The sequence below is a fragment of the Herbaspirillum sp. ST 5-3 genome, from assembly GCF_004804275.1.
GTDB lineage: Bacteria > Pseudomonadota > Gammaproteobacteria > Burkholderiales > Burkholderiaceae_D > Noviherbaspirillum.
Genome location: NZ_STGI01000007.1, coordinates 57,672 through 275,406, shown reverse-complemented (window position 1 = coordinate 275,406; position 217,735 = coordinate 57,672). Strand labels below are relative to the sequence as shown.

General features: G+C 56.9%; 199 protein-coding genes, 5 tRNA genes and 2 pseudogenes (1 of these 206 running past the window's edge). 47 read left to right on the top strand and 159 right to left on the bottom strand.

What is annotated here, in order from left to right:
• Nucleotides 1-104: 104 nt before the first annotated feature.
• Nucleotides 105-422 carry a hypothetical protein gene (locus tag E6W33_RS15945; protein WP_136418295.1) on the bottom strand — a complete coding sequence of 106 codons (318 nt, stop codon included), beginning with the start codon at nt 420-422 and terminating at the stop codon, nt 105-107.
• 249 nt (nt 423-671) lie between these two features.
• Here E6W33_RS15945 and E6W33_RS15940 point away from each other — a divergent pair, with 249 nt between their 5' ends.
• Nucleotides 672-1,892, top strand: coding sequence for an alginate export family protein (locus tag E6W33_RS15940; RefSeq protein ID WP_136418294.1), 1,221 nt, complete (start codon nt 672-674; stop codon nt 1,890-1,892).
• A gap of 455 nt (nt 1,893-2,347) precedes the next feature.
• Here the strand turns inward: E6W33_RS15940 and E6W33_RS15935 are convergent.
• The 3 genes and pseudogenes from E6W33_RS15935 to E6W33_RS15925 all read right to left on the bottom strand — a co-directional run.
• Nucleotides 2,348-2,620 (bottom strand): annotated as a pseudogene (locus E6W33_RS15935) (mercuric reductase); the annotation flags it as partial.
• 303 nt (nt 2,621-2,923) lie between these two features.
• Nucleotides 2,924-3,208 carry a CopK family periplasmic copper-binding protein gene (locus E6W33_RS15930; protein ID WP_136418293.1) on the bottom strand — a complete coding sequence of 95 codons (285 nt, stop codon included), beginning with the start codon at nt 3,206-3,208 and terminating at the stop codon, nt 2,924-2,926.
• A gap of 258 nt (nt 3,209-3,466) precedes the next feature.
• Complete coding sequence (locus tag E6W33_RS15925) at nt 3,467-4,516, bottom strand: porin (RefSeq protein ID WP_136418292.1); 1,050 nt, start codon at nt 4,514-4,516, stop codon at nt 3,467-3,469.
• A 298-nt stretch (nt 4,517-4,814) separates the two neighbouring features.
• Here E6W33_RS15925 and E6W33_RS27870 point away from each other — a divergent pair, with 298 nt between their 5' ends.
• Nucleotides 4,815-5,609, top strand: coding sequence for an FtsH/Yme1/Tma family ATP-dependent metallopeptidase (locus E6W33_RS27870; RefSeq protein WP_136418291.1), 795 nt, complete (start codon nt 4,815-4,817; stop codon nt 5,607-5,609).
• Nucleotides 5,610-5,653: 44 nt separating this feature from the next.
• Here E6W33_RS27870 and istB read toward each other — a convergent pair whose 3' ends face one another.
• On the bottom strand, nt 5,654-6,433 hold the full coding sequence (gene istB, locus E6W33_RS15915) for an IS21-like element helper ATPase IstB (protein WP_136418290.1): 780 nt from the start codon (nt 6,431-6,433) through the stop codon (nt 5,654-5,656).
• On the bottom strand, nt 6,426-7,910 hold the full coding sequence (gene istA, locus E6W33_RS15910; RefSeq protein WP_136418289.1) for an IS21 family transposase: 1,485 nt from the start codon (nt 7,908-7,910) through the stop codon (nt 6,426-6,428). The genes istB and istA overlap by 8 nt, the downstream gene beginning before the upstream one ends.
• A 77-nt stretch (nt 7,911-7,987) precedes the next feature.
• Between istA and E6W33_RS15905 the strand changes: the two genes are divergently transcribed.
• On the top strand, nt 7,988-9,121 hold the full coding sequence (locus E6W33_RS15905; protein ID WP_136418288.1) for an AAA family ATPase: 1,134 nt from the start codon (nt 7,988-7,990) through the stop codon (nt 9,119-9,121).
• Nucleotides 9,122-9,193: 72 nt separating this feature from the next.
• Nucleotides 9,194-9,667 (top strand): hypothetical protein, encoded by a 474-nt coding sequence (locus E6W33_RS15900; RefSeq protein WP_136418287.1) that lies wholly within the window; start codon nt 9,194-9,196, stop codon nt 9,665-9,667.
• A 38-nt stretch (nt 9,668-9,705) separates the two neighbouring features.
• Here the strand turns inward: E6W33_RS15900 and E6W33_RS15895 are convergent, their stop codons facing one another.
• The 15 genes from E6W33_RS15895 to E6W33_RS15830 form a co-directional block, all read right to left on the bottom strand.
• The gene (locus E6W33_RS15895; RefSeq protein ID WP_136418286.1) at nt 9,706-10,200 is read right to left on the bottom strand and encodes a TPM domain-containing protein; all 495 of its coding nucleotides are present in this window, start codon (nt 10,198-10,200) and stop codon (nt 9,706-9,708) included.
• A 2-nt stretch (nt 10,201-10,202) separates the two neighbouring features.
• Complete coding sequence (locus E6W33_RS15890; RefSeq protein WP_136418285.1) at nt 10,203-11,048, bottom strand: TPM domain-containing protein; 846 nt, start codon at nt 11,046-11,048, stop codon at nt 10,203-10,205.
• 7 nt (nt 11,049-11,055) lie between these two features.
• Nucleotides 11,056-11,664 (bottom strand): LemA family protein, encoded by a 609-nt coding sequence (locus tag E6W33_RS15885; protein WP_136418284.1) that lies wholly within the window; start codon nt 11,662-11,664, stop codon nt 11,056-11,058.
• A 101-nt stretch (nt 11,665-11,765) separates the two neighbouring features.
• Nucleotides 11,766-12,665: a ribose-phosphate pyrophosphokinase gene (locus E6W33_RS15880; protein WP_136418283.1), complete on the bottom strand. Its 900-nt coding sequence runs from the start codon at nt 12,663-12,665 to the stop codon at nt 11,766-11,768.
• Nucleotides 12,662-12,817, bottom strand: a complete 156-nt coding sequence (locus tag E6W33_RS27080) for a hypothetical protein (RefSeq protein WP_168798665.1) — start codon at nt 12,815-12,817, stop codon at nt 12,662-12,664. The genes E6W33_RS15880 and E6W33_RS27080 overlap by 4 nt, the downstream gene beginning before the upstream one ends.
• A 52-nt stretch (nt 12,818-12,869) precedes the next feature.
• Nucleotides 12,870-14,243 carry an HD domain-containing phosphohydrolase gene (locus E6W33_RS15875; RefSeq protein ID WP_168798664.1) on the bottom strand — a complete coding sequence of 458 codons (1,374 nt, stop codon included), beginning with the start codon at nt 14,241-14,243 and terminating at the stop codon, nt 12,870-12,872.
• Between the two features lie 79 nt (nt 14,244-14,322).
• Nucleotides 14,323-15,891, bottom strand: a complete 1,569-nt coding sequence (locus E6W33_RS27865; protein WP_136418281.1) for a methyl-accepting chemotaxis protein — start codon at nt 15,889-15,891, stop codon at nt 14,323-14,325.
• Between the two features lie 357 nt (nt 15,892-16,248).
• Nucleotides 16,249-16,608 carry a copper-binding protein gene (locus tag E6W33_RS15865; protein WP_136418280.1) on the bottom strand — a complete coding sequence of 120 codons (360 nt, stop codon included), beginning with the start codon at nt 16,606-16,608 and terminating at the stop codon, nt 16,249-16,251.
• Nucleotides 16,609-16,648: 40 nt separating this feature from the next.
• Nucleotides 16,649-17,050 carry a c-type cytochrome gene (locus E6W33_RS15860; RefSeq protein ID WP_136418279.1) on the bottom strand — a complete coding sequence of 134 codons (402 nt, stop codon included), beginning with the start codon at nt 17,048-17,050 and terminating at the stop codon, nt 16,649-16,651.
• A gap of 278 nt (nt 17,051-17,328) precedes the next feature.
• Nucleotides 17,329-20,454 carry an efflux RND transporter permease subunit gene (locus E6W33_RS15855; protein ID WP_136418278.1) on the bottom strand — a complete coding sequence of 1,042 codons (3,126 nt, stop codon included), beginning with the start codon at nt 20,452-20,454 and terminating at the stop codon, nt 17,329-17,331.
• Nucleotides 20,455-20,466: 12 nt separating this feature from the next.
• A complete protein-coding gene (locus tag E6W33_RS15850; protein WP_136418277.1) occupies nt 20,467-22,092 on the bottom strand; it encodes an efflux RND transporter periplasmic adaptor subunit in 1,626 nt (541 codons plus the stop codon).
• A complete protein-coding gene (locus E6W33_RS15845) occupies nt 22,089-23,321 on the bottom strand; it encodes a TolC family protein (RefSeq protein ID WP_247869665.1) in 1,233 nt (410 codons plus the stop codon). Before E6W33_RS15845 ends, E6W33_RS15850 begins: the two co-directional genes overlap by 4 nt.
• Nucleotides 23,322-23,557: 236 nt before the next feature.
• Complete coding sequence (locus E6W33_RS15840; RefSeq protein WP_168798663.1) at nt 23,558-23,968, bottom strand: hypothetical protein; 411 nt, start codon at nt 23,966-23,968, stop codon at nt 23,558-23,560.
• A 216-nt stretch (nt 23,969-24,184) separates the two neighbouring features.
• Nucleotides 24,185-25,585, bottom strand: coding sequence for a heavy metal sensor histidine kinase (locus tag E6W33_RS15835; protein WP_247869658.1), 1,401 nt, complete (start codon nt 25,583-25,585; stop codon nt 24,185-24,187).
• An 8-nt stretch (nt 25,586-25,593) separates the two neighbouring features.
• Nucleotides 25,594-26,277 (bottom strand): heavy metal response regulator transcription factor, encoded by a 684-nt coding sequence (locus E6W33_RS15830; RefSeq protein ID WP_136418274.1) that lies wholly within the window; start codon nt 26,275-26,277, stop codon nt 25,594-25,596.
• 315 nt (nt 26,278-26,592) lie between these two features.
• Between E6W33_RS15830 and E6W33_RS15825 the strand changes: the two genes are divergently transcribed.
• Nucleotides 26,593-26,886, top strand: a complete 294-nt coding sequence (locus E6W33_RS15825) for a hypothetical protein (RefSeq protein ID WP_136418273.1) — start codon at nt 26,593-26,595, stop codon at nt 26,884-26,886.
• A gap of 43 nt (nt 26,887-26,929) precedes the next feature.
• Here the strand turns inward: E6W33_RS15825 and E6W33_RS15820 are convergent, their stop codons facing one another.
• The 6 genes from E6W33_RS15820 to E6W33_RS15795 all read right to left on the bottom strand — a co-directional run bounded on the left by E6W33_RS15820 (nt 26,930) and on the right by E6W33_RS15795 (nt 31,051).
• Complete coding sequence (locus E6W33_RS15820) at nt 26,930-28,255, bottom strand: IS4 family transposase (RefSeq protein WP_136418272.1); 1,326 nt, start codon at nt 28,253-28,255, stop codon at nt 26,930-26,932.
• A gap of 145 nt (nt 28,256-28,400) precedes the next feature.
• Nucleotides 28,401-28,685: a CopK family periplasmic copper-binding protein gene (locus E6W33_RS15815; protein WP_136418271.1), complete on the bottom strand. Its 285-nt coding sequence runs from the start codon at nt 28,683-28,685 to the stop codon at nt 28,401-28,403.
• Nucleotides 28,686-28,820: 135 nt separating this feature from the next.
• On the bottom strand, nt 28,821-29,099 hold the full coding sequence (gene copK / locus E6W33_RS15810) for a periplasmic Cu(I)/Cu(II)-binding protein CopK (RefSeq protein WP_136418270.1): 279 nt from the start codon (nt 29,097-29,099) through the stop codon (nt 28,821-28,823).
• A gap of 126 nt (nt 29,100-29,225) precedes the next feature.
• On the bottom strand, nt 29,226-29,513 hold the full coding sequence (gene copK, locus E6W33_RS15805) for a periplasmic Cu(I)/Cu(II)-binding protein CopK (protein ID WP_136418269.1): 288 nt from the start codon (nt 29,511-29,513) through the stop codon (nt 29,226-29,228).
• 208 nt (nt 29,514-29,721) lie between these two features.
• Nucleotides 29,722-30,003: a hypothetical protein gene (locus E6W33_RS15800; RefSeq protein WP_136418268.1), complete on the bottom strand. Its 282-nt coding sequence runs from the start codon at nt 30,001-30,003 to the stop codon at nt 29,722-29,724.
• Complete coding sequence (locus E6W33_RS15795) at nt 29,996-31,051, bottom strand: PRTRC system protein D (RefSeq protein WP_136418267.1); 1,056 nt, start codon at nt 31,049-31,051, stop codon at nt 29,996-29,998. Before E6W33_RS15795 ends, E6W33_RS15800 begins: the two co-directional genes overlap by 8 nt.
• A gap of 1,067 nt (nt 31,052-32,118) precedes the next feature.
• On the opposite strand from E6W33_RS15795, the gene E6W33_RS27075 reads away from it, so the two are divergent.
• The 5 genes from E6W33_RS27075 to E6W33_RS15775 all read left to right on the top strand — a co-directional run bounded on the left by E6W33_RS27075 (nt 32,119) and on the right by E6W33_RS15775 (nt 38,313).
• Nucleotides 32,119-32,268: a hypothetical protein gene (locus tag E6W33_RS27075; RefSeq protein ID WP_168798662.1), complete on the top strand. Its 150-nt coding sequence runs from the start codon at nt 32,119-32,121 to the stop codon at nt 32,266-32,268.
• Nucleotides 32,261-33,340, top strand: coding sequence for an integrase domain-containing protein (locus E6W33_RS15790; protein WP_136418266.1), 1,080 nt, complete (start codon nt 32,261-32,263; stop codon nt 33,338-33,340). Before E6W33_RS27075 ends, E6W33_RS15790 begins: the two co-directional genes overlap by 8 nt.
• Before the next feature lie 222 nt (nt 33,341-33,562).
• Complete coding sequence (locus E6W33_RS15785; protein ID WP_136418265.1) at nt 33,563-36,748, top strand: DEAD/DEAH box helicase; 3,186 nt, start codon at nt 33,563-33,565, stop codon at nt 36,746-36,748.
• A gap of 609 nt (nt 36,749-37,357) precedes the next feature.
• On the top strand, nt 37,358-37,702 hold the full coding sequence (locus E6W33_RS15780) for a reverse transcriptase N-terminal domain-containing protein (protein ID WP_136418264.1): 345 nt from the start codon (nt 37,358-37,360) through the stop codon (nt 37,700-37,702).
• Nucleotides 37,703-37,809: 107 nt separating this feature from the next.
• Nucleotides 37,810-38,313 carry a hypothetical protein gene (locus E6W33_RS15775; protein WP_136418263.1) on the top strand — a complete coding sequence of 168 codons (504 nt, stop codon included), beginning with the start codon at nt 37,810-37,812 and terminating at the stop codon, nt 38,311-38,313.
• On the opposite strand, the gene E6W33_RS15770 is transcribed toward E6W33_RS15775, so the two are convergent.
• Complete coding sequence (locus tag E6W33_RS15770) at nt 38,290-38,505, bottom strand: hypothetical protein (RefSeq protein WP_136418262.1); 216 nt, start codon at nt 38,503-38,505, stop codon at nt 38,290-38,292. The genes E6W33_RS15775 and E6W33_RS15770 overlap by 24 nt on opposite strands.
• Nucleotides 38,506-38,758: 253 nt before the next feature.
• Here E6W33_RS15770 and radC point away from each other — a divergent pair, with 253 nt between their 5' ends.
• Nucleotides 38,759-39,346: a DNA repair protein RadC gene (gene radC / locus E6W33_RS15765; protein WP_136418261.1), complete on the top strand. Its 588-nt coding sequence runs from the start codon at nt 38,759-38,761 to the stop codon at nt 39,344-39,346.
• Between the two features lie 150 nt (nt 39,347-39,496).
• On the opposite strand, the gene E6W33_RS15760 is transcribed toward radC, so the two are convergent.
• The 7 genes from E6W33_RS15760 to E6W33_RS15730 form a co-directional block, all read right to left on the bottom strand.
• Nucleotides 39,497-42,229 (bottom strand): heavy metal translocating P-type ATPase, encoded by a 2,733-nt coding sequence (locus E6W33_RS15760; protein ID WP_136418260.1) that lies wholly within the window; start codon nt 42,227-42,229, stop codon nt 39,497-39,499.
• A 261-nt stretch (nt 42,230-42,490) separates the two neighbouring features.
• A complete protein-coding gene (locus tag E6W33_RS15755) occupies nt 42,491-42,688 on the bottom strand; it encodes a heavy-metal-associated domain-containing protein (protein ID WP_136418259.1) in 198 nt (65 codons plus the stop codon).
• 57 nt (nt 42,689-42,745) lie between these two features.
• Nucleotides 42,746-45,223 (bottom strand): DNA repair protein, encoded by a 2,478-nt coding sequence (locus E6W33_RS15750; protein ID WP_211097352.1) that lies wholly within the window; start codon nt 45,221-45,223, stop codon nt 42,746-42,748.
• Nucleotides 45,224-45,308: 85 nt separating this feature from the next.
• Complete coding sequence (locus E6W33_RS15745; RefSeq protein WP_211097351.1) at nt 45,309-46,604, bottom strand: metallophosphatase family protein; 1,296 nt, start codon at nt 46,602-46,604, stop codon at nt 45,309-45,311.
• A gap of 54 nt (nt 46,605-46,658) precedes the next feature.
• Entirely contained in the window at nt 46,659-48,071 is a 1,413-nt protein-coding gene (locus E6W33_RS15740) for a hypothetical protein (RefSeq protein ID WP_136418258.1), read from the bottom strand.
• 102 nt (nt 48,072-48,173) lie between these two features.
• Nucleotides 48,174-49,166: a site-specific integrase gene (locus tag E6W33_RS15735; RefSeq protein ID WP_136418257.1), complete on the bottom strand. Its 993-nt coding sequence runs from the start codon at nt 49,164-49,166 to the stop codon at nt 48,174-48,176.
• Nucleotides 49,167-49,281: 115 nt separating this feature from the next.
• Nucleotides 49,282-49,506 (bottom strand): AlpA family phage regulatory protein, encoded by a 225-nt coding sequence (locus E6W33_RS15730; protein WP_247869657.1) that lies wholly within the window; start codon nt 49,504-49,506, stop codon nt 49,282-49,284.
• A gap of 1,055 nt (nt 49,507-50,561) precedes the next feature.
• Between E6W33_RS15730 and E6W33_RS15725 the strand changes: the two genes are divergently transcribed.
• The gene (locus tag E6W33_RS15725; RefSeq protein WP_136418256.1) at nt 50,562-51,374 is read left to right on the top strand and encodes a hypothetical protein; all 813 of its coding nucleotides are present in this window, start codon (nt 50,562-50,564) and stop codon (nt 51,372-51,374) included.
• Entirely contained in the window at nt 51,371-51,556 is a 186-nt protein-coding gene (locus E6W33_RS15720) for a hypothetical protein (RefSeq protein WP_136418255.1), read from the top strand. The genes E6W33_RS15725 and E6W33_RS15720 overlap by 4 nt, the downstream gene beginning before the upstream one ends.
• Before the next feature lie 181 nt (nt 51,557-51,737).
• On the opposite strand, the gene E6W33_RS15715 is transcribed toward E6W33_RS15720, so the two are convergent.
• From E6W33_RS15715 to cysS, 9 genes and pseudogenes are all read right to left on the bottom strand, one after another.
• On the bottom strand, nt 51,738-53,000 hold the full coding sequence (locus tag E6W33_RS15715; protein WP_136418254.1) for an integrase arm-type DNA-binding domain-containing protein: 1,263 nt from the start codon (nt 52,998-53,000) through the stop codon (nt 51,738-51,740).
• A gap of 3 nt (nt 53,001-53,003) precedes the next feature.
• A complete protein-coding gene (locus tag E6W33_RS15710; protein WP_136418253.1) occupies nt 53,004-53,462 on the bottom strand; it encodes an Arm DNA-binding domain-containing protein in 459 nt (152 codons plus the stop codon).
• A gap of 168 nt (nt 53,463-53,630) precedes the next feature.
• Nucleotides 53,631-53,724, bottom strand: a tRNA-Ser gene (locus E6W33_RS15705).
• A 101-nt stretch (nt 53,725-53,825) separates the two neighbouring features.
• A complete protein-coding gene (locus E6W33_RS15700; RefSeq protein ID WP_136418252.1) occupies nt 53,826-55,076 on the bottom strand; it encodes an aspartate kinase in 1,251 nt (416 codons plus the stop codon).
• 135 nt (nt 55,077-55,211) lie between these two features.
• Nucleotides 55,212-55,868 (bottom strand): tRNA lysidine(34) synthetase TilS, encoded by a 657-nt coding sequence (gene tilS, locus E6W33_RS27955; protein ID WP_348983164.1) that lies wholly within the window; start codon nt 55,866-55,868, stop codon nt 55,212-55,214.
• A gap of 135 nt (nt 55,869-56,003) precedes the next feature.
• Nucleotides 56,004-56,570: pseudogene (gene tilS / locus E6W33_RS27950) on the bottom strand (tRNA lysidine(34) synthetase TilS); the annotation flags it as partial.
• A 57-nt stretch (nt 56,571-56,627) separates the two neighbouring features.
• Complete coding sequence (locus tag E6W33_RS15690) at nt 56,628-57,602, bottom strand: acetyl-CoA carboxylase carboxyltransferase subunit alpha (RefSeq protein WP_136418250.1); 975 nt, start codon at nt 57,600-57,602, stop codon at nt 56,628-56,630.
• Between the two features lie 24 nt (nt 57,603-57,626).
• On the bottom strand, nt 57,627-58,280 hold the full coding sequence (locus tag E6W33_RS15685) for a DNA-3-methyladenine glycosylase (RefSeq protein WP_136418308.1): 654 nt from the start codon (nt 58,278-58,280) through the stop codon (nt 57,627-57,629).
• Between the two features lie 5 nt (nt 58,281-58,285).
• Complete coding sequence (gene cysS / locus E6W33_RS15680; RefSeq protein ID WP_136418249.1) at nt 58,286-59,680, bottom strand: cysteine--tRNA ligase; 1,395 nt, start codon at nt 59,678-59,680, stop codon at nt 58,286-58,288.
• 261 nt (nt 59,681-59,941) lie between these two features.
• Here cysS and E6W33_RS15675 point away from each other — a divergent pair, with 261 nt between their 5' ends.
• From E6W33_RS15675 to E6W33_RS15665, 3 genes are read left to right on the top strand one after another with little or no spacing between them, the layout of a single operon-like run.
• Nucleotides 59,942-60,520 (top strand): peptidylprolyl isomerase, encoded by a 579-nt coding sequence (locus tag E6W33_RS15675; RefSeq protein WP_136418248.1) that lies wholly within the window; start codon nt 59,942-59,944, stop codon nt 60,518-60,520.
• 24 nt (nt 60,521-60,544) lie between these two features.
• Nucleotides 60,545-61,033, top strand: a complete 489-nt coding sequence (locus E6W33_RS15670) for a peptidylprolyl isomerase (protein WP_136418247.1) — start codon at nt 60,545-60,547, stop codon at nt 61,031-61,033.
• Between the two features lie 24 nt (nt 61,034-61,057).
• A complete protein-coding gene (locus tag E6W33_RS15665; RefSeq protein WP_136418246.1) occupies nt 61,058-61,879 on the top strand; it encodes a UDP-2,3-diacylglucosamine diphosphatase in 822 nt (273 codons plus the stop codon).
• Here the strand turns inward: E6W33_RS15665 and E6W33_RS15660 are convergent.
• From E6W33_RS15660 to rnr, 4 genes are all read right to left on the bottom strand, one after another.
• Entirely contained in the window at nt 61,876-62,550 is a 675-nt protein-coding gene (locus tag E6W33_RS15660) for a YceH family protein (RefSeq protein ID WP_136418307.1), read from the bottom strand. The genes E6W33_RS15665 and E6W33_RS15660 overlap by 4 nt on opposite strands.
• A 27-nt stretch (nt 62,551-62,577) precedes the next feature.
• Nucleotides 62,578-63,330 (bottom strand): serine O-acetyltransferase, encoded by a 753-nt coding sequence (gene cysE, locus E6W33_RS15655; RefSeq protein WP_136418245.1) that lies wholly within the window; start codon nt 63,328-63,330, stop codon nt 62,578-62,580.
• 102 nt (nt 63,331-63,432) lie between these two features.
• Entirely contained in the window at nt 63,433-64,170 is a 738-nt protein-coding gene (rlmB, locus tag E6W33_RS15650) for a 23S rRNA (guanosine(2251)-2'-O)-methyltransferase RlmB (protein ID WP_136418244.1), read from the bottom strand.
• A gap of 3 nt (nt 64,171-64,173) precedes the next feature.
• The gene (gene rnr, locus E6W33_RS15645; RefSeq protein WP_136418243.1) at nt 64,174-66,603 is read right to left on the bottom strand and encodes a ribonuclease R; all 2,430 of its coding nucleotides are present in this window, start codon (nt 66,601-66,603) and stop codon (nt 64,174-64,176) included.
• A 163-nt stretch (nt 66,604-66,766) separates the two neighbouring features.
• Between rnr and E6W33_RS15640 the strand changes: the two genes are divergently transcribed.
• Nucleotides 66,767-66,853 (top strand) — tRNA-Leu (locus E6W33_RS15640).
• 218 nt (nt 66,854-67,071) lie between these two features.
• Here the strand turns inward: E6W33_RS15640 and E6W33_RS15635 are convergent.
• The 17 genes from E6W33_RS15635 to ndk form a co-directional block, all read right to left on the bottom strand.
• Complete coding sequence (locus E6W33_RS15635; RefSeq protein ID WP_136418242.1) at nt 67,072-67,608, bottom strand: phosphoribosyltransferase; 537 nt, start codon at nt 67,606-67,608, stop codon at nt 67,072-67,074.
• A 17-nt stretch (nt 67,609-67,625) separates the two neighbouring features.
• Nucleotides 67,626-68,924, bottom strand: coding sequence for an adenylosuccinate synthase (locus E6W33_RS15630; protein WP_136418241.1), 1,299 nt, complete (start codon nt 68,922-68,924; stop codon nt 67,626-67,628).
• Nucleotides 68,925-68,928: 4 nt separating this feature from the next.
• Nucleotides 68,929-70,080, bottom strand: coding sequence for an ATP phosphoribosyltransferase regulatory subunit (locus E6W33_RS15625; RefSeq protein WP_136418240.1), 1,152 nt, complete (start codon nt 70,078-70,080; stop codon nt 68,929-68,931).
• A 16-nt stretch (nt 70,081-70,096) separates the two neighbouring features.
• Entirely contained in the window at nt 70,097-70,303 is a 207-nt protein-coding gene (locus tag E6W33_RS15620; RefSeq protein WP_247869656.1) for a DUF2065 domain-containing protein, read from the bottom strand.
• Nucleotides 70,304-70,315: 12 nt separating this feature from the next.
• Entirely contained in the window at nt 70,316-71,209 is an 894-nt protein-coding gene (hflC, locus tag E6W33_RS15615; protein ID WP_136418239.1) for a protease modulator HflC, read from the bottom strand.
• Nucleotides 71,209-72,504: an FtsH protease activity modulator HflK gene (gene hflK, locus E6W33_RS15610; RefSeq protein ID WP_136418238.1), complete on the bottom strand. Its 1,296-nt coding sequence runs from the start codon at nt 72,502-72,504 to the stop codon at nt 71,209-71,211. Before hflK ends, hflC begins: the two co-directional genes overlap by 1 nt.
• 68 nt (nt 72,505-72,572) lie before the next feature.
• On the bottom strand, nt 72,573-73,694 hold the full coding sequence (gene hflX / locus E6W33_RS15605) for a GTPase HflX (protein WP_136418237.1): 1,122 nt from the start codon (nt 73,692-73,694) through the stop codon (nt 72,573-72,575).
• 27 nt (nt 73,695-73,721) lie between these two features.
• The gene (hfq, locus tag E6W33_RS15600; RefSeq protein WP_136418236.1) at nt 73,722-73,958 is read right to left on the bottom strand and encodes an RNA chaperone Hfq; all 237 of its coding nucleotides are present in this window, start codon (nt 73,956-73,958) and stop codon (nt 73,722-73,724) included.
• A 118-nt stretch (nt 73,959-74,076) separates the two neighbouring features.
• Nucleotides 74,077-75,420: a ribosome biogenesis GTPase Der gene (gene der, locus E6W33_RS15595; protein ID WP_136418235.1), complete on the bottom strand. Its 1,344-nt coding sequence runs from the start codon at nt 75,418-75,420 to the stop codon at nt 74,077-74,079.
• A gap of 7 nt (nt 75,421-75,427) precedes the next feature.
• The gene (bamB, locus tag E6W33_RS15590; protein WP_136418234.1) at nt 75,428-76,576 is read right to left on the bottom strand and encodes an outer membrane protein assembly factor BamB; all 1,149 of its coding nucleotides are present in this window, start codon (nt 76,574-76,576) and stop codon (nt 75,428-75,430) included.
• Between the two features lie 18 nt (nt 76,577-76,594).
• Entirely contained in the window at nt 76,595-77,242 is a 648-nt protein-coding gene (locus tag E6W33_RS15585) for a tetratricopeptide repeat protein (protein WP_136418233.1), read from the bottom strand.
• 14 nt (nt 77,243-77,256) lie between these two features.
• Nucleotides 77,257-78,603, bottom strand: a complete 1,347-nt coding sequence (hisS, locus tag E6W33_RS15580; RefSeq protein ID WP_136418232.1) for a histidine--tRNA ligase — start codon at nt 78,601-78,603, stop codon at nt 77,257-77,259.
• Nucleotides 78,604-78,636: 33 nt separating this feature from the next.
• Complete coding sequence (ispG, locus tag E6W33_RS15575) at nt 78,637-79,908, bottom strand: flavodoxin-dependent (E)-4-hydroxy-3-methylbut-2-enyl-diphosphate synthase (RefSeq protein WP_136418305.1); 1,272 nt, start codon at nt 79,906-79,908, stop codon at nt 78,637-78,639.
• Nucleotides 79,909-79,916: 8 nt separating this feature from the next.
• Nucleotides 79,917-80,804, bottom strand: a complete 888-nt coding sequence (locus tag E6W33_RS15570; RefSeq protein WP_168798661.1) for a RodZ domain-containing protein — start codon at nt 80,802-80,804, stop codon at nt 79,917-79,919.
• 73 nt (nt 80,805-80,877) lie between these two features.
• On the bottom strand, nt 80,878-81,639 hold the full coding sequence (gene pilW / locus E6W33_RS15565) for a type IV pilus biogenesis/stability protein PilW (protein ID WP_247869663.1): 762 nt from the start codon (nt 81,637-81,639) through the stop codon (nt 80,878-80,880).
• Between the two features lie 35 nt (nt 81,640-81,674).
• Nucleotides 81,675-82,844, bottom strand: a complete 1,170-nt coding sequence (rlmN, locus tag E6W33_RS15560) for a 23S rRNA (adenine(2503)-C(2))-methyltransferase RlmN (protein ID WP_136418229.1) — start codon at nt 82,842-82,844, stop codon at nt 81,675-81,677.
• Nucleotides 82,845-82,909: 65 nt separating this feature from the next.
• Nucleotides 82,910-83,335, bottom strand: coding sequence for a nucleoside-diphosphate kinase (gene ndk, locus E6W33_RS15555; RefSeq protein ID WP_136418228.1), 426 nt, complete (start codon nt 83,333-83,335; stop codon nt 82,910-82,912).
• A gap of 216 nt (nt 83,336-83,551) precedes the next feature.
• Here ndk and E6W33_RS15550 point away from each other — a divergent pair, with 216 nt between their 5' ends.
• Entirely contained in the window at nt 83,552-84,244 is a 693-nt protein-coding gene (locus E6W33_RS15550; RefSeq protein ID WP_136418227.1) for a Bax inhibitor-1/YccA family protein, read from the top strand.
• A gap of 61 nt (nt 84,245-84,305) precedes the next feature.
• Here the strand turns inward: E6W33_RS15550 and rlmD are convergent, their stop codons facing one another.
• From rlmD to surE, 6 genes are all read right to left on the bottom strand, one after another.
• Complete coding sequence (gene rlmD / locus E6W33_RS15545; RefSeq protein ID WP_136418226.1) at nt 84,306-85,649, bottom strand: 23S rRNA (uracil(1939)-C(5))-methyltransferase RlmD; 1,344 nt, start codon at nt 85,647-85,649, stop codon at nt 84,306-84,308.
• A 73-nt stretch (nt 85,650-85,722) separates the two neighbouring features.
• Nucleotides 85,723-86,493, bottom strand: coding sequence for a 3'-5' exonuclease (locus tag E6W33_RS15540; protein WP_136418225.1), 771 nt, complete (start codon nt 86,491-86,493; stop codon nt 85,723-85,725).
• Nucleotides 86,490-87,521 (bottom strand): RNA polymerase sigma factor RpoS, encoded by a 1,032-nt coding sequence (rpoS, locus tag E6W33_RS15535; protein ID WP_136418224.1) that lies wholly within the window; start codon nt 87,519-87,521, stop codon nt 86,490-86,492. Before rpoS ends, E6W33_RS15540 begins: the two co-directional genes overlap by 4 nt.
• Nucleotides 87,522-88,475: a peptidoglycan DD-metalloendopeptidase family protein gene (locus E6W33_RS15530; protein ID WP_136418223.1), complete on the bottom strand. Its 954-nt coding sequence runs from the start codon at nt 88,473-88,475 to the stop codon at nt 87,522-87,524.
• 54 nt (nt 88,476-88,529) lie between these two features.
• A complete protein-coding gene (locus E6W33_RS15525) occupies nt 88,530-89,402 on the bottom strand; it encodes a protein-L-isoaspartate(D-aspartate) O-methyltransferase (protein ID WP_136418222.1) in 873 nt (290 codons plus the stop codon).
• Nucleotides 89,399-90,136, bottom strand: coding sequence for a 5'/3'-nucleotidase SurE (gene surE, locus E6W33_RS15520; RefSeq protein WP_136418221.1), 738 nt, complete (start codon nt 90,134-90,136; stop codon nt 89,399-89,401). The genes E6W33_RS15525 and surE overlap by 4 nt, the downstream gene beginning before the upstream one ends.
• Nucleotides 90,137-90,258: 122 nt before the next feature.
• On the opposite strand from surE, the gene E6W33_RS15515 reads away from it, so the two are divergent.
• Nucleotides 90,259-91,239 (top strand): NADPH:quinone oxidoreductase family protein, encoded by a 981-nt coding sequence (locus E6W33_RS15515; protein ID WP_136418220.1) that lies wholly within the window; start codon nt 90,259-90,261, stop codon nt 91,237-91,239.
• A 47-nt stretch (nt 91,240-91,286) separates the two neighbouring features.
• On the opposite strand, the gene E6W33_RS15510 is transcribed toward E6W33_RS15515, so the two are convergent.
• The 3 genes from E6W33_RS15510 to E6W33_RS15500 form a co-directional block, all read right to left on the bottom strand.
• Entirely contained in the window at nt 91,287-92,222 is a 936-nt protein-coding gene (locus E6W33_RS15510) for a flagellar brake protein (protein ID WP_136418219.1), read from the bottom strand.
• Between the two features lie 79 nt (nt 92,223-92,301).
• Nucleotides 92,302-94,329, bottom strand: a complete 2,028-nt coding sequence (locus E6W33_RS15505; protein WP_136418218.1) for an ATP-dependent DNA helicase — start codon at nt 94,327-94,329, stop codon at nt 92,302-92,304.
• Between the two features lie 45 nt (nt 94,330-94,374).
• Nucleotides 94,375-94,575 carry a DUF465 domain-containing protein gene (locus E6W33_RS15500; protein WP_136418217.1) on the bottom strand — a complete coding sequence of 67 codons (201 nt, stop codon included), beginning with the start codon at nt 94,573-94,575 and terminating at the stop codon, nt 94,375-94,377.
• A gap of 252 nt (nt 94,576-94,827) precedes the next feature.
• Between E6W33_RS15500 and E6W33_RS15495 the strand changes: the two genes are divergently transcribed.
• The gene (locus E6W33_RS15495) at nt 94,828-95,634 is read left to right on the top strand and encodes a PP2C family serine/threonine-protein phosphatase (protein ID WP_136418216.1); all 807 of its coding nucleotides are present in this window, start codon (nt 94,828-94,830) and stop codon (nt 95,632-95,634) included.
• Between the two features lie 57 nt (nt 95,635-95,691).
• On the opposite strand, the gene E6W33_RS15490 is transcribed toward E6W33_RS15495, so the two are convergent.
• The 12 genes from E6W33_RS15490 to E6W33_RS15430 all read right to left on the bottom strand — a co-directional run bounded on the left by E6W33_RS15490 (nt 95,692) and on the right by E6W33_RS15430 (nt 110,036).
• Nucleotides 95,692-96,267, bottom strand: a complete 576-nt coding sequence (locus E6W33_RS15490; protein ID WP_136418215.1) for a hypothetical protein — start codon at nt 96,265-96,267, stop codon at nt 95,692-95,694.
• A 204-nt stretch (nt 96,268-96,471) separates the two neighbouring features.
• Nucleotides 96,472-97,569, bottom strand: a complete 1,098-nt coding sequence (gene zapE / locus E6W33_RS15485) for a cell division protein ZapE (protein ID WP_136418214.1) — start codon at nt 97,567-97,569, stop codon at nt 96,472-96,474.
• A 590-nt stretch (nt 97,570-98,159) separates the two neighbouring features.
• Complete coding sequence (gene lpdA, locus E6W33_RS15475; protein ID WP_136418212.1) at nt 98,160-99,587, bottom strand: dihydrolipoyl dehydrogenase; 1,428 nt, start codon at nt 99,585-99,587, stop codon at nt 98,160-98,162.
• A 96-nt stretch (nt 99,588-99,683) separates the two neighbouring features.
• Nucleotides 99,684-100,931 (bottom strand): 2-oxoglutarate dehydrogenase complex dihydrolipoyllysine-residue succinyltransferase, encoded by a 1,248-nt coding sequence (gene odhB, locus E6W33_RS15470; RefSeq protein ID WP_136418211.1) that lies wholly within the window; start codon nt 100,929-100,931, stop codon nt 99,684-99,686.
• 60 nt (nt 100,932-100,991) lie between these two features.
• Nucleotides 100,992-103,847, bottom strand: a complete 2,856-nt coding sequence (locus E6W33_RS15465; protein ID WP_136418210.1) for a 2-oxoglutarate dehydrogenase E1 component — start codon at nt 103,845-103,847, stop codon at nt 100,992-100,994.
• Nucleotides 103,848-104,067: 220 nt separating this feature from the next.
• Nucleotides 104,068-105,381 (bottom strand): citrate synthase, encoded by a 1,314-nt coding sequence (gene gltA / locus E6W33_RS15460; RefSeq protein ID WP_136418209.1) that lies wholly within the window; start codon nt 105,379-105,381, stop codon nt 104,068-104,070.
• Between the two features lie 73 nt (nt 105,382-105,454).
• A complete protein-coding gene (locus tag E6W33_RS15455) occupies nt 105,455-105,724 on the bottom strand; it encodes a succinate dehydrogenase assembly factor 2 (protein ID WP_136418208.1) in 270 nt (89 codons plus the stop codon).
• Nucleotides 105,725-105,824: 100 nt separating this feature from the next.
• On the bottom strand, nt 105,825-106,535 hold the full coding sequence (locus E6W33_RS15450) for a succinate dehydrogenase iron-sulfur subunit (RefSeq protein WP_136418207.1): 711 nt from the start codon (nt 106,533-106,535) through the stop codon (nt 105,825-105,827).
• Between the two features lie 9 nt (nt 106,536-106,544).
• Nucleotides 106,545-108,323, bottom strand: coding sequence for a succinate dehydrogenase flavoprotein subunit (sdhA, locus tag E6W33_RS15445; protein ID WP_136418206.1), 1,779 nt, complete (start codon nt 108,321-108,323; stop codon nt 106,545-106,547).
• 2 nt (nt 108,324-108,325) lie between these two features.
• A complete protein-coding gene (gene sdhD / locus E6W33_RS15440; RefSeq protein WP_136418205.1) occupies nt 108,326-108,694 on the bottom strand; it encodes a succinate dehydrogenase, hydrophobic membrane anchor protein in 369 nt (122 codons plus the stop codon).
• Nucleotide 108,695: 1 nt separating this feature from the next.
• A complete protein-coding gene (gene sdhC, locus E6W33_RS15435; protein ID WP_136418304.1) occupies nt 108,696-109,106 on the bottom strand; it encodes a succinate dehydrogenase, cytochrome b556 subunit in 411 nt (136 codons plus the stop codon).
• Between the two features lie 138 nt (nt 109,107-109,244).
• The gene (locus E6W33_RS15430) at nt 109,245-110,036 is read right to left on the bottom strand and encodes a GntR family transcriptional regulator (protein WP_136418303.1); all 792 of its coding nucleotides are present in this window, start codon (nt 110,034-110,036) and stop codon (nt 109,245-109,247) included.
• 288 nt (nt 110,037-110,324) lie between these two features.
• Between E6W33_RS15430 and E6W33_RS15425 the strand changes: the two genes are divergently transcribed.
• The 6 genes from E6W33_RS15425 (at nt 110,325) to E6W33_RS15400 (ending at nt 117,524) form a co-directional block, all read left to right on the top strand.
• The gene (locus E6W33_RS15425) at nt 110,325-111,314 is read left to right on the top strand and encodes a malate dehydrogenase (RefSeq protein WP_136418204.1); all 990 of its coding nucleotides are present in this window, start codon (nt 110,325-110,327) and stop codon (nt 111,312-111,314) included.
• Between the two features lie 77 nt (nt 111,315-111,391).
• Nucleotides 111,392-112,363, top strand: a complete 972-nt coding sequence (locus E6W33_RS15420; RefSeq protein WP_136418203.1) for a CoA ester lyase — start codon at nt 111,392-111,394, stop codon at nt 112,361-112,363.
• Between the two features lie 57 nt (nt 112,364-112,420).
• Nucleotides 112,421-112,891, top strand: a complete 471-nt coding sequence (locus tag E6W33_RS15415; RefSeq protein WP_136418202.1) for a hypothetical protein — start codon at nt 112,421-112,423, stop codon at nt 112,889-112,891.
• A 105-nt stretch (nt 112,892-112,996) separates the two neighbouring features.
• A complete protein-coding gene (gene acnA / locus E6W33_RS15410; protein WP_136418201.1) occupies nt 112,997-115,708 on the top strand; it encodes an aconitate hydratase AcnA in 2,712 nt (903 codons plus the stop codon).
• 164 nt (nt 115,709-115,872) lie between these two features.
• Nucleotides 115,873-116,067 carry a hypothetical protein gene (locus E6W33_RS15405; protein WP_136418200.1) on the top strand — a complete coding sequence of 65 codons (195 nt, stop codon included), beginning with the start codon at nt 115,873-115,875 and terminating at the stop codon, nt 116,065-116,067.
• 209 nt (nt 116,068-116,276) lie between these two features.
• A complete protein-coding gene (locus E6W33_RS15400; protein ID WP_136418199.1) occupies nt 116,277-117,524 on the top strand; it encodes a DUF2863 family protein in 1,248 nt (415 codons plus the stop codon).
• A gap of 31 nt (nt 117,525-117,555) precedes the next feature.
• Here E6W33_RS15400 and E6W33_RS15395 read toward each other — a convergent pair whose 3' ends face one another.
• On the bottom strand, nt 117,556-118,020 hold the full coding sequence (locus E6W33_RS15395; protein ID WP_136418198.1) for a CYTH domain-containing protein: 465 nt from the start codon (nt 118,018-118,020) through the stop codon (nt 117,556-117,558).
• A complete protein-coding gene (locus tag E6W33_RS15390) occupies nt 118,011-119,150 on the bottom strand; it encodes a M14-type cytosolic carboxypeptidase (RefSeq protein ID WP_136418197.1) in 1,140 nt (379 codons plus the stop codon). Before E6W33_RS15390 ends, E6W33_RS15395 begins: the two co-directional genes overlap by 10 nt.
• A gap of 166 nt (nt 119,151-119,316) precedes the next feature.
• Between E6W33_RS15390 and E6W33_RS15385 the strand changes: the two genes are divergently transcribed.
• Nucleotides 119,317-119,393 (top strand) — tRNA-Pro (locus tag E6W33_RS15385).
• Between the two features lie 432 nt (nt 119,394-119,825).
• Here E6W33_RS15385 and E6W33_RS15380 read toward each other — a convergent pair.
• From E6W33_RS15380 to E6W33_RS15335, 10 genes are all read right to left on the bottom strand, one after another.
• A complete protein-coding gene (locus E6W33_RS15380) occupies nt 119,826-121,358 on the bottom strand; it encodes an AMP-binding protein (RefSeq protein ID WP_136418196.1) in 1,533 nt (510 codons plus the stop codon).
• Nucleotides 121,359-121,421: 63 nt separating this feature from the next.
• Nucleotides 121,422-122,564 carry an ABC transporter substrate-binding protein gene (locus tag E6W33_RS15375; protein ID WP_136418195.1) on the bottom strand — a complete coding sequence of 381 codons (1,143 nt, stop codon included), beginning with the start codon at nt 122,562-122,564 and terminating at the stop codon, nt 121,422-121,424.
• A 1-nt stretch (nt 122,565) separates the two neighbouring features.
• Nucleotides 122,566-123,582 carry a branched-chain amino acid ABC transporter permease gene (locus tag E6W33_RS15370; RefSeq protein ID WP_136418194.1) on the bottom strand — a complete coding sequence of 339 codons (1,017 nt, stop codon included), beginning with the start codon at nt 123,580-123,582 and terminating at the stop codon, nt 122,566-122,568.
• A 13-nt stretch (nt 123,583-123,595) separates the two neighbouring features.
• Complete coding sequence (locus E6W33_RS15365) at nt 123,596-124,480, bottom strand: branched-chain amino acid ABC transporter permease (protein ID WP_136418193.1); 885 nt, start codon at nt 124,478-124,480, stop codon at nt 123,596-123,598.
• Nucleotides 124,481-124,575: 95 nt separating this feature from the next.
• Nucleotides 124,576-125,787 carry an ABC transporter substrate-binding protein gene (locus tag E6W33_RS15360; RefSeq protein ID WP_136418192.1) on the bottom strand — a complete coding sequence of 404 codons (1,212 nt, stop codon included), beginning with the start codon at nt 125,785-125,787 and terminating at the stop codon, nt 124,576-124,578.
• A 45-nt stretch (nt 125,788-125,832) separates the two neighbouring features.
• The gene (locus tag E6W33_RS15355; RefSeq protein WP_136418191.1) at nt 125,833-126,543 is read right to left on the bottom strand and encodes an ABC transporter ATP-binding protein; all 711 of its coding nucleotides are present in this window, start codon (nt 126,541-126,543) and stop codon (nt 125,833-125,835) included.
• Entirely contained in the window at nt 126,543-127,316 is a 774-nt protein-coding gene (locus E6W33_RS15350; protein ID WP_136418190.1) for an ABC transporter ATP-binding protein, read from the bottom strand. The genes E6W33_RS15355 and E6W33_RS15350 overlap by 1 nt, the downstream gene beginning before the upstream one ends.
• A gap of 119 nt (nt 127,317-127,435) precedes the next feature.
• A complete protein-coding gene (locus E6W33_RS15345) occupies nt 127,436-129,643 on the bottom strand; it encodes a D-(-)-3-hydroxybutyrate oligomer hydrolase (protein ID WP_348983163.1) in 2,208 nt (735 codons plus the stop codon).
• A gap of 25 nt (nt 129,644-129,668) precedes the next feature.
• Nucleotides 129,669-130,406, bottom strand: a complete 738-nt coding sequence (gene fabG / locus E6W33_RS15340) for a 3-oxoacyl-[acyl-carrier-protein] reductase (protein WP_136418189.1) — start codon at nt 130,404-130,406, stop codon at nt 129,669-129,671.
• Between the two features lie 288 nt (nt 130,407-130,694).
• Entirely contained in the window at nt 130,695-132,137 is a 1,443-nt protein-coding gene (locus tag E6W33_RS15335; RefSeq protein ID WP_136418188.1) for a sigma 54-interacting transcriptional regulator, read from the bottom strand.
• Nucleotides 132,138-132,691: 554 nt separating this feature from the next.
• Here E6W33_RS15335 and E6W33_RS15330 point away from each other — a divergent pair.
• On the top strand, nt 132,692-134,857 hold the full coding sequence (locus tag E6W33_RS15330) for an ATP-binding protein (protein WP_136418187.1): 2,166 nt from the start codon (nt 132,692-132,694) through the stop codon (nt 134,855-134,857).
• 56 nt (nt 134,858-134,913) lie between these two features.
• Here E6W33_RS15330 and E6W33_RS15325 read toward each other — a convergent pair whose 3' ends face one another.
• From E6W33_RS15325 to E6W33_RS15285, 9 genes are all read right to left on the bottom strand, one after another.
• Nucleotides 134,914-135,303: a MerR family transcriptional regulator gene (locus tag E6W33_RS15325; RefSeq protein WP_136418186.1), complete on the bottom strand. Its 390-nt coding sequence runs from the start codon at nt 135,301-135,303 to the stop codon at nt 134,914-134,916.
• Nucleotides 135,304-135,314: 11 nt separating this feature from the next.
• The gene (locus tag E6W33_RS15320; protein ID WP_136418185.1) at nt 135,315-135,728 is read right to left on the bottom strand and encodes an integration host factor subunit alpha; all 414 of its coding nucleotides are present in this window, start codon (nt 135,726-135,728) and stop codon (nt 135,315-135,317) included.
• Between the two features lie 35 nt (nt 135,729-135,763).
• The gene (pheT, locus tag E6W33_RS15315; RefSeq protein WP_136418184.1) at nt 135,764-138,190 is read right to left on the bottom strand and encodes a phenylalanine--tRNA ligase subunit beta; all 2,427 of its coding nucleotides are present in this window, start codon (nt 138,188-138,190) and stop codon (nt 135,764-135,766) included.
• A gap of 75 nt (nt 138,191-138,265) precedes the next feature.
• Nucleotides 138,266-139,282, bottom strand: coding sequence for a phenylalanine--tRNA ligase subunit alpha (gene pheS / locus E6W33_RS15310; RefSeq protein WP_136418183.1), 1,017 nt, complete (start codon nt 139,280-139,282; stop codon nt 138,266-138,268).
• Nucleotides 139,283-139,426: 144 nt separating this feature from the next.
• On the bottom strand, nt 139,427-139,786 hold the full coding sequence (rplT, locus tag E6W33_RS15305) for a 50S ribosomal protein L20 (RefSeq protein WP_136418182.1): 360 nt from the start codon (nt 139,784-139,786) through the stop codon (nt 139,427-139,429).
• A gap of 20 nt (nt 139,787-139,806) precedes the next feature.
• Nucleotides 139,807-140,004 (bottom strand): 50S ribosomal protein L35, encoded by a 198-nt coding sequence (rpmI, locus tag E6W33_RS15300; RefSeq protein ID WP_119768735.1) that lies wholly within the window; start codon nt 140,002-140,004, stop codon nt 139,807-139,809.
• Between the two features lie 156 nt (nt 140,005-140,160).
• Nucleotides 140,161-140,682, bottom strand: coding sequence for a translation initiation factor IF-3 (infC, locus tag E6W33_RS15295; protein WP_136418181.1), 522 nt, complete (start codon nt 140,680-140,682; stop codon nt 140,161-140,163).
• 60 nt (nt 140,683-140,742) lie between these two features.
• Nucleotides 140,743-142,650, bottom strand: a complete 1,908-nt coding sequence (gene thrS, locus E6W33_RS15290; RefSeq protein WP_136418180.1) for a threonine--tRNA ligase — start codon at nt 142,648-142,650, stop codon at nt 140,743-140,745.
• A 215-nt stretch (nt 142,651-142,865) separates the two neighbouring features.
• Nucleotides 142,866-142,942, bottom strand: a tRNA-Val gene (locus E6W33_RS15285).
• A 254-nt stretch (nt 142,943-143,196) separates the two neighbouring features.
• On the opposite strand from E6W33_RS15285, the gene E6W33_RS15280 reads away from it, so the two are divergent.
• A complete protein-coding gene (locus E6W33_RS15280) occupies nt 143,197-144,129 on the top strand; it encodes a cation diffusion facilitator family transporter (RefSeq protein ID WP_136418179.1) in 933 nt (310 codons plus the stop codon).
• Between the two features lie 7 nt (nt 144,130-144,136).
• Here the strand turns inward: E6W33_RS15280 and E6W33_RS15275 are convergent, their stop codons facing one another.
• Genes E6W33_RS15275 through E6W33_RS15265 form a run of 3 tightly spaced genes read right to left on the bottom strand, consistent with a single transcriptional unit; the run spans nt 144,137 to nt 147,634 of the window.
• Nucleotides 144,137-146,386, bottom strand: a complete 2,250-nt coding sequence (locus tag E6W33_RS15275; RefSeq protein WP_136418178.1) for a bifunctional (p)ppGpp synthetase/guanosine-3',5'-bis(diphosphate) 3'-pyrophosphohydrolase — start codon at nt 146,384-146,386, stop codon at nt 144,137-144,139.
• Nucleotides 146,387-146,393: 7 nt separating this feature from the next.
• A complete protein-coding gene (locus E6W33_RS15270) occupies nt 146,394-146,744 on the bottom strand; it encodes a RidA family protein (protein WP_136418177.1) in 351 nt (116 codons plus the stop codon).
• A 23-nt stretch (nt 146,745-146,767) separates the two neighbouring features.
• A complete protein-coding gene (locus E6W33_RS15265) occupies nt 146,768-147,634 on the bottom strand; it encodes an alpha/beta hydrolase (RefSeq protein ID WP_136418176.1) in 867 nt (288 codons plus the stop codon).
• Between the two features lie 111 nt (nt 147,635-147,745).
• Between E6W33_RS15265 and E6W33_RS15260 the strand changes: the two genes are divergently transcribed.
• Nucleotides 147,746-148,540 carry a 3-hydroxybutyrate dehydrogenase gene (locus E6W33_RS15260; protein WP_282183702.1) on the top strand — a complete coding sequence of 265 codons (795 nt, stop codon included), beginning with the start codon at nt 147,746-147,748 and terminating at the stop codon, nt 148,538-148,540.
• A 103-nt stretch (nt 148,541-148,643) separates the two neighbouring features.
• Here the strand turns inward: E6W33_RS15260 and E6W33_RS15255 are convergent, their stop codons facing one another.
• Both E6W33_RS15255 and E6W33_RS15250 read right to left on the bottom strand, forming a co-directional pair.
• On the bottom strand, nt 148,644-149,297 hold the full coding sequence (locus E6W33_RS15255) for a 3-oxoacid CoA-transferase subunit B (protein ID WP_136418175.1): 654 nt from the start codon (nt 149,295-149,297) through the stop codon (nt 148,644-148,646).
• 14 nt (nt 149,298-149,311) lie between these two features.
• Nucleotides 149,312-150,010: a CoA transferase subunit A gene (locus E6W33_RS15250; protein WP_136418174.1), complete on the bottom strand. Its 699-nt coding sequence runs from the start codon at nt 150,008-150,010 to the stop codon at nt 149,312-149,314.
• Between the two features lie 133 nt (nt 150,011-150,143).
• On the opposite strand from E6W33_RS15250, the gene E6W33_RS15245 reads away from it, so the two are divergent.
• A complete protein-coding gene (locus E6W33_RS15245; RefSeq protein ID WP_136418173.1) occupies nt 150,144-150,704 on the top strand; it encodes a PAS and helix-turn-helix domain-containing protein in 561 nt (186 codons plus the stop codon).
• Nucleotides 150,705-150,718: 14 nt separating this feature from the next.
• Here the strand turns inward: E6W33_RS15245 and E6W33_RS15240 are convergent, their stop codons facing one another.
• Together E6W33_RS15240 and E6W33_RS15235 are read right to left on the bottom strand one after the other, a co-directional pair.
• Complete coding sequence (locus tag E6W33_RS15240) at nt 150,719-151,126, bottom strand: thioesterase family protein (protein ID WP_136418172.1); 408 nt, start codon at nt 151,124-151,126, stop codon at nt 150,719-150,721.
• Between the two features lie 59 nt (nt 151,127-151,185).
• A complete protein-coding gene (locus tag E6W33_RS15235) occupies nt 151,186-151,962 on the bottom strand; it encodes an SDR family oxidoreductase (protein ID WP_136418171.1) in 777 nt (258 codons plus the stop codon).
• Between the two features lie 165 nt (nt 151,963-152,127).
• On the opposite strand from E6W33_RS15235, the gene E6W33_RS15230 reads away from it, so the two are divergent.
• Nucleotides 152,128-153,816 carry an electron transfer flavoprotein-ubiquinone oxidoreductase gene (locus E6W33_RS15230; RefSeq protein ID WP_136418170.1) on the top strand — a complete coding sequence of 563 codons (1,689 nt, stop codon included), beginning with the start codon at nt 152,128-152,130 and terminating at the stop codon, nt 153,814-153,816.
• Nucleotides 153,817-153,865: 49 nt separating this feature from the next.
• Here E6W33_RS15230 and E6W33_RS15225 read toward each other — a convergent pair whose 3' ends face one another.
• The 20 genes from E6W33_RS15225 to E6W33_RS15130 all read right to left on the bottom strand — a co-directional run bounded on the left by E6W33_RS15225 (nt 153,866) and on the right by E6W33_RS15130 (nt 172,079).
• A complete protein-coding gene (locus E6W33_RS15225) occupies nt 153,866-154,420 on the bottom strand; it encodes an NUDIX hydrolase (RefSeq protein ID WP_136418169.1) in 555 nt (184 codons plus the stop codon).
• 66 nt (nt 154,421-154,486) lie between these two features.
• Nucleotides 154,487-154,792 (bottom strand): DUF2818 family protein, encoded by a 306-nt coding sequence (locus E6W33_RS15220; protein WP_136418168.1) that lies wholly within the window; start codon nt 154,790-154,792, stop codon nt 154,487-154,489.
• 24 nt (nt 154,793-154,816) lie between these two features.
• A complete protein-coding gene (gene nuoN, locus E6W33_RS15215) occupies nt 154,817-156,301 on the bottom strand; it encodes an NADH-quinone oxidoreductase subunit NuoN (RefSeq protein ID WP_136418167.1) in 1,485 nt (494 codons plus the stop codon).
• 112 nt (nt 156,302-156,413) lie between these two features.
• Nucleotides 156,414-157,904, bottom strand: coding sequence for an NADH-quinone oxidoreductase subunit M (locus tag E6W33_RS15210; RefSeq protein ID WP_136418166.1), 1,491 nt, complete (start codon nt 157,902-157,904; stop codon nt 156,414-156,416).
• Between the two features lie 27 nt (nt 157,905-157,931).
• Nucleotides 157,932-159,980 carry an NADH-quinone oxidoreductase subunit L gene (gene nuoL, locus E6W33_RS15205; RefSeq protein WP_136418165.1) on the bottom strand — a complete coding sequence of 683 codons (2,049 nt, stop codon included), beginning with the start codon at nt 159,978-159,980 and terminating at the stop codon, nt 157,932-157,934.
• 26 nt (nt 159,981-160,006) lie between these two features.
• Nucleotides 160,007-160,315 carry an NADH-quinone oxidoreductase subunit NuoK gene (nuoK, locus tag E6W33_RS15200; protein ID WP_136418164.1) on the bottom strand — a complete coding sequence of 103 codons (309 nt, stop codon included), beginning with the start codon at nt 160,313-160,315 and terminating at the stop codon, nt 160,007-160,009.
• Between the two features lie 14 nt (nt 160,316-160,329).
• The gene (locus E6W33_RS15195; protein ID WP_136418163.1) at nt 160,330-160,971 is read right to left on the bottom strand and encodes an NADH-quinone oxidoreductase subunit J; all 642 of its coding nucleotides are present in this window, start codon (nt 160,969-160,971) and stop codon (nt 160,330-160,332) included.
• A gap of 45 nt (nt 160,972-161,016) precedes the next feature.
• The gene (gene nuoI / locus E6W33_RS15190; RefSeq protein WP_136418162.1) at nt 161,017-161,505 is read right to left on the bottom strand and encodes an NADH-quinone oxidoreductase subunit NuoI; all 489 of its coding nucleotides are present in this window, start codon (nt 161,503-161,505) and stop codon (nt 161,017-161,019) included.
• A 19-nt stretch (nt 161,506-161,524) separates the two neighbouring features.
• Entirely contained in the window at nt 161,525-162,592 is a 1,068-nt protein-coding gene (gene nuoH / locus E6W33_RS15185) for an NADH-quinone oxidoreductase subunit NuoH (RefSeq protein WP_136418161.1), read from the bottom strand.
• Complete coding sequence (gene nuoG / locus E6W33_RS15180) at nt 162,592-164,928, bottom strand: NADH-quinone oxidoreductase subunit NuoG (protein WP_136418160.1); 2,337 nt, start codon at nt 164,926-164,928, stop codon at nt 162,592-162,594. The genes nuoH and nuoG overlap by 1 nt, the downstream gene beginning before the upstream one ends.
• Before the next feature lie 47 nt (nt 164,929-164,975).
• The gene (nuoF, locus tag E6W33_RS15175) at nt 164,976-166,271 is read right to left on the bottom strand and encodes an NADH-quinone oxidoreductase subunit NuoF (RefSeq protein ID WP_136418159.1); all 1,296 of its coding nucleotides are present in this window, start codon (nt 166,269-166,271) and stop codon (nt 164,976-164,978) included.
• A complete protein-coding gene (gene nuoE, locus E6W33_RS15170) occupies nt 166,268-166,759 on the bottom strand; it encodes an NADH-quinone oxidoreductase subunit NuoE (protein ID WP_168798660.1) in 492 nt (163 codons plus the stop codon). The genes nuoF and nuoE overlap by 4 nt, the downstream gene beginning before the upstream one ends.
• A gap of 23 nt (nt 166,760-166,782) precedes the next feature.
• Entirely contained in the window at nt 166,783-168,036 is a 1,254-nt protein-coding gene (locus tag E6W33_RS15165; RefSeq protein WP_136418157.1) for an NADH-quinone oxidoreductase subunit D, read from the bottom strand.
• On the bottom strand, nt 168,036-168,632 hold the full coding sequence (locus tag E6W33_RS15160; RefSeq protein WP_136418156.1) for an NADH-quinone oxidoreductase subunit C: 597 nt from the start codon (nt 168,630-168,632) through the stop codon (nt 168,036-168,038). The genes E6W33_RS15165 and E6W33_RS15160 overlap by 1 nt, the downstream gene beginning before the upstream one ends.
• 21 nt (nt 168,633-168,653) lie before the next feature.
• On the bottom strand, nt 168,654-169,130 hold the full coding sequence (locus E6W33_RS15155) for an NADH-quinone oxidoreductase subunit B (RefSeq protein WP_136418155.1): 477 nt from the start codon (nt 169,128-169,130) through the stop codon (nt 168,654-168,656).
• 3 nt (nt 169,131-169,133) lie between these two features.
• Nucleotides 169,134-169,493, bottom strand: a complete 360-nt coding sequence (locus E6W33_RS15150; protein ID WP_136418154.1) for an NADH-quinone oxidoreductase subunit A — start codon at nt 169,491-169,493, stop codon at nt 169,134-169,136.
• Between the two features lie 99 nt (nt 169,494-169,592).
• A tRNA-Leu gene (locus tag E6W33_RS15145) sits at nt 169,593-169,677 on the bottom strand.
• Nucleotides 169,678-169,753: 76 nt separating this feature from the next.
• Complete coding sequence (gene secG, locus E6W33_RS15140; protein WP_136418153.1) at nt 169,754-170,164, bottom strand: preprotein translocase subunit SecG; 411 nt, start codon at nt 170,162-170,164, stop codon at nt 169,754-169,756.
• Nucleotides 170,165-170,204: 40 nt separating this feature from the next.
• The gene (gene tpiA / locus E6W33_RS15135; RefSeq protein WP_136418152.1) at nt 170,205-170,951 is read right to left on the bottom strand and encodes a triose-phosphate isomerase; all 747 of its coding nucleotides are present in this window, start codon (nt 170,949-170,951) and stop codon (nt 170,205-170,207) included.
• A gap of 147 nt (nt 170,952-171,098) precedes the next feature.
• On the bottom strand, nt 171,099-172,079 hold the full coding sequence (locus E6W33_RS15130; RefSeq protein WP_136418300.1) for an NAD(P)H-quinone oxidoreductase: 981 nt from the start codon (nt 172,077-172,079) through the stop codon (nt 171,099-171,101).
• A gap of 292 nt (nt 172,080-172,371) precedes the next feature.
• On the opposite strand from E6W33_RS15130, the gene E6W33_RS15125 reads away from it, so the two are divergent.
• Nucleotides 172,372-174,861, top strand: coding sequence for a diguanylate cyclase (locus tag E6W33_RS15125; RefSeq protein ID WP_136418151.1), 2,490 nt, complete (start codon nt 172,372-172,374; stop codon nt 174,859-174,861).
• A 122-nt stretch (nt 174,862-174,983) separates the two neighbouring features.
• On the opposite strand, the gene pnp is transcribed toward E6W33_RS15125, so the two are convergent.
• A complete protein-coding gene (gene pnp, locus E6W33_RS15120) occupies nt 174,984-177,113 on the bottom strand; it encodes a polyribonucleotide nucleotidyltransferase (protein WP_136418150.1) in 2,130 nt (709 codons plus the stop codon).
• A gap of 200 nt (nt 177,114-177,313) precedes the next feature.
• Nucleotides 177,314-177,583: a 30S ribosomal protein S15 gene (rpsO, locus tag E6W33_RS15115; RefSeq protein ID WP_136418149.1), complete on the bottom strand. Its 270-nt coding sequence runs from the start codon at nt 177,581-177,583 to the stop codon at nt 177,314-177,316.
• A 158-nt stretch (nt 177,584-177,741) separates the two neighbouring features.
• Between rpsO and bamE the strand changes: the two genes are divergently transcribed.
• Nucleotides 177,742-178,251 (top strand): outer membrane protein assembly factor BamE, encoded by a 510-nt coding sequence (gene bamE, locus E6W33_RS15110; protein WP_136418148.1) that lies wholly within the window; start codon nt 177,742-177,744, stop codon nt 178,249-178,251.
• Between the two features lie 75 nt (nt 178,252-178,326).
• Here bamE and E6W33_RS15105 read toward each other — a convergent pair whose 3' ends face one another.
• The 7 genes from E6W33_RS15105 to E6W33_RS15075 form a co-directional block, all read right to left on the bottom strand.
• Nucleotides 178,327-179,865 carry a 2-isopropylmalate synthase gene (locus E6W33_RS15105; protein WP_136418147.1) on the bottom strand — a complete coding sequence of 513 codons (1,539 nt, stop codon included), beginning with the start codon at nt 179,863-179,865 and terminating at the stop codon, nt 178,327-178,329.
• A gap of 330 nt (nt 179,866-180,195) precedes the next feature.
• Nucleotides 180,196-180,702 (bottom strand): peptidoglycan-binding protein LysM, encoded by a 507-nt coding sequence (gene lysM / locus E6W33_RS15100; RefSeq protein WP_136418146.1) that lies wholly within the window; start codon nt 180,700-180,702, stop codon nt 180,196-180,198.
• 88 nt (nt 180,703-180,790) lie between these two features.
• The gene (gene pssA / locus E6W33_RS15095) at nt 180,791-181,672 is read right to left on the bottom strand and encodes a CDP-diacylglycerol--serine O-phosphatidyltransferase (RefSeq protein ID WP_136418145.1); all 882 of its coding nucleotides are present in this window, start codon (nt 181,670-181,672) and stop codon (nt 180,791-180,793) included.
• A gap of 318 nt (nt 181,673-181,990) precedes the next feature.
• Nucleotides 181,991-182,749, bottom strand: coding sequence for an SIMPL domain-containing protein (locus E6W33_RS15090; protein WP_136418144.1), 759 nt, complete (start codon nt 182,747-182,749; stop codon nt 181,991-181,993).
• 246 nt (nt 182,750-182,995) lie between these two features.
• Nucleotides 182,996-184,012 (bottom strand): ketol-acid reductoisomerase, encoded by a 1,017-nt coding sequence (gene ilvC / locus E6W33_RS15085; protein WP_136418143.1) that lies wholly within the window; start codon nt 184,010-184,012, stop codon nt 182,996-182,998.
• A 38-nt stretch (nt 184,013-184,050) separates the two neighbouring features.
• Nucleotides 184,051-184,542, bottom strand: coding sequence for an acetolactate synthase small subunit (gene ilvN / locus E6W33_RS15080; RefSeq protein WP_135086867.1), 492 nt, complete (start codon nt 184,540-184,542; stop codon nt 184,051-184,053).
• Nucleotides 184,542-186,257, bottom strand: coding sequence for an acetolactate synthase 3 catalytic subunit (locus E6W33_RS15075; RefSeq protein ID WP_136418142.1), 1,716 nt, complete (start codon nt 186,255-186,257; stop codon nt 184,542-184,544). Before E6W33_RS15075 ends, ilvN begins: the two co-directional genes overlap by 1 nt.
• Nucleotides 186,258-186,768: 511 nt before the next feature.
• On the opposite strand from E6W33_RS15075, the gene E6W33_RS15070 reads away from it, so the two are divergent.
• The 4 genes from E6W33_RS15070 to E6W33_RS15055 are packed head-to-tail and all read left to right on the top strand — an operon-like array spanning nt 186,769 to nt 188,949.
• Complete coding sequence (locus tag E6W33_RS15070; protein ID WP_136418141.1) at nt 186,769-187,338, top strand: RNA polymerase sigma factor; 570 nt, start codon at nt 186,769-186,771, stop codon at nt 187,336-187,338.
• Complete coding sequence (locus tag E6W33_RS15065; protein WP_136418140.1) at nt 187,335-187,739, top strand: DUF3619 family protein; 405 nt, start codon at nt 187,335-187,337, stop codon at nt 187,737-187,739. The genes E6W33_RS15070 and E6W33_RS15065 overlap by 4 nt, the downstream gene beginning before the upstream one ends.
• Before the next feature lies 1 nt (nt 187,740).
• Complete coding sequence (locus E6W33_RS15060; protein WP_136418139.1) at nt 187,741-188,427, top strand: DUF3106 domain-containing protein; 687 nt, start codon at nt 187,741-187,743, stop codon at nt 188,425-188,427.
• Nucleotides 188,428-188,436: 9 nt separating this feature from the next.
• Nucleotides 188,437-188,949 carry an RDD family protein gene (locus E6W33_RS15055; RefSeq protein WP_136418138.1) on the top strand — a complete coding sequence of 171 codons (513 nt, stop codon included), beginning with the start codon at nt 188,437-188,439 and terminating at the stop codon, nt 188,947-188,949.
• Between the two features lie 10 nt (nt 188,950-188,959).
• Here E6W33_RS15055 and E6W33_RS15050 read toward each other — a convergent pair whose 3' ends face one another.
• Nucleotides 188,960-189,691, bottom strand: a complete 732-nt coding sequence (locus tag E6W33_RS15050; protein ID WP_136418137.1) for a hypothetical protein — start codon at nt 189,689-189,691, stop codon at nt 188,960-188,962.
• A gap of 195 nt (nt 189,692-189,886) precedes the next feature.
• Between E6W33_RS15050 and E6W33_RS15045 the strand changes: the two genes are divergently transcribed.
• The 3 genes from E6W33_RS15045 to E6W33_RS15035 are packed head-to-tail and all read left to right on the top strand — an operon-like array spanning nt 189,887 to nt 193,017.
• Nucleotides 189,887-190,405, top strand: a complete 519-nt coding sequence (locus E6W33_RS15045; RefSeq protein ID WP_136418136.1) for a twin-arginine translocation signal domain-containing protein — start codon at nt 189,887-189,889, stop codon at nt 190,403-190,405.
• A gap of 8 nt (nt 190,406-190,413) precedes the next feature.
• Entirely contained in the window at nt 190,414-192,051 is a 1,638-nt protein-coding gene (locus E6W33_RS15040; RefSeq protein ID WP_136418135.1) for a GMC family oxidoreductase, read from the top strand.
• 3 nt (nt 192,052-192,054) lie between these two features.
• Complete coding sequence (locus E6W33_RS15035; RefSeq protein ID WP_136418134.1) at nt 192,055-193,017, top strand: alpha/beta fold hydrolase; 963 nt, start codon at nt 192,055-192,057, stop codon at nt 193,015-193,017.
• 1 nt (nt 193,018) lies between these two features.
• On the opposite strand, the gene corA is transcribed toward E6W33_RS15035, so the two are convergent.
• On the bottom strand, nt 193,019-193,984 hold the full coding sequence (gene corA / locus E6W33_RS15030; protein WP_136418133.1) for a magnesium/cobalt transporter CorA: 966 nt from the start codon (nt 193,982-193,984) through the stop codon (nt 193,019-193,021).
• Nucleotides 193,985-194,149: 165 nt separating this feature from the next.
• Between corA and E6W33_RS15025 the strand changes: the two genes are divergently transcribed.
• A complete protein-coding gene (locus E6W33_RS15025) occupies nt 194,150-194,626 on the top strand; it encodes a fasciclin domain-containing protein (protein WP_136418132.1) in 477 nt (158 codons plus the stop codon).
• 52 nt (nt 194,627-194,678) lie between these two features.
• Here the strand turns inward: E6W33_RS15025 and E6W33_RS15020 are convergent, their stop codons facing one another.
• Nucleotides 194,679-196,667 carry an SDR family oxidoreductase gene (locus E6W33_RS15020; RefSeq protein ID WP_136418299.1) on the bottom strand — a complete coding sequence of 663 codons (1,989 nt, stop codon included), beginning with the start codon at nt 196,665-196,667 and terminating at the stop codon, nt 194,679-194,681.
• 209 nt (nt 196,668-196,876) lie between these two features.
• Here E6W33_RS15020 and E6W33_RS15015 point away from each other — a divergent pair, with 209 nt between their 5' ends.
• The 5 genes from E6W33_RS15015 (at nt 196,877) to E6W33_RS14995 (ending at nt 201,077) form a co-directional block, all read left to right on the top strand.
• On the top strand, nt 196,877-197,395 hold the full coding sequence (locus E6W33_RS15015; protein WP_136418131.1) for a phasin family protein: 519 nt from the start codon (nt 196,877-196,879) through the stop codon (nt 197,393-197,395).
• 125 nt (nt 197,396-197,520) lie between these two features.
• Nucleotides 197,521-198,774, top strand: a complete 1,254-nt coding sequence (locus tag E6W33_RS15010) for a patatin-like phospholipase family protein (protein ID WP_136418130.1) — start codon at nt 197,521-197,523, stop codon at nt 198,772-198,774.
• A 77-nt stretch (nt 198,775-198,851) separates the two neighbouring features.
• Nucleotides 198,852-199,517: a TetR/AcrR family transcriptional regulator gene (locus E6W33_RS15005; RefSeq protein WP_136418129.1), complete on the top strand. Its 666-nt coding sequence runs from the start codon at nt 198,852-198,854 to the stop codon at nt 199,515-199,517.
• A 10-nt stretch (nt 199,518-199,527) separates the two neighbouring features.
• The gene (locus tag E6W33_RS15000; protein WP_136418128.1) at nt 199,528-200,301 is read left to right on the top strand and encodes a hypothetical protein; all 774 of its coding nucleotides are present in this window, start codon (nt 199,528-199,530) and stop codon (nt 200,299-200,301) included.
• A gap of 182 nt (nt 200,302-200,483) precedes the next feature.
• Nucleotides 200,484-201,077: a TIGR00730 family Rossman fold protein gene (locus tag E6W33_RS14995; RefSeq protein ID WP_136418127.1), complete on the top strand. Its 594-nt coding sequence runs from the start codon at nt 200,484-200,486 to the stop codon at nt 201,075-201,077.
• A 56-nt stretch (nt 201,078-201,133) separates the two neighbouring features.
• Here the strand turns inward: E6W33_RS14995 and E6W33_RS14990 are convergent, their stop codons facing one another.
• The 13 genes from E6W33_RS14990 to E6W33_RS14930 all read right to left on the bottom strand — a co-directional run.
• Nucleotides 201,134-202,303: a tetratricopeptide repeat protein gene (locus E6W33_RS14990; RefSeq protein WP_136418126.1), complete on the bottom strand. Its 1,170-nt coding sequence runs from the start codon at nt 202,301-202,303 to the stop codon at nt 201,134-201,136.
• A complete protein-coding gene (locus tag E6W33_RS14985) occupies nt 202,300-203,193 on the bottom strand; it encodes an AAA family ATPase (protein WP_136418125.1) in 894 nt (297 codons plus the stop codon). The genes E6W33_RS14990 and E6W33_RS14985 overlap by 4 nt, the downstream gene beginning before the upstream one ends.
• 2 nt (nt 203,194-203,195) lie before the next feature.
• Nucleotides 203,196-204,953, bottom strand: coding sequence for a pilus (MSHA type) biogenesis protein MshL (gene mshL / locus E6W33_RS14980; protein WP_136418124.1), 1,758 nt, complete (start codon nt 204,951-204,953; stop codon nt 203,196-203,198).
• Entirely contained in the window at nt 204,950-205,378 is a 429-nt protein-coding gene (locus E6W33_RS14975; RefSeq protein ID WP_211097350.1) for an MSHA biogenesis protein MshK, read from the bottom strand. Before E6W33_RS14975 ends, mshL begins: the two co-directional genes overlap by 4 nt.
• Complete coding sequence (locus E6W33_RS14970; protein ID WP_136418123.1) at nt 205,363-206,094, bottom strand: MSHA biogenesis protein MshJ; 732 nt, start codon at nt 206,092-206,094, stop codon at nt 205,363-205,365. Before E6W33_RS14970 ends, E6W33_RS14975 begins: the two co-directional genes overlap by 16 nt.
• Nucleotides 206,091-206,771, bottom strand: a complete 681-nt coding sequence (locus E6W33_RS14965; protein ID WP_136418122.1) for a PilN domain-containing protein — start codon at nt 206,769-206,771, stop codon at nt 206,091-206,093. The genes E6W33_RS14970 and E6W33_RS14965 overlap by 4 nt, the downstream gene beginning before the upstream one ends.
• Complete coding sequence (locus tag E6W33_RS14960) at nt 206,768-207,715, bottom strand: agglutinin biogenesis protein MshI (RefSeq protein WP_136418121.1); 948 nt, start codon at nt 207,713-207,715, stop codon at nt 206,768-206,770. The genes E6W33_RS14965 and E6W33_RS14960 overlap by 4 nt, the downstream gene beginning before the upstream one ends.
• 153 nt (nt 207,716-207,868) lie before the next feature.
• Entirely contained in the window at nt 207,869-212,911 is a 5,043-nt protein-coding gene (locus E6W33_RS14955) for a DUF6701 domain-containing protein (protein WP_168798659.1), read from the bottom strand.
• Nucleotides 212,912-212,999: 88 nt separating this feature from the next.
• Nucleotides 213,000-213,509 carry a hypothetical protein gene (locus tag E6W33_RS14950; protein WP_247869655.1) on the bottom strand — a complete coding sequence of 170 codons (510 nt, stop codon included), beginning with the start codon at nt 213,507-213,509 and terminating at the stop codon, nt 213,000-213,002.
• On the bottom strand, nt 213,506-214,363 hold the full coding sequence (locus tag E6W33_RS14945; RefSeq protein WP_136418119.1) for a type II secretion system protein: 858 nt from the start codon (nt 214,361-214,363) through the stop codon (nt 213,506-213,508). The genes E6W33_RS14950 and E6W33_RS14945 overlap by 4 nt, the downstream gene beginning before the upstream one ends.
• A 4-nt stretch (nt 214,364-214,367) precedes the next feature.
• On the bottom strand, nt 214,368-214,961 hold the full coding sequence (locus tag E6W33_RS14940; protein ID WP_136418118.1) for a type II secretion system protein: 594 nt from the start codon (nt 214,959-214,961) through the stop codon (nt 214,368-214,370).
• On the bottom strand, nt 214,951-215,418 hold the full coding sequence (locus tag E6W33_RS14935) for a GspH/FimT family pseudopilin (protein WP_136418117.1): 468 nt from the start codon (nt 215,416-215,418) through the stop codon (nt 214,951-214,953). Before E6W33_RS14935 ends, E6W33_RS14940 begins: the two co-directional genes overlap by 11 nt.
• A 177-nt stretch (nt 215,419-215,595) precedes the next feature.
• Nucleotides 215,596-217,735: the 3' portion of a tetratricopeptide repeat protein gene (locus tag E6W33_RS14930; RefSeq protein WP_168798658.1), read on the bottom strand. Its footprint extends 530 nt past the window's final position; only the last 2,140 of its 2,670 coding nucleotides appear in the window; its start codon lies off the right edge, out of view; its stop codon occupies nt 215,596-215,598.

The window sequence follows — 217,735 nt, the reverse complement described above, 5'->3', positions numbered from 1 at the left end:
CCGTTTCTTGCCGCAGCATCACGCCGTGCACAGGCGTGGCGCGGCCGGTTCATATGGTTGATGAAATATCCGGGCTAAGCGCTGAAACAAGGCGCGCGGGACTTCTATCGTGTCGGATGATTTTTCCCATATTGATAAAGTCTGTACCCGCCACACATAGCGGCGTACCCATGCGTGCGTATCGGAGAACGTGGGCATTGCTTGTTATACCAGGCGGCCTCGCGTAGGGGAATGGGGCCTTGCTCAAACAACAGTTTGGCCAGCAACACCACCATCGAATAGAGCGCCAACATGACCGGGGTAGTGCAGGCAATGGCCAGATGCGACCACTGCCGCTGCGTTTCCATCCCCAGATGGGCGCGTGTTTCCTCAAACGCCACCTCGACCTGCCAGCGCTGCACAAACCAGGCTAAAACAATCAATTACGCGACTTCATGTCGCACGATAAAGTCGAGCTTAGCGCCCCCTGTGTTCCCTCCTATCCCTTCGACCGTAGACAAGTAATCGGCCGGTCATCTTTCTGTAAGAAACAACTCCTTATTATCTCCACAGCACACGAGCGCAACAGAAATGATCTGAACCGCCCCGGTTTCGGGGCGGTTCAATCCGGCAAGGAGCGCCGCTAAGGTGTCGACAGATCAGTCGCAGCCACGATTTTAGGGAGAACGCCAATGAAACGACAAACCAGACCGCCGCGCACGCGAATTTGCGCAGCTTTGGGCTGTGCCATACTCGCGTTGGCCGCACGGGCAAATGCGGATGACGACATCACCAAAGCGCTGACCGGCGGAAAAACGTCAATCGATGCACGATACCGTCTTGAGACAGTCGACCAGCAGAATGCGCTCAAAAACGCCACTGCCTCGACTGTGCGCCTGCGTCTGGGGTACGAGACGGGACAATACGCAGGCCTCAGCGTCATGGCAGAAGCGGAACACCTTACCGCCCTCGGCGGCGCCGCATACAACAGCACGATCAACGGCAAGACCAATTATTCGGTAGTTGCCGATCCGGAGTTCACGGAAATCAATCAAGCGTATGTGGCCTATACCAGCCTGCCAGGCACAAAGCTGAAGTACGGCCGCCAGCGCCTGGTACTCGACAATCACCGTTTCATCGGAAACGTCGGCTGGCGCCAGAACGAGCAGACATTTGATGCGTTCACTGCTGTCAACCAGTGGCTGCCCGATACAACAGTTACGGCTGGCTACATCTATAACGTCAACCGTGTATTTGGTGATCGCAGCGCGGTGGGCGATTTAAAGATGAAGGCACCCTTGCTCAACGTGAATTACAAGGGATTGGGCGCGGGTGAAATCGTGGGCTATGCCTATTTGCTCGATTTCGTCGATCGTCCGGCAGACTCGGCCCAGACCTACGGGCTGCGGTTTAGCGGCAGCTCCGCCATTGGCAGTGCCGTTAATGCCCTCTACACCGCTGAATATGCTTCCCAGAGCGACTATCGCGACAATCCTGCCAGCTTCAACCTGAACTACTATCTGTTGGAAGGCGGCGCTACAGTCGATAGCGCCACATTCAAGCTGGGTTACGAAGTATTGGGGGGCAATGGCCGTAGAGCCTTCCAGACGCCGCTTGCCACGCTGCACGCGTTCAATGGCTGGACTGACCAGTTCCTCACCACGCCAGTCAACGGCTTGAAGGATGCTTATCTCTCCGCAGGCACCGTTCTGCAAGGGGTCAAGCTCGAAGCCATTTACCACGACTTCCGCGCGGATGCCGGAAGCGCGCGCTATGGGACCGAATGGGACCTCGTCGCGACCAAGGCCATCGGAAAGAACTATCTGCTTGGCGTCAAGTACGGCAGTTACCGGGCGAAGGATTTTGCAGTGGATACAGACAAGCTCTGGCTCTACGCCGAAGCGAAATTCTGATCCGAAGCGGCAGCACCATGCATTAAGGGTGTATGTCCTTAATGCATGAACACGACGGTTCCTCGAAATTCCGGCGTAGCGGCAGAGTGTCAGCCCATATCATTGGACCAGAGGGACTGCTCCATTAATCGTACGATCATTTTCCAAACCGGTGATTGATGCATGTTTTATGCAGGCGGCGCGCTTCCCATTGACTGGGTGCCTATATTTCTGCTGGTGGGCGGACTGTCCATGTTCGCCATCCTCCTATTTCTCCTTCATCTAAGGTCGCAGGATAAGCGGCACCACCGGCGCGCACCCTCCTCGCGCCGCGGAAAACGAAGCGCACGGAACCCAATCGCAAGGTCGAAGCATGCCAAACGACATTAGCAACAACGGCCGAAAAGCTTTAGGCAGGTTTCCAAAAATTTTTGGACAAAATGCTGTGCCGGCGCTCATCGAACACCTCCATTTCCTCATCCCGCGCAGCAAGACAACTGCTTCACATGCTTGTTGAAGGTTTGTGCCGTCAGTTTCAGCCCCTCGGCCATCGTCACATACGGGAACAACTGTTCCGCCAATTCCTGCATGTTCATCCTCGCAAGAATGGCGAGCGCCACCATCTGGATTACTTCGCCCGCTTCTGGCATCACGGCTGGAACACCGATCAAACGTCCCGACTCGGTCTCTGCCGCGAGCTTGATGAAGCCGCAGGTGTCGAAATTGGCGAGCGCGCGCGGCACGTTGTCTGACACAGGGGGGAATACTGCCGGGCATGCACGCCACGTCACTTCGGTGAATCCAGCGTGCCTGAACACGTCGATCAGCTTTCCTTCGACGCTATCCTGAATATGCCGAAAGCCGTCCGACAAATGGTCGGGACGCCAATGAAAGAACGCCTCCTGGCTCGACAAAAGACAGGAGGCTCAGCGGTTCGAAGCATGGCAGATGCTCTACTGCGCCGAGCCGGCGTTTTCATACGGCGCACACGCGTCAGGGTGTTGACTCATCCGAAAATGATCGCCTCTACCGGCCGGCGCGGGCGCGGCGACTTACTGTCCGCCCCGATATTCGGGACGCAGCGCGAGAGAGAGCCGTGCTGTTTCGTTACCTTTCATGACAATCGTCTTTCCGTCCTTCGTCACCATGGTCTGCCCTTCATCCATGCTCGTGACAAGGCCATACGGGTTTTCCATCCCCATTTTCCCGTTCTTGAAGACGTGAACCGTGGAACCGTCTTTAAGCTCGATCGATTTCTCGATGCCACCGTCGTCCCAGGCAAAAGCCGACACGGCAACAACGCCACCTGCAATAACGACAGCAATTTTCTTCAACATGATCATTCTCCTGTGTGAGTTTCACAAACTGCAGGGTCATGATATGAAAACACCGCTGTCAGAAGCATGACGGGAAGATTGCAATTGCGTAATCCTGGAGGACCAGTTGGAAGCCGAGCGATGAGTAGCTGTGGGCCATCGCTCAGTGCGCATCGGGCGACCCGGCAAAGCGTCGCGCGATGCAACTGTTCGATCGACTCTGCTACATCGAATCGATCGAACCCGTTCTCAATGTTACGCGCTCATGCACGCGCTCGTTCAGAACGTATGACGCACGCCAGCGTTAAACAGGGTGCCGTTCTCGCCATTGGCCGCGGCATTCAGGCGGACATTGCTGTCATTCTTGGTGTAGCCCAGCGAGGTGTAGAGATTGGTCCGCTTGGACAGCGGGTGGCTGTAGCCGATTGCGTACTGGCTCGTGACGCCGTTGGCGATGTCCCTGACGTCGTTGCGGGCGTAGGATGCCATGAGGGTGTCGGCGCCGATGGGAGCAGAGACACCGAGGAGCCAGTTACGATTTTTCGTCTGGACTGCGCCGGAATCCGCCTTGCTGTCGGCAAACGCGAGATGCGCCTTCGCCACACCCAGATCGTATGTGCCGCCGATGAACGTGCTGCGCAGATCCGCAGTGACACCGACTCCGAGCGCTGCGGCCGAGGCTGCCAGCGTGGCGTCGCGTGCATCCTGGTAAACAAATTGTACGTTGAGCGGGCCGTTTTCATACTTCAGGCCGAATGCGGCGTTGCGTCCCGTCGAAATGCTGCCTGGTTGCTCGCCGAATCCATAGCTCAGCAGACCGGTAACGCCGGAAATGTTCGGCGTAGCATACGTGATCGTGTTGTCCGTCCGGCTTAGCGGATCCGCCGCATACAAACCGTAGCCGAAGATTTTCTGCGCGTTGCCGGCGAGGTTGACGCTGAACGGGTCGACGGCAAGCAAGGAGTTGTAGAGCGCGGTCTGCTGGCGGCCCAGCTTGACGTTGCCGAAGTCGCCGTTCAGGCCGACCCAGGCTTGACGGCCGAACAACCGGTTATTGTTGCCCAGCGAACCATCATCAATGTTGAAGCCGTTTTCCAGGGTGAATATCGCCGACAGACCGCCGCCGAGATCTTCCGTTCCCTTGAAACCCAACCGGCTGGTCGACTGCTGGCCGCTCTGGAGTTTCCAGGTGCTTTTGTCGGCGGCGGAAATGTTCTTGTCGTATGCAATACCGGCGTCCGCCACACCGTAAATGGTGACGTTAGTCTGAGCGAAAGCCGCCGCGGAAAGTGAGCTCAATACCGCGAGCGCGATGAGCGATTTTTTCATTTGTTTTACCCCAAAAAAAATTTATTTATGTAATGCGTCCGCTTGATGCGGACAGGAAAAGGGTAAAGGTCTTTATCGCCTGATTGCTGACAATCATGATCTCAGTAAAAATGTTTTAAAAAACATGCCAAAGCGGACTCAACGCGTTGCGTTTTCACGACAACGATGAAAAGAAACGACCTGATACGACATGTTTCAGCATGCGAGCGCGCTCGGAATCGCTTGACTCAGGTCAAAGGAACTCGTTGTCTAGATTGTTAGAGTGAAAACTCATGATACCGGCAGCCCGTGGTGCAATATGGATAAACGCCTGCAGTTTTCGATCTGGTACTTCGTTCTGGGCTTTGTATTGCTGATATGGCTGCAGGACTGGATCAGCGCCACGCATCAGATTGAACTCAAGTACAGCGACTTCAAGAAAGCGGCGGCGGTACGCCAGGTTTCCGACATAGCGATTACCAAGGACAGCATCCGCGGCACGATCACCGCAGATGCGATGAAGCAGTACGCGCCCGCGACGAAGGCAACGGAGTCATCCGGGGCGAAACACACGTTTTCCACTGTGCGCGTCGATGACCCCGATCTTGTGAAGGATCTGCAAGCCGCACAAATTGCCTACCGTGGCGAGATGCAATCCAACTTGTTAAGCAATCTGCTGTCATGGGTGCTGCCGATGCTCGTGATGGTCGCCCTCTGGCAGTTCCTGTTTCATCGCCTGGGGGGGGCCGGGCATGGATTAACGTCAATCGGAAAAAGCAAGGCGCGCGTGTACGTGGAAGACGACATCAAGCTCGATTTCAGCCATGTGGCCGGCATCGATGAAGCGGTCGAGGAATTACGGGAAGTGGTTGCGTTCCTGCGCGCGCCGGAGCAATTCACCCGCCTCGGCGGGCGCCTGCCCAAGGGGATTCTTCTGGTCGGCCCGCCGGGAACCGGAAAAACCTTGCTGGCGCGTGCCGTGGCAGGCGAAGCAAAGGTGCCGTTTTTCAGCCTGTCCGAATCCGAGTTTGTCGAAATGTTTGTCGGTGTCGGCGCTGCCCGTGTACGCGATCTGTTTGGACAGGCACAGGCGAAAGCACCGTGCATTGTCTGACGTCAATTAGATTTGCCGGTTAACGACAATTAAAATTGCCGCCCTTATGCAGACACCGCCGTCTTGGTGATGCCCGATTTTTTGGTGGCCGCAACCTTGGCGCGATAGCTCTCGACACCCATGAGGTCCAGCACGACGCTGTGGTGAACGACGCGATCAATCGCGGCCATGGTGGTCATCGGGTCCTTAAAGATGCGATCCCATTCCGAGAACACCAGGTTGGTCGTGATCACCACACTTTTTCGCTCATAGCGCTCTGCCAGCAGCGTAAATAGCACTTCCATCTCATCCCGGTCATGCTGGACATAGCCGATGTCGTCGAGGATGAGGCATTCAAACCGATCCAGTTTGGCCAACTCCTGCGGCAGGCGCAGATCGCGCTTGGCGGCCAGAAGACGCTGAACCAGTGCAGCGGTCGGCGAGAACAGCACCGGGCAGCCGAGTTCGACCAGTGCATGTCCCAGGGCGCAGGCGAAATGGCTTTTGCCGGCACCGGGGCGGCCAATGGCGACGACATTGATCGCGTCCTTGAGGAAGGTGCCGCCTTGCAGGCGCTCCATTTGCATCCGTGTGGCGGGATCGAAGCGGTTCAGGTCCAGACTGCGAAACGTCTTCCCCGGCAATAATTCGGACTGCTTGCGCAAGCGCTCAATGCGTCGCCCGGCCTTGGCGGCCTGTTCGATGCGCGCCAGCTCCAGTAAGAAGGCTTCATGCGTCAGTCCTTCCTTCGCCGCGCGCAATGCGGTCGTTTCCACGGCTTCGCCCATGGCCGACAGGTTCAGCGTGCGCAGCAACGTCAACAATTCCTCGCGCGGGTTAAGCATGATGGCTCCTCGACGGAATCAGTTGGTCGTAACTAGCCAGGTCAATGGTTGCCTTGCCAATCGCCGGTGTCGGGTCGGGTTTCGTTTGCCCGACCAGTTCCCGTACGGCGTCGAATATCGGCAACCGCTCCTCGTCAAGCAACAGGCCAATGGCCAGTTCGACTTCGGTTTCGGACGTGCTGGCAGCCAGATGCAACAAGCGTAAGTATTCCTTGTCGGCGCGCGCAGACTTGCCTTCCAGCAGAGCGTCATAGGCACGGCGGAAGGTCGTCGTAGGGAACAGCTCTTCACGATAACAATAGCTGGCAAAGGCACCGGGCTTGCGCACCAGGGACCAGATCAGGTGGCGGTAGTCGATGTGGCGCTGGTTTCGACCTGACAGCCTTGGCAAGGTCAGTACATGCGCCGAACCGTGATGCAGTTCCAGTGTTTCCGAACGCACCCTCACTTTGACGCGCGCGCCGATCAGGCGCGATGGCACGGAATAATGGTTGTTGAGCACCCGAATCAGGCTAAAGCGCGACACCCGCACCATCAATTCCCTGGTGAAGTCCAGAGGCGATACCGGCAACGGACGCAGCGCTGTACGCTCAGTCTCAAACCGCTGGCTGCGTGTCAGGTTCCGGCTGCGGACCAGGTCGGTGAGAAACCGTTCGTAGGCGGCGCGGTCACCGAAATCACGGCTACCCCGTACACGCAGCGCCTGATCGACCGCCGTCTTGAAACGGAAGTGCGACTGTTCCACATCGCCGTTTTGGTTAGCGCAACCGGCGGTATTGGCCGATGGCTGCATGCCATAGTGGACCAGCAACGCACGGTAATTTTGCGTGAACTCGTGCATGCCTTCCCGGTCCAGGTCGCGCACCGCCGCCGAGAGATTGTCGGTCCGGTGCCACTGCGGCACGCCGCCGATTTGCCACAGGCACGCCTCCAGTCCTTCCGCCAGCGCTTCGAAGCTCTCAGAGAAACAAATGCGGATGGCCTCGACATTCGAGTAGGTGAGCACCAGGTGATACACCAGATGCGGAAACGCCACGCCGGCAATGGTTACCGCGAGCGAGTTCATCACGGTGAAATCGGACTGCGCCATCCTTCCTGGCAAATGCTCCTGCTGGAACATGATTTCCTGTTCCGGCCCATGTCGCACGCGCCATGCCTGCACATGGCGCTGCAGCGTGCGCAACTGGTTCTCTTGATACCGCCCGGGGTACGCCTGGCAAAGCAAGGCAAACAACGTCTTGGTTTGTAGCGCCGGATCACGCTGCAATTGCGCTTCCACCCAGGGCCAGTCAGCGTCAAATGGATTGGTTCGGGTGCGGTGGACGCGCGGCTTCTTCATCTGGCTCGGCAAGGTCCCGGCCTGCTCATATTTGCGGGCAGTACGCTCGCTCATCCCGGTCCTGGCGGCCGCCAGTTTCTGGCTTGCTCCTTTACGTCGCTCTTCCAACAACAATCTGATTTCTCCGTCTCTCTTCATGCAGCCCCCTTCGGGGGCTGCATGATAAACAAGAGCCAGGCCGTCTCCAGCCCAGCTCTCTCAACCGGCAAATCTAATTGTCGCCACCGGAATTTCTAATTGTCGCCGGACAGTGCATCATCTTTATTGACGAACTCGATGCACTCGGCCGTGCACGCGGCGTCAATCCGGTCGGCAGCAACGAGGAGCGGGAGCAGACGCTCAACCAGTTATTGACTGAAATGGACGGATTCAACCCGAACAGCGGCGTCGTACTGATGGCCGCAACCAACCGCCCGGAAATTCTCGATCCTGCACTGCTGCGCGCCGGTCGCTTCGACCGCCAGGTGATCGTCGATCGCCCTGATGTCGCAGGACGGGAAGCGATTCTGCGCGTGCATACCGCTCGTCTCGTGCTCGCACCGGATATCGATCTCAGGATGCTGGCAGCGCGCACACCGGGTTTTGCAGGAGCCGATCTTGCCAATGTTGCCAACGAAGCGGCATTGCTGGCCGCGCGCTCCGGCAAGGCTGCAATCGACATGAGCGACTTCGAGGAAGCGATCGACCGCACCGTCGCCGGATTGAAGAAGAAGTCGAACCTGATGACGCCCGCCGAAAAGCATCGGGTCGCGATCCACGAGGCTGGTCATGCATTGGTAGCTACACTGGTCGAGCATGCTGATCCCATCCGCAAAATATCGATCATTCCACGCGGCGTCGCAGCGCTTGGCTTTACCGTCCAGGTTCCTGCGCAGGACCGCCACCTCTATACACGCAGCGAAATTCAGGATCGGCTTGCTGTCTTGCTCGGCGGGCGCGTCGCTGAAAGGATCCTGTTTGACGAAATATCAACGGGAGCGTCGGATGATCTTCAGAAAGCCACCGAACTGGCACGCAGCAGTCTGCTCGAATACGGGATGAGTGAACGCCTCGGACCGGTTGCATTCAGCGCCGAGCGCGGCACCTTCCTCTCTGCCCCAGGTATGCCGAGCCGTGCAGACTACAGCGTGGAGACGGCGGTGGCAGTGGACCGCGAGATGCACGATCTGCTCGAAGGCGTGGAAAGGCGCGTGCACCAACTATTGGATGCCCATCGAAACACGCTGCTTGCAATAGCCGCGCGACTGGAACAGACGGAAATCATGGATGGGACGGAATTGCGCGAGATCGTCGATCGGGAAAAGCAGAAGCCCTCGCCGTTGCTCCCTCCCCGCGAGGCGCGCGCATGAACAGCCTGTGATGATGGCATGGCGCGGAACGCGGCGCCTGGATGATGAACCTTGACCGGAAATGGAGCTGTCATGAATGTTTTCAATCGACGCCAACTGCTTGCGCTGGCATGCATCTTTGCCCTTCAAGGACCAGCCGGTGCCGCCGGCCCGGGCAAGACCGTGGATGGAATGGAGGTTTTCTATGGCGTGGTACCGGCCGAAGTGATTGCCAAACGGGCGGACGTACATGACCCCAAGATGCACGGCGGTAAAAGGCCGGGCCCCGACTCACAACATTTGGTCGTCTCGGTATTGGACGCAAAAACAGGGCAGCACATCGACAACGCGACGGTGGTTGCAACCGTCACCCCGCTTGGCATGGCACCGCAGGAAAAACGGCTCGAACCCATGCAGATTAATCAGACGGTCACCTACGGAAATTTCTTCGATTTTCCGTCGAGTAGCGCCCCATTTCGCATCGCCGTCAAAATAACGAGGCTGAATGTGCCGACACACAATCCGCCCGTCGTGGAATTTGAGTATACGCCGGCGGCAAGCCGCTGACATGCATTGTCGCCATCGGGGGCGCCTGGCGCCCCCCCCTACAGCAGCTCGACGTCATTGGGCAATTCGTCCGGTTTCGGGCCTTCCACCGGGTAATGCGTGATCAGTTCATGTGCAACCGCCCTGACGCCATTGATCGAACCCGACTCGAAATTCCCCCGCCCGAATGCATCTTGCATGGCATGCGCAATCGATTCCCAAGCACCGCTGCGCCCATGAATGCCCCGGTCCGCGATGATTTCCACTGCGCGGTCTCCCAGCAACACGTAAATCAGTACGCCGTTATTGTGTTCGGTATCCCAGACGCGCAGGAGCGAAAACACTTCCAATGCACGCTCTCGCGCCGTCATGCCGCGTAAAATTTGTGCTGGCTGCAACGCCGCCTCAACAGCGAATCGTATTTCGCCGCCATGCCGCGATTCCGCCTCCTCGATCGTCGACTTGATCGCCGCCAGCGAGCGCTCAGGAAACTGTCGTCTGAGCTGCCAATAGCTGGCGGCAACATGGTGGAACAAACGAGTGATGAACGACATCGCTACCACCTCCCCGATGCGCCGCCGCCGCCGAAACCGCCGCCGCCGCCGCGAAAGCCACCGTTACGCCCTCCGCCACCGTGATGGCCGTGACCGCCATACCAGCCGAGCATGCCCATACGTCCGCCCAACAGTGTCAGGAAGAATCCGATTGCTGCGGCGACAATCGCAGCGGAGGCCAAACCAGCCAGCAGCCACGCGCCGACACCAAGGATGCCACCGGTCAGCGCTGCTGCCGGCAATCGCCCGAAGAGCGCGCGCAGCGCGCCACCCAGCACCAGCGCAACCACGAAAACAACTGGCAGTATTTGTTCCGGATCGTCTGACTCACGCCCTTTTGACACAGGCGGTGGTAGCGGCTCACCATCGATCACGCGCATCATAGCGGTCGCGCCGGCGTCTATCCCACCATAGAAATCTCCGCTTTTAAAGCGCGGAACAATGATTTCCTCGATGATGCGCTTTGAAGTTGCATCGTTCAGCACGCCTTCGAGGCCATAACCGACTTCGATGCGCAACGCCCGGTCGTTCTTGGCGACGACCAGAATCGCGCCATCGTCGATTTTCTTGCGCCCGATCTTCCATTGTTCCGCGACTCGGATCGCATACTGCTCGATCGCTTCCGGCTGCGTCGTCGGTACGATCAGGATGGCGATCTGCGTACCCTTGCGTTCTTCAAAAGCACGCAAACCGGCGTCGAGTTGCGCCACCTGATCGGCATTAAGTGTCGCGCTCAGATCGACAATACGCCCGCTTAACGGCGGTACGGCAACCAGGTCGGCGGCTGCATGTCCGAAGCCGGCCAGCGTAAACACCAGTAGCGCGATAAACCCGTGTAGCCTGACCATGGCTGACTCACTTTCCAGGCTTTGGTGCAGCGTCAAAATTCACGCTGGGCGCGGTAGAAATCGCCTTTTCGTTATCGACTGTGAAGTTGGGTTTGACTTGAAATCCGAACACGTTCGCAGTCAGATTGACCGGGAATGAACGCACCGTGACGTTGTAATCCCGCACCGCCGTAATATAACGGTTGCGAGCCACGGTAATGCGATTTTCGGTGCCTTCCAGCTGCGCCTGCAAGTCACGGAAATTGGCGTCGGCTTTCAGTTGCGGATAATTTTCACTCACCGCTAACAGTCGCGACAGTGCCCCCGACAAAGCACCCTGTGCCGCCTGGAATTTGGCAAGGGCGACCGGGTCGTTCAGCACTTCCGGCGTCACTTGGATGGAACTGGCTTGCGCACGCGCCTGCGTTACCTGGGTCAACACGTCTTTCTCATGCGCTGCGTATCCCTTGACTGTATTGACCAGATTCGGCACCAGATCGGCTCGGCGCTGATACTGATTCACCACTTCGGACCAGCTCGCCTTGATTTGTTCGTCGCGCGATTGCAAGTCGTTATAGCCACAACCGCTCAAGGATGCCGCAAATGCAAATAACATCACAAAGGTAAATTTCCGCATGACCGTTTCCTCATGGTTAATGAAGCCTGCTTGATACCCTGTCCTGCCATCGTCGCGTGCGCCGCGCGGCGGTGCCACTTTCGACAATACACCTGAATGTGTCAGCGTCGGCTGCGCGTTGCCAGATGATGTACCGCTGCCGCGATGGGCCGGCTAAGATCAATTCCGTTGGTTTGGTGCGTAATCGTGTTGCAGCTAGCGATTCCTGCGACGCCTGCAGCTTGCAACGCGGTATAGGCATCGCCGGCAAAGATCGGATGCACCGCTACGCAGATCGGCGGTGACAGCCCCGTCGCGCGGAGATGCGTTGTTGCGGCTATCATTGTGCGCGCTGTTGAAGCAATATCATCCACGAGAACCGGCGTGTAGCCAGACCATTGCGCGGTATCGGGCACCCAGACCTCGACGTCGCGGTCGCCATGCCGTGTCTTCTGCAGCACGGTATACGGGCATCCTGCTCCCTTTGCCACCTCGGCCACCCATTGCTCGCTTTCCGAGTCCGGTCCGATCACCAGCGGTTGCTGCACGTTCCGGGAAATCCAGTACGAAATTTCAGGCGCGGCGTGAACCATCTTGGCTGGAATCGAATAGAGTTCTCTCAAATCATGATGTCGATGCAAGTGTGGAACCACAGTTACCAGCCAGTCAGAGAATGAACTGATAAAGTTGGCAAAATACACCGAACTGGTCCCTTCTCCTTCATGGAAGATCACATCCTGCCGCATATAGGCCAGATAGGGAACGACCAGACCAATGCGGCTGGCTCCCTGCTCGCGCGCAATCCTGGTGGCGAAATACAACGCCATTGCCTTTTCATCCGGGCGATCGAAGGTGCACACGAATGCGATATCACGCCCCTTTATCCCAGTGTGGAATCGGACATAGGACTCACCATCGGGGAATCGGCGCAGGGTTAAGGAACCAACTTCCCAGGCGAGCAGTTTTCCGAGCTTCCCGGCAAGCTGCTCGTTCCCCGGCATGGAAAACAGAACCGGCGTCAATTGGAATCCGCCCGCACCCGCACCACATTGGCCTGAGCCTCGGTATAGGTTCGCGTATACGCGAGCTCTCCGTTCGACTCGGAATGAATCGTATAGCGTAGCTGCCTCCCTCCCACGCGATTGCCTGCCGCTTCCAAGAACTGAATTTGCATGCCTGTCTCGCTCCCTTATTCGTACAAAACCGATCGTTCTTCATCAAGTGCATCAAGCCCGCGACCTTCCTCCAGCCGCCGCGGGCAGTGCTGCCGTCAGGTGATGGGACCACGCGACGGATGCATCGGCACGTTCGGCCGTACAGTACACATCCTCAAGGGCGCCATCGACGTTGGAGAAGAAATGCTTGCGCACCATCTGATGGACCAGTTCGGTCACTGCAGCATCAGTCGCCTCGTTGACGGTCGCATCCACCACCCTCGCAATTCTTTCAAACGCGTCGAACAAGGCGGGGTCAAAATGTTTACCCCGACCTTCGCGCATGATCTGCATGGTCACCTCGAACGAAAACGACGCTTTGTAAGGGCGCGTTGCCCGCAGCGCGTCAAAGACGTCAGCAATGCAGAAGATCCTGGCGCCGATCGGAATTAATTCGCCGGCAAGCTTCTTCGGATATCCCGAGCCATCCCATTTTTCATGGTGCGCGATAACGATGTCCCGCGCACTGCCCAAAAAGCCGATGCAGCCGGTGATATTTGCGCCAATTTCGACGTGGCCCTGCATGATCATGATTTCCCGCTCGCTCAGCTTCCCCGGCTTCAACAGGATGGCATCGGGGATGCCGATTTTGCCAATGTCATGCAAGAACGCGCCGGCAATCAGGCTGCGCAGCTGGGTTGCCGGCAAACTGACTTCCTCGGCCAGGCGGGCGGCGATCCAGCTGACCCGATAGTTGTGCGTTCCGGTATCCGAATCGCGTTGGGCGGCAGCGCGCCCGAATGCTTCCAATATCCCGACGTGCGTTTCCAGCAGCGAAACCGCCGTTTGACGACTTTTTACGGCAAGACGAGCCAGCAACGGCGACAGCACCAGCGCGCAGAGCAGTACCGCGCCTGCCGCGATCGCGGCCGATTCAAGTGCAGAGCGCCTGAATACCGACAACTCCTCGTCGCTGACCACGCGCACGCCTTCGATATGTCCGATGACCTTGCCGTCGCGGGCGACCAGCGGCGTAAAGACACGAATCACGGGCTGGCCAAGCAGCGTTGAGATATCGTAGTTGCCGATCCGGTCCGGTGCGGCGTGCGAAAGCGTGGCGAGCTGCTCCTCAAACGGTTCGAAGCCTGGCTGCACGGCTGCGGCGATCTTTGTCCCATGCGGCGAATACGCCTCGACAATGGCAAACATCCCTCCTGCCATGATGTCAAGCGCCTTGACTAACGAACGGCTCAGCTCCTGTGAGTCCGCTGCGAGAACATCCGATGGCACTGCGCGCTGTATTTCCGCTGCCAGCATTCTAAGGTCGCCTTGTTCGGCAGTCGTTTGCGCGTGCCAGTAGCCGGCCATGGCGGCAACCGTGCCGACGGCCAGCGATGCCGGAATGATCCGCGCCAGCGCCGGCATGAGCAAGCCATCGAGCCTCATACTTTCTCCCTGTCGAGCGGTGTCGCACATCGCATAAATGCCAACGCACGTTGATGTGACACAGTTCCTGCATGTTGAATCAACGAAGCATCAGCGCGCTGCCGACACCGCCCAGCTTGAACACGCTGACCACGCCGGACAGCTTGACTGCCTGCTGCTCCAGCGATGCCGCAGCGGCGGCCGCCTCTTCCACCAGCGCGGCATTTTGCTGTGTCACGGCATCCATATGGCCGATCGCCTGATTGACCTGTTCGATACCGGCCGTCTGCTCGCGGCTGGCGGTCGCGATCTCGTTCATCAGGTGGGTGGCACATTTGACGCTTTCGACGATTTCGGACATGGTCGTGCCGGCTTCGTCCACCAGCCTGGCTCCGTCCTCGACTTTCTCGACCGAGTCGCCGATCAGATCCTTGATTTGCCCAGCGGCGGCGGCGGAACGCTGGGCGAGATGGCGCACCTCGGAAGCGACTACGGCAAATCCCTTGCCCTGTTCGCCCGCGCGCGCCGCTTCCACCGCCGCATTCAGCGCCAGGATATTCGTCTGAAACGCGATACTGTCGATCACGCCGATAATGTCGACGATCTTTTTTGACGATGCATTGATCGAACCCATGGTATCCACGACGCGCGCCACCACCGCGCCACCTTTGACCGCCACTTCGGCGGCAGACTCGATACTCCGGCTTGCCTGGCAAGCACTTTCCGCATTCTGCTTGACGGTCGATGTCAGCTCCTCCATGGAAGACGCTGTCTCTTCGAGCGAGCTTGCCTGCTGCTCTGTCCGAGCGGACAAGTCGAGGTTGCCGGATGCGATCTGGCCGGAGGCGGTGGCAATGGCGTCGGCGCCGGAGCGCACTTCACTCACGATGTTCACCAGGCTCTGATTCATGTCCTTCAGCGCCTGCATCAGCTGGCCAGTTTCATCATGAGACGCCACCTCGATCTGCTGCGTGAGATCGCCGGCCGCGACTCCTTTGGCAATGCGGACAGCCTGGCCCAGCGGGCGCGAAATTCCCCGCACCAGCCAGATACCGATGATGGCGGAGAGCAATACACCGAACAGGATACCTGCGCTGCAGCTGATGAAAACGATGCGGTAGATGAACTGGTTCTTTTCAAACTCCTTCTTCGCCGTGTCCAACTGATATTGCATGAGCGCGTTAATGCCCTCGCGTACCGGCATCGTAAGTTCCTTCATCCTCCCGCGCATCAGAACCGTCGCGCTGTCGACATCCTGTGCGCGCAATGCTGCCATCGCCGGTTTCAGCCCCTCCGATTCGAACTGCTTGTATCGGGAGATAAGCGCTTCTGCCAGCCTTCTTTCCTCCGCGTTCAAGCCCATCGCAAGATAGGTGTTCCACATGTGGTCGATTTCTGCGACGGTTTTCTCAACGTCATCCATTTCCTTGCTGACGGCGGACGATTCGTCGTGCATCGATTCGGCAATCGACAGCCGGGTTCGTTCGATCAGCCACACCACATGGTCCAATTTCGCCATCGGCACCAGCCGGTTCTCGTAATTGTCCTTCAACGATCCGTTGGCGAAGTACAGGCTCGTCAAGCCGATGACGCCACCTAGAATCAGCAGAAACGACAGAAAACCGAGTACGAAAACCAGGCGCGATTTGATTGTGACGTTCTGCAGCATCTCCACTCCTCCCAATAAATGTGCATTCTAGGCGGGCGGCGGCTCACCGCCTGCGTTTCTTTTTTTTCTTTGTTCTTCCCATTTTCGATGGCGGTTCCAACTTCACCCGGGCAACGCGATCCATGCACTTCAGCCGAAAAAGGATAACGCCAATGATAAGGACCACGATCAACCACAGGAGCATAATCGTGTCCATCACCTCCATCGGCACCCAGCGATTACCGAAATACATGGATATCCCGCCCTCGCTACCTGCCGCCGACTTCCCGGCTCATCTGCATCGTCGCCTCCATTGCTTCAGCCCCGGCTGCCTGGCGCCAGGCCGGATCGCAAAGTTTCGCCCGCCCAGACGCTGCACTATTTAACCGCCGTGATGACATAACCTGTCTTCCGCTTCTCGAATTCGAGGCATACCTTCTTCCCGACGACGAGCTTGTCGAACAGGCTTCTATCTTCGACGACGAAGGCTTTCGTCATTGCCGGCCAGTTCAAGTCTTTCACCGGCTCATGCACCACGCTGACGGTGCCGTTGTCCCTGTTTACCGTATGGACCACGGCAACGGCATGGTGCACGATCGTCTTCGATGCAGTTTCATGCCTTTCCTTGTCTGTCCGTTCGCCATCAACCCTTCCGCATTCGACGCTCCCGTCATGCGCCGCGCTCAAACCGGCACTCAACACAGTGACAGTCAAGAGAACAACCAAGCCAACCTTCATCGCGTTTTATCGTAAACCGGTTCGGATCATCCGCAGGCCACTACTGGATGCCGACCTTTCGTTGCTCGACGCGCACGTAGGCAGTGATATGCGCAACCTCGTCCGGGGAAATGCCGGGAACAGGCGGCATATCCCCGAAGTTCCAGTGGTGCGCACGCGATCCATTCTTCGCCGCCAGCTGGAACGCCGCATCACTATGATGGGACGGCTCGTAGATCTTGTGCAGCAGGGGCGGTCCCTTGCCGCTGCCCTTCAGATCGGCGCCATGACATGCTGCACATTGGCGGGCGAACAGCGTCTTACCCAGTGCGGGGTTCGGCATCAATCCAGGACTCGGTTTCGGAATCCGCATCGTCTGGGCAAACGCACTGGCACTACCTGCAAAAAATATCCCTGCCAGCACGCAGCGCCATCGCCACGACCTATCCAACAGTGGTTTCATGTTCTACCTCTCTTGTCACACTGCGGCGATCATGGAGTGCTCCCGTCCAACGACCGGAGCATCTTCCATTCCCGCTGCTTCTCTCTCGGCGCCATTTAATGCGAGTGGGAGTGTCCTCCGCCGCCGCTGTGCGATGCCCCATCGTCGAAAGTTTCACAGCCACCAAGCGCCAACAATGCAATCGCAAATACAACACCGATCATCGGTTTCATCCAATTCATCTGAAGTTCTCCTTTGGTTAACAAAACTTGGTCTGGTATTGCAAAAAGGCAAGACCCTTAGCACTCCAGACCTTTCTTCAGGCGCCATTGCTTGACTAGTGCATAGAGCGCCGGAATGACACCCAGTGTAAGGACGGTCGAAGAAATCATGCCTCCCACCATCGGCGCGGCGATCCGGCTCATTACTTCAGAGCCGGTGCCGGTGCCCCACAGGATCGGCAGCAGGCCGGCCATGATGGCCACCACCGTCATCATCTTCGGACGCACCCGCTCCACCGCGCCTTCCATCACCGCCTCGTACAAATCGGCTGCGCCCGGCTTCGTCCCCGCTTGGCGGCATTTTTCTTTCACTTCCTCCCATGCCTGGTCCAAGTAAATCAGCATCACCACGCCGGTCTCTGCCGCGACGCCCGCCAGCGCGATGAAGCCGACCGCGACCGCCACCGACATGTTGTAACCCAGCAGCCACATCAGCCACACGCCGCCGACCAGCGCGAACGGCACCGACAGCATCACGATCAGCGTTTCGGTGAGTCGCTTGAAGTTGAGGTACAGCAGCAGGAAGATGATGAGCAGCGTGACCGGTACGACGATCTTCATCTTCTCTATTGCACGTTCCATCGCCTCGAACTGGCCGCTCCAGGTCGCGTAATAGCCCGGCGGGAACTTGACCTGTTCGTTCACTGCCTTGCGGGCGTCGGCCACGTAGCTGCCGATGTCGCGACCGCGAATGTCGACATAGATGTAGGCGGAGAGCAACGCATTCTCCGTGCGAATGCCCGGCGCGCCCTTGGCCACCTCGACTTTCGCCAACTGGCCGAGCGGGATCATCGCGCCTTCCATCGTCGGCACCAGCACCTCGCGTGCGATCTGGTCAGGATCCGAGCGCAGTTCGCGCGGATAACGTACCGTGACACCGAAACGCTCGCGCCCTTCCACGGTCGTCGTCACCATCTCGCCGCCCAACGCGGTGCCGATCACGTCCTGCACGTCGCCGACAGCCAGGCCGTAGCGCGCCAGTTGTGCACGGTCAGGTTCGATGTTCAGATAAAAGCCGCCAGTAATGCGCTCGGCAAAGGCCGAAGTGGTGCCGGGAACCTGCTTGACCACCGCCTCGATCTGTTTGGCGAGCTTCTCCATTTCATCGAGGTCCTTGCCGAACACCTTGATACCGATCGGCGTGCGGATGCCCGTGGACAGCATGTCGATACGGGCCTTGATCGGCATGGTCCAGGCATTGGACACACCCGGGAACTGCAGCGCCTTGTCCATTTCGGCGATCAGCTTGTCCATGGTCATGCCCGGCCGCCATTCGGATTCCGGTTTCAGGTTGATGACGGTTTCGAACATCTCAGTCGGCGCCGGATCGGTCGCCGTATTGGCGCGCCCGGCCTTGCCCCATACCGATGCCACTTCGGGGAAACTCTTGATGATCTTGTTCTGCGTCTGTACCAGCTCGGCTGCCTTCGTGATCGACATCCCCGGCAGACTGGCCGGCATGTACAGGAGTGTTCCTTCATTCAGGGTCGGCATGAACTCGCTGCCAAGCTTCGATGCCGGATACACGGTCAGTCCCAGCACGACGAGGGCGGCGGCAATCGTCGCCTTTTTCCAGTTCATCACGCCCTTGATGATCGGGCGGTAGATCCAGATCAGGAAGCGGTTCACCGGGTTCTTCGCCTCCGGCATGATTTTCCCGCGGATGAACAGCATCATCAGCACCGGCACCAGCGTCACCGACAGCAGCGCCGCACCGGCCATCGCGAAGGTCTTGGTATAGGCCAGCGGTGAGAACAGCCGGCCTTCCTGTGACTCCAGCGTGAATACCGGCAGGAAAGACACGGTGATGATTAGCAGCGAGAAGAACAGCGAAGGGCCGACCTCCTTACAGGCGGCGATCATCGCCTCGACCCGCGATTCCCCTTCCTTCAGATGCTCCAGGTGCTTGTGCGCGTTTTCGATCATCACGATGGCCGCATCGACCATCGCGCCGATCGCGATTGCGATGCCGCCCAGGCTCATCAGGTTGGAATTCATGCCGAGCCCGCGCATCGCGATGAACGCCATCAGCACGCCGACCGGCAGCATCAGGATCGCCACCAGCGCGCTGCGCACGTGCATCAGGAACACCACGCACACCAGCGCCACGATGATGCTTTCCTCCAGCAGCGTGTGCTTGAGCGTGTCGATCGCGCGGTGGATCAGGTCGGAGCGGTCGTAGACCGCCTCGATGCTGACACCTTCCGGCAGGCCTGCACTGACTTCGGCGATCTTTTCCTTCAGGTTGTGGATCACTTCCAGCGCATTCTGCCCGTAGCGCGACATCGCGATACCGGACACCACCTCGCCTTCGCCATTGAGCTCGGTTAGGCCGCGCCGCTCGTCGGGTGCCAGTTCCACCCGTGCGATATCACGCACCAGCACCGGCGTGCCCTTTTCACTTTTGACGACCAGGTTCTCCAGGTCGCCCTTGCCGCGCAAATAGCCTTTGCCGCGCACCATGTATTCGGTCTCGGCCATCTCGACCACCCGACCGCCCACGTCGCGGTTCGATTCGCGGATCACTTTTGCAACTTTATCCAACGCAATGCCGTAGGCGCGCAGCTTTACCGGATCGACCGTGACTTGGTAGGTCTGCACGAAGCCGCCGATGGACGCCACTTCCGCCACACCATGCGCCTTGGTCAGCTGATAGCGCAGGTACCAGTCCTGCAGCGTTCGCAGTTCCGCCAGCGTCTTGTTCTTGGCCTGCACCACGTACTGGTAGACCCAGCCGACGCCGGTCGCATCCGGCCCGATCTGGGGAGACACGCCCTTCGGCATGCGGCCGGAGGCGAAGTTCAGGTATTCCAGCACGCGCGAACGCGCCCAGTAGATGTCGGTGCCATCCTCGAAGATGATGTAGACGAACGAGGCGCCGAAGAACGAAAAGCCGCGCACCACCTTCGATTTCGGCACCGACAGCATCGCCGTCGTCAGCGGATAGGTGACCTGGTCTTCCACGACCTGCGGCGCCTGCCCTGGATATTCGGTGTAGACGATCACCTGCACGTCCGACAGGTCGGGCAACGCATCGATCGGCGTTTTCACGACTGCGTAGATGCCGCCCACGGTGACGAACAGGGTCGCGAGCAGGACCAGGAAGATGTTCCGGCCGGACCAGTCGATAATCTTGTTTAACATGATGATTCCCTGTCAGTGTCCGGCATGCGCGTTAGCGTCGTGAGAAGCGGCATCATGCATACCGCCCATGCCGGGCTTGATGCTGGTGATCACCCATTCCCCGGGCTGCCGCTCGACGAACTCGAACGCGACGGCGGCCCCGGGTTTCAGATCCTTCAGCAGCGCCTCGTTGGCGACCTTGAATTCCATCGTCATGCCCGGCCATTTCAGGCTCTCCACCGGACCGTGGTTGATGCTGACCATCCCTGCCTTGGCATCGACGCTGTCCACCGTGCCTTCGGCCTTGTGTCCTGCACCGGCAGCCGGACTCTTCGTGGCCTGTTCTTCCTGGGCCGGTTTTCCGCCGCCATGGGCTGCATGGCCGAAGCTGCCGACGGCTGCCTTCAGGTTGCTTTCGGCATCGATCAGGAAGTTCGCTGCAACGACCACCTGTTCGCCGTCCTTGACGCCGTCCAGCACTTCCACGTAATTGTCGCTGCGCGCGCCAAGCTTGACTTCGCGCGGCTCGAAGCGGCCTTCCTTCGCCTGCACCAGCACAATGCGGCGCGTGCCGCTGTCGATCACGGCTGACACCGGAACCGTCACGGCATTGCTCTTGGCGGGGACACCAAGCTCGACCTGCGCGAACATGCCAGGTTTAAGCAACAGGCCGGGATTCTGTAGTTCGATACGCACCTGGGCGGTCCGCGTCTCGGATTTCAATGTCGGATAGACGTAAGTGATGTCGCCGTCGAATACCTTGTCCGGATAGGCGTTGATCGACACCTTGGTCTTGGCACCCGGCTTGACCAGCCCGATGTCCTGCTCGAACACATCCGCCAGCACCCAGACGGACGACAGGTCCGCGACCTGGTACAGCATCTCACCCGGCATGAATCGCATGCCTTGCACCGCCTTCTTCTCGGTCACGATGCCGGCTACCGGGGAGCGGAAAGTCATGGTGCGTTTCGCTTCGCCGGCCTTCGCCAACGCCTTGATCTGTTCTTCCGAAATGTCCCAGTTCTTCAGGCGCAGCAGGCTGGAATCGGCCAACTGATTCATTCCGGTCTGCGCGTCGGAACCTGCAGCCTTGAGGGATTGCACGCCTTGTGCCGCGATCGCGTATTCGCGTTGCGCGGACACCAGCTCCGGGCTGTACACCTCGAACAGCGCCTGCCCTTTGCCAACCGACTGGCCGGTGACATTCACATGCAGGCGTTCCACATAACCTTCGAACTTGGGCGAGATGGTATAGATGCGCCGCTCATCCGGCTCTATGCGCCCGGAGGCCCGGACTACCTTGTCGATCGCCTTCACGCTCGCCGCTTCCGTCCTGACGCCAAGTTTCTGGACCTTCTCGGTGCTGATCTTGATCTGGTTCGCACTTGCCGGCTCGAGGTCTTCCTCGCCTTCATAGACCGGAATGTAATCCATCCCCATCGGGTCTTTCTTCGGCACCGGTGATGTATCGGGCAAGCCCATCGGATTGCGGTAATAAAGGACCTTGCGTTCCTTCTTCCCTCCGTCTGCTGCCGGGGTAGCGGCATGGACTTCGCTATGCCCCCCAACTGCCCCGCGATTGCCCATCCAATAACCGCCACCCGCCGCCAACGCGGCAACAATCAGGCCGCCGATCGCAATGTTCGCACCCTGTTTCATAATTCTTCTCCCAAGAGTCGTTCGATTTCCGCCAGGCGCGCCTGTCCTTCCGCCTGCGCCTTGATCTGGTTCTGTTTCGCCTGGCGAATCTGGCGCTGCGCGTCGAGCAGCGTCGCAAAATCCACCTTGCCGTTTTCATAGCTGGCCAGCGCCGACTTGAAGGTCAGTTCGGCCTGTGGCAACAAGCTGTTTGCAATCGTCATCTCGGTACGCCGTGCAGCATCCAGCCCGGAAAGGTTTTCGGTCAGTTCAGCCAGCACCTGGTTGGCGACCGCCTCCTTGCGGGAGTGAGCCGCCGACAGCATCGCTTCCGCTTCGCGCTCCTGGGAACGACGCGTCGACTGTTGCAGAGGGATGTTGAGCTCGACCATCAACTCCCATTCCTTGATGGAATTCCCGAACTGCATCGGAGCGACGCCGACCGCGAAATCCGGATAGCGGTTCTTGTAGGTCAGCTCACGGTTTTTCTCCGCAGCCCTGAGCCTTGCGTCTTCAGCAAAAAGTTGGGGGTTACGGCCGCGCACGCGGTCTGCCAGCGCCGCCGGATCAAGCCGGACCGGCGCCGGCAACGGGCGCAGTTGCTCCGGCTCGGCAAGCGGTGCAGTCGCCGGACGCGCCAGCAGCATATTCAACAGCGAACGGTTCATGCGCTGCTCGTTTTCCAGCGCAATGAGTTCGTTTCTGAGATTGGTTTGCTCTACCTGCGCGCGAATCACATCCTGCTGCGCCGTGAGGCCGCCGGCGTAACGCACCTGGGCGATTTTCTCCAACCGCGTCATGAGATCCAGGATCTCGTTGGTCAAACGCTCGTTCTGATAGAGGTAGTAAGACTGTGCGTACCCTGACTTGATACGCGCGGACAGTTCCGACCAGGTACCCGCCGCACGCCCTTTCGCGCCTTCCAACTCCAGCGCTGCGATCTCTCGCTTGAGGTCGCGCTTGCCGAACCATGGCAGCTCCTGCATCAGCGTATATTTGGTGCTGCCAACCTTATTCGGGGACAAGGTCGGGCTTTGCTGTCCGCCCATCGTAATGTCCTGTAACTCCACGCGCAGCCTGGGGTCGGGCAATGCACCGGCCGGAAGGATGCGTTCGCTGGCAGCATCGGCCTCATGGCGCATCGCGGCGTACTCGGGGTTGTTTGTCCTCGCGAACTCAAGCAGGCTTTCTACACTGCTTCCAGGAACCGGTTCACTTGATACTGCAATGCCAGGTGCGCCAAACGCCATGACGATGGCGACAGCGCATGCACGCAACGCATGTTGCATCTGCTTTCTCCTACAGGATAAAGGAAGGAATATCGAAGCTGCTGCGAGTCCATTGCCACAGAATCGAAAACGATGATTCGGATGTGTGCCCTTCGACAGGGGCGCAAGTAAACAAGATGGCATAGATCCTCCAGGCAGCGGGAAACGAGTGCCGTCCGCCATTGGCGTGACGGCGGCAAGTCATTCGGCCTGGAAGATCAAATGCGGAAACAGCAATTCCGGATGAACAAAGGCGGCGAAGTAATCCGGCTCAGGAAAAGATCAGCGCGTGGCGCGATAATCGGTTGAAGCAAGGCGCCTGAATCGAAGACGGTCGATACCAGAGCGAGCGCCATGAAAGTAGAAACATCGGGCAGTTGCGGCTTATCGAGCGACTGCGAATCGGGCTGACAATGGGCGTGACAGAGCGCGGATTTCTCTCCGTCCGCGCCTTCGCAGCCGTTCATGTGCTCATGCTCATCGACGTGCGCTGACATTGCGGCCAGTTCAGCCACTTGCGCGATCTGCCGGCTTGGGCATGCATATGCCGCCACAGCAAGCTGAACGAACAGCATGCTGGTCAGCGCGATGAACGCTGCGACGAGCCGGTGTTGACGAGATAGCTGCATGGACATTGAACGGTCACTGTTCTGGATTTATTTAGATTCTAGGCAAATCGCGCAAACTCGAACATTGATCCAAGTCAACCATTGCCGAGCGTGGATCTCTTGCCGAGAGCGATACCACCTGTAGTTGTGCTGAATAGTAATGCACATTTTGCGATGAGTGGGTTACAAATGTGTTATGTGAAGGCGTGCGATCTTCGTTCCCCCACTTTGATGTCGTTACACACACAAGCTTGATGTCTTGCGCGGTAAACGAATTTCAAAGCGCGTGATCCCGTTGCCGGATTTCGCTTCGATGGTCCCGCCATGCAGGACGACGATAGACTTCGCGATGGCCAGGCCCAGCCCGACATTTTCCGATGAGCCCTGGCGGGACGCATCTACGCGATAGAAGCGATCGAACAGGCGGGGAATATGTTCTTCTGCGATCGGCTCACCGGTATTATCGATGGCAAGTCGCAACTCGTCTTTCCCCGCGACGGGTTCAATGGTGAAGCGCACCTCCCCCGATTCGGTGCTGTGTCGTATCGCATTCGACAAGATATTGCTGATTACCCTGCGCAGGAGCATCCTGTCCCCGAGCACTTCCCCGTTGCCGCTAAGCGCGAGCCGGACACTTTTCGCTTCAGCCACAACCTCGAAAAAGGAAAACAGGTCTTGCACCTCGCGCACCAGGTCAACCGACTCATGAAATGGCGACACCAGTCCGTGGTCGGCTTTTGCCAGGAACAGCATATCGCCGATCATCCGGGACAGGCGCGTAAATTCCTCCACGTTCGAGTACAGAATTTCCCGATACTCGTCCGCCGTGCGCACCTTGGACAACGTGACTTGCGTCTGCATCAGCATATTGCTGACCGGCGTACGCAGTTCATGCGCGAGATCCGACGAAAAATCCGATAAGCGCTGGAAGGATTCCTGGAGCCGGCTAAACATCGTATTTAATGCCTGAACCAACTCCTCCAATTCCGGAGGAACCGATTGCAATGCAAGCCGATAATCCAGGCGGCTTGCCGTAATGCCTGAAGCCCCCTGCTTGATCTCTCTTAACGGCGCCAGCCCACGTCGAACAGCAATCCGTCCGACAAAGCCGCTTAGAATCGCGGCAGCCACGACGATGATCCATAGCGTCCTCTGGAATGAAGCGATGAAATGCTGGTGATGCGACACATCGATAGCGACCGTGACGATCGCCGCCGGTGAACCGGGTAAGCCGAGCGGGGCGAGAGCGGAAATGCTTCGAAACGTCATACCGTCACGGTCGGTCCACATTGACGGACGCGAGGGGCGCGTGTCAGAGACCTGTGCAAGCTGCGGCTTGGGGATATTGGCCCCCGGCGTCGCAAACAGCGTTGATCCATCCGGCCAGACAATGGCGAGCGCAAGACCAGGATGGCCGACCAAGGCGGTATCGACTTGCGCCGGAAAAGCTTCCAGATCGGCGCGGGACTGCACCTTCGCAAGCGCATGCTGTACCAGCGCGATCTTGCCGTTCAATGCCTCCAGATCCAGCTCTTCAAAGTGCCGATCCACCAGATTGCTGACCAAAAAACCTACGCCCAGCAACAATGCCGCCGACGTGTGTGCAAACAGGAACGTCAGACGTGCGGTAAGGGACATGCGCCGTATCATGCCTGCCCGCTAGCATCCAGCACATACCCCATACCGCGCACTGTCTGGATCAGTTTGAGGTCGAACCCGTCATCGACCTTGGAACGCAGCCGTCGCACGGCGACCTCAATGACGTTTGTATCGCTGTCAAAGTTCATGTCCCAGACCTGCGAGGCGATCAACGATCGGGGCAACACCTCGCCTTGCCGGCGCAAGAGCAGCTCCAATAACGAAAATTCCTTGGCCGTCAGGTCAATACGCGTACCTGCACGAATCACCCGGCGGCGCATAAGGTCAAGCTCGAGATCAGCCGCACGCAATACTTCGGGACTGCTGCTTCTTACACCACGTCGCAAGAGCGTGCGCACCCTGGCCAGCAATTCCGAAAATGCGAACGGCTTGACCAGGTAATCGTCCGCCCCCAGTTCCAGCCCCTTGACGCGATCGTCTACATGGTCGCGCGCGGTCAGAAACAGTACCGGCATTTCCTTGCCGGCGTTGCGAATCGCCCGCAGTATTTGCCAACCATCGGCACCCGGCAGCATCACATCGAGGATCGCGAGGTCATAATTTCCGGTGACGCCTTGATGCATGCCGTCCCTGCCGTCCTGCGCAAGATCAACCACGAACCCGGCCTCGACCAATCCCTGCCTTAAATACTCGCCCATCTTGGGCTCGTCCTCCACCACCAGGATTTTCATTGCTTCCTCCAACACGATCAAGTACCGGCGTCATTATGCAGGCAGCCGCACCAAAGTCGTGCAGATTACAGAAATGTAATTTCCGTGTCATGCATTCGTCCGCCTATGCAAATGAAGGGAAACCGATTGCAGACAACCGTAAGGCATTTTCATGCCGCGCGGCGATTCACAGAGCATGCTGCCAGATAACAAGAATGTAATGTTCCCGTAATGTCAAAGACAGCCGGCATTGTGCATACTGTATTTGCGCAACGAGTTTGATTGCAGTCGCAACAGCGCTTTGAGCATTTTATCAACCAGCCAAAGGAAATAGCCATGAAACGTACTTCTGCCCTCGTCGCCAGCGTCTTCAGCTTTGTCGCGCTCCTCTCGTTGAACGCCCGCGCCGCAGACACGCCGACCGATGCCAAAGGCGACGCTAGCATGTCGCAGGATCATTCGATGACAAAAATGAAGCCGCACTCCCACATGGAAGAAAAAACAGGCATGTCGTCCTCGAAGGCTGACGACAAGACGGGCGATGACGCAGCCACCGGCCAACCGAAGGCGAAGAAGGTCAATCCGGCCAACGACAAGAGCAAGCACTTTCATCCCAGGGATGGCAAGTAAAGTCTGAAAAATAAAGCCGGCATTGCGCCGTAATGCCGTTCAGTTAAGGAGACTTTTTCATGACGCGAACGGCATAACGCTTGGGTATGGCCTTGACGGCCCGGTCGTACGAGCGACCGGGCCGTTCTTCATTCAGGAGGCTAACCAGCCTTTCGCGCAAGTGCTGCATCGCTGCCGGCAACTTGCCGTAGGAACGCGTCACCGCCGCCCAGTGCAGTTCGAATTGAATCAGGTGGAAGGCTCGGATGAAGCTCACTTCGGCTGGCTCGCACTTGGCGACCAGGGCGGCTTTCGCGATTTCAAGCCGGATCAGATTGTAGGCAATGAGCGTGCCCCAAATTTCCTGATATACGCCATCGACGGTCTTCGATCGTAAGGTCAACGCCGTGCCGAGCATAGTTTGCTTCAGTTCGCGATAGCTCGTTTCGATGCGCCAGCGCTGTTCGTAGCAGGCAGCGATATCGACCGGGCGATAGCGCCGGCGGTCGCGCAGCGAAGTGAGCAGAATTGTCTTGCGGGCATGTTGGTCGATGACTGTGACCGCGCGCGCTTCCCAGAACTCGGGCAACGCGGGACACTTGGCGCGGGCTTGCGGCGACACCCGCATGCGCACGATGGCGTCTTGTTCATCCCCCTCGAGCACTTCCCACTTGGTATTGGATTTGGCGGGAATCAGGAAGTGACGATTGTCGGCACCCGCAGTCAGTTCGCACAGTATTTCGGCAGACAGAAAGCCACGGTCAAATACGGTGAGCGAATCAGCCGGGATATGGGCTACCAGTTGCTTTGCGTACAGCATCTCATTGGTCGCGTACGGCCCAAAAACGGCGTGGCGGATTAAGTGGGTGGGCAGCGCGGTGAGCGTCACGCCGCGCACCTGGGGATAGCTGGCTACGGTCTCGCCGACGTAGTTCTGCGCCCCAAAATGATCGCGATTGCCTGTCGTGTCATGGGTGCGCAGCGTGGTGCCATCCATCGCAAACAACTGCAAGCCCTTGAATAAATAGGCTCGACGGTCTTGCTCGCACCACATCTGCGCTGAGCGCTCGAACAACCATTGCAGCGGTTCGCAACCCACACGCTGGCGCGCCTGTGCGGCGGCACTCTTGCTCACGAACGGCGTTTGTTCGTCCGGTAACGCCAGGCCCAGGTCGTCGAGCACCTCGCCAATCGATTTGTGGCGATACAACGCCAGCGCGATCACCAGCCATACGACCTGCTCTGCCGGCAGCCGCCGATGGCGGATGCTTACCGTATGCGTGCAGACCACCGCTTCCTCGATCCACTCATACGGCAAATGCTGGCCCAGCCGCCTCCAGTCAGGGGCCTCTAGACCATCAGCAAGAAAATGGAGGGCGTCGTTGAACATCGCGACGCAGGTTAACAGCGATGGCGAACGTTTACAACCGAAAAATAAAAATGCCGTTCAGGCTTAACTGAACGGCATTAGGCATTGCGCCGGCTTTATTCTTTCTTCTTTGTTGGATCGAGGTTGCTCACATCACGGAACATCCTTATTTCGGATCCCTTAACGTTCCCCTCAACCAAAGTCGCTGCCAGAGTGCGTTGTTACGCATTTCATATACGGTACCATCCTTGCCCTCCATGAGCTTGCCTGGCGCCATTTTCATGGGCTGACGCCGACTATCATAATGGCTCATGGTGCCATCGGCATCGATAATGATGTACGTGCCATCTTTGAGTTCGATCCGACGGGAATACGGCGCGGTTTCATCAGCAGCGAAACTGACCAACGGTATCGCAAGAGCCGCCGCCACGATCAAATTACGTCGATTCATTTATTTACCTGCCTTTCTGGAACAGATAGCTTCCGATGACATCGAATTCGATAACTGGTCAATATTTCAAAAAAAACAGCCCCGCTTGGAACGGGGCGCGAAAACGAAGATTATTCAAGCAAGAGCCGGGCAGGATCAATTACGATGCCATCCATGCAGCACTTCGTCCAGCCTGAACACTTCATTGCCGATCATGATGATGCGCTCGCCATCCTTAGTTTCCATCACATGCCCTGGCTTCATGGCTTCAACGCGTCCGAACTTGTTTTCCATGCCCATCTTGCCGTCTTTGAAGACGTACACTGTCGAACCGTCCTTGAGTTCAAGGGACTTTTCCACTTTGCTGTTATCCACGGCAGAGGCGGACAACGCAACCATCGCGCCCGCGACAGCAATCAAGATCTTCTTAACCATAACACCCTCCGCTGATATATCTTTTTAAAATCGAAGGCGCGATGCGCTCGCGCCACCATTTCCAAAGAGCGGCGCCAAATTCAGGCGCCGAACAAGGGAATCGTTCTTGGAAACACTTTATGTGGATTAATGACCACCGCCGCGATGATCCGCATGCAGAATGGTATCCAAACGGGCCACTTCATCGCCAATCATGATGATCTTCTGGCCATCCTTGGTTTCCATCACTTGACCTTGCTTCATGCGGACAGCCTTGCCCATCTTGTTCTCCATGCCCATCTTGCCGTCCTTAAAAAGATAGACGGTCGAACCATCTTTGAGCTCGATGGATTTTTCCACTTGGCTTGCGTCCACTGCGAACGCGGACACCGCCATCAAACTACCAGCTGCGGCAATCAGCATCTTTTTCATCATGATCATTTCTCCTATATAGAGTGTTTTACAGCAAGACCATGATATGAAATCAAAGCTGTCGGGAAGGTGACGCATTGATTTCAATTTTGTAATCGCTGCGTAATCTTCATCAGCAATGCAAACATGCATTCCACATTCCTATTCCGCCGCAAAGGATCAGTGAACTATCGCCGATCATCGATGAAGCATTCCACGAGGGAAAGCGGTGTTACTTTAGCGGCGGCAGACACAGCTCGTGAACCGCAGCGATTTCATCCTCGCCCGCCAGATAGGCCGTATGCGGCGAAGCCGCCTCTCGCCGCCCCGCCTCTACGAATCTGACGCTCCCGGCAAGCAGAAGCCGCTCGCTTGCCAGTGTCTTGAGCCGTTGTATGCGCTTGATCCCTTTGCCGAACTTCTTCAGTTCGTCGTACAGATCGGGATGTTCCTCCCTGGCCACCTGTACATTCATGCGCAGCACATGGGTATGGCGATCGGTGCGCTCACTCATGTTCACCTCCATCGGATTCCACCATGGGGGGCGCCTTGGGCGTCTGCTGTTCCTGCATGTTGAGGAGTCGCCCTGCCAACTGGAAGCCCTTCACATTGGCATAGAGCGCATCTTTCAGCTCGTGGATTTTATGGCGCGGGAAAGCATCCTTGATCGCTTTCTTAAAAAAGAAGGCGCCGCCGCCGACGATGATAATGTTCTGAATATCGCTCGCGTCGCCGACATAATGCAGCATCTCGGCTACCGCATGTTCCGGCACTTTGCGCGCCACCGGCAGGTGCGCGGAAATGTCGTACTCCTTCTGGAACAAGATCGGCTTTTTCCCGCCGCGCAGAGCGGCATCGATCGGCTCGAATTCGCGGAATTGCGTGCCGGTTTTCATGCTGATGCCTTCCGCAATCTTCTGGAGCACGTCGAACATGCCTCGATTCAGCGAATGGCTTTTACTCTCGATCTGTTGCATTCCTTGCGTGACGATCCAGTCGAACGTGCGAGCGCCTGGGTCGATGATCAAGCTCTTTTCGCGGCGCAGCTCTGCCAGTCTGTTGTGCACCATTCCGTAATGCATTAACGCGCCGGTCGGCTGCGCCAATACCCTGACCTTCTTGACAACAACGCTGCGTCCACCGCCGAGATCGTGCTTACCAAGCATCCTCTTTTCCAGCAGGGAGACACGGCCCGGCACCTTGAAAGTCGCCACCGGTAGGCCCACGACCAGCAGGTCAATTTCCTCGACTTTCATGTAATGCAACGCTCCACGCACCAGCGCCAAATATTCGGCGGTTTCAAAGTAAGCGTCGTGCTGCAGCACCTTGGCATTGAACACGTCCGCCGCCAGGTGAACGTCCGGCCCGACCTCATAGAACAAGCCATCGACCGGAATGCTTACGGTCTTGCGCCTGCTCCCCAGTCCATCTCCCTTTCTCTCTGCTTCTGACGGATAAGCTTCTGACGGGAAGTGCAAGTATTTTATGTCGTCCCCGTCGTCGCTGCCGACGAACTTGGTATTTCCGCGACCCACATCGATTGCGCGAACGATCGATCCCATCCTGCCCTCCATAACAATTCGGCCATCCCAAAGTAGCTCGAACTTCCAGACCAAGCCAGTGAAAATCCCTCGATATTCCCAGCGCATTTGGCATTAGCGAAGCACTGGCGCAGTCTTCAACGACTGCGCGGCGACTGATACGAGAACCATTGCTTCATACGGCTAGTCCTTTGATCAGTCGCCGGCGACTGAGCCACGACTGCGCGATAAAGCGCTGCGCTTTGCGCGTCAAAACGATTTACGATCAGAGGTAACTCAACTGATGCACTCGTCAAGGCCTGAGGCGCTTTGCACGTTCTTACGTAATCATTTCGCGATCAATGACGACGGGTTTTCGCTGGCGGACTGCTTGACCGGCCGTCGCAACCTTCCTATTCTGATCACGCTGTCTGGACCCGCTTCCATGAGCATCGCGTTCTCAATGCGGCGTTACAGTCGTTACCTGTCCCCAGAGCGCCGAACCGTCGAGTTCGGTCTTCCCGGAGTGCTTGGTCTTCAGCCGTCCGTAAGCCGGCGCCGTCGAGCACGGCTTTCAACCGAAATGAGCTCGACTCATTCTCGCATCGACCTGATCGATGTCTTCATCTTCTGAGTGGTTTCTTCCCGCGTGCGCTCATTGCTGTCTGAGCATCAGCCAGCGGCGTGGCGTGGCGTCGTCCTGGAGGCGTCGCGCGCAACGATCAGCACGCAATCGATGCGTGGGCCTGGTGGTAGGGCCCAGGATGCAGTCGAGGAAGAACCTCCAATGACAACAATCCGAATTTCGGGTCCGGGTAGCAACTCGGATGCCGCTGCGGCGCTTTGACGCCGTTCGCGCCCGCTCCTGAAGCGGGGGGATGCAAGTCGTGGAAACACGGGAGCGTCTCGCATGCACGTTTTTAAGCCACACCATGTCGCGCCCTGCGACGAACTTCATCCGCCATCCGTACGCGCTCGGGCGCCGCGCACAGGATTGATTAGCCCGTTCGGCGAGCCATTGGCTCCGCCGATTTCCCCGCATGACGAATCTGACTGTTGAAATCACTTCGTCCTGACAGCGACGCAGTCACCACAAGATTGGAGTCACGATGAAACCGTATTCCCAATTGCCCGCCGCAACGACATCCACGAAGCGCGAACGCACCTATCGCCCGCGTATCGGCCGCCGGCGCGCCAGGCAGTCCTATTTGCGTCCGCCAATGGCCAGGTCCGGCAACAAGGAGGTTTTTCATGGGTAACAATAGAAACTGGAAAAGAAAACTGCAGGCGATCCTGGACGAACACAATGACGCCCATGGCACACGCAATAAGTCCGTCTCACACAGCACGGCGTCAGCACGCGCACATGCCTTGTTCCGCATATTTACCCTGCTGCGCCGCCTCGGGTTCACCCCGGACCCGAAAAATCTGGATGGGACCCACATCATACGGCTTGTGCAATACTGGACAGCAGATTCGGCGATTGCTCAGCGATGCCAGGAACGCGGCGTTCCGATGCTGGCTCTCCCCTACAGTGCGGCATATATCCAGCAGCAACTCAGCTTCTTGCGTGTATTCGCAAAATGGATCGGCAAGCCCGGCATGGTGCTCGCGCCAGAACGCTATGTCACCAATCCGTCCCTGGTTTCCCGCTCATACATTGCGAAGGCGGACAAAAGCTGGACTGGCAACAGCGTGAACGTCGAGGACGCGATCGCCGCAGTGGCGCGAATCGACGAGTGCGTGGCCGCGCAGCTGAGCCTGATGCTGCACTTCGGTTTGCGCCGCAAGGAAGCGGTCATGTTCTGTCCCCATGCGGCAATCGTTCCTGCGCATGCGGTGCCGGCCAATCATCCGGTTTCCGATCACTATGTTGCCTTCCTCCGCGTGAAGCGAGGAACCAAGGGCGGTCGTCTCCGCTTTACGGCAATACGGACCGATGCCCAGCGCCGCGCGCTCGACCATGCGCTCCGTATGGCGCCCTATCCCACCTCGCATATCGGACGCGCGGGGATGACCTTGAAACAGTCTCTCGACCGCTTCGACAATGTGATGCGCAAGGCCGGCATTAGCATGAAGCAACTTGGGGTCACGCCGCATGGGTTGCGGCATCAATTTGCCGGCGACCTGTTCTTCGATATCACGGAACTCCCGGCACCAGCACGTGGTGGCAACCTGGAGGCGGATCCCGATGTCATCAAAGCCGCCTATCTTGAAGTTGCTCGCCAACTCGGTCATAACCGTCCGCAAATCAGCAACGCCTACCTTGGGTCGCCGGTCAATGCCAAAAATACGCGAATTTCTTTATCAGAAGACAAACACAGCGCCTGACTGTTAACACCGCAATAACAGGCATAGCCATAATCTACCAGTGGCAACCCGCAGAAGCCACAGTCCGGGCTTGCGGGTTGCGTCGCAATTCAGGCGCAATGAGATGTGTTCAACTACAGACGGGTATGACACTCGTTTGGCGTCTTTATTTCCCATTTGCAACAAAGTAAAAGGCACTGGTATCCTTGACCGCCAATCCGTTTGCATTTGCGACAACTCCATATGGCTCAACAAAAACAAATTTCCGACGCCACGCTGAAGCTCCTTGCATACTGGCGGGCGGCACTCGCGGATAGCTGCCTTTCCCATCCGACCGTTCCGAAAGATTGCGAACCTATCCAAATCGGAAAATCAGACACCGGATGGCACGTCACGCAGGCGCCAGAAGGCTGGGTCAAGGCGGCATTTGCAGCCAGCAAGATGAACAAGGGGGACGACGGCGACACGCGCAAGCCGATCCCGTTACTATTGCTTCCCGCCTTATTGGCCCCTGCCAGCAGTCACGGTATCAAACGCGGGGGCGGCGATTCGGAAGACATCCTCGTCCCGCTATGCATTCCCTGCCTGCTGACTGCGGAGGGAGCATTGTTGGCCGATCCGGACCGTCTCCCGTGGATCCCGCGGCAGCTGCTTGAGCCAAGCCATAAGGAGTTGACCATTGGTGCCTTGGCCGATCTCGACGAGTTCATCACTCAGCTCACCCGCACGCCTGAAAACTTAACCGACACCCTGAAACTAGCCGAGGAGCTGTTTGCAAAGGTGACCGGATATCGGCTGGCTGCGCTGGCCAGCGATCCTGGCGACAACGAAGACGCCCCTTCGCTCTTGGAGGTAGACGACCATGGCGTAATCGACGGGTGGTTCGGCATCCCCTATGAACCGCCAATCATGGCGCGGCATATCATTCGCCTCTACGATCTGCTGGCTGAGGGGCAAACCGCAACGCCTTTGCTTGAGTCGCTCGCCCATATGCCGGAGCGACGCGCCCAATCTCCGTTGCCGCTCGCGCAATCCGCGGAGCGACTGAAAAAAACGGTCGGACACATCAACCGGACATATCCGTTGTCGCCGTCACAGCATGAAGCGATGACAGAGCTGCTCGGCCTGAAGGAAGGAGATGTGCTCGCCGTCAATGGCCCTCCCGGCACGGGAAAAACGACGCTGTTGCAAAGCGTCGTTGCCCAGGAATGGGTGATGGCGGCCATTGAGGGCAAGCCCTGTCCGATCATCGCGGCAACGTCAACCAACGTCAAGGCGGTTGAAAACGTGCTGGACAGCTTTGCCAAGATGGGTAAAGAAAATGCTCATGAGCGATGGCTGCCGGACATCGGCGGCTTCGGCCTGTTTTTGGCCTCCGCGTCGAGGGACTCCGAGCATCCTACCTACAACGGCCCGAATGAGCACTACTTCGTGCAATTCGAGTCGCCGGACTGGGTCGCCCGCGCGAAGACTTTTTATCTGGAGCAAGCCAAAAAGCTTCCTCAGCTACAGGGGAAAACGCAAACGGTGGACGAAGTCACCACTGCACTGCGCATGATCCTGCATAGCAATTACAAATTCTTGCAGGACGCCGTGACACTGCGCTACCGGATTTTTACCGTGTGCGGCGAGGACGAAACCCTCGGCGCGCTGACAGGGATGAAGCGCGTCATTTCGGCTTGTGAGCGGCGCATCAAGGCGGCCGACAAGGAGATCGCGCAAGCCGAACTGCGCATCCAGGAGTGCACGGAGCAAAAAGCCACGGAGGCGGCACTGCACCAACGGAATCTGCAGGAGATCAAGGATGCCGAATTGGCATGGAATAGCTATCTGGCTTCATTCGTGTCGTTATTGCTGGACCTGTTCGCATTCCTGCCCCCGGTCAAACGCTGGCGTAATGCGCGCGACCGCGCGTTCCTGTTGACCTGCCAGCTCACCAGCGCATTGCTGCACCGCGACGACGGCATTGACGATCATTTTGCGCGGCTGGTCCGCCACGAAAAATTGCGTACGCGTGCTGCCGTCGACAGCATACAGCAGGTTGAAAATGAAGCCATCGCGCGCCGTCATGACGCACGTGAGCAAAGGAAGCAGAACGCAGCCACGATAGCCGAGGTCGATACGCTCATGAACGGCTGGCTGGTGCTGCTGGGCGACACGTTCAAGGATTGGGCCGATGAATCCCTGCGCGACTTGAACGACAAGCTCGATATCCATATCCGGGCGAGTATGTTCCAGATCGCGGATTGGTACTGGTCGGGCTGCTGGCTTACCGAGATGGAAACGCGCTTGCGCGAAGGCAGCCAGGACTCGAAAGCGCCGCAAAAACTCGAAACGATGCTGCGCCGTTTCGCCAAGATCGCGCCCTGCATGGTCTCGAACTTCCATATGGCGCCAGCCTATTTTTGTGGCTGGATGGGGAAAGATCGCCCCGTTCCCCTGTGGAATGTGATCGACCTGCTGATTGTCGACGAGGCCGGTCAAGTGTCGCCGGAAATCGGCGCGCCGACCTTTGCGCTGGCCAAGCGTGCCGTGGTTGTCGGCGACATCTATCAGATCGAGCCGATCTGGAATGTGCCGGAGGGCGTCGATCGCGCCAACGCGGCCAAGTTTGGCCTGATCAAGAAATGGGACCATCCCGATTACTTGAAGATGGCGCAGGATGGCTATACCGCCGCCAAGGGTAATTTGATGCAGATCGCCGCGCGTGCCTGTCGGCTGCAGAAATACCAGGACGTGCGTGGCCTCATGCTGACCGAACATCGCCGCTGTGTCCCGGAGCTGATCGCCTATTGCAATGAGCTGGTCTATGGCGGACGGCTGGAACCCAAGCGCGACGCCATCCCGCCCGAGCAGAGAATCCTTCCCGCCTTTGGCCATTTTGCGCTGCGCAGCAAGGATCAAAAGCTGGGAAGAAGCCGCAAGAATACCGCTGAAGCCCACGCGATCGTCGACTGGATCGTCCGCAACCGCGAGCGTCTGGAAAACCACTATCTCGATCCGAAGACGAATCATCCCCTCCATATCAGCAAGATCGTCGCCGTGGTCACGCCCTTCAGCACGCAGGCCAACCAGATCAGCAACCTGATTCGCAAGAAAATGCCCGATACCAAGAAAAAAGGGGGCGGCATTACGGTCGGCACCGTGCACCGCCTGCAGGGCGCGGAGCGTGAGGTCGTGATCTTTTCTCCGGTCTATGGCGAAGGCCACAAGAGTCGCATGTTCTTCGACGACGGTCGCAACATGATGAATGTGGCGGTATCCCGGGCTAAGGACAGCTTCCTGGTATTCGGCAATGTCGAATTGTTCAATCCGCAAAAGAGCGGAATGCCCTCGGGATTACTCGCCAAATATCTGTTCCGCCATCCGGACAACGACCTGTCCAGCGTGATCGAGGTCGGCCAATCGGCAATGTTGTCGCTCATCTAGCGTGATCCGTTTGCCAGCGAACGGTCTATCCGAAATGCGTCGGCACCTGGAGGCATGATCAGGTGTCGGCTACGCCATCAGTCCGATCATGCGCGATCTCTGCGGCCCAGACAGTTCGCCCGAGCCCGCGACCATGCTGGAACAGCACGCCACCGAAAATCCCCGATTAACGGGGCGCTTTCACGGTTGCGCCGCATTGAACATGCTGCGACCTATTGAACTCACACGCAGCCGATGACATACTTCCATCGCTTATTGTGAGAATCGCTCTCACACTGCCTTCGTGCCGGCTTGTCGTCAAGGCGTGCATGGAGTCCCGTGCCTTCCTGAGGCATAGGCGTTGCGATCGTTACTCGCCCCTGGAGTGATCGGAATGCGTTCCGCTCCTGTCGCGCAAGCGATTGAGTGTGATGCCCTGCTTTACCGCAGCATCAGTGTGACACCTTTGCGTCGCGAGACGTTGTCGTGACAGTGAAGCGTGCTCGGCCAGGAATGGTTCCTGGACGCAGCGACGTTTTCACAGAGTAAGGCCCCAGTTCGCAAGGACCGTGGGCCTTTTTTTTTTGCACGCGCAATGCGTGCGATGACGCCCCCCTTCAGGCCACCAGTTTGGAAGGGATCCCGCGCGGGGAACATCTGTTTTCCCGTGAGGGGAGCAGTGTTCCCCTTTCTTGTTGCATCACCATGGAAGGAGGAATCGCTATGAAAGCCAAGAAGCGTCAACAGCAAGCGTTCGCGCTCTCGCGGATCGCGCCGGAATGGGAAGCAATTTTCTGGACGCGCATCATCAAGAACGTGTTTTCCTTGCAACGAAGGATAGACAAGGCAATACGCGCCGGAAATCGCCAGAAAGCGCGTGTGCTGCAGCGGATGCTGGATCATTCGCTTGGCACAAAGGCCTTGGCTGTGATGGCACAGATCGAACAGGACAACAAGATGCGCAGCGCCGGATAAGGTGCCCGCACCTTCATCCCGTCGATCCCGTCCATTCGAACCATCCTGTGGGAATCACCGATTTCCCGCAGGCGGGAAGGTGTTCCCACCTTTCACTGGAGAACACCATGCCCCAAGAGAGACCTCACCGCAACCGGCCTCGCCGGCCTTCGGTCGCGCTCGAAGAAGAAAAGGCCTGGATCGCGTTCTATCGCCGCATGGGAGAGCCTTCCATTGCCGCCGAACTGATCCAGCACCTCGAAGCCGATCCGGACTTGAAGCGCGCGCATCCCGCCTTGTATTTGCGCTGCAAGCAAACCCTACGCAGGAACAAGGAACGGCAGGCCCGAGCGCAGCGTATCGGCCAATTTGTACGCCTGTTCCTTCGCGTCGTCGTGGCGAACCCGCTATGGGCCTTGCGCAGAGCGCTGCACGCCGGGAGAGACATCGCTGTCGAATGCCTCCCCGAAACAGACGGCGAGCCCGCGGCACGACGCGTCAAGCGCCTGTCCGGGAAGTCGGAGTTTGCCAGCGAGCGCAAGGGCTTTGCCAGCCAAAGCGGCGCGACCGGCACGGCTTTGCCGGCGCAAGCCAACGGCGATGGGAAATCACAAGAGTCCAAGACAGCGTGATCTCTCCTTATCAATGAGCCAATGCAGGAATTTCGTGTCGTCAGAAACGCCCCAATAGAAATTCTTGCAGCGTTCGACATAGGCATCGAGGTCGTCGATCGTCTTCACCTCCTCCGGCAAAAAGCCGGTGATCTCCGTGAAGCGTTCGACTTCCCTCGATGTCAGTCGAATGTGTTTTCCCAATCTGAGCATGTTTGTCCAGCGCCTATGAATGATCCGGTCACATTTCCTTAGTCAGACATATATGCCAGTTTGTGACGGCTGCAAGATCTTCGCACTGTCAACGCGCCGCTTTGCCTCGTCATGGAGATGCTGACGCCAGTCGAGGTGGAGCAGCCATGACCGGCCCTTCAAGCTGCGCATGCGCTGCATGCGTGTCCCCTGCGGGAAGCCATTCCCGTTGGGCCTGGCGATCCCGCATTTTCTTGTTATATTGGAGAACGCCATGAACGACCTTTCCACCATGTCGCGGTCCGAGCTCGTCTGCGAACTGCTCGCGCCGCCGGCAGCGTCAGCGTCAGACGCTGCGGCCGCTTACGCTTATCTTGGAGATGGCGACACCTCCGCATCGTCGCGATGCGAGGTGCTCGTCAGCCACAGGTTGTCAGTTGCACGGGAAATTCTGTTGCGCGACTTGAAGGCGCACATGCATTCCGGGTCGATGCTCAATTCGCCGAACGCAGTGCGGGAGTGGCTCAAACTTCGATGTGCCAATGTCGGGCATGAGGTGTTCATGCTCCTTCATCTTGACGTACGCAATCGACTGATTGAGGCGGAGGCGATTTTTCGGGGGACGCTGACGCAGACCGCGGTCTACCCACGCGAAGTCCTGAAGTCGGTGCTCAAGCACAACGCTGCCTCGGTGATACTTGCCCATAATCACCCTAGCGGCAGCGTCGAACCGAGTGAAGCCGATCGCATGCTGACCGGGCAGCTCGCGTGCGCATTATCCCTGGTCGAGGTGCGGGTACTCGATCATTTCATCGTCGCCGGGGATGCCATCTTTTCCTTTGCCGAACAAGGACTGTTATAGGCAGGCGAGATTGCCTGTTTCCGGCGCCGGATCGCGCTGGCGGGAGCTGCTTCGCAGTGCAGCTCCCCTATGAGCCACCTTCAAACCGCGTATTGCCGAACCCGCACTGGGAAACGATCATGTGCCCACGCCCGGCAAGCGCTGCCGCAATCAACCTGGAGCGGTTTGCTTTGCCCCACGCAGGCGCAGTGCGTTGGTAATGACGGAAACCGAGCTCAGGCTCATTGCGAGCGCGGCAATCATCGGCGACAGCAACTGACCGGTGAACGGATACAGCAGGCCGGCCGCCAGCGGAATGCCGAGCGCGTTGTACACGAAGGCAAAGGCCAGATTCTGGCGCATGTTGCGCACCGTCTCGACCGATAGGCTGCGCGCCCGCGCAATCGCGCGTAAGTCGCCTTTCACCAAGGTCACATGAGCACTATTGATGGCAACGTCGGTGCCGGTCCCCATCGCAATACCGACATTGGATTTGGCAAGCGCGGGAGCATCGTTGATACCATCGCCGGCCATGGCGACAACCTTGCCTTCCTTCTGCAGACGCTCGACCAACTGCAGCTTGTCCTGCGGCTTGACCTCGCCATACACTTCATCGATGCCCAGTCTCTTAGCCACCGACTTCGCCGTGGTCACACCGTCGCCGGTTGCCATCACGACTGTCAAACCGGCGTCCCTGAGTGTCTTCAATGCTTCCGGCGTAGTCGCCTTTACCGGGTCGGACACGGCAATCAGGCCAACGAGTCGGCCGTCAGCGGCAAGGTACATCACGCTGGCGCCTTCGTTGCGCAGCTCTTCAGCTTGATTCACCAGCGCATGCCAGTCGACTTTTTCGGTGTCCATCAATGCCGTGTTGCCGAGTGCAATGCGACGGCCGGCAACGACACCGCGCACGCCGATGCCGCTGGCCGACTCAAACGTTTCTGGCTTGTCCAGTGCCAGCCCGCGCCGGCGTGCTTCGTCGACAATCGCATGCGCCAGCGGATGCTCACTTCCCTGGTCGATACTTGCAGCAATCTGCAATACGTCCTTTTCCACAAAACCGGGAGCCGGAACAACGCGGTCAAACGCCGGCTTGCCTTCCGTGAGCGTTCCGGTCTTGTCCACGATCAGCGTGGTCACCTTGCGCATGCTTTCGATGGCTGCCGCATCGCGGAACAGGATGCCTTGCGTTGCTGCACGGCCGGTCGCGGCCATGATCGACATCGGGGTAGCCAGCCCGAGCGCACATGGGCAGGCAATGATGAGCACCGCGACCGCATTGACAAAACCATAGACCCAGCTCGGTTGCGGTCCGAAGAAGCCCCAGCCAAGCAACGTCAGGATCGCGATCCCCACCACGACGGTCACGAAGTAGCCCGCCACAATGTCGGCCAGGCGCTGCATCGGCGCCCGCGAGCGCTGGGCATTGGCAACCATCTGGACGATTTGCGAGAGCATGGTTTGTGAGCCGACTTTTTCGGCGCGCATGATCAGGCTGCCGCTGGTGTTGATGGTCGCGCCGATCAGCTTGTCGCCGGGGCGCTTGGTGACCGGCACCGGTTCGCCGGTCAGCATCGATTCGTCCAGCGCGCTTTCCCCCTCCAGCACGTCGCCGTCGACCGGGACTTTTTCACCTGGGCGCACGCGCAGGGTGTCGCCGATGTGGACATGGGTGAGCGGCACATCTTCCTCGCTGCCGCCAGCTTTGATGCGACGGGCTGTCTTCGGCGCCAGGCCGAGCAGCGACTTGATGGCGGCCGATGTCTGCGAGCGCGCCTTCAGCTCCAGTATCTGGCCGAGCAGCGTGAGCGACACAATGACTGCCGCCGCTTCGAAATAGACGCCGATACGGCCATGCGCCATGAACGTTTGCGGGAACAGGCCGGGCGCCGCTGTTGCCACGACGCTGTAGCCATATGCGGCCGCCACGCCGGTCCCAATCAGCGTCCACATGTTGGGGCTACGGTTGATGATGGACTGCATTCCGCGCGTAAAGAAAGGCCAACCGGCCCATAACACCACCGGCGTACTGAGCGCAAATTCGATCCAGCTTTGGTGAGGCAACCCGCCTGAGAAGATGCGATGACCGAACATGGCCAGCGCCGTGACGATCACGGTGAGCGGCAAGGTCCACCAAAACCGCCTTCGGAAGTCGGCCAGCTCCGGATTCTCCTCTTCCTCAAGAGAGGGCATGACCGGTTCCAGGGTCATGCCGCATATCGGACAATTTCCGGGAGCGTTCTGCCGGATTTCCGGATGCATCGGGCAGGTGTAGATGGTTCCTTCCGGCATGGCTGAAGCTGGAGCTGGAGCCGGCACCGGTGCACTCGGTTTCATGTACGCCTGGGGATTGGCCCGGAACTTCTCCATGCACTTCGTACTGCAGAAGTGATACGCCGTTCCCTCGACATCGATGGTCTTATCGGCATGCGCCGCCACTTTCATGCCGCATACCGGATCGGTGAACGGTTTCTCAGCGCTCTGCCCGGTTGCCGCAGGCTCGTGTGAATCATTATGGCCGTGATGATGGGCATGAACACTGGGCGAGGGCGTGGCGGGGACGAGGGTCATGCCGCATTTGGGGCATTTCCCCGGTGTGACCTGCCGGATTTCGGGGTGCATCGGGCAGGTGAATACCGTTTCCTGCGGCACTGCCTGTGCTGACTCCGGTTTGGTATAAGCGTTCGGATTGGAACGGAACTTCTCCAAGCACTTGGCGCTGCAGAAGTGGTATTCGCGGCCGGCATGCGTTGCGCTTTTATCCGGGTCCGCGGCCACCTGCATGCCGCATACCGGGTCGGTAAACGGTGGCTTGGCCTCTTGCGCGGCGACTGCGGTTGGCTGCTCATGGTTGCCGTGTTGATGACCATGATGGTCGTGATGATTATGTGTCTTATCGTCCATGATGCTTTCCTGTTCTTGTTGTAGCGGCGTCGTACCGCCGGTTTCTTGGGCCGAAAATCCGGAATATCTACGGGTGATTCATGACACATTGTTGAATGCATGCATCACTGAATCCATGTGCAGGTCGAAAGCAGAATTCACCAAAGCATTTCAAAGAACTCAAAGTTCTTCGCGAATATCTTGCTGCTTCCCTCATTCCTGGACCCATCGTAGGAAGCGGTGTGGTAAAAATAAATGACTTAGGTCAAATATTTTCCAATATCACTCTGACAACGTCGGATATCCGGCCTCGGCGAGCGCAGAGGTGAGTGTGTCCAGGTCCACCTTAGTCTCGACGCGCGCCATCTTGCTCTTCAAGTCGATGTCCACCTTAGCTGTACTGTCGACGCCGTGAATAACCTTTGTCACGCGGCTGGCGCAACCACCGCAACTCATTTTTCTCACTTGAAACTCAACCATGGTGTTACCTCCTCGCTTGAATGTCATGTCAAGATAAACCCTTCCGCGATGGGAATGTCAAGCAGCTGGGATGATGTCTCTGGGCGGCATTTGATTTGGCTGGCCGGTTCCAACATAGGGTTCCAGATCGATTATCGCGTCCGCCATTGCCGTCAATTCCGACGTCTGCGACACGAAGAATTCACGCCCATAGCCGCCAATGCGCAGCACTTCGCGCTTCATCGCGATGAATATCCGCTTGCGGTCCGGATCAAGCGCGCCATCCGCCTCGTCGGAAAACACTGTTTCATAACGCCGCCCGCGATGTTGTGCCAGGTACAGCGCAATCGCCCGTGTCAGGCACTCGTTAATCCAGACACGCTCTCCGCCGCTCATCGTCGTCACGCTCTTGCTAGCCCCCGAATCCGCATCGTGCACGAGAATGTCGAAGCCTTCGCGCGATTCCCCTTTTCCAGTTTCCACCTGGGTCTTGATCGACACCGTAAACCGAGGCCCATAGCATGCCAACAGCAATTCATTCGCCAAGCCAGACAGCGTCGGTCCGGCATCGTCGATCGATAACGCAATCAGCCCATCTTTGCTCATGCACCGTGCGAATAACGTCCATACGCCGAGCGCCTGCTCGATGTGCGCGCTGTGCGCATCCAGTTGGGTGAGTTTCTGCGCAATGTCTTGATGGCGCCGCGTGAGTTCTTCCATCCGCTGTTGGTCGCACACCGCAGTCATAAATCCCGTCTCCGCATCAGCAATTGCCTGCTGCGCCTGCGCGACCGCCCTTTGCGCCTGCACAACCTGCCCCTCGTCGAATGGCGCCGGCAACTCCGCCAGCGCCTCGTCCATCCGGTCGAGCGCTTGCCTGTACCGCTTGGCCTGCGCGACGCGTTCCAGAGCTATCTGCTGCCGCGCCTTGGAAATCGCGCAACGCTCGTCCTGCTCGTCACTGGTTTCCCCCTCCTCGCCTAGCGGCATTTCCGACAACTGCGCATCGATTGCAGCCAGCGCCTCCCTGGCCTGTTGCAGTTCCCCTCGCCTTGCGGCTAACACGGCTTGTACCGACACCAGCGACCTTGTGCGCCGAAGCTTGTCCTCGGCCCGCGCCAAACGCGCGGGAGCATCGGCCAGGCCCACGACCTGTTGTCGAATATCTGCCAGACGATCGTTGAGGAGCCGGCGCTCACGTTCTAGCCGGCGCAGCTCCAAGTCGGCGGAGGGCATCAAGCTCTGTGCATCGCGCGCATCGCCCAGCAGCTTGCACTGCCCCTGCAAATCGCTGCCGGCGCAAGGCACTCCTGCGGTCAAACCGAGGCGTCGCGCGAGTTCCTGTGTTTTCAGCACCGCGTGCCCTGCCGCACGCTCGACACCGGTGATTTTTTCCCGGAGAAGTTTCTCGTTGGACGATAGCTTGATCAATGCATCCACGTCGCGCCGCAGCCCATGCAAGCGCGCTTCCCGGGCGTATCCAATCTGTTCCACTACGGGCAGGCGGCGCGCGGCATGCTCGATCCTTCCGCCAGCGCTGATGATTGTGTTGTATCTGTCACGTTGACAACTCAGCTCCGACCGTTTCCTTTGCCGCTCTGCCACGCGCTGCGCGAGTCGACGGTCGAGCAACCCGAGCCGTTCGGCTTCGCGTTGATCCTGGCGATCCAGCGACGCCAGCGCCGTCTTGCCCTCCCCGATGATCGCCCGTCGCTCCGCATGAAACTGGGACCGCCTCACCTCGGCATGCATCGCCACGTCCTTACTTGCCATGATCCTGGCCAGCACCTCCTTCGCCATGTCGGCTGCACGCTGGCACGACGATTTCCGTTCTTGCGCTGCATCGATCCGTTGCCGGGTATCCCCCAACTGCGTGATCTCGCTCGCAAGCTGGCCAGCATCGGACTCAAGGCCGCAACGCTCCTGGCGGATCGCCACCAGCCCGGCTTTGAGCAGCTTGACGGTATCCGCTGCCTTGGCGCCCAGCGCGCGGATTTCGTCCAGCCCAAGCAAGTCGGCCAGCAGCGTCTTGATTTCGGCATTCCGGTACGCCGATAGCTGGCGCCTGCCTTGCGCCGCATACATCGACGTGAAAAACGTTTGGGCACTACCCAGGATCGCTTCGACGCAACGCAAATAAGTATCCATCTTGCCATCCGATACCGTCCCGTCCAGCAGTGTCACCGGCATCCATCCGGCCGCGCCCGAGACATGCAAATAGGCTTCCGTTTTTTTCTTGCCATGGAGCCTGATGACGATCTGCGAGCGGTAGCGCTTGCCCCCGTGCTCCCAAACCAGGTCCTTGACGCTCTCCGGCAGAAAGACATGGTCGTAATACGAAAACAGCCCCACCCCGTCCGCGCCGGCGCGAGACGGCATCAGCGGGTACGGCGTCATGTTGTCCATCACGGTCGTCTTGCCGCGCCCGTTCTTTCCGGCGATTGCGATCAACTGAGCACCGCCGGCAAGCGCGTCGAAATCCAGCGTCAATTCCTCCCGCCCCAGCCCATCCCGAATTCCGCGAAATCCTTTCAATGTCAACGATATCGGTCTCATGCTGTCCATCCTCTCCAGTGATTCGGTTGCATGCCACCTATCCCAGAATCAGTCTCTCGCGAGCGGCCCCGTCTTCAAGACTGCCCTAGGACGTTGCAGCCACTTCACTACGGCCATTCACTGCCAGCATGTCGGGAGGAAAAAGGGGAACGACTGACTCCAACTGTGCCATGATTGCTGCGGCGATCTCTTCGGGCGCCTGCGCGTGCAGCGCTTCCAGGCAGCCCAGCAACGGCTCCGGCTTCGCATCGGTCACCTCTGCCCAGGCGCGCACCTTCGACGCCATCGTCGCCAAATGCGATATTCCTGCCGCGCGCGCCCTCACCACCGGAATCACGCGGCCAGCCAGTTTCACCTGCGCCGCACCGGCAAAAAGGCGCTCGATCGCCGCGCGGTCGATGGTATCGATGTCCTCCTCCGGAACGACCCAGCGCACCCGCACGAATGCGCCATCCACGGTGGTCTCGCGTACGACTTGCCGCAACTGGTCAAGATCGGGCATGCCGTCGAACGAGATGTCGATGGTGCGCTTGGCGGGAGTTGCCCCCAGCTCGCAGCGCGCCGCATCGACCCCGACCTCCCACACCAGGAAACCCTTGTCCCCTTGTTCGCCGTAATGCAATCGGCCGAGCGAACCCGCGTAGGCGATCACCCTGCCGTTGCCGATCCAGGCCTGGTGTTTGTGAATGTGACCGAGCATGAACGCCGCCGCACCGCCGGCAAACAATGCGCCCGTCGTAAACTCATGATCGAAGCCGGCCATCGGCACGTCATGTTCAGTGAGGCATCCGTACACGGTACCGTGCGACACGCCTATGGTGGGGATACATTGTTTACGCGCTGCCTCGTTGGTCGCAGCAAAGCCGCACAGCAACGCCGACAATCGTTCGCCCACCTCGCGCGCGGTGTCGGCCCCACCGACCGCAGCGGCGACCACCGCCTTGTTCACCACCGGCACGCAGGAAAACAGCGCCCGGCTGCCATCCGGGACGACGTCGAAGCGCCAGCCTTCCGACGTGTGCCACGTGCCGTCCTGCAGCAGTGCCACCTGCTGCAGGCGGTCGGCCACATGCACCGGATACCTGCCACCCAATAGCCGAAACAAGTTCAGCGTTCCCGGCGGCTCGTGAGAAATCGTGCCCTGCAACATCAATACCGGACAGTGATCTGCCAGGCGCCGGATATTGCGCGCCAGCGCGTCGACTGCCGGCGCATGCATATCGAGCGCATGGTCCGTCGAATCGCCCGAGATCACGGCAAAGGCAACGCCCCGGTTGATCGCTTCTTCGACGGCAAAACTGAAGCAACGGTCGACTTCGGCCAGTGTTCCTGCCGCATAATGAATATCTGAAAAATGTGCCCCTCGAATCACGTTCGCCATCTCGTTTCTCCTTTCGCACTCTGTCGTCCCAGCTTCCCTGATCGATGAGCGTTGTCAAACGCGCTTTTGGGCGGCCGTCAATTCCGCGTCGACCTTGTCGACAAAGGTGTCGGGGTCGTTCTTATAGCGATCGATTTCGTCCAGCGCGCGATGCCGCCCGTTAGCATTGAGCATCCATCCCGGCCCCCAATGGCATTCGGCGTAGGCTTCATAGCGAACGGCATCGATGCCGAACTCGCCGGCAGCGGCAATCACCTGTTCTTTGCTGGGCGCGCCGTCGTGACTGGGCGGCGGATTTCGTCCTTGGTGAGTAGCAGTGGCTTTTCTTGGCGTAGCCGCTGCGGCCTGGTCACCATGCGCATTCGGAGCGCTTTCCACCCAATACCCAATGCCGTCGTCATCGGCGGATGAATTGCCATTCAGGCCACGTACATCGTTGCCAAAGGCCTTTGCGCCTTCCGTTTCCAGATTCGCTCCATGACGCGTTCCCTCCAGCACATGCGCGGCCTCATCGGCATTGGCCAGAACGGAATCGTCGTCGTTTGCTCTTAGTAGCGCCGTCACGTCAATCGGCGCTTCCAGTTCGATGATCCAGTGCGCGGCACGTACGGCCCTGCCCGTTTCATCGATATGCGGCACGTCGCGCAGCTTTTTGGTGAGGTAAAACGGCGTGCGCTTGTCATCCAAAAAGCCGGAAATGCGCCCACCGCGCAAGAAGGCCAACGTCTCGAATTGCTCGATCGCGCGACTCATCGCGTAAAAGCTGTTCGTGTGCAGCTCGAACGCGTCGATCGACTTGATGCCGGGAATGAAGAAAATGAAGCGCCCCGACAGGTTGCACTGCCTGGTCTGGAATTCGTGACAGCACTCGGGGTTGCAGATGCCATCGTTTTGGTCGCGCACGATGGTCTTGCGACCGCCGAAGACACGGATGGCCCGCTTGCCGCTGTGATCCATCGGGACTGGCGCATAACATTTGCAGTAGCGCACCCGTCCATCCGGCGAGTATTCGCTCCAGAATTTTTTCTCGTTCGCGCCCCATGTGACCAGTTCATGCGGCATCACCACCTGCCACATATCGGCCGGGAAAATGACGGGGAAGCGATACAGACGTTTTATGCCATCGCCGCGATCTTCGCCGAAGGCGTCCAGGATCTGCCCGGCGGTCTCTGGATTGGGAAAGTCATTCGGCCGCACGGTGAACCAGGCGACGTTCTTGGGGACCAGCGGGGTTTTGATGTTGGGTAGGACTTGAATGATGGCGCACTCGATCTCTTCGAACGACTGGTTGCCCGCAACGCCGCGCTCATAGATTTGCTTTGCGGTCGGATGGGCGGCGGCGCTTTTTGTCAGAACCTTGATGCCGGCGCGGATTTTGCCGCCCGTGGGGATACGCACTTGGCGTTGGCCAAGTATCGTGGCAACAGATGGTAGGGATTCGCTGATAGCGACAATCGCGTGTTTCATGCTGAGCTCCTGTGCAATGCGATGAATTTCGCATTACCAGGATCTCGCACGAGCCCGCTGTTTCAAGCCCGTATAGTGTCAATCTCTATCGAAGCGTGAACATTAGACCAGCTCTTTCACCACTGCTTTCAACGGCTGAGGCTCGCTTGGCAACAGATTGCGCACCGAATTTTTCTCCTTGAGTCCGAGAATCAGGCCAATATCTTCGTCGTCTGTGCCTCTTTCCTTCAACTTTTGTGCGACCGTTCTGCGCGCACTGAGTGCCGACACGCCCTTCATGCCAGTGCGTGCGAAAATTTTTCGGTAGATATCCAGGATCATGCCGCAGTGGTAGTGGCGTTGGTGCCCCTTTTGCCGAATCCTGATCGGCATCGCGTTGCCCTCATTGGTCAAAAACAGTCGGCTCACCGGTTCAAGCCCACGGTAGGACGCCGCCTTAGTCACGCCATGCCCGCGCTGAAGCCGCTCATCCAGGTAAGCATCGATGGCCGCATTAGCTTTCGCACTGGCGAAAAACAACGGTCGCGCCTTGCCATTGACCGCCACTTCCGGCCGCATCCTCGACTCCTTCCTGACCGATCCATCCGCACGCAGGTAGTCGCATACCTGCAGTCGCGCGATTTCGAGCGGCTTGGCTGCGGTCGCGAACAGCACCAGCAGCAGCGCCACATCGCGACTTTTACAGTTGCTCATCTGGCGCGTGCGCTCGATCGCCAGGTCAATCTCTTTTTCGGTGACAGCAGCATTCCTGCCGCGCCGACCAGGTACCCGTTCAGGCTGATAATGCTCCAGCGCCTCCAGATAGCTCGCCTTCCAGGTGCGCATGCTCTCAACGGTAGGCATCACGTCCTCGTCGACGCCCTCCACGCCGACGACCATCTGTAAATCTCGCGCCAGTGCTTTGACGCGTTGTTCGACCGCCGAGCGAGTCATGCCCGATGTTTTGCCTACTGTCTCGTAGGTCTTACCATCCAAGACAGCCTTGAACATTTCAATCGATTTAGCTACCGAATCATTTTTCATGATGGCCCCGCCGGAATTGTACAAAGCCATGTTGCGAGGAGCCGGGCGGCGGCGCCAGCGAAAAATATCCATTCATTGGGGGGCTTTCGGTATCAGTGGGAAGAAAGCCGCTGCCCCATGTAGCGACTTGCATGTGGCCCCAACAATTGCCACAGCCTCCCACGGAGCAACGTTTCCGCAGAAATGTTTAGCGCTGGGCGTGGCTGCGGCTCGCTCTGACACGCGCAGCGGCCCACGACGCAATTTCGCTGTGTATCCAACCAACCGATCGGCGTGACAGCTTCACCGGTGCGGGAAATTCTCCCTTCTTGATCGCGCCATAAATACTACTTTTTGATCGCCCACATAACGCAAGAACTTCCGGCAATTTGATGAAGCGTATTTCCGATGACGAGGCCATGTCCTTTTCCATAATTTTTTCCTTTCGAATCAAGATTAAATGTGTGGTTGGTGTTATCAACGCCGGGGCACGATTGCCGCAATTCGATGGCGGGTCGACGTCCCGGGCGCGGCAAAACGCCGCTGTTTAATGAAAGCGACAGGTAAGTCGGAAGTGTCATCGGGCTATACCAGCAATGGCGGCCGAATTCGAATGATTGGCGAGGTCACGGTAGACGATCGCTACCATTGCAACGCCATCGATGCTCACTGCTAAATGAAGAGACGCACGCCTAGTGCAAATCGAGTCGGTTCTCGTGAAAATGGCAGGTGTTGCCAATGTGATGCTGTGCTCGGGCGAGATCACGCGTGCCGTTCACGCGAACGAGAATGTTGAAAACAACTGGCCGTTCCAAAAGCCAGTGTCGGTGCTGCCATCGACGAGTACTCGATTGGCAGCAGATTCCCCGTGAGAGGATACTTCGACATCAGAGACGTTGATGCAGGACTGCAGGCGTACTGCCCGCAGTCGCTTGTCGTGCTTGCTTTACCGCCGAATGCGGTTGGGTTGCCAGCTCCCTTTAACTTGACGCGCCCCATCTACACGGCGACCAGAGAGTCCTTTGCGGCGTGTAGCGGTGCCCGTCAGTACTAAGAGTGACATTTGCCAGAGTCGATGACAAGGCCTTCTCGCACTGCGATGACGAAAAGCCCTGGCACGCGGAGCATTTTCGATGGCGTTGCCCCCTACGCCGGCATGGGCGCTGGCGCAGAATGAGAGTGCCAGCAGCGCCAACATCCATTTCCTCTTTATGTTTTCCAATGCTTTTGTAGTTGCCACCTCGGTGAAAGCGTGGCCGGTGACGAGCCAATGTTCATGTTGTCCGAGCACTCGGAGAAAGATTGTAACGGCGTCTATTCCGATTGCGAGCGGTGGCGCTGATACCTCAGTAGTGCACGTACGGGCTGACGCAGAAGATTTGCAGAATAAACGCCATCTGATAAAGTCTCGGCGGCTTCAGCACATCTCTACCCGCCGACAACGGCCGTGACGAGACCAGAAAACGACTGATCTATTTTTTGCCGCCCATGGCGCTTCCACTTACACAATTCTTTATAGATACCCTGCGCGCGCCCTATGAGGAGCTGCTTCACACGCCTGCAGCAGAACGGTTGTCCGGTAATTTTCGGTGGGATGGCGATGAGATCCACTCCGACCAAATCATTGATCTCCAATCCGATGAGGTCTTGGGCATGCAAGAGATCGGCGCAGCAGATCTCGCACAATTGCTGATGGTGTTTGACGGCAGCCGGTTGCACGAGCAAGCGCAGCGCGATTTTGGGGATGACGACTCGCCGCCCGGGCTCTACTTCACTTACCGGAATACGGAGCTCGTCTGGGAAGGCCATAAAAATCGGATCGGCGTGTATCGCAGGAGCGAAAACGAAACTTCCATTTTTCTGGCGTCGCCAGAGACTGACGACGAAATGGAAGAACGGCTGAACGAGCCCGAGCGCGCCGTTCATGTGGACCACTTCTATCTGCACCAGCATGCGCCCGACTACCTCGGCACCATCGCTTTTGCGCTGTGTGCAATCGCGGCTCATCGGCTCGGCTTTTCTACCATTTCGCTCATTGCGGGAGGCGGCCATGGATATGCCCCCGCCATGATCGGCTACAAATACTGGCCAAAACTGGGCTTTGACGCCCCAATCGAGCTTGGGGAATTGGAAAACGCGCCAAAATTACAACATTGCCGTACGGTACAAGACGTCATCGCCGCTGATTCGGGATGGTGGGAAGAACACGGCACGCAACGTTGGATGGAGTTTGATCTGCGGGCCGAAAGCCCAAGCTGGCAAAAGCTGCTAAAATATTTACGAGGAAAGGGACTTATATGAAGCGCGAAGCGAAAGTCACCATCGCAAAGTCGACCAAGACGGTTAAGAAACTCGGCGTCAGTTTGACGTTTGGTTCTATTCCTGTGGTCAATTCGCAAGGGCTGGAACGCCTGCGCCGCGGCGCCAAGGCGAAGACGACGCGCGCCTTTCCTGAGCTGCCGGAGTGGCGGCTAGCGAAATAACATTGCAAAAGGGGGCCAATGGCCCCTTTGTCATTTGTGGCGATCGCCTTTTGATAGCCTCCGTGCCTTGGCAATCCTTCATTCGGCCGTTGAGCAGCGCTTACGCCGAGGTCTGTAGGCCCGTGACCAAACAAAAACTCCTGACCTGCGGCATTAGAGTAGATATCGAAACAAACCTCCTCTAGCCGACCTTGACGAACGTCCCCGTGACAGTCTCACCGCTGGCGATCGCATCAAGGTAATTCGCCCAATCCTGCATCATGCGCTTGCGCTCTGCCAGGAATTTCGCGCGATCGTAGGCGCTCTCCAGTTTGTCCTTGGGCGCATGCGCCAGCTGCCGGTCCACGACTTCGTGCCGATAACCGAGTTGCTCCTTGATCGTCGTCATCGCCAATGACCTGAAGCCGTGCCCGGTCATTTCCCCCTTGTAGCCCATCCGCTCAAGCGCCTTCAGGAGCGCATTGTTGCTCATCGGCCGGTTGTGGTCGCGCTGGTTCGGGAACAAGTACTTCCCACCGCCGGTAACCGGATGCAGTTCACGCAGCAAGTCCAGCGCCTGCGACGATAGGCAGACGTGGTGGTTCGTCTTGTCCGGGTTGACCGCCAACCGGCCCCGTTTCATGCGCTGCCATGGAATGATCCATTCGCCACGTTCCAGATCGATTTCGGACCAAGGGGTTTCGATCAGTTCGCTGGTACGCACAAACACCAGCATCATCAGCCGCAAGGCGATGCGCGTCGGCTTTTGCATGCATGCCTCATTGCGCTCGAGCGTGCGCAGGAAGGCCGGCAAGTCGTCCGGGCCGATCGCCGCAAAGTGTCCCGGCACGACGGGTTTGAGCACGTCCTTGAGGTCGGCGGCCGGATTGCGCTCGGCCAGGCCGGACTGGATCGCATAGCGGAAGATCTGAGCGCAGTTGGCTTTGAGGCGATGTGCAACTTCACGCGCGCCGCGCGATTCGATCTTGCGTAGTGCCGCGATCAGATCTTTATGACGGATTGCATCGATCGGCATGCGCCCGATCTCGGGGAAGATGTCGGCTTCGAGCCGGCGCAGCGTATTTTGCGCCGTATTGGCGCTCCAGGCAGGAATCTTGTTGTGATGCCATTCGCGCGCCACCTTCTCGAAGGTATACGCCGCCTTTTCGGCGGCGAGGCGCCTGGCATCGTCCCGATGCTGCGCCGGGTCGATCCCGTCGTGCAGCAGTCGGCGTGCCTCGGTGCGCTTTTCCCTGGCTCGCACCAGGGAGATTTCCGGATAGGAGCCGAAGCTCAGGCGGTTCGCCTTGCCGTTGGATTGGCGATAACTCATACGCCAGAATTTTGACCCGGTCGGCATGACTTCGAGGTACATGCCGCCGCCATCGGCAAGTTTGTATGCCTTTTCCCGGGGTTTGGCATTGCGGACCTGGAGATCGGTTAGTGGTATGGCCAGTTTCGGCATGGCTTACTCTCCTTGACTGTTTCCCTCGTCGTTCGTCGCAATCAGAAACGCCCGTAGCGCACCGACCTGCGAAGCGTTCAAACGCATGCAACTGTGCGGTTTGTCGATCGTCAGTTCGCCCGCCTCGTTCAACGCGAGGCGGAATGTACGGCCCGCCGCCTGCCGTTCCCGCTCCCGCATCCGCTCTTCGCGCAGCACTACCGCCGGGTCTTTTCCTTCGGCCAGCAGTCGGCGAATGCGATCGCGGGCGGTACGCGCCATGGCTAGAGAAACGCCTGGGTAGGCGCCGAGAACCAGCCTGCGCTGCTTGCCCAGGCGCCGATAACTCATGTACCAGCTGCGCGAACCGGAGGGTTGGACGTACAGGTACAAACCGCCGCCGTCTCCGATCTTGAAGGGATTGTCGCGAGGGACAGCGGCCTGCACATTAGCGTCGGTCAATGGAATAGCGAGCTTTGGCATGATTTTGCGGCCAACGAATAATGAGGGTTAGACCGCGTGGCCGATCATTTGGCTCCAAAATGGGTGGATGCTGCTGGACTTCGGTGCACGCCAAAAAACAAAAACCCGCGTAATTCATTGAATTTACGCGGGTTTTTGGACTTACCGGTACTTCTTAAAACTTATTCTTGGCGGAGACGGAGGGATTCGAACCCTCGATACAGGTTTAAGCCCATATGCTTCCTTAGCAGGGAAGTGCCTTCGACCACTCGGCCACGTCTCCACTCTCAAGACGGTATCACAACTCCCGTCTCAGTAAAGTCACGCATGATAGCTGTTCAAGCGAACTTGGTCAATGAGCCGATGCAGCTCAACCGACAATGATCAAGCTTTTTCCAGGTCGAATGCCTTGTGCAATGCACGTACCGCCAGCTCCATGTATTTCTCGTCGATCAGAACGGAAATCTTGATTTCGGAGGTGGAAATCATCTGGATGTTGATGCCCTCTTCCGACAAGGTGCGGAACATCTGGGATGCGATGCCGACGTGGCTGCGCATGCCAACACCCACGACGGAAACCTTCGACACCTTGGTGTCGCCGACGATGCTTCCCGCACCGATGTGTTCCTTGACGCTCTTGTTCAGCACATCCATCGCCTTGGCGTATTCGCCGCGCGGCACGGTAAACGTGAAGTCGGTTTTGCCCTCGACCGACTGATTCTGGATGATCATGTCGACTTCGATGTTGGCATCGGCGACCGGGCCAAGAATTTGATACGCGATGCCTGGCCTGTCGGGCACACCCAGCACGGTAATCTTCGCTTCATCGCGATTGAACGCGATACCGGAAATGACGGCTTGTTCCATGTGTGTATCTTCCTCAAACGAAATCAGGGTGCCGGAAGCGGCTTCCTCTTCCAGCGACATAAGCGGATCGGTCAGCGACGACAGCACGCGCGTCGGAACCTTGTAATTGCCGGCGAATTCCACCGAGCGGATCTGCAGCACTTTCGAGCCGAGCGATGCAAGCTCGAGCATTTCCTCGAAGGTGACGGTCTTCAGGCGACGAGCCTCGGAAACCACGCGCGGATCGGTCGTATACACGCCGTCGACGTCGGTATAGATCAGGCATTCCTGCGCCTTCAGCGCCGCAGCCACCGCAACTGCCGACGTGTCGGAACCGCCGCGCCCCAGCGTCGTGATATTGCCTCCGTCATCGATCCCCTGGAAGCCAGTAATGATCACGACCTTTCCGGCTTCCAGATCCTTGCGCACACGCGCGTCGTCGATCGATTGAATGCGCGCCTTGGTGAATGCGGAATCGGTCTTGATCGGCACCTGCCAGCCTGCGTAAGAGACGGCCTGCTTGCCGATGCTTTGCAAAGCCATGGACAGCAGCGCGACCGATACTTGCTCACCGGTGGACGCCAGCATGTCAAGCTCGCGCGGGTCCGGCTGCGGCATGATCTCTTTTGCCAGGGCGATCAGGCGGTTGGTTTCGCCCGACATTGCGGACGGCACCACCACGATTTGATGACCAGCGTCGTGCCATTTGGCGACGCGCTTGGCGACGTTCTTGATGCGCTCGGTCGAGCCCATGGAAGTGCCGCCGTATTTGTGGACGATTAAAGCCATAAGGGTTGAAAAGCTGCGCTGAGGAATTGAAGAATTGTGAGAAAAATCAACCTTTTACTTTACATGCTGCAACGCAGGAAGGCAAGTGCAAGACGCTGTAACAAGGTCATGAACAGTTGAATTTTCGATACCGGTTCAGGGCAATTTTCTTTCCCAGCGCAATCGGACCCCTGCCCCGGCCACCATCGGTACGTTTCGCCAGTTCATTCCGACGCCCGCCGCAAAAAGCAACGCGTCCGCATCCGTTGTAACGACTGGCAGGCGAGAACGCTCCCAGGGGGGAATATCCAGCGCCTGAAAATGATGCTTCAGACTTTTCGTCGGACGGTCGGCGGCCGGTTTCAGTTTCTCGCCCCCGCTACGCCAACGCAGGTTCAACGCCCGGCCTCGCAACCAATCAGCGTCGATTCCCTCCTCTGTTACATCGAAATGCAGTCTGCCGCCATATTCATGGAACAGGATCTCGGCTTCGCCGTTCCAACGGAATGCGACCGGGGCCAAGGGTGCACCGGTGTCCGGCATCCTTGGAATCAAATAGATCTTGCCACGGTGACGCCGGATTTCGCAATCCGCATGGGTGACCAGAACCTGCGCGTCCTCTCTGGCGCCGAGCAATTGCGCCCGCATCTCGCCTAGCCACGCGGTCGAAGGCATGCGCACGTCGTTAAACGCAAACCAGTGGCGTAATACATTGTCGATTCGATCCGAACTCAACTGCCGCAAACGTGCGATATCGATGCAGCCAGCCTCCGCACAATCCGCAAGGTCGAGCGCGGCCAGCTCGTTGAGCATGCGTTGCGCCGACTGGGCATGCTGCGCAGCGCGGGCGAAGCGTTGCTGAAAACCCGGGAAATATTTGCCGAGCGACGGCATCACCTCATGCCGCAATACATTACGTGCATAACGAAGATCGGCATTCGACTCATCTTCGACATGTCCGATCCTTTGCCGCGCCACGAACTGTTCCAGCCCGGCGCGCGACAGTTCAAGCAAGGGACGGCCGATCATCAAGCGCCCGTCTCCCAGCAAGCCCGGCGCAGTATTGACCAAGTCCATTCCGGACAATCCTGCGACGCCCGCTCCTCGCAACAACTGCAGCAAGACCGTCTCAGCCTGATCATCCTGATGGTGAGCCGTCAGGAGCAAAGGGATCTCATGGCGCCGGCACAACTCGCCCAGCGCTGCATAGCGACTGATTCTGGCGGCCTGCTCGACGCCATCGCGCTCACGATCGACCAAGGTAACCTGGCGCGCATCGAAATGAATCCCGAGTCGGACGCATTCGCTTTCACAATGCAGGAGCCATGCATCCGCATTCGAACTCAGGCCATGATGGATGTGAAACGCAAACAGAGCGATGCCATGCTCGCTCGCATATGTGTGCGCAAGATGCAGCAAGGCTGCAGAGTCGAGGCCGCCGCTATAGGCGACCGCGAGCCTTTGCTGTGTCGTGTTGCCGACACCCGTAGAAACAGAAACGCGCGCCCGGATCACTCCCAGCGCGCGTTCGAAAGCGTCCTTCACAGACGCTGACTGCGGATTTGGCACAAGTTATTCCGAAGGGGTGATTTCCTTGAACTTGCCATAGCTCATCAGCTTTTCAAGCCGCGCAGCAAGCAACTCCTTGGTCTTGAGTCCCTGGACCTGGCGCAGCGAGTCGGCCAGCGCGCGCTTGAGCATCGATGCCATCTGCTTCGGATCGCGATGTGCGCCGCCGAGCGGTTCGTTGATGATCTTGTCGATGAGGTTCATCGCCTTCAGGCGATGCGCCGTGAGGCCCAGGGCATCCGCTGCGTCGGAGGCGCGCTCGGAAGTCTTCCAGAGAATGGATGCACAACCTTCGGGCGAGATCACGGAGTAAGTCGCATATTGCAGCATCAGCACGACGTCGCCGACCGCGATGGCAAGCGCGCCGCCCGAACCGCCTTCGCCGATGATGGTGGCAATCAGCGGCACTTTCAGCTCGGCCATCACATACAGATTATGGCCGATCGCCTCCGACTGTCCGCGCTCTTCGGCATCAATGCCAGGGAACGCGCCAGGCGTATCGACAAAGGTAAAGATCGGCAGGCCAAACTTCTCGGCCACCTTCATCAGGCGCATGGCCTTGCGATAGCCTTCCGGTTTGGGCATGCCGAAATTGCGCATGGCGCGCTCTTTCGTATCGCGGCCCTTCTGATGGCCAATCACCATGCAAGGCTGGCCGTTAAAGCGTGCCAGGCCGCCGATAATCGACAAGTCGTCCGCATAGCTGCGGTCGCCGTGCAATTCATGGAAATCCGTGAAGATCTCGTTCACGTAATCCATGGTGTACGGACGTTGCGGGTGACGTGCAATTTGCGACACCTGCCAAGGGGTCAGCTTGGCGTAGATATCCTTCGTGAGTTGCTGGCTCTTCTTGGAAAGGCGGTCAATCTCTTCGGAGATATCGACTGCGGAGTCGTCCTGCACAAATCGCAGTTCTTCGATTTTTCCCTCTAGTTCGGCAATGGGCTGCTCAAAACCGAGAAAAGTTGTCTTGCTCATCGTGCCTCCTTGTTGAGACGGATATCAATCTACGATCGGCGCGGAATCGAGACTGCGCCAAAGATACCACGTCGCCACGGTGCGCCACGGCTCCCAATTTGCGGCAACTTCGCGTGCGTCGCTGCGGGATACCGGCTCACCGGAAAAATAGTTAATGCTGATGCCCTTGAGCAATCCAAGATCATCCAAAGGCAAAATGTTGGGCCGGAGCAGATTAAATATCAAAAACATCTCCGCTGTCCAGCGTCCGATTCCCCGTATCTGGATCAGCTCCGAGATGACTTCTTCGTCGTCCATCTCCGTCCATTTATCCGCATGGACGCGTTTGGCTTTGAAATGGTCAGCCAGATCGATGACGTATTCCGCTTTCCTTTTTGACAATCCGCAGGCGGCGAGCTTTTCAGTGCCGGCCTTGATTACCTGTGCGGGCGAGCATTTCGGACACACCTCAAGGAAGCGCTGCCATACGGCGTCCGCCGCCTTGACAGAGATCTGCTGTCCAACGATGGATCGGGCCAGCGTGGTGAACGCTTCTCCGCGCCCGATCAGGTGCATGTCGCCGAATTGAGGAATGAGCTTGCGCATGATGCGGTCGCGTTTCATCAATTCGTCCTTGGCATCCTGCCAATACGCGGGTACAGCCACGCTCGCTTCGTAACTCTGTCGAGAGGTTGCCATTCGGTTTACGCCCTTCTCCACTCGGTGATGCCGCCCGGTTTGTCTTCAAGGACAATGCCATTAGCAAGGAGATCGGCACGAATACGATCGGCCTCGGCGAAATTCTTTGCTTTCTTGGCGGCCGCCCTTGCCTCGATCTGCGCTGCAATCGCTGCTTCATCGAGTCCTTGATCAGAGCTGGAAGCGCCGGCTTGCAGGAATTCCTGCGGTGAACGCTGCAACAATCCGATAATGCCGGCGAGCCCTTTCAACTGACGCGCCAGCACCGGCGACTTGTTCTTGTTGACTTCATTGGCCAGGTCGAACAATACCGCGATGGCAACCGGAGTGTTGAAGTCGTCGTTCATCGCCTCGGCGAATCGAATCGCATACGGCTCTTCCCGGTCCAGCGACAGCGAATCAGGCGCCACTTCTTTCAGGGCAGTATAGAGGCGGGTCAGCGCATGCCTGGCGTCGTCCAGATGCGCATCGGAGTAATTCAGCGGACTGCGATAATGCGCACGCAAAATGAAAAAGCGAACAACTTCGGCATCGTACTTTTTCAGAACATCACGGATGGTGAAGAAGTTGCCGAGTGATTTCGACATCTTTTCGTTATCGACGCGAATGAATCCGTTGTGCATCCAGTAATTCACGAAGGGATGGCGATTGGCTCCTTCGGATTGCGCGATTTCGTTCTCGTGATGCGGGAACTGCAGGTCCTCACCACCGCCGTGAATGTCGAACTGCTCGCCGAGCAGTTCGCAACTCATCGCCGAACATTCGATGTGCCAGCCCGGACGTCCCTTGCCCCATTTCGAATCCCATTTGACTTCGGCAGGCTCGGATTCCTTTGCGGCTTTCCAGAGAACGAAATCAAGCGGATCGCGCTTTCCGGTATTGAGCTCGACACGCTCACCGGCACGCAAGTCGTCGAGCGATTTGCCGGAAAGCTTGCCGTAATTCGGGAAATCGCGGACGGAATAATTCACATCGCCATCGCCGGCCTTGTATGCCAGGCCGTTGGCTTCCAGCTTCTCGATCAGCCCCAGCATCTGCGGCACATATTGCGTCGCACGCGGTTCGTGATCGGGTTTTTGCACGCCGAGCGCGCCTGCGTCTTCATCCATCGCAGCGATAAAGCGCTGCGTCAACTGCGAAATCGATTCGCCATTCTCCACCGCACGCTTGATGATCTTGTCGTCGATGTCCGTGATGTTTCGGACGTAGGTCACATCCAGCCCCGACGCGCGCAGCCATCGCTGCACCATATCGAACACCACCATGACACGCGCATGACCGAGGTGACAGTAGTCATACACCGTCATTCCGCATACGTACATTCGGACTTTACCCGCCTGCATGGGGACAAAGGTCTGCTTGTCACGTGCGAGCGTGTTGTAAATCTTGATGGCAGTCATGGGCGATTTTCCGTTTCGGCCGGGAGCTCGTGACACGCTTGTCGAAGGTTTCCTATCCCGTGGAAACCGCCGTGTGACATAACGCAACAGAGAGGCCGAAACCTTTTGTAATGCTTATTTTGATAAAATGCACGGTTCCGCTTCAGTATAACATTGAAGCCCTCCCTTTCCGTCTGGCCTGACCTGCAACAAGTGCCGCCGGCAAGGGGACACGCAAGATACACAAACAACTTTTTCCTGTAAAGAGCAAAGGAATCAGCAATGCAACATTCACGCCGACATTTCATGCACCTGATCGCCGCATTGTCCCTGACCGGTGCTGCATTTGGCGCACATGCAGCGGACACACCGCATGTTTCACTGAAAACCAACATGGGCGAGATCGTGCTGGAACTCTATCCGGAAAAAGCACCGAAGTCGGTTGACAATTTCTTGCAATACGTGAAATCCGGGCACTACAACGGCACCATCTTTCATCGTGTGATCAACAACTTCATGATTCAGGGCGGCGGTTTCGACAAGGACATGAAGCAAAAGTCGACCAATCCTCCGATCGAGAATGAAGCGAAAAACGGGCTGAAGAACGAACCGTACACCGTCGCTATGGCACGTACGTCGGCACCGCATTCCGCCTCCGCGCAGTTTTTCATCAACGTCAAGAACAACAGCTTCCTCGATTACCCGAGCCAGGACGGCTGGGGCTACGCCGTGTTCGGCAAGGTCATCAAGGGAACCGACGTTGTCGACAAGATCAAGGCAGTGCAAACCAGCAGCCAGGGAATGTTTCAGGACGTTCCGGTGAAGCCGGTGATCATTGAATCCGCATCTGTTGTCAAATAATTCAAACCATCCTTAAGGACTATCATGGCTGTCATCCTCACTACCAACTACGGCAAGATCAAGCTCGAACTCGACGCAGAAAAAGCACCCAAAACGGTCGAGAACTTCCTGTCCTACGTAAAATCCGGACACTACGACGGCACGATCTTCCATCGCGTCATCGATGGTTTCATGATCCAGGGTGGCGGCTTTGAGCCCGGCATGAAGCAAAAACCGACCAACGAGCCAATCGAGAATGAAGCGAAGAACGGTCTGAAGAATGAGCCGTACACCGTCGCCATGGCGCGCACCTCGGCACCGCATTCCGCTTCCGCGCAATTCTTCATCAACGTCAAGAACAACAGTTTCCTCGACTATCCGGGCCAGGACGGCTGGGGCTATTGCGTTTTCGGCAAAGTGGTTGAAGGCACCGACGTCGTCGACAAGATCAAATCGGTGAAGACCACGCGTACCGGCATGCACTCCGACGTCCCGGTGGAAAACGTCGTGGTCGAAAAAGCCGAAATCGTTTAATCAGCCTCCACGCCCTACGTACGCATGCCCGAATCCATCGTGAATGCCAACGCAGAAAAAGCGCAATCGCAAGCGATTGCGCTTTTTGTTTCGGACGTACACCTGCAGCCGGCCATGCCTGGCACGACGCAGGCCTTCATCGATTTCCTGCATCGGCACGCAAGCAAAGCGCAGCAGTTATACCTGCTCGGCGACTTGTTCGAATACTGGGCCGGCGATGACGATATCGTCAGTCCGTACAACCAGCGTATAGCGGAGGCGATAAAGGCAGTCAGCGATGCGGGAGTGGCAGTATTCTGGCTTGGCGGCAATCGCGATTTTTTGATCGGAGAAAGCTTCGCTGGAGCCACCGGCATCACCCTGCTTTCAGAACCGTTCATCACTAAAATTGCCGGTCATCGAATCGTCCTCGCACATGGCGACGCACAATGCACCGACGACCTAGGTTACATGGCGTTTCGCGCACAGGTACGCGACAAGGCGTGGCAGCGTAATTTCCTCGCCATGCCGCTTACGCAGCGCAAGGAAATCATCGACCGCATGCGCATGGGCAGCCGCGAGGCGCAACGCGGCAAATCATATGAAATCATGGACGTCAATCCGTCGGCCATCGCGTCACTCTTCGCGTTGACCGAAGCGACAGTGATGGTTCACGGGCATACGCATCGACCGGCCGTTCATCAACATGAATGGAATAGCAGACAATGCGTTCGTTATGTGCTGCCGGATTGGGACTGCGATCTGGAGCCAGCGCGTGGCGGCTGGCTTGCACTACATGATGATGGCACGTTCACGCGCATCAACTTCGACGGTTCTGCCTTCAAGCAGGATTGCAACGGCGCTTAATCAAACTGTTTCTTGAAACTTTCAAACTGCTCGGCAAGACGGTCAACTTCGCTGCGCAGGCGCGCCACTTCCGCCTCGAGTTGCGTCACGCGATCCTGACGCGGCATTTCAACACCGCCGGAAAAACTGGCGGCCACTTCCTGCTGCTCAAGAATCTCGTCCCCTGAAAGCAAATGCGCGTAACGTGACTCCTTGGTTCCGGGAGCACGCGCGAGCCGTGCGACAAGGGGCGGGAATTTATCAATCAGGAATTGCAAGCAGGTTTCAACGTCTGCGACGCTGGGAAAATCATGCAGACGCCCGCTCCGCGACCGAATTTCGCCCGGGGTCTGGATCCCGCGAAGCATCAATATCGTCAGCACCGCGAGCTTGTCCTGTTCCAGCGACCATTTCATACGCATGCGATGTTCGTACTTGGCGACCCGTGCGCCCGCTTGTCGCACCTCGGAAACAAGTTTCTTCTGAACCAGGCGTGCCAAAATATCCTGCACCGTTTCTTCCGAAATCGACATCACCGGGTCACGGCTCGAAAGCTGGTTGCATCCATTGGTCAAGGCGTTGAGCGATAGCGGGTAGTTATCTGGGGTAAGTGCCTCTTTTTCCGCCAGTACCGCCAACACACGCACCTCGAATGGATCAAGAATATCGTCGCGCTGCCCCTCCGCCTCCATCGTGTTCGACTCAGTCACTACACCACCTCATTCCACCAGTTTATTCAATTGCTCGGCGTCGAACTGATCGATCTGCGGCAGCGTCTCGCAACCGACCCCGGCTGCCTTGAGCGCAGCCAGAATCTTTTGCAACTGCTGTTCCTGCAGCACTGCCCGGTCGATCAGCTTATGCAGCGCCGTGGATAAGGGATCCTCATCCGCATTAGGCGTTACACCATACGCGGCAAACACGCGCGCCGCCGCTTCTTGACGCTGCCGTCCCGCGTCCTTCTGCACGATGTGCGCTGGATTTCCCACTGCAGTCGCACCGGGAGGTACTTCCTTGACCACTACCGCGTTCGATCCGACCTTCGCACCTTCACCAACCGTAAAGCCGCCGAGAACCTTTGCACCGGCACCGATAATCACGCCCCGCCCTAGGGTCGGGTGGCGTTTCGTGCCCTTGTTCAGCGAGGTACCCCCCAGAGTCACGCCCTGGTAAATCGTGCAATCATCCCCCACTTCCGCAGTTTCGCCGATAACAACGCCGAATCCATGGTCAATGAAAACCCGCCTACCTATCGTCGCCCCCGGATGAATTTCGATTCCAGTCAGGCCGCGCGCAATATGCGAGATAAACCGCCCCAGCCACTTCAGGCCGCGTATCCAGCACCAGTGCGCCCAACGATGCATCGCGATCGCGTGCAAACCGGGATAACAGGTAAGAACTTCCCACGCGGTGCGTGCTGCCGGGTCACGTTCAATGATGCTGGCAATATCTTCGCGAATGCGGCTGATCATAGGAAATGTGGATGTTTGCTTTGACTCGTAATATTAACGCCTTGCATCACGCTTGCCTGTACGACCAGCTCTCACCCCAAAGCGCAGCCGGTTCCTGTGCCCTTACTTCGCGAGTCTCTGGCGGCGCGCTTCGTACAAGCAAACGCCGGACGCAACCGATACGTTCAGGCTTTCGACCGCGCCATGCATGGGAATGCTGACGAGCACATCGCAATTCTCCCGCGTCAGACGGCGCATGCCTTCGCCTTCCGAGCCCATCACGATGGCGACAGGCCCGGAAAAATCCGCCTCGTAGAGGCCTTTCTCTGCATCGTCGGTCGTGCCGATGAGCCAAATGTCGCGCTCCTTCAATTCGCGCATGGTTCGCGCGAGATTAGTGACCGTAATATATGGCACCGTGTCGGCGGCGCCGCTCGCCACCTTGGCGGCCGTCGCATTCAATCCGACTGCACGATCTTTCGGCGCAATTACCGCATGCGCCCCGGCTCCATCGGCCACGCGCAGACAAGCACCGAGATTGTGCGGGTCGGTGACACCATCGAGCAACAGCAATAATGGCGGCCCCTCAATCGCGTCCAGCAACTCATCCAGATTGCGCGCCAGCGAAAGCTCACCCGCCTTGGCTACTACGCCCTGATGGCGGCGAGTGCCGACCATGCCGTTCAGTCGCTGATCGTCAACCTGAATAATGCGTACCTTGGCCGCCTCGGCCGCATGCAACAGTTCCTGCATGCGCCGGTCGTGGCGCGTCGCGTCGACGTAAATTTCCTCGACCGAAGACGCCTCATGGCGAATACGCGCCGTCACGGCGTGAAAGCCGAAAATCATTTTGCTTTTCATTTCTTATCTTTTCTTCTTGCCGCTCTTCGTGCGGGACTTGGTAGCGTGTGGCGCCTTTGCGTTTCCCGAAGTCGCTTTGACGCGCTTGGCTTTTGCGGTTTTCGCTGCAGCAGTTTTCTTCGGGGCGCTCTTGGCCTTGGACTTTTTTTCGCGGGTCGGCTCTGATTCCGGCCGACGCGTTTCGTGTTTCAGGGGCGATCTGACATCGACTTCATGCACCAGGCGAAGATCGATCTTGCGCGCGTCGAGATCTACCCTGCTTACCTGTACCGTTACCCGATCGGTCAGCTGATATCGGATGCCGGTGCGTTCGCCGCGCAATTCGTGACGTACCTCGTCGTACTGGAAATAATCCGCGCCGAGCTCGGTAACGTGGACCATGCCCTCGATAAACAAGGTGTCAAGCTGCACGAAAATGCCAAACGGTGCAACGCCAGAGATGGTGCCGGTGAACTCTTCGCCCAGCTTGTCACGAATGAAATAGCATTTCAGCCATGCCTCGACATCGCGGGATGCCTCGTCTGCGCGACGCTCATTGGCCGAACAGTGAATGCCAAGCGCTTCCCAGATCGCAAGGTCGCCCTCTTTCTTTTTCTTGCCCTCGGCCTTGTCCTGCGCGGCCATTCTGCGCGCGGCGGGCGACAGCATCGTGTTCAAGGTGCTGGTGTCGACACTCTTCGGCTCGTAACGCTTCCCTTGAAGGATTGCCTTGATCGCACGGTGCGTGAGCAGGTCCGGATAGCGACGGATTGGACTGGTGAAGTGTGCATAAGCCTCATAAGCCAGGCCAAAGTGACCGATGTTCTCCGGGCTGTAGACGGCTTGCTGCATCGAACGCAGCAGCATGGTCTGAAGCAGCACGGCGTCCGGCCGCATCTTGATCTTCGGAATCAGTTCCGCATAATCCGATGCCGTCGGCGTGTCACCGCCGCCGAGGTGCAGGCCCATCTGCTTCAGAAACGTCCTGACCTGGTTCAGCTTTTCCTTGGAAGGCGCCGCATGAACACGGTACACGCCAGGATGCTTGTGTCGTGCAAGCAGATCCGCCGCGCAAACATTGGCTGCAAGCATGCATTCTTCAATCAGGCGATGGGCATCGTTGCGGGTACGCGGCAGAATCTGCTCGATCTTCCCTGCAGCATTGCAGACGATGTAGGTTTCTGTCGTTTCAAAATCAATGGCGCCACGCGCCTGCCGCGCCTGCAGCAAAGCCTGAAATACGCCGTAGAGATCGAGCAAATGCGGCACCAGCGCCTGCCGCTTGGCCGCTTCCGGGCCCTTGGTGTTCGACAGGACGGCGGCAACTTCCGTATAAGTCAGCCGCGCCGCCGAATGAATTACCGCCGGATAGAATTGATATGCCTTGATCTCACCTTTTGCAGTGATAACCGAATCGCATACCAGCGTCAGCCGGTCCACCGCCGGGTTCAGCGAACATAATCCGTTGGAAAGTTTTTCCGGCAACATCGGAATCACGCGACGCGGGAAATACACCGAGGTACTGCGCTCCAGCGCATCAGTGTCCAGCGCATCACCTGGCTTCACATAATGGCTCACGTCGGCGATTGCAACGATCAGGCGAAATCCCTTGCCGCGCCCGATCTTCACCGGCTCGCAGTACACGGCATCATCGAAGTCACGCGCGTCCTCGCCGTCGATGGTGACCATGGGTATATCGCGCAAATCGACACGATCCGCCAAATCGGTGTCACGCACTTCGCTCGGCAGCTTGGCTGCCTGCTTCCTGGCTGCTTCGGAGAATTCATGTGGAACGCCGTACTTGCGCACCGCGATTTCGATTTCCATGCCGGGGTCATCGATGTCACCAAGGACTTCGACGATCTTGCCGACCGGCTGCGTATAACGCGATGGCTGCTCGATCAGTTCGACACTGACAACCTGTCCGGCCTTTGCCTTGCCAGGCGATCCGGACAATAGAATATCCTGGCCGATACGTTTATCTTCGGGCGCAACAATCCAAACGCCGTTTTCGTTCAACAGACGACCGATGACATGGGTGTTGGCGCGCTCGACAACTTCGACAATCGTGCCCTCCGGCCGTCCACGCCGATCGGTACCGATGATGCGGACTTGCACGCGGTCGCCGTTCAGCACTTTCTGCATTTCCTTTTCCGGCAGAAAAATATCTTCGCTGCCGTCATCCGGAATCAAAAAGCCATAGCCCTCGCGGTGGCCTGCCACGCGACCTTCGATAAAATTCGGTTGATGAGCAAGCTGATAATGGCCGTTGCGAGTCGGCCTGATTTGACCATCACGTTCCATCGCGTTCAAGCGGCGCGTCAGGCCGTCTAATTCTTCAGGTTTGACATCGAGTGCCCCCGCGATGGAGTGCACGTCTTGTGGTTCCGCCGCGGTGCGTAAGATACCGAGAATTTCCTCTCGGCTGGGGATAGTGTATGAATATTGGCTCAAAAGGGTACTTCACTCATTTTTATTAGATTAATACAGGGGTTAGTGTAACGGAGTACCGTTGTATTTGCCTAACGCCCGGCCTTTCTCGACTTTTTCGCGGTTTTCGTTGCATCGATGAATTGACATATCCGCGTTTTCCGCTATAATTTCTGTCTTTCGCATCGCCCAGATGGCGGAATTGGTAGACGCACTAGGTTCAGGTCCTAGCGGTGGCAACACTGTGGAGGTTCGAGTCCTCTTCTGGGCACCAAGTTTAAAAAGGTCCGCACTATGCGGGCCTTTTTCTTTTTCAGCGCCGAAATCAGCGTACGCGCTTTTAGCAGGTCCAGGCGGCCCTATGCACGCGCCAGTACGCTTTTTCAGCATCAAATCAAAAACCCGTTGGTTTCCCAACGGGTTTTCATTCAGCCCTCCCCTCATCCCACGCTCATACTGCCCTTTGAGCCGGAAATAAAGGTCCAGTTCTGGTCAGGCTGCATCGCCTTTTCTTAGCCACGCCGCGAGTTGATGCGGGCGCAAGCTGTCATAGGCTTCGAATGGCTGGTGAATCCACGGATTGTGGGAAAGGTAGTGCATGAAATAGTCCGGCTTGACAGCCGAACAAGCCTTGTACCAGAGGACGGCCGAGCGCACTTCCGTCACGCCCGGGAAGTTCTCTTTCACATGGCTCTGAACCTTTTGCAGGGTTACCCCCGAGTCGACCAGATCGTCCAGCAGCAACACTTTTCCTGACAGAGTTCCCTTAGTCACCGTGATGTGCTTGGCGATATCAAGGTCGCCCTGCACCGTCCCGACCTCTTCGCGGTACGAACTGGTCGAAAGAATCGCCAGCGGCACGTCGAAGATCCGGGAAAAGATATCACCCGGGCGCAAGCCGCCACGAGCCAGGCACAGCACCTGGTCGAACTTCCAGCCCGACTCATGAATCAGATGCGCCAACCCGACGACAGCATTGTTGTAGTCGTCCCAGGAAACCCATAAATCCTTATCGCTTGATGAGCTCATTGCTTTCCCCGTCCAGATTATGCAAACGGGTGACGCAAAACAATCGTTTCCTCGCGATCCGGTCCCGTCGAGACCATATCGACGGGTACGCCAATCAGCTCTTCGATTCGTTTGATGTACGCGCGAGCATTCGCAGGCAAAGCTGCAAGCGACTTGGCACCGACCGTCGATTCAGTCCATCCCGGCATCTGCTCGTAAATCGGTTCGCAGGCTGCCGCCTCTTCGGCCCCTACCGGGAAGATATCAACGACCTTGCCACCCAGCTTGTAGCCAGTACAAATTTGCAGCGATTCAAGACCGTCAAGCACGTCAAGCTTCGTCAGGCACATCCCCGACACGCCATTGATTTGCACCGAACGACGCAACAATGCGGCATCAAACCAGCCGCAGCGCCGGGCACGACCGGTGACAGTGCCGAACTCATGACCGACACTGGCCAAATGCTTGCCAATGCCTTGATCCGTCAGCAATTCAGACGGGAACGGGCCGGAACCGACACGCGTCGTGTACGCTTTGGTGATGCCCAGGATGTAGTGCAACATATTCGGGCCGACGCCGGAACCGGCTGCGGCGTTACCAGCCACGCAATTGCTTGAGGTGACAAAAGGATACGTGCCGTGATCGACATCCAGCAAGCTTCCTTGTGCGCCCTCGAATAAGAGATGCGCCCCACCCTTTGACGCCGCGTACAACGCGCTCGAAACATCCGCCACCATTGGCGCGATGCGTGGAACGGTCGCCAACGCGTCATCCAGTGTCTTCTGGAAATCGACCGGCTGCGCCTTCAGATACTGGGTCAGAACGAAATTGTGATAGTCGAGGTTCTCATTCAGTTTTTCGGCAAAACGCTTTTCATTGAGCAGGTCGGCGACCCGGATTGCCCTGCGCGCGACCTTGTCCTCATAAGCCGGTCCAATGCCTTTGCCAGTTGTGCCGATCTTTGCGGAGCCACGTGCGGCCTCGCGGGCAGCATCAAGCGCGGTGTGATATGGAAGAATGACCGGACAAGCCTCGGAAACCTTCAAGCGCGAAACCACTTCGACTCCAATAGCCTGGAGTTTGTCGATTTCGCGTAGCAAGTCGGGAACCGACAGCACAACACCATTACCGATGTAGCAGGCAACGCCGGGACGCATGATGCCGGATGGGATAAGCTGCAACGCCGTCTTCTGGCCGCCAATGACAAGCGTATGACCGGCATTGTGGCCGCCTTGAAAGCGCACTACGCCCTGCGCGTGATCGGTCAGCCAATCGACAATTTTCCCTTTTCCTTCATCGCCCCATTGGGTGCCGATGACAACGACGTTCTTTGCCATGCTATTAACCTAGTTTTTTAAGAATCCAGTTTCCGTTTTCGAACACCACCGCGCGATCGCAGTCGAATTCGTCCTGATCGTTTTCATGCCCGGGCAAGGTTTGGATTACCACCTCACCGGCCCTCCGCAACTCTGTAATTTTTTCTCTCAGCGCCGGCTCGGTTCCCCACGGTGCCCGAACAGCGCGCGTGCGCTCTGCACTTGGCATTAGGCGCGCCAATTCCCGCAAGTCCATCGAAAATCCAGTTGCCGGTCGGGCACGACCGAATGCTTCACCTACGTGGTCATAGCGTCCGCCGCGTGCTACTGCATTTGGCAAGCCCGGAACATAGGCGGCGAACATCACGCCGCTGTGGTAATGGTATCCGCGCAAATCGGCCAGATCCACAGTGACGCTTGCGGATCCACCCTTATTGACCAGCAACTCCAACTCATCGAGCGCCTGCGTGATCCCTGGCACGTTCGGCAATACCTGACGCGCACGAGAGATCGTCGATGCATCACCGTACAACCCGGGCAGCGCCAGCAAGGCATCTCTCGTTACCGGTTCAAAATCTCGCGTAATCGCCCTCAGACCCGGAACATCCTTGGATTCGAGGAGCCCGAACAGTTCAGCTTCACACTTCCTCGCTTTTGCATCGTTGGCAACGATAGCGCGAAGTACGCCCACGTGGCAGAGGTCCAGTCGGACCTGCGAAATACCGGCCAATGCCAGAGACGCCAGCGCAAGCTCTTGAATTTCTGCGTCAGCCTCCAGGCCGGCGTGTCCGTAGATTTCGGCACCGATTTGCAGCGGCTCTCTCGTTGCATGAAAACCTGACGGACGCGTATGCAGCACGCTTCCGGCGTAGCACAATCGTGTCACCGAGGTCCGGTTCAGCAAGTGCGCATCGATGCGCGCCACCTGCGTCGTCATGTCAGCGCGGACACCCATCGTACGGCCGGATAGCTGATCAACGAGCTTGAAGATGCGCAGATCCATGTCCTGCCCCGTACCTGTCAACAACGACTCCAGGTATTCGAGCATCGGCGGCATCACCATCTCATAACCATACAGTCGGAAGTTATCGAGCAACGCACGGCGCAACTCTTCAATCTTGCGCGCTTCGGAGGGCAAGACATCGGCGATGTTTTCGGGAAGAAGCCAGTTTGGCATGACAGGGAAGACTGCTTTAAGAATAAAAATTGACCAGCGCCAAGCTTGCCAATCCGCCCATCAGGGCAATCAAGCCCAAGAACCGGATCTGGCCATCTGACAACTGAATTACGCGATTAACGATGTCGCGCCATCGCCTTGGAAAGAGAAAGGGAATGATGCCTTCTAACAACAGCATCAATCCCATCGCCATTCCAAACGCAACGAGCCATGAAGTTTTCACGACACGTCCGTGTCATTTCTTGGCGCCGACTGACGTACTCGCTCCCGAATTCCTGAAATACTTGAAAAACTCGGAATTGGGGTCAATCACCATCATGTCGTTGCGATTCTTGAAGCTTGCACGATAAGCCTCAAGGCTGCGGTAGAACCTGTAAAACTCGGGATTCTGACCGAATGCCTGCGCATAAATCTGCGATGCCTTCGCATCACCGTCGCCCCGAACATTTTCTGCATCGCGATATGCTTCCGCCAGAATCACGGTACGTTGCCGATCCGCGTCTGCACGAATCTTTTCGGACTCTGCCGCGCCGGTCGAACGCAGCTCGTTTGCAACGCGTACGCGCTCGGCCTTCATCCGGTCATAGACGGAATTGTTGATCTGCTCGACGTAATCGACGCGCTTCAAACGCACGTCGACAATCTCCACGCCGATCTGCTTGGCTTCGTCCATGACTTTTTTCTGAATCGCGCTCATCACTTTGCCGCGCTCACCCGAAATTACTTCACGAACTGTACGTTTGGTGATCTCCTCGTTCAGTGCGGCCTTGATGACCTGCGACATGCGATCCTGCGCACGACGCTCGTCACCGGTAAAGCTGATGAAATACAAGCGGGGATCGACAATCCGCCACTTGACGTAGGCATCGACCAGGATGTTCTTCTTTTCGGCGGTAATGAAACGATCTGCCTCCGGGGTGTCGAGTGTCAGAATCCGCTTATCCAGAAATACAACGTTCTGGAACGGCGGCGGCAATTTGAAATGCAATCCCGGCTCACTAATCACCTTCTTGACTTCGCCGAGTGCGAACACAATCGCATACTGCCGCTGGTCGACGATAAACAAGGTGGACAGCAATAAAAACAGCGCAATCAGTGCTGCGATGGAATAAGAGACAAGGCGGCTCATTATCTGGTCTCCCGGTCGCGAGATTCGCGTCCATCGCGGCTGCGTGAGTCACGTTGCCTTTGCGTTTCCATCGATTGCAAGGGCTCGCCTGCCGATGGCGTTGATGAAGATGGTGGCGTCGCCTGTGCCGCCGGTCTGGCTGGCGCTTCTGCAGCGGACTGCGCGATGAGTTTATCCAAAGGCAGATAGAGAAGATTGCTGCCGCTCTTGCTGTCGACCATTACCTTGGTCGTATTCGAGAAAATCTGCTGCATCGTGTCGAGATACATGCGGTCTCGGGTAACGGCAGGCGCCTTCTGATATTCAACCAGAACCTGCTTAAAACGCGATGCGTCACCCTGAGCGTTGGCAATTACGCGTGCGCGATACGCTTCCGCTTCCTGCTGCAAACGCGAAGCGGCACCTCGCGCTCTCGGAATCACGTCGTTGGCATATGCCTGGCCTTCATTCTTCTGGCGCTCGCGGTCCTGACCTGCCTTGACCGCGTCATCGAATGCGGCCTGTACCTGCTCCGGCGGCTGTACGGCTTGCATTGTGACGTTGGTGATGTGAACCCCTGCCTTGTAGCGGTCGGTGATCTGCTGCATCAACTGACTAACGTCAAACGCGACCTTTTCGCGCCCTTCGTACAATACGAAGTCCATCTTGCTGTGGCCGACGATTTCTCGAATGGCGGTTTCTGCAATCTGCCGTACCAGCTCGTCCTGGTCGCGGTTGTTGAACAACCACTCCGCGGCATTCTTGAGCTTGTATTGAACAGCGAACTGAATATCGATGATGTTCTCATCGTCGGTCAGCATCAACGATTCCTTCGCCTGCTTGTTCCTGACATTCGAACGATAGCCAATCTCGACCGTGCGTACCTGCGACACGTTGACGATTTCATGGCTTTGAATGGGATACGGCCAGCGCCAGTTGAAGCCGGCTGGCGTCATGTGGCTGTATTTGCCGAAGGTGAGAACGACGCCGGTCTGGCCTTCCTGGACGATAAAGAAGCCGCTTACCAGCCAGAGAAAGACGATGATCGTCGCGATCAGTCCAAATCCAATCCCCGCCCCTTTCACGTCAGGATTGAAGCCACCGCCGTCACCATCCCCACGGCCACCCTTGTTGCCGAACAAGCGGTTCAGGCGCTGATTGAATTCCCGCCATAATTGATCGAGATCAGGAGGACCATCGTTTGGCCGCTTACCATCCTGATTCTGGCTCTGACCATTGTCTTGAGAACCACGCCCCCATCGAGGATCGTTCAGCGAAAATTTCAGGCCGATTTTTTTGATTAGAGGAATAGGCATTCTCTCGCTATCCGGCTTATGTTAATGGGTTGCAATGCTAGTTATTCTTGAAGCCCTCTCGTACGGGCCTAGGTTCGCGCATCGTGCTGCTCCCGAACCGGTAGACGATCAAAGCGCGCCACTGCATGTTCTTTCGCAAATTCGGCGATTGCTTCGCGAAGCAGATCAAGGCCTGCACCGGTCTGGGCGCTTATGAAAACACGCCGGATTTTATCATATTCATCACGCTCCAAAGCCGGTTCCAGACCTGCTGAGTCAATCTTGTTCCAGATCAGAATCTGCGGAATATGATCTGCACCGATTTCGCTCAGAACCGAATTGACCTGTTCGATTTGCTCCATGCGTACCGGACTTGCCGCATCGACCACATGCAGCAGGAGATCGGCATGAATGGTCTCTTCCAGAGTCGCACGAAACGCCGCCACCAGCTGGTGCGGAAGTTCGCGAATGAAACCGACGGTGTCGGAGATGACGACATTCCCGGCCTCGCCCAGATATATCCGCCGCGAGGTTGTATCAAGCGTGGCAAATAACTGGTCGGCTGCGTAGGCTTGCGCCTTCGTGAGCGCATTGAACAGTGTTGACTTGCCCGCGTTCGTATAACCGACCAATGACACCGAGAACGTGCTGTTGCGGTCGCGTGCCCGGCGCTGTGTCTCGCGCTGGCGCTGCAATTTATCCAGTCGCGTCCGTAATGCCTTGACACGGTCACCAAGCAGACGACGGTCTGTCTCGAGCTGGGTCTCGCCGGGACCGCGCAGGCCGATACCGCCCTTTTGGCGCTCCAAGTGAGTCCAGCCCCGGATCAGGCGTGTTGCGAGGTGCTGAAGCTGCGCGAGTTCAACCTGCACCTTGCCCTCGTGGCTCTTGGCACGCTGTGCAAAGATATCGAGAATCAGGCTGGTCCGATCGACAACCCGGATCTTCAGGTGGCGTTCCAGGTTGCGCTGCTGGGCGGGAGACAGAGCATGGTTGAAGATGACAATGTCAAGTCCATCGCGGATGATGGCGTCCGCGATTTCATTGGCCTTGCCGGAGCCGACAAATAGCGCGGCGTCCGGACTCGATCGTTTTCCGGTGATTACTACGGCGGGTTGGGCCCCCGCCGATTTGGACAGCAGGGACAATTCCTCAAGACTGGCAGCAAAGTCGCCTTTGCCGAAATCAACGCCGACTAAAGCAGCGCGCATAAAATGGGAGGGCAGATCAACGATGTGTTATTCCGCGTCGGATTCAAGATTGAGATTGACGGCACGAGCCGGCACCACGGTTGAGATGGCGTGCTTATAGACCATTTGCGTTACTGTATTACGCAGTAGAACGACATATTGATCAAAAGATTCGATGTGGCCTTGGAGCTTGATGCCATTAACAAGGTAAATCGAAACCGGTACGTGCTCTTTGCGTAAGGCGTTGAGGAAGGGGTCTTGTAACAGTTGCCCTTTATTGCTCATGACGGCTCCATTGTGTTGTTGTGATGTGGAGTTGGAGGCAACCTGATGGTTTTCAAGTGCCTCCTATACAGTGAATTACGAATGTAATCGATTTTTGCGTTTCGTGCCAAGCGTAAGTCTATTTTTCATGCTTGGCAAAAGGATTCTTACCCGAACGCAGTTCGATACGTAATGGAGTCCCGACCAACGAAAAAGTTTCGCGGAAGTGTTTCTCGAGATAGCGCTTGTAGTTGGCGTCGATCGCCTCGAGCGCATTGCCGTGAATGACGACGATCGGCGGATTCTGCCCGCCTTGGTGCGCATACCGCAGCTTGGGGCGAATCGAGCCTTTGCGCCGCGGCTGCTGGTGCTCGACAGCCTCGATCAGCGCGCGGGTGAGTTGCGGAGTCGATAACTTGGCCATTGCGGCGGCATAGGCAGCGTCAATCGACTTCATCAACGGTCCAATTCCGCTTCCTTTCAGCGCTGAAATGAAGTGAAATTTCGCAAAAAACAAGAAACTCAGCTTGCGCTCGATATCCATCTTGATCTCGTCGCGCTTGTCCGCTTCCAGCCCATCCCACTTATTAATGCCGACAACCAGTGCTCGCCCCGATTCAAGTACGAAGCCGGCGATATGGGCGTCCTGCTCCGAAATATCTTGCTGTGCATCAAGTAGCAGCAAGACCACATTCGCTTCGGAGATCGACTGCAGCGTCTTGACGACCGAGAATTTTTCAATCGCCTCAAATACTTTTCCTCGCCGACGAATGCCGGCCGTGTCGATCAGCGTGTAATGCTTGCCTTCCCGTTCAAACGGGATCTCAATCGAATCGCGCGTCGTGCCTGGCATGTCGAACGCGATGACGCGGTCCTCGCCCAACAGCGTATTGATCAATGTAGACTTGCCAACGTTGGGTCGACCGACGATCGCGATCTTGATACCTCTGGGACCGGCTTCAACGACCTCTTCCACCGCCGGGCGTTGCTCGAATGCGATATCGAGCGATTCGTTGACCAGATCGACCACGCCGTCGCCGTGCGCAGCGGAAATCACATACGGATCGCCAAGCCCGAGTTCATAGAAGTCGGCGGTGACCGAGGTGTACTTCATGCCCTCGGCCTTGTTCACGACAAGCATGACCGGGCGGCCGGATTTCCTCAAAAAATCGGTGATCGTTTTGTCGTGCGGGGTCAATCCTTGTCGACCGTCCACAATGAATATCACCACGTCCGCTTCCGCCACAGCCTGCTTGGTCTGCTTGGCCATCTCGAACATGATGCCTTCCTTGGCGACCGGCTCGAAACCGCCGGTATCGATCACGAGAAATGGACGTTCGCCGACGCGGCCTTCGCCGTAGTGTCGGTCACGGGTTAATCCAGGAAGATCGGCGACCAACGCATCGCGCGACCGGGTAAGCCGGTTGAACAATGTGGATTTGCCGACGTTCGGTCGGCCTACTAATGCAATAACCGGCTTCATTAATTTCTTATTCCGTTGCTAATGCAACGACTGTTCCTGATTGTGTTTGAAAAATTGCGGTCTTGCCCGATACAGGCAAGGCCGCCATGACGGGGCTTCCGTCATTGTTGACGCGCGCGAGCAGCGCTCCATCTTCACGAGAAAGGAAGTGGATATACCCTTCGCCATCACCTACCGCAACCGCCGGACCGACAGAAACCGGCGTCGACAGGTGTCTGTTTGCCAGCTTGTTGTTGCGCCACGCACCCGAACCGGTATCGCGCGAAAACGCAGTAATGACGCCCCCCTCGTCGGCAGCGTAGACAAATCGCTCATCCACTGCCACGCCGACATCGCTCGACAAGTCCTTGGCCCAACGGGTCGACCCGGTTGCCGCGTCAAAACAAGCGACACGACCTTGATAGGCCACTGCGCAGACATCCCGCCCCGCCACCACCGGAGATCCTGAAAGGTCCGCAATGCGCTCCAGTTCCGTCGTGCCTCGCGGATCGCCCACTGCCACTTCCCAACGCGGACCGCCGTTCGAAAGAGACAAGGCGGCCAACCTTCCGCCGGGCAGTGCGACATAGGCTGTTGTTCCCGAAATCACGATGCCGGGAGCGGTACGCAAGGTCAGGGGCGGAGACGTACGCTGTGCCACCCAGCGCCGGGCTCCGGTCTCCGCGTCGTATGCTGCTATCCGGTTATCTACGCTGCGCGCCACCACGAGGCCCTGACCGACTGCGGGAGCAGACAGTATTTCACTGGAGGCCTGCACCTTCCAGCGCAGTTTCCCGTCGCCGTCGAAGGCCATCAACATGCCTTTCTCAGCACCTACGGCCACGGTGTAACCGTCACTGCCGACGCCCGCTGTCAACGGGACTCCAGCGTTGATCCGCCAAAGCATGCGGCCAGTGGCTGCATCTGCCCGGATGATCGTACCGTCTGCGGAGGCGGCAAACACACTTGCATTGGCAAGCGCAGGAGAAAATACGAATGCCCCTGCGCGCCCGACCGACGCTGACCAGGCAGTACGAACGGCCAAGGTTTGCTTGAAGTCGACCAGAGGCGCCGGCGGATTCTTTGGCGCGGGCTTGCTGGAAAACGGGTTCCACGAAGCACAGCCGGCCAGAACAGCAATCGCCGCGACGTACGTTAGCTTTTCGGCAATACGCATTTCTTCCCCTTTAATTGGTCAAGCCGCAGCTTTAGCGGACGCATCACCGATTGCATCCAGTTTCAATTGAATCAGCTGGCGTGCCGGATTCTTGTTATCGGTTTTATCAAGCGCCAGCTTGTAGGCGCCGCGCGCATCATCAATTTTTCCCTGTGCCGCCAGTATGTCGCCCTTGCGATCTGCTACCGCGCCAGCGAATTGCTCGGGGAAGTCGCCGGAAAGCGCCTTCAACGCTTCGTCATAGGCTTTCTCGTCAAGCAAGACACCTGCGAGGCGAATTTTCGCAATTGCCTTGTATTCATCGGTGCCGTGATCAATAACCCATTGCAACTGCATCTTTGCGCCCTTCAAATCGTTCGCGTCGAATGCACTCTTTGCAGCAAATAGCGCAGCCATTTGTGCATAGGCGCTGCCGCCGAACTTGGAGGTGATATCGGATGCGGCACGTTGCACCTTGGCGTTATCGTTGGCAGATACCGCTTTTTGCAATTCTTCGTAAAGCTGCCCGGCCTGCGAAGCCTGGTTGCGCTGATAATAGTTCCAGCCGGTCCATCCTGCGTAGGCGGTCAGTGCGATGATCAGCAGCCAAGTCACCAGGTTTCCGTATTGATTCCACCATGCCTTGAGGCTGGCTAACTGTTCTTGCTCTTCGAGATCGTATGCCATGATGTTTTATTGCTTTAGTGATGATGGTGGTGATTCGGATCGTTGCACTCGTCCCCGCAGGTGATCTGAGCGATCAGATAGTCCGGGACAGACTCAAATGGTACCTCGGTCTGGTTGTGCTCGACATTTTCGGCGCGCATGGCCTTGACGTTTGCGACGCCCTTGGCGACTTCATCATCACCAATAATGACAGCGAAGCTTGCGCCGCTCGCGTCGGCCCGTTTCATTTGCGACTTGAAACTGCCGCCACCACTAACCGATGCACAATTCAGGACAACGTCCAGACCAGCGTCCCGCAAGCGCTCCGCAACGACGAATGCCTGCAGCTGCGCAGCCTCGCCCTGATGCACGACGTAGACATCGCATTGGTTGGGCGCAAACTGCTCGCCATTCGCCTTCATCAATTCCAGCAAACGCTCGACGCCAATCGCGAAGCCGCAGGCGGGAGTTGGCTTGCCGCCGAACATTTCAACCAATGGGTCGTAACGGCCGCCGCCACAAACGGTTCCCTGTGAGCCGAGCTGATCGGTGACCCATTCGAATACGGTTCGGTTGTAGTAGTCCATTCCGCGCACCAGACGGGTATTGATGGTGAACGGTATGCTGTTGTGACGCAGTATCTTCTGCACGCCCTCAAAGTGCGCGCGCGACTCCTCACCCAGATAGTCGAGCAGCTTCGGCGCTGCATTGACCATCTCCTGCATGACAGGATTTTTGGTATCGAGAATGCGCAAAGGGTTGGAATGCAGGCGACGCTGTGCATCGGCATCAAGCAGGTCTTTATGCTGCTCGAAGTAGGCAACCAGATCCGCGCGATGGCGATTGCGCTCGTCTGCATTACCGATCGAATTCAGTTCGAGTCTGATGTCCTGCAAGCCGAGGTCATCCCAGAGACGCTGGCACAGCATGATCAATTCCGCGTCGATATCCGGCCCGGCAAAACCGAGCGCCTCAGCGCCGACCTGATGAAACTGACGATAACGGCCGCGCTGCGGCTTCTCGTGGCGGAACATCGGCCCTGCATACCACAAGCGCTTTGGTCCATCATAGGTCAGATTGTGTTCGAGCACCGCGCGCACCACGCCGGCCGTGCTTTCCGGCCGCAAGGTCAACGGATCGCCGTTCATGGAATCGACGAAAGAATACATTTCCTTCTCGACGATATCCGTTACTGCGCCGAGACCGCGCGCGAACAGTGCGGTCGGCTCGACGATAGGCGTGCGTATTTGCTGGAAGCCATAACTCTTCAACACGGATTGAACGGTGTTTTCGAACAGTTCCCACAATGGCGCGTCGGCTGGCAGGATGTCGTTCATCCCCTTTACACCGACTATTTTTTCCGCTTTCTTGTTTTCTGACATGCTCTTCGAATTTAATGTGCAGTTCGACTAAATCTAGCCCTGAACCGCTTCTTTTCCATAACGGGTTTTGACGTAATCCAGCACAATCGCCTGGAACTCTTCGGCAATGCGTTCGCCACGCAAGGTGATCTTCTTTTCGCCGTCGACAAAAACGGGGGCTGCCGGCGACTCTCCCGTACCCGGCAGGCTGATGCCGATGTTTGCATGCTTGGATTCGCCGGGACCATTCACGATGCATCCCATGACGGCGACGTTCATGTTCTCGACGCCGGGATACTGCTTTTTCCAGACCGGCATCTGGTCGCGCAGATAGGTCTGGATCTTGTCGGCCAATTCCTGGAACACCGTCGACGTCGTGCGTCCGCAGCCTGGGCAGGCGATAACCATCGGTGCAAATTTGCGCAACCCCATGGTTTGCAGGATTTCCTGCGCGACCACGACTTCCTTGGTACGGTCGCCACCCGGTTCCGGCGTCAGCGAGATGCGAATGGTATCGCCGATACCCTCCTGCAGAAGCACTGACAATGCAGCAGTCGACGCGACTATGCCCTTGCTGCCCATGCCCGCCTCAGTCAAGCCGAGATGCAGCGGATAATCGCTGCGCCTTGCAAGCTCTCGATATACCGCGATCAAGTCCTGCACGCCGGACACTTTGCATGACAGGATGATCTTGTCACCCGGGAGGCCAAGTTCCTCTGCGCGCTGCGCGTTCTCGATCGCCGACGTAACCAGTGCTTCATACATCACCGACTGCGCATCCCAGGGCTGCGCGCGCTGCGCATTTTCATCCATGATACGTGCCAGCAAAGCCTGATCGAGACTGCCCCAATTCACACCGATGCGCACCGGTTTATCGTACTTGCACGCCACCTCGATCATCTGGGCGAACTGGGTGTCGCGCTTGGCGCCCTGCCCGACATTTCCTGGGTTGATCCGGTATTTGGACAGGGCCTGCGCGCAATCAGGATAATCGAGAAGCAGCTTGTGCCCGTTATAGTGGAAATCGCCAACCAGCGGGACATCCACCCCCATCTTGTCGAGCTGCTCCCGGATCGTAACAACTGCCGCAGCGGCTTCCGGATTGTTCACTGTGATGCGAACCAATTCGGACCCAGCACGTGCCAAGTCCTTGACTTGAATCGCAGTGGCAATGGCATCAGCGGTATCTGTATTGGTCATCGACTGGACGACCACGGGTGCGAGGCCGCCGACAACGACTTGCCGCTGGCCGTAGCGTACCGTAACGCTGCGATTTTGTCGGCGTGACAATGGTCCGGATTCAATGGGGAGATTCGCTAGTACCATTGCCATCTTTACTTAAGGTTTAATCGGGCTACGTTGCCGCGACCAGCCTTCAGCGCCAAAGGCGCCCCACGCAGACTGGCCTCGACGCCCGAGGCGTTTCCGATCACGACCGAAACCGGCTCCGTGACTTCGACTGTCTCTGTTTCTCCCGCTTTAACAACGCGCGAAAGGACAACATCATTGTTTGACTTGCGCCTGATTTCAATCCACGAGTCCTCGCGTACCTTGAACTGCAGCGTGTCCTTGCCAGCGGCTGCCGGAACTTCAGCCGCACTTGGAGTGGCTGGGGCCGGGTTGGCGGGCGCATTCAGCGCTGGAACGCTATTCGTCGCGGCAGGCGCCTGTTCCGGTGCGGGTGCTGCATTACCAGTTGGCGCATTGGCTTCTGCCGGCTGTGCAGCAGACTCTGTCGGTTTCGCCGGAACCTCGGCAGTATTTGGTGCTGGCGTCACTTCAAGCTTTGTCTCGGAAGGCATTGGCTTTGAAGGCCCACCGGAGTCGCCTCTCCACTGCGTAGCCCAAATCGCAACACCGACCAGGATAATCAGTAGCAGTCCGACAATCCATTTCGATGAGAGCCCAGGGCGTTCCACCATCGAAGGAAGGCGCTTTTCCGAAAATGGCGTCGAAAGGGTCTTGCGCGGTGCAATCGGCTCGTGTGCGAGAACTGTTTCGCCACCAAGTGTTGCCAGCAACGGCGCCGGATCGATTTTCAGCAGCTTTGCATATGCACGAATGAAGCCGCGCACAATCGGCATGCCTGGCAGCGCGGGGTAGTCATCGCTCTCAATGGCCACAATCTGCCTCGGAGCAAGATTGAGCTGACTTGCCACTTGCTCAATCGTCCATCCGCGCTCCTTGCGGTACGCTGCCAGCCGGGCGCCCGGCGATGTCATTTGCGGCTCGGACGCCGGTGGCTGACCATCTCCCTGACCGCCATTCGCGGCCGGAGAATCGTTCACTCCTGGCTCACTCATCAAAGGCTCCACGTTGATACGCAGCGAATTCCGCAGAACCAGCGTGCCGACGACGCAACTGCGTGGCAAGGCTGGATTCCGCCATCTTGTCACCGAGCTTGTGTTCGATCTTGATTGCGAGCCACAACACGTCCGCAGTCATCACCTCGGCCTTCATCACGCGGCCGATATAGAAACGCGCACGCTCATAGTCGCCTCGATCGTAATGGAGCTTGGCAAGATTGGCATTGGTGGACGGATTGGCCGGATCGTACTGAAAAGCTCGCGTGAAATATCGCTCGGCCGCCGCATTGTCCTTCAGTTTCAGACTGCAGATGCCTGCATTGTTCAGTGCTTTCGCCGGCGACTGGTAAGCGTGACTCTTTAGAGCCGCCTCGAAATAAGCGATCGACTGTTTTTCCTTGCCATTTTGGCAGAGATACCAGCCGTAATTATTGTTGACGTCGGGAGAATTGGGAGCAAGCCTCAGCGCTTGCTGGAAATTATCTTCCGCCAGACGATTCTCGCCCATATCCATGTAAATCAACGCCCGCATGCCATAGGCTTCCGCGAATTCGGGATCTGCCTGCAGTGCCAGCTTGATCTCATCCAGCGCAACCGGCAACTGGCGCTGCTGATAATAGCCGACGGCCAATTGCAGGCGGATGCGCGCGCGCCTCTGGTTGTCGGTTTGATCCGAGCTGGTAGGCAATTCGCCTTGCGAACCGGCAGTAGGGTTCGATCCGCAAGCCGTGAACAGAATAACCGACGCGATGAGGGGAATGATCCGGGTCAAGACGCTTTTTTTGATCACCTGGGTACCTCTATGATGCGGCCAAAATCCTTGCCGAACTTCTTCTGGTATTCCGCCATTTTCTGCATGCGCTCCTGCACCTTGGTACGGTCCTGCACCTCGCCTGCCAATTGACCGCATGCGGCGTCGATGTCGTCGCCGCGCGTCTTTCGAATTGTGGTAACAACACCGGCATCCATCAGAATCTGCGCGAACGCCTTGATGCGTGCGTTGTTGGAGCGCTTCAACCCGGACTCCGGGAACGGGTTGAATGGAATCAGGTTGAATTTGCAAGGGACGGACTCAGCGCCGTTCTGGACCAGCGCCACCAGTTCGCGCGCGTGCGCGTCACTATCGTTGACGCCGTCCAGCATGCAATACTCAAAGGTAATGAAGTCCCGAGGCGCATAGTCGAGATAACGACGGCACGCTGCCATCAGTTCGGCCAGCGGGTATTTTTTGTTCAAAGGTACCAGGCCGTCACGCAGTGCATCATTGGACGCATGGAGCGAGACAGCCAATGCAACCGGGCATTCCTGCGACAGCTTGTCGATCATCGGCACCACGCCGCTGGTCGATACGGTAACACGGCGGCGCGAGAGACCATACGCGTTATCGTCCAGCATCAGCTTGAGCGCCGTGACCGTCGGCTCGAAGTTCAGCAGCGGCTCGCCCATGCCCATCATTACAACGTTGGTGATCTGGCGCTCGCCTTTCGGACCCGGCTCGATGCCCTTGCTCTTGCGCAGTTCGAATTCCGCCATCCACAGCTGGCCGATGATTTCACCTACGGTGAGGTTACGACTGAAGCCCTGCTTGCCGGTCGAGCAAAAGCGGCAATTGACCGCGCATCCAGCCTGCGTCGATACGCAAAGCGTGCCACGGTTTTCTTCGGGGATGAATACGGTTTCAACGGCATTGCCCTGGCCGACGTCCAAGAGCCACTTGCGAGTGCCATCAGCAGAGGTATGGTCGCTGATCACCGCCGGCGCGGCAATCGTTGCACGCGTCTTGAGCTTGTCGCGCAACGATTTGGCCAGGTCGGTCATCGCGTCGAAATCGCTGGCGCCGAATTGATGGATCCAGCGCTGCAACTGCTTCGCGCGAAACGGCTTCTCCCCCAACTCGGCACAGTAAGCGACAAGTTGCGCGGGATCGAGATCCAGCAAATTGGTGAGAGCCGTCATAGTTGTATTTCATAGCGCCGTTCATCCTTGAGGTAACAGTCTCATCAAGGTGAACGACATTTCAATTAACGAGAGTAAACGTTCAGGGCCGGGAAGAAATAGCCGATTTCCACCTTGGCGGTTTCCGGTGCATCGGAGCCGTGCACGGCGTTGGCGTCGATCGAGTCGGCGAAGTCAGCGCGGATCGTGCCCTTGTCTGCCTTCTTCGGATCGGTTGCGCCCATCAGTTCACGGTTTTTCGCAATTGCGTTTTCGCCTTCCAGCACTTGGATCATGACCGGACCCGAAACCATGAAATCGACCAGATCCTTGAAGAACGGACGCTCACGATGGACGGCGTAGAAACCCTCCGCTTCGGCGCGGGAGAGTTGCGCCATGCGCGCAGCGACAATCTTGAGGCCTGCGTTTTCGAAACGAGCGTAAATCTGGCCGATCACGTTCTTTGCAACGGCGTCCGGTTTGATGATCGACAGGGTGCGTTCGATTGCCATCTGTAAAAACTCCAATAAAAAGAAAGGGTTAAGATTAATAATTAAGGATTCAACTAACCTTTAATTATAGCATGAAACCCCTTTCCGAAGAGCTGTCAGGGCGGCAAGACCATACCTTGACCAGAACTTCACCCGCCTTGGACTATCCTAACGGGTATAGGTGCGTGTTATGCTTTCGCCACCTTGTTCCGCATGACACCAAACGGAGGCAATAGCATGGATCAACATCTGCAACAAACTTACGGCGCGTCGAGTGAAGCGCTTCTTGTGCGCAACCGCGTGCTGCGCAATACCTACTGGCTGCTCGCGATTTCCATGATTCCGACGGTACTTGGTGCATGGCTGGGTGTACAGATCAAGTTTTCGTTCTTCTCTGGCAGCCCTGCCATCGGATTCATGGCTTTTCTGGCAATTGCGTTCGGATTCTTCTATGCCATCGAGAAAACCAAGAACTCGGGCTTGGGCGTCGCAATTTTGCTCGGCTTTACGTTCTTCATGGGCCTGATGCTGTCGCGCCTGGTCGGACTGGTACTCGGCTTTTCGAATGGTGCATCGCTGATCATGACCGCGTTCGGCGGCACTGCGATCATTTTCGGTGGCATGGCGACAATCGCCACCGTTTCCAAGCGTGATTTTTCCGGTTTGGGAAAATGGCTTTTCGCCGGTGTCCTTGTAATCCTGGTAGCTGCACTCGCAAACGCGTTTCTGCAAATCCCCGCACTATTTCTCGTGATCTCGGTGTTGGCTATTGCGATCTTTTCTGCCTACATCTTGTTCGATGTTCAACAGATCATCAATGGCGGAGAAACCAACTACATCACGGCGACACTAGCGATCTATCTTGACGTCTACAATATCTTCAGCAACTTGCTGGCATTGCTGGGCATATTCGGCGGCGAGCGAGATTAACACCTCAGGAACGAAATAAAAAAAGCCGATCTCCGGATCGGCTTTTTTCGTCGGAAAGAAGTCAGTGCGGGAGTTCGAACACGGCAATCGATTCCACATGCGCCGTGTGCGGGAACATATTGACCACGCCCGCCTGACGTAAAACGTAGCCACCCTGATGCACCAGGAAGCCCGCATCTCGCGCGAGTGTCGACGGATTGCACGACACGTAAACGATCCTCGCCGGACGCATTTCCGGCTGTTTTTCCCCGAGGCCGACAATTGCCTGACAAACGGCAATGGCCCCTTCGCGCGGCGGATCGATCAGCATCCGGTCGAATTTGCCAAGCGCGGCGAAATCATCCACGGTGGCTTCAAAAAGATTACGGCACAAGAAGGTCGTCTTGTTCGCCAATCCGTTCGCCTGCGCATTTTCCAGCGCGCGCTCCGTCAGGGCAGTGCTGCCCTCAATCCCTACAACTTCTCGCGCCTGGGTTGCGATTGGCAAGGTGAAATTTCCAAGCCCGCAGAACAGGTCGGCGAGCCGTTCATTCGGCTGAACATCCAGCAAACGCAAGGCTTTCGCCACCAGTACGCGGTTGATATGGTGATTCACCTGCGTGAAATCGGTCGGCTTGAACGGCATCTTCACGCCGAACTCCGGCAATAAATAATGCAGCTGCACATCGGTCGGGTAGAACGGATAGACGGTATCCGGCCCCTTCGGCTGCAACCACCATTGCACACGATGTTCATCAGCAAAAATCTTCAGCTTTTCCTGGTCGTCCGTCGTCAAGGGCGCCATGATGCGAAGAACCAGTGCCGTCACGTCTTCTCCAACCGCGAGCTCGATCTGCGGCATCTGATCGAAAATGCTCAGCGATTCGATCAGTCTGCGCAAAGGTACCAGCATCGCAGACACGTGAGGCGGCAGAATTTCGCAGGTCTTCATATCCGCGATATAGGAAGATTTCCTTTCGTGGAACCCGACCAGTACGCCGCCTTTTTTCTGCACATTGCGCACAGAGAGGCGCGCACGATAGCGATAGCCCCATGTCGGGCCGTAAATCGGTCGCATCATCGTTTCAGCGCGCACTTTCCCGATGTGCCACAGATTGTCTTCGAGTACACGCTGCTTGATCGCCACTTGAGCGGACGGCTCCAGATGCTGCATGGCGCAGCCGCCGCAGGTACCGAAATACACGCACTTCGGTTTGACGCGCAGGGAGGACTCGCGGTGCAATTCGGTCAGTGTCGCCGCCTCCCATTTCGGCTTCCTCCGGAATGACTGATAGCTGACACGCTCGCCCGGCAGCGCACCTTCCACGAAGATGACCTTCCCTGGTGTACCGTCCTCGTTCTGCAAATGGCCAACACCCCGACCTTCCATGTCGAGGGATTCGATATCAATGAGGTTGTGCTGCATAAGACTGTATTGAATTGCCGGGTCAGCGAGACCCGATTGGTAAAAAAGCCGGAAGCGCAGGAGTCAGTTCACTCTACCATGCAGCCAGATATTCCTTCCAGTGAGAGCCATCGAGTGCCGCCAGCGTAGACCTGACCAGCGAGACTTCCTCTTGGTAATCTGCTTGTGTCATGTGGCCACGCATGAGCTGAAACCGGCAGTACACCAGGTAGGTATTGACCACATCGGTCTCGCAGTAGTCTCGAATCTCATTCAGTCGACCTTCCTGGAATAATGTCCAGACCTGTGAACCGTCCACTCCGAGCTTGCCGGGGAAACCGCACAGCTTCGCGAGATCGTCCAAGGGCGCATTTGCACGCCCGGTATAGAGTGCAAGAAGATCCATCAAGTCCAGGTGGCGCGTATGGTAGCGACTCAGGTAGTTGTTCCACTTGAAGTCGCGATCTTCATCGCCCATCTCCCAGTAACGGGAGGCTGTCACACCGTTGACCATGGCGCGATAATGCAGTACCGGCAAATCGAAGCCGCCGCCATTCCAGGACACTAGCTGCGGCGTGTATTTGTCGATGATGCGAAAAAAGTCATATACCAGTTTCGGTTCCTGATCCTCCAGGGTTCCGAGCGATCGCACACGGAAGCCTTCGTTGTCGCGGAAAACGCAAGAGATCGCTGCGACACGATGCAAATGATGTTGCAGGAATTCAGTGCCGCTTTTCTCTCGCCGGGCGGTAAAGGCGGCGGTGGCCACCTCTGCATCGCTCATGGAAGCCGGATAATTGTTCAGCACGCGCAAGCCAGCCACATCGGGAATAGTCTCGATGTCGAACACCAATACCGGAATCACAGCAATGCATCCTTGCCGACACCTCTTGCCGTCAGTGCGCGTTTGAGCTTCACCAATGCTTCCTGCTGAATCTGCCGCACGCGCTCACGCGTCACGCTCATTTCGGCCGCCAGCTCCTCGAGCGTAGCCGGATCGTCATTATCGAGGCCGAAGCGACGGATGATGACGATGCGCTGCTTGTCGGGAAGCTTTTTCAACCAGTCGCGCACCAGAATGGTCATTTCGTGCTGCTCGGCGCGCGAATCGGGTCCGTCATCCAGATCGCCGGGCAACATGTCCATCAGACTTGCCTGCGGATCGTTGTCGAGCGGCGCGTCGAGAGAGGTTGCATGTTCGGAGAGGGCGAGGATGTCCTGCACATCTTCCACCGGTCTGTCCACAAGATGCGCAATATCCTCGGCGGTCGCATCCTTTCCATCATGATGCTGCGCTTCCAGATGGTATTTCGCACGCAGGATCTGATTCAGCTCGCGGACCATGTGGACGGGCAAGCGCACGGTGCGCGCCTGATTCATGATCGCGCGCTCGATGCTTTGGCGGATCCACCAGGTGGCGTAGGTGGAAAAGCGAAAACCGCGTTCCGGTTCGAACTTGTCGATGGCGCGCATCAGCCCGAGATTGCCCTCTTCGATGAGATCGAGCAGTACGACACCGCGATTGATGTAGTGCTTGGCAATCGAGACAACCAGACGCAGATTGTGTTCGATCATCTTTTGGCGCGCCTCGAAATTACCCTGCTTGGCCAGCGTCGCGAAGTGAATTTCCTCTTCCACCGACAAGAGCGGGCGAGCGCCGATCTGATTCAGATAATGTTGCGTGGTATCGGTGGAAAGCTCCGCGGCAAGAACCGTCTTCAACTCCTCCACCGGATCAACCACTGGTGCAGGCGTACCCTCGCCACGTTCCGCAGTATCGGCCTCTTCATTCAACCCGGCGTCGGCTTCTTCGGTGGCATTCAAGGGCATGCCATCCGCGAGTTCGTCCGGAATGGATTCGTCATCAATGGGATCGTGGGGATTGCGGCTCATTTAGCGGCTTGGCAGAAATTTTGAAGGATCGACCGGCTTCCCTTGCTGGCGTATTTCGAAATGCAGTTTTACTTCATCGGCATCGGAATTTCCCATTTCCGCAATCTTTTGCCCTTTGCTCACACTTTGATCCTCTTTTACGAAGATGGTTTTGTTGTGCGCATAAGCCGAGAGCAAATTATTGGAATGTTTGACAATAACGAGATTGCCATAACCACGGATACCGCTGCCAGCATACAGTACTTTGCCTGATCCCGCCGCTAATACCGGTTGCCCCATCTTGCCGGCAATATCGATGCCACGCTTGCCATCACCGAAGCCTGCAATGATTTTGCCGTCCGCCGGCCAGATCCAGGATATGTTTTCCTCGTCAGGAACCGCTGCGGCGGTCGTGTCCGGCATCTTTTCGACGTGCTTGGCCGGCTCGGCTTTCGATGCGGTTGATGTGCTCGCGCTCGCAGTATCCGGCTTCTGCAATTCGGCCAGCGCGCCTTCCGAGTAAGCGCGCTTGTCACCACGCGGCCCCGACTTGTGTGCTACCGAATTGGCACTGGCCGACGATGACGAAGGCAAGGGGCGAACCTCAACGCCGGAAGACGTGGCAACGGGCGCGGTCTGTGCACCGCCCTCAGGCGGCAACACACGCAATTGCTGATCCACTTTGATGTCGTTCGGGTTGGCAAGATTGTTCCAGACGACCAGATCGCGATAGTTCTGACCAAAGTCGAGTGCAATCTGAATCAGCGTATCGCCTTTTTTCACAACATAGTAACCGCGGCTGTCGGCTTGCTTCGGGGCCGTCGACTGACCGTTTGTCCGCGGCGGTTCTGCTGCTTTCGGTCCTGGAACGGTGCGCTCCACTACCGGAGCGGTGTGACGAGGCGCAGTGCTGCATGCGGTGATCAAGAGTGGCAAGACTGCCAGGAATACGAAACGTGCTTTGTTCATTCTCATACATTTAACCATTGGGCGGCAGCATCTCGACTATCGGATTGACCCGATCCGGAATTAGACGACACCGGGGCGCAGTGGAACGAAATGGCAATCTTCGAGCGTGGTATTCGTCCATTCGAACTTGCCGGTTCGTTCGATAAGCTGCAGGACCTGGTGACGCCCGCCTACAGGGGCTACCAGCCTGCCACCGATACTCATTTGATCCAACAGGGTTTGCGGCACTTCCAAACCAGCGGCCGCCAGAATAATACCGTCGAATGGCGCTGCCTTCGGAAGCCCAAGCATACCATCTCCATACTGCAATCGGATATTCGCAATTCGCAGTGGCCGGAGGTTGGTTTTGGCCAGTTCGTGCAATGGCTTGATGCGTTCGATTGAATACACCTCGTTGGCGACCAGCGACAATACGGCGGCCTGATAGCCGCAACCGGTGCCGATTTCAAGCACCTTGTCGAGCTTCCCGCCATTTGCGTTGTTGCGCATGACCTCGATCATTCGCGCCACGATGTAGGGCTGCGAAATCGTTTGATGATGACCGATCGGCAAAGACGCGTCGATATAGGCCTGGCTTGCGAGACCGGGCTGCACGAATAAATGGCGAGGTACCGCTTCCATTGCAGCCAGCACCTTGCCATCCTTGACACCCTGTTTCGCAACACGCGCCACCATGGCAAGGCGTACGGCATCGGAAACCAGCGGCGTCGGCCGCGACGATCCGGACGGCATAGCATGGTTTCGCGCGGCGGACCTGGACTGAAGCTCGGCACTCTCGGCTGTTCTGGCCACAATATTTTGGGCGGCATTTTGCGTCGCCGTTTGAGGTGTGGCAATCCTGATGGAAGACCCGCCCGCCAAATGCGTCGGCTTTTGGGATTTTTCGACGACAGAAGACAAAGACAACGGGAAGCGCTTGTCCTTACCGCTCATAGCAGCCCTTTCTTGAGCACATCCAGTTGCCCGGCATGGGTCAGGTCAATCTGCAACGGGGTAACCGAGATGAACCCATTTGCCACTGCATGAAAATCAGTCCCCTCGCCGGCATCTTTTGCTTTGCCCGCAGGGCCGATCCAGAAAATTTCCCGTCCGTGCGGATCCTGCGTCTTGATCACGGCTTCGGATTCATGCCGCTTGCCGAGACGAGTCGCCTTGAGCCCCTTGATCTGTTCATAGGGCATGTTTGGAATGTTTATATTCAACAAATACGGCTTTTGCAGCATGTCCAGATTGCGCTCGACGAACTCACGCGCGATTCGCGCTGCTGCGTCGACATGCTCCCATCCTTTTTCGACCTGTGAAAAGGCGATCGCAGGAATACCGAACAGGAAACCCTCGGTCGCTGCAGCGACCGTGCCGGAATATAAGGTGTCATCCCCCATGTTTTGCCCCTGGTTGATTCCGGAAACAATCAGATCGGGCTTGAAGGCAAAACCGCCGGTCAATGCCACGTGAACGCAATCCGACGGCGTGCCGTTCACAAAATAGAATCCGTTGTCGGCGCAGAACACAGAGAGCGGACGATCTAGCGTCAGCGAATTCGAACTTCCGGAGCGATTGCTATCAGGGGCAACGACAACGATCTCGGCGATCGGCTTCAGCGCCTCAGCCAAAGCGATAATTCCCGGCGCAAGATAGCCATCGTCGTTACTGATAAGAATTTTCATAAGCGAATTTTAACCGAAGCAATCTGGCCCTCCCCTGAGGTTATTGACATTTTGCGGCATAAGCCTAAAATAAAACGATCGTTCTTTTTTATAGACCATAAGCAAACATACAAGGAGACACAATGAAAGCAATCCTCTGCAAATCCTGGGGCCTGCCTGACACACTGGTTGTAGAGGACTTGCCGGACGTCGTGCCGGGCGCCGGTCAGGTCGCCATTGATGTTCAGGCCGCCGGCGTCAACTTTCCGGATGTATTGATCATCCAGGGCAAATACCAGTTCAAGCCCGAACTCCCCTTTACGCCCGGCAGCGAATTGGCAGGTGTCGTGCGCGCCGTCGGAGAAGGCGTGACGCATTTCAAAGTCGGGGACAAGGTATTGGCCTTTGTCAGCCAGGGCGCGTTTGCGCAACAAATCACGGCGTCCGAGAAAGTCGTCATGCCGATGCCGCCCGGACTCGACTTCGACACCGCCGCCGCGATTACGCTCACCTATGGCACATCGCATCATGCAGTTGTCGACCGTGCCCAACTTAAGGCCGGTGAGACCATGCTCGTTCTGGGCGCCGCTGGCGGTGTCGGACTGGCAGCAATTGAAATCGGCAAGGCACTCGGCGCACGTGTAATCGCTGCAGCTTCGTCCGATGAAAAACTCGCCATCTGCAAAGAACATGGAGCAGATGCGACCATCAACTACAGCACGGAAGACCTGCGCGAAGCAATCAAGACTGCGACCGACGGCAAGGGACCGGACGTGATCTACGATCCGGTCGGCGGCATCTACGCCGAGCCGGCATTCCGCTCCATCGCATGGCGCGGCCGCTATCTGGTCATCGGTTTTGCCAACGGTGAAATTCCGAAACTGCCGTTGAACCTTCCTCTGCTGAAAGGCGCATCCCTGGTCGGCGTGTTCTGGGGTGAATTCGCCCGGCGCGAACCAAAGGCCAACCAGGCGGCCATGCGAGAACTGCTGGGATGGATGGCGGAAGGGAAAATCAAGCCGCACATTTCGGGACGTTATGCACTGGCGGATACGCCGCGTGCGCTCAATGACATGGCTGCCCGCAAAGTCACGGGCAAAGTGGTCATTCAACCGCAGAAGTAAACCGGCACTCGACGCTCTCCTGCCCGGCAAACATGGACAGGAGAGTCCTAAATTCCTTCGGCAAGGGTTTGATGGACGAACGCGGACAGGATCAGACGATCATGCATGGATATGTCCAGAAACTCGAAGCCATGTCTGTAGCCGTCTCCGTTCTCGGCAGGCGTGATAGAACGCAAAACCGTCTTCAGGCTGAGATATTCGTCCTGACCGGCGGCATGCACCTTGAATTTGATCAGCCCCTCATCCCCCTTTGACCCAAGTGCCTGCTTGATGATGCCCGAGGTGCCACCGATACTCATGTCGGTCAGCGTCGCCGCACCGACGCGCTCAGGCTGACCAAGCGATACCGAGGCGATGATCCTGACCTGTGCTCGCGACCCGCGCCGTACGACTGCGCAGCGTACATCTTTCGGAAACGACAGGTGCAGATACGGATGCGGTGTATGCACCGATTTCACTGCCGAACTCACGAACGCATAAGCCTTCTTGCCGGAGAAGGCGCGCACCACAAAGGTCTGCCCGTCGCGCACAAACTCGAACTTGCCGTCGATGGCGGGCTGAGTGACAAAGACGGTCTTGTTCTTGACAAAGCCAATCAGGCGTACGGTATAGCGAATCGTCGGGTTATCGATCAGTTGCAGATACAGGGTCTCGCCGACGTACCAGCGGACATCGTCCATCGCGACGATGGTCTCCTTGTTGCCGCTATTGGGGTCTTCGCCGGAAATCTCCGGCGGTGGACTCGGTTTCCTCGACGGGATTGGCACGGTAGGCGCCTTGCGTTGGGCCGGTGCCAAATCCCAGTTTGGATCGTAGATGAAGCCGTTATTTATCAGACCGTCCAATTGGCTCTGACTCTCGATCACGCTGCCGGATGCCAGCAGCAGATTTCCGTACCAGTCGTAAACCGGACGTTGCAAGGGCTTCCCGACCGCCAGCTCGGCGACACGTACCGGAACCAAGGAAATAGCAGAGTCAGCCATGCAACCTCTTCAAAGTCCAAACGAAACATCATTGTTTGCAGCTCTTCGCCGGACATTCCGGGTGCGATTAGTATAGCTACTATCCGCTTACCTGTGCGCCGCCACCCTCCTGCCGCTCTCCGCGGAAGAATGCCAGTACTTCAGCGGCATCGCGCGTCCGCTTGAATGGGGGGAGACTTTGCCAGATGCGTCGTCCGTATGGCTTCGAGATCAATCGCGGGTCGCAGATCATGAGCACACCACGGTCGGTTTCGTCACGAATCAGGCGTCCCGCGCCCTGCTTCAGGTTGATGATCGTCTCGGGTAACTGATGATGAACGAATCCATTCAATCCTTTCCGCTCCAGCGCGTCGATGCGCGCAGCCAGTACCGGATCGTCCGGCGGAGAGAACGGCAGTTTGTCTATGATGACAAGCGAAAGCGCCTCGCCGCGCACATCGACTCCCTCCCAGAAGCTCTGGCTGCCGATGAGCACGGCGTTTCCCGCTGCACGAAAGCGATCGAGCAATTCGGTCCGTCCAGCCTCGCCTTGCACGAAAAGGGGGAAAGGCAGCTTGCGCTTTTCAAACTCCTCACGGAAACGCTCCGCTGCACGATTGACGGCCCGTATCGTGGTGCAAAGAAGGAAGGCCCGCCCACCCGACGCCTCAATCACGGGCAATGCGGCATCGATCACTGCGTCGGTATAGGCAAGCGAATTCGGCTCCGGCAGACTCTCCGGCACATACAGCAGACCCTGCCGACCGTAATCAAACGGACTCGGCCAGGATTGTGCCGGTTCATTCCAGAGTCCCATCTGCGACGTGTAATGATTGAAATCATTTTTCACTGCGAGCGTAGCCGACGTGAAAATCCATGTGCGCGGTGATCCTTCGCGCTGCTTGCTGAATATCGGTGCAATTGACAGCGGCGTCTGATGCAATTGCAAGGACGAGGAAAATGCTTCGACCCACAGAACGCGCTCCTGCCCAGGTTCAGCATTGTCGGCATTAACGTTTTGCCCTTTTGTCCACGCAGTCAGCTTGTTGCCGAGTTCGATCGCCCTCGTCCGGCATTGCTCGATGGTTTCGGCCCGCTCCGCCTGTTTTTCCAGGACAGCCGTCATCGCGTCGAGTTCGTCCCGCAATTTCTCCAGCGTCGGAAAGAAGACACTGGACGGCGCGATCTGATTGATTGCGAGCCGTACGACATCCTGCGGAAAAGCCAGCCGCAAATCGCGCGCAGCACGCTCGACCGGCGAAACCACCTTCGCCCATTCGGCACCGTCGCGTGCGTGTGCCAGTCCTTCGGCAAGGACATCACGGCACAACTCAAGTATCTGTGACGTCGATACGGTCTCACCGAAAAACAGTGTCGCAGTTTCCGGCAGCTGGTGCGCCTCATCGAAGATGATGGTATTTGCCGAGGGCAGCAGCTCCGCAACGCCGGTGTCCTTCAGCGCGACATCGGCAAAAAACAAATGATGATTGACGACGACGACGTCCGCCTGTTGCGCCTCCTTGCGCGCCTTCATGACGAAACAATCCTGGTAATACTGGCACTCGGCACCAAGACAGGTGTCGCGTGTCGAGGTCACGAGATTCCAGACCGGCGCAGATTCGGGAACCTTGGACAATTCAGCCTTGTCCCCCGAACTCGTCGTCTTTATGAAACGTGAAATCTCTCGCAGATATCCCACATCCTCGCGCGACGTCAGCCGGCCGTTCTGCAGCGTACGCTCCAGATGAAAGTGACACACATAGTTGGCCCGGCCTTTCAGAAGCGCGACCGACACCGGGGCGTTGAGCGCCTTGCGAACGGTGGGAATGTCGCGCAGATAAAGCTGGTCTTGCAGATTCTTGGTTCCTGTCGACAGGACGACCTTTCCTCCCCAGAGCAGCGCAGGCACCAGGTACGCAAAGGTTTTACCCGTGCCGGTGCCCGCCTCCGCAATCAGGGTTTTCTGCTCGCCGATAGCTGCGGCGATCGCCTTGGCCATCTCGGTTTGCGACTGTCGAGGGCGAAAGCCGCTCACCGCCTGGCTCAGCGGTCCATTCGCGTCAAACAACTGATCGATGTCGGCGTCGTGATTGCCCTGGACGGGCGATGAAGCGGTGTGTTCTGTCAAAGCGGATGGCAATCAGGGAGATCGAATTCCCATGTCCCGAAAAAATCAGGCGGGAATATCAGGAATAAGTTGCATTTTCAGCAATGTTATATGATCCTTAAGCTGGAGCTTGCGTTTTTTTAAACGCCGCAACTGAAGCTCGTCGTGCAGGACATCGCGGGTCAAAAGATCGATGACCGCATCCAGATCGCGATGTTCTACCTCCAACTCGACGATTCTGCGTTGTATATCTTCCAGTGGAATCATGATCTGTGAAATGAACGCGATAAGCTGTATTTTAAGAGTGAAAGTCTTGGGCGTATAGCGCGCTGACTGGATAAGCCCTGGTGACACTGGTGTATGAGCAAAAATGGATGTAATGCACAACGGCAATAGTCGCTGTTGTTTATTACCACGAACAATGATTAAAAAATGTAACAAACGCCTACAAATATCAGGTGCTGCTTTGCCACATGTAATAATTTTTTGCCACTCAGCAGTTTAATCCACCCCACACCCATGAGCCAATACAAGATTGAGGCAGGTACCGGCCAGCATATCGGCGATCGCAAGGAGCAACAGGATCGCACCGCATTGTTTGCTGCGCCCAGAGCTCCCGGTTACATCATGGCGATTGTCGCCGATGGCATGGGAGGATTGAGCGGCGGCGCGCTGGCTGCCGAACAGGTCATTCGCACCGCGAAACTCGCCTTCGACCTGTTTTCCCCTCAGACGGACCAGGTTGAGAAGATGCTGGAATCGATTGCGCATGACGCGCATACCATCATCCAACTGAGCGCCATTTCATCCGAAAAGAAGCCGCACAGCACAATGATCGCACTGGTCATCACGCCAGAGAGAAGCGCGATCTGGGCACATGTCGGCGATTCGCGTCTCTATCGATTCGACGGCCCGAATTGCGCCGAGCGGACCGTCGACCACTCGTACGTGGAAATGCTGGTCAAGGAAGGCAAGTTGCCGCGCGAGGAAGCGCAGAATCATCAGCTCTCGAACGTCCTCGTCAATGCGTTGGGGTCGCATGAGAACGAGCCGGAAGTAACCATCGCACGCCACGACGGCCTGAAAGCTGGCGACTCTTTCCTGCTTTGCACGGATGGCCTATGGCATTATTTTTCGGATACGGAACTGGGCGCCGCGATTGCAATGAATTCGCCGCGGCAGGCATCCGAAATGCTGATTAACAAGGCGCGGGAGCGCGCCAGCGACGGCACCGGCGACAATTGCACCTTGGCCATCGTAAGACTCGTCGAACCTCCAAAGGAAAGCAAGGGCTATACCGTTAGCAAAATGAAGCGCGCCGTGTAGCTTGATTCGAATCCGGCGTCGGAGGAGTTCTTCGGCTCGCAACCGCTGCGACCGGATTCATTGTTGTGCCGGCTGCGATGCCTGCTTGCTTCGGCGCTTTTCTTCCTTTTCCGCTTTTTTGGCCTCTATTTGCTTTTGGTGCTCTTTGGCTTCCGCCACTTTTCTCTCGTAAGCTGCAACATTTTCCGCGCGCTTTTTTGCATTCGCAGCTTCTTCTGCACGGATTTCCTTCAACTTTTCTTCATGGCGAGCCGTGCGGTCGGAAAAGATCGTGGTTTGCACTTTACGGCCAGGCTCTGCGGCCTTCTCCGCCTGCGCATTCTCGGCAGGGCTCTTGCCGTTGATCGGCCGGTCGGCTTTGCGGTGCCTGCCCGGCTCCCGCCTGGAGTCTTCCTGAGACGGCTTGATTGCCAACGCCTGATCCCGCTCAGTCACGCGTATTTGCCTCTTGAAAGTGTGTGCCTCGATCTCGACGGCGCGTAAACGCATCAGTGCCTCGCGACGATGCTCTTTTGCCTGCTCGATGCATGATGTCGCAAAAAACTTCGATTGGCAGGCTTGTTCTGCTGCAGCGAACCGCGCCTGAGTCTCCGACCGCTCCTTGTTCGCATCAGCCAATGCAGCGTCAGCCATTTCGACTGACTTGATCGACCCGGCAGGATACCGAGCGGCGACGCTTGCCGACGAATCGACTGCGGCTTGCTGCGCCGGTGCAGTAGCGGAAAACAGGACAGTGGTCGCACATGCGAGACAAACGAGGACCCTGCGAAGTGCGGCCGATTGGAGTATTCCAGACATGAAGTAATTCAGATGGCCTCCGCTTTAATTCGTTGATGCTCATGCGATCGAACCAACGACGTCGCGACGCTCGCTGGTCATGTATTCCGACGACTGCATTTCGATGATGCGCGAAACCGTGCGATGAAATTCATTGGCAAGCGCGCCCTGCGTGTATAGCTGCTCCGGCTCTACTTCGGCCGACATCAGCAGCTTCACTTTGTGATCGTACAAGACGTCAATCAACCAGGTAAATCGACGTGCTTCGGAAGACATGGCCGCTGACATGCATGGAACGCCGGACAAGATGACGGTATGAAAACAGCTCGCGATTTCGAGATAATCGTTTTGCGAACGCGGTCCGCCACACAAGGTCGCAAAGTCGAACCAGATGACGCCGCCCGCGCGCCGCAGCGACTTGATTTCGCGAGCCTCGATGTGAATCAGCGGATCCTCGTCTGCGGTTTCGGCGAGATCGGCAAAAGCATTGCGCAGTGCATGGTCCGCAGCGGCGCCCAAGGGCGTGTGATACATCTCGACCTGCTCAAGGGTCCGTTTGCGATAATCGCGGCCCGCGTCAACGTTCAACACGTCCAGCTTGTCATTCAGCAAAGCAATCGCCGGCAGGATGCGGTCGCGATGCAAGCCATCCGGATATAGTGCATCCGGCGCATAGTTGGATGTCATGACAAACGACACGCCGTTATCGAACAAGGCTTTAAGCAGGTTATACAGGATCATTGCATCCGCAATATCGGATACGTGAAACTCGTCAAAGCAAATCAGCCGGTATTTCTTTGCAATACGGCGTGCGACTTCATTCAGCGGATCAGCCACGCCTTTCAGATCATCCAGCTGACGATGCACTCCGCGCATGAATTCGTGGAAGTGCAATCGCGTCTTGCGAACAACAGGAACAACCGAATAGAAGCTGTCCATGAGGAAGGATTTGCCACGCCCGACGCCTCCCCACATGTAGACACCACGCGGCACATCGGGTCGGCTGATCAGACGCTTGATCTTGCTGGAGCGTTGCGACTTGTACGCGCCCCACTCCTCATACGCCTGCTGCAAGCGCGCCACTGCCCGCAGCTGCGCCTCGTCGGACGCATAGCCACGCTGCACGAGTGCGTGTTCGTAGAACTCCCTGACATTCATATTTTTTGTTACTTCACTTATTCCTGCATTGCAGTTGTTTCAACCGGTTCGCTCGCCTTTGACACGTCAACATAAAAATGGGCGAGACACGCTCGCCCACTACGTCAACTCAGCGATACTTAAGCGCAATTTCTGTAAATTATGCCTTGTCTGCGTCACTTCGGTTGATACACCTTGAAGGACTCATTGCGGGTTCATGTCCACCGTTACCCGCGACGGATACGTCCCGCCGCCAAGATTGACCGGAAAACTCAGCCCAACACCTACCCCGACATGCCCTCCACCGCCACCAGCACTTACTCCAACGCCGGATCCGACGGGGCTCGACGGTCTGTAGAGCACTTCTGATGCGCGGTACCCTTCCTTGTTGCATGTCACACGCAAATCGCCGTTGGCGCTCCCCACTGCGACCGTCGCCGGTGTCGTCACGTTCCAGTTTCCCGCATTGGTACTGACGGCACAACGGGCTCCCGGCAACGGTTGCCCGCCCGACGCGGTTTCAATGGTAATGAGGCCACCGCTCGACCCCGTCGTTGCGCATGCTGCAAGCGCAAAACACAACAACAGAATCGAGTGACGCATATGGGCTCCTAGAAATTGAGTGAACGCTTGTCCACTGCGAGCGCCGCTTCCTTGGTCGCTTCAGACAAAGAAGGATGCGCGTGGCAGATTCGGGCGATGTCTTCCGACGAAGCACGGAACTCCATCGCGACAACAGCCTCCGAAATCAGCTCGGATGCCATCGGCCCGACGATGTGCACGCCGAGAATTTCGTCGCTCTTGGCATCGGCCAGAAACTTCACCATGCCAGAGGTATCGCCAAGAGCGCGAGCACGGCCGTTGGCCATGAATGGGAAGGTTCCCGCCTTGTACGCAACGCCGTCGGCCTTCAACTGCTGCTCGGTCTTGCCAACCCAGGCAATTTCCGGTGACGTATATATGACCCAGGGAATTGTGTTGAAGTTCACATGCCCGTGCTGACCAGCAATGCGCTCAGCAACCGCAACGCCCTCTTCCTCTGCCTTATGCGCCAGCATCGGGCCGCGCACAACGTCGCCCACCGCCCAGACGTTTGGCAGGTTGGTCTTGCAATCGCCATCGACCGCAACAAAACCGCGCTCATCCAGCTTGAGACCGACGCCTTCTGCATTCAAGCCGTTCGTGTTCGGAACGCGACCGATCGATACGATCAGTTTGTCGAATACGGCCTTTTGTGCGGCACCCTTGTCGTCGGTATATTCAACCGTCACATCCTTCTTGCCCGCGGTGATCGCGCCAATCTTGACGCCGAGGCTGACCGAAAGGCCCTGCTTGGCGAACAGTTTTTGTGCTTCCTTTGCAATCTGCTCATCCACAGCACCAAGGAATGCCGGCAGCGCTTCCAGCACCGTGACTTCTGCCCCCAGGCGGCGCCATACGCTGCCCATTTCGAGGCCGATTACGCCGGCGCCGATTACGCCCAGTTTCTTTGGCACGGCATCGATCGCCAGTGCGCCGGTGTTCGAAAGAATCAGCTTCTCGTCAAACGCCGCATTGGGCAAAGCACGCGGGTTGGAGCCGGTAGCAACCACGATGTGCTTGCCGGTGATGGTTTCTTCCGTGCCACCGGCAACCTTGATTTCATACCCGCCTGCATCCCCTTTTATGAACGACCCACGCCCATGGAAGAACGTGACCTTGTTCTTCTTGAACAGATACAGGATGCCGTCATTGTTCTGCTTGACGATCGTTTCCTTGCGCGCCAGCATTTGGCCGACATTCATGGCCAGGCCTTTGACCTCGATGCCATGGTCAGCGAACGCATGCCCTGCATGTTCGTAGTGCTCGGACGATTGCAACAATGCCTTCGAAGGAATGCAGCCGACATTGGTGCAAGTGCCGCCGGGTGCCGGACCGCCTTTTGCATTTTTCCAATCATCGATACACGCCGTGTTGAAACCTAATTGCGCAGCACGAATCGCTGCAATGTATCCGCCGGGGCCGCCGCCGATGACGACCACATCAAAATTTTTCGACATATTCTTAACTTTCTTCGATATCCGTTTCGCCGCAGAATAGACAACGCACACGGAGCGGGATGTTTCCGGGCTCCGTGTGCGCCATGCGTGATGCCTTTACAGGTCCAGCAACAGGCGCGCCGGATCTTCCAGCGCATCTTTCATCGCGACCAGGCCGAGCACTGCTTCACGGCCGTCAATGATGCGGTGGTCGTACGACATTGCCAGATAGTTCATCGGGCGGATAACGATCTGACCGTTTTCGACGACGGCGCGATCCTTGGTTGCGTGCACTCCGAGGATTGCGGATTGCGGCGGGTTGATGATCGGAGTCGAAAGCATGGAACCGAACACGCCGCCATTCGAAATGGAGAAGGTACCGCCGGTCAGCTCTTCGAGCGTCAGCTTGCCGTCCTTGGCCTTCACGCCGAATTCGGCGATCTTCTTCTCGATGTCGGCAATCGTCATTTGATCCGCGTCGCGCAGAATCGGCACCACCAGACCGCGGGGGGAACCCACCGCGATACCAATGTCGAAATAGCCGTGGTAGACGATGTCGTTGCCATCAACCGAAGCGTTAATGACCGGATACTTCTTGAGCGCGGCAACAGCGGCCTTGACGAAGAAGGACATGAAGCCCAGCTTGACGCCATGCTCCTTCTCGAACTTGTCCTTGTACTTGTTGCGCAGATCCATGACCGGCTGCATGTTCACTTCGTTGAACGTGGTCAGGATTGCGTTGGTTGCCTGCGACTGCAGCAGACGCTCGGCGATACGCGCGCGCAGACGGCTCATCGGTACGCGCTCTTCAGGGCGATTCGCGAGATCGAGCTTCAGCGGGGCGGCGATTTGTTGCAGAGCCGGCTTCGGTGCGGCTGCCGGCGCGGGTGCTGCCGGCTTGCTTTGCAGCGCATTGATGACATCGCCCTTGGTTACGCGGCCATCCTTGCCTGTTCCGGCAACTTGGGAGGTGGTCATGCTGTTGTCGGCCAGCATCTTTGCTGCAGCGGGCATGGCAATGCCACCTGCAGCGCTAGCTGCAGCAGGAGCAGCAGCTGCGGCAACCGGCTCAGCCGCTTTCTGCGGCGCAGCGGCGGCGGCAGGAGCAACAGCACCGGCTTTTGCTTCGGTATCGAGCCTGGCGATCACTTCGCCTGCGACAACGGTGCTTCCGTCACCCTTGATGACTTCGACAAGCACGCCGCCGTCGGGGGCCGGCAATTCGAGGACGACCTTATCAGTCTCGATATCAATCAGGTTTTCGTCGCGGGCCACAGCCTCGCCGACTTTTTTGTGCCACTGCAGCAGGGTTGCTTCTGCCACGGATTCCGACAATTGCGGAACTTTCACTTCAATAATAGCCATGTAACTCTCCGTTTCGGTTTGTTCGTGCGGCGCGCCAGCTTCTAGCGCGCCGTCGGGTCTTTATTTCGTCAGGACGAAGCCTTTCAGCTTCGAGAACGCGGTGTCGATCAATGCTTTCTGCTGCGCATAGTGCTTGTCGTAGTAACCGACAGCAGGCGATGCGCTGGCCGGACGGCCTGCATAAGCCAGCTTCTGCCCCTCTTCCAGATTCTCGAAAATATTATGCTGGATCTGGAACCACGGGCCCTGGTTCTGCGGTTCGTCCTGAGCCCACAGCAGTTCCGTGAAGTTCGGGAACTTCTTCAGTTCCGCGGCAAATGCCTTGTGCGGGAACGGATACAGCTGCTCGACGCGAATGATCGCGACGTCGGATGCGCCGCGCTCCTTGCGTGCATTGACCAGGTCGTAATACACCTTGCCGGAACACGCGAGCACGCGCTTGACCTTCTTCGCATCGATCTTCTCGTCGACCTCGCCAATGACTGTCTGGAACGATCCCTTCGCCAGTTCAGACAACGGAGATCCTGCATCCTTGTTGCGCAGCAGGGATTTCGGCGTGGCAATGACCAGCGGCTTGCGGAACAGGCGGATCACCTGGCGACGCAGCAGATGGAAGATCTGCGACGCCGTGGTCGGCTGAACCACTTGCATGTTGTTGTCTGCGCACAGTTGCAGGTAGCGCTCGATGCGTGCGGATGAGTGTTCCGGGCCTTGGCCTTCATAACCGTGCGGCAGCATCATCACGAGACCGGAGGCGCGTCCCCACTTCACTTCGCCGGAGCTGATGAACTGGTCAATCACCACCTGCGCGCCGTTGGCGAAGTCACCAAATTGGGCTTCCCAGATCGTGAGCGTATTCGGCTCAGCCGTGGAGTACCCGTATTCAAAGCCGAGTACGGCTTCTTCCGACAGCACGGAGTCGATAACGGTGAACGGAGCCTGAGTTTCGGAGACGTTCTGCAGCGGGATGAACGTGCCTGCATCCCAGCGCTCGCGCTTCTGGTCGTGCAACACGGAATGACGATGCGTAAAGGTGCCGCGACCAGCGTCCTGGCCGGTCAGACGCACTGCGTAGCCTGACGATACCAGCGATGCATAAGCGAGGTGCTCGCCCATACCCCAGTCGAGGTTGATTTCGCCGCGGCCCATGGCGGCGCGATCGGCGAGAACCTTCTCAACCAGCGGGTGCACCTTGAAACCTTCCGGCACTGTCGTGATGCGCTCGGCAAGGCGTTTCAATTCCGCCATCGGAACAGCCGTGTCCGCTGCATCGGTCCACTTGCGATTGAGGAACGGCATCCAATCGACCGCGTACTTGCTCTTGAAGTTCGAGATAACCGGGTCGACGGTGTGCTTGCCGGCGTCCATCGCATCGCGATAGGCCTTCACCAATGCGTCGCCTGCATCCGGCGAAATCATGCCTTGCGTGACGAGCTTGTCCGCATACAGTTTGCGCGTACCCGGGTGCTGGCCGATCTTCTTGTACATCAGCGGCTGCGTCAGTGCAGGCGTGTCTTGTTCGTTGTGGCCGAGTTTGCGGAAGCAAATGATGTCGACGACAACGTCTTTCTTGAACTCCAGACGGAAATCGAGTGCGATCTGGGTTGCCAGCACAACTGCTTCCGGATCGTCGCCGTTCACATGCAGCACTGGCGCTTCAATCATCTTGACGACGTCCGAGCAATACAGCGTGGAGCGCGTATCGCGTGGGTCGGAGGTGGTGAAGCCGATCTGATTGTTGATGACGATATGGAGCGTGCCGCCCGTGCCGTAACCGCGGGTTTGTGCAAGGTTCAATGTTTCCATTACGACGCCCTGGCCGGCGAATGCTGCGTCGCCATGCACCAGGATCGGCATGACTTGCGAGCCGTCTTTGTCGCCGCGGCGCTCCATGCGCGCCTTGACCGAGCCTTCAACAACCGGATTGACGATCTCGAGATGCGACGGGTTGAATGCCAGCGAGAGATGAATCGGGCCACCCGGGGTCGAAATATCCGAGGAGAAACCTTGATGGTATTTAACGTCGCCGGCGGGCAGATCATCGGCATGCCGGCCTTCAAACTCGGCGAACAGGTCTTGCGGCATCTTGCCGAGTGTATTGACCAACACGTTCAAACGACCCCGGTGCGCCATGCCAATCACGATTTCCTGAATGCCCTTCTCGCCAGCACGACGGATCGATTCGTCGAGCGAGGCAATGAAGCTCTCACCGCCTTCAAGCGAAAAGCGTTTCTGGCCGACGTAGCGAGTGTGCAGATACCGTTCGAGGCCTTCTGCAGCGGTCAGTCGTTCAAGGATGTGTTTCTTCTTTTCACCAGAGAAATTCGGCGTCGAGCGAACCGACTCGAGTCGCTCCTGCATCCAGCGCTTCTGCGCTGGATCGCTCATGTACATGAATTCTGCGCCGATCGAACGGCAGTAGGTGTCGCGCAAGGATTGCAGCAAGTCGCGCAATGATGCGGTTTCCGGGCCGAAGTACGTGTTGCTGATATTGAACACGATGTCCATGTCGGCATCGGTGAAACCGTAGAAGCTCGGCTCGAGCTCGGGAATATTCGGACGTTCCTGGCGTTGGAGCGGGTCAAGATTGGCCCAGCGGTTACCGAGGAAGCGGTGAGCAGCAATCAATTGCGTGGCAGCGACACGCTTGCGGCCCATTTCAGCATCGGCTGTCGCACTGACTGTACGGATCGGGCCTTGCTTGGCGCGCTCCGCGAAGGAGGCGATAACGGGTGCGTGAGCAACGTCAGGTTTGTTGGAGCCATCGACCGCAGGCACATGCTGCATCGCATCGAAGTATGCGCGCCAGTTGTCGGGGACGGATCCGGGATTGTTGAGATACGCTTCGTACAATTCCTCTACGTACGGAGCGTTGCCTCCAAACAAATATGAATTGGAGAAATACTGCTGCATCATCTTGCTCACCTTTCTTCGCGTTTCGCGAGATTAGCGGGTTTATATAACCTTCCGCGACACGGCCTGACCGGTTAGCGGATCGCACATCAAGTTGTGGGGGGAAGGGCTACGTGACGACCTGAAGTGGGTTCCAAATTTTTGGAACCGCTAGAATAGCACATTTACTTTGACCAATAAAAAAGCGAGCCGCGCGGGCTCGCTTTTTTGTGCGGATGTTGTATCAGCCGCGCTTTCCCATCGGAGGAACGTCGCGCTTGGTCGAGCCGACGAACAGTTGGCGCGGACGACCGATCTTCTGCTCCGGATCGGAAATCATCTCGTTCCACTGAGCGATCCAGCCAACCGTGCGAGCCATCGCGAAGATACCGGTGAACAGCGAAACCGGGATGCCGAGGGCACGTTGCACGATGCCGGAGTAGAAGTCGACGTTCGGGTAGAGCTTGCGCTGTACGAAATAATCGTCCTCGAGAGCGATCTTCTCCAGAGCCATGGCGAGCTTGAACAGCGGGTCGTCGTGCAGACCGAGTTCCGTCAGCACTTCATGGCAGGTTTCGCGCATCAGCTTGGCACGCGGGTCGTAATTCTTGTAGACGCGGTGACCGAAACCCATCAGCTTGACGTTCGAGTTCTTGTCCTTGACCTTGGCGATGAATTCGCCGATGCGTTCCACGCCACCATCGCGCTGGATATCTTCCAGCATGTTGAGCGCTGCTTCGTTTGCACCGCCGTGAGCCGGGCCCCACAGGCAGGCGATACCGGCAGCGATACAGGCGAACGGATTGGCACCGGAGGAGCCAGCCAGACGCACGGTCGAGGTCGAGGCATTCTGTTCGTGATCGGCGTGCAGGATCAGGATGCGATCGAGTGCGCGCACCAGCACATCGTTAACCTTGTACTCTGCGCACGGCGTTGCGAACATCATGCGCATGAAGTTCGCGCTGTAGGACAGGTCGTTACGCGGATAAACGAAAGGTTGGCCGATCGAATATTTGTATGCCATGGCAACCAGCGTCGGCATCTTCGCGATCAGACGGATTGCGGACACTTCACGGTGCGTCGGCGAGTTGATGTCGAGCGAGTCGTGATAGAAGGAAGCCAGCGCGCCGACGGTACCAACCAGCACCGACATCGGATGTGCGTCGCGACGGAAACCGCGGAAGAAGAACTGCATCTGCTCGTGCACCATCGTATGATTGGTGACGGTATCGACGAACTTCTGCTTCTGTGCAGCATTCGGCAATTCGCCGTTCAGCAGCAGGTAGCAGGTTTCGAGGAAGTCGCAGTTGACTGCCAGCTGCTCGATCGGGTAGCCGCGGTACAGCAACTCACCCTTGTCACCGTCGATGTAAGTGATCGACGAGTTGCAGGCTGCTGTGGACATGAATCCTGGGTCGTAGGTGAATTTGCCTGTTGCACCATACAACTTGCGGATATCGATGACATCCGGGCCAATCGTGCCCTTGTAGATGGGAAGGTCCAGCGACGGGGAACCGTCGGAGAACGATAGCGTTGCTTTGGTCTCAGAGTTGTTCATGGCTCTTCCTTCAAATGAGGAGGGGTGAGTCGAAGTAAAAAAACGCGAAAAACAAAAAGCTGATGGAGATGTCTCAGGCAGCGCGCATCCGAGCCAGCAATGCATGGACGTGAGGCAGGTCGACATCGCCTGAAGGATCCTTACGTCCCAGAAGCAGGTCCATCAATTCGTTGTCCGCCAAATCCATCAGGCGCGAAAACGCATCAACCTCTTCATCCGTCAGCGTTTCCTCGTGCGCGTCCAAAAACCGGGTCACCAGGAGATCGTTCTCGAGCAAACCGCGCCGCGCTCTCCAGCGCAAACGCGCACGCTTTACCGGATCGGCTTGATGGGGTGCAGACATAATTCCTCATTCGTTCTATTTCATGAGCCTTCCGGAGAAATTTCCGAAAAGCTCGTGAAATACGGCGGAAGCGAAACTCGCCTTCCGCCATTGGATAGCTCTATACAGTACGGCGAACCAGCATTTCCTTGATCTTGCCGATCGCCTTGTTCGGATTCAGGCCCTTCGGACAAACATCAACACAGTTCATGATCGAATGGCAGCGGAACAAACGATACGGGTCTTCGAGGTTGTCCAGGCGCTCGTTGGTTGCCAGATCGCGGCTGTCTGCGATGAAGCGATAGGCCTGAAGCAATCCGGCCGGGCCGACGAACTTGTCCGGATTCCACCAGAACGACGGGCAGGACGTAGAACAGCATGCACAGAGGATGCACTCGTACAGACCATCCAGCTCTTCCCGTTCCTCCGGGCTCTGCAGACGCTCCTTTTCCGGCGGAAGCGTTTCGTTGATCAGGTACGGCTTGATCGAGTGGTACTGCTTGAAGAACTGTGTCATATCCACGATAAGGTCGCGGATCACCGGCAGGCCGGGCAGCGGACGCAACACGATCGGCTCGGTCAGTTCGTTCAGGTTCGTCGTGCAGGCCAGTCCGTTCTTGCCGTTGATGTTCATGGCGTCGGAGCCGCACACGCCTTCACGGCAGGAACGGCGCAACGCCAGGGAATCGTCGACGTCAGCCTTGATGCGCTGCAAGGCATCCAGCAGCATCTTGTCGGTGTCCTTCAAAGTCACCGTCAGGTCTTGCATGTACGGCTTGGCGTCCTTGTCCGGGTCGTAGCGGTAAATCTGAAATTTGAGGGTACGTGCCATGTTCCTACCTTAGAAAGTACGTGCTTTAGGCTTGAAGGTTTCAACGGTCAGCGGTTTGGTATTGACCGGCTTGTAGTCGAGGCGGTTGCCTTCGGAGAACCACAGCGTGTGCTTCATCCAGTTTTCGTCGTCGCGCTTCTCGTAGTCGCGATGCGCGTGGGCACCACGCGATTCCTTGCGAGCTGCAGCGGACACGATGGTTGCCTTCGCGGTTTCAATCAGATTGTCCAGTTCGAGCGCTTCAACACGCGCCGTGTTGAACACCTTCGATTTGTCCTTGAACGAGACGTGCTTGCGACGCTCATCCAGCTCAAGGATCTTCTGCTTGCCAGTTTGCAGCAGATCGTCGGTACGGAATACGCCGCAATATTGTTGCATCGTGGAGCGGATTGCATTTGCCACGTCCTGCACACGTTCGGAACCCGTGCTGGTTTCCAGACGCGCCATACGCGACAGCGCGGCATCGGCAGCATCTGCAGGCAGCGGCTTGTGATTCTTCTGTTTCAGGTTGGATGCAACGATATGGTTACCCGCGGCACGACCGAATACCACGAGGTCGAGCAACGAATTGGTGCCGAGGCGGTTTGCGCCGTGGACCGATACGCATGCGCATTCGCCGATAGCGTACATGCCATTCACGACTTCGCTCGGATTACCGTTTTTCAGTGCGACGACCTGGCCATGAATGTTGGTGGGAATGCCACCCATCTGGTAGTGAATGGTCGGCACAACCGGAATCGGTTCCTTGGTAGCGTCCACATTCGCGAACTTGTGGCCGATTTCCAGAATCGAAGGCAAACGCTTCTTGATGGTGTCGGCGCCGATGTGACGCAGGTCCAGCAAGACGTGATCCTTGTTCGGACCGCAACCGCGGCCTTCCTTGATTTCCTGGTCCATCGAGCGCGATACGAAGTCACGCGGAGCCAGATCCTTCAGCGTCGGTGCATAGCGCTCCATGAAGCGCTCGCCGTTGGCATTGATCAGAATGCCGCCCTCGCCACGCACGCCTTCGGTAATCAAGACGCCGGCACCGGACACGCCCGTCGGATGGAACTGCCAGAATTCCATGTCCTGCAACGGCAGACCGGCTCGAGCTGCCATGCCCATGCCGTCGCCCGTGTTGATGAATGCATTGGTGGAGGCAGCAAAGATGCGCCCTGCTCCACCGGTCGCGAACAAGGTCGTCTTGGCCTCAAGAATCATCACGTCGCCGGTTTCCATCTCCAGAGCGACGACGCCGAGGATATCGCCGTCCTGATCACGGATCAGGTCGATCGCCATCCACTCGACGAAGAAATGCGTCTTGGCGCGGACATTGCGCTGGTACAGGGTGTGCAGCAGGGCATGACCGGTACGGTCCGCGGCCGCGCAGGCGCGCTGTACAGGCTTTTCGCCAAAGTTCGCAGTATGACCGCCGAACGGACGCTGGTAGATCGTGCCATCCGGATTGCGGTCGAACGGCATCCCGAAGTGTTCGAGCTCATATACGACCTTCGGGGCCTCGCGGCACATGAATTCGATGGCATCCTGGTCGCCCAGATAGTCGCCACCCTTGACGGTGTCGAACATGTGCCAGTACCAATTGTCCTCGGCCATATTGCCGAGCGAGGCACCAATGCCGCCCTGCGCCGCAACCGTGTGCGAGCGAGTCGGAAAAACCTTGGACAGGACCGCGACGTTCAGGCCAGCTTCAGCCAGTTGCAGCGACGCGCGCATACCGGAACCACCGGCTCCTACGATTACCGCATCGAAGCGGCGTGTTGGAATGGATTGTTTGACTGCTACCACGATTACACTCTCCAGATAATCTGCGCCGCCCAACCGGCGCAACCGACCAGCCACAGGACCACGGCAACTTCCAATGCGAGTCGAAGGCCGACAGACTTGGTGCAGTAATCCATCAAGACGTCGCGCACACCAACCCATGCGTGGTAGAACAGCGACAGCATCGCGACGAAAGTCGCCACCTTGAACCATTGATGCGAGAACAAGCCGGCCCAGCCTTCATAGCTGAAATTCTGGCCGCTCAAAAACGAAATCAGAAGAATGACCGTATACAGCGCCATCACCACGGCGGTCATACGCTGAGCAAGCCAGTCACGGGTGCCGTAATGTGCGCCGACAACCAGGCGCTTCGGTCCAATGTTGTTGTTTGCCATCTTAAAAAACTCCAAATAATTTCAATGCAACCAGCAAGGTCAGCGGCAGACTGACTGCAAGAACCGTAACGGACGACTTGCGCGCACTGTCCTTGTCGAGACCGATATGAAGATCCATGACGAGGTGGCGAATGCCGGCAGAGAGGTGATGCAGATAGGACCAAACCAGCGCAAGAATTGCCAGCTTAACCAGGAAGTGGGAGGTATATCCCTTGAAGTATTCAAAGGAAATTTCAGAAGTCAGGCTCTTGTCGAGCAAATACAGAATGAAGGGCAACAGCACAAACATCAACAGGCCGCTGATGCGATGCAAGATGGACACGATTCCCGCCAGCGGCAACCGATAATGCACCGTTTGCGCAAAAGTCATGACACCAAATTGACGCCGATCCTTTTTCACGGCTTCAGACATAACAACACCTCCCAGACTTGATAATCCCGTAATTTTCGCCGATTTTGTGCAGCACACCAATAGTAATCTTCAACGTGCCCAAAATCTCTGTTTGTCAAGCGAGGGCTATCCCTTATTGCAACCTCAGGACTCCCGCATTCAACTCAATTCGTTTTGATAATGATGGCGGTCTGTCAAGTAGAGTCCGCGACGCACTTCGACCGGCTTGTCTCCATACGTAAATGACACACGCTCCACACTCAACAGGGGCGTGCTCTTCGCAACCCCCAACAACTCCGCCGTCTCATCATCCGCACTCACGGCACGAATACGCTCGGTTGCCCGAATCATACGCGTACCGAATTCGGTCTCGAACAGTCCGTACATCGGCCCTTTGTATTCCACCAGACGCTCCGCCGTCAGTCCCTTGAAAATCACTCCCGGCAGCCACAGCTCCTCGACGATCGTCGGCGCGCCATCGAAGGATTGGACGCGCTTGATGAAAATGACGGAGTCGCCGGACTTGATGTCGAGCAGTCGGGCGACCTCGGCGGGCGCGCGCAGACGCTTGACTTCGAGGATCTTGTTGTCGGGATTGCGAGGCTCGCCAGCGTCTGGCATCAGCCTAAGAAATCGGTATTGCGCGCGGGCTTCGTGATGCGTCGCAACAAACGTTCCCTTTCCTTGACGGCGAACCACCAGATTTTCTGCGGCGAGTTCGTCGATCGCCTTGCGAACGGTACCTTGGCTGACCTTGAAACGGTTTGCGAGCTCCACCTCGCTTGGGATCAACTCACCGGGCTTCCACTCGCCTGTCTGCAGGCTTTGCGTGATGAGTGCCTTGATTTGCTGATAAAGGGGACTGAAGGTAGGAGAGCTTCCGGGAGCAGAAACACCGGCCCCTGCACCAGGTGCGCCGATATTCGTCAAATTGGCCGGAGCGGAACTCATAACCCATGATTTCACCACAAAAGCGCCATTGCCGTCTAGCAAAAAGTATCAGGTGATATGTCTTATATAAGATATAAGATAGGCGTTGACAGCTTACTCATGTGCGCCTACACTCGCGAGCAACATTCGCAGGGTGCGTGCCATACGCAGGTACTCGTACCGCTTTGCACAAAAGGCTGTTGAGATCGCCGATCCGGCTATGACCGAAGAGGTTTTCAACGGTATTATTACAGGCTTACAGAAGAAATCGTTAAGTTTCGTCCTTTCATTCCCACTTGGAGATTCATCATGGCTAAAGCCCCTATGCGCGTTGCCGTCACCGGCGCCGCCGGCCAAATCGGCTACTCCCTGCTGTTCCGCATCGCTAACGGCGATATGCTGGGCAAAGATCAGCCTGTCATCCTGCAACTGCTCGAAATCCCTGACGAGAAAGCCCAGAAGGCGCTCAAGGGTGTGATGATGGAAATTGACGATTGTGCATTCCCTCTGCTGGCCGGCATGACCGCTCACAGCGATCCGATGACGGCATTCAAGGACGCCGACGTCGCCCTGCTGGTTGGCGCACGTCCTCGCGGCCCGGGCATGGAGCGCAAGGACCTTCTGGAAGCCAACGCGCAAATCTTCACGGTGCAAGGCAAGGCGCTGGACGCTGTTGCATCCCGCAACGTGAAAATTCTGGTAGTCGGCAACCCGGCCAACACCAACGCCTACATCGCGATGAAATCGGCACCGAGCCTGCCCGCCAAGAACTTCACCGCCATGCTGCGTCTGGACCACAATCGCGCCCTGTCACAAATCGCACAAAAGACCGGCAACCCGGTTACCGCGATCGAGAAGCTGTGCGTCTGGGGCAATCACTCCCCGACCATGTATGCCGATTATCGCTTTGCGACCATCGGCGGCAAGTCGGTCAAGGAAATGATCAACGACGAAGACTGGAACAAAAACACCTTCCTGCCGACCGTCGGCAAGCGCGGCGCTGCGATCATTGAGGCGCGCGGCCTGTCTTCGGCAGCGTCCGCAGCCAACGCAGCAATCGACCATGTGCGTGACTGGGTGCTCGGCACCAACGGCAAGTGGACCACGATGGGTATTCCGTCGGACGGCTCTTACGGTATTCCTGAAGGCACCGTGTTCGGCTTCCCGGTAACGACCGAGAATGGCGAATACAAGATTGTGCAAGGTCTGGCCATTGACGCGTTCTCGCAAGAGCGCATCAACCTGACGCTGAAAGAACTGATGGACGAACGTGAAGGCGTAAAACACCTGGTTGGTTAAGGCTTTACAAGGGACAGGATCGGTGGCAATGTCACCGATCCATCCAGCAATGCATACCACCTGATTTAACGCCGCACATGCACCCTTCCGAGGTCTTATTCCAGGGCAAGCACAAGCCGGTTTCCATTCCGGTCTGCGACCACTATGCCGGCGCTGAAAAGCTGATGCATAAGTCAATTGCCTTGCAGCAAGAGCTTGGACCAGTATTTGACATCACCCTCGATTGCGAAGATGGCGCGAGCGCCGGCAACGAAGAAGCGCACGCCAGACTTGTGGCTTCCCTGATCGCCGGCGAAGGCAATCGCTACAACCGTATCGGCGCACGGGTTCACGACCTCAACCATTCCAGTTTCGAGCAAGACCTTGCCATCATTTGCGACGGAGCTGCGAAGCAGCTCGCCTATCTGGTTGTTCCGAAAGTGGAGAGTCTGGCCGCTGCAAAGCGCGCTGTCGCCGCGATCAAACAGCATGCAAAAAGGAATGGCCGCGAGAATCTGCCGGTCCATGTCCTGATTGAAACCCATGGCGCACTCGCTGACGTGCATGCCATTGCGGCACTTCCGCAAATCGAGTGCCTCTCATTCGGGATCATGGATTTCGTTTCTTCGCATTACGGCGCCATACCGGGCAGCGCGATGCGTTCCCCGGGTCAGTTCACCCATCCGCTGGTGACGCGCGCCAAGCTGGAAATCGCCGCTGCGTGCCATGCCCACGGTATAGTAGCCTCACATAACGTCACGACCGAAATCAAGGACACGTCCATTGTTGCCAGCGATGCTCACCGCGCCTCGGCGGAATTCGGCTATACCCGTATGTGGAGCATCCATCCGGATCAGATCAAGCCAATTTTAAAGGCACTCTCCCCGCGCAGCTCCGAAGTGAGTGAAGCGGTGGCGATCCTCAGCGAAGCGCAGGCTGCACAGTGGGGACCAATACAACATCACGGAAAATTGCACGACCGCGCCAGTTATCGCTACTATTGGGCGATATTGCAGCGCGCGAAAGCGAGCGGCATGCCATTGCCAGAATCATCAGGGAGTTTGTTGTAACAATGCGGCGCACACATGAAGTTAATTAAACCGGCGCATATTAGAGGAAACAAAGTAATGAAAAAACTATCGACATTTATTCTTTTGATCGCCGGCATCGCGTGCGGTGCACCGTCGGTAATGGCGGAAAACGCCGCATCCGCCACCGGCCATGCAAGCAAGAAATCAGCAAGCAAGAAGGTGGCCGCTGCGCACAAGCACGAGGCTCAGGAGATTGACGAAAAAGAACCTGACACCTCCGGACTCCAACCCACTGCTTTTAATTGCGAACTGGGCAACAAGATCACGATTTACAGCCATGCGAACGACGATCAGCAGATCGCCTTGAATTGGAACAAGCACACGCATCTCATGACGCGCGTGAGTACGACCACAGGCGCGCAACGTTTCGAGAACGCAAAGACCGGCCTGGTCTGGATCGGCATTCCTGCAAAGGGCATGCTGCTCGATTCCAAGCATGGAAGGCAGTTGGCCAACGAATGCAGGAATGCGGAGCAAGCTGCGCAGAAAGTTGCCGAAAAAAGCTGACAAGCAGCACACCCAATTCATGACAAACAGGGTGCACATGCACCCTGTTTGTGCTGTTTGAAATTCGCTAGTCACCCATTCAGTTTTAATAACTAAGGAGAGGCTATGTCCCGCAACACTCTGAACACGCTTAAGGAATTCACGATTTCCGGCTCCCGGAAAGGCAAGTTCTACTCCCTCCCGTCGCTGGAAAAAAAGCTTGGCATCAATATTTCGCGTTTGCCGGTATCGATCCGCATCGTGCTGGAGTCGGTGCTGCGCAATTGCGACGGCAAGAAAGTGACCGAAGAGCATGTCAGGCAACTTGCGAACTGGAGTCCGACCGCCGCGCGCGTCGATGAGATTCCATTCGTCGTTGCACGCGTAGTGTTGCAGGACTTTACCGGCGTCCCACTCCTCGCCGATCTTGCCGCGATGCGCGGTGTCGCATCCAGGATGGGCAAGAAGCCGAAGAACATCGAACCGCTGGTTCCGGTCGACCTCGTCGTTGACCACTCCGTGCAGATCGATTATTACCGAGACAAGAAAGCGCTCGACCTGAACATGAAGCTGGAATTCCAGCGCAACAACGAGCGCTACCAGTTCATGAAGTGGGGCATGCAGGCATTCGATACCTTTGGCGTAGTGCCGCCGGGTTTCGGCATCGTGCACCAGGTGAATCTGGAATACCTGGCGCGCGGCGTGCACAACAAGGGCGGCGTGTTTTACCCGGACACCCTGGTTGGGACGGACTCCCACACCACCATGATCAACGGTATCGGGGTCGTGGGCTGGGGTGTGGGCGGCATCGAAGCGGAAGCCGGCATGCTGGGTCAGCCGGTCTACTTCCTGACACCGGATGTGGTTGGCGTCAATCTGACCGGCATGCTGCGCGAAGGCGTGACGGCAACCGACCTCGTCCTTACCATCACCGAACTGCTGCGCAAGCACAAGGTCGTGGGCAAGTTTGTCGAATTCTTCGGCGAAGGCACTGAATCCCTGTCGACCACCGACCGTGCCACCATCGCCAACATGGCACCGGAATATGGTGCGACGATGGGCTTCTTCCCGGTTGATGACACCACCATCGACTACTTCCGGGGCACGGGCCGCAGCAAGGCGGAAATCGACGCATTCGAGTCCTATTTCAAGGCGCAGAAGCTGTTCGGTATCCCGAAAGCCGGAGAGATCGATTACAGCAGCGTCGTGACGCTCGATCTGGGCACCGTTGCTCCGTCGCTCGCGGGTCCGAAGCGTCCGCAGGACCGCATCGAAATCGGCCACGTCAAGGGCACCTTCGCCGATTTGTTCTCCAAGCCGGTTTCTGAAAACGGCTTCAACAAGAAGGCCGAGGACCTCGATGCCGTGTACGAAACTTCGGACGGAATCAAGATCAAGAACGGCGATGTACTGATCGCAGCCATCACATCGTGCACCAACACCTCTAACCCAAGCGTGCTGCTGGCAGCCGGCCTGTTAGCGAAAAAGGCGGTGGAAGCCGGATTGAAGGTCGACCCGCACATCAAGACATCGCTTGCACCTGGATCGCGCGTCGTGACCAAGTATCTGGAAGCGGCCGGCCTGCTGCCCTACCTGGAAAAACTCGGCTTCGGCGTGGCTGCCTATGGCTGCACCACCTGCATCGGCAATGCGGGAGACCTGACGCCGGAAATCAACGAAGCGATCGTGAAGAACGATATCGTTGCTTCTGCCGTGCTGTCGGGCAACCGTAACTTTGAAGCACGCATCCACCCGAATATCCGCTCCAACTTCCTGGCATCCCCGCCGTTGGTAGTCGCCTATGCAATTGCCGGCAACGTGACCAGGGACCTGATGACGGAGCCGGTCGGCAAGGGCAAGGGCGGCAAAGACATCTTCCTGGGGGACATCTGGCCGAACTCCGCGGAAATCGCCAAGCTGATGAAGTTCGCAATGAACGCCAGAACCTTCAAGGAAAACTATGCCGAAGTGAAGGAAGCGCCCGGCAAGCTGTGGCAACAGATCAAGGGCGTGGCGACAGGTGAAGTCTACAACTGGCCAAAATCGACCTACATTGCCGAACCGCCGTTTTTCCAGGATTTCGATATGCAGCCGAAAGCGGCAGCGAGCGGTATCGCTGCTGCGCGCGCGTTGGGCGTGTTTGGCGATTCGATCACCACCGACCACATTTCCCCGGCCGGATCCATCAAGGAAACCAGTCCCGCCGGCAAGTGGCTGATCGAAAACGGCGTCACGAAGGCCGACTTCAACTCCTACGGTTCACGCCGCGGCAACCATGAAGTCATGATGCGGGGCACCTTCGCCAACGTGCGGATCAAGAACCTGATGATCCCGCCGAAAGCGGATGGCTCCCGTGTCGAAGGCGGACTGACGCTTCATCAACCGAGCGGCGAGCAGATGTCGATCTACGATGCCGCGATGAAGTACATCAACGACGGTGTACCAACCATGGTATTTGCCGGCGAAGAGTACGGTACCGGCTCTTCGCGGGACTGGGCTGCGAAGGGAACGCAGTTGCTCGGCGTGAAGGCAGTAATTGCCCGCTCGTTCGAACGCATCCATCGCTCCAATCTAGTAGGCATGGGCGTGCTTCCGCTGCAATTCCTGGGCGACGACAGCGTGCAGTCGCTTGGCATTACGGGCAATGAAAGCTTCGATCTGACGGGCCTCGAAGGCGACATCAAGCCGCAACAGCAGGTAACGCTGGTTATCAACCGCGCCAACGGCGAGAAGCGGGAAGTCAAGGTTCTGCTGCGCATCGATACACCGATCGAAGTCGATTATTACAAGCATGGCGGTATCCTGCCGTTTGTTCTCCGGCAACTGCTTGTCGCCTGAGGCATCGTGTGAACACGCGGGCGTGACGGCTTGAGGTTCTGAGCTGCTCCAGCCCGCCTTGTCATGCAAGCGTGCTGTAAGAATGTCTGGGTATTCTTGCCCCCAATAGAAACGCCGGTTTCAACCGGCGTTTTCTTTATCGACATTCACTCTGGAGACATATTATGTGGAAGGTTTTTGTGGGCTTCATTGCCTTTGCACTTATCGCACTGTTCGTCATCATGAAAGGTGGCGACAAGGTTGACATGCAAGGTGAAGCCGGTCACGAGTCGTCCTCGGCTTCGGCAGTGGAGGCTCCGGCCGCCGCTGCGCCTGCTGCTTCTGCACCCGCAGCAGCCGCACCGGCCGCATCGAACTAAGCTTCGTTCGCCTCACAGAGCCGCATGGCCGTCCATGCGGCTTTTTTGTTTTTTACGGATATACTGAATTCGCGGTGTATCTGAAAGCCCGCTTCTTGCCTTCCAGGAACGCAACTGGATCCTTCGCAGAATTTCCGGTGGCGCATATTTTGGTAGCGACTTGTCGAATCCACTACAATACGATTCCCTTGCCTCACTCTTGATCCGTCATGCGCCGTCTCGCCAAAAGTTCTCCCAACAAACTGTCTGCCGACAGCCAACGCCTGGTTTCCCTTGCGCAAGGCATGGCGCAGGCTGCCAGCCGCCTGGAAGAACGTATCTGGGAACATTCCCTTGATACACTGCTCCACAAGACGCTGAAGAGCGCGCACCAGAACATGATCGATGCGGCACTTGAACATCTGTTCAAAACCGACCTTGATGCATACGACGTTCTGATGGAAGCCGTCGAGGCGGGCAGCGAATCGTGCACACTGGAACATGACGGAATTCACTATCATGCGCTCCTGATCGCCGCACCGGTCCTGGCCTGGACACGTTTTTCCATTGCCTCGGGCGGCATCAACGATGAGATGCTCGGCGTGCTTGGCGCACACCTGCACGGACATCTGCTGGCGGAGGGCACACGACTGGCAATGGTGCCGACCTTGTTCGCCATCGATCAGCTGCCTCGCAATCATGTCGAAACTTTTACCCTGACCCAGCGCATGGCGCAGGCGGCCGTCAAGGGAACCCATGTACGTGCGCCCAGCAATGCGCCCGAGACAGCGCCCTTCCTGGCCGATACGCGTTTTCTCCTCGCTGTAGTAGTGGCGCCCGTAGGCTCCCCGCTGTTCCGCTGGCAAGCGACACTGCATCCGAACGACCGCGCGCAGGCACTCGACGCATGGCGCGCGCAGGCGACGCCCAATATCACTTCGCTGCTGCCTGGCTGCGGGATCGAATTGCTGTTACCCGAAGCCTATTTCGTCGCATGCCGCGAAGCCGACAAGCAAATTCGCCCGGCGTCCATCCGCGCCGCTGTCCACTTCCTGACCAACACACTCGGAATTGAAGCGAACGGACTGCGCGCCATCATCGGCAGCTTCAGCGAAGATCCAGTCGGCGGGCGGGTCGATGAATATCGCATCGGCTTCACTCTGCGTCAAAACCCTGAAGTCATCTACGGCGTAGTCTGGCCGCTGTACGGGCAGGAAGACGAAGACCAGTCGGCCGTCACCACCTTCGAATCGCTGACCACGCCGGAAATCCTGGATACCGAACTGCGTACGCCGCTGGAGGAAATCATTGCGTTGCTGCGGGCCTGCGGGATCACCCATATCAAGCGCCACAATGAGCATTTCCCGATGGAGTTTTGCGACGATTGCGGCGCTCCGCTGTATCCGGATGCCGAGGCTGAACTGGTGCACGCCGAGATGCCGGAAGATGCTCCGGCCGGCACCGGGCATTTCCACTGACGCGAGCATTACGCCCCTGCCCGCTTGCCCATCACCACTTGCTAAAAGGATGGCGTAGCAAATTTGCATTGAAGTAGCGCGCATCATGCGTCACTTCTTCGCCAACCCAATCCGGCTTGGCGAATTCCTGCTGCTCCGACTGGAGCTCGATTTCCGCCACGACCAACCCGGCGTTCTCGCCCAGGAATTCGTCCACCTCCCATGTCATGCCTTGAAACGGAATGCGATAACGCCTCTTTTCGATGAGTGGGCGTTCGCAAAGACCATCAAGAAGGGCCTGCGCATCGGCAATAGGTATCGCATATTCCCACTCGGCCCGGCTGGCACCAAGATTGCGCCCCTTGATGGTCAAGGTCGCCGCATCGCCTTCGATACGCACACGCACAGTACGTTCGGCCACCGATGACAAATAGCCCTGGCGCAGCAGTACGCCCTGCCCCAATGCCTTCCAGCATTCGTCGCGTACCAGGAACTTGCGTTCGATCTCTATTCCCATGGCGATTCCTTCTCCAGGCAGCGGAGGATCGGCTGAAGAATCGCCTTTCCCAGCTTTGCGCTGCGCGCGCCATTCCAGCCGACTTTGTCGTCCGGCAGATTCGCATTGTCTTTGAACGGCATCTCCAGGGTGAGCGAAACGCACTTGAAGGTGTGGCCGACATATTTCGAGGCAAGCTGCAGCATGTCCTCCTTGTACTTGCTGGCGGCATAGCCATGCACTGTCTGGAAGTCCGGACTGGCCTGGGCAAAGCTGTCGATGAACGCCTGCTGCTCCGCTTGCTGCTGCGGGCTGAACCCCTCGAGCATTTCACAGCCGGCGACGAAAACATAGGGCAGGCTTTCGTCTCCGTGGATATCGAGAAACAGATCGCATCCGACTTCATGCATTTTGTTCTTGACGACAAACACTTCGGGACTGCGCTCCAGCGACGGTGACACCCACTCGCGGTTGAGGTTTGCACCGGCCGCATTGGTCCGCAAATTGCCGCGCACCGAACCATCCGGATTCATGTTCGGCACGATGTAAAACACGGCATTTGCGAGCAATTTTCTTGCGAGCGGATTGTATCGGTCGAGCAGTGCATCGATCATGCCGTCGACGAACCATTCCGCCATGGTTTCGCCGGGGTGCTGACGCGCAATCACCCAGACCTTCTTGCGCGCCGAGGGATCACCGATGATGGCCAGGTTGATGTCGCGGCCATCAGCGGTACTGCCGAGATCGTGCACACGGCCAGAGCCGGTACTCTCGACCTTGCACAACAGTTCCAGATGGCGCTCCCACGAGTAAGGCTCGAAGTAGGCGAAGTAGACGCTGTCCCGCTCCGGAGTATGCGTCACGGTCAACACCTGCCCGTCGTAGCTGGTCGGCACGCGGAACCAGTTTTTCCTGTCGTAGCTGGCGACAGCACGATAATTGGTCCAGCCTTGCGGGAACGCCGCCTTGCCGGCATTCAGGAAGCGCATGGTGCATGCTTGTCCACGGGCACCCTGCAAGCGGAAATAAAACCACTGGAGGAAGTCCGCGTGCGAATCCTGACGGATATTCAGTTCAATGGCATCCGGCATATTCGCCTTGATGACTTCGATGGCGCCTGCGTCAAATAGATCGCTGATTTTGATGGTCATGCTGGATTGGCTCCAGCCTGCTGGCTCGTGTCGAGCATGCGGCTGAGATGTTGATTGATCAGCTTGCTATTCTGCGGGTTTTATTCTGCGCCGCAAAGCCCGAAGCGGGCGTTCGGGCTTGCAATGGTGAAAAGCTTCCCGGGTCTGCTATAATTACGTCCTTCGTCGGGGCGTAGCGCAGCCTGGTAGCGTACTTGCATGGGGTGCAAGGGGTCGGGAGTTCGAATCTCCCCGCCCCGACCAGAAACATCAAAGGGTTACAGATCAAAAGTCTGTAACCCTTTTTCGTTTTCGGCTTCCCGTTTTCGGCCTCTGTATGCCGCTCAATGCAACTTGCTGCGATCCGGTTGCGCCAGCGAGGAAATTTCCTCCATGGTCCGATCGACCTGCGCGGAATGTTGGGTTGGAAGATCGCCAAGTGACACGATGCCGACAAGTTCGTGCGTATCATGATCCACGCCCCCCCCCGCGAAAAAGGCATTCCAGCCTGAAAAGCGCCAGACATTTCCAACGTGACGTTCTTTCGCGCGTCAACAGGGGCATCAAATGCATGAAGAAAAAAAAAGGGTTACGAAAACGTAACCCTTAAAACTGCTGGGGAAAAAGACTACCTTTCCAACACACTCAAACAACAACAAAATGGTTGACCGCAGCGCCTATGAAACAGACGCCGCGCTAAATCTTCCCGTCCCTTCCTTGCCAATACGCGTCGCGCAATTCGCGCTTCAGCGTCTTGCCGGCCGCATTGCGCGGAAAGGCGTCCATGATGACAACGTCGCTGACCCGTTGATAACGCGCGCTGACCCGAAGATTGGTCCACTCCTTGATTTCTTCTGCCGTCACGTTCCGCGACGGCTTCAGCACAACAGCGGCCAGGGGCGTCTCGCCCCACTTGTCATGCGGCACGCCAAACACCGCAACCTCCTGCACATCCGGATGGCGCACCATGATGTCCTCGATGTCGCGCGGATAAATCTTCACGCCACCACTGTCGATCATTTCCTTCTTGCGATCGACAAGATACAGATAACCGTCTTCATCCGTATAGCCTAGATCGCCGGTGCGCAACCAGCCATCCTGCATCGCCTGTGCCGTCAGGTCCGGCCGCTTGAAATAGCCCGGCATCAGCAATGGACTGCGGCCGACGATCTCTCCGATCTGATTCGGGCCTGCAATCTCGCCGTTCTCCAGTTCGATGCGCATGTCGGAAAACGGCGGCGGCACGCCGACCGATCCCTGTTTGCGAATCGCGTCATCACGGTCGAGGATCGTGACGAATCCCTCCGTGAGACCGTAGAGTTCGTAGAAGCGCCCGGGCAGATAAGCGTTCAACGCGTTCTTGTGCTCATTATGCAAAGGCGCACCGAGCGACAGGATCATCTGCAGCGACTGCATTTCTTCCGGATTGAATCGCGGCGACGCCATCATCGCGATGATCTGCGACGGCACCATCATCGTATGCGTGACCTTGTCGCGCTTGATGGTGTCGATCAACGCCTCGACATCGAACTGTGGATGGAGGATATACGTCGCACCCTTATAGAAGCATGGCATCAGGGTCGTGAATGCGCCATTGAAGACTATCGATCCGGTGTGCAGCACAATGGACTCCGGCCCGATGCGAAACGCATTGGCCATCAAGGTGCAATAGTTCGCGCGGATCTGGTGGGTATGCACAATACCTTTTGGCAGGCCGGTCGTGCCACTGGTGTACATGATGTTATAGATGTCATCCGCTGACAGTTCGGAGATTCGCGGTTCGACCTCGCTTGTGTTGGTGAAGCTCGCATAGTCTGCATATCCTGGGGCAGCGCCATCAACCAGCACGACGCGCCCTTCACCCAGTCGTTCAAGTCCCGGCCTGACTTCATCAACGACCGGACGCAATGCATTGTTCGTGAACAACAGGACCGCATCCGAATCGCCAAGCAAGCTCGCAAGGCCGGCGCCGAGCAGCATCGGCGACAAGGGGACAAGCACTGCGCCAGTCTTCGCCGCGGCCCAGTAGATATCCAGCAGTTCCAGGCAATTCGGCAATAGCGTGGCCACTTTCTGGCCCTTTTCAATGCCGAGTTCTTGCATCGCATTGGCCAGCCGATTGACTCTGCGATTGAAGGCATCGTAGGTCAGGCGGGTTTCGCCAAACACAATCGCCTCATGCTGCGGGCGATAGTGTGCGTGGTGTGTTATCAAATCTCCGATATGCATACGTCTCTTCTGCGTTGATGAATCTGAAATCGTAATCAGGTTTCCGGCTCGACTTTCGTCGCGCTAGCGAAGCAGCCTTCCATCCTTGCCGATCACGGTAATCTCGACAAAACGTGAACCGACATGGGTGGTCGGCGAGAAGTTCACGGTGAATCCGCCCGTGTCGAAGGCATGCAGCGTCTCAAGCGCGCGGATCACCTTTTCACGTGTCGGATTGGGTCCGGCGCGGCGAAGTCCCTCGACCAGCACCTTGGCGCCGACAAACTCTTCAAAGCTGGTGTACGACAGCTCCGTCTTCGGCGGCGCATACTTTTTCATCGCCTGCTGGTATTCCCTCACGATGGCGACCGTCGCGGAATAAGGAAACGGCATTACCTGTGCAATGCCGATCCCGCGCGCATTGTCGTTGCCGATCAGACGAGCAATCTCTTTCGGATTCACGACGGAGATGTTCACCAGTTGGGCCACGGTCGATACGGCACGAATCTGCTTGCTGAAGGCCGCTGTGCTCTTGTTGACCGAGATCATCACGACCGCCTGCGGGTTGGCCTTCGCGATGGCATTAACCGCATCCGTAACCTTATCCGTATTCTTTTCGTAGGCGCCCGTCGCCGCAATTTCCAGGTTGCGTTTTTTCAAAGCAGCTTCGACGCCCGCCAGCCCAGCCCTTCCGAAGGGATCATCCTGATACATCACGCCAATGCGTTTCATGTTCAGCATGACGAGTTGATTGACGATGCCCTCGGCCTCGTCCGCATAGCCGGCACGAATATGGAAAATATTCGGATTGAACGGCGTGCGCAGGTTCTCTCCCCCGGTATAAGGAGCAACCAGCGCGATATTGGCCTTCTCCAGGATCTTCTGATTCAACAGCTCGCCAACATTGCCTGTTCCAGCAAAACCGATCAGCGCAAGCGCGTCTTCCTTGTCGATCAATTCCCTGGTGCGATGCACTGTTTCATCGATCTTGTAGCCGTCATCCTTCACGACATGGCGGATCTTCTTGCCATGGATGCCGCCTTGATCATTGATGTAGTCGAAATAGACCCTGGCGCCAAGGACCATGTCCTTGCCAGTGTCGGCCAGCACGCCGCTCAAGGGGGCCACTTGTCCAATAACGATGTCATCCGCACACCATGCACTTATAGCCAGAGACGTCCCGAGACATGCGACCGCCAAGCGCAACCAGACAAGTGACTTGTTCATGCTATCCCTCCATTGTTTTGATCACCGCTGCAGTGACAGGAGCTGGAGCGGATTTGCTTTTCTTCTTGCTCAACTCCACCAGTTCGCCGACGATGCCGCGCCGGAAGGCGAGCACGCAGACAATAAAGATGAAACCGGTGACGATCGTGACCGACTCGCCGATGGAGCGGAACCAGTCGATGCTGGTCAGCGTCGCCAGCCATTCGCCCAGATCGCCCAATTTGTTTTCCAGCGCAATGATGACAATCGCTCCCACGATTGGGCCGGCAAGCGTGCCGAGGCCGCCGACCAGCGTCATCAGCACGACCAGGCCCGACATCGTCCAGTGCACGTCGGTCAAGGTTTCGAAGCCCAGCACCACGGTCTTGGTGGCTCCGGCAAGGCCGGACAGGGCGGCAGACAGGACAAAGGCGAGCAGCTTGTATTTGTCGACGTCGTACCCGAGCGAAATCGCGCGCGGCTCGTTCTCCTTCACCGCCTTCAACACTTGTCCGAAGGGCGAATGGACCGTGCGCACGATCAGCGCGAAACCCGCGATAGCGATTGCCAGGACAACGTAATACAAGCTCATGTCATTGGACAGATCCATCATGCCCAGCAGCTTCCCGCGCGGCACGCCCTGCAATCCATCCTCGCCGCCGGTGAATGGCGCCTGCAGGCAGACGAAGAACAGCATCTGCGCCAGCGCCAGCGTGATCATGGTGAAGTAGATACCCTGACGGCGTATGGCGAGCATGCCCATGACCAGTCCGATCAATGCAGCGGTCGCTACACCGGCGACCAGCCCGATCTCGAACGGCAAGCCTATCGACTTGATCGCGTAGCCGGCTACATAACCCGCGCCGCCGAAGAAGGCTGCATGGCCGAAGGACAGCAGACCGGTAAAACCGATCAGCAGATTGAAGGCGCAGGCAAACAAGGCGAAGCACAGTACCTTCATCAGGAATACCGGGTAAACCACAAAGGGTGCCGCCAGCGCCGCTGCCAGCGCAATTGCATATCCGACTTTCTTGTTCATCCTCACGCTCCTCTTATTTCTCTTTGCCAAACAAGCCTGCAGGACGAATCATCAACACGATTGCCATGATGATGAAGACCACAGTTGCCGATGCTTCCGGATAAAAAACCCGGGTCAGGCCCTCGATCACGCCCAAGCCTAGGCCTGTGACGATGGAACCCATGATGGATCCCATGCCGCCGATCACGACCACCGCGAACACCACGATGATCAGGTTGGAACCCATCAGTGGCGACACCTGGATCACCGGTGCGGCCAGCACGCCGGCGAAGGCGGCGAGCGCGACACCGAAGCCATAGGTGAGCGTCACCATCAGCGGCACGTTGATGCCGAAGGCTTCCACCAGCTTCGGATTCTCCGTGCCGGCGCGCAAATAGGCGCCAAGTTTGGTCCGCTCGATAACGAACCATGTGGCAAGACAAACGACGACCGAAGCAACGACCACCCATGCGCGATAGTTCGGCAAGATCATGAAGCCCAGATCGGTCGCTCCCATCAGCGCGTTCGGAACAGAGTAAGGCTGCCCCGACACACCGTAAAACGAGCGGAACAAACCTTCGACCATGAGCGTGATGCCGAAGGTCAGCAGCAGGCCGTACAGGTGATCCAGCTTGTACAGCCAGCGCAACATAGTCTTTTCAATGATGATCCCGAAGATGCCCACCAGGATGGGCGCGGCAATCAGCATCACCCAATAACTGAGGCCGAAATAACTCAAGCCCATCCAGGCCAGAAATGCGCCCATCATGTACAGCGCGCCGTGAGCGAAATTGATCACGTTGAGCAGACCGAAGATCACGGCAAGACCGAGCGACAGCATCGCGTAGAACGATCCATTCACCAGGCCCAGCAGCAGCTGGCTCAACATCGCTTGCAGAGGAATACCGAAAATTTCCATAACGACTTTGCAAAAGAACGCCACAGCGCGTGCGGCATGAAATAGAAGAATGAATTGACCGGCGCGCCCCGCTCGGCGCGCCGATTCGGCTCAACTTACTTCCAGAGTGCGCACTTGGATTCGGCCTTGGTGGTAAAGGCCTGGTCGCCCGGAATCGTCTCCGCGACCTTGTAGTAATCCCACGGATACTTCGATTCCGATGCTTTCTTCACTTCCATCAGGTACATGTCGTGCACCATGCGTCCGTCCGGACGGATCACGCCGTTCTTGGTGAACATGTCGCTGATCTTGGTCTTCTTCAGCTGAGCCAGTACTTTGTCCGAATCGTCGGTGCCGGCGGCCTTCACGGCTTTCAGGTACTGCGAGGCGGACGAGTAATCGGCGGCCTGCAGAGAGGAAGGCTCGCGCTTCACCTTGTCGAAGAAGCGCTTGGACCAGGCGCGGGTATCGTTATTCATGTCCCAGTACCAGCTGTCGGTCAGGTACATGCCCTGCGTCAGGTTCAAGCCGAGCGAGTGAATGTCGTTGATGAACATCAGCAAGCCGGCCAGCTTCATCGACTTGTTGATGCCGAATTCGTTGGCTGCCTTGATCGCATTGACCGTGTCGCCGCCCGCATTGGCCAGGCCCAGGATCTGCGCCTTGGAGGATTGTGCCTGCAGCAGGAAGGACGAGAAGTCGGATGCCGACAGCGGGTGCTTGACGCTGCCCAGCACCTTGCCGCCGTTGGCCTTCACCACCGCAGCCGTGTCATTTTCGAGCGAAGCGCCGAACGCGTAGTCCGCAGTCAGGAAGAACCAGGTCTTGCCGCCCTGCTTCACGACCGCCGAGCCGGTACCTTTCGCGAGTGCGACGGTATCGTATGCATAGTGGACGGTGTACGGCGAGCACTCTTCATTGGTCAGGCGGGCCGTGCCGGCACCGATGGCGATGAAGGGTTTCTTCTTTTCGGCAGCGACCTTGGCCATGGACAGGCTGGTGGCGGAGTTGGTGCCGGCGATCAGCACGTCGACGCCTTCGCGGTCGAACCATTCGCGCGCCTTCGAGGCAGCGATGTCGGCCTTGTTCTGGTGATCGGCGGTAACGAGCTCGATCTTCTTGCCGTTGATCGATCCGCCTGCATCGGCGATAGCCATCTTGATTGCTTCGGCGCCGCCCGGACCGTCGATGTCCGCGTACAGGCCCGACATGTCGGTGATGAAGCCAATCTTGATCGTATCACCGGAAATCTGCGCGTTTGCAGTACCGCCGATGCCGGCGAAGACGGATGCGACGGCGAGAGTGATCACGGTTGATTTGAGTTTCATTATTTCTCCTCTGTTTTAGGTAGTGTTACAACGGCACATCTATTCTCAGACACCCAGCAGTTCGTGCAGAACAGGCATCTTCGACTCCAGCTGCGATGATGCAAAGGACTCGACAATATGCCCGTGCTCCATCACATAAAACCGATCCGCCAGGGGTGCGGCGAAGCGGAAGTTCTGTTCCACCATCACGATCGTGTAGCCCTTTTCCTTCAGGGTAGTGATCATGCGTGCGAGTGCCTGCACGATGACGGGTGCCAGGCCCTCGGAAATTTCATCCAAGAGCAAGAGACGCGCGCCGGTGCGCAGGATGCGCGCCACGGCCAGCATCTGCTGCTCGCCGCCGGACAGGCGTGTGCCTTGGCTGGAACGACGTTCTTCGAGATTCGGAAACATCTTGTAGATCTCCTCGACTGACATGCCCTTCGAGGTCTTCGACACCATCGGCGGCAACATCAGGTTTTCCTCGGTGGACAAGGACGAGAAGATGCCGCGCTCTTCCGGGCAATATCCGACGCCGAGATGGGCGACCTTATGCGTCGGCAAGCCGATCGATTCAACGCCGTTGAGCTTGATCGATCCCTCGCGCGTGCCAGTCAGCCCCATGATGGAGCGAAGAGTCGTCGTGCGTCCCGCGCCGTTGCGCCCGAGCAGGGTAACGACTTCGCCCGGCTGCACGGACAGATTGACGTCATGCAGAATATGCGACTCGCCGTACCAGGCCTTGAGGTTCTTGATTTCAAGTGCAGCCGCAGCCATCAATGCGCTCCTTCCAGTTCGCCCGCGCTGGTGCCCATGTAGGCTTCCATCACCTGCGGATTGCTCGATACTTCTTCGTAGGTGCCTTCAGCGAGCAGCGATCCGCGCTGAAGGACAGAAATCTTGTCGCAGATACCCGACACGACGCTCATGTTGTGCTCCACCATCAGGATGGTGCGGCCGGTCGAGACCTTCTTGATCAATTCGGTGACGCGGTGGACGTCCTCATGGCCCATGCCCTGGGTCGGCTCGTCGAGCAGCATCAGCTCAGGTTCCATCGCAAGGGTCGTCGCAATCTCGAGCGCGCGCTTGCGTCCGTAAGGCAAGTCCACGGTCATGGTGTCGGCGAAGCTCTCCAGATCGACTTCGGCCAGCAGTTCGAGCGCGCGCTGATTCAACTGCGCCAGCGTCCGTTCGCTCTTCCAGAAATGGAAGGAAGTGCCGAGCGCGCGCTGCAAGCCGATGCGCACGTTTTCAAGGACCGTAAGATGCGGAAAGACAGCGGAGATCTGGAACGAACGAATCACACCCCGATGCGCGATCTGTTCGGGTGCCAATGCAGTAATATCGTCGCCGTTGTATAAAATCGATCCCGCCGTCGGCGTCAGGAATTTCGTCAGCAGGTTGAAAAACGTCGTCTTGCCCGCGCCGTTCGGCCCGATCAGGGCGTGAATAGAACCGCGCCTGACCTTGAAGTTGACGTCATTTACTGCGATGAACCCCTTGAAGCCTTTGGTCAGGTTCCTCGTCTCAAGTATGACTTCGCTTGCCATCCATTTTCTCCAATGTTGCTGCGTTGCTTGTTGCGCTTTTCATGCGTGTTGCGCGAGGCTCCGCACACGCCGGCCTTGTCGTGTTGGATCGTGCCGGACGCGTGCGCTCTCACGACCGATCAGTTCGGAATCGCGAGCGTATTGTTTTCAAAGCTGATCGTGTTGGCTGCCGCGGGCGTCGTCGCGATCGACGGCATGTTGGCAGCCGTGAGCGCCGGCGCCGAACCGGGACTGCCTCCGCGTGGCGTGGTACGCACAACCTGACTGCCAGGCAGCGCGGTGCCGTTATTCAGGTAAGCCCACATTCTGTCGAGCGCCTGAATCAGGTAGTAATGCAGCGGGATCAGCCTGCTGTCATAGCCGGGCAACAGCGGATTGTCGATAAAGGTGTCGAAGTGGTTGGCGTTCTCCACCTCGATATAGCGCGCGTTGGCACCGGAACCTGACATCTGCAATGTGCCGAAATAAGCGCGCGAGGTCTGGTTGATCGGGAGAAGTGCATCGCTTCGCCCTGCGACGATCAGGGTCGGCTTGTTGCGCAGGTTGCCATTGAGCTGAACTTCCGCGATACCTTGCTGTACGCGCTGCGACTTCGCAAGCATGTCGCCGGTCAGCGCAGCACCGGTTACCGGATCTTTGCCCGTGACAAGCGCACGCTGGCAGAGAGCGCCGTCAAGCGCGAAATCCGTCAGGTTGGTCGAGGGCGAGGTGGCAAGCAGATCGAGTTTGGCGCCGCCAACCGAGTCGTTATAGACAATGTTGACGCCGCTGGTCGGCGGAACGCCATTGCCGGAACCGAACAAGCCAGCTTGCACGGCCGGATTTTGTGCAGCCACATTGCCGCTGGAATCGGTTGCTGCGAAGCTGAAGCCGCACAGATTGTCGGCTACACCAAACCGGCCAAGTGCGTTGGTATAAGTCATCGCGATCGAGGGTGTAGCGAGGCGATAGTGTGACGAGTGCAATACGTCCTGCTCCGCCTCCCATCCATAAGCATGCATCTTTGCCAGTGCATCGGCTGCCTGCTCGGCAGTGGTTGCGCCCGACAACAGCCCTTTTGCCGCCAACGCCGAGCAACGGTTCGTCGCGTTAGTGGTTGACAGCAAAGCGGAGCCCGGGCTGTTCGGCACTGCGAGCGATGCGCATCCCTGGTACAGGTTGGCGTAGGTGAAGTAGTCGATCAGTGGCTTGCCAATCGTGCTGACTGCCGTACTGCCGCGCTTGATGGTCAGGCCCGCGGTGGATTTCGGCTGGGCGTTCGGCTCTGTCACCACGACTGCGTCGATGAAACCTTGCGTGTCCTGCTCGGCCGCCATCAGCGCAGCACCGGCGCCATTCGACACGCTCGAAGCGATGACCTTGGTATTCGACGGTGCGATCGTGCGCACCTTCACACCACCGGAGCTGGTGCCGTATTGCTCGTTGAGGACATAGAAAGCGAACTCGACGGCCTGCAATGTGTTCTTGCCCCAATCCTTTTCCGGATTCTGCTGTGAATGGGCGTGCTTGTAGGCGACGCGGTTCGGGAACAGCGCATTGTAGGCAGTGCGAGCCGCGTCGGTCAGTACGGCCTTGAAGTGCGCGGCAGTTCCCGCTGTCGCGGCATCGGCTGGCACGCCGGTGATCAGCGTGACCTTGTTGGCCATCAAATCGTGATAGCCATTGCCGGTGCCCTTGTCGGTGTAGGCAACCGCACAACCGTGCTTGAGGCCCCATTCGCCGGACGTACCGATCGCGCCGTAAATTCCGCGCGAGCCGGACGAAGTTGCAGTGACCACGCACGGCTTGCTGGCATCGAAAGTATTCGGAACCTGGACCATCAACACGACATTCTGCAGCCCGCTGCCATCGTCGGCATAAGCAATGTATTCCTTGCCCGCGATCTTGCCGGAACCGGTGGTCGCGACGCCATCCGTGCCCACGTTCGGCCCGAACAATGTGCCGTACCCTCCGTTTGCGTTGACATCGACCAGCGCGCGGTAGTTGTTGTAGATGGCCGACTTGCGCAGTTCCGACGCAGTCGGGCTGGAAGCATTGGCAAAGGCCGGTGCCGCGCCTTGCAGACCGCTCGTGCCGAGACCTGCGGTGAGCAGGTCATCGCTGTTGCCGTCGTAGGTCTGGCTGCTGACGCTGCCCTTCACAAACGAAGGCAGTGTATTCACCTGACCCAGTTCGATCGGCGACGAGTCGCCGCCACCACATCCGGCAAGCAGCCCTGCTGCCACCAATGAAGAAAATCCCAATGTCCTGCGTGTCGCCATGTCGTCTCGCTCCTTGAAGGTGCCCGCCGTTGCCAGCCGGGCTGTTGATTTTTTTTGGAACTTCACACCGCACAACCGATACTTTCCGTCTCTACAATGTCATCCCTCCGCATACTTCGATGACCGCACCATTGATGTAACTCGCTTCATCCGATGCGAGAAAGGCGAAGGTGCTCGCGATCTCTTCCGGTTTGCCAAGCCGACCAAGCGGCACGCGCTCTTCCAGCTCGCGAATGACTTTCTCCGGCATTGATTTGAGAATGGAGGTTTCGATGAATCCAGGGCAGACCGCATTGACACGGATGCCATGCCGCCCCAGTTCGCGCGCCCAGGTTTTTGCCATGCCGATGACACCGAACTTGCTGGCCGCGTAATTGGTCTGTCCGAAGTTGCCGTAGATGCCGACGATCGATGAGGCGTTGAGGACCACGCCCGCCTTCCTCTCGATCATGGCGTCCACCACGGCCTTGGTGCAGTTGTAGGTGCCCTTCAGGTTGACGTCGATGACCTTGTCGAACTGTTCGTCGGTCATCTTCTTGAGTTGCGCATCGGCGACAATGCCGGCGTTGTTGACGAGCACGTCGATATGCCCGTAGCTGGTCAAGGCGCTGCGCACCATCGATTCGATGCTCTCCGCCTTGGTTACGTCTACCTTGAAGCCAATCGCCTGCCCGCCTTGCAGGCGGATCTGCGCAACCGTTTCAGCCACTGAATCGTCGAGGTCGCAAACAACGACCTTCGCGCCCTCCCGTGCAAACTTGAGTGCGGTTGCCTTGCCGATACCTTTGCTTGCGCCCGTGATGAGCGCTACCTTGTTTGAGAGCCGCACCTTGCCTCCGTCATCAACTTCCAGAAAGATGAAGGCAAGCAGGTTTTTGGTTTGACTGCATCAGCTTGGCCACCATCAGCGAATAATCACTAATGGCAATTGCCGTGCCAATGAAACTAAGCCTTTGATTTAAAAGGAATTAGACCAAGACGATCAACATAATGACCGGTAGAGAAGCCAAATGTGAAGGAAAATGTGCTCAAACTTTAAACACATTTAAGTTATATCTTGATATCTCTTTGAATTATAACGGATTTCAAAAATGTCTGTTAATTGTACATATGTCTATTAATCAGACAACAACTTGAAATCGGTGATTTTTTGATAGAGGGTTGCCCGCGAAATGCCGAGCAGTCGCGCGGCCAATGCCTTGTTGCCTCCAGTGCTTTCCAGCGCTGATCGAATCGCCTGCTTCTCTACTTCAGCGACAGCGTCGGCCAGCGGACGAATGCTTGCCTTGGAATCGCCGTTTGTCGTTGCGCCACTCGGCAACGTCGTCTTGGAATCCATCGAGAGAATGGTCGCAAAATCCTCCGCGGACAGCGCGATACTGTCCGTCAACATTCCCGCCTGTTCCAGTGCGTTGCGCAGTTCGCGCACGTTGCCGGGCCAACTATACGAGGCGAGGAAAGCGCGCGCCGATGGCGTGAGCTCCCGTTGCGGCATGCCGGTGCGCGTCGCAATCTGCTCCAGAAGATGTTCGCACAAGGCGTCCAGATCGCCGAGTCGCTCTCGCAAAGGCGGCAGAAGAATGGGCAGCACGTTCAACCGATAATACAAGTCGGACCGGAACTTTCCATCGGCGACCAGCTGCTTGAGGTCATGACTGGTGGCTGCGATCACCCGTACATCCACCTTGATGATCTTGTTGGACCCGAGCGGTTCGATTTCCTGTTCCTGCAAGACGCGCAACAACTTGGCCTGCACCTGCAATGGCATGTCGCCCACCTCATCGAGGAACAATGTTCCGCCATCGGCGATCTTGAATTTCCCATCCCTTCCCTTGCGATCCGCTCCGGTGTATGCACCCGGCGCCACGCCGAAGAATTCCGCCTCCAGCAGGGTCTCAGGCACTGCCGCAATGTTGATGCCGACAAAAGCCTTGCCGGCCCGGCCCGATGCGGCATGAATGCCGTGCGCGAGCAGTTCCTTGCCGCTGCCGGTTTCGCCGAGCAGCAGCACCGTGGTGTCAAGTTGTGCCGCCCTCCGAGCACGATGCTTGAGCTCGAGCGAGACCGGGCTGACGCCGACAAAGCTGGATATGGAGTACTTGGTATGGCGCAGCTGCGCCAGCTCTTTCTTGGTATTGGCCAGCGCCCACTGCAGTTCGGCGAACTTCGACACCAGCGGCTTCAGGCGCTGCAAGCGGTCATACAGCGCAAATCCAAGCGCGCCGATAATCTTGCCGGCCTCATCCTTCATGGGAATCCGCATTACCACCAAAGGCTGGTCACGGATCATCATGATGTCCAACAGAATAGGTCTGCCGGTCTGCACGACCTCGCGCATGCGGCTATTCGGAATGATCTCTTCCACGGGTTTCCCCAGCGCGTCGTCCGGACTCTTGAGCCCGAGGAACGCCACGTATTTGTCATTGATCCAGGCGATGCGCCCCTGATCATCGACCGCCATGGTTCCTTCACAGGAATCATCGAACAAGTCGAGAAGAGATTGCATTCCTACCCGCAGGAAGCTGTCCACGTCCCAGGAAGAACCGACAGACGTCTTCATATCATCTCCATCTTGACCATTGGGAAAACCGATTCCAAGCTAACAAGTTTGCCTGATTATAGATGCTCTTCGGCAACATTGTCTTCAAGCCTACGTTTTGCCACGCCCGTGCGATTTCCTTGCCTGTCCAAAACCGAACACAGCATAGTCCAACCAAGGTGATAAATATGCAAATGAATAGTCCGTATGGCTGAACGCTTGAGACGTTTTTCGCTCTTAATGACAGGGCCAGACATGGTCGCAGCGTGATACCGCCTCAACACAAGGATCCAATTTGCGCGTCGATCTCCTGACAAATTGTGTAAGCAATCGGTACGGCTCATGACCTAAGCCAATGCGATAGCCGAGCTTCGCCCTGCGCTCTTGAATTGTTGCAGGGTCTATCAGATTACGATGCAGCAAGGCAGCAGCCGGATCCACCTAAGGGATGCAATCCACGGACCACCGCGCTTTCCGTCGCGCGCTACCTCTATTGCCCGTCTCACTCGCGAGATACTCCAAACGTATGGCAAGTTCGGGCTGTTCGAATTAACGCACTGCAAGGTAAATCCCCAATGGGCGAACATCTGGTTCAATTTTATGATGATGAGGCATTCCTTGTTGAGGAGATATGGGGCTTCATCGGCCCATGCCTGCATGCCGGGAACGTGGCTGTTGTCATCGCATCGAAGCCACGTCTCGACAGCCTCGAAAGAAAATTCTCGCCAGGCCTGGTACCAGGAAGCGCTTTCAAATCCGCATGTGATCAATATTTTTCTCTCGACGCACAGGAGACACTGTCACGGATCATGATCGACGGCTGGCCGGACGACATCCTCTTCAAGGAAGTCCTCGGCGAAGTGATGAAGCGCGCATCGAAACAAGGTAAACGACATGTGCATGCGTACGGAGAAATGGTGGCATTACTGTGCACGGAAGGCAGGCAGGACGCAGCGATTCGTCTCGAACAGTTATGGACCGATCTGGCACGCGAATATCCATTCTCGCTCCTTTGCGGTTATCCGATGAATGTTTTCTCCAGCGAAGAGCACAGCAAGACCTTCACGGCGATCTGCGATGCGCACACCCACGTACAACCCGCGGAGGGTTTTCGTCTTCCTGCGAACGAAGACGAATTGCATCGCGCGATCGCCACTCTGCAACAGAAATCGAATGCACTTGAATCCGAAGTGGCGCGGCGCAAAGAGACCGAGCATGCATTGCAGCGCAGAGAACAGGAACTGTCCGACTTTCTGGAGAATGCCCTTGAAGGCATGCATCGCGTTGGCCCGGATGGCACGATCCTTTGGGCGAACCGGACCGAACTGGAACTGCTCGGATATGCGCCCGAAGAGTTTATCGGTCACCATATCGCCGAATTCCATGCCGACCGTGAGGCGATCGACGACATCTGCAGCAAGTTGCGGTCCGGCGAGACGCTGTACGATTACCCGGCCAGAATGCGCTGCAAGGACGGATCAATCAAGCATGTACTGATGCGTTCGAACGCTTTGGTTTTGGACGGCGAGTTCGTCTCCACGCGCTGCTTGATGCGCGACGTGACAGACCGCGTTCGGCTGGAAGAAGAACTTGCTCGGAAACTGCATGAACTGGCCGACATCGATCGGCGCAAGGATGAATTTCTTGCGATGCTCGGTCACGAATTGCGCAATCCGCTCGCACCCATCATGAACTCGCTCGAGCTGATGCGCATTTATGGCACAGACATGACTCTCGTCGCGCGTTCACGCGAGACAATTGCACGGCAGGTGTCCATCCTGACACGTCTGGTCGATGATCTTCTTGATGTCTCGCGCATCACCCGCGGCAAGATCACACTCAAAATGGAAAGGATCTCGCTCGACTTCGTTGTCGAACGCGCAATTGAAATCGCCAGGCCGCTCATCAACGAACGGCGACACCATCTCACAATAAACCTGCCAGCCGATCCCGTTTACCTCCACGGAGACTCAGCCCGCCTGGCGCAAGTTCTTGCCAACCTGCTGCACAACGCCGCCAAGTACACCGATACCGGCGGATGCATTTCATTCAGCGCACGTAACGAAGGAGACACGCTGCAGCTTAGCGTCAGCGACAATGGCATCGGCATTGCGCCAGACCTTCGCGAAAAGGTCTTCGATCTGTTCGTGCAGGACGTGGCATCGCTGCCGAAAGCGCGCGGCGGACTTGGACTCGGGCTCACCCTCGTGCGCAGCCTCGTGCAACTCCATGGCGGAACCGTGCGGGCGCATAGCGAAGGCTATGGTCGCGGCAGCGAATTCGTAGTGACGTTGCCGTTGCGGAGTACAACAACTTCGCGCATTGCTCCACAGCCGACAGCCTCTATCGATCACCAGATGCGTAATTCGCAGCCGCGCACCATACTGATCGTGGACGACAACATCGATGCCGCCGAATCCCTGAGCGAATTTCTTAAGGTTACCGGACACAATGTTCATGTTGCGAACGACGGCTTAAGTGCAATCGATAAAGCCGAAAAACTCAGGCCGGATGTCGTGATTCTCGACATCGGCATGCCCGCAATGGATGGCTATCAGGTTGCGCAATACCTTCGCACCAAGGGCGGCCTGACCTCGTCCCTGCTGATCGCGGTCACCGGTTATGCCCAGGAGCGGGATCGCATCTCAGCCCAGAAGGCAGGATTCGATCATCATTTCGCCAAGCCGCTGGACATCGGTAAACTGACCGAAATTCTGGCCCCTGATTGCAGCAGGCAATAAAAAAGCCGCATGGCAGCGGCTCTTTCAAAGTGCAAGCGGTCATTGACGCATGCCGGTCATCGCTTCAACAGGTCAAGGATCTCCGACAATTCATTACGAATGGACACAGTGTTCAACTCAAGCGGCGGCAAGCCCGCGGCAAGATCGTCTTCTCCATTTCCGTTGGCCATGCGGCTGTCAAGCTTGTTGCGCGCGCCGCTGATTGTGAAACCCTGCTCGTACAAGAGTTCGCGGATGCGGCGAATCAGGAGCACTTCATGATGCTGGTAATAGCGCCGATTCCCGCGGCGCTTCACTGGCTTCAACTGTGTGAACTCCTGCTCCCAATAGCGCAATACATGCGGTTTCACGCCGCACAAATCGCTCACCTCACCGATTGTGAAATAGCGTTTCGCCGGGATCGGCGGCAAAACGACCGCATCGGATTTGTGAGAGCGCTCGTTCATGATTGGTCAGCTCAGGCCAGACGCACCAGTGGTTTGCCGCTTGCGGCTTCCACCATGCTTTTCAGCTTCTGGCTCGCGTGAAAGGTGACAACGCGTCTTGCAGTGATCGGGATTTCCTCGCCGGTCTTCGGATTGCGTCCGGGCCGCTGCGGCTTGTCACGCAACTGGAAATTGCCGAAGCCGGACAATTTGACCGACTCCCCGCGCTCAAGCGCGTTGCGGATTTCGTCGAAAAACGTCTCGACCATGTCCTTCGCTTCGCGCTTGTTCAAACCCACCTGCTCGAAGAGAAGTTCGGCCAATTCCGCCTTGGTCAGCGTCGGCAGCTCCTTCTCAGCCTGCGTGCGCGCCTGCGCCTCTTGCATTGCACGATTGAGGTCGGCGGCCAAAACGGATTGAAGTTCGGCTGGGTTCACGTCATTCATAATAGTTGTCGTCCCTGCCCTGCTATAGTTTCCGTTCATGCGCGCAACTTGGCGCCATGCTTCTTATCGACAGATGCGATGAACGCAGCCATTGCGGCATCCACTTTATCGTCTTGCAGGGTAGTTTGAGTATCTTGCAAGGTGAATCGGAAAGCAAGACTTTTTTCGTCATTTTCCAGTCCCTTGCCGCGATATTCATCAAATAAAACAATGGCTTGCATGATAGCACAGGCAGGATTTGCCTGTCGCTCCCCAATAAAGGTGTCGATCAAATCCTGTGCTTGCACCGATTGTTTGACAACCACGGCGATATCACGCGTTACTGCCGGGAATTTCGATATCTCGCGATATTCCGGAATGTCACGCGACTGCAATGCCAATACGTCAACTTCAAACACGACCGGCGCGAGTGGCAAGTCGTACTTCTGCTGCCAGCGCGGATGAAGTTCGCCAACGAATCCCACCACCTTTCCGTCAACGAGAATCTGTGCCGAACGCCCGGGATGCAAGGCGGCATGCTCTGCCTTGACGAAGCGTAGCAGCCTGGGTGCAAACAGGGCTTCCAGATCCGCCTTGATATCAAAGTAATCCACATTACGCGTCGGCAGTCCCCACTGTTCCTCCGCGACCGGTCCGTACGCAATCGCTGCCACACGCTTGGGCTGATCGTAGCCTGCCACAGACAAGGGACCATCCATAACGGCCGGATCACGCAAGTAGACGGCACCGACTTCGAACAGTCGAACGCGATTGATTTTCCGGTTCAGGTTGTAGCGCACATTCGCTACCAGGCTGCCAATCAGCGAGGAGCGCATCACGCTCATCTGGCTGGCGATTGGATTGAGCAAGCGAATCGGATTGGCATTCGCGGCGAAATCGGTTTCCCATGCCTCTTCGACAAAGCTGAAATTGACGACTTCCTGATAGTCGAAGTCGGCCAATTGATGACGAATCGCGAACAGCGAACGCGTATTTTCCGGTGCGATATGCATCGTATTCGGAGCGACCGGAGGCAGCGCTGGAATATTTTCGAATCCGTAGACGCGGGCGATCTCCTCGATCAGGTCTTCCTCGATCTCGATATCGAAACGGTAGGACGGAGCCGTGACGGTAAACAGGCCCGGCTCCTGCGCAAACTCGAGTCCGAGCCGCGTAAAGATATCGGCGATCTGTTCATCCGAAATCTGGACGCCGATAACCTTTACCGCGCGCGCAGTCCTCACCGCGACAGGCTTGCGTTGCGGCAGGTTGACGACATGGTCGTCCACCGGACCGACTACCGTATCTGCACCGCCGCAGATTTCAACGATCAGGGCGGTAATACGCTCAATGTCTTCCACCGTCGTTGCATAATCAACCCCACGCTCGAAGCGGTGGGCGGCATCCGTCGAGAAGTTGTATCGGCGCGCGCGCCCCTGGATAGCCTGCGGCCACCAGAACGCAGCTTCAAGATAGATATTCTGCGTGTCGAGCGAAACCGCCGTCGAGTCGCCGCCCATGATACCGGCGAGAGACTCGATTTCCCGATCATCCGCAATCACGCCAACCCAGTTGTCCACATCAACCGTATTGCCGTTCAAAAGCTTCAGCGACTCCCCTGCCCGGCCCCAACGTACATCCAGCCCGCCATGGATCTTGTCCAGATCGAATACATGCGATGGACGCCCCAGTTCGAGCATGACATAGTTGGAAATATCGACCAGCGCGGAAATCGGCCGCTGACCGCTGCGTTCGAGCCGGCGCTTCATCCAGTCAGGCGTTTCCGCCCTGGCATTCAGACCGCGAATGACACGTCCCGAGAAACGTCCGCACAGATCGGGGGCCGACACTTTGACAGGCAGTTTCTCTTCCGTCGTTACGGCAGCCGGCTTGTTGGTCGGCACCTTCAGCGGTGCGCCAGTCAGGGCCGACACTTCACGTGCGATGCCCAGCACCGACAAGCAATCGGCCTTGTTCGGCGTGAGCTTGATGGTGAACTTGAGGTCGTTGAGCTGATAGTAATCGCGGAAGTTCTGACCGACCGGCGCATCATCTGGCAAGGCCAGCAGTCCGCCGTGATCTTCCGACAGCTTCAACTCGCGTGCAGAGCACAACATCCCCTGCGACTCCACGCCGCGCAACTTTCCCACCTTGATTTCAAATGGCTTGCCATCCTCGCCCGGCGGCAGCTTTGCACCTGCCATGGCACATGGCACTTTCATTCCCGGACGAACATTCGGTGCGCCGCAGACGATGTTCAGCAGCGTGCCGGTCCCCGCATCCACCTGGCACACGTTCAGGCGATCGGCGTTCGGATGCTTCGCAACCTCAATCACCTTGGCTACCACGACATTGGAAAACGGCGGAGCGACCGGTTCGACCTCTTCGACCTCCAGACCAGACATCGTCAGCAGATGCGACAACTCGTCCGAAGTCATCTTCGGATCGACCAGTGTACGGAGCCAGCTCTCGGAAAATTGCATAGTTCAGACTTTCAGCCACAGATTCCACGAAGCGCGTTGAGCCGGTCTACAGCTCGACGCCCTCCGTGGCGAGGTTTAGTTGAATTGTTTCAGGAAACGCAGATCGCCCTCATAGAAGAGGCGCAAGTCGTTGATTCCATAGCGCAGCATCGTCAGACGTTCCAGGCCCGAGCCGAAGGCAAAGCCAATGTACTTCTCGGGGTCGAGTCCGAAATTGCGCACCACGGTGGGATGGACCTGACCGGCGCCGGACACTTCCAGCCAGCGTCCCTTGAGCGGGCCGCTTCCGAAAGCAATATCGATCTCCGCAGACGGTTCGGTAAAGGGAAAATACGAAGGACGGAATCGCACCTGCAAATCGTCAGTTTCAAAAAACGCCTGCACGAAATTCAGATAGACGCCCTTCAGATCGGCAAAGCTGATGTCGTCCGCGATCCACAACCCCTCAACCTGATGAAACATCGGCGAGTGGGTTGCATCGCTATCGACACGATAGGTACGCCCCGGCGCAATCACCTTGATTGGTGGCTTGTTCATGCGTGCATAACGAACCTGCATCGGGCTGGTATGCGTACGCAGCAGAAGCGGCTTGCCCTGGGTGTCGTTTCCTTCAATGTAGAAGGTGTCCTGCATCGAACGGGCCGGATGGTTTTCCGGGCTGTTCAATGCGGTGAAATTGGTCCAGTCATTTTCAATTTCCGGGCCGTCTGCGACGTCAAACCCGACAGAGCGGAAAATCTCTTCAATGCGCTCCCAGGTGCGCATCACTGGGTGAATACCGCCTTTGCCGCGCCCACGACCCGGCAGCGTTACATCGATCGCTTCGGCATTCAGGCGCGCTTGCATTTGCGCGTTCGCCAGTGCGTCACGTCGGGCATTCAACGCAGCTTCAATTTTTTCCTTGGCGGCATTGATGACAGCACCCTGCGCCTTGCGCTCTTCCGGCGCGAGCTTTCCAAGGCCCTTCATCTGCTCTGTAATCTGTCCAGTCTTGCCAAGGTACTTCGCTTTTGCATTCTCCAGCGCTGCGGCATCGCCTGCTTCAGCAAAGTCGGCTTGAGCCTGGACGACAATTTGATCGAGGGAATTCATGCGGCTTTTTCGCCCGTGAAAAGAAATCGGAAAAACAGAAACCTGCTCGGTGAAAGCGGCGATTCAAAATAAAACGGGGCACAGGTGTGTGACCTCTGCCCCGCTTTTGCAGTGCCGCTCACGCGGCACAAACTATCACAACACTCAAGCGGCGATGCTGGCCTTCACCTGGTTGACAATCGCGGCAAATGCCGGCTTGTCCATCACTGCCATATCAGCCAGAACCTTGCGGTCGAGTCCGATGTTGGCTTTCTTGAGGCCATTCATGAACACACTGTAGGTTACGCCGTGCGCGCGCGTCGCTGCGTTGATACGAGTGATCCACAGTGCGCGGAATACGCGCTTCTTGTTGCGACGGTCGCGATAGGCATATTGACCGGCGCGCATGACCGCCTGCTTGGCGATGCGGTAGACATTACCGCGGCGACCACGATAGCCCTTGGCTAGATCGAGAACTTTCTTATGACGGGCCCGTGCTGTGACCCCACGTTTTACTCGAGGCATGTTAGCTCCTTAGTGTGAGGTTAAGCGAACGGCATCATTGCGCGGACGGAGTTCATGTTTGTATCATGAACGTCCACTGCACCGCGCAACTGGCGTTTGTTCTTGGTGGTTTTCTTGGTCAGGATATGACGCTTGAAGGCTTGACCGCGCTTGACGGTACCGCCCGGACGTACGCGGAAGCGCTTTTTCGCGCTGCTCTTCGTCTTCATTTTAGGCATAGCAATATCTGCCCTTGCGGACAGCTCCATTTTTAACATGATTGCAGGTGGCAATACTTCATTGCACTTGGATGCCTGCTTTCACTTGTTTTGCGGTCGAATCGCGTTCGCCGCCATTTGCACAGACCGCCCGACGGGGCGATTCATGCGAATTCTTTATTTCTTTTTCTTGGGCGCCAGCACCATCACCATCTGGCGGCCTTCCATTTTCGGGAACTGCTCAACCTGGCCATACGGTTCCAGATCGGCTTTGAGTCGCTCCAGCATACGCATGCCGATATCCTGGTGCGCCATTTCGCGTCCGCGGAACCGCAACGTAATCTTGGTCTTGTCGCCCTCTTCGAGGAACTTGGTCAAGTTACGCAGCTTGATGTTGTAATCGCCGTCGTCAGTACCCGGCCGGAATTTGACTTCCTTGACCTGGATAACCTTCTGCTTCAGCTTCGCTTCGTGGGCCTTTTTCTGTTCCTGATACTTGAACTTGCCATAATCCATCAGGCGGCACACAGGCGGTTGCGCGGTAGGCGCGATTTCCACCAGATCCACGTTTGCTTCTTCCGCCAGACGGAAGGCTTCAGCCAGACTTACGATACCAAGCGGTTCGTTATTGACCCCAGAGAGGCGCACCTCGGGCACAGTAATTTCGCCGTTGATGCGATGCGACTTATCCGTAGCTATTGCAGTTTCCTTTTAAAATTAAATAATTAAGCCGTGCTCTAGCGCTTCGAGTTTCCTCGATCAGGCTTTGGTGTCGATCTCGTTCTTGAGTCGCTCCACCAGTGCATCGACCGGCATCACCCCCAAGTCGACGTTGCCCCGCGCACGCACGGCCACTGTTTTTGCATCCCGCTCCTTGTCGCCAATAACAACGATATAAGGCAGCTTTTGAACCGAATGCTCGCGTATTTTATAGGTTATTTTCTCATTACGCAAATCGAGGCGCACTCTAAACCCTTGTTTTTTCAGGTTTTGTGCAACTTCTTGAGCGTAATCAGCCTGTGCGTCCGAAATGTTCAGTATTGCAATCTGAACGGGAGCCAGCCATAACGGCAGCGCCCCCGCGTGATTTTCGATCAAGATGCCGACAAAGCGTTCCATCGAACCCACGATGGCCCGGTGCAGCATGACTGGTACCTTGCGCGTATTGTCATCCGCGACATATTCTGCGCCGAGACGGCCCGGCATCGAGAAATCAACCTGCATCGTTCCGACCTGCCACGGCCGACCAAGCGAATCTTTCAGGTGGTACTCGATCTTCGGACCGTAGAATGCACCCTCGCCAGGCAACTCTTCCCAGGTTACGCCGCAGGCGCGCAGCGCAGAGCGAAGGGTTTCCTCCGCCCTATCCCAAGTTTCGTCCGACCCGATGCGACTGTCGGGGCGCAAGGCGATCTTGATTGATATCTCGGTAAAACCAAAGTCTTTGTAGACGCGCATTGCCTGCTGATGGAATGCGGTGACCTCGCCCTGAATCTGCTCTTCAGTGCAAAAAATATGGCCGTCATCCTGGGTAAAGCCGCGTACACGCATAATCCCGTGCAGCGCTCCGGACGGCTCATTGCGGTGGCACTGCCCAAACTCACCATAGCGCAAAGGCAGATCGCGGTAGCTGCGCATGTCGGAGTTGTAAATCTGTACATGCCCGGGGCAATTCATCGGTTTGAGTGCGTAATTCCGGTTCTCAGACTCGGTCACGAACATGTTTTCGCGATAGTTTTCCCAATGGCCGGTCTTCTCCCACAAAGCACGGTCCAGAATCTGCGGTGCCTTGACTTCCTGATACCCGTTTTCCTGATAGACGCGGCGCATGTACTGCTCGACCTGCTGCCAGATTGTCCAGCCCTTCGGATGCCAGAAAATCAGGCCCGGCGCCTCGTCCTGGAAATGGAACAAATCCAAGGCTTTGCCCAGTTTGCGGTGATCGCGCTTTTCAGCCTCTTCCAGCATGTGAAGGTAAGCGTCCTGGTCTTCCTTCTTTGCCCAGGCGGTGCCATAGACACGCTGCAGCATCTCGTTCTTCGAATCGCCGCGCCAATATGCGCCGGCGAGTTTCATCAACTTGAAAACCTTCAGCTTGCCGGTTGACGGCACATGGGGACCACGGCACAGGTCGGTAAATTTTCCTTCTGCGTAGAGCGAGACGTCCTCGCCCTGCGGAATGGATCCGATGATTTCAGCCTTGTAAGCTTCTCCGATCGATTTGAAATACGCAACGGCCTCATCGCGCGGCAGGACTTTGCGAACCACCGGCTCGTCCTTCTTTGCCAGTTCCGCCATCTTCTTTTCGATCGCCTGCAAGTCCTCCGGAGTAAACGGGCGCTTGTACGAGAAGTCGTAGTAAAAGCCGTTTTCAATTACCGGACCGATAGTGACTTGCGCATCGGGGAACAATTCCTTCACCGCATAGGCAAGCAAGTGCGCGGTCGAGTGACGAATCACGTCCAGACCTTCCGGATCCTTGTCGGTGACAATTGCAAGATCGGCATCGCGCTCGATCAGGAAAGACGTATCGACGACCTTGCCGTCGACCTTGCCTGCCAGCGCCGCCTTTGCAAGGCCTGCACCGATGCTTGCGGCGACTTGCGCAACCGTTATCGGGCCATCAAATTGACGTTGCGAACCGTCTGGAAGTCGGACTGAAACCATTTTGCGCTCCATGTCAGTGCAGAGTTAAAACTGACGCTAGAAGATTGAATATCAAAAACTGCAGACGAAAAAAAACGCGGACTAGCCGCGCTTTTTCTTATTGCAATGACGAAAAAGGTCTCCGACTAGCGTCGCTCCCAAACCATGTTAGTGGTAGTTCGCGGTGTCATAACCGGATTGCCTTTCTCGCTCTTACAAAGGTACTGCTTTTTCGTTGGTAGGCTCGATTGGACTCGAACCAACGACCCCTACCATGTCAAGGTAGTGCTCTAACCAGCTGAGCTACGAGCCTAAAGAAGCGAAATTATAGCGGCATTTTTTTGAATTTGCTAGTGCCTTTGCTTAACGGCATCTCGAATTGGTAATAAACTTCTCCTGCGACGGCATTCATGCGAGCATGAACATCGCGAGTCTGCCGGCGACCGTCGCCGGTGACTGTCGTTTTTCAGGAACGAATCCTGTAGCGCGAAAACGAGCATTTCCAAGATCACACTAAACCTGAAATCCGGGCCGATATCCCATGAATCGGTCTATCCAACTGAAGTCATGCACACAACGCCCTCCAACTCTTCCTCAAGCCATCTGCATGCCCATCGCGCCGGTGATGCGTCCCATCACCATGTCGTCGAAGGACGAAGCCCCAAAGTACTGGGCTGGGCGGTGGTGTTGACACTGATCTTTGCCGCGATCGAGGCCTTTGCCGGATTCTGGTCCAACTCGCTGGCCTTGATTTCCGATGCGGGACACATGGTGACCGACAGCACGGCACTCGGACTGGCACTGCTGGCACAAATCATCGCTCGACGTCCACCGTCACCGAAACATTCATTTGGCTTTGGACGGGCTGAAGCGTTGGCAGCATTCATCAATGCGCTCGCCATGCTGGCAATTGTTGGCTGGATCGTTTTCGAGGCCGCGCGGCGCTTTTCCAGTCCGCAGCCAGTTCAGGGCAAAACTGTTTTTGTTGTCGCCTTGATCGGTCTGGTGATCAATCTTGCGGTCGCTTGGGTGCTTTCGCAGGACAAGCAAAGCGTCAACGCCAGGGCGGCACTCATTCATGTCATCGGAGATCTGCTCGGATCCGTGGCTGCGCTGATCGCCGGTGCAGTGATTTATTTTACCGGCTGGATGACCATCGATCCGCTGCTGTCTCTGGCCGTATCACTATTAATTCTGAAATCCACCTTTGGCATCTTGCGCGAGTCCTATCATTTCCTGATGGAAGGTGTGCCGCATCATATCGATTACCTGCAGGTTGGTGAGGATCTAGCTGCAATCGACGGCGTGCTATCGGTACACGATCTGCATGTATGGGAAATGACTCCTGGCCAACCCGCGCTGATCGGCCACGTTGAAATCCGCTCCCTGCTTGAATGGCCAACGCTGCTTCAGGCGATCAAGGCCATGCTCTTGGAAAAACATGCCATCGACCATGTGACACTACAGGCGGAACTGCCGACAATGGCCGATGAACATTAGCTGCAACTTACTGACGCTGCGCTTGCAGCACGCCGTTAACATCCCTTATGACCATCAACGCCTTTTGCAACTGTTCAGTCGAGGAGATTTCAGCGGTAAACGACATGCGCGCCTGACCCTTCGCGCTCTGGGTGTTGACGCCGATGACGTTGATTTTCTCTCTTGAGAAAACCTCGGTAATATCGCGCAACAAGCCTTGTCGATCATTCGCGAGAACGAAAATGTCCACAGGATAAACCGTCTCCCTTCCTGCCTCCCCCCACGTGGTCTGGATCACACGTTCGAGTGCCTTCATCCGCATTTGCGCAAGGTTTTTGCAATTGGCACGGTGGATCGACACGCCTTTTCCTCTGGTGATGAAACCGACAATTTCATCGGGCGGTGCGGGCTTGCAGCAGCGCGCCAGCTGAGTCATGAGGCCATCTGTGCCGACGACGAGAACCCCGGAACGTGCGCCCTGCGCGACGCTGGACGCGCGGCTCTTGTTTGGCACGATGGCTTCTTCGACAGGCTTCGGCGCATTCTTGGCGTCATCCTCATGCAGAACATATTCGATATTGCGCAGGCTGAACTCTTCTTTGCCAACCGCAAGAAACAAATCGTCGAGCTTCGAAAAGCCGAGCTTGTGCGCCAACTCTTCAAGATTGATGGCAGTCTTGCCCTCTCGCTGCAAGGTCTTCTCAACGAGGCTACGACCATGCGAGAGCGTTTCCTGCTGCTCGATAGCATTGAACCACGCGCGGACCTTGGTCCGGGTGCGCGGGCTTGCGACATAACCGGGGCTGAGCCAATCGCGCGACGGCCCGGCCGCAGCGCCACCCCGCGCCGTGATGATTTCAACCGTCTGCCCGTTCTTCAAGACCGTATTCAGGGGCACCATTGCGCCGTCGACGCGAGCGCCTCGGCATCGATGGCCGACATCGGTATGCAGGTGATAAGCAAAATCGATCGGTGTGGCGCCATTTGGCAATTCGATGACGCGAGCCTGCGGCGTCAGCACATAGATGCGATCATCCAGCGCCGCGGATTTGAGCTTTTCCACCCATTCGCGCCGCATGTCTTCCTGCCCCACTACCGCGTCAGCAACTTCGCTCTTCCACGCAAGGAGCTGGCGTAACCATGCGATTTTTTCGTCGTACTTCTGCGCGGAGAAATTCGACCCGCCACTTTCCTTGTAGCGCCAGTGGGCCGCCACGCCATACTCTGCAAAGCGATGCATTTCATGCGTGCGTATCTGCACTTCCAGCGCGCGCCCGTCTTCTGCAACCACAACGGTATGCAGCGACTGGTAACCATTCGGCTTCGGGCGCGAGATGTAATCATCAAACTCGTCGGGAATGGGGGTCCAGATGTTGTGCACGAGACCAAGTACGGTGTAGCAAGCCTTGACATCGTCGACGATCACACGGAATGCGCGCACATCGTACAACTCGGAAAAATCGAGCGATTTTCCACGCATCTTGTTCCAGATACTGAAGATATGCTTCGGCCTTCCGGATACCTCGGCCTTGATGTCTGCCGCTGCCAGTTCCGACTTCAGTCGACCGATCGCCGCCTCGACGAAGCTTTCGCGCTCGAGACGCTTTTCCTCGAGCATCCTGGCAATGCGCTTGTAAGTCGTCGGTTCGAGGAAGCGAAACGCCAGATCTTCGAGCTCCCATTTCAACTGCCATATGCCGAGCCGGTTTGCCAACGGCGCATACAGATCGAGCGTCTCGCGCGCGTATTGCTGCGTCTTTTCGTTTTCCAGCTTGAGCTCGGAGAAATAGCGCAATGTCGTCACCCTCGAAGCAAGGCGAACGAGCACCGCACGCATATCCGATGCCATGGCGAGCAGCATCTTGCGCAATGTTTCAAGATGCTCTGCGGCCTGCTGCGACGCGTTCTTGCCACGACCAACCTCGTGCTGTCCGAAGGTCTGCACATGCAAGCGCATCAACTGCCGAATGCCATTCACCAGGTCGGCGATATCCTTCCCGAATCGGGATTCGATCGTTTCAGCCGCCTTGGGATCGATGACAGGAAGTTCCGTCAATAGGCCGGCAATGCGCGTATCGGCGTCGGTATTGAGCAACGCAAGCACGCTTGCGATGCCTTGCGCGAATTCGAATGCATCCTGCCCCGTGATCATGGTGTTGCCGCGATAGATCGGCTCGATGAAGCCAAGCGCATCCATCACGCGTGCGCCGTCCTCCATCGTCAATCCGGAAGACAACAGAACATGTGTTTCGCTTTGCGTTGCTGCGACGGAGACCATTCAGCGATTATCTCTGTGCGGCAGTCACGACCATCTCGATCAGCCACTCCGGCTTTGCGAGCTTCGCCTCGACTGTTGCGCGCGGTGGAGAATTACCCTCGGCAACCCATTCATTCCAGGCGGCGTTCATTTCACCAAAATCTTTCATGTCCGCGATAAATATCTGACACATCAGAATGCGTGATTTATCGCTGTTCGCTTCAGCCAGTAAACGGTCGATATGACCAAGCACCTCGCGCGTCTGGCCGGCGATATTCTGCGTCAGGTCTTCAGCGACCTGCCCAGCGAGATACACCGTGCCGTTATGTATTGCGACCTCGGAGAGCGTTTTCCCTGTATGCAAACGTTGGATATCCATGATGTTCCGTTGTTGAATCCGTGTTACTGGAGTAAAAACTCTTTCACGAAATTGATCTGGTCTGCGTGCACGAAGGTGGGTGCATGTCCGACGCCGGGGATCTCGACCAGTTTCGCTTTCGGTCCGCGCGATGTCATCGCTTGCGCGGTCTCGTGCGTTAGCAAGTCGGATTGCGCGCCACGCACCACAAGGGTTGGACAGGAAATGGCATCGTACATCGCCCACAGCACTGTCTCCATCTGGCGAATACTTTCCGGCGTTGGCGCCTTGATCGTGGAAGCGAGGCCGGGATCATAATTTCGGATCCATTGACCATCCTTATCCTGCTTCAGCACATCGGCAGCAAGCTTGTTCCATTCCTCATCGGTATGCGGGCCGAACGGCAGTGAAATTTCCCTGATATAGTGCGCCGCCTCATCGAAGGTCTTGAAACGAACCGGTTCCCCGATATAAGTTCCAATGCGCGCCAGCGCCTCCGGATTAAGCGATGGGCCGACATCATTCAGGACAAGTTTGCGGATCGGAGTGTCTTGCAGCGAAGCCAGGCCCATTCCTATCAAGCCCCCCATCGATGTCCCCAACCAGTGCACCGTTTCCGCATCGAGGCGTGCAAGCAAAGTCACCATGTCGCTGACGTATTGCGGAACCTGATAATGCTGTGGATCGCGTAACCAACCGGAACGCCCTCGGCCGACGACGTCCGGGCAGACCACCCGATATTCCCCGCACAATTCCCTCGCCAGATTGTCAAAATCATCGGAGACGCGAGTGACTCCATGCACACAGACGAGCACTTTCGCATTTCTCTCGTCGCCCCATTCCTTGTAGGCCATTTTATGCAGGCCGGATGGGGACAGGCATTGCAGCGATTTAATCCGATGTTGAGTCATTTTGTCGGGTATCAGCAAATCCGATTGTCATTCGCACATTTTACTGGTCGTTCCGCTTAAAATCCTATCTAAGTTTGTCGCAATTCCAAATTTCATTCGAAGAGGGACATCATGCAAGGCAATATGCACAAAGGGAAGACTGCGCTCGTCACCGGATCGACATCCGGCATCGGCTTGGGAATTGCCCGAACATTCGCTTCCCAGGGCGCAAACATCGTCTTCAATGGTTTCGGAGATGCCAAGGAAATCGAGGCTCTGCAAGCCGGTGTCAGGGACGACTTTGGCGTGCAGACTGCCTATCACAATGCAGACATGTCCAAGCCCGCGGAAATCGATGCCATGATGAAGTTCGCCGCAGAACGCTTCGGCGGCGTCGATATCCTGGTCAACAATGCCGGGATTCAGCACGTTGCGAACATCGAAGATTTCCCAATCGAGAAGTGGGATGCAATCATTGCAATCAATCTGAGTTCAGCGTTTCACACGACGCGGCTTGCACTGCCTGCAATGAAGGCCAGAAACTGGGGCCGCATCATCAACGTCGCGTCAGTGCATGGACTGGTCGGCTCGGCGCAGAAATCGGCCTATGTGGCGGCCAAGCATGGCATCGTCGGCTTCACCAAGGTTACCGCACTCGAAACCGCGCATACGGGCATTACCTGCAACGCGATCTGCCCAGGCTGGGTACTCACTCCGCTGGTGCAAAAACAGGTCGATGCGCGCGCTTCGCAGCAAGGCATATCAAATGAGGAAGCCAAGAAGAGCCTGCTGCTGGAAAAGCAGCCCTCGGGTGAATTCGTCACGCCAGAGCAACTTGGCGAACTCGCACTGTTTCTTTCCAGCGATGCGGCCAGTCAGGTGCGCGGTGTTGCGTGGAACATGGATGGCGGTTGGGTTGCACAATAGGGGTTATCCTTGGGCATCGGTCGGTGGGACTCATCGCCGATTGATGCCCGGGACAAATAGAAACGGCGCTCGAAAGCGCCGTTTCTATTTGCAGAAGCCGACTTTAGTGCACGGCGCTCACATCCAGTTCCGCACCTGTCTTCTCAATGATTTCTTCCTTCGTTACACCAGGTGCAAGCTCGATCAACTTCAAGCCGTTTGCCCCGACGTCGATAACGCCAAGATCGGTAATGATGCGATTGACCACGCCGACACCCGTCAGCGGAAGATCGCACTTCTTCAGTATCTTGTGTGATGTCGATCCATCCTTGGCCTTGGCAACATGCTCCATCAGGACGACCACGCGGCCAACGCCGGCGACCAAGTCCATCGCGCCACCCATGCCCTTGACCATTTTTCCCGGAATCATCCAGTTCGCCAAGTCACCCTTCTCGCTCACCTGCATTGCGCCGAGAATCGCGATATTGATCTTGCCGCCACGGATCATTGCAAACGAATCCGCCGAACTGAAGAAGGACGATCCACGTAGTGCCGTGACCGTCTGCTTCCCGGCATTGATCAGGTCCGGATCGACTTCGTCATCGGTGGGGAACGGGCCGATACCCAGCAAGCCGTTTTCCGACTGCAGCCAAACTTCAATGTCCTTCGGCACGTAATTGGCAACCAGCGTCGGCAAGCCAATACCGAGATTCACGTAAAAGCCGTCCTGCAGTTCCTTCGCCGCGCGCGCGGCCATTTCATCACGAGTCCATGCCATGTTCGTTCTCCGTATTACTTTGCACGCGTAGTGCGTTGTTCGATGCGCTTTTCCGGCGTTGCATTGACAACAATGCGGTGCACGAAAATACCCGGGGTATGGACTTGATCGGGATCAATCTCGCCGGCCTCAACCAGCTTCTCGACCTCGACCACCGTGATCTTGCCCGCCATGGCAATGTTCGGATTGAAGTTGCGTGCAGTCTTGCGAAATACCAGGTTGCCCACCTTGTCGGCCATATAGGCCTTCACCAGCGAGACATCGGCGACGAGGGAGCGCTCCATCACGTACTGGTGGCCGTCGAATTCGCGCACTTCCTTGCCCTCGGCGACGATCGTGCCGACGCCGGTCTTGGTGAAGAATGCGGGAATGCCTGCACCGCCGGCGCGCAACTTCTCGGCCAAGGTGCCTTGCGGCGTGAATTCCAGCTCGAGTTCACCAGCCAGATACTGGCGTTCGAACTCCTTGTTTTCACCCACATAGGATGAAATCATTTTCTTGATCTGACGGGTCGACAGGAGCTGGCCCAAGCCGAAACCGTCGACGCCTGCGTTGTTGGAAATCGCCGTCAGGTTCTTCACGCCGGAATCGCGAAGAGCCTCGATCAGTGCCTCGGGAATGCCGCACAGTCCGAAGCCGCCGACGGCAATCGTTTGGCCGTCCTTGACAATGCCAGCCAGAGCACTGGCGGCATCAGGATAAACTTTATTCATTCCGACCCTCTTCTTGTGTAAAGTGCCCCTAAAAAGGCTGTTGTAATGTGCCTGTCAGCATAAGATGCTGGACTACACCATGCAATACCGTAAAAATACGAATTTTTGCCATAAAAAGGCCACCCGATAGCCTATGAGCGCACCCTTGACGATAGACTACCAGACGATCTTTCAGCATGCGCCGGTGGGTATGTGCGTATCGCAGCACAGGGTAATACACGCATGCAATGATGCGCTCGCAGAAATGTTCGGCTATCGGCCCAGCGAGCTGGTTGGCCAATCTTTTCGCGTACTCTATCCGACGCTCGACGAATTTGAACGCACGGGGGCCCGTATCGTTCCTATCATGAGCGCGAAGGGCTACTATTCCGACGAGCGGATCATGAAGCGCGCCAATCAAGAGTTATTCTGGTGCCATGTCAGCGGCCGCTCCTTGATCCACGATGACCCGCATGCGGCCGGGATCTGGACTTTCGAGGATCTCAGCGCGAAACGTCCGGTTACGGCGGAGCTGACGCCTCGCGAACGAGAAATTGCTGCATTGCTGGTCGAAGGAAAAACCAGCAAACTGATTGCGCGTCAGATCGGGCTGAGTCCACGAACCGTGGAAATGCACCGCGCAAAGCTCATGCGGAAATTTTCGGCAGCGACCTCAAGTGAACTGGTGCACCGCCTGATGGGTGTGACCGGCTGATTCAGCCGCTGAACTTATGTTGCCAAGAGATGGAGAATGCGCTCCGGCAAAGGCACGGATTTTTCCTGCGAATAATTGATCCACACAACCTTCGCGCCACCCGACGCAGCAAGCACCTCCGGTTGATCGACCCGCCGGATTTCCTGAATCGTTTCGAAGCTGGATCGCCCTGGTGGACCGACAAAGGTCTGAACCTCGATATCCCCTGGGTATTTCAGTTGCTTGATGAAAGTGCAGTGCGCATTGATGATCACCGGGCCTTCCCCGCTCGCGTCAGGTCCGCATCCCTGTTCGGTGAACCACTCGATACGCGCTTGTTCAAGATAGCGAAAATAAATCGTGTTGTTGACATGTCCCATCGCGTCCATGTCTCCCCAGCGAATCGGAATGCGCAATGTATGAACGAGCTTATTGTGGGTCATAGGAAATCAGGCTTGATGCTGGATGGCCGCCGCCGGCGCGGCGGCTTGAATGCATGGGCTCAGTAGACGCTCATTCCGTCGTCGGCGGTAACGATGGCACCATTGATGAAATTCGACTCGTCGGATGCCAGCAAAAGCAGCAAGCCATCGAGGTCTTCCGGTTTGCCGAGACGCTTGCGCGGCAACATGTTGATCAGGTTGCGGCCCTGCTCGGTTTCGAAATGCTCGGCATTGATTTCGGTGCTGATATAGCCGGGACAGATCGCATTGACGTTGATGCCATAGCGCCCCCACTCCACCGCCATCGATTTCGTCATGTGCACCACCGCCGCCTTGCTCATGCAGTAGATCCCGATTTGCGGTAGTACACGCAGGCCGGCCACCGAAGCAATGTTGATGATTCTATGCTGCTTCCTCGGATCACCCTTGGCGCGTGCGATCATGCGTTTTGCGGTCTCCTGCGCGACGAAGAAGGCGCCGCGCTGGTTGGTGTCCATGACGAACGCATAGTCCTCCGGCGTGACATCGACCAGACGCTGGGTGGTTGAAACCCCCGAGTTATTCACCAGAATATCGATCGGGCCCGCTTCCGTCTCCGCGTGAGCAATCGCGGACTTGATGCTGGAGTAATCCGTGACGTCCAGCGCCACCACATGCGCGGCGCCGCCGGATGCCTCGATCTCGGCGCGCAACTCCTTCAGGCGATCTACCCTGCGCGATGCGAGCACAACCTGGGCACCGGCCTCAGCGAGCACCTTCGCGAACCGCGCGCCAAGACCACTTGATGCACCGGTAATCAATGCGATCTTCCCCTCAAAATTGACTTCGATCCCCACTTGTATCTCCAAAGTTTGTCATGCAATTTACTGTGCTGCCCCCGTCGGACACATTATCATTACACGAAAGTGCAATGATTAGAGTGACGTATCTAGCATTCTCATTCAAAATCCACGACAATTAGCACGTTCGTTCGATAATTTTATTTTACCGTGGGGAAGACCATGACGCAGACCCAAAATCTGATAGAACAATACGGCCCGCGAGAAGCGATGGAATACGACGTCGTCATCGTAGGCGCCGGTCCCGCCGGCTTGTCGGCCGCGATTCGGCTGAAGCAACTGGCGGCAGAAAAAGGCAGGGAGGTTTCTGTCTGCGTGCTGGAAAAAGGCGGTGAGGTCGGTGCCCATATCCTTTCCGGTGCCGTGATGGACCCGATTGCAATGAACGAGCTGTTCCCGAAGTGGAAAGAAATGGGCGCGCCGCTGAATCAGCCCGTCACCGCCGATGACATCCTGACCCTAACGGAAACCGGCGCCTCTCGCATCCCCGACTGGCTGGTGCCGCGCAATTTCCATAACCACGGCAACTACGTCGTTGCCCTTGGCGCACTTGTCAAATGGCTGGGACAACAGGCTGAAGCGCTTGGCGTCGAAATTTTCCCCGGCTTCCCTGCTGCCGAAGTCCTGTACGACGACAAGGGTGCAGTCAAGGGCGTGGCCACCGGCAATATGGGCATCGGCAAGGACGGCGAACCAACTGAAGCCTTCCAGCTCGGCATGGAATTGCTTGGCAAGTACACCCTGTTTGCAGAGGGCGCCCGAGGTCATCTCGGCAAGCAATTGATTGCCAAGTACAAGCTCGACGCAGGGAAGGATCCACAAAGTTTCGCCATCGGCATCAAGGAGTTATGGGAAATTGATCCAGCCAAGGCCAAGCCGGGGCTGGTGGTCCACACTGCCGGCTGGCCCATGGATCCGCATACTTTCGGTGGCGGATTCCTCTATCACCTGGAAGACAACAAGGTCACGCTCGGCTTCGTCATCGGCCTGGATTACAAGAATCCATGGATGAGCCCGTTCGAGGAAATGCAGCGCTGGAAGACACACCCGAGCATCCGCGCTCAGCTTGAGGGTGGCAAGCGTATCAGCTATGGTGCACGTGCAATCAACAACGGTACGCCGCAGGCGCTGCCTAAACTCATCTTCCCGGGCGGCGCGTTGCTGGGGTGTGATGCAGGCTTCTTGAACGCCGCGCGCATCAAGGGCAGCCATACCGCGATCAAGAGCGGTATGCTTTGCGGCGAGGCGGTCTTCGAGGCAGTGACCGCAGGTCGTGCCGGTGATGAATTGGTTGCGTATCCCCAGGCCTATGAAAATAGCTGGCTGGCCAAAGAACTTGATGAAACCCGCAACTTCAAGAACTGGTTCAAGAAGGGGCCACTCATTGGACAGCTGATGACGGGGATCGAACAATGGTTTCTGCCCAAGATCGGTGTCAAGAGCCCGCCGTGGACCCTGCACCGTGACAAGCCGGATCATACCTATCTGCTGCCAGCCGACCAGTGCCCGAAGATCGAATATCCCAAGCCCGACGGCAAACTTACGTTTGATCGCCTCAACAGCGTCTTCGTCAGCAATACCAATCACGAAGAAAACCAGCCGGCGCATCTGACCTTGAAAGACGCATCGGTGCCGGTGAAGATCAATCTGGCGAAATTTGCCGGGCCCGAAGGCCGCTATTGCCCGGCTGGCGTGTACGAGTTTGTGAAAACGGATGCCGGAGAGGATCGCCTGCAAATCAATGCGGCGAACTGCGTTCATTGCAAAACCTGCGACATCAAGGATCCGACGCAAAACATCGTATGGGTTACGCCGGAAGGTGGTGGCGGCCCGAATTATTCAAACATGTAATAAAAAAAGAGCCGCAATCGCGGCTCTTTTTTTATGTCGGACAAAACCATCAAGACTTCCACTCGCCGCTCAGAATCTTCTCCAGCCAGAACGCCCCAATCACGGTCTTAACGTCAGTAAGTTTTCCCTCGCGAATCCAGCTCAGCATTTCCGGCACAGTCGCGGTAAAGGTCTCCAGAAATTCTCCGTCATCGAGCTTCCGCTCCCCAGCCACAAGCCCTCGGGCGAGGAAGATATCGAGATGCTCATCCGAATACGCAATCGCATTATGGATTGTGCATACAAACTGCCAGTCCGTGGCGGTATATCCGGTCTCCTCCTGAAGTTCGCGCTTGGCACACACCAGAGGGTCTTCATCGGGATCAATTTTCCCAGCCGGAAATTCAATAAAAACCTTGTTCAAAGGATAGCGGAATTGCCGCTCCAGCAGGACTGTTCCGTCGTCCAACAGCGGCAGGATGACGACCGCGCCAGGATGCTTGATGTACTCCCTCTTCGAATCCTTTCCGTCGGGCAGGCGCACGGTGTCGCGCTGCACTTTCAGGAAATGTCCTTCATAGGCGAGTTCGCTATCGACTTGATGTTCTTTCAGGTGCAGATCCACGGCCATACTCCAATACGTTGAATGCACCTATTTTACTGTGTGGCGCCCCTCCACCATTACAGCAAATCAACCGTGTCGCTTACGCAAGTATCGGAATACGAAACCTGGATATGCCAGCACAATGAAGAAACAGATCGTAATCGCGTAAAACTCCCAGTGCTGGGAGAACGCATTACCAATTCGCTTCTCCAGCAATAATGCAAAACCGAGGACGAGGAAGTAGAGGACAAGCAGCTCCAACAATCGTAGCCAAAACGGCTTGCGAGAAGAGCCAATCGGGATAAGAGCAAAAAGCCGCTCGTTTAGAAAAGGCAAGTTGGCGGCAAGCGCCGCCAACAAGATTACAAACCAACTCGCGAGAGAAACATCCACCGAAAAGATGAATCCGGATAGGGATTAAGCCGCGAGCGTCTTCACGATGGTTGTTGCGCACAAAGCCATCAGCGGCCCCGGCAACACACCGAGAACGAGAACAGCGATACCGTTCACGCTCAAGGCGAAGCGCATGTCTGCGGGGGCGACGATCTGCGCCGTATCGACCGGCTCATCAAAGTACATTGCCTTGACCACACGCAGGTAATAGAAGGCACCAATCAGCGACAGCAACACGGCAAGGACTGCCAGCCAAACCTGACCAGTCCCCAGTACCGCTTGCAATACCGCCAGCTTTGCATAGAATCCGACGGTCGGAGGAATGCCGGCGAGCGAGAACATCAGGATCAGCATCACAAATGCAAACCATGGGCTACGCTGATTCAGTCCTTTGAAGTCGTCGATATTCTCGGCCTCAAAACCCGAGCGGGCGAGCAGCATGATCGCGCCGAAAGTGCCTAACGTCGTGAGAACGTAGGTGATCGAATAGAACAAGGCAGAGCTGTATGCGTTGCCAGCGGGAGCAACATCACCATTCACCACGCCCGACAACATGCCAAGCAACATGAAGCCCATCTGACCGATTGTGGAATACGCCAGCATGCGCTTCAAGTTCGTCTGCACGACCGCAGTAATATTACCGATCGCCATCGACAACACCGCAAGAACGGTAATCATCTGCTGCCAATCAATCGCCAGCGGGAACAGTCCCTCAACCAACAGGCGGATCGTGATCGCAAACGCTGCAAGCTTCGGTGCGCCGCCGAGAAGGAGAGTCACAGCCGTAGGTGCGCCCTCATACACATCGGGCACCCACATATGGAACGGGACAACACCAAGTTTGAATGCCAGACCAGCAACGACAAACACCACTCCGAACACAAGCACGGTCTTGTTCACAGTACCGGATGCTGTTGCCTTGGCCACTTCGGTCAAATCAAGCGAGCCTGTGGCGCCGTACAGCATCGACAGACCGTACAGCAGAAACCCGGACGCCAGCGCGCCCAGAATGAAGTACTTCATGGATGCTTCAGTCGATACCGAATTGCCGCGACGCAGCGCCACCAGCGCATACAAGGACAAGGACATCAGTTCCAGGCCGAGATAGATGATCAGGAAGTTATTCCCAGAGATCATCACCATCTGTCCAAGCAAGGCAAACAGTCCGAGCACATAGAATTCGCCGCCGAGCGTACCGCCCAGCATTCCCCTGTCGGTCGCATACTGACGCGAGTAAATGAGCGTAATACCCACAGCAACATACGAGAAGATCTTCAGGAGGTTCGACATCGGATCCGACACAAACATGTTGTGGAATGTGTAGGTTGTCGCCCCGCCGAAGTCAGCAACGTTTAACGCGATGCAGACAATGAGCGTCGCAATCGTCAGACCATAGGTGATATGTCGCTTAGCGTCCGCCAGGAACATGTCAATCAGCAGAATTGCCGAGGTTGCGATCAGCAGAAAAATTTCCGGATAAGCCGGCACCAGATTCATCATGTTATTCATGTTGTCACTCTTAAGCCCCGCAGAAACCGCCTGAGCCGTTTCCGTCTAAACGTCCCCTCACGCATGAATGAGAAAGGGGACGGGTGTGAGGGATGCCTCCACGTATTTCGTTTCAGTTCAACTTGGATATCGCGACGTGCTTGAGCAAATCATCGACCGAAACCTGCATCACATCAGTGAATGGCGCAGGATACAAGCCCATTACCAGCACAGCGATCGCCAGCAGGCCCAGCATGACGAACTCGCGGCTACTGAGATCCTTCAACTTGGCAACATGGTCGTTGGCGACGGCGCCAAATATCACCCGTTTCACCAGCCAGAGAGAATAGGCTGCGCCCCAAATCAAGGCTGTGGCAGCAAGTATCCCGATCCAGAAATTAAACTTGACCGTGCCAAGAATTACCATGAATTCACCGACAAACCCGGAAGTCGCCGGGAGCCCGCAATTCGCCAAGGAGAACAGCACAAAAAAGGTGGCGAATCGCGGCATCGTGTTGATCACACCGCCGTAGTCGGCAATCTGACGCGAGTGCATGCGGTCATACAACACGCCAATGCAAAGGAACATCGCGGCGGATACGAAGCCGTGCGAGATCATTTGCACGATACCACCCTGCACCGCCATCTCGTTAAATACGAAGAAGCCCAGCGTGACGAAGCCCATGTGCGCAATCGACGAGTACGCAACCAGTTTCTTCATGTCTGCCTGCACCAACGCGACGAGACCGATGTAGATGACCGCAATCAGCGACAAGGTAATGATGAAACCCGACAATGAATGGCTCGCGTCTGGAGCGATCGGCAAGGAAAACCGCAGGAAACCGTAAGCACCGAGCTTCAGCATGATAGCTGCCAGCACCACCGAACCACCCGTAGGCGCTTCCACGTGCGCATCGGGCAACCATGTATGCACCGGCCACATCGGCACCTTGACTGCAAATGCCATCAGGAAGGCAAAGAAGATCAAGATCTGCACATTCAAGGGCAGTGGCAGTTTATGCCATGCCAGGATGTCGAAGCTGCCGCCCGATTTGAAGTAAAGGTACAAAAGCGCAACCAGGGTGAGCAAGGAGCCCAGCAAAGTGTAGAGGAAGAACTTGATCGCGGCGTACACGCGGTTCGCGCCGCCCCACACACCGATGATGATGAACATCGGAATCAGCGTCGCCTCGAAGAACACATAGAACAGCAAGCCATCCAGCGCGCAGAACACACCAATCATCAGCCCGGAGAGGATGAGGAATGCACCCATGTATTGCGCGACGCGCTTCTCGATGACTTCCCAGCCAGCGATCACGACAATAATTGTGATGAAAGCCGTCAGCAATACGAACCAGATCGATATGCCGTCGATGCCGAGGAAGTAATTGACATTGAACCGCTCGATCCATGCTGCTTTCTCGACAAACTGCATGCCATGCGCGGCCTTGTCGAACTGCTGAATCAAAGGCAGCGTGACAAGGAAGCTGATGATTGAGCCCAGCAGCGAAACGGCTCGCACCAATGCTGGGTTGTCATCACGGCCAAATGCCAGGACGAACAGGCCGAACGCGATTGGGCACCAGATCGCGAGGCTCAGAAGAGGAAAAGTTGACTGCATCATGATTGTTTTTTGCTTTACTTCGCCAACTTATTTGGCAAATGTCGGGAACGGCATGAAATAAATCAGGAAGAACAACACGCCGAGAATCATTACAAATGCATAGTGATAAATGTAACCGGTCTGGAAATGGCGAATCAGCGCCGCAAACCAGCCCACCAGCTTGGCACTGCCGTTGACGATCAGCCCGTCGATCAACCCCCGATCACCAACATTCCACAGGCCACCGCCTAGTACGCGAGCTCCCTTGCCGAACACCACCTCGTTGAACTTGTCCATGTAGTACTTGTTGTCGAGGATAGTGTAGATGCCATGGAACTTCTTATAGAACCATGCCGGCACCTTCGGATTGATCATGTAGCAGTAGTACGACGAAACGACGCCAGCCAATGCCAGCGCAAAGGGCAGCGAGGTAAATGCATGCACACCCATTGCCCACGCGCCATGGAATTCCTCGGCGAGTTCTTTCATCGCGTGATGCGATTCGCTAACGAAAATCACATCCTTGAAGAAGTCACCGAACAGCATCGGGCCGATGGTGATGAAACCAATGACCACCGATGGAATCGCCAGCAGCATCAGCGGCACAGTCACAACCCAGGGCGCCTCATGTGGTTTCTGTCCCGGCGCGAGGCCGTGATGATGTTCATCGCTGTGCTCATCGTGACTGTGATTCTGGTGTTCGTCGTGGTGCGGCTTGCCAAAACGTTCTTCTCCATGGAACACCAGGAAATACATCCGGAAGGAATAAAACGCGGTGACGAAAACGCCTGCCAGAACTGCGAAATTGGCAAAGCCTGCACCCGCAATATGGGTTGCATGCACGGCCTCGATAATGCTGTCCTTCGAGTAGAAGCCGGAGAAGAACGGCGTGCCGATCAAGGCCAGCGAGCCCAGCAAAGAGGTAATCCAGGTAATCGGCATGTACTTGCGCAAACCGCCCATGTTGCGGATATCCTGATCATGATGCATGCCGATAATCACGGCACCGGCGCCAAGGAACAGCAGCGCCTTGAAGAAGGCGTGCGTCATGAGGTGGAACACGGCGACCGAATAGGCCGAGGCACCCAATGCAACCGTCATGTAACCGAGTTGCGATAAGGTCGAGTACGCAACGACGCGCTTGATGTCGTTCTGGATGATGCCAAGGAAACCCATGAACAGGGCTGTAATCGAGCCGATCACGAGGACGAACGAAAGCGCCGTGTCAGACAGTTCAAACAGCGGCGACATGCGTGTCACCATGAAGATGCCGGCGGTCACCATGGTTGCCGCGTGGATCAGTGCGGAGATTGGTGTCGGACCTTCCATGGAATCGGGGAGCCAGACATGCAGCGGGAACTGTGCCGATTTGCCCATCGCTCCAATGAACAGGCAAATACAGGCCACCGTCAGCAGCATCCAGTCGGTGCCGGGCAGCGTAAGCTTTGCCAGCTCTGCCTTCTTCGCGAATACTTCCCCGTAGTTCATCGAGCCTGCATAGGCCAGCAGCAAGCCAATTCCAAGAATAAAACCGAAGTCGCCAACACGGTTGACCAGGAACGCTTTCATGTTGGCGTAGATCGCCGTCGGTCGGGTGTACCAGAAACCGATCAGCAGGTACGAAACAAGACCAACCGCTTCCCAACCGAAGAACAGTTGCAGGAAGTTGTTGCTCATGACGAGCATGAGCATCGAAAAAGTGAAGAGAGAGATATAGGAGAAGAAACGATTGTAGCCTTCGTCTTCCGCCATGTAACCGATCGTATAGATATGCACCATCAGCGAGACGAAGGTAACCACACACATCATCATCGCCGTCAGGCTGTCGACCAGGAAGCCAACCTCCATCTTCAGGCCCATGACCGTCATCCAGTTATAGACAGTCCCGTTATAGGTAGTACCATCCATCACTGCGAGCAGCGTCTGGAAGGAAATGATGAAGGCGACCAGTACGCCCAGAATCGTGACCGAATGCGACGCGGTACGACCGATCTTGTTGCCGAAAAATTTGGTTCCAAACAGACCTGCGATCGCAGAGCCCGCGAGAGGTGCCAACGGCACAGCCAATAAAACGTTAGGGTTGAGTTGCCCCGCCATGATGGACCTTATCGTTATTTTTGTGGTTAACCTTTGAGAGCATCGAGATCTTCGACATTGATGGTGTCCAGATTACGGAACAGAACCACCAGGATGGCGAGACCAATCGCGGACTCCGCGGCAGCCACAGTAAGGATGAAGAAAACGAAAATCTGCCCAGCCGCATCGCCGAGATAGTACGAAAAGGCGATGAAGTTCATGTTGACCGCGAGGAGCATCAATTCGATTGCCATCAACAACACGATGATGTTCTTCCGGTTCAGGAAAATCCCGACGATGGAGATCGCAAACAGGATTGCTCCCAGGATCAAGTAGTGTGCAAGCGATAAAGCCACGGTGCTTCCCCTAATTATTTTTCTGCTGCCGAGGCAGCCGGTTGCACTTTTGCGTTCGCACGCTCGGATTCGGCCTTCATGCGAACGATACGCAGACGGTCGCTACTCTTGACCTTGACTGCGGCAGCCGGGCTGAAATACTTGATGTCCTTGCGACGACGCAGGGTTAATGCGACTGCGGCGACGATGGCGACCAGAAGCACAACCGCGGCAATTTCAAACGCGTAGATGTATTGGGTGAAAATGAGTTTGCCCAATTCCTTGGTATTTCCGATGTTCGCCGCCGCTGCCGGAACTTGCGCTTCGGGCGCCCAGAAGCCGTGGAGCAGAACAGCCGACATCTCCAGCACGATCACGACGCCAATCGTTGCTGCCAACGGAAGGTATCCCCAGAATCCCTCGCGCAGCTTGTCCATGTTGATCTCCAGCATCATCACCACGAACAGGAAGAGCACCATTACTGCACCGACATAGACCAGGACCAGTACGATGGCCAGGAATTCAGCTTTCAGGAGCAGCCATATCGCAGCACCGGAGAAGAAGGACAAGACCAGAAACAGCGCGGCATGCACCGGGTTCCGGTCCGTGATAACGCGTATTGCGGCGATCACCAGGATCGCTGAAAACGCGTAGAACAAGGCAGTTTTAAATTCCATAATGGACCAAGTGAGTCAGCTTAATGCGGGCCAGATCAGGCAAAATCAACGATATGCGGCATCGGATGCGCGCGCCGCGGCAATATCCTTTTCATATCGATCGCCAATCGCGAGCAACATCTCTTTCGTGTAGTAGAGGTCGCCGCGCTTTTCGCCGTGATACTCCAGGATGTTGGTCTCGACAATCGAATCGACCGGGCAAGACTCCTCGCAGAATCCGCAGAAGATGCACTTGGTCAGATCGATGTCATAGCGCGTCGTACGGCGCGTACCATCATCGCGCTCCGTCGATTCGATCGTAATCGCCATCGCCGGACATACTGCCTCGCACAATTTGCATGCAATGCAGCGCTCTTCCCCATTCGGATAGCGGCGCAACGCATGCAGCCCACGAAAGCGTGGCGACATGGGCGTTTTCTCCTCGGGATATTGCACCGTAATCTTGCGCTCGAACATGTAGCGTCCGGTCAACGCCAAGCCTTTTAGCAGCTCTCGGAGCATCAGGCTGCTGAAAAAATCTTTAATGGCTTCCATCTTGATCAGCCTCTATTCTTTACTTCCAAATATTCCACGGTGACTGAATCCAGGCAGCCACGATAACCAGGTAAGCGAGTGTCAGCGGAATGAACACTTTCCAACCCAAACGCATAATCTGATCGTAGCGATACCGCGGGAATGATGCGCGTGCCCAGATGAACATCGATACGACCACAAAGGTCTTGATGCCTAACCAGATCCATCCCGGGATCCAGCTCAGGAATGATGCCGGCGCCGCCCATCCTCCCAGGAACATGAGCGAAGCAACGATCGAGATCAGGATCATGTTCGCGTACTCGGCCAGGAAGAACATCGCGAACGACATGCCGGAATATTCGACCATGTGACCTGCGACGATTTCTGACTCGCCTTCAACCACGTCAAACGGGTGGCGGTTGGTTTCAGCAATCCCTGAAATCACGTAGATCACGAAAATCGGCAGCAACGGCAGCCAGTTCCATGAAAGGAAGCCAAGTCCCTTGTCAGCAAAATACCCTTTGCTTTGCGCCATCACGATATCAGTGAAATTCAGGCTGCCAGAAACCATCAGCACGATCACCAGCGCGAAGCCCATCGCAATTTCGTATGACACCATTTGTGCCGAGGCGCGCATCGCACCCAAAAAGGCGTACTTCGAGTTGGATGCCCATCCTGCAATGATGACACCGTACACTTCCATTGAGCTGATTGCCATGAGGAGCAGCAGGCCGGCATTGACGTTGGCCAGCACAGTCTCCGGCCCAAACGGAATCACGGACCAGGCGGCAAGCGACGGCATGATCGTCATTACGGGAGCAATCACGAACAAGGCCTTGTTGGCACGCGTCGGAACAACGATCTCCTTCATCAACAACTTTACCGCGTCCGCGATCGGCTGCAGCAGGCCAAGCGGACCAACGCGGTTCGGCCCGAGCCGGATATGCATCCAGCCGATCATCTTGCGTTCCCATAGCGTGAGATAAGCGACCAGTCCCATCAGCGGCGCAACCAGCACGACGATCTTGACCAGGGTCCAGATGAGCAGCCAAGCTCCGCCGAACAGATTTTGTCCGTTCGTATTTATGGTCAGGAGCAATTGGTCCATTACGCTTTCTCCACACTGATTGCACCGAACATTCCGCCAAGGTGTGCCGTTGCTCCATGGCCTGCGGAGACTCGCACGACGTTTTCAGGCAACCTTGCGTCGATCGCAGCGGTCAGGACTGCGGAGCCCTTCCCTTGCGTTACTTTTACCTGTGCGCCTTCGTTCACACCCAGCTTTGCTGCCAATACTGTGGAAAGCGACGCCTTCGGCGCTTGCGCGTCGGTTGTCATTTGCAAGGATTCGGCCCGGCGCACGATGGCATCCGTGAAATAGATCGGCACGTCTGCAATGCGCTCAACTTGTGTGGGTGCTGCCGACATTGCCGCTTGCGGCTGCGCGTTCACAAGGTTGTTGAGACGCGGTTTGAGATCTGCTTCTTCAGCAGTCTTGGTTCCGAGCAGTTCGACTCGGATCTCTTCTGATGTCTCGTAGTTGAAGCCAGGAATATCGAGCATATTGCCCAGGACACGCAGTACTTTCCATGCCGGCCGCGTTTCGCCCAGCGGCTTCACGGCCCCATTGAATCCTTGCGCACGACCCTCACAGTTCACGAAGGTGCCGGAAGTTTCCGAGAATGGCGCAACTGGCAGCAGAACATCAGCATAATCGGCACCATGCTTGAAAGGCGACATGACGACGACCATCTCGGCCTTTTCCAACGCAGCGCGAGCTGCTTGCGGATCATAACTGTCGAGCTCGGGCTCGGCATGCAACAGCACGTAGGCTTTACGCGCTTGTGCAAACGCTTCAACTGCGTTGGCACCTTTGCCCGGTATCGCGTTTGCGAGATAGCCACCCACAGTATTCGCTGCTTCAGTCAGATAGCCAAATTTGGCATCGGTATTCTGCGCAATCCACTGTGCTGCGGCATGCAATTGAGATGCCTGAGGATGTTGAGCTGCCGCATTGCCAAGGACGACCGCTTTCTTGTCACCCGACAGCATGCTTGCCGCAATACCCTTCGCCACTTCGCCCGGGGCAATCTTATCGAAACCGGCAGGTGCGGCGACACCTTTTGCCTGGGCGATCGCAGCGATAACTTCACTCAATCCGGACATCCAGTCAGATGGCGCCTTGATCATCCGGTTTGTAATCGGCATCAGAAGGTCATCGTCGCTGGCATGCAGAATGCTGACGTTCGTGCCCCGCTTTGCAGCGTGGCGCAGACGAGCGGTGAGCAGAGGATGGTCCTTGCGCAAGAAGGAGCCGATGACAAACGCACGGTTAAGCTGACCGAATTCTTCGATCGACATGCCGAGCCACGGTACGAGTTTGCCATCCAGCGAAAAATCCGATTGGCGCAGACGGAAGTCAATGTTATCCGAGCCTAGCCCGCGAACCAGTTTCTGCAGCAGAGAGAGTTCTTCCAGCGTAGAGTATGGGGCAGCCAAGGCGGCGATTGCGTCGGCCCCGTGTTCCTGGCTGACACCCTGAAGTCCGCGTGCAACGTATTCAAGCGCAGTCGGCCAGTCAGTTTCAAGCCACTTTCCATCCTGCTTGACCATCGGAACAGTCAGGCGCTCCGCGCTATTCAGGCCTTCGTAGGCGAAGCGGTCCTTGTCGGACAGCCAGCATTCGTTCACCGATTCGTTTTCCAGTGGGAGAACGCGCATCACTTTACCGGCCTTGACCTGAACGATCAGGTTTGCGCCGAGCCCATCATGCGGACTTACCGAGCGGCGACGAGACAACTCCCATGTTCGTGCGCTATAGCGGAAGGGCTTAGAGGTCAATGCACCAACCGGGCACAAGTCGATCATGTTGCCGGACAACTCGGAATCGACTGTCTTACCGACAAAGCTTGTAATTTCAGAGTGCTCGCCGCGGTTCAGCATGCCGAGTTCCATGACGCCGGCGATTTCCTGCCCGAAGCGTACACAGCGGGTGCAATGGATGCAACGCGCCATCTCCTTCATCGAAATCAGCGGACCGGCATCCTTCGGCACCACAACGCGCTTCTCTTCCTGATATCGCGAAGCCGATGCACCGTAACCGACGGCCAGATCCTGCAACTGGCACTCGCCACCCTGGTCACAGATGGGGCAATCGAGCGGGTGGTTGATCAGCAGGAACTCCATGACGCTTTTCTGCGCATTGATTGCCTTGTCGCTGCTGGAGCGCACAACCATGCCATTGGTCACCGGTGTTGCACATGCGGGCAAGGGCTTCGGTGCCTTTTCAACTTCAACCAGACACATGCGGCAGTTCGCCGCGATGGACAGTTTCTTGTGATAGCAAAAATGCGGGATGTAGGTACCAAGCTTGTTGGCAGCGTCCATCACCATGCTGCCTTCTTGCACCTCGACTTTTTTGCCGTCAATTTCGATTTCAACCATGGCTCTGTTTTATGCCGTAGGGCGCGCTTGTATGCGCACCGGATTTATTAAACGTAAGCAGGAACGATGCAGCGCTTATGCTCGATGTGATATTCAAATTCCTTGCGGAAGTTCTTCACGAATGCACGGACGGGCATCGCGGCCGCGTCGCCGAGTGCGCAAATCGTGCGCCCTTGAATGTTGTCAGCAATCGAGTTCAGCATATCGAGATCATCCGCACGCCCTTGGCCGTGCTCGATGCGATGCACCATCCGATACAGCCAGCCCGTACCCTCACGACAAGGCGTGCACTGGCCGCATGACTCTTCGAAATAGAAGTACGACAGGCGCAGCAAAGACTTGACCATGCAACGCGTCTCATCCATCACGATGACCGCACCGGATCCGAGCATCGATCCCGCCTTCGCGATCGAGTCGTAATCCATGTCTGTATTCATCATGACGTCGCCGGTCAGCACCGGCATGGACGAGCCGCCTGGTATAACCGCCTTAATCTTCTTGCCATCGCGCATACCGCCGGCAAGCTCAAGCAATTTGGCGAATGGCGTGCCAAGCGGGACTTCATAGTTACCCGGCCGGGCAACGTCGCCGGACATCGAGAAAATCTTGGTGCCGCCGTTATTTGGCTTGCCCAGTCCGGCGTAAGCTTCGCCGCCCATGCGCATGATGAACGGCACGGCCGCGAAGGTCTCCGTGTTGTTAATGGTCGTCGGCTTGCCGTATAAACCGAAGCTAGCCGGAAACGGCGGCTTGAAGCGCGGTTGACCTTTTTTGCCTTCGATGGATTCAAGCAGGGCTGTTTCTTCACCGCAGATATAGGCGCCGTAGCCATGGAACGCATGCAACTGGAAGTTGAATTCGCTCCCCATGATCTTGTCGCCGAGAAAGCCCGCCGCGCGCGCTTCCTCCAGCGCCTCTTCGAAACGCTGATATTCGGCCCACACTTCGCCGTGGATGTAGTTATAGCCGACAGTAATACCCATCGCATACGCACCGATTGCCATGCCTTCGATGAGCGCATGCGGGTTGTAGCGGATGATGTCGCGATCCTTGAATGTGCCCGGCTCGCCTTCGTCCGTATTGCAGACGAGGTATTTTTGGCCCGGGAACTGGCGCGGCATGAAACTCCACTTCAGGCCAGTCGGGAAACCTGCGCCGCCGCGACCGCGAAGGGACGAAGTCTTCAATTCAGCAATCACCTGTTCCGGCGCAATCTTTTCGGTCAGGATGCGCTTCAATGCCTCATAGCCGCCACGCTTCACGTAGTCGGCCAGGTGCCAGTTCTTGCCGTCCAAGCCCGCCAGAATAAGCGGGTTGATATGACGATCATGCAGGCAGGTCATTTCTTCAGTTCCTCCACCAGCGCATCGATCTTTTCATTCGACATGTGGCTGCACATGCGCTTGTTGTTCACCAGCATGACCGGTGCGTCGCCGCAGGCGCCCATGCACTCGCCCTCGATCAGGGTGAACTGGCCATCGGCCGTGGTTTCCTTGTAGTCAACGCCGAGCTTTTGCTTTAGATAGTGCGCTGCGCGCTCGCCACCGGACAAAGCGCAGGGCAAATTGGTGCACACGGAGATCTTGTGCTTGCCGGTCGGCTTGGTGTTGTACATGTTGTAGAACGTGGCGACCTCTTGCACGGCAATTGCTGCCATGCCGATGTAATCAGCGATGTCCTGCATTACCTCCGGCGAAAGCCAGCCCTTTTCATCCTGCGCAATTGCGAGTGCTGCCATGACGGCAGACTGCCTTTGATCAGCAGGAAATTTCGCGAGTTCGCGATCGATTTTTTTGTACGCTTCTTGACTTAACAGCATATTGTCGGCCATCCGTGCGCAATGTTCCGCGCGGTTTATCGGTCAATTTCACCAAACACAATGTCCAGCGAACCAATGATCGTCACTGCGTCCGCGATCATGTGGCCCCTTGCCATTCCATCCATGCCTTGCAAGTGCGCGAAGCCAGGCGCGCGAATCTTCATTCGGTAAGGTTTATTTGCACCGTCTGAGATCAGGTAGACACCGAATTCACCCTTCGGGTGTTCGATACCGACATAGGCCTCGCCTTCCGGCACGTGGAATCCTTCGGAAAAGAGCTTGAAGTGATGAATCAGCTCTTCCATGTTGGATTTCATGTTCACGCGTGACGGCGGAGCCACCTTGTGGTTATCCGTCATCACTGGGCCTGGGTTGTTTCGCAACCATTCGACGCACTGCTTGATGATGCGGTTCGATTGACGCAACTCCTCGACACGCACGAGATAGCGATCATAAGAGTCACCGTTCGTGCCGACCGGGATGTCGAAGTCGAGCAGGTCATACACGGCGTAGGGCTGCGTCTTGCGCAAGTCCCACTCGATACCGGATCCACGCAGCATCGGACCGGTAAAGCCCATCGCCTTCGCATACTCGGGAGAGACGACGCCCACGCCGACCAGTCGCTGCTTCCAGATGCGGTTGTCGGTCAATAGCGTCTCGTATTCATCGACGTAGCCGGGAAAGCGATTCGTGAAGTCTTCAATGAAGTCCAGCAAGGAGCCCTGGCGGCTTTCGTTCAGCTGCTTGATCGCCTTTTCACTACGAATTACCGACGGCTTGTACTGCGGCATCACATCCGGCAAGTCGCGATAGACTCCACCCGGACGATAGTATGCAGCGTGCATGCGCGCGCCGGACACCGCCTCATAGCAATCCATCAGATCTTCACGTTCGCGGAAGGCGTACAGGAATACGGCCATCGCGCCTACGTCCAGACCATGTGCGCCAATCCAAAGCAGGTGATTGAGAATACGGGTGATCTCATCGAACATGACTCGGATGTACTGGGCGCGCAATGGCACTTCAATACCGAGCAGCTTTTCGATCGCCAGCACGTAGCCGTGCTCATTGCACATCATCGACATATAGTCGAGACGGTCCATGTACGGGACGGACTGCAGGAAGGTCTTCTGCTCGGCGAGCTTCTCGGTAGCACGATGCAGCAGACCGATATGCGGATCCGCACGCTGAATAACCTCACCATCCAGTTCGAGCACAAGGCGCAACACACCGTGTGCAGCGGGATGCTGCGGACCAAAGTTCAGGGTGTAATTCTTGATCTCAGCCATTATTTCATCCCGTATTTTTCTTCGCGAATCACCCGCGGAATGATTTCACGCGGCTCGATCGTCACGGGTTGGTAAATCACGCGTTTCTGTTCAGGGTCATAGCGCATTTCGACATACCCGGACACCGGGAAGTCCTTGCGGAATGGATGGCCGATAAAGCCGTAGTCGGTGAGGATGCGACGGAGGTCGCTGTGACCTTCGAACAGGACGCCGAACAGGTCAAACGCTTCACGTTCATACCAGTTGGCAGAGGGCCAGATATCTGTGACCGAAGATACGACCGGCAGTTCGTCATCCGGGGCGAACACGCGCACCCGAACCCGCCAATTATGCGCGATCGACAGAAGATGGGACACGACGGCAAAACGCGCCCCTTCCCAACTGCCGTCGCCATATGTTGAATAGTCGACGCCGCACAGATCGATCAGCTCTTCAAAACGCAGATCAGCATGATCACGCAAGACACGCATCGCCGACAGATAATCGTCCGCACCAACAACCACCGTCACCTCACCTACTGCGACAGTCAGGCTCCGGAGCTGGCTGCCGAGCGCATTGCGCAGGGCAGCTTCGAGAGTTTCAATTTTTGTGGTCATATCTTTGCCTAAGCGACCCGTTTAGCGTGCAATCGTGTTGGTTCGCTTGATCTTGTTTTGCAGCTGCATGATGCCGTAGATGAGAGCCTCTGCCGTAGGCGGGCAGCCCGGGACATACACATCAACAGGAACGATACGGTCGCAACCGCGCACGACCGAGTATGAGTAGTGGTAATAGCCGCCGCCATTGGCGCATGTGCCCATCGAGATAACCCAACGCGGCTCGGCCATCTGATCGTAGACCTTCCGCATCGCCGGGGCCATTTTGTTGCACAAGGTACCTGCAACAATCATCACGTCGGACTGACGAGGGGACGGGCGGAACACAACACCGAAACGATCCAGATCATAACGTGATGCGCCGGCATGCATCATCTCAACCGCACAACAAGCCAGACCGAACGTCATTGGCCACAACGAGCCGGTACGAGTCCAGTTGATCAGCTTGTCCGCTGTGGTCGTGACAAAGCCTTCGTTCAATACACCTTCAATAGACATGACTTACTCCCAATCCAGAGCACCACGCTTCCAGATGTACCAGAACCCGACGATGAATTCGGCGATAAACACCATCATCGTGACGAAGCCCTGCCATCCGAGGTCGCGCATTGCAACACCCCACGGGAAGAAAAATGCGGTTTCCAGATCGAACAAAATAAACAGGATCGCAACCAGGTAGTAGCGCACGTCGAACTTCATGCGCGCGTCACCAAACGCTTCAAATCCGCACTCGTACGGAGAAAGCTTGTCAGCGTCAGGCTTATGCGGAGCCAGCACGCGACCGAGAATCTGCGGCAAGACGCCAACGCCAATACCGACAAGAATAAAAAGAAGGACAGGGAAATAATTTTCGAGGTTCACGATGTGGGCCGGATGTTGGTTAATTGAGTGATTTGCAAATCAAACCAAGATTCCTCGATAAAAAGCCAGCTTGGGGATTGCCCTTGCTGGCCTTATGATTGGTGCCGACGGCGAGACTCGAACTCGCACAGCTTTCGCCACTACCCCCTCAAGATAGCGTGTCTACCAATTTCACCACGTCGGCTGAATGAGGTCGTATTCTACTCTGCTTTGGGGCATTTGTTCAACGCACAATTGCTCCAAATCAAAACGATCTTCAATTATTTTGGTATTTGATTTGCCTGCCCGGCGCCTCCCGCCGGCGCAGTAGTCGATGATGCAGCAGCACCTTGTGCAGGCGCTTTGTCATTCGTCGCCGGAGCAGGCGTCGCCGGCACAGTAGCAGTCGGCGCAGAAGGAAGCTTTTCCATCACGCCCGCACTGACTCCAGTACGCTTGTTACCGACGAATGCAAGAGCCAAGGTGGCACTGAAAAAAATCGCCGCAGCCACCCCGGTTGACTTCGAAAGAAAGTTGGAGGAACCCGTTGCGCCGAACAAACTTCCCGAGGCTCCCGAGCCGAATGCAGCGCCCATGTCTGCACCCTTCCCGTGCTGAAGCAGAACAAGACCGATAATCGCAATCGCGGCCAACACTTGCACGACAACGATGACTGTGAACAAAGCGCTCATTAAGTAATTTCCAATCTAAGGTTAAATCTCTGCCAGCCGCTCACACAGCCTGGATAATCGCGAGAAAATCTGCTGCCTTTAATGATGCACCGCCAATCAGGCCGCCATCGATATCAGGCATCGTCAGCAGTTCGCGCGCATTGTCGGGCTTCATGCTGCCGCCGTAGAGGATTTGCACTGACGTCGCCGCTGCAGCGTTTTTAGCCGCGAGCCTTGAGCGCAGCATTGCATGGACGTCTTGTGCCATCTGAGGTGTGGCGGTCTTACCCGTACCGATTGCCCACACCGGCTCATATGCAACAACGATCTTGTTGACATCGCCTGCGTCGAGGGCACCAAGGACAGCATCGATTTGCGCACCCACTACAGCATCGGTTTGACCTGACTCGCGTTCGGCCAGCGACTCGCCGACGCAAATAATTGGCGTCAACCCAGATTTGATTGCGCTGCCCGTTTTTTGGGCAACCAATGCATTGCTTTCGCCATGATAGGATCGGCGCTCCGAGTGTCCGACGATGACATACGTGCAGCCAAAATCACGCAACATTGCACCAGACACTTCGCCGGTATATGCACCGGACTCATGCACGGAGAGATCCTGACCACCCCAGGCAACCAGGCTACCGGCCAACTCGACTTTGCATTGAGCAAAATACGGCGCAGGAACGCAAACCGCCACGGCGCAAACCGGCTGGTTGATCCCGGCCTTGATTCCATCCAGCAAAGCAGCGTTGGCAGCAAGGCTGCCATTCATCTTCCAGTTACCGGCGATAAGTTTGCGTCGCATAAGAGTCTAGAAATTCAATAACCCTTGATTCTAACGCGCCGTACCATCGCCGGTCAAACTTGCGTGACTAGGTATGACCAGTCACACCTAGTCGATGTTCCGTAAATCGGTCCATTTTTTGCCGAGCAAAGCCGCGCATCAGGAGGATCAGTTCACTCGCAAAATAATTTTACCGACGTGAACACTCGCCTCCATCAACTCATGTGCATGGACCGCATCCTGCAAGGGGAAGATCTTGTAGATCACCGGTTTGATCCTGCCAGCCTCAATCAGTGGCCAAATCCGGGCGCGCAGGTTTTCGGCGATGGCCGCCTTGAATTCGACCGATCGCGGGCGCAGCGTCGAACCACTCACTGTCAGGCGGCGCCGTAATAGCTGCCCGAGATCCACGGTCGCTTTGGCCCCTCCCAGCAGAGCGATAATGGCCAAGCGGCCGTCGTCGGCCAGGCAATCGAGCTCGCGGGCGATGTACGCACCGCCGACCATGTCAAGAATAACGTCGACTCCGGCACCCCCGGTTTCCTTCTTGATGACCTCGACGAAATCCTCAGTCCGATAATTTATTCCCCGAGTCGCGCCGAGTTCTTCGCATGCGCGGCATTTTTCGTCCGAGCCGGCAGTGGCAAACACGCGATGCCCCATCGCGGTGGCCATTTGAATCGCGGTAACGCCGATGCCGGAAGTGCCTCCCTGCACCAGCAATGTCTCGGAGTCCGCAAGGTGAGCTCGGTCAAACACATTGCTCCACACCGTGAAAAAGGTTTCCGGAAGCGACGCCGCTTCGGCTGCGTCGAGCCCGGCCGGAATCGGCAGACACTGTTTCACGGGCGCGGTGCAATATTCAGCATAGCCACCGCCTTGCACCAGCGCGCAGACAAGATCACCGACCTTGAAATCACTGCCCGCCAAATCGCCTTCGACGATTTCGCCGGCGATCTCAAGGCCGGGCAAATCCGACGCGCCCGGCGGGACTGGATAATGTCCCATGCGCTGAATGACATCCGGGCGGTTGACGCCCGCCGCATGAACTTTGATCAATACCTCGCCTGCTTTTGGCTGCGGAATCGGTCTCTCGCAAATTTTCAATACGTCAGGCAATCCGGGCTGGGTAATCTCTACGGCTCTCATCGCAAGTTCCATCGTGAATAAAAATGCATTGTACGACAGCCAACGATTTCGAATATCCGTCACACGGATTTGGCCATTCACCCGCAATGTTGACGTAACGCAACATTCAGATTTCGAGTTAGTCAAGAATCTGTATGCCTTGCCAGCTCTGCTCGAAATCCTTCATGGCCGCCCCCACCGCTGGCATGGCAGATTTGTAACAGGAAACGTTGCTCCAGTTACAAAATGATGGGAACTAATCAACCCTCTTCATTTCCAAAAGGCAATACCATTTCATTTCAGGCAGACCCCCATGCGTGGCTCTTTCATTTCCGCTCCCACGAAGAAGCAAGTGAATCCGTCGACCACATCATCGGCAATGCATGACCGACTCAGCCTCGCCCTTGAGAGTTCTCGTCAGATTGCATTCGACTGGTTCATATCGGACGACCGGTTGTACTTCAGCGGCGAACCGGCAGCCGGTCTCAAGGCCATCTTGCTCGACACAACAAGAACGTGGAGCTCGCAGGCACTGCCTTCTTTCATTCATGAGGACGATCAGGAAAACTTCCGCAAGTGCTTGCGCGAGGCGCTGAAGGGAATGGGCTATGGGGATGGCGCCTTTCATAACGTGGAGCTGCGCTTGAAAGATGCCTCTCTTTGTTGGCGCTGGGTGGCTATCAGCGGCAAGATCGTCGAGAGGGATAGTCGTGGACGTGCGGTTCGAATGGTCGGGATGTTCTCCGATATCGAGGAACGCAAACATGCAGAACGAAAGTCGACCAGGTTGCGTGATCTCTATATCGCGTTAAGCCAGACGAATCAGGCGATTGTTCGGATCAACGATCGTGATGAGCTGTTCGAGGAAGTCTGCAGGATCATCGTCGAACATGGCCATTTTCGCATGGCGTGGATCAGCGTGATTCAGCATGACAAGCAGCAGGCAATGACTGTTGCGGCATATGCATCGAGCAACGACAAATCGCGTAGCGTGACAAGATTGCTGGAAGAGTTCGACCTCAATAACGAAAGCATTGTCGAGGCGGCACTCAGAGAAAGCAAATTCAAGGTTTGCAACAACGCATCGGTTACGTCATATTCAGCGGACAGCCGCAAGACTGCGGTACAAAGCGATCTTCAATCCCTTGCCTGCTTCCCATTCAAGCTATCTGGCCGACCGTATGGCGTCCTCACAATTTGTTCTGCCGACAAGGATTGCTTCGATTCACAACTCATCCGGCTGCTGGAAGAATTGGCCGGCAGTATTTCGCTCGCCATCGACAATTACGCGCGTGAATCGCGACGCAAATCCATTGAGGCAGCGCTTGTAGACAGCGAAAAATTCAAGAGTGCCATTCTGACCGCTTCTCTCGACTGTATCGTTTCGATCAACCACCTCGGCGAAATCATCAGCTTCAACGAAGCCGCAGAAGCAACTTTTGGCTATCGCAGCGATGATGTGCTTGGCAAGAAACTGGCCGACATCATCATTCCGCAGGCATGGCGCGAGCTGCATCGTTTGGGTATCGAACGCTTTCTTGCTACAGGCACGAGCTCCCTGTTGAACCGGCGCTTGGAACTCACGGCAATGAGGGCCGACGGCTCCACCCTGCCTGTTGAACTTGCCGTGGTTCCACTGAGTGTGCAGAACGATCCAGTGTTCACTGCTTTCATACGCGACATCTCCGAGCGCAAGCACGCGGAGACTCTTCAGCTCGGGCAAAATCGCATCCTGAACATGGTCGCCACTGGTGTTCCCCTACAGGAGATTCTGACCGAAATTGCCCGTTTCGCCGAAAATCATTCCGGTCGCGGATTGTGTTCGATCCAGCAGCTTAACGACGAAGGAAACACCCTTTTCGGCCGCGTCGCGCCGAACCTGCCCCCATCATGCATGACGCAATTTGATGACTCGGAAGTCGGGCCGAGCAATGGCTCATGCGGAACCGCTGTCTTCCGCGGCGAACCAGTGATGGTAACGGATATTGCAAGCGATCCGCTCTGGGCAGAGCAGCGCAACCTCGTTCTTCAGCATGGATTGAAGGCCTGCACCTCGTGGCCGATCTTTGGGCGAAACAGGAAGATTCTTGGCACATTCGCGCTTTACTTTCGGGAAGCGACAGCTCCGACCGCAAAGGATCTGCAGTTGTTCGAAATCTGCACGAACCTTGCCGGCATCGCGATCGAGAGCCGCGCATCAGAAGAAAAGATTCGCTATCTCGCCCACTATGACGGACTAACGTCTTTGCCCAACAGGTTCTTGTTCAAGGAATACCTCGAAATGGCGCTCGGCAACGCGCGTCGCCATGGAAAGAAATTCGCCGTATTCTTCCTCGACCTCGACAAGTTCAAGGAAATCAATGACACCCTTGGGCATGACGCGGGCGACAAGGTTCTGCGCGAAATAGCAAAGCGCTTGCGCACAAGTCTCCGGCACACGGACAAGATCGCGCGCATGGGTGGCGATGAGTTTTATGTGCTGATCGAGGAACTGAGCGATGGACGTTATGCCGCTGATGTCGCGCAAAAGCTGCTCGGCGAGGCATCACGTCCGGTGCGGATCGGTGATCAGGAATGCCGCTTGAGTGTCAGTATCGGAATAAGCGTGTTTCCGAATGACGGGAATGACGGGCAGACATTGCTGAAGAACGCCGACAGCGCCATGTACCGCGCAAAAGACAAAGGGAAAAACGGTTACGAGTTCCATTCTTCGATCGATGAGCCCGCGGAAAACCGAATGCCGGTTCTCGCACACCACTTGCGCGCCCGCCTTCCTGACGCAGACGCAATGCGCGTGTCATAAGTAACTGAGCAGCGTACGGCATCACTAGTCTTCGTTGGCCGATTCTGCACATAAAAAAACCGCCCGGGCAAATGCCACCGGGCGGTCGATTCATTGCAGGCCGGCTGCAATGAGGATTTTGATTACTGCTGAGGCTGAGCGGCTGCGCCCTCTTCTGCGGCAGCAGCTTTCATCGACAGTTTCAGGCGACCGCGGTCATCCGTTTCCAGTACCTTGACGCGCACCTGCTGACCTTCCTTGAGGTAGTCGGCCACGGCATTGACGCGTTCGTTAGCAATCTGGCTGATGTGCAGCAGGCCATCCTTGCCCGGCATAACCTGGACAATCGCACCGAAATCCAGCAGCTTTAGCACGACACCGTCGTAGATCTTGCCAACTTCGACGGAAGCCGTCAGCTCTTCGATACGGCGCTTGGCTTCCTGACCCGCGGCAGCGTCGACCGAAGCGATGGTCACAATGCCCTCATCGGTGATGTCGATCTGCGTTCCGGTTTCTTCGGTAAGCGCGCGGATTACCGCACCACCCTTGCCGATCACGTCGCGGATTTTTTCCGGATTGATCTTGATGGTGATCAGGCGCGGCGCGAAGTCGGACAGTTCTGCCTTGCCGGTCGGCATGGCATCCTGCATCTTGGCCAGGATATGCATACGGCCTTCCTTGGCTTGCGCCAGTGCGACTTGCATGATTTCCTTGGTGATGCCCTGGATCTTGATATCCATCTGCAGCGCGGTAATACCGTTGGCAGTGCCCGCCACCTTGAAGTCCATGTCGCCCAGATGATCTTCGTCGCCCAGGATGTCGGTCAGGACTGCGAACTTGCTGCCTTCCTTGATCAATCCCATCGCGATGCCGGCGACGTGCGCCTTCATCGGTACGCCGGCATCCATCAGCGCCAGGCAGCCGCCGCAGACGGAAGCCATTGAAGACGAACCGTTGGATTCGGTAATTTCCGATACGACGCGCACCGAATAGCTGAATTCTTCCGGCGACGGCAGCGCGGCAACCAGAGCCCGCTTTGCAAGACGGCCATGGCCCACCTCGCGGCGCTTCGGCGTACCGACGCGGCCGGTTTCGCCAGTGGCGAACGGTGGCATGTTGTAGTGAAGCATGAAGCGGTCCGAGTACTCGCCCATCAGCGCATCGATCTTTTGCTCGTCGCGTGCGGTGCCAAGCGTAGCGACCACCAATGCCTGAGTTTCGCCGCGCGTGAAAAGCGCAGAGCCGTGAGTACGCGGCAAGACGCTGGTGCGAATGGAGATCGGACGCACGGTGCGCGTATCGCGTCCGTCGATGCGCGGTTCGCCTTCGAGGATCTGGGAGCGAACGATCTTTGCTTCCAGGTCGAACAGAATGCTTCCGACTTCAGCCGTGTCGGGTGCTGCAGCGCCTGCGGCATCCGCTTCAGCGGCCAGTGCCGCATTGACTTCGGCGGTGACGTTGTTGAGCTTTGCAGTGCGTGCCTGCTTGTCCTTGGTCTGATAGGCCTCGCGCAGCTTTGCCTCGGCCAGTTGAGTAACGCGACCGATCAGTGCTTCGTTCTTCGCCGGCGCACTCCAGGTCATCTCCGGCTTGCCGCCATCACGCACCAGGTCATGGATTGCATCGATCACAGCCTTCATCTGATCGTGGCCGAAAACAACGGCACCCAGCATGATTTCTTCGGACAGTTGGTTCGCTTCGGATTCCACCATCAGCACCGCTTGTTCAGTTCCGGCAACGACCAGATCCATCTGCGATTTCGCCATCTGCGAGGTCGTCGGATTCAGCACATACTGACCGTCGATATAGCCAACACGGGCTGCGCCGAGCGGGCCGCTGAATGGGATGCCGGCAACGCAGATAGCGGCCGATGCACCGATCATGGATGCGATGTCAGGATCGATTTCCGGGTTAACGGACAGAACGTGCACGATGACCTGCACTTCGTTCAGATAGCCTTCCGGGAACAGCGGACGAATCGGGCGATCGATCAGGCGAGAAGTGAGGGTCTCCTTTTCCGACGGACGGCCTTCACGTTTGAAGAAACCGCCAGGAATACGGCCGGCAGCATAGCTCTTCTCAACGTAATCGACGGTCAGCGGGAAAAAGTCCTGGCCCGGTTTGACATCCTTCTTCGCTACAACGGTTGCGAGCACGACGGTGTCTTCAATTGACACGAGCACGGCACCGGATGCCTGGCGTGCGATTTCGCCAGTCTCCAGCGTCACTGTGTGCTGGCCATACTGGAAGGTCTTGGTAACTTTATTGAACACGGTGTTTCCTTTCTATTTTTACCGACAGGTTTTCAGGGGCTGTCGTTCACCTCACCACGGATGACATGCCACGCATGGCAAGCCACCTTCACTGCATAAGTACTACCACTACCGAATTACAAACTGCTAAATGGCAAAATGCCTGCATCAGCAGACTGACGCAGGCATTTCGTCTATAACCCGAGCGAATATCGCAACTATTACTTGCGCAGGCCGAGTTTCTCAATCAGAGCGCGATAACGGTTTGCGTCCTTATCCTTCAGATAGGAGAGCAGGCGCTTGCGACGATTAACCATCATGATCAAGCCGCGGCGGGAGTGGTGATCCTTGGCGTGGGCCTTGAAGTGGTTGTTGAGCTCGTTGATACGGGCGGTCAGCAGTGCAACCTGCACCTCCGGAGAGCCTGTGTCGTTCGTGCCGCGAGCGTTGTCCGCGATAATGGCGGCCTTATTGATGTTTTCTACTGACATGAGATACCTTTCACATGCGGTATACGGAGTCGCAACCCCACGTACCGTGAACAATTGATAAAAAAACTTGGTCAAACCGACCAAGACGCGCAGTATATAGGAAATACGCCAATCATTCAAACACTTAGCAGTTTCTGACGAGGCGGTTGGGAAAAATAATGAAATTGACGACTCGGTTTCTGTCTACTGTGTTTTTGGCAATTGTTTGCGGATGCACCACATTGTTCCCCGCGGCTGTCAATATCGGCGATTCCGAACAGGATTTGATCGCCAAACGCGGCCAACCGGCGCATCGCTACAAAGATGGTGGCGATCAATTGCTGGAATACCCGCTCGGCCCCTGGGGTCAGAAAACCTATATGGCACGCGTCGGTCCGGATGGGAAGCTTATTTCGTTCGAGCAAGTTTTGACGAATCAGAAGTTCGCCAGCATCAAGGCAGGAGAATCAACGAAGGAGGACGTGCTGCGGACCGTTGGCGCGCCCGTCGAGACATCTTACCTTTCCCTCACCGACCTCGAAGTATGGTCTTATCCTTACAAGGAAAGTGGCGTCTGGAATTCGGTGATGCATGTGCATTTTGATAAGGCGGGGATCGTACGCAAGATGTTGAACGGCCCGGATCTGAGATTCGACCCCGACCGACGTTTTCCCTTCGGCGGACTGTAGCCACCTCACGCACACGCCAAAACAAAAGGCGCCCGTACTATCAGGCGCCTCTTGAATTTGCGATCGGGCGTCGTACTATAGCTGCGGATTCAGCTTGTCAACCTTGGACTGCAATTTGTTCAGTGCTGACAAATAGGCTTTGGCCGATGCCACAACGATATCCGGATCCGCGCCGACACCATTGACGATGCGCCCTGCCTTCGACAAGCGCATTGTCACCTCCCCCTGCGACTGCGTTCCGGTCGTGATCGCATTGACAGAAAACAGCAACAACTCGGCGCCGCTCTTGGCCTGCGATTCAATCGCATTGACGGTTGCATCCACCGGCCCATTGCCCTCGCCGGTGCAGGACTGCTCCTTCCCCTCCATCGTGAAGACGACTTTTGCAGACGGCTTTTCACCGGTTTCCGAGTGCTGCGACAGCGATACGAAGCGGTAGTACTCGTTGTCGTGGGAATGCTGCTCGTCCGAGACCAGCGCGATGATGTCCTCATCGAAGATGTCGACCTTGCGGTCGGCGAGCTCCTTGAAGCGCGCAAATGCGGCATTCACTTCGGTTTCCGAATCGAGTTCAATGCCAAGTTCTTCCAGGCGCTGTTTGAACGCATTGCGTCCCGACAGCTTGCCAAGGACGATCTTGTTGGCGGTCCAGCCCACGTCTTCTGCACGCATGATTTCATAGGTATCGCGCGCTTTCAGTACACCGTCCTGATGGATGCCGGATGCATGCGCAAAAGCGTTGGCACCAACGACCGCCTTGTTAGGCTGAACGGCAAACCCGGTGATCTGGGAGACCAGCTTGGATGCTGGGACGATCTGTGCCGTATCGATTGCCACGTCGAGCTTGAAATAATCCTTGCGTGTCTTGACCGCCATCACGATCTCTTCCAACGCGGTGTTGCCGGCACGCTCACCCAAGCCATTGATCGTGCACTCGATCTGGCGCGCACCACCTATCATCACGCCAGCCAGGGAATTGGCTACTGCCATGCCGAGGTCGTTATGGCAATGGACTGACCAGACCGCCTTGTCGGAGTTCGGGATGCGCTCGCGCAGCGTCTTGATCATGTTGCCATAGAGTTCAGGCACACCGTAACCGACGGTGTCCGCGAAATTGATTGTAGTCGCACCTTCGGCAATCACCGCCTCGATCACTCTGCACAGGAAATCCATATCCGAACGACTGCCGTCCTCGGGGCTGAACTCGACATCATCAGTGAACTGACGGGCAAAACGTACCGCCTGTTTCGCTTGCTCAAATACCTGATCCGGCGTCATGCGCAGCTTCTTTTCCATATGCAGGGGCGAGGTCGCGATAAACGTGTGAATACGCTTTCTTGACGCCGATGCCAACGCTTCCGCTGCACGCGAAATGTCGCGGTCATTGGCGCGCGACAGGGAGCACACGGTCGAGTCCTTGATAATGCCGGCAATTGCCTTGATCGCCTCAAAATCACCGGGAGATGCCGCAGCAAAACCGGCTTCGATCACATCCACGCGCAGACGCTCCAACTGCTTCGCAATGCGGATTTTTTCATCCTTGGTCATCGATGCGCCGGGCGATTGTTCGCCATCTCGCAAGGTAGTGTCGAAAATAATCAATTTGTCGGCCATGCTGCACTCCTTTAGGAAAATTCTTTGATCGTATCGTTTTAAACGGTTTTTCGCCTGCCCTTGCCATTATCGACATGAGCCAGAAACTGCACGAATTGTGGGGTATGGGATTTAGCGCGCGTTAACGCACTAGTAGAAACAGCGGCAGCAGCAGGCCTGGCAACAGGGTGCTGAGAAAAACAGATGCGGAAATGTTGATTTCGCGAGACATGCAAAAAACTATAAGCGGAATTGTGGAAAAGTGCAACTATTTGATCGACAAGCGAATTTCTCCGGCGGGTTCCGGATGGCCACAGGATTTGGAGTCCCTGCGGCCGTCAGGATGTACGACTAATGCTGGGCAGGGATACGCAGCATCTGGCCAGGGTAAATCTTGTCGGGATCGGTCAGCATGGGCTTGTTCGCCTCGAAAATCGCGCTGTAGCGATTGGCATCACCGTAAAATTGCTTGGCAATCTTGGACAAGGTATCGCCACTCTTGACCTCATACCATTTTGATTCGTCACGCGCACCAACAGCGACATTGATCTGGTCGTTGACATGCGCGACGCCTTGCACATTGCCGCAACATAGAACAATCTTTTCTCGCGTAGCCTGGTCCGGCGCAGAACCGCTGACGGTAACGGTTGCAGAAGACGAGTCATAGGCCACTACGAGGTTTTCGATTGGCAGGTTTTGCGCTGCCATGTAATCGAGGATGGCACGTTCCAGCGCCTGTTCCTTTTCGCGGATATTCACTGGCGAAGCTTGCGGCTGTTGCGCTTCGGCGTTCTGCTTGGCCGGCCCCGCATGAAGCAGCTTTTCACCGGCCTCTTTCAAGAATGAAATCACACCCATGATGCCCTCCTCTCGTGACGTTAAAAAGCCATCATGACAGGATGAGTGCCCCCGAACTACAGGCATCGAATGATGTAAAACAAACTCCTTACTCTTTCCCTTCCGGCAGGTCCGCTTCTGTTGTTTGCACGATGCTCACCGGTTTCCCCTTGGACAAACGCCAGAAGTAGACGGCATATCCGGACAGGCCGTAGAGCACAAACAAGCCGAACAGGACTTTCGGAGGATCACTCGACACCAGGACAAATGCCAGCACAATGAGGAAGATTGCGATGAATGGAACCGATTTGCGGAAGTTGATTTCCTTGAAGCTGTAGAACGGTACATTGGTCACCATGGTGAGACCCGCGTACAGCGTAATGGTCCATGAGAACCAGCTCAACTCTGTGCCAACGTAGCGCAGATCATCCATCAGCCAGACAAAGCCGGTTACGAGCGCGGCCGCAGCGGGGCTTGGCAATCCTTGAAAGTAACGCTTGTCGACCACGCCAATATTGGTATTGAAGCGCGCCAGACGCAGAGCCGCTCCAGCACAATATACGAATGCCGCCAGCCAGCCGAGCTTGCCCATGCCGCGCAGCGACCATTCATACACCACGAGGGCGGGTGCGGCGCCGAAAGACAGCATGTCTGACAAGCTGTCGTATTGCGCTCCGAATTCGCTCTGGGTATTGGTGAGCCGAGCCACGCGGCCGTCCACGCTGTCGAGCAGCATTGCGGCGAAAATCGCTACCGAAGCGAAATCGAACTTCAAGTTCATCGCCATGACGATCGCAAAAAAGCCGCAAAACAGGTTGGCCGTCGTAAAGGCATTCGGCAACAGATAGATTCCCCGGCTCCGCACTTTCGGCGCCTCCAGATGCGCATCCTCATCAAGCGGCACATGCGGCAATGCTCGTTTGTTCAGCCGCGCGACCTTGGGAAATACGCCAACGTTACTTTTCGCTTTACGTCGATTGAAGGTTGCCATGCTGATTCCGTTTTAAATTGGTGCAAATATGATCACAACGCGGCATGAATCGTTTCAGTTGCCGACATGTTGTCGATCTCAGTCGCCCTCGATCTCGCAACAAGCGGTCGGCAGGCAATCATGCGGGCGAGGATGGCACGAGATTGTTCAACGCCGCTCCGCTTAATAACAAAAAGTAAAAAAGCGTCGCTATTCTAGACGAGCGGGCAAAAAATGTAACCCAGCGAAACTATTCCTTCCAAGCAATATCTGAAATGGCGCATGATGCTTGCCCACGTACAAGCTTTCGTCGACGTTTTCACCCGCTCTCATCCAAGCTTATTTGAAGCGAACTTTGCCGACCACGTGCATGCTTAACGTGGTTTCACCCGGTTCAAAGCTTGGCTCTTCCACTGGAGCCGACTCCGCAGTTGCTGCACGCATCGTCGTGAGAACGCGGGAATCGCGCTGAGGCACATATGCACCCGATCCTTCAAAATCCAGCGTATCAAGGACCGCATCGGATGCACTCTTCCCCAACGCCTTGGCAATCGCGGCGATTCGGTCTGTCAGATTCTGATAAGCGGCGGCAATCCTCTGCTCCTCCAGTTTTTTGGTAGTTGCTTCAGTCAAACCGAAATACAGGCCATTCAGCGCAAGCACTTTCTGTGCAGCGGCAACTGTCTTTGGCAGGCCATTGATGTTTTGGGTTGTCACGTCCAGATACTGGCCGACACGCCAGCCGACAGGCTGTCTCACCTTGGTTCCTTGACGTGGTTGCGGCGGCTCGTCTCCATAAATGGGGTAGGTGTAATAGCCGCGCGTCTTCAGCAAAGCCTGCGGGTCTTCTCGCTTAACGATCTCCATGCCCTGCTTCATCTTCAGATTGGCACGGGATGCTGCAGTTGCCTTGTCTTTATCCTGCTCTTCGATCATGAGCGTCGCGCGCGCCTCGTCGTTCGCATGCTTCACTTCACCCGTAGCCGCAACGACGACCAATGTTCCTGCCGTCTGCACGGAGGCTTGCGTCTGCGCCTGCGCAGAAGTCAGGCAGCTGAACAGGATCAGTGCCGCGAAGCGGACGGAAAGTTTGGGCATTGTTTTCTCCAAGTGAAAAGAGATGGCGTAGTAATGTACACGCCTTTTATTTTACTCAACCACACAATATTGTCCGATCAATTGTCGAATTTGCACACATCGCTTCATGTGATCGGTCTGCCATCTTTCTGGCTAGAGATCGATGGAGGCAACAAATAAAAAAGCCGTGGCTAAGCACGGCTTTTAAGTTGAGCTGCAAGGTCCGCTTGTATGGGACCTTGCACGATGCTTTTTGGCAATCGAAGATTAGTTCTTCGATTGATCGACCAGCTTGTTCTTCTTGATCCAAGGCATCATCGCACGCAGCTTCTCACCGACCTGCTCGATCTGATGTTCAGCAGTCAGGCGACGGCGCGAAATGAGCGTCGGAGCACCGGCCTTGTTTTCCAGAATGAAGCTCTTGGCGTATTCGCCAGTCTGGATATCCTTCAGGCATTGACGCATTGCATTCTTGGTGTCTTCGGTAACGACGCGCGGGCCGGTGACATACTCGCCATATTCGGCGTTGTTCGAGATCGAGTAGTTCATGTTGCCGATGCCGCCTTCGTAGATCAGGTCGACAATCAGCTTCAACTCGTGCAAGCACTCGAAGTACGCCATTTCCGGTGCATAGCCGGCTTCAACCAGTGTTTCGAAACCCGCCTTGATCAGTTCAACCGTGCCGCCGCACAACACAGCTTGCTCGCCAAACAGATCGGTTTCGGTTTCTTCACGGAAGTTGGTCTCGATGATGCCAGCACGACCGCCACCGTTGGCCATTGCATAGGACAGAGCGATGTCACGTGCGCTGCCGGACTTGTCCTGATAGACAGCGACCAGGTGCGGCACGCCGCCGCCCTGCGAGTAGGTGCTCCGCACGGTATGGCCGGGAGCCTTCGGCGCGATCATGATGACGTCGAGGTCGGCGCGCGGCATTACTTGGCCGTAGTGGACATTGAAGCCGTGAGCAAAAGCCAGCACAGCACCCTGCTTTGCGTTCGGGGCAACGTTTTCGTTGTAGACCTGCGCGATATTTTCATCCGGCAGCAGGATCATGATGACATCAGCGGCTTTGACGGCTTCGTTGACCTCGGCAACGTTCAGTCCGGCGTTCTTCGCCTTTTCCCAGGAAGCGCCGCCCTTGCGCAGACCGACGGTGACCTTGACGCCGGAGTCGTTCAGGTTTTGCGCATGCGCGTGCCCTTGGGAGCCGTAGCCGATGATAGTGACATTCTTGCCTTTGATCAGGGACAGGTCACAGTCTTTATCGTAGAAAACTTTCATTGATCTTCCTAACTTTTATAGTGTTGTTGATACTGGATTTAAACTTTGAGAATGCGCTCACCGCGCCCGATGCCCGAACCGCCGGTACGCACGGTTTCGAGAATCGCAGTGCGATCGATTGATTCGATGAAGGCATCGAGCTTGGATTTGTTGCCAGTCAGCTCGATCGTGTAAGTCTTCTCGGTGACGTCGATAATACGACCGCGGAAGATGTCTGCGGTGCGCTTCATTTCCTCGCGCTCCTTGCCGACGGCGCGTACCTTGATCAGCATGAGCTCACGTTCAATGTGCGCGCCTTCTGTCAGATCGACCACTTTGACGACTTCAATCAGACGGTTCAGATGTTTGGTGATCTGTTCGATCACGTCGTCCGAACCCGTGGTGACGATCGTCATGCGTGACAGGGTTGCATCTTCGGTCGGCGCCACAGTCAAGGTTTCGATGTTGTAACCACGCGCGGAAAACAGGCCAACCACGCGCGACAGCGCCCCTGCTTCATTCTCAAGCAAAACAGAAATAATGTGCCGCATCACAGATCCTCCGAACCCAGAAGCATTTCAGTCAAGCCTTTACCTGCTTTCACCATCGGCCAGACGTTTTCGGTTTGATCCGTAATGAAATTCATGAACACCAGCTTGTCTTTCATGCCGAACGCTTCTTTCAGCGCGCCTTCGACATCGCCCGGCTTCTCGATCTTCATGCCGACATGGCCGAAGGATTCCGCCAGCATGTTGAAGTCGGGCAGTGAATCCATATACGACTCGGAATAGCGTGAGCCGTAATCGATCTGCTGCCACTGGCGCACCATGCCCAGGAAGCGGTTGTTCAACAGGATGATCTTCGGAGTCAGGTGATACTGCTTGCAGGTTGCCAGCTCCTGGATGCACATCTGGATCGACGCTTCACCGGTAATGCACGCAACGGTCGCGCCCGGATTGGCCATCTGCACGCCCATTGCGTACGGCAGGCCGACGCCCATGGTGCCAAGACCGCCGGAATTGATCCAGCGACGAGGCTTGTCGAAGTTGTAGTACTGGGCCGCCCACATCTGATGCTGGCCTACGTCCGAGGTGATGTAGGCGTCGCCCTTGGTCACTTCCCACAGCTTGCGAACGACTTCCTGTGGCTTGATGACATCACTGGAAGTAGCGAACTTCAGGCAGTCACGGCCGCGCCACTCGTTGATCTGGCGCCACCATGCTGCCAGAGCCTGGGTGTTCGGCTTGGTTTCGGCAGCGTCGAGCTGGGAAAGGAGTTCGAGGAGCACGTCCTTGACGTTGCCGACGATCGGAATATCGACCTTCACACGCTTCGAAATCGACGACGGGTCGATATCGATATGAATGATCTTGCGCGGATGCGTGGAGAAATGCTTCGGATTGCCGATCACGCGGTCGTCGAAGCGGGCACCGACGGCGATCAGCACATCGCAGTGCTGCATGGCCATGTTGGCTTCATACGTGCCGTGCATGCCCGGCATGCCGACGAACTTGTCGCTCGACGCCTTATATCCGCCCAGGCCCATCAGGGTGTTCGTGCACGGATAGCCGAGCTTGTCGACCAGCTTGTTCAGCTCGCCCGCCGCGTTTGCGAGAATCACACCACCACCGGTATAGATCATCGGACGCTCGGCGGTCAGCAGCAATTGAACCGCTTTGCGGATCTGGCCGGAGTGGCCTTTGTCGACCGGCTTGTACGAACGCATGTCGAGTTCCTTTGGGTACTCGAACGCGCATTTCTGGATTGAGATGTCTTTCGGAATATCGACCAGCACCGGGCCCGGACGGCCGGTAGTGGCAATAAAGAATGCTTTCTTGATCGTCGACGCGAGGTCCTTGACGTCCTTCACAAGGAAGTTGTGCTTGACGCAGGGGCGCGTGATGCCCACCGTATCGCATTCCTGGAACGCATCCTGTCCGATCGCATGCGTCGGAACCTGACCGGTGATGACCACCATCGGGATCGAGTCCATGTATGCCGTTGCGAGCCCGGTCACTGCATTTGTTACACCGGGACCGGAGGTCACGAGGGCGACGCCGACTTTGTTCGAGCTGCGCGAATAGGCATCAGCTGCGTGAACGGCGGCTTGCTCGTGGCGTACCAGGATGTGCTGGAATTTGTCTTGCTTGAAGATTGCGTCGTAGATGTAGAGCACTGCGCCGCCGGGATAACCGAACACGTGTTCGACGCCCTCTTCGGCCAGGCAGCGCACGACTATTTCTGCGCCTGTCAGTTCGTTACTCATTGCTTGGTTCCTTTCAAGGTCCATTGGAAATTGATCGGATGCTCTCTCCTTGCGAAATTGCGCGGGACGACAGTGCAATGGCTTCCCTTCCTTGTGCGGTCACGTCGATTCGTTGCACACCCGTAGATGCGGTTCAAAACGGCGCTAAACGCAACTCGTTCAGCCAGAATACCTGAAGTGCCGATGCGGATTTCTCACGCTTGTGGCATGGGTTAGAGCAAACAGCTTTTAAATGTTAAAGCGCGCCTGTTCGGAGAGCGGCATTATGCGCCGCGCGAAAAGACATTCCCTTCGTGGGTAGGAAGGGACTGATAAGTTAATGCGTCGCATCATTTTGGTCAAGCTAAATTCTTGTAAAAGCCTTAGAAATCAAGCATTTTCCGTAAAATCCATGCACAACGACGAGCTTTTTTGCTAGCATGCGCACAGTTCGCGAAACAAGTACTCAAGAGCACGATTTCTCCTCGATCCACAATTCTCTTGGCGGCCCTGATACAAGCTGCCGTATCGCATGGCCACTGACAAAGAACTGTCCGACTTTCTGGAAAGCGTTGAGCGCCGAGCCTTCAAGCAGGCCGCCTACGCGGTTCGGAAGGACGAGGCGGCGCTCGATATTGTCCAGGATGCCATGATCAAGCTGGCGGAAAAGTACGGTGACAAACCGGCAGGGGAGCTGCCCCTTCTGTTCCAGCGGATCTTGCAGAACACGATCCATGATTACTTCCGCCGCGAAAAGGTTCGCGGGACATGGGTAAGCCTCTTTTCCGGCCTGGGGAACGACCAGGGGGACATGGAGAGCTTCGATTTGCTGGAAACCTATGAGGCCGAAGAAGGCACCGAAGCTGCCGAATCCAGCGCTGACAAGGTCGAACGCGACCAAGTGCTGGCAGTCATAGAGCAAGAGATACAAAAACTGCCGGCGCGTCAACGGGAAGCCTTCCTCATGCGTTATTGGCAGGATATGGATGTAGCCGAAACGGCTGCAGCGATGGGATGTTCCGAGGGTAGTGTGAAAACGCACTGCTCCCGTGCCACGCATACGCTGGCCCAAGCGCTGAGAGCCAAAGGAATCACGTTATGAATTCGAACCAATTGAATTTCGCTTACAAAGTGCGCCACGCGCTGAACGAAAATCTGGATAATTTGCCGCCCTCTGCCGCAGAAAAGCTGGCTTCTGCCCGCAAAATTGCGCTATCTCGCAAAAAGAAGGAATCCCGGCTGCGCGTTTTTGTGCCGCAACGACTGTTTGCCGGACAAACCGGCCATTTTTTCAGCGAACCCCTTTCCTGGCTGGCGCGCATGGGACTGGCCGTTCCACTGGTTGTCCTTGTCATCGGGCTGAGCAGCATTTTCCAATACGAGCAGCAACGCCACATCAATGACACCGCGGATATCGATGCGGAGGTACTGGCGGATGAACTCCCGCTGTCGGCATACCTCGATCACGGCTTCAATGCTTACCTCGCCAAGCGAGGCGAATGACATGACGCTGTTTCCCTCCCTGCTCGCCGCCCGCCCCGCGCGGGCGGTGTTCATTTTGGGCTTTTCGCTTGTCACAACGTTAAGTGGATTCGCCCTTGGCGCGCATGCACAGACGGCCCCGGCGTCCAACGCAGCACCATCGCCAGCCCCATCAACCACGCGCGCCGCGCCTGCGGCAAAATCGCAGACAGCGGGGCGACCGCTGTGGGTCGAGTTGACGCCGGCGCAGCAACAAGCCCTTGCGCCTCTCGCGCCGGAATGGGACAAGATGGATGCCTTCCGCAAGAAGAAATGGCTCGCCATCGGCAACAAGTACGCTGCCATGAAACCCGACGAGCAGCAGCGCCTGCAGGAGCGGATGCGTGACTGGGTCAAGTTGACGCCGGAGCAACGGCGAATCGCGCGCGAAAACTACGCTCGCGCCAAGAAACTCAATCGGGACCAGAAGTCAGCCCATTGGGAGGAATACAAGCAGTTGCCCGACGAGCAGAAGAAAAAACTGGCAGCAGATGCGGCGTCCAGAAGAAAACACGTTGCAGCACTTCCCTCGCCTGCATCGCAAGGCAAGAACAGCAAGACGCTGCCGCCGATCAAATCAGCCCCGAAGCCTGTTCTGGAACAATCCGTCACGCCCAAGGCAGCAAGCAGATCCGCGATTCAATCATCCGCGCAACCCGCCAAACCATAAGTTCTCCAGTTGGACATTACCTCGACACCCCCACTCAAGCGTCGCCTCGCCAGCATGCTCTATGAAGCAATGCTGATGTTCGGCGTACTGTTCATTTCAGGCTGGATCTTTTCAACCTTGCTGCAGCAGCGGCATGCTTTGTATCTGAGGAATGCCTTGCAGGACTGGCTGTTTCTGGTCATCGGCATCTACTTCGTCTGGTTCTGGACGCATGGCGGCCAAACCCTGGCCATGAAAACCTGGCGCATTCGTCTGGTAACGGCCGATGGCCACGATATCGGTGTGAAACGAGCCGTCGGGCGATATTTGCTTGCCTGGCTCTGGGTCTTGCCTGGCTTGGCGGCCGCATGGACAATGGGCGCAAAGAACTGGATGCTGGTAATGATTCCCGCGGCGAACGTGCTTCTTTGGGCGCTAACGGCGTACCTCGATCCGCAACGACAATTTCTCCACGACCGCATCGCCGGCACGCGCATTGTCACTGTGCCGGACATGCCTGAGAATAAACCCGCAAAGAAATAGCGGCCGAGCCTTACGCGTTCGCAATGGACGCGTGATCGACAGTGACAGGCGTCGCGAACGGATTTTTCTTCCCCGCATACATCGCGTCCATGATCGCCCGTTCACGCTGAATGATCGTCGTCACGAAATCGTACGGACGTTTCATTCCCTTGAACGCCTTGAAGCCGCGCTCAAGAAAACTGTGCAGCTCGCTAAGCTTCGCCAGCCTGGAAGGGCCGCGCATCATCGCCAGCGTACTGCCGACCAAGGGTATGCGCACCAACTCGCACAAGGCCGCTCCCACTGACTCGACACGCGCCAGCTGGCGCTCCCGGTCGGTGCGCTTGCCAATCTTTCGGTAGGCATCGATATAGTCGGCTTCCGAAAAAGATTCGCCCAGACGTCGTGCCATCCCCGCATCGAGTTTTTCCGACAGCGCATCCAATGCTACGGCCTCCGCGACGGTTTCGAGCGCCGCTGCCGGCAGTAAGCGTTCCATGGTCGGAATGATGCGTTCCAGATTTGCATCCCGCTCGGTCAAATCATAGGGGCCGTACAAATCGCTGAGGAAAAAGCGCGCTGCGGGCCCGGTTTCCTTTTCCGCCAGCAAATCTGCGTGGGTTCGCGCCATCCGTTGCGACTGGAATTGCCTGAGCGCAGTGCGTGCCGCATTCATGGCGGGATTCGCCTTGGCGACGCGGCGCTCTGCCACGACGGTTTCCAGCTCACGCCGAAGAATGGCGATGATTTCCGACTTTTCCATGATTTGTGTCGCAACCCTCGTCCTGAAACCGATAGGGATTGCCGTCCTTACTTGAACTGCCAATAAGATCTATTTTGTACGAAGATGGAGAAGAGATATTGTGTAAATCCATTCTAGAGCTAGAACTCTATTTTGCTAAGGCAGGCAAAGTTGGCTCCGGAGTACACTAGGCGAAAAATATTACAACGAGGAGATATGGCAACTACCCTATCCCGCCGCTCCTTTTTAAAGGCCGGCTTGATCGGCACGATTGCGCTGGTGGCAGCCGGCGGCATTTATCGTGCGACACAGCGGACAGTGCCGTCAGGCAGGTTCGTCCTGGACGACGCGGCGCGAGCCGTACTCGGTGCAATCGTTCCCGTCGTTTTGAAGGATGCGATTGATCCCGCGCCATCAACAGTCCAAGCCGCAGTGACACGGGTGGGCGTCGCCATCAGCGGCTTGACGCTCGCGACGCAAAAAGAAATTCAGGACTTGTTCGGCCTTCTGACGCTTGGTCCGACAAGGCGCTTTCTCGCGGGCGTTCCGGATGACTGGCCGATGGCAAAGCCGGAAGATATCGCCGCGTTCCTGCAAAGCTGGCGCATGAGCCGTTTCGCTTTGCTGCAGAGCGCTTACCATGCACTGCATGACCTGATCATGGGAGCGTGGTACGGCGACGAGTCGACCTGGGTCACCATCGGCTACCCGGGTCCGATCAAGGAATTGAGCTAAGTGACGCCATGACCAATACTTCAACGAGTCCCATCGCAGATCCGATTCAGGCAGGACTGGCATCCGGCTGGAAAGTCATCGACGCCTCCACGCTCACCGACAACCGCACGATCGAAGCCGATGTAGTTGTCGTCGGCACTGGTGCAGGTGGTGGTGTGACAGCGGAAATTCTTTCGCTGGCGGGATTGAATGTCCTCCTGATCGAGGAAGGCCCACTCAAATCCTCGAAAGATTTCAAGATGCGCGAGGCGCAAGCCTATCCTGCGCTTTACCAGGAATCGGCAGCGCGCAAGACCAGCGACAAGGCCATCAACATTCTGCAGGGCCGTGCGGTCGGCGGGTCAACCACCGTCAACTGGACGTCCAGCTTTCGCACTCCCAAGACCACATTGAATTATTGGCAGAAGACGTTTGCGCTGAATGATTATTCGACAGATGCGCTGGCGCCATGGTTTTCGATGATGGAGAAGCGGCTGAATATCGATACCTGGCTGATCGCGCCAAACCGGAACAACGAACTGCTCAAGCAAGGCGCAACCAAACTCGGCATTCCTGTTGCCGCGATACGGCGCAATGTAAAGGGCTGCTGGAACCTCGGCTATTGCGGAATGGGCTGTCCGACCAATGCCAAGCAGTCGATGCTGATTACCACAATTCCCTCCGCGCTGACCCATGGCGCGACTCTGTTGACGCGCACACGTGCCGACAAATTTTCGTTCAAGGGGGACAAGGTTGACGGGCTTGCCTGCGTTGCACTCGACGCAAGCGGACTTGCTCCGTCCGGCAAACTGATCAATGTGCGCGCCAAACATTATGTCGTGGCCGGAGGCGCGATCAATTCTCCGGCGCTGTTGATGCGTTCTCAAGCCCCTGACCCCAATGGATTGCTGGGCAAGCGTACCTTCCTGCATCCGACGATCATTTCTTCGGCACTGTTTGAGGATAAGGTCGAAGGCTTTTCGGGAGCGCCGCAAACGGTATATTCCGACCATTTTCTTGAAACCCAGCCGATCGACGGTCCCATCGGCTACAAGCTGGAAGCACCACCGCTCCATCCCTTGCTGTTCGCCTCCACCATGCAAGGTTTCGGCACACCGCATGCCGCGACAATGAAGCAGTTCGCGCATGCGCATGCCTTGCTGGCGCTGCTGCGTGACGGCTTCAACGAGCAGTCATCCGGCGGCACCGTGCAATTGAGGAACGATGGATCGCCGGTGCTCGATTACCCGCTCACAGATTTCATTTGGGACGGCGTCAAGCGTGCGCTGCTGACCATGGCGGAGATCCAGTTTGCCGCCGGTGCAAAAACCGTCTATCCGGTCCACGAAATGGCAGAATCCTATACCGATTGGTCATCAGCAAAAAAGGCGATTGAATCCTTGCCCTACAAGCCGCGCATTGCGCGCGTGGTGTCCGCGCATGTCATGGGCGGGTGTACCATGTCGGATGATGCGAAACTCGGCGTCGTCAGCTCCGGCGGGCGCTATCACGGTGTCAGTAATTTATCGGTACACGACGGTTCGCTGTTCCCGACATCCATCGGGGCCAATCCGCAACTCTCGATCTATGGCATCACCGCGCGCCTGGCAAGTACGCTGGCGGCCCAACTGACCGGCAAACCGGCGCCGACGCCCAGCGCCGCATGAAACATGATCGTACGCATTACACGACTGCTGCTATTGATTCAACTTCTGGCCGGCATCGGGATCTATCTCCTGGCGAGAAACGCTTTGCGTGTCGATCCTCCGGCGCTTGCGGGAGCACTGAGTCTCGCAGCCGTTCTCCTGGTGCGTCTGATCATCACAGCCAACAATTTCGCGCTTGCGTGGCGGTATCGCAGTGAGACACCGGTGCACTATCGTATCGGCTGGTGGCAGGCATGCAAGTTGTTCCTCGGAGAATACCGTGCAACCATGACGGCGTCCTCATGGACCATGTCGTTTCGCACATTTTCCCGCTACGACGCGACACATCCGTCCGGACTGCCCGTATTGCTGATTCACGGCTACGGGTGCAACAGCGGCTACTGGCATCCGATGAGCAAGGTGCTGCGCGCGGCGGACATCACTCATCACGCGATTGACATGGAACCAGTGATCGGCAGCATCGATGACTACGTTCCCTTGATTCACCGTGCTGTTGAGCGGCTATGCCAGGAGACGCAGCAAGACAGAATCGTAATCGTTGCTCACAGCATGGGCGGATTGGCAGCTCGCGCCTACTTGCGCGACCACGGTTGCCGCCGCATCGCTAAACTCATCACCCTCGGCACGCCGCATCATGGGACCGCGCTGGCCCACTTCGGCGTCGGGGTGAACACTCATCAGATGCGCTGGACGGCGGCCGAGCAGGAAGGGCTCGCCAGCGAGTGGTTGCGTAAGCTCGCAGCCAGCGAGGATCCTTCCTGCTATCGCCTGTTGGTGTCCATCTACTCACACCAGGACAATATCATCTCGCCGCAAAACTCCTCGCATCTGGAGGGAGCCAAAAATATCGAGTTCCATGCGGTCGGTCATGTCGCCTTGGGGTTTGATCCACGCGTCCAGGCCCAGGTAGTGCAGGAAATCCGCAGCGCGGCAACACCCGTTTCGCTTGCCGCCGCAAGCGCCTGATTCAGAGCCATCCTGATTTTCTGAAACGCCGGTACAGATATCCGCATACGAGCGCAACCACAAGAATCGCCGCCGGATAGCCATATCGCCATTTCAGCTCCGGCATGACTTCGAAGTTCATGCCCCAGATACCGAAGAATGCGGTGGCTACCGCAAATATGGCAGCCCATGCAGCCAGTCGCTTGTTCACTTCGCTTTCGTCGATGGTGACCATCGACAGGTTCACCTGGATCGCCGTGCCGATGGTGTCGCGGATGTTATCGATCGAGGTGTTGATGCGATAAAGATGGTCATACACGTCTCGAAAATATTCCTGCGTACTCATGCAGATGCGCGGAACGCGCCCTCCGTACAACTTGGAGACGGCCTCCATCAAGGGAAACACGGCGTGCTTCAAGACCATCACTTTGCGCTTGAGCTGGTACAGGCGCTCGATGTTGGCGCGCTCGGAACCCTTGACGAATATTTGCTCCTCCACCATTTCGAGTTCGGATTCGAGTGCATCGATGACCGGGAAATAGCGATCCACCACTGCATCGATCAGCGCATAGAACACGAAGGCAGCACCCTGCTTCAGCATGTGCGGCTCGCGCTCGCATCGCGCGCGCACATCCAGCAAGCCATGTTCGCTCTTGTTCCGTATCGACAGGACGTAATTTTCCTCGACGAAGATGTCGAGCTCGCCGACACGCAATTCGCCATCGTTCATTTCAATCGTGTGAACCACGCCAAACAGGGAGTCGCCGTATTCCTCGATCTTGGGGCGCTGGTGACCATGCAGCGCGTCTTCAACCGCCAGCTCATGCAGCTTGAACTGATCCTGCATCTGCTTGACCTCGTCCGGCTCCGCATCCTTCAACGCCACCCAGACGAAACAACCAGGGCGGTGAAGAAATTCGCCGATTCGCGGGACAGGAACCTCGGCCAGCCGTTTCCCGTCCTGATACGCAACGCAATTGATGAGCATGAATAACATCTCCGAATAGCCGTGTCGCAACAAGCATAGCGCGATTTGAACTTTTCCGGCCTGATAACGACTGACATCAGTAATGCCGGCGCGCGAGGCCTGTCTCGGCGTCACTATTACCGCAATACAAAACCATTCGTATTCCCCGAAGACAAGGAGTGTGTAATGAAGCATCCCTTCGTTGCAATTGTGTCGGCTATTGCATTGACGCTGAATGCCTCTCAAGCTCTCGCTGCGGACCTGGTTGATACAGCCACGACGTCGGGCACATTCAAGACTTTTCTTGCCGCAGCCAAAAAGGCCGGCGTGATCGACACGCTCAAAAATTCAGGGCCGTACACTGTATTTGCGCCGAGCGATTCGGCTTTCAAGAAATTACCGCCGGAAACCTTGAACTCACTGATGAAAGACAAGGCCAGATTGGCTGAGGTTCTCAATCATCATGTTATCCCGGGCAAGGTGGCGATCGCCGACGTCAAGCCGGGAAAGGTTGAAACAATTCAGGGCGACATGCTGACTTTGACGTCGGATAACGGCAAAGTGACCGTGGACAACGCCAATGTGATTCAAAGCGATATGATGGCCGACAACGGTGTGGTTCATGAAATCGACACCGTCGTCATTCCGGCGGAATTGCAGTGATTTCTTCCAGGTGTATTCGAGTGGCGGACCCGTTGCAGGCCCGCTACTCGCATCAGAAATGCACGCCGCGCAGCAACTGCTGCAGTGCGATCTGATCCGCACTCATCTGCACAGCCTTCTTGTCTCCATTCGCCGCTGCCGCATTTGAATCCGGGAACATGCGGAAGCTGGTATTCATAATGATCTGCGCGATGCGCGGCACCAGTGCGTGCATCACTTCGCCGAGAACACCCAGCCGAGTGGCAATACGAACCGGCTTGTCCACGATCGCCTGAGCGATCATGTCGGCGGCATCGTCCGGTGACAAGGTCGGGACATTTTGATAAATCCTGGTTGGCGCGATCATCGGCGTACGTACCAGCGGCATGTTGATCGTCGTGAACTTGATGTTCAGGTCCGCGAACTCGGACGCAGCGCAACGTGTCCACGCATCCAGCGCCGCTTTCGACGCGACATAGGCTGAAAAGCGGGGTGCGTTCGTCAGCACGCCAATCGACGAGATGTTGATCACATGTCCGCGCTTTTGCGCCACCATCTTCGGCAACAAGCCCATCGTCAGACGCAGCGCGCCGAAATAGTTCAGTTGCATGGTGCGCTCGAAATCATGGAACCGGTCAAAGCTCGACTCGATGCCGCGCCGAATCGAGCGGCCTGCGTTGTTGATCAGGACATCGACACCGCCGTGGTTCTCGATCAAGCGCTCGACGAAGCGGTCGCATTCGGTCATGTCGGCGACATCGACTGCGTAGGTAATCACTTCAAAGCCGCGGTCCTTGATTTCCTTCTTCGCCGCTGCAAGCTTGTCTTCATCACGACCGCAGATGATGGTGACCGCGCCCGCCTCCGCCAGCTTATGGGCCGCTGCGAGCCCGATGCCCGACGAGCCGCCGGTCACGAGCACCACCTTGCCGGCCACCTGCCCCCGCAGCGTGCGATCGATGAAAAGATCCGGGTCGAGGTTGCGTTCCCAGTAGTCCCAGATGTGATAAGCGTAATCTTCCAGGCGCGGACACTTGATGCCGCTGCCCTTGAGCGCGGCAGCCGCATCGCGATTGTCGAATCGCGTCGGGTAATTGATGAATTGCAGCAGATCATCCGGCAAGCCCAGATCCTTCATCACGGCGTTTCGCAGGCGGCGCACTGGCGTCAATGCCATCAAACCATTCTTGATCGAACGCGGGATGAAACCCAGCAGCGCGGCATTGATCCGCAAGCTCATGGTAGGGGCATGTGCAGCGCGAGCGAAGGTATTGAGTACATCGCCGACACGCATGGGGTCGGGATCGGTCAGATGGAAGCACTTGCGCTCCAGGTCGGGCTGGTGCGCGATGTAGTCCATGGCGTCAACGACATAGTCGACCGGCACGATGTTGATGCGGCCGCCTTCGAGGCCGATGGTCGGCATCCATGGGGGAAGCATCTGGCGGATGCGCTGGATCAGCTTGAAGAAGTAATACGGTCCGTCGATCTTGTCCATCTCGCCGGTGCGCGAATCGCCCACCACCATGCCCGGCCGATAGATGCGGTAGTCGCGCTTGTATTCATCGCGGACGATCTTTTCGGATTCATGCTTGGAGGCGAAATACGGATGCTCGAGGTTCTCGGCCTCCTCGAACATGTCTTCGCGGAAAATTCCTTCGAACAGACCGGCCGCGGCGATCGAGCTGACATGGTGCAGGCATCCGGCTCGGATCGCGCTGGCGAAAGCGATGGTGTTGCGCGTGCCTTCGATGTTGACCGCCATCTGTTCTTCGGCATCGGCCTTCAGGTCGTAAATGGCCGCGAGGTGGAAGAAGTGGTCGATGTTCCCGGCCAGATTCGTGATATCTTCCTTCGATACGCCAAGCTTGGATGCGCGCAGATCACCATATACTGGGATAGCGCGCGTCTTCGCGACGCCCCAGTATTCGAGCAGAGCAGGCACCTTTTCCATGCTCTCTTCGCGCATCAGAAAATAGACGACGCTGCCTTTGCGGGCGAGTAGTTTTTTGACGAGTCGCTTGCCGATGAACCCTGTGGCACCTGTGACGAAATACTGCATCTTCATCCCCTTTTTTGCTGAATTTACAAGGGTTCAATCATTGCAGGCCCGGCTATCATTAGCAAGCCGCCCGGCACCAAAGGGCGGTCATTTAGAACAGGCGCTCTACCGGTTTAGAATGCCATCTCGACTTTTTCATCTTAAACTGCATTCATCAAAAAGCGCGTCGGGCACACCGGCGAACGAGTTACTCACGAACGGAGAGCACAATGGTAAAGAAGCTGAAAGCACTGGCGAATTCTGACGACAAACAACTGGCCGACGCAGTGCGCACCTCTGCGCAGCAGATCTGGCAAGCCGGGTTGGGCGCATTCGCCAAGGCGCAGGAAGAAGGCGGCCGCGTGTTTGCGAAGCTGGTCAAGGAAGGCACCGAACTGCAGAAACGCACCCAGAAGCTCGCCAACGGCAAAGTCGGCGAAGTCACCGACACCGTCGCAAAGATGGCCGACAGCGTCAGCAAGCAAGCAGCCGGTTCCTGGGACAAGCTGGAAAAGGTTTTTGAAGATCGCGTCTCCCGTTCGCTGAAGACCCTGGGCGTTCCGACACAGAAGGATATCCAGACGCTGACCAAGCGCGTGGAAGAGTTGAGCAAGGCGGTTGCTACGCTGTCCGGCAAGAAACCTGCCGCTTCGCGCGCCGCGGCCAAACCGGCGGCGAAGAAAGTCGCTGCAAAACCAGTTGCTAAGAAAGCTGTCAAAACAGCTGCGAGAAAAGCCGCTGCCAAGTAACCAGGCAACGTTGCCGCGCTCCTTGCGCAAACCAAAGGGCTTGTGCTCAAACAGGCCCTTTTTAACGCCCGCTAGGCGCATCTCAGGTCGAGAAAACAGTTTATCAACGCCGGTTTCAAAGGCTTATGACATCCAAGCGAACTTCCAGGCCCGTTTCCCATACTCCTGTTTCCCGGCGCAAGGTCCGGAGTTCATCACCGCGCGTTGGCCTGGCACTCGCTGGCGGCGGCCCGCTTGGCGCCGTTTATGAAATCGGCGCCCTGGCCGCACTCGAGGAATCGATCGAGGGCCTCGACCTGAACGATGCCGCGATTTATGTCGGCATCAGTGCCGGTGGCATCATCGCGGCAGGCCTCGCCAATGGCATCACGCCGCATGACATGTGCCGCTTGTTTGTCGAAAGCGATGCCGGAGACAATGAAGAAGAACTGTTCAAGCCGGAAATTCTGCTCAGACCCGCATGGGAAGAGTTCAGCATCCGCGCAGCAGCATTTCCCGTCTTGCTTGTCGGCGGCCTTTACCACTATCTGCGGCGTGGCGGCAGATCCAGCATCGCCAGTTCGCTGGAACGCCTGAAGGCTGCCCTGCCGAACGGGATATTCTCCGGCGAAGGCATCCATGAATTCATGCAGCAGACATTTTCCAGTCAGGGGCGCACCAACGATTTTCGCGAACTCAAGCAACGACTGGTCATCGTCGCGACGGACCTCGATTCCGGCGAGCCGGTTCGATTCGGCCACCAGGATTATGAACATGTGCCGATCTCCAAGGCCGCACAAGCAAGCGCGGCGGTCCCGGGGCTGTTCCCGCCGGTCGAAATCGACGGACGCTATTATGTCGATGGCGCATTACGCAAGACGATGCACGCCTCCATTGCACTGGAAGAAGATGTCGATCTGCTGCTCTGCCTGAACCCCATCGTGCCCTACAACGCCCGCTCGCTCCACCCGGCAGGAAAACTTGCCCAGGGCGGATTGCTGTCAGTACTGTCGCAATCGCTGCGCGCCATCATTCATTCGAGGGTGGAAATCGGCCTGGCAAATTACGCGGTGACCTATCCTGCCTCGGACATCCTCCTGATCGAACCCAGCACCGAAGATGCCGACATGTTCTTCACCAACCTGTTCAGCTACAACAGCAGGCGTCGCATGTGCGAAAACGCTTACCAGAACACACGCATGATGCTCTGGCAGCGACGCAAGGAAATCGGGCCGATGCTTGAACGACACGGACTGCGGCTGAAACTTTCCGTCCTGCGCGACACCAGTTTGACGCTGGTCAAAAAGCCAACAAGCGACAAGGAAGATCGTTTCGGATTGAATCGCCTGAACGAGACTTTAGACGGCCTGGAAAGGCATCTGAAAATCGTTGCCGGCTAGTGACGGATCGCATTTGTGGAACGTTTCATCGGTGTTATGCTAGTGCAAAACCAAAACAGACTTGGGAGGCAACTAGCATGCAACACAAAGCCCCTCGGCGCACACGCGAGCGCATCCTCGAACTGTCACTCCGACTGTTCAACGAGTTTGGGGAACCGAATATCACCACCACCGTCATCGCCGAAGAAATGAACATCTCTCCCGGCAACCTGTACTACCACTTCCGAAACAAGGACGACATCGTCAATTCGCTGTTCGCGCAGTTCGAGGCCGAGATTGGCCGCATGTTGTCCATCCCGGAAGGCCGTCGTCCGAACATGGAGGACGTGTGGCTGTATTTGCATCTGAGCTTTGAACTGGTGTGGCGATACCGCTTCTTTTACCGGGATCTGAGTGATCTTCTCTCCCGCAATCGCAAGCTGGAATTGCATTTCAAGCAAATCCTCGCGCACAAGATCAAGGTTGCGAAGGAACTCTGCCTTGGCATGCGAGAAGACAGGGCAATGGAAGCGACGGATCAGGAAATCGAAGCGCTGGCGACCAACATTGTCGTTGTCGCGACCTACTGGCTGTCCTATGAATATGTGCGCAACCCGCGCAAATATACCGAACAGGAAGCGATGGCTGAAGCGCTCGCGCGCGGCTGCTATCAGGTGCTCTCGCTGATCGGTCCGTATCTGCGTGGCGAGACGCAGTTGCTGTTTGAAAAACTCGCGGAAGAATATCTAAAAAAACTTAAATAAGGACAATACTATGGCATGGAGCAAATTCCCCTATTCCGACGACGCGTACACCTACACCGCGGCAAGCCTCAAGAAGGCTTGGGCGCGCTTGCATGCGGGTGACGCCGAACCGTTTCCGAAAGACGCGGCGCTGGTAGAAGCATGGATCGCATTCCATGCCGGGGAATTTGAAAAGGCGGCCAAGCTCGGACTGGAGCAAGGAGTGAACGGGTATGCGGTTGCGAACAAGGCGACCGGCATCTATGCCAACTACCTGGAAAAATCCGAGAAAAAGAAGCTGGCGCTCTTCGAAGAAGTGGCGCAGCGCTGTGAGGAGCAGCAGAAGGAACAGCCGAAGAATCCGGCAGCCTGGTATTGGCACGCGTATGCATTGGGCCGCTATGCGCAAGGCATATCGATCGTGAAAGCGCTGTCGCAAGGCATCGGCAACAAGGTCAAGCACAGCCTCGACATGACCATCAAGCTCGCACCGAAGCACGCCGATGCGCATATCGGGCTGGGCACCTATCACGCGGAAATCATCGACAAGGTCGGGGCGATGATCGGCGGTCTGACCTACGGCGCCAAGAAAGAAGAAGGCATCAAGTTTTTCAAGGTCGCGCTCAAACTCAATCCCGACTCGGCGATTGGCAGGATCGAATACGCCAACGGCCTCGTCATGCTGGAAGGCAAAAAGAAAATGGACGAGGCGGTCAAGCTGTATGAAGAAGCCGCCGCATGCGAGGCGAAGGATGCCATGGAGCGGCTGGATGTAGAACTGGCTAAGGAAGAACTGGAAGATTAATCTATCCGGGCAGCATTGCCCGGGGGCTCTTCGGCCCGCCCATTTTGCGCACAATCCCAGAGAGCGCCCGATAAGATGCGTCGTGCAAGAGCATTTTATCGGGCGCTCTTATAATTGCTGAACGCGATCTTCTCGCACGCCCGGCACACCGTGTGTCCTGCCATTCTTGCCATTGGAGTTCCATGAAATCACTCTGCGTCTATTGCGGCTCATCCGTCGGCGCCTCGCCGGGGTATGCCGATGCTGCACGCCTGCTCGCCAAAGCCATGGTCGACGACAACATCGGTCTGGTGTATGGCGGCGGAAATGTCGGCCTCATGGGCGTGATCGCCGACGAGGTGATGCGTCTCGGCGGCGAAGCGACGGGAGTGATTCCCAAGGCCCTGATGGACAAGGAAGTCGGTCATAGCGGCCTGACGCGCCTGCATATCGTCAAGGACATGCATGAACGGAAAGCGTTAATGGCAGACTTGTCCGATGGATTCGTCGCAATGCCCGGCGGCATCGGAACGCTCGAAGAGCTATTCGAAGTATTTACCTGGGCGCAGCTCGGATTTCACGACAAGCCGATCGCATTGCTCAACGTGAACGGCTTTTACGATGGCTTGATCTCGTTTTTGCAGCATATCGTAAGCGAGCGCTTTCTGAGAGCCGAACAGGCCTCGCTACTGATTCACGAAGCGATGCCATCGGCATTGGTTGAACGGATCAAGACGTTCAGGCCGCAGTACCACAATAAGTTGCTTGATCCCGCCACTGCTGGAAAAGTGATCTGATGCCACAGGGCTGCCCCCTGTGCCGCGATGTCCGCAAGCCCACGGTGTGCGAGCTGTCAATGCTTGAGCTGACTTAACCTGCCCTCGACGAAGGCCTCCAGCTCCGGCGTCAGGCTATTGCTTGCCTTTGCGCGCTTGAATGCTTCCTGCGCGTCTGCAAAACGCTGTTCGGCTTGCAAGGAAATCCCCAAGCCCATCCACCAGACGCCATTTCGCGGTGACCTTTGTACCGCCTGCAAATAGTGCTCCACTGCCTGCTTGTGGCGCTCATCGCGTTGCAAGAGCGCCGCCAGAAATGCCTGATAGTCGCCATGATCGGCTGCAAACGGCAGTGTGCGTTCAAGGGTTTCGATGGCGGGCCGAAGCGCTCCCTTTTCCAATTGCAGGCGCGCTGCAATCATTGCCAGCCCCGGCTGTGCCGGATCCAGCGTGAGTCCTTCCCGCGCCTTGTTCAACGCGTCGTCCTGCCGCTTGCTCTCCAGGTACACGCCAATCAAGGCCTGGCGCGCGGCGACGTGTTGCGCGTCAAGCTGCAGCGCCTGTTCCAGGCCGGCGATTGCGTCCGCCGTTTTCCCCTGCTGGACAGCTGCGATCGCTTTGCGGTATTCATTCTCCGCGCGCTGTTGCGGTGTGAGCTCTTTGAACTGCTTGCTAATGGCGATCGGCGCTTCCGGCCCCGCTGGCTTGGCGATCGACGTTTCGGCCAGTTTTTTTGCAGCGGGCACTACCTTGGCCAATTCGGGAACGACGTTCATCGAGACCGATTTGCTTGATTCAACTGGCACAACAGGTTTTAGGGCGGGTGCCCGCTTCTCAGCCGGCGACGAGACAGGAACTATTGCCGTCGGCGACCTTGCTGGTTCCTTCGGCGGTTCCTCTTGCACGTTTGGCTCGCTGGAACCCTGTTCGGCCGCTACGGCCTGAATCGCTTGGTTGGTGATTTGACCGGCAGACGGGCTTTGAGAACTTACGAATACCGTATCCAGGTCACTGTCCAGCTTGAGCGGCAAGGACACGGCTTGCGACGGAGCCGCGGTCGGTGGCTGCAGAAATACCCACGCCAACACGCCGCTCAACACGCCTGCGAGCGCGAGTGCGACCCACCAGGCCGGATGAATGCCGCGTTGTTCGGGAACGGCCCGAACCTGCTGGCCGAACGGACTGGAGCCAGTCGTTTCGGAGCGGCGCGCGTCCAGCTCCTGCAACATCTGATTGATCAGGCTCATCGGAAAAACGCCCATCCCGCGCCGGTACTGGCGACAAGCAAGATGACTCCGCCAAGCCAGGCCCACGACCCGATCCCTCTTCGGGCTGCGCCGGTGTCGGTCGCCGCCGCCTTGATATGACGAGCGCCGACCTGCTGCTTGCCCTCGCCGAAGGTCAGCATCAAGGCTTTGTGCGAAAGGATGTTCACCAGCCGTGGAATCCCGCCGCTGGCCGCAAAAAGCGCTCTGATCGCGCCGCGATTGAACAGCCGGCTGCCGGAATAGCCGGCCACGCTCAGGCGGTGGGAGATATAAAACTCCATATCGTCTTTTGTGAGCGGCCCGAGGTGATAATGAAAAGTAATGCGTTGGTTCAACTGGCGAATCGCTTCCAGCTCCAGCTTCCTGTTCAGTTCCGGCTGGCCGAACATCACGATCTGAAGCAGCTTGCGCTTTTCGGTCTCGAGATTGGTCAGCAGCCGCAATGCCTCCAGGGTTTCGATCGGCATGGCTTGCGCCTCGTCAAGACACAACACGGCGTGCTTTCCCTCACGTGCCAGCACCAGCAAGCGATGGTTGATCGCTTTCAGCAGTTGATGTTGATCGACGTCCTTTTGCTGCGGAATTTCCAGTTCATCCGCAAGCGCAAGCATCAAGGTGCGTGGCTCAAGAAACGGATTGGGAATGTAGGCCGTGACAAAACTCTTGTCGAGCGTCGCCATGAATTTGCGGCATAAAAGCGTCTTGCCGACGCCGACCTCGCCGGTGATCTTGATGAAGCCTTCGCCATTCTTCGTGGCGACCAACAGCGTGTTCAGGGCTTCCTGATAATTGGAGCAGGCGAAGAAAAAACTGGTATCGGGTGTGATGCCGAAGGGCAGTTCACGCAGGCCGAAATGGGCTTTATACATGACTACCTTAATTCCATCGCATTACGCGGCTCCAGCGCATGAATCCGCTGCTGACTTTCCGTCATGTCCTGCGCCCAGGTGCTGCTCCCTTGGACAATCGTCGGCTTCAACAGAATAACCAGTTCACGTTTCTGAGTAAGCTGATTGGTGTTGCGGAACAAGCCGCCGACAACCGGAAGGTCGCCCGCGCCGGGAACTTGCGATCGGTCGGAGGTGGATGCTTGCCGCATCAGGCCCCCGATTGCGACGATTTGCCCGTCCTGTCCACGCACGACGCTGTCCGTCTCGGACACCGTACTCGATGCGAGCGGCAGGCTGAACGATCCGGCAGTTCCCAGGTTCAAGGGTTTGTCGACCGTGGTGACATTGCTGACCGACGGGTGGATATGCAGGATGATATTGCCGTCTTCGTCGATTTGCGGCGTGACGTCCAGCGCGACGCCGGAGAAGAACGGCTGCACCGTTACGCTGGGGCTGGTAGTAGTAGTCGAGCCGGTGGCAACGGTGCTCGAACTGATGTTGGTAACGAAGAATTCATCCTTGCCGACCTTGAGCACGGCCTTTTGATTATTCAACGTGGCGATGCGCGGACTCGACAACACATGTACGGAACCCTGTGTTTCCAGGAACGAGATCAGCGCGGCGAAATTATTGGTCTGGAATGCGAGGCCAAACAACGAACCGGCCGCTGCCCCAGCGATTCCCATGTCGAGGCTGGTATTCGCAGTGATGGTTGCATTGCCTCCAGCGCCGGTGGTCGGATTCGTGCTCGCGACGCTGGTTGTCAAAGTATTGGACCGTGCAGCGGACGACAATGTAGTACCCGGTGCCATGAATCCGGCGACCGTGCGATTATTGCCAATGCCAGTAAAGGAAGCAAACGATGCCCAATTAATCCCGCTCTGGAAGCTGTCGTTCAGCTGCACTTCGAGGATCTTGGCTTCGAGAATCACCTGGCGATCGACAGCAAGCTGTGCGGCCTTGAGATAGGCGTTGACGTTTTTCAGCTCGTCCCACATGGCGCGGACTAGAATTACACCGGACTGTGGGCTGACAACCACGCTGCGCCCTTCCTTGTTGCCGACGATTGCCTCCAGCGAGGCCTTCAGCTCGCCCCAGAAATCGCTGCTGGATGTTGTACTGATCTTGCTGCTGTTAAGCGTCGTGGACGAGGTATTGGAACCTCCCGCCGGTACGCTACCCGGTTGTCCGCTCTGAGACGGAGCGGTGCCCGAGCTTGATGTATCGCTCACGGATCCGGACGTCACGCGAATGTCCGACGTTCCACGGCGATTGGCGGTCAGGTAGTTCACCGTGAATACGCGTGTTTGCAGCGTCAAGGGCTTGATGTAGATGCGTGTGCCGTCAACCTGGTAGTCATAGCCATACAATTCACGAATCGCATCCAGTGCTTCGAACAGTGTCACGTCCTTGAGGTTGGCCGACAGCGTGCCAGTCACTTCCGGATGAACCAGCATGCTGTAGCGCGTTCCGGACGCAATCGCCATGAAGAACTGACTGGCAGGCACGTTATTGAGCGCCAGGCTGAAACGTTCTTCCAAAGCATGCTTCGGCTTCGGTATCTCGATGTTGATGGGCGGGAGCAAGGCAGCCGATACCGCGTCGGGCTGCGCTTGCTTCGACGCCGCCTCCGTTGCCTTTTGCATCTCGGCCGAGATTAGATCGTAAGTCTCGCGCTTGGACGAAGAAGCGCATCCCAGCAGGCTTAAAGCAATAGCAATTGATGTAATTCTTTTCATTCCAGGGTTTGCCCTTGTTGCCGCCGTTTGTCCACGCTATTTGTCCGCTGTGGCGACGATGCGCCACGGGTTCTGTGCTTTTCGATATTCGGGAAAAGCTTCAACGCTTTCAGATCTTTGCCACTGCTTAATAGAACTTCACTCTCCGTGATCTTGACCACCTTCGCGTCGCCGACTTTGTCTCCTACCTTGACGGTCTGCCCATTGATGATGGCTTCCGCCCGATGCGGCGAAATCAGGATCGACTGCAGAATCGGTCCCGTCGCCGCCTGACCTGATGCAAGCTCGCTACTTGCAGCGGCTGGCGGACGCGTCGGATCGCTCCACACTTGCGCCACGGCAATAAAATGCACGCCGAAGGCGAGACACGCTGTTGCAAATCGAATTATTACTTGCTTCGCGGTCATATTCAAATATTGAGCCATTTCTTGTCCAAGCTCAATGTATACAGCGTCAAAGTCAGTTTCGCTTTTGGATATTCGTCCGAATCCAGCTTCGCCTTTCCCCAAAACAGCTGCCACGGCATCGCCTCAAGCTGGCTCAGGTAATCCAGCAGATCCAGATATCCGCCCTGAACAACGATTTCCACGCCATGGCGGTAGATTGCATCGGCAACCGGCTTGTCAGATGAACCGCCTGGCTTGCCATCGGCCTTGTCCTTGGGCTGGGTCGTCGTTTGCGCCACGGTTGCTTCCAGAGCGGCGGTCGGCGTATCGTTGATACCTGTGACGGACAAGGTCTTGAGCGATAACAAACGCAGCCTGCCGTTTCTTTTCAGGATGTCTTCCAGCAGGGATGACATTTTGTCCGGAGAAACCAGTCCTTTCTGCATTCCTCGCAAGGACGTTTGCATTTGCCGGAACTGTTCCTTCAGTTGTTGCAGCCGCATCTTGCTCGCACTGTCGGGATCCACAGTTTGCGCTGCAATCTTGCGCTGAATTTCGGCCTGCGCGGAGGCGATTTGCGACTGCTCCTGCTTGATGCGGTCGGACAATTGTTTTTGCCTGGCGTATTGCGGGTCCAGCAGTGTGGTATTGACCAGTACGATCAGAATCAGCGCAGCCATCGTAAAAATAATGGCACGCTCGCGTAGCGTCAGAGCATCGATTTTCAGCGCCAGCCGTTGCCAATATCGCTTCATTTATTCTTCGCTCCTGACGCTTCGGCGCGATCCTTCATCATGCCCGATGATCGCAGGCTGAATTCAATGTATGCCGGCGCCGCCGGTTTCGGAATATGACCTGCTGAATCCGTGGCGCCTTGGTCGGATGCCGGCGTGCGCATCTCGAGCGCTGCGAATGACTTCCCTTGCAGGACGGGTTCACGCTTCAGGCGGGTGATATAGGCAGGCACCAGTTCCGGCTGCAAGGCTCGTCCACGGAGCTCAATTTCATTTCCCGCGCCTTCGATAGTGAAGCCAGTCAGCCAGACCCCGTTCACGATCTCCCGAGCGAAGGCGCGCAAATAATCCGCGTAGCCCTTCGTATTGCCGAAATCGCCTTGCTGCAAGGTGTCAAAGACATGCTGCAGCGCGCTGACCTCCGCCTCGGCCTGATGCAGTTCGTCCTCAAGCGATTTTGATTTCTGCCTTGGTCCGTATGTCGCATTCACTTTGCCCAGCTCGGCTTGCGTGGCCGCCAATTGCGCAGTCGTCGCCGCGGCCTCCTTTCCATACGCTGTTACCTGGTATTGTGCGTATCCGGCCAGAAGTGCGCAGCCAGCCAGAATCAGGCCAAGCGCCTGCGCCATCGTTACGGCAGAAAAGTATTTCTTCTGCTTGAGAAAAATCGGATTGAAAAGGTTGATCTGCTGACTCACAGCGCCTTCTCCTCATGGCGCAGTGCCGCCCCCAAGGTCAGGAAATAGCGTTGCTGCGCCTCCGGCGATTTAAGCTCGGACACCTTTGACGTATCCAGCACCATCTCCAGATTCAAGGTTTCGACGGGCAAATACAGGTTCGAAGCAAGATAGGCCTGCAAACCCGAGTCCGCTGTCGGAGAGAACAGCATCAGCTTGGAAACGGTAACGAAGTGATACTGCCTGTCGAAGTGGTCCAGCGACCGCTGCAACTCCAATGTGATTCTGTCGAAAACGGCGCTACTCTGCTCGGCATCTTGCTGCGCAAGCTGGTTCGCCGTGACATCTATGCGGCGGGCCAGGTAAAGCTCGCCGGAATACGTCACCGTTAGCAAGCCGCCTTCCGCATCGAAAGACAAGAGTGCGATACCCCTCCCCTCCGGTTCCATCAATGCCGCAATATTGCGCTGTGCCATTTCGGGAATATCGATGACGCTCAACGGAATCTTGGCGTCGCCGAATAAGCTCTGCCGCTGATTGATCAACTGGTTGCGCGCCGCAATGGCGTACATGGAGTGATTACGCGCCGGCGCGTTCTTGTCGGCCGGAACGTCAAGCACGTCAATGGTCGCATCATCAATATGGAAGTCCAGCATGTCTTTCAAGCGCCATCGCACCGCAGTCTTCAATTCGTCAGGCGGAACGTTCGGCGCTTCGACCGCAAGGATCTGGTATTCGCCGGCGGACAGCAGGTTTGCGCATTGGTAGCGATTCGCGTGCAGGTCCTTGGCAAGTTTCTCCAAGCCAATCAGTTCAGAATTCTTTTCGATGACAAAAAAAGCGAGCTGTTCGACCGTGGGCAAGCCTGAAAGCGGGCGCTTGATGGAAGCTACACTGATGCCCTCTTTTTGAAGGCGTATTGCAAGCAGTCCGGCAGCTGTCTTGGCTTTTGCGAAAAACCCCATAGTCATGTTTCTTGAGAGAAGTTGCTTGAACTTAAGTTAATAAGTTATTGCTGTCAATCATTTTTCCGTAATCGAATCGCCACAACCACAGTAGTTTCCCATAGGCAATCAACTTCCGATTTTTTTGAATCTTTTTATGCGATCGCGCGCTTCCTAAAACATCTCACGGATGTAAATAACGGGCCCCGACTTATAGACGCCGAAGCTTGCGCGCCCTGTATTCGCTGGCAGATAAGGAAATACAGTCGTCGTCATATCCACGCTGCCATCGTACTTGCCGTCGCCGCCAGTCGGTTTCGCCAACCGGAATGTCGCGACCCCGTTTGTGAACACCACCGAGGTCGGTGCTGCGATACTGATTTCATTCAATGCCAGATTCTTCTTCGGATTGCTTATGTTTACCGCGCTCGTCGCAAAGCTTGTGGCGTTATCGAGCGGATTGGTGAGGAAGGTCGCCCCGTTCCACCACTGCGCCGCTACATGGATTGGCAAGGGCAGCAACTCCGAGCCGTATTCGCTGGAAAAATTCAAGCGTCCGAGGCGGCTCTTGCTGGTAAAAACAAGCCTGCGCTCATTAACGGAATTGGCATCGGCGTCGAGATCTATGTGATGCGCATCCAATGAAGTGGCTCCGGGAAGCGTTACGTCATCACTATCTTTCGGCGCACCGCCGATGCTCAGCACATCGTACGGCCCCCAAGTCGCATCGGCAGTCGTGCTGGTGGGTCGAGCCAGATAAACTTGCGTGGAAAACGTGCCAACGCCTTGCGTCCAAGAACTAACCGGGTTGGAAACGCTGGTATCGATATTTAGCCGCGAGGTGAGTCCCGTTGTCGTGCCATTGATTGCGCCCAGACCGAAGCATTGCACCCCGGCGCTGCAGCCGGTAGCAAACCAGTTTGTGCCTGTGCCCAGCGCGCCTGCGGAAAGCTTGGCGAAGTCGCCTTCATAGTTCTTCGTAGGCTGGTCGCCGGCGTTATAGGCAGTAACTTCCAGGTGGGTCAGCATCGGCTCACCCATGTAAGTGAACGTGTCCTGCGTAGATAGCACTCTGGCTCCTATCACGCTCGTCGAGGCTGCCATTGACAGCGTGACTGTGTTGCCTGAGATCGAGCTGACATTTGCGCGAAGTGCCGTGCCGCCAGGCCCTGCCCCCAGCACAACGAGGATGTCTCCCACCGAAATGCCGGTTGCATCATTTACCGTCAATGTGGCGCTGCCGATAGCAACGCTGCCGGTCGTTTCCCGCGTCATGACGATGTAGACCTTGGCACCGGTCACGCTAGTCGAAGCTGTTTTCGACAGGGTGAGCGTGTTGCCGGAAATTAAGCTGACATCTGCCTGAAGCGCCGTGCCACCGGGTCCCGCACCCAGGACGAGGAGCCTGTTTCCGGCCAAAATGCCGGTTGCCGCAGCCACCGTAAGCGCCGAACTGCCGGCACTGATGCTGCTGGTCGTGCGCGGCAGATCGCTACGCACTGCGAGGCTCCCGGCAAGCCCGAAATGATCCGGGATGAAACGGCCGACAATCTTGTCGTAGGTACCGCTTGTGTCGACGTTGCCGGCACCAAGGTAGTCGCCATCCAGGACACTTGGTTGAAGGTTGATGATACCTACCTCGTCCCATTTGAATGTGCTGCCGCTTGCTGCACCGCTGCTAAAAGTGCCGAATGCGCCGGTGAAGTTCCCATTGACGCCCCCCGAAGGCGCAACCAGCGTGGAGGTGAGCTTGACGCCTTCGGGCGAGATTTCCTTTCCAAAGTTCGGTGTCGCATTTCCCGCCGTGTCGACCGCGGTGGCAGTGATCGAAAAGTCCTCGCCGGCCCTCACGAATACTAAACCGTTCGCATCGGCGGCGGCCGGGTTTGCCGTATTAGGAGCCGCGGTCTGCTGGATATTCGACAGGACGAATCCAGCCGGCTTCACGATGAATGAATTGGATGATGTCGACAGAGTGGCTGGGGTGCTCGGTGGCGTCCCGATTCCGGCGGTCAGTGTCTTCTGCACATACAGCTTGATCTTGCCTGCGTCGCTGTATTTGAAGTTGAATGGCGCATATCCGTTACTGTCGAACGTCATGTTGACCGCAGTGTAGGTCGATACGCCGCCATTGCTGTTGCGGGATATTGCCTTGGTTTCCGCCGCGGCGAGACTTAATAAATTGCTGCCAGAGCAGGTGGTCGGATCATTGCACTCATATGCCCAATCTATCGGCGTCGTTCCCTGCAGCGCCGCTACACAGGCATTGCTGTTGTCGCTCTTCCTGACTGCACGCAAATAAAGGTTTTGGGCATTTGGGGCAACATTGGCATCCTTGCCCGCAATCTGATTGTTAATGCTGACCGGGTTCCCTGACGCATCCGCAAACAGAAAGCCCGTGTCCAAAAACTGTGCGCGCACGTCCTCCGTGATATCGCCTTCCAGATCGGTCTTGCTGCCGTCCGTCACGCTGATGTTGATGTGCGGCGCAGTGGTCGGGGTGGTCTGCGTCAACCAGAAGTCAACCGAGTTCTCAGCGCCGGAAAAGGTATATTTGTTTGGAGGCGTGAATACGCCTGCGCCGCTCTTCAAGGCCCACCCTCCCGCTGCCGGCGAAGTGGAAAGCGTGATCTGTGTGTTGGCGGCAGGAGGAACGACGCTATGGTCTGAGGCGTGCCCCGTAATCCGCACTGCCATCGCTTCGCAAGTCACGCCAGGATTAACCAATGGATAGCTGATGGCATAGTGCGTTACCAGCGCCCCGCAGGAATGGGTATTGTTCTTGAGTTGAGTGACCTGTGAAGAGCTTAGCGCTCCACTGAATGCATAGAACTCGTCGATGTAGCCGTTCGCTGAATTGGAGGTATAGCTTCCGGCGGTATTGTTGATTGCCGTGGACCGCTGAGCTCCGATGTAAAGCGTGTTGGTATTTCCCAGCGTTCCGTTGACACCGGTGGTTGAAGTTGCCACCGGAGTAGGATTCCCATCCAGATAAATGTATAGGCGGTCTGCGCCGAGATTCCACGTCACCGCAATGTGGTGCCAGGTGTTCGCTGCAAACGAATAAGAAGGCGAGGTTGCATTACTGTTTGTATCCCCGCTGTCTTCCAGCGCAAACATGAGGCTGCCGTTGGTCCTCTTTACAAGATAAAAATGCTTGTCTGCATTGCCGCCGCCCAGATTGTTTGACGCGTCGAAGAGCATACGGTCGTTCCCATCGTTCCAGACAGTATTGCTGCTATACCAGAACGCAATCGAGCCGGCATTGCCGAGGTTACTGTTGACATCAACGGGGGTGCTGACACCTTGCGACGTGCCACTCGGAATGAATCCAGCGCCACAGGTGCCCGGATTGCCGGAAATGGCGCTTCCTGCGGGAATGGAGGGCGGGTAGCCTGTTGGCGCAGCACTACCAAGGACTGTGCCATCATGTCCGAGGCCGCTTGAATCCGGCACTACGCCGCCGGTCCATGCCGCCTCGTCCATGATGTAGTAGGCATAGGCGGCCGGCAGGATGGTATAGGTATCGCTTGCCGTATTGTTCGCCAAATTGGCGTCATACTGGGTGCCGGTGACCGTCGCGCTGGTCGTCTTGGAACCTGTCGCGGTTGCGCCGACCGCGACGGTCAGGATGACCGATGTAGCCCCTCCGCTGGCAAGGCTTCCGCTGTAGTTGCAGCCGGAGGCATTGCATGTCCAGCCTCCTCCCACTCCGGAGACGAAGGTAAGCCCCGATGGCAAGGTGTAGGTCAGAGAAATCGGGCCGGGCTCATTGAGCGGTCCATTATTGTTCACGGTGAGCGTATAGGTCGTACTCTGGCCTTGTGTGAGCGCGCCGTTGCGCACCATGGCCAACGCCAAATCCGCGCTCGCGACGCCATGGCTGTCGGTGGCCATGTCATTACCGCTATCGTTGTCGAAATTCGTCCCCGTAACGGTAGCGCTGTTGCTGATCGTTCCCGATGCCGATGCGCTGACGCCGACTGTCAGCGTCACGGTTGGCGCCGTTGTTCCGTTTGCGAGACTACTGTTGTAGGTGCAAGTGACGGTTCCCGAGGCAAAATTGCACGACCATCCCGTGCCGCTAGCTGACACGAAGCTAAGCCCGGCAGGAAGAGTATCTCTGACGATGATCGGTCCGGCTTCGTTGCTCGGACCATTGTTGGTGACGTTGATGGCGTAGCTGGCGTTCTGGCCGCGATTCAGCGTACCGTTGAGCACCTTGGTAATGGACAGGTCCGCCACCGGGGTGTTGGTGACGCTGATGACTTCCATGGACAGCAGCACGAGGTCGGCGCCCGAGCTGTAGACCGAGGTTGCCGAGGTCGCGCCGGGAGTCAGGTATGGGCCGATATCATACGCGTCGAAGTCGACGCCATAAGACGCCGTATCCACCGCGCCAGCCCCGCGGATGGTAGACACGGAATTGAACTGATTACCAATCGGGTTACTGGTGTCGGAGAGCGTTGTCGAATTGAACCGAAGCTGTTCGCTGAAGCCATTCTGCGATGTCGAGTTCGTGACGTCGCCTTCCCAAGTCAAATGCCCGAGCCGGCCGTCGATATTGCTTGCGGGCGTGCGGAAATTCGAGATCGTCAGCGGAATGTTGGATCCGTAGAAGGGCTGGAACCCCTCATAAACGTTAAGCACGCGAAATCGTTCGGTAGCGGGGTTTTCGTAGACCACGAGCAGCGCCCAGCCGGCCAGCACGGCCTGACTGCTATACCAGGGATCGCCATTCTCGACAGTCAATCCGGAAAAGGTATACGTGCCGTCGCCTTTCGCAGTCACGGTCGCTGTCACGTCGGCCACACCGGAGAAGTAATTGATCCCGGTGACGCCGGCTGCGTTCGTAATAGTGTACTGGCGGTCGGCCGTAATCGCATTACCTTCAAAGTTGACGCTGTAATCCGGTGTGTCACCGGATCCGGCCCAATAGAGATAAGCAGCGCGGATGGTAGCGCCCGAAAGTCCCGAAAGCGTTACCGTTGTCAGTGCAGAGCCTGCGGCTGTGGTCGCCCCGCTGACGAGCGATGATGCAGTCGTATTACTGGTGTTGTCGCCCGTACGAAGCGTGCGCTGTGCGCCGACGAAATTGACGTAACCGGCGAAGCTGTTATACAGGGAAGGCATCGTGTCGGCGAACGCCGCTGGCCCGAAGAAAATCAGGCCGATGCACAGCAACCACAGTGAAAACAGATTTCGTTTTTTTCTCATATCCAGCATTCCTCGCCATGCGCCCTGCATCCGCACGCTGCAGCACTTGCATCGTTCGGGCACCCGCCCGGGTACCGCTCATCCGTTATTAGCAGGGCACAACCGTTGGGCCAACCGTGGCGCCGCACTTGCTCACCAAAACCCTGATCTGCCGCTCGACACGATTGACATCGCCTACTGCCCCGCCGCCACTTGCTGTCGACGTCAGTTGATAAACCACAATCGTGTGAACCGGGGTGGCCGCTTCGGTAAAGGTTTGGCTCGTGCAGCTGACCGCGACGGCGAAGCCTTCCAGGTTTATCGCGGTGTTGCCGAAACAGGCCGGCAGGCTATAAGTCGCGTTATCCGGATCCATCACCTGGTACACACCCCACTCGACCCCGGCGCGCGCCGCATGGTACGCGCGCGACCCTTGCAAATCCTGGGCGGAAGTCTGTTGCTGGGTCGTCGAAACGCTGACGATTGCCGCTCCCAACGCCGCCAGAGCCACCAGCAAGAAGATGGCCGAGACGAGCGTAAAGCCGCGCTGCCGGAAGGACATCACTGCTTGCGCTCGGGTCCTGCGCAGTATTGAGAGACCGTACATGTGCGTCTTCATGGCGTGTTATCCACGTTGACCTGATAGCGCAGCTGCACGGTTTCTCCATCCTTGGTCAAGGCAAGATAAATCGATACCAGGCCCAGATGCTGCTGCGCGACGGTAGTGTAGGTCATCCAGCAAGCCGAGACATTCGTCGCCAGCGTCGCCCTTACGTGATTGGCGTAGCCATCCAGCGCCGCAACCGTGACAGGCTGACTTGTCTGGATCGCATAACCGGAATAGCGATACAAGACGCCGTTGGCGGGGTTGCTGCTATCGGGCTGGCAGACATAGCTGACTGGCGTGCTGATCACCTGGAAGCGGCTCCCGGGCGAGGCGAAAGGGAACTCCGTGCCGGCGGGGCTGAAAGAAATGCTGCTGACGCTGCCGAACGGTGCGGATGCGGCACGGCGGCTGGTTCCTTGGTACGCATCCGAGCCATCCGCCCCCGGGATACCGAGGTTGTAGATGACAATCTGGTCGCCATTCTGAACGTCCACATTCGGTCCCAGCACATTGAAGCTGCTGTCAGGAGTGGACAGGTCAAAGTCGAGCGGATTCCCCGTTCCCGTATCCGTGACGGCGGCCCGGTAGCGCCCAGCTGTCTTGATAGGCAGGAATTCAAGGAAGCTGCTCGTCGCATCCACGCGCACGCTGTTCGGCAACGCCGCCTGGATGTCGCGCGCCATGCGACGCACAGCGGTATCGGCAATATCGGTCAACTCGGCGCGCCGCACCGTATCGAAATAGGCCTGCACCGGCGCCCTGATGAACACTGCGACGATCGCGCCGATTACGCCGGTGAGGACGATGACTATAACCGCCTCCACGAGCGTAAAACCGCGATTTCTGCAGGAGTATCTTATCGGCATGGCGTCATCCTGCAGAATTCGGCGCATAGCGCAGGCGGTAGCCGGTCAGGGTGACGGAATCCCTGCCGCTGTTGTATGTAATCGTGACCTGAATCCTGAGCGCGGCACCGTCCGGCACCGCCGACGGCGACTGCGGAAGGCCGTTTCCGGCGCGCGTAATGGTGACGCTCGCGCTGTAGCCGCTCATGGCGTTGTTGCCGCTAATGTCGTCGATATTCGACTTGGTGAAACCCCCGTAGTCGGCAACATTGTTGAATGGCGTGCTCAGGCTGTAACGGGTTTCGCCTGCCGGCGTCGGAGCGATCAGCGCCGCGCCGCCCTTGTCCTCATCGTTCGCGCACTGATTCCCGGCCGTTGCCGTCAACACATTCGCATCCTGCGGGTCGCAATAGGTGAACGGATGCTGCTCGATCTCGGTCAGCAATGCTTCGGCTATCGCGATGGCCTGCTTGCGCTGCATCGGATCGGCACTGCCTTTCACGGCGACGTTGAACACCATCAGGATGCCGGCGATGCCGACGCTCACGACCACGATGAACATGATCAGCTCGACCATCGTGAGGCCGTTCATGCGGCGAAGCGGTGGGTTAATGGACATAACCGGTCTCCGCCTCGACGGCGATGGAATTGGCCGCGCCGGTGATCTGGATGGTGCCCGGCGAGGATGTGGGTCTGCCCAGTGCATCGAAATTGAACGCGTTCGGCGTGCCCGTAAATGTCACGCTGCCATCCGCCGTCACGGTGTAGGGAGGCGTCCCCTGGGGGCCACTCAAAGGCTTGTCGCAGGCGCCGGCCACAGTCTCCGGATTGGTCGATGCGATATTCAACTGTACCGAATGATTGGTCGGAAACGACACGCAAACCAGCCGCCGCTGTGCGATCGCCGCTTTCTGCGCATAACGCAGGATAGAAACAGTTTCTTCATAAAAGCGGCGCGCGTCGTAGGTCTGCCGTTCGAAAAAGCGCGGCAACGCGAACACGGCAAGAATGCCGACAATGATCATGACACTGATCAGTTCGACGAGCGTGAAGCCGGTTGTTCTTGTATGTATCATCAGCGATCGACGTCTCATAATATCCAAGGAATGGCAGCGGCGATGCCGATGTGGCACCTGATACCGGCTTGGAATGAACCCGCTGGCCTGCCGATAACCAAGCATGGAGTCAACAGCGATCCTATTATGCCCCACGGAAACCAAATCAGGCTCCCAGGAATACTGCCCCTGCTCAGCTTATTGGTTGAGCGATGCGGGAAAACAGGCTTTCCTGTCGCCCTCGATCCGTTCCGCCTCCACCGGCCCTGAATAGGCAAGCGCCCACAGGTCATGGGATGGCCCGCGTTCCACCACCGCTGTCTCAAAGCCGCTTTCGCGAAGTGCTCGTTCAAGGCTTCGTGCGGTAAAGCCAGTCTTGTGTACCATGAAGAGGTTATCCGTCGCCATCGCAGGCCGGTGGCCGTGCAGGATGTCGCTCGATGCGATCGGTCCGGCGAGAGCAACATAGGCGGGCTCTTCGAGTTTGTCATTGGCGACCAGCGCGCGCGCCGATTGCCGGTCTGTGCAGATCAGCACCAAGAGTCCGTCTGGCTTCAGCACACGCCTGAACTCCTTCAGCGCCGCCTCGACTTCGTGTGGATACAAGTGTTCGATATTGTGGGACGAGTAGACTGCATCCACGCTGCCACTCTCAACCGCTGCCATGTCAAGCATACTGGCCAGGACATCCGGATTGACGCCCGGTTCGATGTCCAAACGGATCTCCTGCCAGTGATTTTGAAAATGTGCGGGCAGCGAGCGCTTGTTCGCAGCACCGCAGCCGACATGCAGAACCTTTTTCTTTGCGACCGGCGTACCCGGCACGATCTCGGTCCTCAGCCTCTCGCCGCGCAACCAGGCGTGCCACATGCGACGATAGAGCGTTTCCAGGTCGTGAGTGAACTGTTCCGACTGGCACAGCGGGCTGTTTGCCATGCGCCGCCGGATCTGCTGCCTTAATCCGGAAAGACGTTCGATGTTGTCCGCCAGCGAGATCGCGCCGTCAACATACATGTCGATGTCATCGAAGATGAGTTCGGTCAGGCCGATATTGGTCAGCGCAGAGGCAGATTGCCGCGAGACCACGCTATTGCCGGCCAGCGTTACGACCGGCACTCCCATCCAGAGCGCCTCCAGCGTCGTCATGCCGCCATTAAAAGGAAACGGGTCGAGGGCAATATCAACCTCGCCGTACTGCGCCAGCATTTCCGAATGTTGCGATGGCCCGCGCAATTCCAGCCGGTCGCCTTTCAGGCCCAGTTCGACAAAACGACGGCGCAGGGAATCGCGCACGCCCTCATTCTCCAGCACGCCGGCCTTCAGCAGCAGCCTGCTGCCCGGAACTGCTTCAAGAATCTTGATCCAGGCCGAGATCACCGGATCAACAAGCTTTTCGACGCGATTGAATGAACCGAATGTGATATGGCCGACGTCCAGCACCGGCGTGGGCGTGATTTCAGGCGCATACTCAGGCGGCGAGTAGCAAAAACGGGAGTGCGGCAGCCACACCGGCGTCTCGGAAAACAGCTGTCCGGCATTGGCGGGGGTCGTTACCGGATCGGTGATGAAGTAATCGATGTTCTTCAACCCGGTCGAATGGAAGTAGCCGATCCAGGTCGCCTGGACCGGCGCAGGTCTGCGCACGAATGCGAGCAAGCGGTTGTAGGCGGTATGGCCGGAAAGGTCCACCAGGATGTCAATCCGGTCCTGATGTATCTGCACCGCCAATTCGTCGTCGCTCATCAGCAGCGCATCGATCCATTCATCAGCGTTGGATCGAATTGCCTCTGTGATGTCATCATCGGCGCGCATCATGGAATAGCAATAAATCGCAAACTGCTGCCGGTCATGGTTACGCATTACATCCCTGAGCAGGAAACCCACAGGATGCAGGCCGAAATCTCCGGACACATAACCTATTCTCAATGGACGGTCCGCCTCTCGGGATTGTTCGTAACTGAAGGCCTTCGCCACGCAGGGTTCTTCGAAGAGATCAGCCCATTCGCGATGGTAGGCAAACACATCATCAGCAGAGAGATACGGCAGATAGGTGGCGTCAAAAGCAATGTTCGAATAGATCATCGGCATGTTCGGGTTCACGGCTAATGCCCTTTCATACAGGCGAATTGCACCTTGATGATCCCCTCTCACATTCAGGCATGCGGCCAGTGTAATGAGTGCCGAAACATTGTTAGGCTGCATCCTGAGCACTTTCTGGCACGTCACTTCCGCTTCGGGCAGGTCACCCTTGACCTGCTGCGCCGTTGCCAGCGACGCGAGACGTTGTACGCTCTCACCCTTGACGGCAATTTCATGTTCGAAGTATGCCAACGTCTCT

Bases quoted from the DNA above. Each gene is read 5' to 3' on its own strand.
- pheS (WP_136418183.1), bottom strand. From the start codon at position 139,282: ATGAATTCCCTCGATCAAATTGTCGTCCAGGCTCAAGCCGACTTTGCT.
- E6W33_RS14935 (WP_136418117.1), bottom strand. From the start codon at position 215,418: ATGATACATACAAGAACAACCGGCTTCACGCTCGTCGAACTGATCAGT.
- E6W33_RS15530 (WP_136418223.1), bottom strand. From the start codon at position 88,475: ATGAGAATGAACAAAGCACGTTTCGTATTCCTGGCAGTCTTGCCACTC.
- hflC (WP_136418239.1), bottom strand. From the start codon at position 71,209: ATGAGCCGCCTTGTCTCTTATTCCATCGCAGCACTGATTGCGCTGTTT.
- E6W33_RS15040 (WP_136418135.1), top strand. From the start codon at position 190,414: ATGACCAATACTTCAACGAGTCCCATCGCAGATCCGATTCAGGCAGGA.
- E6W33_RS15380 (WP_136418196.1), bottom strand. From the start codon at position 121,358: ATGCATATCGGAGATTTGATAACACACCACGCACACTATCGCCCGCAG.
- secG (WP_136418153.1), bottom strand. From the start codon at position 170,164: ATGAGCGCTTTGTTCACAGTCATCGTTGTCGTGCAAGTGTTGGCCGCG.
- rpsO (WP_136418149.1), bottom strand. From the start codon at position 177,583: ATGTCAGTAGAAAACATCAATAAGGCCGCCATTATCGCGGACAACGCT.
- E6W33_RS14990 (WP_136418126.1), bottom strand. From the start codon at position 202,303: ATGAGCCTGATCAATCAGATGTTGCAGGAGCTGGACGCGCGCCGCTCC.
- E6W33_RS15465 (WP_136418210.1), bottom strand. From the start codon at position 103,847: ATGATGCAGCAGTATTTCTCCAATTCATATTTGTTTGGAGGCAACGCT.
- hflX (WP_136418237.1), bottom strand. From the start codon at position 73,694: ATGCGCGCTGCTTTAGTCGGCGTTGATTTCGGCAAAGGCGACTTTGCT.
- E6W33_RS15045 (WP_136418136.1), top strand. From the start codon at position 189,887: ATGGCAACTACCCTATCCCGCCGCTCCTTTTTAAAGGCCGGCTTGATC.
- E6W33_RS15035 (WP_136418134.1), top strand. From the start codon at position 192,055: ATGATCGTACGCATTACACGACTGCTGCTATTGATTCAACTTCTGGCC.
- E6W33_RS15105 (WP_136418147.1), bottom strand. From the start codon at position 179,865: ATGGCCGACAAATTGATTATTTTCGACACTACCTTGCGAGATGGCGAA.
- rpmI (WP_119768735.1), bottom strand. From the start codon at position 140,004: ATGCCTAAAATGAAGACGAAGAGCAGCGCGAAAAAGCGCTTCCGCGTA.
- E6W33_RS15715 (WP_136418254.1), bottom strand. From the start codon at position 53,000: ATGCCGAAACTGGCCATACCACTAACCGATCTCCAGGTCCGCAATGCC.
- E6W33_RS15635 (WP_136418242.1), bottom strand. From the start codon at position 67,608: ATGAGCTCATCAAGCGATAAGGATTTATGGGTTTCCTGGGACGACTAC.
- E6W33_RS15830 (WP_136418274.1), bottom strand. From the start codon at position 26,277: ATGAAAATCCTGGTGGTGGAGGACGAGCCCAAGATGGGCGAGTATTTA.
- zapE (WP_136418214.1), bottom strand. From the start codon at position 97,569: ATGAATGTCAGGGAGTTCTACGAACACGCACTCGTGCAGCGTGGCTAT.
- E6W33_RS14995 (WP_136418127.1), top strand. From the start codon at position 200,484: ATGAAATCACTCTGCGTCTATTGCGGCTCATCCGTCGGCGCCTCGCCG.
- E6W33_RS27075 (WP_168798662.1), top strand. From the start codon at position 32,119: ATGAAACCGTATTCCCAATTGCCCGCCGCAACGACATCCACGAAGCGC.
- cysE (WP_136418245.1), bottom strand. From the start codon at position 63,330: ATGATCAGCCGCATTCGCGAAGATATTGCCAGCATCATTGAACGTGAC.
- E6W33_RS15240 (WP_136418172.1), bottom strand. From the start codon at position 151,126: ATGACCCACAATAAGCTCGTTCATACATTGCGCATTCCGATTCGCTGG.
- nuoH (WP_136418161.1), bottom strand. From the start codon at position 162,592: ATGGACCAATTGCTCCTGACCATAAATACGAACGGACAAAATCTGTTC.
- E6W33_RS15570 (WP_168798661.1), bottom strand. From the start codon at position 80,804: ATGACATCGCCGGGCGCCCGGCTGGCAGCGTACCGCAAGGAGCGCGGA.
- E6W33_RS15710 (WP_136418253.1), bottom strand. From the start codon at position 53,462: ATGCCAAAGCTCGCTATTCCATTGACCGACGCTAATGTGCAGGCCGCT.
- acnA (WP_136418201.1), top strand. From the start codon at position 112,997: ATGTCCCGCAACACTCTGAACACGCTTAAGGAATTCACGATTTCCGGC.
- E6W33_RS15665 (WP_136418246.1), top strand. From the start codon at position 61,058: ATGCCCGAATCCATCGTGAATGCCAACGCAGAAAAAGCGCAATCGCAA.
- E6W33_RS15785 (WP_136418265.1), top strand. From the start codon at position 33,563: ATGGCTCAACAAAAACAAATTTCCGACGCCACGCTGAAGCTCCTTGCA.
- E6W33_RS15725 (WP_136418256.1), top strand. From the start codon at position 50,562: ATGGCGCTTCCACTTACACAATTCTTTATAGATACCCTGCGCGCGCCC.
- E6W33_RS15515 (WP_136418220.1), top strand. From the start codon at position 90,259: ATGAAAGCAATCCTCTGCAAATCCTGGGGCCTGCCTGACACACTGGTT.
- E6W33_RS14985 (WP_136418125.1), bottom strand. From the start codon at position 203,193: ATGTATAAAGCCCATTTCGGCCTGCGTGAACTGCCCTTCGGCATCACA.
- E6W33_RS15890 (WP_136418285.1), bottom strand. From the start codon at position 11,048: ATGGTCAGGCTACACGGGTTTATCGCGCTACTGGTGTTTACGCTGGCC.
- E6W33_RS15630 (WP_136418241.1), bottom strand. From the start codon at position 68,924: ATGGCAAAGAACGTCGTTGTCATCGGCACCCAATGGGGCGATGAAGGA.
- E6W33_RS15065 (WP_136418140.1), top strand. From the start codon at position 187,335: ATGAATTCGAACCAATTGAATTTCGCTTACAAAGTGCGCCACGCGCTG.
- E6W33_RS15020 (WP_136418299.1), bottom strand. From the start codon at position 196,667: ATGCAGTATTTCGTCACAGGTGCCACAGGGTTCATCGGCAAGCGACTC.
- lpdA (WP_136418212.1), bottom strand. From the start codon at position 99,587: ATGTCGAAAAATTTTGATGTGGTCGTCATCGGCGGCGGCCCCGGCGGA.
- E6W33_RS15860 (WP_136418279.1), bottom strand. From the start codon at position 17,050: ATGAAACCACTGTTGGATAGGTCGTGGCGATGGCGCTGCGTGCTGGCA.
- E6W33_RS15800 (WP_136418268.1), bottom strand. From the start codon at position 30,003: ATGAGTGAGCGCACCGATCGCCATACCCATGTGCTGCGCATGAATGTA.
- E6W33_RS15005 (WP_136418129.1), top strand. From the start codon at position 198,852: ATGCAACACAAAGCCCCTCGGCGCACACGCGAGCGCATCCTCGAACTG.
- thrS (WP_136418180.1), bottom strand. From the start codon at position 142,650: ATGGTTTCAGTCCGACTTCCAGACGGTTCGCAACGTCAATTTGATGGC.
- nuoF (WP_136418159.1), bottom strand. From the start codon at position 166,271: ATGACCTGCCTGCATGATCGTCATATCAACCCGCTTATTCTGGCGGGC.
- E6W33_RS15075 (WP_136418142.1), bottom strand. From the start codon at position 186,257: ATGAGTAACGAACTGACAGGCGCAGAAATAGTCGTGCGCTGCCTGGCC.
- E6W33_RS15760 (WP_136418260.1), bottom strand. From the start codon at position 42,229: ATGGACGATAAGACACATAATCATCACGACCATCATGGTCATCAACAC.
- E6W33_RS14975 (WP_211097350.1), bottom strand. From the start codon at position 205,378: ATGGCTCAATATTTGAATATGACCGCGAAGCAAGTAATAATTCGATTT.
- copK (WP_136418270.1), bottom strand. From the start codon at position 29,099: ATGGTTAAGAAGATCTTGATTGCTGTCGCGGGCGCGATGGTTGCGTTG.
- E6W33_RS15685 (WP_136418308.1), bottom strand. From the start codon at position 58,280: ATGGCAACCTCTCGACAGAGTTACGAAGCGAGCGTGGCTGTACCCGCG.
- E6W33_RS15125 (WP_136418151.1), top strand. From the start codon at position 172,372: ATGCGTGGCTCTTTCATTTCCGCTCCCACGAAGAAGCAAGTGAATCCG.
- rlmB (WP_136418244.1), bottom strand. From the start codon at position 64,170: ATGAAAAGCAAAATGATTTTCGGCTTTCACGCCGTGACGGCGCGTATT.
- E6W33_RS15015 (WP_136418131.1), top strand. From the start codon at position 196,877: ATGGTAAAGAAGCTGAAAGCACTGGCGAATTCTGACGACAAACAACTG.
- E6W33_RS14945 (WP_136418119.1), bottom strand. From the start codon at position 214,363: ATGCCGATAAGATACTCCTGCAGAAATCGCGGTTTTACGCTCGTGGAG.
- cysS (WP_136418249.1), bottom strand. From the start codon at position 59,680: ATGACTGCCATCAAGATTTACAACACGCTCGCACGTGACAAGCAGACC.
- E6W33_RS15500 (WP_136418217.1), bottom strand. From the start codon at position 94,575: ATGATTCCACTGGAAGATATACAACGCAGAATCGTCGAGTTGGAGGTA.
- E6W33_RS15160 (WP_136418156.1), bottom strand. From the start codon at position 168,632: ATGACCACAAAAATTGAAACTCTCGAAGCTGCCCTGCGCAATGCGCTC.
- E6W33_RS15820 (WP_136418272.1), bottom strand. From the start codon at position 28,255: ATGTTCAACGACGCCCTCCATTTTCTTGCTGATGGTCTAGAGGCCCCT.
- ilvC (WP_136418143.1), bottom strand. From the start codon at position 184,012: ATGAAAGTTTTCTACGATAAAGACTGTGACCTGTCCCTGATCAAAGGC.
- E6W33_RS15585 (WP_136418233.1), bottom strand. From the start codon at position 77,242: ATGGCATACGATCTCGAAGAGCAAGAACAGTTAGCCAGCCTCAAGGCA.
- E6W33_RS15165 (WP_136418157.1), bottom strand. From the start codon at position 168,036: ATGGCTGAGATCAAGAATTACACCCTGAACTTTGGTCCGCAGCATCCC.
- E6W33_RS15770 (WP_136418262.1), bottom strand. From the start codon at position 38,505: ATGCTCAGATTGGGAAAACACATTCGACTGACATCGAGGGAAGTCGAA.
- E6W33_RS15825 (WP_136418273.1), top strand. From the start codon at position 26,593: ATGAAACGTACTTCTGCCCTCGTCGCCAGCGTCTTCAGCTTTGTCGCG.
- E6W33_RS15840 (WP_168798663.1), bottom strand. From the start codon at position 23,968: ATGCAGCTATCTCGTCAACACCGGCTCGTCGCAGCGTTCATCGCGCTG.
- E6W33_RS15335 (WP_136418188.1), bottom strand. From the start codon at position 132,137: ATGAAGACGTCTGTCGGTTCTTCCTGGGACGTGGACAGCTTCCTGCGG.
- istA (WP_136418289.1), bottom strand. From the start codon at position 7,910: ATGAAGAGAGACGGAGAAATCAGATTGTTGTTGGAAGAGCGACGTAAA.
- E6W33_RS15930 (WP_136418293.1), bottom strand. From the start codon at position 3,208: ATGTTGAAGAAAATTGCTGTCGTTATTGCAGGTGGCGTTGTTGCCGTG.
- E6W33_RS15815 (WP_136418271.1), bottom strand. From the start codon at position 28,685: ATGAATCGACGTAATTTGATCGTGGCGGCGGCTCTTGCGATACCGTTG.
- rplT (WP_136418182.1), bottom strand. From the start codon at position 139,786: ATGCCTCGAGTAAAACGTGGGGTCACAGCACGGGCCCGTCATAAGAAA.
- E6W33_RS15275 (WP_136418178.1), bottom strand. From the start codon at position 146,386: ATGGTCTCCGTCGCAGCAACGCAAAGCGAAACACATGTTCTGTTGTCT.
- nuoL (WP_136418165.1), bottom strand. From the start codon at position 159,980: ATGGCGGGGCAACTCAACCCTAACGTTTTATTGGCTGTGCCGTTGGCA.
- E6W33_RS15755 (WP_136418259.1), bottom strand. From the start codon at position 42,688: ATGGTTGAGTTTCAAGTGAGAAAAATGAGTTGCGGTGGTTGCGCCAGC.
- sdhC (WP_136418304.1), bottom strand. From the start codon at position 109,106: ATGTCTGAAGCCGTGAAAAAGGATCGGCGTCAATTTGGTGTCATGACT.
- E6W33_RS15425 (WP_136418204.1), top strand. From the start codon at position 110,325: ATGGCTAAAGCCCCTATGCGCGTTGCCGTCACCGGCGCCGCCGGCCAA.
- E6W33_RS15550 (WP_136418227.1), top strand. From the start codon at position 83,552: ATGGATCAACATCTGCAACAAACTTACGGCGCGTCGAGTGAAGCGCTT.
- E6W33_RS15400 (WP_136418199.1), top strand. From the start codon at position 116,277: ATGCGCCGTCTCGCCAAAAGTTCTCCCAACAAACTGTCTGCCGACAGC.
- E6W33_RS15855 (WP_136418278.1), bottom strand. From the start codon at position 20,454: ATGTTAAACAAGATTATCGACTGGTCCGGCCGGAACATCTTCCTGGTC.
- E6W33_RS15060 (WP_136418139.1), top strand. From the start codon at position 187,741: ATGACGCTGTTTCCCTCCCTGCTCGCCGCCCGCCCCGCGCGGGCGGTG.
- hfq (WP_136418236.1), bottom strand. From the start codon at position 73,958: ATGAGCAATAAAGGGCAACTGTTACAAGACCCCTTCCTCAACGCCTTA.
- E6W33_RS15660 (WP_136418307.1), bottom strand. From the start codon at position 62,550: ATGGAGGCGGAGGGGCAGCGCGACGATATTCTTGATCCATTCGAGGTG.
- nuoE (WP_168798660.1), bottom strand. From the start codon at position 166,759: ATGGCCGACAATATGCTGTTAAGTCAAGAAGCGTACAAAAAAATCGAT.
- E6W33_RS14940 (WP_136418118.1), bottom strand. From the start codon at position 214,961: ATGTCCATTAACCCACCGCTTCGCCGCATGAACGGCCTCACGATGGTC.
- E6W33_RS15720 (WP_136418255.1), top strand. From the start codon at position 51,371: ATGAAGCGCGAAGCGAAAGTCACCATCGCAAAGTCGACCAAGACGGTT.
- E6W33_RS15070 (WP_136418141.1), top strand. From the start codon at position 186,769: ATGGCCACTGACAAAGAACTGTCCGACTTTCTGGAAAGCGTTGAGCGC.
- E6W33_RS15280 (WP_136418179.1), top strand. From the start codon at position 143,197: ATGCACACAACGCCCTCCAACTCTTCCTCAAGCCATCTGCATGCCCAT.
- E6W33_RS15050 (WP_136418137.1), bottom strand. From the start codon at position 189,691: ATGGAAAAGTCGGAAATCATCGCCATTCTTCGGCGTGAGCTGGAAACC.
- corA (WP_136418133.1), bottom strand. From the start codon at position 193,984: ATGCTCATCAATTGCGTTGCGTATCAGGACGGGAAACGGCTGGCCGAG.
- E6W33_RS15010 (WP_136418130.1), top strand. From the start codon at position 197,521: ATGACATCCAAGCGAACTTCCAGGCCCGTTTCCCATACTCCTGTTTCC.
- lysM (WP_136418146.1), bottom strand. From the start codon at position 180,702: ATGGGTGTGATTTCATTCTTGAAAGAGGCCGGTGAAAAGCTGCTTCAT.
- E6W33_RS15210 (WP_136418166.1), bottom strand. From the start codon at position 157,904: ATGATGCAGTCAACTTTTCCTCTTCTGAGCCTCGCGATCTGGTGCCCA.
- E6W33_RS15745 (WP_211097351.1), bottom strand. From the start codon at position 46,604: ATGGCGAACGTGATTCGAGGGGCACATTTTTCAGATATTCATTATGCG.
- E6W33_RS15450 (WP_136418207.1), bottom strand. From the start codon at position 106,535: ATGGCACGTACCCTCAAATTTCAGATTTACCGCTACGACCCGGACAAG.
- E6W33_RS15675 (WP_136418248.1), top strand. From the start codon at position 59,942: ATGCAACATTCACGCCGACATTTCATGCACCTGATCGCCGCATTGTCC.
- E6W33_RS15375 (WP_136418195.1), bottom strand. From the start codon at position 122,564: ATGAACAAGTCACTTGTCTGGTTGCGCTTGGCGGTCGCATGTCTCGGG.
- odhB (WP_136418211.1), bottom strand. From the start codon at position 100,931: ATGGCTATTATTGAAGTGAAAGTTCCGCAATTGTCGGAATCCGTGGCA.
- E6W33_RS15510 (WP_136418219.1), bottom strand. From the start codon at position 92,222: ATGGCTGACTCTGCTATTTCCTTGGTTCCGGTACGTGTCGCCGAGCTG.
- E6W33_RS15775 (WP_136418263.1), top strand. From the start codon at position 37,810: ATGCCCCAAGAGAGACCTCACCGCAACCGGCCTCGCCGGCCTTCGGTC.
- E6W33_RS15835 (WP_247869658.1), bottom strand. From the start codon at position 25,585: ATGTCCCTTACCGCACGTCTGACGTTCCTGTTTGCACACACGTCGGCG.
- E6W33_RS15690 (WP_136418250.1), bottom strand. From the start codon at position 57,602: ATGAGCAAGACAACTTTTCTCGGTTTTGAGCAGCCCATTGCCGAACTA.
- nuoG (WP_136418160.1), bottom strand. From the start codon at position 164,928: ATGGTTGAAATCGAAATTGACGGCAAAAAAGTCGAGGTGCAAGAAGGC.
- ilvN (WP_135086867.1), bottom strand. From the start codon at position 184,542: ATGCGGCACATTATTTCTGTTTTGCTTGAGAATGAAGCAGGGGCGCTG.
- E6W33_RS15845 (WP_247869665.1), bottom strand. From the start codon at position 23,321: ATGGCGTTTGGCGCACCTGGCATTGCAGTATCAAGTGAACCGGTTCCT.
- E6W33_RS15325 (WP_136418186.1), bottom strand. From the start codon at position 135,303: ATGAACGAGCGCTCTCACAAATCCGATGCGGTCGTTTTGCCGCCGATC.
- nuoN (WP_136418167.1), bottom strand. From the start codon at position 156,301: ATGAATAACATGATGAATCTGGTGCCGGCTTATCCGGAAATTTTTCTG.
- E6W33_RS15495 (WP_136418216.1), top strand. From the start codon at position 94,828: ATGAGCCAATACAAGATTGAGGCAGGTACCGGCCAGCATATCGGCGAT.
- E6W33_RS15360 (WP_136418192.1), bottom strand. From the start codon at position 125,787: ATGAAACTCAAATCAACCGTGATCACTCTCGCCGTCGCATCCGTCTTC.
- E6W33_RS15430 (WP_136418303.1), bottom strand. From the start codon at position 110,036: ATGAGTTCCGCTCCGGCCAATTTGACGAATATCGGCGCACCTGGTGCA.
- copK (WP_136418269.1), bottom strand. From the start codon at position 29,513: ATGATGAAAAAGATGCTGATTGCCGCAGCTGGTAGTTTGATGGCGGTG.
- hisS (WP_136418232.1), bottom strand. From the start codon at position 78,603: ATGTCAGAAAACAAGAAAGCGGAAAAAATAGTCGGTGTAAAGGGGATG.
- E6W33_RS15130 (WP_136418300.1), bottom strand. From the start codon at position 172,079: ATGAGAGCCGTAGAGATTACCCAGCCCGGATTGCCTGACGTATTGAAA.
- E6W33_RS14960 (WP_136418121.1), bottom strand. From the start codon at position 207,715: ATGGGGTTTTTCGCAAAAGCCAAGACAGCTGCCGGACTGCTTGCAATA.
- E6W33_RS15245 (WP_136418173.1), top strand. From the start codon at position 150,144: ATGAGCGCACCCTTGACGATAGACTACCAGACGATCTTTCAGCATGCG.
- E6W33_RS15670 (WP_136418247.1), top strand. From the start codon at position 60,545: ATGGCTGTCATCCTCACTACCAACTACGGCAAGATCAAGCTCGAACTC.
- E6W33_RS15330 (WP_136418187.1), top strand. From the start codon at position 132,692: ATGGGCGAACATCTGGTTCAATTTTATGATGATGAGGCATTCCTTGTT.
- E6W33_RS15395 (WP_136418198.1), bottom strand. From the start codon at position 118,020: ATGGGAATAGAGATCGAACGCAAGTTCCTGGTACGCGACGAATGCTGG.
- surE (WP_136418221.1), bottom strand. From the start codon at position 90,136: ATGAAAATTCTTATCAGTAACGACGATGGCTATCTTGCGCCGGGAATT.
- E6W33_RS15025 (WP_136418132.1), top strand. From the start codon at position 194,150: ATGAAGCATCCCTTCGTTGCAATTGTGTCGGCTATTGCATTGACGCTG.
- E6W33_RS15940 (WP_136418294.1), top strand. From the start codon at position 672: ATGAAACGACAAACCAGACCGCCGCGCACGCGAATTTGCGCAGCTTTG.
- E6W33_RS15525 (WP_136418222.1), bottom strand. From the start codon at position 89,402: ATGAGCGGTAAGGACAAGCGCTTCCCGTTGTCTTTGTCTTCTGTCGTC.
- E6W33_RS15900 (WP_136418287.1), top strand. From the start codon at position 9,194: ATGAATGTTTTCAATCGACGCCAACTGCTTGCGCTGGCATGCATCTTT.
- pssA (WP_136418145.1), bottom strand. From the start codon at position 181,672: ATGGCAACCTTCAATCGACGTAAAGCGAAAAGTAACGTTGGCGTATTT.
- E6W33_RS15865 (WP_136418280.1), bottom strand. From the start codon at position 16,608: ATGAAGGTTGGCTTGGTTGTTCTCTTGACTGTCACTGTGTTGAGTGCC.
- E6W33_RS15420 (WP_136418203.1), top strand. From the start codon at position 111,392: ATGCACCCTTCCGAGGTCTTATTCCAGGGCAAGCACAAGCCGGTTTCC.
- E6W33_RS15350 (WP_136418190.1), bottom strand. From the start codon at position 127,316: ATGGCAAGCGAAGTCATACTTGAGACGAGGAACCTGACCAAAGGCTTC.
- rpoS (WP_136418224.1), bottom strand. From the start codon at position 87,521: ATGAGCCGCAATCCCCACGATCCCATTGATGACGAATCCATTCCGGAC.
- bamB (WP_136418234.1), bottom strand. From the start codon at position 76,576: ATGCGTATTGCCGAAAAGCTAACGTACGTCGCGGCGATTGCTGTTCTG.
- E6W33_RS15250 (WP_136418174.1), bottom strand. From the start codon at position 150,010: ATGAATAAAGTTTATCCTGATGCCGCCAGTGCTCTGGCTGGCATTGTC.
- E6W33_RS15885 (WP_136418284.1), bottom strand. From the start codon at position 11,664: ATGCGGAAATTTACCTTTGTGATGTTATTTGCATTTGCGGCATCCTTG.
- ndk (WP_136418228.1), bottom strand. From the start codon at position 83,335: ATGGCAATCGAACGCACCCTGTCGATCATCAAACCGGACGCCGTTGCA.
- E6W33_RS15255 (WP_136418175.1), bottom strand. From the start codon at position 149,297: ATGGCATGGACTCGTGATGAAATGGCCGCGCGCGCGGCGAAGGAACTG.
- E6W33_RS15625 (WP_136418240.1), bottom strand. From the start codon at position 70,080: ATGCCAAACTGGCTTCTTCCCGAAAACATCGCCGATGTCTTGCCCTCC.
- E6W33_RS15875 (WP_168798664.1), bottom strand. From the start codon at position 14,243: ATGAGGCTCGATGGCTTGCTCATGCCGGCGCTGGCGCGGATCATTCCG.
- nuoI (WP_136418162.1), bottom strand. From the start codon at position 161,505: ATGGAAGCCATTAAAGATTTTTTCAGCAGCCTGATGCTCCGAGAGCTG.
- E6W33_RS15370 (WP_136418194.1), bottom strand. From the start codon at position 123,582: ATGAACAAGAAAGTCGGATATGCAATTGCGCTGGCAGCGGCGCTGGCG.
- rlmN (WP_136418229.1), bottom strand. From the start codon at position 82,844: ATGACGGCTCTCACCAATTTGCTGGATCTCGATCCCGCGCAACTTGTC.
- E6W33_RS14950 (WP_247869655.1), bottom strand. From the start codon at position 213,509: ATGAAGACGCACATGTACGGTCTCTCAATACTGCGCAGGACCCGAGCG.
- pheT (WP_136418184.1), bottom strand. From the start codon at position 138,190: ATGCAATTTTCCGAGAGCTGGCTCCGTACACTGGTCGATCCGAAGATG.
- E6W33_RS15270 (WP_136418177.1), bottom strand. From the start codon at position 146,744: ATGGATATCCAACGTTTGCATACAGGGAAAACGCTCTCCGAGGTCGCA.
- sdhD (WP_136418205.1), bottom strand. From the start codon at position 108,694: ATGGCAAACAACAACATTGGACCGAAGCGCCTGGTTGTCGGCGCACAT.
- E6W33_RS15735 (WP_136418257.1), bottom strand. From the start codon at position 49,166: ATGGATATTTTTCGCTGGCGCCGCCGCCCGGCTCCTCGCAACATGGCT.
- radC (WP_136418261.1), top strand. From the start codon at position 38,759: ATGAACGACCTTTCCACCATGTCGCGGTCCGAGCTCGTCTGCGAACTG.
- tilS (WP_348983164.1), bottom strand. From the start codon at position 55,868: ATGCTCAACGAGCTGGCCGCGCTCGACCTTGCGGATTGTGCGGAGGCT.
- E6W33_RS15895 (WP_136418286.1), bottom strand. From the start codon at position 10,200: ATGTCGTTCATCACTCGTTTGTTCCACCATGTTGCCGCCAGCTATTGG.
- E6W33_RS15090 (WP_136418144.1), bottom strand. From the start codon at position 182,749: ATGCCCAAACTTTCCGTCCGCTTCGCGGCACTGATCCTGTTCAGCTGC.
- E6W33_RS15365 (WP_136418193.1), bottom strand. From the start codon at position 124,480: ATGGAAATTTTCGGTATTCCTCTGCAAGCGATGTTGAGCCAGCTGCTG.
- E6W33_RS27865 (WP_136418281.1), bottom strand. From the start codon at position 15,891: ATGCTGCAGAACGTCACAATCAAATCGCGCCTGGTTTTCGTACTCGGT.
- E6W33_RS15405 (WP_136418200.1), top strand. From the start codon at position 115,873: ATGTGGAAGGTTTTTGTGGGCTTCATTGCCTTTGCACTTATCGCACTG.
- tpiA (WP_136418152.1), bottom strand. From the start codon at position 170,951: ATGCGACGCAAACTTATCGCCGGTAACTGGAAGATGAATGGCAGCCTT.
- E6W33_RS15415 (WP_136418202.1), top strand. From the start codon at position 112,421: ATGAAAAAACTATCGACATTTATTCTTTTGATCGCCGGCATCGCGTGC.
- E6W33_RS15730 (WP_247869657.1), bottom strand. From the start codon at position 49,506: ATGGAAAAGGACATGGCCTCGTCATCGGAAATACGCTTCATCAAATTG.
- E6W33_RS15790 (WP_136418266.1), top strand. From the start codon at position 32,261: ATGGGTAACAATAGAAACTGGAAAAGAAAACTGCAGGCGATCCTGGAC.
- E6W33_RS15000 (WP_136418128.1), top strand. From the start codon at position 199,528: ATGGCATGGAGCAAATTCCCCTATTCCGACGACGCGTACACCTACACC.
- E6W33_RS15265 (WP_136418176.1), bottom strand. From the start codon at position 147,634: ATGACTCAACATCGGATTAAATCGCTGCAATGCCTGTCCCCATCCGGC.
- E6W33_RS15320 (WP_136418185.1), bottom strand. From the start codon at position 135,728: ATGAATGACGTGAACCCAGCCGAACTTCAATCCGTTTTGGCCGCCGAC.
- E6W33_RS15850 (WP_136418277.1), bottom strand. From the start codon at position 22,092: ATGAAACAGGGTGCGAACATTGCGATCGGCGGCCTGATTGTTGCCGCG.
- E6W33_RS15490 (WP_136418215.1), bottom strand. From the start codon at position 96,267: ATGGCTGACGCTGCATTGGCTGATGCGAACAAGGAGCGGTCGGAGACT.
- ispG (WP_136418305.1), bottom strand. From the start codon at position 79,908: ATGGTACTAGCGAATCTCCCCATTGAATCCGGACCATTGTCACGCCGA.
- E6W33_RS27870 (WP_136418291.1), top strand. From the start codon at position 4,815: ATGGATAAACGCCTGCAGTTTTCGATCTGGTACTTCGTTCTGGGCTTT.
- istB (WP_136418290.1), bottom strand. From the start codon at position 6,433: ATGCTTAACCCGCGCGAGGAATTGTTGACGTTGCTGCGCACGCTGAAC.
- E6W33_RS14970 (WP_136418123.1), bottom strand. From the start codon at position 206,094: ATGAAGCGATATTGGCAACGGCTGGCGCTGAAAATCGATGCTCTGACG.
- E6W33_RS27080 (WP_168798665.1), bottom strand. From the start codon at position 12,817: ATGCAAATTCAGTTCTTGGAAGCGGCAGGCAATCGCGTGGGAGGGAGG.
- E6W33_RS14955 (WP_168798659.1), bottom strand. From the start codon at position 212,911: ATGAGAAAAAAACGAAATCTGTTTTCACTGTGGTTGCTGTGCATCGGC.
- rlmD (WP_136418226.1), bottom strand. From the start codon at position 85,649: ATGCAGCACAACCTCATTGATATCGAATCCCTCGACATGGAAGGTCGG.
- der (WP_136418235.1), bottom strand. From the start codon at position 75,420: ATGAAGCCGGTTATTGCATTAGTAGGCCGACCGAACGTCGGCAAATCC.
- E6W33_RS15230 (WP_136418170.1), top strand. From the start codon at position 152,128: ATGACGCAGACCCAAAATCTGATAGAACAATACGGCCCGCGAGAAGCG.
- bamE (WP_136418148.1), top strand. From the start codon at position 177,742: ATGAAATTGACGACTCGGTTTCTGTCTACTGTGTTTTTGGCAATTGTT.
- gltA (WP_136418209.1), bottom strand. From the start codon at position 105,381: ATGAACAACTCTGAGACCAAAGCAACGCTATCGTTCTCCGACGGTTCC.
- hflK (WP_136418238.1), bottom strand. From the start codon at position 72,504: ATGCCTATTCCTCTAATCAAAAAAATCGGCCTGAAATTTTCGCTGAAC.
- E6W33_RS15795 (WP_136418267.1), bottom strand. From the start codon at position 31,051: ATGGGATCGATCGTTCGCGCAATCGATGTGGGTCGCGGAAATACCAAG.
- E6W33_RS15195 (WP_136418163.1), bottom strand. From the start codon at position 160,971: ATGGAATTTAAAACTGCCTTGTTCTACGCGTTTTCAGCGATCCTGGTG.
- E6W33_RS15700 (WP_136418252.1), bottom strand. From the start codon at position 55,076: ATGGCTTTAATCGTCCACAAATACGGCGGCACTTCCATGGGCTCGACC.
- E6W33_RS15355 (WP_136418191.1), bottom strand. From the start codon at position 126,543: ATGGCTGCGGCTGCACTTGAAATCAAGAACCTCAAGGCCTGGTACGGC.
- E6W33_RS15155 (WP_136418155.1), bottom strand. From the start codon at position 169,130: ATGTCTATTGAAGGTGTATTGAACGAAGGCTTTGTCACGACCACAGCG.
- mshL (WP_136418124.1), bottom strand. From the start codon at position 204,953: ATGAAAAGAATTACATCAATTGCTATTGCTTTAAGCCTGCTGGGATGC.
- E6W33_RS15390 (WP_136418197.1), bottom strand. From the start codon at position 119,150: ATGACCATCAAAATCAGCGATCTATTTGACGCAGGCGCCATCGAAGTC.
- E6W33_RS15455 (WP_136418208.1), bottom strand. From the start codon at position 105,724: ATGTCTGCACCCCATCAAGCCGATCCGGTAAAGCGTGCGCGTTTGCGC.
- E6W33_RS15740 (WP_136418258.1), bottom strand. From the start codon at position 48,071: ATGAAACACGCGATTGTCGCTATCAGCGAATCCCTACCATCTGTTGCC.
- E6W33_RS15260 (WP_282183702.1), top strand. From the start codon at position 147,746: ATGCAAGGCAATATGCACAAAGGGAAGACTGCGCTCGTCACCGGATCG.
- E6W33_RS15750 (WP_211097352.1), bottom strand. From the start codon at position 45,223: ATGAGACCGATATCGTTGACATTGAAAGGATTTCGCGGAATTCGGGAT.
- E6W33_RS15925 (WP_136418292.1), bottom strand. From the start codon at position 4,516: ATGAAAAAATCGCTCATCGCGCTCGCGGTATTGAGCTCACTTTCCGCG.